This window comes from Streptomyces sp. NPDC111628 (genome assembly GCF_055635195.1).
In genome coordinates, this window is sequence record NZ_JBVKBZ010000002.1 from 1 (window position 1) to 230,686 (window position 230,686).

At 72.5% G+C, this 230,686-nt stretch carries 181 protein-coding genes and 6 pseudogenes (1 of these 187 cut by a window edge); 119 read left to right on the plus strand and 68 right to left on the minus strand.

Annotated elements, in window-relative coordinates:
- Positions 1-2: 2 nt before the first annotated feature.
- Together ACZ7MF_RS08090 and ACZ7MF_RS08095 are read left to right on the plus strand one after the other, a co-directional pair.
- Positions 3-4,670 carry a KR domain-containing protein gene (locus ACZ7MF_RS08090; RefSeq protein WP_471475219.1) on the plus strand — a complete coding sequence of 1,556 codons (4,668 nt, stop codon included), beginning with the start codon at positions 3-5 and terminating at the stop codon, positions 4,668-4,670.
- A 29-nt stretch (positions 4,671-4,699) separates the two neighbouring features.
- On the plus strand, positions 4,700-6,217 hold the full coding sequence (locus tag ACZ7MF_RS08095) for a class I SAM-dependent methyltransferase (protein WP_471475221.1): 1,518 nt from the start codon (positions 4,700-4,702) through the stop codon (positions 6,215-6,217).
- A 207-nt stretch (positions 6,218-6,424) separates the two neighbouring features.
- Here ACZ7MF_RS08095 and ACZ7MF_RS08100 read toward each other — a convergent pair whose 3' ends face one another.
- Both ACZ7MF_RS08100 and ACZ7MF_RS08105 read right to left on the minus strand, forming a co-directional pair.
- Positions 6,425-7,387: a quinone oxidoreductase family protein gene (locus ACZ7MF_RS08100; RefSeq protein ID WP_471475222.1), complete on the minus strand. Its 963-nt coding sequence runs from the start codon at positions 7,385-7,387 to the stop codon at positions 6,425-6,427.
- A 10-nt stretch (positions 7,388-7,397) separates the two neighbouring features.
- Entirely contained in the window at positions 7,398-8,585 is a 1,188-nt protein-coding gene (locus tag ACZ7MF_RS08105) for an FAD-dependent oxidoreductase (RefSeq protein ID WP_471475223.1), read from the minus strand.
- Positions 8,586-8,799: 214 nt separating this feature from the next.
- On the opposite strand from ACZ7MF_RS08105, the gene ACZ7MF_RS08110 reads away from it, so the two are divergent.
- The 4 genes from ACZ7MF_RS08110 to ACZ7MF_RS08125 are packed head-to-tail and all read left to right on the plus strand — an operon-like array spanning position 8,800 to position 13,227.
- A complete protein-coding gene (locus ACZ7MF_RS08110) occupies positions 8,800-9,981 on the plus strand; it encodes a cytochrome P450 (RefSeq protein WP_471475225.1) in 1,182 nt (393 codons plus the stop codon).
- A gap of 35 nt (positions 9,982-10,016) precedes the next feature.
- On the plus strand, positions 10,017-10,787 hold the full coding sequence (locus ACZ7MF_RS08115) for a DUF4097 family beta strand repeat-containing protein (protein WP_471475226.1): 771 nt from the start codon (positions 10,017-10,019) through the stop codon (positions 10,785-10,787).
- 6 nt (positions 10,788-10,793) lie between these two features.
- Positions 10,794-12,410: an acyl-CoA carboxylase subunit beta gene (locus tag ACZ7MF_RS08120; protein WP_471475227.1), complete on the plus strand. Its 1,617-nt coding sequence runs from the start codon at positions 10,794-10,796 to the stop codon at positions 12,408-12,410.
- Between the two features lie 28 nt (positions 12,411-12,438).
- Positions 12,439-13,227, plus strand: coding sequence for a thioesterase II family protein (locus ACZ7MF_RS08125; RefSeq protein ID WP_471475228.1), 789 nt, complete (start codon positions 12,439-12,441; stop codon positions 13,225-13,227).
- Between the two features lie 51 nt (positions 13,228-13,278).
- Here the strand turns inward: ACZ7MF_RS08125 and ACZ7MF_RS08130 are convergent, their stop codons facing one another.
- Both ACZ7MF_RS08130 and ACZ7MF_RS08135 read right to left on the minus strand, forming a co-directional pair.
- Positions 13,279-15,513, minus strand: a complete 2,235-nt coding sequence (locus tag ACZ7MF_RS08130) for a helix-turn-helix transcriptional regulator (protein WP_471477195.1) — start codon at positions 15,511-15,513, stop codon at positions 13,279-13,281.
- 147 nt (positions 15,514-15,660) lie between these two features.
- A pseudogene (locus ACZ7MF_RS08135) lies at positions 15,661-16,047 on the minus strand (AAA family ATPase); the annotation flags it as partial.
- Positions 16,048-16,389: 342 nt separating this feature from the next.
- On the opposite strand from ACZ7MF_RS08135, the gene ggt reads away from it, so the two are divergent.
- Positions 16,390-18,213 (plus strand): gamma-glutamyltransferase, encoded by a 1,824-nt coding sequence (gene ggt / locus ACZ7MF_RS08140; RefSeq protein ID WP_471475229.1) that lies wholly within the window; start codon positions 16,390-16,392, stop codon positions 18,211-18,213.
- Between the two features lie 10 nt (positions 18,214-18,223).
- On the opposite strand, the gene ACZ7MF_RS08145 is transcribed toward ggt, so the two are convergent.
- Both ACZ7MF_RS08145 and map read right to left on the minus strand, forming a co-directional pair.
- The gene (locus tag ACZ7MF_RS08145; RefSeq protein WP_471475231.1) at positions 18,224-20,755 is read right to left on the minus strand and encodes an ATP-dependent Clp protease ATP-binding subunit; all 2,532 of its coding nucleotides are present in this window, start codon (positions 20,753-20,755) and stop codon (positions 18,224-18,226) included.
- A gap of 153 nt (positions 20,756-20,908) precedes the next feature.
- A complete protein-coding gene (gene map, locus ACZ7MF_RS08150) occupies positions 20,909-21,685 on the minus strand; it encodes a type I methionyl aminopeptidase (RefSeq protein ID WP_471475232.1) in 777 nt (258 codons plus the stop codon).
- Between the two features lie 86 nt (positions 21,686-21,771).
- Between map and ACZ7MF_RS08155 the strand changes: the two genes are divergently transcribed.
- The 8 genes from ACZ7MF_RS08155 (at position 21,772) to ACZ7MF_RS08190 (ending at position 31,135) form a co-directional block, all read left to right on the plus strand.
- Complete coding sequence (locus ACZ7MF_RS08155) at positions 21,772-22,023, plus strand: helix-turn-helix domain-containing protein (protein ID WP_007445836.1); 252 nt, start codon at positions 21,772-21,774, stop codon at positions 22,021-22,023.
- 156 nt (positions 22,024-22,179) lie between these two features.
- The gene (locus ACZ7MF_RS08160) at positions 22,180-23,022 is read left to right on the plus strand and encodes a nitrilase-related carbon-nitrogen hydrolase (RefSeq protein ID WP_471475233.1); all 843 of its coding nucleotides are present in this window, start codon (positions 22,180-22,182) and stop codon (positions 23,020-23,022) included.
- Positions 23,019-24,302 carry an aspartate aminotransferase family protein gene (locus ACZ7MF_RS08165; RefSeq protein WP_471475235.1) on the plus strand — a complete coding sequence of 428 codons (1,284 nt, stop codon included), beginning with the start codon at positions 23,019-23,021 and terminating at the stop codon, positions 24,300-24,302. The genes ACZ7MF_RS08160 and ACZ7MF_RS08165 overlap by 4 nt, the downstream gene beginning before the upstream one ends.
- 39 nt (positions 24,303-24,341) lie before the next feature.
- A complete protein-coding gene (locus ACZ7MF_RS08170) occupies positions 24,342-25,961 on the plus strand; it encodes a PucR family transcriptional regulator (protein ID WP_471475236.1) in 1,620 nt (539 codons plus the stop codon).
- Between the two features lie 135 nt (positions 25,962-26,096).
- Complete coding sequence (locus ACZ7MF_RS08175; protein WP_471475237.1) at positions 26,097-26,939, plus strand: nitrilase-related carbon-nitrogen hydrolase; 843 nt, start codon at positions 26,097-26,099, stop codon at positions 26,937-26,939.
- A 101-nt stretch (positions 26,940-27,040) separates the two neighbouring features.
- On the plus strand, positions 27,041-28,441 hold the full coding sequence (gene hydA / locus ACZ7MF_RS08180) for a dihydropyrimidinase (RefSeq protein ID WP_471475238.1): 1,401 nt from the start codon (positions 27,041-27,043) through the stop codon (positions 28,439-28,441).
- An 11-nt stretch (positions 28,442-28,452) separates the two neighbouring features.
- Complete coding sequence (locus ACZ7MF_RS08185; RefSeq protein ID WP_471475239.1) at positions 28,453-29,475, plus strand: TIGR03842 family LLM class F420-dependent oxidoreductase; 1,023 nt, start codon at positions 28,453-28,455, stop codon at positions 29,473-29,475.
- 109 nt (positions 29,476-29,584) lie between these two features.
- On the plus strand, positions 29,585-31,135 hold the full coding sequence (locus ACZ7MF_RS08190) for an NCS1 family nucleobase:cation symporter-1 (protein ID WP_471475241.1): 1,551 nt from the start codon (positions 29,585-29,587) through the stop codon (positions 31,133-31,135).
- On the opposite strand, the gene ACZ7MF_RS08195 is transcribed toward ACZ7MF_RS08190, so the two are convergent.
- The 3 genes from ACZ7MF_RS08195 to ACZ7MF_RS08205 are packed head-to-tail and all read right to left on the minus strand — an operon-like array spanning position 31,132 to position 33,059.
- Positions 31,132-31,788 (minus strand): hypothetical protein, encoded by a 657-nt coding sequence (locus ACZ7MF_RS08195; protein ID WP_471475242.1) that lies wholly within the window; start codon positions 31,786-31,788, stop codon positions 31,132-31,134. The genes ACZ7MF_RS08190 and ACZ7MF_RS08195 overlap by 4 nt on opposite strands.
- 60 nt (positions 31,789-31,848) lie before the next feature.
- Positions 31,849-32,049: a hypothetical protein gene (locus ACZ7MF_RS08200; RefSeq protein ID WP_471475244.1), complete on the minus strand. Its 201-nt coding sequence runs from the start codon at positions 32,047-32,049 to the stop codon at positions 31,849-31,851.
- The gene (locus ACZ7MF_RS08205; RefSeq protein ID WP_471475245.1) at positions 32,046-33,059 is read right to left on the minus strand and encodes a carboxymuconolactone decarboxylase family protein; all 1,014 of its coding nucleotides are present in this window, start codon (positions 33,057-33,059) and stop codon (positions 32,046-32,048) included. Before ACZ7MF_RS08205 ends, ACZ7MF_RS08200 begins: the two co-directional genes overlap by 4 nt.
- A gap of 166 nt (positions 33,060-33,225) precedes the next feature.
- On the opposite strand from ACZ7MF_RS08205, the gene ACZ7MF_RS08210 reads away from it, so the two are divergent.
- Together ACZ7MF_RS08210 and ACZ7MF_RS08215 are read left to right on the plus strand one after the other, a co-directional pair.
- Positions 33,226-34,350 carry a sensor histidine kinase gene (locus ACZ7MF_RS08210; RefSeq protein WP_471475247.1) on the plus strand — a complete coding sequence of 375 codons (1,125 nt, stop codon included), beginning with the start codon at positions 33,226-33,228 and terminating at the stop codon, positions 34,348-34,350.
- On the plus strand, positions 34,347-35,021 hold the full coding sequence (locus tag ACZ7MF_RS08215; RefSeq protein ID WP_471475249.1) for a response regulator: 675 nt from the start codon (positions 34,347-34,349) through the stop codon (positions 35,019-35,021). Before ACZ7MF_RS08210 ends, ACZ7MF_RS08215 begins: the two co-directional genes overlap by 4 nt.
- A gap of 15 nt (positions 35,022-35,036) precedes the next feature.
- Here the strand turns inward: ACZ7MF_RS08215 and ACZ7MF_RS08220 are convergent, their stop codons facing one another.
- Together ACZ7MF_RS08220 and ACZ7MF_RS08225 are read right to left on the minus strand one after the other, a co-directional pair.
- Positions 35,037-36,101: a lipoate--protein ligase family protein gene (locus tag ACZ7MF_RS08220; protein WP_471475251.1), complete on the minus strand. Its 1,065-nt coding sequence runs from the start codon at positions 36,099-36,101 to the stop codon at positions 35,037-35,039.
- A 98-nt stretch (positions 36,102-36,199) separates the two neighbouring features.
- Complete coding sequence (locus ACZ7MF_RS08225; RefSeq protein WP_471475252.1) at positions 36,200-37,168, minus strand: HAMP domain-containing sensor histidine kinase; 969 nt, start codon at positions 37,166-37,168, stop codon at positions 36,200-36,202.
- 119 nt (positions 37,169-37,287) lie between these two features.
- Between ACZ7MF_RS08225 and ACZ7MF_RS08230 the strand changes: the two genes are divergently transcribed.
- From ACZ7MF_RS08230 to ACZ7MF_RS08245, 4 genes and pseudogenes are all read left to right on the plus strand, one after another.
- Positions 37,288-38,058: an AraC family transcriptional regulator gene (locus tag ACZ7MF_RS08230; RefSeq protein WP_471475254.1), complete on the plus strand. Its 771-nt coding sequence runs from the start codon at positions 37,288-37,290 to the stop codon at positions 38,056-38,058.
- A 212-nt stretch (positions 38,059-38,270) separates the two neighbouring features.
- Positions 38,271-38,477, plus strand: a pseudogene (locus ACZ7MF_RS08235) (iron chelate uptake ABC transporter family permease subunit); the annotation flags it as partial.
- The gene (locus tag ACZ7MF_RS08240) at positions 38,474-38,932 is read left to right on the plus strand and encodes an ATP-binding cassette domain-containing protein (RefSeq protein ID WP_471475255.1); all 459 of its coding nucleotides are present in this window, start codon (positions 38,474-38,476) and stop codon (positions 38,930-38,932) included. The pseudogene ACZ7MF_RS08235 and the gene ACZ7MF_RS08240, both read left to right, overlap by 4 nt.
- Positions 38,929-40,224: an MFS transporter gene (locus ACZ7MF_RS08245; RefSeq protein WP_471475256.1), complete on the plus strand. Its 1,296-nt coding sequence runs from the start codon at positions 38,929-38,931 to the stop codon at positions 40,222-40,224. The genes ACZ7MF_RS08240 and ACZ7MF_RS08245 overlap by 4 nt, the downstream gene beginning before the upstream one ends.
- 66 nt (positions 40,225-40,290) lie before the next feature.
- Here the strand turns inward: ACZ7MF_RS08245 and ACZ7MF_RS08250 are convergent, their stop codons facing one another.
- Complete coding sequence (locus ACZ7MF_RS08250; protein WP_471475258.1) at positions 40,291-47,217, minus strand: glycoside hydrolase domain-containing protein; 6,927 nt, start codon at positions 47,215-47,217, stop codon at positions 40,291-40,293.
- A 402-nt stretch (positions 47,218-47,619) separates the two neighbouring features.
- On the opposite strand from ACZ7MF_RS08250, the gene ACZ7MF_RS08255 reads away from it, so the two are divergent.
- From ACZ7MF_RS08255 to ACZ7MF_RS08305, 11 genes are all read left to right on the plus strand, one after another.
- The gene (locus ACZ7MF_RS08255; RefSeq protein WP_471475259.1) at positions 47,620-48,996 is read left to right on the plus strand and encodes a hypothetical protein; all 1,377 of its coding nucleotides are present in this window, start codon (positions 47,620-47,622) and stop codon (positions 48,994-48,996) included.
- A complete protein-coding gene (locus tag ACZ7MF_RS08260; RefSeq protein WP_471475261.1) occupies positions 48,990-50,702 on the plus strand; it encodes an MFS transporter in 1,713 nt (570 codons plus the stop codon). Before ACZ7MF_RS08255 ends, ACZ7MF_RS08260 begins: the two co-directional genes overlap by 7 nt.
- Positions 50,703-50,790: 88 nt before the next feature.
- Positions 50,791-54,324, plus strand: coding sequence for an amino acid adenylation domain-containing protein (locus tag ACZ7MF_RS08265; protein WP_471475262.1), 3,534 nt, complete (start codon positions 50,791-50,793; stop codon positions 54,322-54,324).
- 86 nt (positions 54,325-54,410) lie between these two features.
- Positions 54,411-58,670: an amino acid adenylation domain-containing protein gene (locus ACZ7MF_RS08270; protein WP_471475263.1), complete on the plus strand. Its 4,260-nt coding sequence runs from the start codon at positions 54,411-54,413 to the stop codon at positions 58,668-58,670.
- Entirely contained in the window at positions 58,667-59,074 is a 408-nt protein-coding gene (locus ACZ7MF_RS08275; protein ID WP_011030914.1) for a cupin domain-containing protein, read from the plus strand. The genes ACZ7MF_RS08270 and ACZ7MF_RS08275 overlap by 4 nt, the downstream gene beginning before the upstream one ends.
- Positions 59,075-59,092: 18 nt before the next feature.
- Positions 59,093-60,454 (plus strand): lysine N(6)-hydroxylase/L-ornithine N(5)-oxygenase family protein, encoded by a 1,362-nt coding sequence (locus ACZ7MF_RS08280; protein WP_471475265.1) that lies wholly within the window; start codon positions 59,093-59,095, stop codon positions 60,452-60,454.
- Entirely contained in the window at positions 60,451-60,837 is a 387-nt protein-coding gene (locus ACZ7MF_RS08285; RefSeq protein ID WP_471475267.1) for a cupin domain-containing protein, read from the plus strand. The genes ACZ7MF_RS08280 and ACZ7MF_RS08285 overlap by 4 nt, the downstream gene beginning before the upstream one ends.
- The gene (locus tag ACZ7MF_RS08290; RefSeq protein ID WP_471475268.1) at positions 60,834-62,366 is read left to right on the plus strand and encodes a class I tRNA ligase family protein; all 1,533 of its coding nucleotides are present in this window, start codon (positions 60,834-60,836) and stop codon (positions 62,364-62,366) included. Before ACZ7MF_RS08285 ends, ACZ7MF_RS08290 begins: the two co-directional genes overlap by 4 nt.
- A 90-nt stretch (positions 62,367-62,456) precedes the next feature.
- Positions 62,457-63,731: an ATP-grasp domain-containing protein gene (locus ACZ7MF_RS08295; RefSeq protein WP_471475269.1), complete on the plus strand. Its 1,275-nt coding sequence runs from the start codon at positions 62,457-62,459 to the stop codon at positions 63,729-63,731.
- 2 nt (positions 63,732-63,733) lie between these two features.
- Positions 63,734-65,056, plus strand: a complete 1,323-nt coding sequence (gene lysA, locus ACZ7MF_RS08300; RefSeq protein ID WP_471475270.1) for a diaminopimelate decarboxylase — start codon at positions 63,734-63,736, stop codon at positions 65,054-65,056.
- Positions 65,057-65,268: 212 nt separating this feature from the next.
- Positions 65,269-66,096 (plus strand): ester cyclase, encoded by an 828-nt coding sequence (locus ACZ7MF_RS08305; protein ID WP_471475272.1) that lies wholly within the window; start codon positions 65,269-65,271, stop codon positions 66,094-66,096.
- A gap of 23 nt (positions 66,097-66,119) precedes the next feature.
- Here ACZ7MF_RS08305 and ACZ7MF_RS08310 read toward each other — a convergent pair whose 3' ends face one another.
- From ACZ7MF_RS08310 to ACZ7MF_RS08320, 3 genes are all read right to left on the minus strand, one after another.
- Entirely contained in the window at positions 66,120-66,803 is a 684-nt protein-coding gene (locus ACZ7MF_RS08310; RefSeq protein ID WP_471475273.1) for a class I SAM-dependent methyltransferase, read from the minus strand.
- Positions 66,804-66,886: 83 nt separating this feature from the next.
- Complete coding sequence (locus ACZ7MF_RS08315) at positions 66,887-68,392, minus strand: DHA2 family efflux MFS transporter permease subunit (protein ID WP_471475275.1); 1,506 nt, start codon at positions 68,390-68,392, stop codon at positions 66,887-66,889.
- Positions 68,393-68,398: 6 nt separating this feature from the next.
- Positions 68,399-69,343: an NAD(P)/FAD-dependent oxidoreductase gene (locus ACZ7MF_RS08320; protein WP_471475276.1), complete on the minus strand. Its 945-nt coding sequence runs from the start codon at positions 69,341-69,343 to the stop codon at positions 68,399-68,401.
- A gap of 86 nt (positions 69,344-69,429) precedes the next feature.
- On the opposite strand from ACZ7MF_RS08320, the gene ACZ7MF_RS08325 reads away from it, so the two are divergent.
- Positions 69,430-69,894, plus strand: coding sequence for a MerR family transcriptional regulator (locus ACZ7MF_RS08325; RefSeq protein WP_471475278.1), 465 nt, complete (start codon positions 69,430-69,432; stop codon positions 69,892-69,894).
- A 119-nt stretch (positions 69,895-70,013) separates the two neighbouring features.
- Here the strand turns inward: ACZ7MF_RS08325 and ACZ7MF_RS08330 are convergent, their stop codons facing one another.
- Entirely contained in the window at positions 70,014-70,784 is a 771-nt protein-coding gene (locus tag ACZ7MF_RS08330) for a transposase (RefSeq protein WP_471475279.1), read from the minus strand.
- A 153-nt stretch (positions 70,785-70,937) separates the two neighbouring features.
- Here ACZ7MF_RS08330 and ACZ7MF_RS08335 point away from each other — a divergent pair, with 153 nt between their 5' ends.
- The 3 genes and pseudogenes from ACZ7MF_RS08335 (at position 70,938) to ACZ7MF_RS08345 (ending at position 73,825) form a co-directional block, all read left to right on the plus strand.
- A complete protein-coding gene (locus tag ACZ7MF_RS08335) occupies positions 70,938-71,405 on the plus strand; it encodes a MarR family transcriptional regulator (protein ID WP_471475280.1) in 468 nt (155 codons plus the stop codon).
- A gap of 160 nt (positions 71,406-71,565) precedes the next feature.
- Positions 71,566-72,257, plus strand: a pseudogene (locus ACZ7MF_RS08340) (IS5 family transposase); the annotation flags it as partial.
- A 447-nt stretch (positions 72,258-72,704) separates the two neighbouring features.
- Positions 72,705-73,825 (plus strand): annotated as a pseudogene (locus ACZ7MF_RS08345) (IS630 family transposase).
- Positions 73,826-74,474: 649 nt separating this feature from the next.
- Here the strand turns inward: ACZ7MF_RS08345 and ACZ7MF_RS08350 are convergent.
- Both ACZ7MF_RS08350 and ACZ7MF_RS08355 read right to left on the minus strand, forming a co-directional pair.
- Positions 74,475-74,606, minus strand: a pseudogene (locus ACZ7MF_RS08350) (IS5-like element IS4811 family transposase); the annotation flags it as partial.
- A 2-nt stretch (positions 74,607-74,608) separates the two neighbouring features.
- Positions 74,609-75,001, minus strand: coding sequence for a VOC family protein (locus tag ACZ7MF_RS08355; RefSeq protein WP_471475282.1), 393 nt, complete (start codon positions 74,999-75,001; stop codon positions 74,609-74,611).
- A gap of 304 nt (positions 75,002-75,305) precedes the next feature.
- Here ACZ7MF_RS08355 and ACZ7MF_RS08360 point away from each other — a divergent pair.
- The 4 genes and pseudogenes from ACZ7MF_RS08360 to ACZ7MF_RS08375 form a co-directional block, all read left to right on the plus strand.
- Positions 75,306-75,428: pseudogene (locus ACZ7MF_RS08360) on the plus strand (IS5/IS1182 family transposase); the annotation flags it as partial.
- Positions 75,429-76,132: 704 nt separating this feature from the next.
- On the plus strand, positions 76,133-77,980 hold the full coding sequence (locus ACZ7MF_RS08365; protein WP_471475283.1) for a gamma-glutamyltransferase family protein: 1,848 nt from the start codon (positions 76,133-76,135) through the stop codon (positions 77,978-77,980).
- A 97-nt stretch (positions 77,981-78,077) separates the two neighbouring features.
- A complete protein-coding gene (locus ACZ7MF_RS08370) occupies positions 78,078-78,923 on the plus strand; it encodes an inositol monophosphatase family protein (RefSeq protein ID WP_471475285.1) in 846 nt (281 codons plus the stop codon).
- 106 nt (positions 78,924-79,029) lie between these two features.
- On the plus strand, positions 79,030-79,920 hold the full coding sequence (locus ACZ7MF_RS08375; protein WP_471475286.1) for a GNAT family N-acetyltransferase: 891 nt from the start codon (positions 79,030-79,032) through the stop codon (positions 79,918-79,920).
- Positions 79,921-79,962: 42 nt separating this feature from the next.
- Here ACZ7MF_RS08375 and ACZ7MF_RS08380 read toward each other — a convergent pair whose 3' ends face one another.
- Positions 79,963-80,646 carry an NAD(P)H oxidoreductase gene (locus tag ACZ7MF_RS08380; RefSeq protein WP_471475288.1) on the minus strand — a complete coding sequence of 228 codons (684 nt, stop codon included), beginning with the start codon at positions 80,644-80,646 and terminating at the stop codon, positions 79,963-79,965.
- 113 nt (positions 80,647-80,759) lie between these two features.
- On the opposite strand from ACZ7MF_RS08380, the gene ACZ7MF_RS08385 reads away from it, so the two are divergent.
- From ACZ7MF_RS08385 to ACZ7MF_RS08420, 8 genes are all read left to right on the plus strand, one after another.
- A complete protein-coding gene (locus tag ACZ7MF_RS08385; RefSeq protein ID WP_471475289.1) occupies positions 80,760-81,692 on the plus strand; it encodes an AraC family transcriptional regulator in 933 nt (310 codons plus the stop codon).
- A 107-nt stretch (positions 81,693-81,799) separates the two neighbouring features.
- Positions 81,800-83,209 (plus strand): phytoene desaturase family protein, encoded by a 1,410-nt coding sequence (locus ACZ7MF_RS08390; RefSeq protein WP_471475291.1) that lies wholly within the window; start codon positions 81,800-81,802, stop codon positions 83,207-83,209.
- A complete protein-coding gene (locus tag ACZ7MF_RS08395) occupies positions 83,206-83,715 on the plus strand; it encodes an O-acetyl-ADP-ribose deacetylase (RefSeq protein ID WP_471475292.1) in 510 nt (169 codons plus the stop codon). The genes ACZ7MF_RS08390 and ACZ7MF_RS08395 overlap by 4 nt, the downstream gene beginning before the upstream one ends.
- Before the next feature lie 123 nt (positions 83,716-83,838).
- A complete protein-coding gene (locus tag ACZ7MF_RS08400) occupies positions 83,839-85,464 on the plus strand; it encodes an ABC transporter substrate-binding protein (protein WP_471475293.1) in 1,626 nt (541 codons plus the stop codon).
- Positions 85,465-85,496: 32 nt separating this feature from the next.
- On the plus strand, positions 85,497-86,465 hold the full coding sequence (locus ACZ7MF_RS08405; RefSeq protein ID WP_471477196.1) for an ABC transporter permease: 969 nt from the start codon (positions 85,497-85,499) through the stop codon (positions 86,463-86,465).
- A gap of 5 nt (positions 86,466-86,470) precedes the next feature.
- Positions 86,471-87,376 carry an ABC transporter permease gene (locus ACZ7MF_RS08410; RefSeq protein ID WP_471475295.1) on the plus strand — a complete coding sequence of 302 codons (906 nt, stop codon included), beginning with the start codon at positions 86,471-86,473 and terminating at the stop codon, positions 87,374-87,376.
- On the plus strand, positions 87,373-88,389 hold the full coding sequence (locus ACZ7MF_RS08415) for an oligopeptide/dipeptide ABC transporter ATP-binding protein (RefSeq protein WP_471475296.1): 1,017 nt from the start codon (positions 87,373-87,375) through the stop codon (positions 88,387-88,389). The genes ACZ7MF_RS08410 and ACZ7MF_RS08415 overlap by 4 nt, the downstream gene beginning before the upstream one ends.
- Positions 88,382-89,050, plus strand: a complete 669-nt coding sequence (locus ACZ7MF_RS08420; RefSeq protein WP_471475297.1) for an ABC transporter ATP-binding protein — start codon at positions 88,382-88,384, stop codon at positions 89,048-89,050. Before ACZ7MF_RS08415 ends, ACZ7MF_RS08420 begins: the two co-directional genes overlap by 8 nt.
- A gap of 22 nt (positions 89,051-89,072) precedes the next feature.
- Here ACZ7MF_RS08420 and ACZ7MF_RS08425 read toward each other — a convergent pair whose 3' ends face one another.
- Positions 89,073-90,467 (minus strand): ricin-type beta-trefoil lectin domain protein, encoded by a 1,395-nt coding sequence (locus tag ACZ7MF_RS08425; protein ID WP_471475298.1) that lies wholly within the window; start codon positions 90,465-90,467, stop codon positions 89,073-89,075.
- A gap of 282 nt (positions 90,468-90,749) precedes the next feature.
- Between ACZ7MF_RS08425 and ACZ7MF_RS08430 the strand changes: the two genes are divergently transcribed.
- Positions 90,750-94,673 carry a glycoside hydrolase family 2 TIM barrel-domain containing protein gene (locus ACZ7MF_RS08430; protein WP_471475299.1) on the plus strand — a complete coding sequence of 1,308 codons (3,924 nt, stop codon included), beginning with the start codon at positions 90,750-90,752 and terminating at the stop codon, positions 94,671-94,673.
- A 26-nt stretch (positions 94,674-94,699) separates the two neighbouring features.
- Here ACZ7MF_RS08430 and ACZ7MF_RS08435 read toward each other — a convergent pair whose 3' ends face one another.
- Entirely contained in the window at positions 94,700-95,062 is a 363-nt protein-coding gene (locus ACZ7MF_RS08435) for an ArsR/SmtB family transcription factor (RefSeq protein WP_164243803.1), read from the minus strand.
- A gap of 104 nt (positions 95,063-95,166) precedes the next feature.
- Here ACZ7MF_RS08435 and ACZ7MF_RS08440 point away from each other — a divergent pair, with 104 nt between their 5' ends.
- The 4 genes from ACZ7MF_RS08440 to ACZ7MF_RS08455 all read left to right on the plus strand — a co-directional run bounded on the left by ACZ7MF_RS08440 (position 95,167) and on the right by ACZ7MF_RS08455 (position 100,227).
- On the plus strand, positions 95,167-97,068 hold the full coding sequence (locus ACZ7MF_RS08440; RefSeq protein ID WP_471475301.1) for a heavy metal translocating P-type ATPase: 1,902 nt from the start codon (positions 95,167-95,169) through the stop codon (positions 97,066-97,068).
- A 79-nt stretch (positions 97,069-97,147) separates the two neighbouring features.
- A complete protein-coding gene (locus ACZ7MF_RS08445; RefSeq protein ID WP_471475302.1) occupies positions 97,148-98,632 on the plus strand; it encodes an AlkA N-terminal domain-containing protein in 1,485 nt (494 codons plus the stop codon).
- A gap of 47 nt (positions 98,633-98,679) precedes the next feature.
- Complete coding sequence (locus ACZ7MF_RS08450; RefSeq protein WP_471475303.1) at positions 98,680-99,174, plus strand: methylated-DNA--[protein]-cysteine S-methyltransferase; 495 nt, start codon at positions 98,680-98,682, stop codon at positions 99,172-99,174.
- A gap of 183 nt (positions 99,175-99,357) precedes the next feature.
- On the plus strand, positions 99,358-100,227 hold the full coding sequence (locus tag ACZ7MF_RS08455; protein ID WP_471475304.1) for an LLM class flavin-dependent oxidoreductase: 870 nt from the start codon (positions 99,358-99,360) through the stop codon (positions 100,225-100,227).
- A 55-nt stretch (positions 100,228-100,282) separates the two neighbouring features.
- Here the strand turns inward: ACZ7MF_RS08455 and ACZ7MF_RS08460 are convergent, their stop codons facing one another.
- Together ACZ7MF_RS08460 and ACZ7MF_RS08465 are read right to left on the minus strand one after the other, a co-directional pair.
- Positions 100,283-101,008: a Sir2 family NAD-dependent protein deacetylase gene (locus ACZ7MF_RS08460; RefSeq protein ID WP_471475306.1), complete on the minus strand. Its 726-nt coding sequence runs from the start codon at positions 101,006-101,008 to the stop codon at positions 100,283-100,285.
- A 40-nt stretch (positions 101,009-101,048) separates the two neighbouring features.
- A complete protein-coding gene (locus ACZ7MF_RS08465; RefSeq protein WP_471475307.1) occupies positions 101,049-101,543 on the minus strand; it encodes an NUDIX domain-containing protein in 495 nt (164 codons plus the stop codon).
- Between the two features lie 187 nt (positions 101,544-101,730).
- Between ACZ7MF_RS08465 and ACZ7MF_RS08470 the strand changes: the two genes are divergently transcribed.
- Positions 101,731-102,873, plus strand: a complete 1,143-nt coding sequence (locus ACZ7MF_RS08470; protein ID WP_471477197.1) for a glycerate kinase — start codon at positions 101,731-101,733, stop codon at positions 102,871-102,873.
- Between the two features lie 204 nt (positions 102,874-103,077).
- On the opposite strand, the gene pssA is transcribed toward ACZ7MF_RS08470, so the two are convergent.
- The 9 genes from pssA to ACZ7MF_RS08515 form a co-directional block, all read right to left on the minus strand.
- Complete coding sequence (gene pssA / locus ACZ7MF_RS08475; protein ID WP_030178550.1) at positions 103,078-103,896, minus strand: CDP-diacylglycerol--serine O-phosphatidyltransferase; 819 nt, start codon at positions 103,894-103,896, stop codon at positions 103,078-103,080.
- Positions 103,897-103,918: 22 nt separating this feature from the next.
- The gene (locus tag ACZ7MF_RS08480) at positions 103,919-104,575 is read right to left on the minus strand and encodes a phosphatidylserine decarboxylase (RefSeq protein ID WP_104631952.1); all 657 of its coding nucleotides are present in this window, start codon (positions 104,573-104,575) and stop codon (positions 103,919-103,921) included.
- 170 nt (positions 104,576-104,745) lie between these two features.
- A complete protein-coding gene (locus ACZ7MF_RS08485; protein ID WP_471475309.1) occupies positions 104,746-105,951 on the minus strand; it encodes an acyl-CoA dehydrogenase family protein in 1,206 nt (401 codons plus the stop codon).
- Positions 105,952-105,953: 2 nt separating this feature from the next.
- On the minus strand, positions 105,954-106,466 hold the full coding sequence (locus tag ACZ7MF_RS08490; RefSeq protein ID WP_471475310.1) for a MaoC family dehydratase: 513 nt from the start codon (positions 106,464-106,466) through the stop codon (positions 105,954-105,956).
- A 5-nt stretch (positions 106,467-106,471) separates the two neighbouring features.
- Positions 106,472-107,434, minus strand: a complete 963-nt coding sequence (locus ACZ7MF_RS08495) for an HpcH/HpaI aldolase/citrate lyase family protein (protein ID WP_127892804.1) — start codon at positions 107,432-107,434, stop codon at positions 106,472-106,474.
- The gene (locus ACZ7MF_RS08500) at positions 107,431-109,458 is read right to left on the minus strand and encodes a protein meaA (RefSeq protein ID WP_471475311.1); all 2,028 of its coding nucleotides are present in this window, start codon (positions 109,456-109,458) and stop codon (positions 107,431-107,433) included. Before ACZ7MF_RS08500 ends, ACZ7MF_RS08495 begins: the two co-directional genes overlap by 4 nt.
- 10 nt (positions 109,459-109,468) lie before the next feature.
- Positions 109,469-110,812 carry a crotonyl-CoA carboxylase/reductase gene (gene ccrA / locus ACZ7MF_RS08505; RefSeq protein ID WP_471475312.1) on the minus strand — a complete coding sequence of 448 codons (1,344 nt, stop codon included), beginning with the start codon at positions 110,810-110,812 and terminating at the stop codon, positions 109,469-109,471.
- 333 nt (positions 110,813-111,145) lie between these two features.
- Positions 111,146-111,961 carry a TetR family transcriptional regulator gene (locus ACZ7MF_RS08510; RefSeq protein WP_471475314.1) on the minus strand — a complete coding sequence of 272 codons (816 nt, stop codon included), beginning with the start codon at positions 111,959-111,961 and terminating at the stop codon, positions 111,146-111,148.
- A gap of 136 nt (positions 111,962-112,097) precedes the next feature.
- Positions 112,098-113,903 carry a 3-hydroxyacyl-CoA dehydrogenase family protein gene (locus ACZ7MF_RS08515; RefSeq protein ID WP_471475315.1) on the minus strand — a complete coding sequence of 602 codons (1,806 nt, stop codon included), beginning with the start codon at positions 113,901-113,903 and terminating at the stop codon, positions 112,098-112,100.
- A gap of 384 nt (positions 113,904-114,287) precedes the next feature.
- Between ACZ7MF_RS08515 and ACZ7MF_RS08520 the strand changes: the two genes are divergently transcribed.
- Entirely contained in the window at positions 114,288-114,881 is a 594-nt protein-coding gene (locus ACZ7MF_RS08520; protein WP_471475317.1) for an adenylosuccinate lyase, read from the plus strand.
- A 55-nt stretch (positions 114,882-114,936) separates the two neighbouring features.
- Here ACZ7MF_RS08520 and ACZ7MF_RS08525 read toward each other — a convergent pair whose 3' ends face one another.
- From ACZ7MF_RS08525 to ACZ7MF_RS08545, 5 genes are all read right to left on the minus strand, one after another.
- On the minus strand, positions 114,937-115,476 hold the full coding sequence (locus ACZ7MF_RS08525) for a GNAT family N-acetyltransferase (RefSeq protein ID WP_471475319.1): 540 nt from the start codon (positions 115,474-115,476) through the stop codon (positions 114,937-114,939).
- The gene (locus tag ACZ7MF_RS08530; protein WP_471475320.1) at positions 115,473-115,871 is read right to left on the minus strand and encodes a RidA family protein; all 399 of its coding nucleotides are present in this window, start codon (positions 115,869-115,871) and stop codon (positions 115,473-115,475) included. Before ACZ7MF_RS08530 ends, ACZ7MF_RS08525 begins: the two co-directional genes overlap by 4 nt.
- A gap of 70 nt (positions 115,872-115,941) precedes the next feature.
- Positions 115,942-117,531, minus strand: coding sequence for an alpha/beta hydrolase (locus ACZ7MF_RS08535; protein WP_471475322.1), 1,590 nt, complete (start codon positions 117,529-117,531; stop codon positions 115,942-115,944).
- Between the two features lie 167 nt (positions 117,532-117,698).
- Positions 117,699-118,040, minus strand: coding sequence for a putative quinol monooxygenase (locus ACZ7MF_RS08540; RefSeq protein ID WP_471475324.1), 342 nt, complete (start codon positions 118,038-118,040; stop codon positions 117,699-117,701).
- 63 nt (positions 118,041-118,103) lie between these two features.
- A complete protein-coding gene (locus tag ACZ7MF_RS08545) occupies positions 118,104-119,153 on the minus strand; it encodes an Rv2578c family radical SAM protein (protein ID WP_471475326.1) in 1,050 nt (349 codons plus the stop codon).
- 185 nt (positions 119,154-119,338) lie between these two features.
- Here ACZ7MF_RS08545 and ACZ7MF_RS08550 point away from each other — a divergent pair, with 185 nt between their 5' ends.
- From ACZ7MF_RS08550 to ACZ7MF_RS08560, 3 genes are all read left to right on the plus strand, one after another.
- Positions 119,339-119,782: an SRPBCC family protein gene (locus tag ACZ7MF_RS08550; protein ID WP_356864994.1), complete on the plus strand. Its 444-nt coding sequence runs from the start codon at positions 119,339-119,341 to the stop codon at positions 119,780-119,782.
- A gap of 150 nt (positions 119,783-119,932) precedes the next feature.
- Positions 119,933-122,389, plus strand: a complete 2,457-nt coding sequence (locus tag ACZ7MF_RS08555; RefSeq protein WP_471475328.1) for an MFS transporter — start codon at positions 119,933-119,935, stop codon at positions 122,387-122,389.
- Positions 122,390-122,535: 146 nt separating this feature from the next.
- Entirely contained in the window at positions 122,536-125,043 is a 2,508-nt protein-coding gene (locus ACZ7MF_RS08560; RefSeq protein WP_471475330.1) for an ATP-binding SpoIIE family protein phosphatase, read from the plus strand.
- Here the strand turns inward: ACZ7MF_RS08560 and ACZ7MF_RS08565 are convergent.
- Positions 125,040-125,291 (minus strand): hypothetical protein, encoded by a 252-nt coding sequence (locus ACZ7MF_RS08565; RefSeq protein ID WP_356864998.1) that lies wholly within the window; start codon positions 125,289-125,291, stop codon positions 125,040-125,042. The genes ACZ7MF_RS08560 and ACZ7MF_RS08565 overlap by 4 nt on opposite strands.
- Before the next feature lie 210 nt (positions 125,292-125,501).
- On the opposite strand from ACZ7MF_RS08565, the gene ACZ7MF_RS08570 reads away from it, so the two are divergent.
- The 6 genes from ACZ7MF_RS08570 to ACZ7MF_RS08595 all read left to right on the plus strand — a co-directional run bounded on the left by ACZ7MF_RS08570 (position 125,502) and on the right by ACZ7MF_RS08595 (position 132,042).
- Positions 125,502-126,227, plus strand: coding sequence for a methyltransferase domain-containing protein (locus ACZ7MF_RS08570; protein ID WP_471475332.1), 726 nt, complete (start codon positions 125,502-125,504; stop codon positions 126,225-126,227).
- Positions 126,228-126,327: 100 nt separating this feature from the next.
- Positions 126,328-127,161 (plus strand): M55 family metallopeptidase, encoded by an 834-nt coding sequence (locus ACZ7MF_RS08575; RefSeq protein ID WP_471475333.1) that lies wholly within the window; start codon positions 126,328-126,330, stop codon positions 127,159-127,161.
- Positions 127,154-128,485, plus strand: coding sequence for a M20/M25/M40 family metallo-hydrolase (locus ACZ7MF_RS08580; protein ID WP_356865001.1), 1,332 nt, complete (start codon positions 127,154-127,156; stop codon positions 128,483-128,485). Before ACZ7MF_RS08575 ends, ACZ7MF_RS08580 begins: the two co-directional genes overlap by 8 nt.
- 42 nt (positions 128,486-128,527) lie before the next feature.
- A complete protein-coding gene (locus tag ACZ7MF_RS08585; RefSeq protein WP_471475335.1) occupies positions 128,528-130,495 on the plus strand; it encodes a S9 family peptidase in 1,968 nt (655 codons plus the stop codon).
- Positions 130,492-131,433, plus strand: coding sequence for a S66 peptidase family protein (locus tag ACZ7MF_RS08590; protein ID WP_471475337.1), 942 nt, complete (start codon positions 130,492-130,494; stop codon positions 131,431-131,433). The genes ACZ7MF_RS08585 and ACZ7MF_RS08590 overlap by 4 nt, the downstream gene beginning before the upstream one ends.
- A gap of 9 nt (positions 131,434-131,442) precedes the next feature.
- Positions 131,443-132,042, plus strand: coding sequence for a GNAT family N-acetyltransferase (locus ACZ7MF_RS08595; RefSeq protein WP_356865004.1), 600 nt, complete (start codon positions 131,443-131,445; stop codon positions 132,040-132,042).
- Here the strand turns inward: ACZ7MF_RS08595 and ACZ7MF_RS08600 are convergent.
- Positions 132,014-132,361, minus strand: a complete 348-nt coding sequence (locus tag ACZ7MF_RS08600; protein WP_471477198.1) for a DUF6204 family protein — start codon at positions 132,359-132,361, stop codon at positions 132,014-132,016. The genes ACZ7MF_RS08595 and ACZ7MF_RS08600 overlap by 29 nt on opposite strands.
- A 171-nt stretch (positions 132,362-132,532) precedes the next feature.
- Here ACZ7MF_RS08600 and ACZ7MF_RS08605 point away from each other — a divergent pair, with 171 nt between their 5' ends.
- Positions 132,533-134,494 carry a DUF5107 domain-containing protein gene (locus ACZ7MF_RS08605; protein ID WP_471475339.1) on the plus strand — a complete coding sequence of 654 codons (1,962 nt, stop codon included), beginning with the start codon at positions 132,533-132,535 and terminating at the stop codon, positions 134,492-134,494.
- Between the two features lie 19 nt (positions 134,495-134,513).
- Here the strand turns inward: ACZ7MF_RS08605 and ACZ7MF_RS08610 are convergent, their stop codons facing one another.
- Positions 134,514-134,861: a VOC family protein gene (locus ACZ7MF_RS08610; protein ID WP_385355993.1), complete on the minus strand. Its 348-nt coding sequence runs from the start codon at positions 134,859-134,861 to the stop codon at positions 134,514-134,516.
- 80 nt (positions 134,862-134,941) lie between these two features.
- Between ACZ7MF_RS08610 and ACZ7MF_RS08615 the strand changes: the two genes are divergently transcribed.
- Complete coding sequence (locus tag ACZ7MF_RS08615) at positions 134,942-135,475, plus strand: phage holin family protein (protein ID WP_471475341.1); 534 nt, start codon at positions 134,942-134,944, stop codon at positions 135,473-135,475.
- Between the two features lie 69 nt (positions 135,476-135,544).
- Here ACZ7MF_RS08615 and ACZ7MF_RS08620 read toward each other — a convergent pair whose 3' ends face one another.
- The gene (locus tag ACZ7MF_RS08620; RefSeq protein WP_471475343.1) at positions 135,545-136,507 is read right to left on the minus strand and encodes an LLM class F420-dependent oxidoreductase; all 963 of its coding nucleotides are present in this window, start codon (positions 136,505-136,507) and stop codon (positions 135,545-135,547) included.
- A gap of 184 nt (positions 136,508-136,691) precedes the next feature.
- On the opposite strand from ACZ7MF_RS08620, the gene ACZ7MF_RS08625 reads away from it, so the two are divergent.
- The 13 genes from ACZ7MF_RS08625 (at position 136,692) to ACZ7MF_RS08685 (ending at position 146,744) form a co-directional block, all read left to right on the plus strand.
- A complete protein-coding gene (locus ACZ7MF_RS08625; RefSeq protein ID WP_471475344.1) occupies positions 136,692-138,539 on the plus strand; it encodes an NAD(P)/FAD-dependent oxidoreductase in 1,848 nt (615 codons plus the stop codon).
- Positions 138,536-140,383 (plus strand): transketolase, encoded by a 1,848-nt coding sequence (locus tag ACZ7MF_RS08630; RefSeq protein WP_471475346.1) that lies wholly within the window; start codon positions 138,536-138,538, stop codon positions 140,381-140,383. The genes ACZ7MF_RS08625 and ACZ7MF_RS08630 overlap by 4 nt, the downstream gene beginning before the upstream one ends.
- Positions 140,384-140,421: 38 nt before the next feature.
- Positions 140,422-141,327 (plus strand): non-homologous end-joining DNA ligase, encoded by a 906-nt coding sequence (ligD, locus tag ACZ7MF_RS08635; RefSeq protein ID WP_471477199.1) that lies wholly within the window; start codon positions 140,422-140,424, stop codon positions 141,325-141,327.
- 82 nt (positions 141,328-141,409) lie between these two features.
- Positions 141,410-141,775: a gas vesicle protein GvpO gene (locus ACZ7MF_RS08640; protein ID WP_471475347.1), complete on the plus strand. Its 366-nt coding sequence runs from the start codon at positions 141,410-141,412 to the stop codon at positions 141,773-141,775.
- A gap of 74 nt (positions 141,776-141,849) precedes the next feature.
- Positions 141,850-142,287, plus strand: coding sequence for a gas vesicle structural protein GvpA (locus tag ACZ7MF_RS08645; RefSeq protein WP_003972478.1), 438 nt, complete (start codon positions 141,850-141,852; stop codon positions 142,285-142,287).
- Positions 142,284-143,057 carry a GvpL/GvpF family gas vesicle protein gene (locus ACZ7MF_RS08650; protein ID WP_356865016.1) on the plus strand — a complete coding sequence of 258 codons (774 nt, stop codon included), beginning with the start codon at positions 142,284-142,286 and terminating at the stop codon, positions 143,055-143,057. Before ACZ7MF_RS08645 ends, ACZ7MF_RS08650 begins: the two co-directional genes overlap by 4 nt.
- 4 nt (positions 143,058-143,061) lie before the next feature.
- Positions 143,062-143,325: a gas vesicle protein GvpG gene (locus ACZ7MF_RS08655; protein WP_007445595.1), complete on the plus strand. Its 264-nt coding sequence runs from the start codon at positions 143,062-143,064 to the stop codon at positions 143,323-143,325.
- Complete coding sequence (locus ACZ7MF_RS08660; protein ID WP_471475349.1) at positions 143,322-144,032, plus strand: DNA primase; 711 nt, start codon at positions 143,322-143,324, stop codon at positions 144,030-144,032. The genes ACZ7MF_RS08655 and ACZ7MF_RS08660 overlap by 4 nt, the downstream gene beginning before the upstream one ends.
- On the plus strand, positions 144,029-145,150 hold the full coding sequence (locus ACZ7MF_RS08665) for an SRPBCC family protein (RefSeq protein ID WP_471475350.1): 1,122 nt from the start codon (positions 144,029-144,031) through the stop codon (positions 145,148-145,150). The genes ACZ7MF_RS08660 and ACZ7MF_RS08665 overlap by 4 nt, the downstream gene beginning before the upstream one ends.
- The gene (locus ACZ7MF_RS08670; protein WP_003972473.1) at positions 145,147-145,476 is read left to right on the plus strand and encodes a gas vesicle protein; all 330 of its coding nucleotides are present in this window, start codon (positions 145,147-145,149) and stop codon (positions 145,474-145,476) included. Before ACZ7MF_RS08665 ends, ACZ7MF_RS08670 begins: the two co-directional genes overlap by 4 nt.
- Entirely contained in the window at positions 145,473-146,267 is a 795-nt protein-coding gene (locus ACZ7MF_RS08675; protein WP_471475352.1) for a GvpL/GvpF family gas vesicle protein, read from the plus strand. The genes ACZ7MF_RS08670 and ACZ7MF_RS08675 overlap by 4 nt, the downstream gene beginning before the upstream one ends.
- A complete protein-coding gene (locus ACZ7MF_RS08680; protein ID WP_003972471.1) occupies positions 146,264-146,446 on the plus strand; it encodes a gas vesicle protein in 183 nt (60 codons plus the stop codon). Before ACZ7MF_RS08675 ends, ACZ7MF_RS08680 begins: the two co-directional genes overlap by 4 nt.
- A 1-nt stretch (position 146,447) precedes the next feature.
- A complete protein-coding gene (locus ACZ7MF_RS08685) occupies positions 146,448-146,744 on the plus strand; it encodes a gas vesicle protein K (RefSeq protein ID WP_356865025.1) in 297 nt (98 codons plus the stop codon).
- Positions 146,745-146,806: 62 nt separating this feature from the next.
- Here the strand turns inward: ACZ7MF_RS08685 and ACZ7MF_RS08690 are convergent, their stop codons facing one another.
- From ACZ7MF_RS08690 to ACZ7MF_RS08700, 3 genes are all read right to left on the minus strand, one after another.
- On the minus strand, positions 146,807-146,977 hold the full coding sequence (locus tag ACZ7MF_RS08690; RefSeq protein WP_471475353.1) for a hydrophobic protein: 171 nt from the start codon (positions 146,975-146,977) through the stop codon (positions 146,807-146,809).
- Between the two features lie 54 nt (positions 146,978-147,031).
- Positions 147,032-147,853, minus strand: coding sequence for a class I SAM-dependent methyltransferase (locus tag ACZ7MF_RS08695; protein ID WP_471475355.1), 822 nt, complete (start codon positions 147,851-147,853; stop codon positions 147,032-147,034).
- Between the two features lie 127 nt (positions 147,854-147,980).
- Positions 147,981-149,486, minus strand: a complete 1,506-nt coding sequence (locus ACZ7MF_RS08700; RefSeq protein ID WP_471475356.1) for a phosphatase PAP2 family protein — start codon at positions 149,484-149,486, stop codon at positions 147,981-147,983.
- Positions 149,487-149,620: 134 nt separating this feature from the next.
- Between ACZ7MF_RS08700 and ACZ7MF_RS08705 the strand changes: the two genes are divergently transcribed.
- Entirely contained in the window at positions 149,621-151,240 is a 1,620-nt protein-coding gene (locus tag ACZ7MF_RS08705) for an ABC-F family ATP-binding cassette domain-containing protein (protein ID WP_471475358.1), read from the plus strand.
- Positions 151,241-151,319: 79 nt separating this feature from the next.
- On the opposite strand, the gene ACZ7MF_RS08710 is transcribed toward ACZ7MF_RS08705, so the two are convergent.
- Positions 151,320-152,441 carry a baeRF2 domain-containing protein gene (locus tag ACZ7MF_RS08710; protein WP_471475359.1) on the minus strand — a complete coding sequence of 374 codons (1,122 nt, stop codon included), beginning with the start codon at positions 152,439-152,441 and terminating at the stop codon, positions 151,320-151,322.
- 62 nt (positions 152,442-152,503) lie between these two features.
- Here ACZ7MF_RS08710 and ACZ7MF_RS08715 point away from each other — a divergent pair, with 62 nt between their 5' ends.
- Positions 152,504-152,782 (plus strand): DUF6158 family protein, encoded by a 279-nt coding sequence (locus ACZ7MF_RS08715; protein WP_011030977.1) that lies wholly within the window; start codon positions 152,504-152,506, stop codon positions 152,780-152,782.
- A gap of 66 nt (positions 152,783-152,848) precedes the next feature.
- Here ACZ7MF_RS08715 and ACZ7MF_RS08720 read toward each other — a convergent pair whose 3' ends face one another.
- Positions 152,849-153,391 (minus strand): type 1 glutamine amidotransferase domain-containing protein, encoded by a 543-nt coding sequence (locus ACZ7MF_RS08720; protein ID WP_471475361.1) that lies wholly within the window; start codon positions 153,389-153,391, stop codon positions 152,849-152,851.
- 25 nt (positions 153,392-153,416) lie between these two features.
- A complete protein-coding gene (locus ACZ7MF_RS08725; protein WP_393229102.1) occupies positions 153,417-153,815 on the minus strand; it encodes a DUF2795 domain-containing protein in 399 nt (132 codons plus the stop codon).
- A 208-nt stretch (positions 153,816-154,023) separates the two neighbouring features.
- On the opposite strand from ACZ7MF_RS08725, the gene ACZ7MF_RS08730 reads away from it, so the two are divergent.
- From ACZ7MF_RS08730 to ACZ7MF_RS08760, 7 genes are all read left to right on the plus strand, one after another.
- Positions 154,024-156,420 (plus strand): ATP-binding cassette domain-containing protein, encoded by a 2,397-nt coding sequence (locus tag ACZ7MF_RS08730; protein WP_471475362.1) that lies wholly within the window; start codon positions 154,024-154,026, stop codon positions 156,418-156,420.
- A 67-nt stretch (positions 156,421-156,487) separates the two neighbouring features.
- Positions 156,488-156,988 (plus strand): helix-turn-helix transcriptional regulator, encoded by a 501-nt coding sequence (locus ACZ7MF_RS08735; protein WP_471475364.1) that lies wholly within the window; start codon positions 156,488-156,490, stop codon positions 156,986-156,988.
- Between the two features lie 5 nt (positions 156,989-156,993).
- Positions 156,994-157,410: a VOC family protein gene (locus ACZ7MF_RS08740; RefSeq protein ID WP_471475365.1), complete on the plus strand. Its 417-nt coding sequence runs from the start codon at positions 156,994-156,996 to the stop codon at positions 157,408-157,410.
- A gap of 286 nt (positions 157,411-157,696) precedes the next feature.
- Positions 157,697-158,497, plus strand: coding sequence for an RNA polymerase sigma factor SigF (locus ACZ7MF_RS08745; RefSeq protein ID WP_356865048.1), 801 nt, complete (start codon positions 157,697-157,699; stop codon positions 158,495-158,497).
- A 139-nt stretch (positions 158,498-158,636) separates the two neighbouring features.
- Entirely contained in the window at positions 158,637-159,608 is a 972-nt protein-coding gene (locus ACZ7MF_RS08750) for a hypothetical protein (RefSeq protein ID WP_471475366.1), read from the plus strand.
- A gap of 190 nt (positions 159,609-159,798) precedes the next feature.
- Positions 159,799-161,112: an aminotransferase class I/II-fold pyridoxal phosphate-dependent enzyme gene (locus ACZ7MF_RS08755; RefSeq protein WP_471475368.1), complete on the plus strand. Its 1,314-nt coding sequence runs from the start codon at positions 159,799-159,801 to the stop codon at positions 161,110-161,112.
- Positions 161,109-162,149 (plus strand): MBL fold metallo-hydrolase, encoded by a 1,041-nt coding sequence (locus ACZ7MF_RS08760; RefSeq protein ID WP_471475369.1) that lies wholly within the window; start codon positions 161,109-161,111, stop codon positions 162,147-162,149. The genes ACZ7MF_RS08755 and ACZ7MF_RS08760 overlap by 4 nt, the downstream gene beginning before the upstream one ends.
- 41 nt (positions 162,150-162,190) lie before the next feature.
- Here ACZ7MF_RS08760 and ACZ7MF_RS08765 read toward each other — a convergent pair whose 3' ends face one another.
- Positions 162,191-162,817, minus strand: a complete 627-nt coding sequence (locus tag ACZ7MF_RS08765; RefSeq protein ID WP_471475370.1) for a DedA family protein — start codon at positions 162,815-162,817, stop codon at positions 162,191-162,193.
- Positions 162,814-163,587 (minus strand): MBL fold metallo-hydrolase, encoded by a 774-nt coding sequence (locus ACZ7MF_RS08770; protein WP_356865058.1) that lies wholly within the window; start codon positions 163,585-163,587, stop codon positions 162,814-162,816. The genes ACZ7MF_RS08765 and ACZ7MF_RS08770 overlap by 4 nt, the downstream gene beginning before the upstream one ends.
- A gap of 94 nt (positions 163,588-163,681) precedes the next feature.
- Here ACZ7MF_RS08770 and ACZ7MF_RS08775 point away from each other — a divergent pair, with 94 nt between their 5' ends.
- The 6 genes from ACZ7MF_RS08775 (at position 163,682) to ACZ7MF_RS08800 (ending at position 171,285) form a co-directional block, all read left to right on the plus strand.
- Positions 163,682-164,083 carry a hypothetical protein gene (locus ACZ7MF_RS08775; RefSeq protein WP_109028509.1) on the plus strand — a complete coding sequence of 134 codons (402 nt, stop codon included), beginning with the start codon at positions 163,682-163,684 and terminating at the stop codon, positions 164,081-164,083.
- 107 nt (positions 164,084-164,190) lie between these two features.
- Complete coding sequence (locus ACZ7MF_RS08780) at positions 164,191-166,344, plus strand: phage holin family protein (protein ID WP_471475372.1); 2,154 nt, start codon at positions 164,191-164,193, stop codon at positions 166,342-166,344.
- An 81-nt stretch (positions 166,345-166,425) separates the two neighbouring features.
- Complete coding sequence (locus ACZ7MF_RS08785) at positions 166,426-167,826, plus strand: amino acid permease (RefSeq protein WP_471475373.1); 1,401 nt, start codon at positions 166,426-166,428, stop codon at positions 167,824-167,826.
- Positions 167,827-167,905: 79 nt separating this feature from the next.
- Positions 167,906-168,967, plus strand: coding sequence for an ATP-binding protein (locus ACZ7MF_RS08790; protein WP_471475374.1), 1,062 nt, complete (start codon positions 167,906-167,908; stop codon positions 168,965-168,967).
- The gene (locus ACZ7MF_RS08795; RefSeq protein ID WP_471475376.1) at positions 168,964-170,772 is read left to right on the plus strand and encodes a vWA domain-containing protein; all 1,809 of its coding nucleotides are present in this window, start codon (positions 168,964-168,966) and stop codon (positions 170,770-170,772) included. Before ACZ7MF_RS08790 ends, ACZ7MF_RS08795 begins: the two co-directional genes overlap by 4 nt.
- Before the next feature lie 87 nt (positions 170,773-170,859).
- A complete protein-coding gene (locus ACZ7MF_RS08800) occupies positions 170,860-171,285 on the plus strand; it encodes an OsmC family protein (protein WP_003972448.1) in 426 nt (141 codons plus the stop codon).
- A 20-nt stretch (positions 171,286-171,305) separates the two neighbouring features.
- Here ACZ7MF_RS08800 and narI read toward each other — a convergent pair whose 3' ends face one another.
- From narI to ACZ7MF_RS08830, 6 genes are all read right to left on the minus strand, one after another.
- Positions 171,306-172,028, minus strand: a complete 723-nt coding sequence (narI, locus tag ACZ7MF_RS08805; protein ID WP_356865070.1) for a respiratory nitrate reductase subunit gamma — start codon at positions 172,026-172,028, stop codon at positions 171,306-171,308.
- Entirely contained in the window at positions 172,025-172,519 is a 495-nt protein-coding gene (gene narJ / locus ACZ7MF_RS08810) for a nitrate reductase molybdenum cofactor assembly chaperone (RefSeq protein ID WP_471475378.1), read from the minus strand. Before narJ ends, narI begins: the two co-directional genes overlap by 4 nt.
- Before the next feature lie 4 nt (positions 172,520-172,523).
- Positions 172,524-174,119 carry a nitrate reductase subunit beta gene (gene narH, locus ACZ7MF_RS08815; RefSeq protein ID WP_471475379.1) on the minus strand — a complete coding sequence of 532 codons (1,596 nt, stop codon included), beginning with the start codon at positions 174,117-174,119 and terminating at the stop codon, positions 172,524-172,526.
- Entirely contained in the window at positions 174,119-177,814 is a 3,696-nt protein-coding gene (locus tag ACZ7MF_RS08820) for a nitrate reductase subunit alpha (protein ID WP_471475381.1), read from the minus strand. The genes narH and ACZ7MF_RS08820 overlap by 1 nt, the downstream gene beginning before the upstream one ends.
- A 153-nt stretch (positions 177,815-177,967) precedes the next feature.
- Complete coding sequence (locus tag ACZ7MF_RS08825) at positions 177,968-178,789, minus strand: SAM-dependent methyltransferase (RefSeq protein WP_471475382.1); 822 nt, start codon at positions 178,787-178,789, stop codon at positions 177,968-177,970.
- Positions 178,790-178,832: 43 nt separating this feature from the next.
- Positions 178,833-179,696 carry a helix-turn-helix domain-containing protein gene (locus tag ACZ7MF_RS08830; protein WP_471475383.1) on the minus strand — a complete coding sequence of 288 codons (864 nt, stop codon included), beginning with the start codon at positions 179,694-179,696 and terminating at the stop codon, positions 178,833-178,835.
- Between the two features lie 229 nt (positions 179,697-179,925).
- On the opposite strand from ACZ7MF_RS08830, the gene ACZ7MF_RS08835 reads away from it, so the two are divergent.
- Positions 179,926-180,351, plus strand: coding sequence for a hypothetical protein (locus ACZ7MF_RS08835; RefSeq protein WP_471475385.1), 426 nt, complete (start codon positions 179,926-179,928; stop codon positions 180,349-180,351).
- Here the strand turns inward: ACZ7MF_RS08835 and ACZ7MF_RS08840 are convergent.
- Positions 180,333-181,151: a helix-turn-helix domain-containing protein gene (locus ACZ7MF_RS08840; protein WP_471475386.1), complete on the minus strand. Its 819-nt coding sequence runs from the start codon at positions 181,149-181,151 to the stop codon at positions 180,333-180,335. The genes ACZ7MF_RS08835 and ACZ7MF_RS08840 overlap by 19 nt on opposite strands.
- A gap of 89 nt (positions 181,152-181,240) precedes the next feature.
- Here ACZ7MF_RS08840 and ACZ7MF_RS08845 point away from each other — a divergent pair, with 89 nt between their 5' ends.
- The 3 genes from ACZ7MF_RS08845 (at position 181,241) to ACZ7MF_RS08855 (ending at position 184,263) form a co-directional block, all read left to right on the plus strand.
- Positions 181,241-181,546, plus strand: a complete 306-nt coding sequence (locus ACZ7MF_RS08845) for a 4a-hydroxytetrahydrobiopterin dehydratase (protein ID WP_471475387.1) — start codon at positions 181,241-181,243, stop codon at positions 181,544-181,546.
- Positions 181,547-181,550: 4 nt separating this feature from the next.
- Complete coding sequence (locus ACZ7MF_RS08850; protein ID WP_471475389.1) at positions 181,551-182,291, plus strand: class I SAM-dependent methyltransferase; 741 nt, start codon at positions 181,551-181,553, stop codon at positions 182,289-182,291.
- Between the two features lie 76 nt (positions 182,292-182,367).
- A complete protein-coding gene (locus tag ACZ7MF_RS08855; protein WP_471475390.1) occupies positions 182,368-184,263 on the plus strand; it encodes a rhamnogalacturonan lyase in 1,896 nt (631 codons plus the stop codon).
- Positions 184,264-184,318: 55 nt separating this feature from the next.
- On the opposite strand, the gene ACZ7MF_RS08860 is transcribed toward ACZ7MF_RS08855, so the two are convergent.
- Both ACZ7MF_RS08860 and ACZ7MF_RS08865 read right to left on the minus strand, forming a co-directional pair.
- Positions 184,319-186,985, minus strand: a complete 2,667-nt coding sequence (locus ACZ7MF_RS08860) for a cellulose binding domain-containing protein (protein WP_471475391.1) — start codon at positions 186,983-186,985, stop codon at positions 184,319-184,321.
- A gap of 246 nt (positions 186,986-187,231) precedes the next feature.
- Positions 187,232-190,153, minus strand: a complete 2,922-nt coding sequence (locus ACZ7MF_RS08865; RefSeq protein WP_471475393.1) for a glycoside hydrolase family 48 protein — start codon at positions 190,151-190,153, stop codon at positions 187,232-187,234.
- 520 nt (positions 190,154-190,673) lie between these two features.
- On the opposite strand from ACZ7MF_RS08865, the gene ACZ7MF_RS08870 reads away from it, so the two are divergent.
- Together ACZ7MF_RS08870 and ACZ7MF_RS08875 are read left to right on the plus strand one after the other, a co-directional pair.
- Positions 190,674-192,413, plus strand: a complete 1,740-nt coding sequence (locus ACZ7MF_RS08870) for a cellulose 1,4-beta-cellobiosidase (RefSeq protein WP_471475394.1) — start codon at positions 190,674-190,676, stop codon at positions 192,411-192,413.
- Positions 192,414-192,573: 160 nt separating this feature from the next.
- On the plus strand, positions 192,574-193,536 hold the full coding sequence (locus ACZ7MF_RS08875; protein WP_471475395.1) for a class I SAM-dependent methyltransferase: 963 nt from the start codon (positions 192,574-192,576) through the stop codon (positions 193,534-193,536).
- A 59-nt stretch (positions 193,537-193,595) separates the two neighbouring features.
- On the opposite strand, the gene ACZ7MF_RS08880 is transcribed toward ACZ7MF_RS08875, so the two are convergent.
- The 3 genes from ACZ7MF_RS08880 to ACZ7MF_RS08890 form a co-directional block, all read right to left on the minus strand.
- Positions 193,596-194,429, minus strand: coding sequence for an aldo/keto reductase (locus ACZ7MF_RS08880; protein ID WP_471475397.1), 834 nt, complete (start codon positions 194,427-194,429; stop codon positions 193,596-193,598).
- Positions 194,430-194,512: 83 nt separating this feature from the next.
- A complete protein-coding gene (locus ACZ7MF_RS08885) occupies positions 194,513-196,339 on the minus strand; it encodes an AMP-dependent synthetase/ligase (protein ID WP_471475398.1) in 1,827 nt (608 codons plus the stop codon).
- 227 nt (positions 196,340-196,566) lie between these two features.
- Positions 196,567-198,081 carry an MFS transporter gene (locus ACZ7MF_RS08890; RefSeq protein WP_471475400.1) on the minus strand — a complete coding sequence of 505 codons (1,515 nt, stop codon included), beginning with the start codon at positions 198,079-198,081 and terminating at the stop codon, positions 196,567-196,569.
- A 117-nt stretch (positions 198,082-198,198) separates the two neighbouring features.
- Here ACZ7MF_RS08890 and ACZ7MF_RS08895 point away from each other — a divergent pair, with 117 nt between their 5' ends.
- Positions 198,199-199,182 carry an Lrp/AsnC family transcriptional regulator gene (locus tag ACZ7MF_RS08895; protein WP_471475401.1) on the plus strand — a complete coding sequence of 328 codons (984 nt, stop codon included), beginning with the start codon at positions 198,199-198,201 and terminating at the stop codon, positions 199,180-199,182.
- Here the strand turns inward: ACZ7MF_RS08895 and ACZ7MF_RS08900 are convergent.
- Positions 199,164-200,042: a LysR substrate-binding domain-containing protein gene (locus ACZ7MF_RS08900; protein WP_471475402.1), complete on the minus strand. Its 879-nt coding sequence runs from the start codon at positions 200,040-200,042 to the stop codon at positions 199,164-199,166. The genes ACZ7MF_RS08895 and ACZ7MF_RS08900 overlap by 19 nt on opposite strands.
- A 151-nt stretch (positions 200,043-200,193) precedes the next feature.
- On the opposite strand from ACZ7MF_RS08900, the gene ACZ7MF_RS08905 reads away from it, so the two are divergent.
- Positions 200,194-201,231 carry a bile acid:sodium symporter family protein gene (locus tag ACZ7MF_RS08905; RefSeq protein ID WP_471475404.1) on the plus strand — a complete coding sequence of 346 codons (1,038 nt, stop codon included), beginning with the start codon at positions 200,194-200,196 and terminating at the stop codon, positions 201,229-201,231.
- 25 nt (positions 201,232-201,256) lie between these two features.
- Here the strand turns inward: ACZ7MF_RS08905 and ACZ7MF_RS08910 are convergent, their stop codons facing one another.
- The 6 genes from ACZ7MF_RS08910 to ACZ7MF_RS08935 all read right to left on the minus strand — a co-directional run bounded on the left by ACZ7MF_RS08910 (position 201,257) and on the right by ACZ7MF_RS08935 (position 210,014).
- Complete coding sequence (locus ACZ7MF_RS08910; protein ID WP_471475405.1) at positions 201,257-203,185, minus strand: exo-alpha-sialidase; 1,929 nt, start codon at positions 203,183-203,185, stop codon at positions 201,257-201,259.
- A 282-nt stretch (positions 203,186-203,467) separates the two neighbouring features.
- Positions 203,468-204,316: a formate dehydrogenase accessory sulfurtransferase FdhD gene (fdhD, locus tag ACZ7MF_RS08915; protein WP_356861752.1), complete on the minus strand. Its 849-nt coding sequence runs from the start codon at positions 204,314-204,316 to the stop codon at positions 203,468-203,470.
- A gap of 32 nt (positions 204,317-204,348) precedes the next feature.
- Entirely contained in the window at positions 204,349-205,209 is an 861-nt protein-coding gene (locus ACZ7MF_RS08920; protein ID WP_471475406.1) for a 2Fe-2S iron-sulfur cluster-binding protein, read from the minus strand.
- Positions 205,206-207,137, minus strand: a complete 1,932-nt coding sequence (locus ACZ7MF_RS08925) for an NAD(P)H-dependent oxidoreductase subunit E (RefSeq protein ID WP_471475408.1) — start codon at positions 207,135-207,137, stop codon at positions 205,206-205,208. Before ACZ7MF_RS08925 ends, ACZ7MF_RS08920 begins: the two co-directional genes overlap by 4 nt.
- Positions 207,118-209,046 carry a molybdopterin oxidoreductase family protein gene (locus ACZ7MF_RS08930; RefSeq protein WP_471475409.1) on the minus strand — a complete coding sequence of 643 codons (1,929 nt, stop codon included), beginning with the start codon at positions 209,044-209,046 and terminating at the stop codon, positions 207,118-207,120. The genes ACZ7MF_RS08925 and ACZ7MF_RS08930 overlap by 20 nt, the downstream gene beginning before the upstream one ends.
- Positions 209,043-210,014, minus strand: a complete 972-nt coding sequence (locus tag ACZ7MF_RS08935; protein ID WP_471475410.1) for a 2-dehydropantoate 2-reductase — start codon at positions 210,012-210,014, stop codon at positions 209,043-209,045. The genes ACZ7MF_RS08930 and ACZ7MF_RS08935 overlap by 4 nt, the downstream gene beginning before the upstream one ends.
- 203 nt (positions 210,015-210,217) lie before the next feature.
- On the opposite strand from ACZ7MF_RS08935, the gene ACZ7MF_RS08940 reads away from it, so the two are divergent.
- The 17 genes from ACZ7MF_RS08940 to eboE all read left to right on the plus strand — a co-directional run.
- A complete protein-coding gene (locus ACZ7MF_RS08940; protein WP_471475412.1) occupies positions 210,218-211,558 on the plus strand; it encodes an OFA family MFS transporter in 1,341 nt (446 codons plus the stop codon).
- The gene (locus tag ACZ7MF_RS08945; protein WP_016327776.1) at positions 211,527-211,679 is read left to right on the plus strand and encodes an MFS transporter small subunit; all 153 of its coding nucleotides are present in this window, start codon (positions 211,527-211,529) and stop codon (positions 211,677-211,679) included. The genes ACZ7MF_RS08940 and ACZ7MF_RS08945 overlap by 32 nt, the downstream gene beginning before the upstream one ends.
- 161 nt (positions 211,680-211,840) lie before the next feature.
- Positions 211,841-212,791, plus strand: a complete 951-nt coding sequence (locus tag ACZ7MF_RS08950) for a beta-ketoacyl-ACP synthase III (RefSeq protein ID WP_471475413.1) — start codon at positions 211,841-211,843, stop codon at positions 212,789-212,791.
- Between the two features lie 133 nt (positions 212,792-212,924).
- On the plus strand, positions 212,925-213,602 hold the full coding sequence (locus tag ACZ7MF_RS08955) for a GntR family transcriptional regulator (RefSeq protein ID WP_471475414.1): 678 nt from the start codon (positions 212,925-212,927) through the stop codon (positions 213,600-213,602).
- A 263-nt stretch (positions 213,603-213,865) separates the two neighbouring features.
- The gene (locus tag ACZ7MF_RS08960) at positions 213,866-215,047 is read left to right on the plus strand and encodes an ROK family transcriptional regulator (RefSeq protein ID WP_356861767.1); all 1,182 of its coding nucleotides are present in this window, start codon (positions 213,866-213,868) and stop codon (positions 215,045-215,047) included.
- Between the two features lie 144 nt (positions 215,048-215,191).
- Positions 215,192-216,709, plus strand: coding sequence for a sugar ABC transporter ATP-binding protein (locus ACZ7MF_RS08965; protein ID WP_471475416.1), 1,518 nt, complete (start codon positions 215,192-215,194; stop codon positions 216,707-216,709).
- Positions 216,706-217,725, plus strand: coding sequence for an ABC transporter permease (locus ACZ7MF_RS08970; protein ID WP_356861772.1), 1,020 nt, complete (start codon positions 216,706-216,708; stop codon positions 217,723-217,725). The genes ACZ7MF_RS08965 and ACZ7MF_RS08970 overlap by 4 nt, the downstream gene beginning before the upstream one ends.
- Before the next feature lie 17 nt (positions 217,726-217,742).
- Positions 217,743-218,789 (plus strand): substrate-binding domain-containing protein, encoded by a 1,047-nt coding sequence (locus tag ACZ7MF_RS08975; RefSeq protein WP_471475417.1) that lies wholly within the window; start codon positions 217,743-217,745, stop codon positions 218,787-218,789.
- A gap of 86 nt (positions 218,790-218,875) precedes the next feature.
- Positions 218,876-220,159: a Gfo/Idh/MocA family protein gene (locus ACZ7MF_RS08980; protein WP_471475419.1), complete on the plus strand. Its 1,284-nt coding sequence runs from the start codon at positions 218,876-218,878 to the stop codon at positions 220,157-220,159.
- Positions 220,160-220,175: 16 nt separating this feature from the next.
- Complete coding sequence (locus ACZ7MF_RS08985) at positions 220,176-221,174, plus strand: sugar phosphate isomerase/epimerase family protein (protein WP_007389000.1); 999 nt, start codon at positions 220,176-220,178, stop codon at positions 221,172-221,174.
- 263 nt (positions 221,175-221,437) lie between these two features.
- Positions 221,438-225,154: a ThuA domain-containing protein gene (locus ACZ7MF_RS08990; RefSeq protein WP_471475420.1), complete on the plus strand. Its 3,717-nt coding sequence runs from the start codon at positions 221,438-221,440 to the stop codon at positions 225,152-225,154.
- Positions 225,155-225,321: 167 nt separating this feature from the next.
- Positions 225,322-226,575 (plus strand): inositol-3-phosphate synthase, encoded by a 1,254-nt coding sequence (locus tag ACZ7MF_RS08995; protein ID WP_471475422.1) that lies wholly within the window; start codon positions 225,322-225,324, stop codon positions 226,573-226,575.
- Positions 226,572-227,672, plus strand: a complete 1,101-nt coding sequence (locus ACZ7MF_RS09000; protein WP_471475423.1) for an SCO3242 family prenyltransferase — start codon at positions 226,572-226,574, stop codon at positions 227,670-227,672. The genes ACZ7MF_RS08995 and ACZ7MF_RS09000 overlap by 4 nt, the downstream gene beginning before the upstream one ends.
- A complete protein-coding gene (locus ACZ7MF_RS09005) occupies positions 227,669-228,610 on the plus strand; it encodes a sugar phosphate isomerase/epimerase family protein (protein WP_471475424.1) in 942 nt (313 codons plus the stop codon). Before ACZ7MF_RS09000 ends, ACZ7MF_RS09005 begins: the two co-directional genes overlap by 4 nt.
- A gap of 13 nt (positions 228,611-228,623) precedes the next feature.
- Complete coding sequence (locus ACZ7MF_RS09010; RefSeq protein WP_471475426.1) at positions 228,624-229,361, plus strand: EboA domain-containing protein; 738 nt, start codon at positions 228,624-228,626, stop codon at positions 229,359-229,361.
- On the plus strand, positions 229,361-230,209 hold the full coding sequence (locus tag ACZ7MF_RS09015; RefSeq protein WP_471475427.1) for a TatD family hydrolase: 849 nt from the start codon (positions 229,361-229,363) through the stop codon (positions 230,207-230,209). The genes ACZ7MF_RS09010 and ACZ7MF_RS09015 overlap by 1 nt, the downstream gene beginning before the upstream one ends.
- A 3-nt stretch (positions 230,210-230,212) precedes the next feature.
- Positions 230,213-230,686: the beginning of a metabolite traffic protein EboE gene (gene eboE / locus ACZ7MF_RS09020; RefSeq protein ID WP_471475428.1), read on the plus strand. Its footprint extends 702 nt past the window's final position; 474 of the gene's 1,176 nt are visible here — the first part of the coding sequence; it begins with the start codon at positions 230,213-230,215; the stop codon falls past the right edge of the window.

Genomic DNA, 230,686 nt, shown 5'->3' on the forward strand with positions numbered 1-230,686 from the left:
CGATGCGGCATGGTGTGCTGCCGAAGACGCTGCATGCGGAGGAGCCGTCGCCGCATGTGGACTGGGCTTCGGGTGAGGTGCGGCTGCTGACGGAGACGGTGGAGTGGCCGGAGACGGGTCGCCCGCGTCGGGCGGGTGTCTCCTCGTTCGGGATCAGCGGCACCAACGCCCACCTCATCCTCGAACAAGCGCCTCACGACCGCCCGAGCACGCCGGTGCCCGTCGCTCTGCCAGTGACTCCATGGCCCGTGTCGGCCAAGTCCCCCGAGGCCGTTGTTCAGTTGGTGCAGGCGCTGGGCGAAGCCGACGCTCCGGCTGCGGATGTCGGGCTCTCGCTGGTGTCGCGTTCTCGGTTTGACCATCGTGCGGTGGTGTGGCCGGGCGGGGACGTGCGCGGGTCGGTGCGTGGCGGTGGTCTGGCCGCGTTGTTCACGGGTCAGGGTGCGCAGCGAATCGGCATGGGCCGTGAGCTGTATGCGAAGTTCCCTGTCTTTGCCACAGCGTTTGACGAGGTGTGCGCCGGTCTTGAGGTGTGGGACGACGAGCTGCTGGACCGGACGGTGCATGCGCAGGCTGCGTTGTTCGCGGTTGAGGTGGCGTTGTTCCGGTTGCTGGAGTCGTGGGGTGTGCGGCCGGATGTGCTGATCGGTCATTCGGTGGGTGAGCTGGCGGCTGCGCACGTGGCGGGTGTGTGGTCGTTGCAGGACGCCTGCCGGGTGGTGGCGGCGCGGGGCCGGCTGATGGACGCGCTGCCCGAGGGTGGCGGCATGGTTGCCCTGCGGATGAGCGAGAGCGACGCGCGCGCCGCGATCGAGGGTCGTCTTGGGGTGGGTCTCGCTGCGGTCAACGGCCCGGCGTCGGTTGTGGTGTCAGGGCCTCTCGATGCGCTGGAAGGTCTGGACGGCAAGCGTCTCAACGTCAGCCATGCTTTCCACTCCACGCTGATGGAGCCCATGCTGGACGACTTCCGTGCCGTGCTGGAGTCGGTGGAGTTCGGCGAGCCGTCGATGCGGTACGAGGCCACCGCCGCGTGCGGGTTTGGCTGGTCGGACCCGGAGTACTGGGTCCAGCAGGTCCGCGAACCGGTCCGCTTCCTTGACGCCGTAGACGCCGCTACAGACGTATCCACGTGGATGGAGGTCGGCCCCGACGCCGTACTGACCGCCCTGGTCGCGGGCATCCGCGACGACGAGCCGGTGCTGGCGCCGTGCCTGCGCAAGGGGCAGGACGAGACCGACACCTTCGTCACCGCCCTGGCCACCCTGTGGACCTCCGGCATCGAACTCGACTGGGCCACCCAGTACACCGGAGCCCGCCCCGTCGACCTGCCGACCTACCCCTTCCAACGCCAGCGCTACTGGCTCGACGCCCCCGCCGCCGCAGGCGATGCCGCCGGACTGGGTCTGCGCAGCTCCGGGCATCCCCTGCTCGGCGCCGTCGTCCGGATCGCGGGCGATGACACCGTCACTCTGTCGGGCGGGCTGTCGCTCGCCGCTCACCCCTGGCTTGCCGACCACGTCGTCATGGGCGCCGCGATCCTGCCCGGGGCGGCCTTCGTCGACCTCGCCCTGCGCGCGGGTGACGAGGTGGGCGCCGACCGGGTGGACGAGTTGCTGATCGAGGCTCCACTCGTGGTCCCCGCGACAGGGACCGTTGAGTTCCAGGCCGTCGTCACCGCCTCCGGCGAAGGACGTCACACGGTTGCCTTCCACTCGCGGCCGGCCGGAGAGGAGAGCTGGCAGCGGCACGCGAGCGCGGAACTGTCCCGGGGAGCCACGCCGCCCGCCGAGCGGTTCACCTGGCCCGTGCCGGGCGCGGAGCCCCTCGACACGGAGGGCTGGTACGAAGTACTGGCCTCCGTCGGGCTCTCCTACGGGGCGTCCTTCCGCGGACTGCGGGCCGTCCACAGGTCGGGCGAGGAGATCTACGCGGAGATCGAGCTGCCCACCGGTGTCGGGGTGACCGGCTTCGACGCCCACCCGGCCCTGCTCGACGCGGCGTTGCACGCCATCGGCTTCTCGGATGCCATGGGTGGTGGGACCTCGACCCTGTTGCCGTTCTCCTGGCAGGGCGTGACCTTGGCGGCGACCGGCGCGACCGCGGTGCGTGTCCGGATCGTCCCGCTCGGCCCGACCTCGGTCGCACTGACGCTGTTCGACCTCTCCGGCGCCCCCGTACTGACGGTCGAGCGGCTCGACCTGCGTGCCGTCGTCGCCCCCAGCACGGTCGTGGCCCGGTCCGGGCAGCGTGACAGCGTCTTCGGTGTCCGGTGGGTCCCGGCAGGCGCGTCCACCACGACGCGTGAGCGGAGCGACGTCACGGTCGTTCGTCTCGAAGCCCGGGGTGACGGTCCCGAGGCCGTGCACGCCGCGACGGTGCACGTGCTCGGCGAGATCCAGGACTGGCTCGGTGCGGACCGCGCGCTCGGTGCGCGTCTGGCCTTCGTGACCACCGGTGCCGTAGCGGTCGACGGCGATGACCGCGCCACCGACCTGGCACTCGCCGCGGTCTGGGGTCTGGTGCGCTCGGCCCAGTCCGAGCACCCGGGGGTCTTTGTTCTCGTCGACACCGACGGTTCCGTCCCCGTCGAGAGCGCGCTGGCCCTGGACGAGCCCCAGACGGCGATCCGCGTCGGCACCGTCCTGGCCGCCCGCCTCGCCCGGGCCGAGGCCACCACCGACTCCGAGTCGGGGGCCGACGCCGATGCCGACGCCAATGCCGCTGCCGCTGCCGCTGCCGCTGCCGACGCCGACGTCTACGGCACCGGCCCGGTGCTGATCACCGGTGGTACCGGGTCGCTCGGGCGCAGCGTGGCCCGTCATCTGGCGGTGCGGCACGGCGTCAAGGAGCTGGTGCTGGCCGGTCGCCGGGGAAGCGATGCGCCCGGCGCGGCGGAACTGGTCGCGGAGCTGGCCGGACTGGGCTGCACGGCCGCGGTCGTGGCGGCCGACCTCGGTGACCGCGCGGCCACCGCGGAACTGATCGCCGGACGGCCCTGGACGGCTGTGCTGCACGCCGCGGGTGTCACCGACGACGCGCTGGTGTCGTCGCTGACCCCCGAGCGGCTCGCCGCCGTGGCCCGTCCCAAGGCGGACGCCGCCTGGTATCTGCACGAGCTGACGCGGGACCTCGGCCTCCGGGCCTTCGTCCTGTTCTCGTCCGCGGCCGGCGTCTTCGGCAACCCCGGGCAGGCCAACTACGCCGCCGCGAACGCCTACTTGGACGCGCTCGCCGCCCGCCGCAGGGCCGAGGGCCTGCCCGCGACCTCGATCGCCTGGGGGCTGTGGGAGTCCGAGGGGATGGGGTCCGGGCTCGGCGAGTCGGACCAGCGGCGTATCGCCAGGTCCGGGATGCGGGCCCTGACGGTGGCCGACGGACTGGAGCTCCTGGACCGCGTGGTCCCGGGACCCGACGCGACGCCGGTTGTCACCGCCCTCGACCTGGCCGCGCTGCGGCACGCGGCCGCCGACGGCGAGGTGCCGCCGCTGCTGCGCGGTCTGGTACGCACCGCGGGGCGCCGTGCCGCCGCGGTCCAGGACGTCGACGCGCTGGTGCGCACCCTGACGCGGCTGTCGCACGAGGAGCGCGTCACCGCGCTCGGCGAACTCGTGCGCGGCCAGGTCGCCGAGGTGCTCGGGCACGCGGCCGCCACCGACATCGCGTTGGACCACAGCTTCCAGGAGCTGGGCTTCGACTCCCTCACCGGTGTCGAGCTGCGCAACCGCCTGGTCGCCAGGACGGGCCTGCGGCTGGCCGCGACCATCGCGTTCGACCTGCCCACGCCCGAGGCGATCGCGGGGCATCTCGCCGACCGCTTCGGCGACTTCATGAGCGACGGATCCGCCGGGGCGGAGCAGACGCAGGAGGCGTCCCCGTCCGGTCTGACCGCGCTGTTCCTCCGGGCCTGTCAGGACGACCGGATCCGGGAGGGCATGGAAATGCTGTTCGTGGCCTCGAAGTTCCGGGACGTCTACACCGGTGCGGCCGACCTGCCGAAGCTTCCGGTGCCCGTACGCTACAGCCAGTCGGACCACGGTCCGGTGCTCGTGTGCCTGCCGGCCTTCAGCGCGATATCCGGCCCCCAGGAGTACGCGCGGCTGGCCGTCGGCCTCGGCGAGGGGCTGGAGGTGGTGGCGCTCGCCCATCCCGGGTTCCTGCCGGACGAGACCATCCCGGACTCGCTGGACGCCTTCGTCCGGGTGCAGGCCGAGGCGGTCAAGGCCGTCACGGGCGACCGGCCCGCGGTGATCGTCGGACGGTCCGCCGGAGGCTGGGCCGCGCACGCGGTCGCCGCCCGGCTGGAGGCCGACGGCCACCGGCCCATGGGTGTCGTGCTCCTGGACACCTACCCCAGCAGCGCCGACGAGCAGGCACTGTTCGAGATGATGCGCGGCACGCTGGCCCGTGACGGCATGTTCGCCCTCATCGACGACTGCCGGCTGACCGCCATGGGCGCCTACACCCGGATCTTCCTCGACTGGCACCCGGAGCCGATCTCGGCCCCCACTCTGCTGGTCAAGGCCGACGACGTGGCCCGCGGTGTCGCCGCCTACTGGGACCTGCCGCACGACGAGGCCACCGTCCCCGGTGACCACTTCACCCTGCTCGAAGAGCACGCCGACGCCACCGGACAGGCCGTCCGCGACTGGCTCGGCGCCCGAAACCAGTGAACAAGCCCCGACCGAAAGGTGACACACCCATGACCGCAGCCCCCGACCTCCAGACCACCTCGCTCAAGGAGGCGCTGGACTGCTTGCTCACCGCGGACGACGCGGGCCGGGACAGCGCGTTCCGTGCGCTGACCGCGCTGGTCTGGGAGGGCACGCCCACCCCGGCAGCCGCGGGCGCGGTGCCCCTCCTGCGCGACGGGCTGGCCGCTTCCGAGGGCGCTCCCGCGGCGCTCCTGGCCGTTCTGCTCGGTGTGCTGGCCGAGCCTGCCGACGACCTCGGGCCCGCTGCCGCAGCGGCACGGAGCGAGGTCGGGGAGGGCCTCGACCTGTACCTGCGGCTGCTGGCCGAGCGGCGGGCCGACCAGGCGTTCACCCAGGCGCTGCTCTACCTCGTGGCGCACTTCCCCGAGCACCGCGCCGCGGTCCTCGAAGTCGCCGACGGGCTGGACCTCGCCGAGACGGACCACGCCAGGCTGCGTCGCTGCCTCACCGAACGCGACCCCGCGAACCCGGGCTACGGCCGTCAGTGGCCGGCGCCGACGGTCTGGGCGCTCAGTGACGAGGAAGCCTCCATCGACGCCATGTGGATGCCGGACGTGCCCGAGGAGTTCGGCGTCAGCATCTTCAACAACGACACCCGGATGCTGCTGGGCTACTCCGGGGCCAAGGCACTCGGGGCGATAGCGGGCCGCATCGTCGGCGCCGACACGGAGACCGCTCCCGAGGCCGCGCCGCTCACCGGCGTGCGCCCGCCGGCCGGGCCGCTCGGGGCGCACGCCGAGGCCTTCGCCTGCCCCGACTGCCGGGGGGCGCTGCGCGTCGAGCCCGGTGACGCCGCCGTCGTCTGCGAAAGCTGCGACACCCGCTTCGGCACCGACGAGGGCTACCTCGACATGCCGTGCAGCATCGACATGGGCATGATCGAGTACATGCTGCGTGACCCGGTCCACGTGCCGCGCTACGAGGACGGTCTGCGCCCGGCGTTCCTGCGGGTCATGGGCCGCAACTGGGACGCCCGGGTGACCGTGGCCGACGAGCACGCCTACATGGCCGAGCACGTCGCCCCGGCCGACGGCCCGATCGTCGACATCGCGGCGGGCGCGGGACGCTGGACCAGGCTGCTCGCCGAGCTCGTCGACCCCGGCCGGGTCGTCGCCACGGACCTGTCGGGGCCCTCGCTCGCCCAGCTCCAGCAGGCGCTGCCGGAGGTGCTCGCGGTCCGCGCCAACGCCCTGGGCCTGCCGTTCGCCGACGGCTCGGTCGGCGCCCTCACCTGCTGGAACGCGCTCCAGGCGCTGATGGATCCCAAGGCCGTCGTCGCCGAGGCCGGGCGTTGTCTGCGCCGGGGCGGCAGCTTCACCGGGCTGACCTTCCGGCCGGACGCGGACCCGGTCTACCGCTTCTTCCAGGCGCGGCACGAGCAGGCTCTGATGTGCCGGCTCATCGACCCCGACGAGCTGCGCGCCTGGATCGAGGAGGCCGGCATGCGGGTCGTGGACCTGTCCGGCCCCGGTACGTTCCTGTACTTCTCCGCGGTCAAGGACTGAGGACCGACGAGCCCGCGCGAGGTATGGCGGCGGTGACCGGGGAAGCCCACCGGCCACCGCCGACGCGTGCGGATCGTTGCGGGCCACCGCCGACCCGCGGGCCGTGCGGGCCCCCGCCGACCGGTGGGGGCCCGGGGCCGGTCCCGGAACGGCGAGAGCGGCCAGTGAAGTCACTGGCCGCTCTCGGCTGTTGGCGCGCGGGTCGGGTCAGGGAACGACGACGAGGCGGCGGCCGTCCCGGTCGCCCCGGTTCCAGGCCTTCTCGATGTCGGCCAGCGGAACCGCCTCCGTGCCGATGGAGATCTTGCCCTCGGCGCCGCTGTTCATCAGCTTGCCCCAGACCTCGGCCTGCACCTCGAAGGGAGCCATGCCGCCGAAGCCGGAGATCGTCAGGGCCGTGCTGCGCAACGCGTGCGCCGACAGGCTGATCGACGGCCCCGCGCCGTCGCCGACCTGCACCAGCCGGGTCTCGCCGTCGGAGGCGCCCAGTCGCTTCTGGGTCAGCGCCGTCAGCAGCGCCTCGGTCGGGGCGCCCCAGACGTAGTCGACCACGACCTGGTACCCGCCGCCCTCGGCCTCCCGCGCGAACGCCTCGGCCAGCTCGTCCCCGGTCAGCCTGAGGTCCACGGTGGCGTCGGCGCCCAACGCGGCAACCTCCTCCAGGGCCTTGGGGTCCCGGCCCGCGGCCACCACCCGGCCGGCCCCCAGGAGCTTGGCGATCTGCACCGCCAGCCGCCCGCACACACCGGTCGCGCCGAGCACCAGTACCGTCTGGTCGGGCTTGAGCTCGCCGCGCCACTGGAGCGGCATCCACGCCGCCATGCCGGGGTTGACCAGCGCCGCCGCGGTGACGTCGTCGAGTCCCTCGGGCACCGGGGCGCACATGTACGACGGGACGACGGTGCGCTCGGCGTAGGTGCCGTAGGGGTCGCGGGGCATGGCGAACCACACCCTGCTGCCGTCCTCCAGGCGGCCGATGCCGTCGTTGCCGGGAACGTGCGGCAGCTTCTCGGGGCTGGCGTAGTGCGAACCGCTCGCCAGGGCGCGGTCGATGCGGTTCAGCGCGGCGGCGCCCATCTGCACCAGCACCTCGTTCTCCCCGGGCTCCGGGTCGGGATACTGCTCGTAGACCGGTGCCTGGCCGAAGGTGTGGAGTACTCCAGCGTGCATGTCCGATTCCTTACCTGAGGTAGTTGCTGAGGCGCTTGACCCACCAGAACCAGAAGGTCGTGAAGGGGAACTTGCCTTTGGTGTGCCGCATGAAGGGCGACGGGGCGGTGTTGCCCTCAAGGCGCCGCGCGGTCTTGGAGAACGAGGCCACCTGGGCGCCGCGTGCCTTCTCGTAGGCGCGCAGCAGTTCCGCGCCCTCGCGGCCCTTCGGGTCGGCGAGCAGTCGGCCGAGCGACCACACGTCTTCGAGGGTCTGGTTGACGCCCTGTCCGAGGGTCGGCGGGACGGCATGCACGGCATCGCCAAGCATCGTCACCTTCCCCCGGCCCCACGACTGCGGAACCTGGTGTATCACATGCGGGTACATGTCGATCTCGTCGTCCGAGAGATTGGCCAGAACCTGCGGCACCGGCTCGGCCCAGTCGCCGAACCGCGCCCGGAGGTTCTCCAGCGGGGACGGATCGCCGTCCGCGTCGGGACGCGTCCGCGACACGCCGCCCACCGCGCCGGGCGGGGCCGTCTCACCCTGCTGCCACGGGACCGCGAACACCCACATCAGCAGCCCGTCGACCGGGAACAGCATGCAGAAGCCGCCCGGCCCGTGCATGCCGAGCACCTGGTTGTGCCACGGGTGGTCGACCAGCTTGGTCATCCCGTACCAGGTGGCGTAGCCGGTGTGTTCGGCGTCCGCGAGGCCGTCACCGACCAGGGCGCGGCGGATCGCCGAGCGGTGGCCGTCCGCGGCGACGACCACGTCACCGCCGGCGGTGGTCCCGTCGGTGAAGGTGACCACGGGGTCCGTGCCGCCCTCGCCCCAGGACTCCACACCGGAGCACTCCTTGCCGAACCGGAAGATCTCCGGGGGCAGCCCGTCCGCGAGTTCGGCGATCAGCCGGCCCCGCGGGATGCCGAACGCCGGAGAACCGGTCTTCTCGGCGATCTTGCTGAGCCGCAGCCGGCTGGCGAGGGCCGCGTCGTGGAACAGCGTGTCGAAGCTGTCCAGACGGTTGTCGCCCGTGGCGGCCCGCACGCCCATGTGCTCCAGGATGCCGGTGCCGTTGGGCCAGAGGATGAGCGCGGCGCCCCCGGTGCGCAACCGGTCGGCCTTCTCGTGGACCGTCACTTCGTGGCCCGCCGCGATCGCCTCGCGCGCGAGCGCGAGACCGCCGATCCCGGCTCCGACGATGGTGACCTTCATCGTGACCGCCCGGCCCGGGACGATGAACGATATCGGTGCATTGTTCCTCCGGTTGGTCGCCTGCCTCCGACGGACTCACCCCACCACCCCGACGCCGCCCCGCCTACCCTTGACCGTCCCCCTACAGCCCCCTGTCTTGTCGCCGGATCCTCGGCACCGCGCGACGGGCCGCTCTACCGTGAGGGCCCCGATGGCGCCGACAAGGGAAGTGAAAATGGACAGCGAGACGGGCACACCCCTGTCCTTTCCGTTCGCAGAGCACGCCGTCATGGAGATCGAGCCGGAGTACGAACTGCTCCGAAAGCGCAGCGGAATGGCCCGTGTCACCGTGCCCCACGGCGACGAGGCCTGGCTGGCCACCCGCATGGCCGAGGTCAAGAAGGTCCTCGGCGACCCGCGGTTCAGCCGCGAGGCCACCGCCGATCCCGACGCCCCCCGTTACACCCGGCAGGCGATGGCCGCGCTGGACGTCGTCGTGACGATGGACCCGCCTCGCCACACCAGGGTGCGCAAGCTGCTCAACAAGGCCATGACGAACAAGCGAGCCGAGGACCTGGCACCCGAGGTCGCCGCCGTGGCCGACGAGCTCGTCGACGAGATCATCGCGCAGGGGGCACCCGGCGACCTCGTGGAGAAGTTCGGCCTGGAGCTGCCGCTGCGGGTGCTCGCCGCCCTGTTCGGCGTCCCCGACGACGAGTACGGCCGCTTCAAGGACCTCGTGCACGACATGGTCGCCACCGGCACCGGCCAGCAACTCGGCGTCTACTTCTTCGAGTTGCTCGGACGGCGGCAGGCCGAGCGCGGCGACGACCTGCTGAGCGCGCTGCTCGACGTCCGCGAGGGCGACGACCGGCTCACCGACATGGAGATCATCATCAACGCGGTCACCATGGTGGTGGCCGGGTACGAGACCACCTCGTCGGAACTCTGCGGCATGCTCTACGTGTTGCTGCGTCACCCCGAGCAACTGGCCTACCTCGTCGCCCACCCCGACCGGGTGCCCGGAGCCGTGGAGGAACTGCTCCGCTTCACCCCGATGACGTCCACCGGCACCAACCCGGCGATCGCCACCGAGGACGTCACGATCGGCGACGCAGTGATCCGCAAGGGCGAGGCCGTGCTGGCCTGCCTGGTCTCCGCCAACCGCGACGAGGAGGCGTTCGAGAACCCGCAGGTCCTCGACACCACGCGCGACACGGCCGTGCCCCACGTGAGCTTCGGCTTCGGCCCGCACTACTGCGTCGGCGCGCGGCTCGCCCGGATCGAGCTCCAGACCGGGGTCGGCACGGTGCTGCGCAGGATGCCGGACTTGGCGCTGGCCGTCCCGGAGGATCAAATATCCCTGGCGAGCGGATTCGTGATGCGCCGCCTGGCAGGGCTTCCCGTCACCTGGTGACGCCGGAGCCGCCGTACCCGACCGAGGAGTTCCCGATGCATTCGTTCGACGTCAGCACCCCGCTCGTGGCGAGGATCAACTTCCAGCGCGGCAGCTGCACGGTGAGCGTCCGGCCCGGTGCGGCGACCGTCGACGTCGGTGCCGAGAAGCCCGGCGGGCCGGCCCTGCGGGAGGCCCCGGTGGTCACGTTCACCGACGGTGTGCTCCGGGTGGAGGCCGGCAAGGCGTCCTGGCCGCGGCGGGCCACCGCGGTGCGGATCAGCGTCGGCGTGCCGGAGGGCTCCACGGTGGAGTGCACCGCCGGCAGCGGGGAGTTGAGCGTCACCGGCGCCGCGGGCGCGGTCGTCGCCGACCTCGGCTCGGGCGACGTCGAGGTGGACCGCGGCGACGGCCTCGACCTGCGGACCGGATCGGGCGACATCGTCGTCCACGGCGCGGACGGCACCGTCAAGGCGGAGACCGGATCCGGCCGGGTGGAGATTGAGCGGGCAGGTGCGGACGTCGACGTCGTGAACTCCAGCGGCCCGACCGCGATCGGCCGCGCCGACGGCGACGTCCGGGTCAGGGCGGAGTCGGGCGCGGTGACGATCCGCTCCGCCGGCGGCCGCTCGGTCGACGTCCGTTCGGCGTCCGGCTCGGTGAGCGTCGGCGTGCGGCAGGGGTACCGGGTGCGGACGGACCTGCACAGCTCCAGCGGGACCATCGGCGGCGATGTCGCGGGCGGGACCGCCGCCGGGGACGGCGAGCTCGACGTCAGGGTCGCCACCGCGAGCGGAGACATCGACATCTACTCATCTGAAGGATGAACCGGAATGACCGTAGTCGATGAGCGTCCGGATCTGCCGTCGGCGGATCCGGCGCCCGGGCCGACGGCCCCCGCCGAACCGGAATCGGCGAACGCGCGCCTGCTGGAGATGCGCGAGGAGCTCGAACGCGGCCCCAGCAGGCAGGCGACCGAGAGCCAGTGGGCCCGCGGCAAGCTGACCGTCCGCGAACGGATCGAACTGCTCTTCGACAAGGGCAGCTTCCAGGAGATCGAGGGGCTGCGCCGGCACCGGGCGACCGGCTTCGGCCTGGAGCACCGGCGCCCGCTCAGCGACGGCGTCGTCACCGGCTGGGGCCTGGTGCACGGACGGACCGTCTTCGTCTACGCCCACGACTTCCGCATCTTCGGCGGCGCACTCGGCGAGGCGCACGCCGAGAAGATCCACAAGGTGATGGACCTGGCCGAGAAGGCCGGGGCGCCGATCGTCGGGCTGTGCGACGGGGCCGGTGCCCGGATCCAGGAGGGCGTCTCGGCGCTCGCCGGATACGGCGGCATCTTCCAGCGCAACGTCCGCAACTCCGGCGTCCTGCCGCAGATCAGCGTCGTCCTGGGACCCTGCGCCGGAGGGGCGGCCTACTCACCGGCCCTCACCGACTTCGTGTTCATGGTGCGCGGCACGGCCCAGATGTTCATCACGGGTCCCGACGTGGTCCAGGCCGTGACCGGTGAGAGCATCACCCACGACGCGCTCGGCGGCGCCGACACCCATGCGGAACGCTCGGGGGTGGCCTCGTTCGCCCACGACAACGAGGCGGACTGCATCGAGGACGTCCGCTACCTGCTCTCGCTGCTGCCCTCCAACAACCGCGAGATGCCACCGGCGGTGCTCGCCGACGACCCCGCGGACCGCAGGACCGACGCGCTCACGGACATCGTGCCGGCCGACCCGCAGCGCTCCTACGACATGCGCCGGGTCATCACGGAGATCGTCGACGACGAGGAGTTCTTCGAGGTCCACGAGCGCTGGGCACCGAACGTCGTCTGCGCGCTGGCCAGGCTGGACGGCCAGGTGGTCGGCATCGTCGCCAACCAGCCCGCCCACCTCGCCGGGGTGCTCGACCTTGAGGCCAGCGAGAAGGCCGCACGCTTCGTCACCATGTGCGACTCCTTCAACATCCCGCTGGTCACCCTCGTGGACGTGCCGGGCTTCCTGCCGGGTGTCGACCAGGAGCACCGGGGCATCATCCGGCACGGCGCGAAACTCCTGTACGCCTACTGCAACGCCACCGTCCCCCGCGTCCAGGTGATCCTGCGCAAGGCCTATGGCGGCGCCTACATCGTGATGGACTCCCGGTCCATCGGCACCGACGTGTCCCTCGCCTGGCCCGGCAACGAGATCGCCGTCATGGGCGCGGAGGGCGCGGCCAACGTCATCTTCCGCCGGGAGATCGAGGCCGCCCCCGACCCGGAGGAGGCCAGGCGCACCCTTGTCGCCCGCTACCGCGAGCAGTTGATGCACCCCTACTACGCGGCCGAGCGCGGCCTGGTCGACGACGTCGTCGAACCGGGCGAAACCCGCTCCAGGCTCATCGCCACGCTGGCCATGCTCCGCACCAAGCACGCTCCGCTGCCCAGCAGGAAGCACGGGAATCCGCCGCAGTGAGGCGCGCGGAGAGGTCGGAGGTCTCGCCTTGACGGCCACAGCCGACGCGTACGACCGGTGGATCCGGGCGTTCCACGAGTCGGCCGACGACGGGGTCCGGCTGATCTGCCTCCCCGCGGCCGGGGAGTCCGCGAACAGCTTCTTCGCCCTCTCCTCCGCCCTGCCGCCCTCGGTGGCGACGCGGTGCGTCCAGTACCCGGGGCGCCAGGACCGCGGCGACGAGCGGACCACGGCGGACGTCCACGGGCTCGCCGCGGACCTGCTCCAGGCGCTGGAGGGGCATCTGGACTGGCCGTACGCCCTGTTCGGGCACGGCATGGGCGCGGTGGTCGCCTTCGAACTGGCCAGGCTTCTGGAACGTGGCGCGGGCCCGGACCCCACGGCGCTCGTGGTCTCCGGGCGCAGGGCGCCCGCCGTGCTCCGTGACGAGCGGGCCCGCTCGGAGGGCGGCGGGGCGGAACCCGAAGCGCTCCTGCCGGCCGGTGCCGATGCCGTGTTCATCAAGGGACCGGAGCAGGGCGACGCCGTGCTGTCGGCCCTGCGGGCCGAACACCGGGCCGCCGAGACGTACCGGTGCGAAGCGGGTGCCGCGGTGCGGTGTCCGCTCACCGTTCTGGTCGGGGACAGGGACCCCGGGACCACCATCGAGCAGGCGCGGGCGTGGCGGCGGCACACGACGGGTGAGTTCGACCTGCGGATCCTGCCCGGCGAACGCCTGGTCCTCCAGGAGTGCGCGACCGAGGTGGTCAACATCATCTCCGACGTGCTGCTGTACGTCCGGCCGCCCGCCGACGACGGGGACCCCGCCGGCGGCTGAGCCCCGGCGGCCGACGGGCCGGGCGGCCCGTCGGAGCCGGGGCCGGCCCGGTCAGGCGGTGCAGGCGGTGCGCCGCCGGTCCGCCTCGTCGAAGACCCGGCCGGAGGGCAGGTCCTGCCGGTGGCGCACGTCGAGCTTGCGGTACACCCGGGTCAGGTGCTGCTCGACGGTGCTGACCGTAATGAACAGCCGGGTGGCGATCTCCCGGTTCGTGTGCCCGTGCGCCGCCAGCGTGGCCACCCGGTGCTCGGCCTCGGTCAGCGAGTCGACGCCCTCCGCGGGCCCCTGCTCCGGGCGCTCGGCGGGCGGTCCCGGCCGCTGCTCGGCCCAGTGCAACGACCGCTGAAGCGTCTCCGCCCCGCAGTCCTTGGCGACGCGCCAGGCCCGCCGCGCGAACGTCCTGGCCTTGCCGGGATTGCCGAGGTGCTGGTGCACGTGCCCCAAGTCCGCCAGCACCCTGGCCAGCTCGTGACGGTCGTCGCTGCCCTGGAGGACGTCCAGGGCCCGGTGCAGCAGTTCCTGACGCTCCTTGAGCGCCTTGGTGGTGGCGAGGACACGCAGTGCGGCCGCATGCGAGGCGGGACGCCCGGCCTCGGACGCCGAGAGGTGCTCCTCCACCAACTGCGCGGCCCGGCTCTGGTTGTTCATCCGCAGCCACGTCTCCGCCGCGCCGAGCCGCCAGGGCACGAGTGCGTCCGAGTCCATCCGCCAGGAGCGCATCCGCTCCCCGCACGCGAGGAAGTCCGCGAGCGCGGCCTGGGGCTTGCCGTCGGCGTTGTGGTACTGGGCCCGGGCCGCCAGATAGTGGAGGCCGAAGCGGGTATCGAACAGCTGTTCGGGTACGGGGTGCGCGACCAGGCGGCGAGCCGTGTCGCGGTCGCCCATGCCGATGGCCGCGCTGATCCCGGTGGCCAGCGGCAGGCCGATCCCGACACCCCAGCTGTCCGGCGGCAGGAGCGACAGGCTGGCCTGCGACAGCCGTGCCGCGGCGGCCAGTTCGCCCCGGCGCAGTTCGACCAGGGCGAGCAGGGAACCGAGGATCGCCCGCCAGGTGGCCGACTCCCGGCTGGTGATCTCGGCGTCCAGCTGCCGGCACCACTCCCCGGCGAGGGAGAGATGGTCGCTGTAGATCAGCGCCGAGATCGCGGCCGTCAGCAGCTCGACGGTGTGATCGGTGAGGCGGACGTTCTGGAGCACCTGCCCGGCCGCGCGGGTGATCGCCTCGTCCCGTTCGCCCCGGAGCACGGCGGCCAGCCCGCCCAGGGCCCGGTGCGCGTCGGCGTGCATGCTGTAGGGCACGGCGAGTTGCGCGTCCGGCGACTCGGCGGGACCGTCCGCCAGCCCGGCGACACCCGGGTAGGTGGACTGGATCCACAGCCAGGTGTTCATGAGGTGGAACGGCAGGTCGGGTTCGTCCGACGCGGTCCGTTCGACGTTGCGCAGCGCGCTCACCGCCTCGTCCGTCATACCGTGCCACAGCATGCGTGGCACGAGGGACAGCGCGTTGGACGCCGGGATCCGCCCCTCGCGGGCCGGCGCGGCCAGCGTGCGCAGCTGCCGCGTGGCGGCGGACGGTTTGACCCGCCAGAGCGTCTCCGCCAGCTGGACGTTGACGACCAGTCGCTCCCGGTCGTCCTTCAGGACCTCCCCGGCACGCTTGAGGCAGCGCACCGCCAGTGCCGGCCGGTCACTGCGCAGCGCCTGCCGGCCGGCATCGGCCAGCACCCGGCTCGCCCACGGCTCACCGGGCAGGTCGGCCTTGAGCAGGTGCTCGGCCAGTTCCACCGGCTGCACACCCTCGTGGTAGAGCAGGCAGGCCGCCCGGCGGTGCAGCTCCTCCAGCTCGGCGGGAGGCAGCCGGTCCAGCACGGCGCAGCGCACCTCGCGGTGACGAAGCGTGTGCCGGGAGACGAGACCGGTCTCGGTGAGTGTCCTGACCGCCCGTTCGGTGGCCGGTGCGTCCAGCCGCAGGAGACGGGCGAGCACTTCGTCGGAGCCCTGGCCGTCGAGGACCGCGAGCCCCTGCGCCACCCGCAGCGCGTTCGGGCCGCAACGGTGCACACAGGTGAGCGCGGCATGCACGAAGCCCTCGCCGATCGAGGGCGGTTCACCGGCCGCGGGCACGGGACCGGCCGCGAGGTCCTGGAGCAGGGCACGCACCAGCAGGGGGTTGCCCCCGGTGAGCGACCAGACGTCACGGGCCGCCCGGTCGGTGCCCTCGGGCAGTCCCCGCAGCAGCTGGGCGACCCCGTCGACGGTGAGCGGGCCGACGGTGACCCGTGCCACGCGTGCCTGATGAAGCAGTTCGTCGAGCGGCGCGGGCGTGTGCGTTTCGGCTTTCGTCGTATGCGTGACAAGAATCGACGCCGGTGCGGTGCGAATCCGGCGGTAGAGGTAAAGCAGGCAATGCAGGGAGTGTTCGTCGGCATATTCAATACCGTCCACACTCAGCAGCACAGGATGCTGTGCCGTCAAAATGGTCAGCACTTCGTAGAAGAAATGCAGAAGTCTGAGGGAAGGAGTTTCCGATTCCCTTTCCTTCCGGATTTCTTCCGACATGATCGGCAGTTCCCCGGCCAGCGCGAGTCCGCGGAACAGTTGGTCGATCATCCCATACGGAAGTGCTTGTTCCGCCGGCGAGCAGGTCGCCCTGAGGACGCGAATGCCGGTGCTTCCAAGGCGCCGTGACACCACGTCAAGTAGTTCGGTTTTACCGCAGGCGACCCCACCCGTGATGACGCCGAGATCGCCGGTGCTTCCCGCGGAGCCCTCGAGCGCTGCGCATAGCCGCTCGATCTGGGCATGACGTTCCGCAAGCAATTGTTTCCCCCGTTTAACTCATGTGCGTAAGTCGCTGTGTCACCGGTGGTCACCGGCGACGAGGCTCCGGAGGCCCCCTTGCCCCCGCGTTACCAGCCCCTCCGAATAACTTCACAGATTCATCACCGAGTCTAGTTACGTCTAGGCAAAGAATTGGTAATAAAAGCATCTAGAAGAGGCAAGATCGGCAGATCCCGGCTTCCTTTGTGATCGGGCGATCGCGGAGTGTGATGCCGACTCCGAGGGGGCCGCGGACGGTGTTCGGACTTCCGTGGCGAAGAGCCCCGACGCGGCCGTGGTGATGCCTTAGGCTGCCCGAACGGGCTCTCCCTGGAGGTGCGGATGCGTCGTCCTGTCGCGCGGAATCTCACGGTCCTGGCGGTCTCGGCCGCCGTGGTGGTCTCGGTAGGAGCGGCGGCGCCGCCCACGCACCGGAGCGCGCCCGCCGCCCCGAGCGGGCCCACCGCTGCCAAGACCCCCGTCGCCGTCGGGTACGGCGGCGCGGTCGCCAGTGTCGACCAGGACGCCTCCGCCGCCGGCATCGAGGTGCTCCGCAAGGGCGGCAACGCCGTCGACGCCGCCGTGGCCACCGCCGCCGCGCTCGGTGTCACCGAGCCCTACTCCGCGGGGGTGGGAGGCGGCGGCTACTTCGTCTACTACGACGCCAGGTCCCGCACGGTGCGCACCATCGACGGCCGCGAGACCGCGCCGCTCACCGCCGACGAGAAGCTCTTCACGGAGAACGGCGAGCCGCTGGCCTTCGCCGACGCCGTCACCAGCGGCCTCGCCGTCGGCACCCCGGGCACCCCCGCGACCTGGCAGACCGCCCTCGACCGGTGGGGCAGCCGCAAGCTCTCCTCCGTGCTGAAGCCCGCCGAACGCCTGGCCCGGCACGGCTTCACCGTCGACGGGACCTTCCGCTCCCAGACCGCCGCCAACGAGCAGCGGTTCCGCTACTTCCCCGACACCGCCGAGCTGTTCCTGCCGGGCGGTGAACTCCCGGCCGTCGGCTCCACGTTCAAGAACCCCGACCTGGCACGCACGTACAAGGAACTCGGCCGCGAGGGCGTCGGCGCGATCTACCACGGCGAACTGGGCGAGGACATCGTCGACACCGTCAACAAGCCGCCCGTCGACCCGGACTCGGGCTGGAACGCCCGTCCCGGCGACCTGTCCGCCAAGGACCTCGCGGCCTACCAGGCCAAGCTCCAGGCGCCCACGAAGACCTCCTACCGCGGCCTGAACGTGTACTCCATCGCGCCCTCCTCCTCCGGCGGCACCACCGTCGGCGAGGCCCTCAACATCCTGGAGCGCACCGACCTCTCCACCGCGGACAAGGCCGGCTACCTGCACCGCTACATCGAGGCCAGCCGCATCGCGTTCGCGGACCGCGGGCGCTGGGTCGGCGACCCCGCCTTCGAGGACGTACCGGCGAAGCAGCTGCTGTCCCAGCGGTACGCCGACTCGCGCGCGTGCCTGATCAAGGACGACGCGGTGCTCACCAGCCCCCTCGCCCCCGGTGACCCGAGGCACCCCGCCCCCTGCGCGGGCGGCGGCACCGCGGCGCCGACGACGTACGAGGGCGAGAACACCACGCACCTCACGGTGGCCGACAAGTGGGGCAACGTCGTCGCCTACACGCTCACCATCGAGCAGACCGGCGGCAGCGGCATCACCGTGCCGGGGCGCGGCTTCCTGCTCAACAACGAGCTGACGGACTTCTCCTTCGCCCCGGCCAACCCGGCCGTCCACGACCCGAACCTGCCCGGTCCCGGCAAGCGCCCCCGTTCCTCGATCGCCCCGACGATCGTCCTGGACCGGCACCACAAGCCGGTGGTGGCCCTCGGCTCGCCCGGCGGCGCCACCATCATCACCACCGTGCTCCAGACCCTCACCGGTTTCCTCGACCGCGGACTCCCGCTCGTCGACGCGATCGCCGCGCCGCGCGCCAGCCAGCGCAACGCCGCGCAGACCGAGCTGGAACCGGGCCTCTACGACAGCGGCACCCGGGCGGAGCTGGAGGCACTCGGGCACTCCTTCAAGCTCAACCCCGAGATCGGCGCCGCGACCGCCGTACAGCGACTGGCGAACGGCAGGTGGCTGGCCGCCGCCGAGAAGGAACGGCGCGGTGGCGGCTCGGCGATGGTGGTACGGCCCACTCGCTGAGCGCCGAGGGTCACAGTTCGGGGGCGGGTCGCCGTTCGGGCGTGCGGAACGCAAGCCGCCCGTCCTCGACGTCGACCGTCACCCGGCCGCCCTCCGTCACCCGGCCGTCCAGGAGCAGCCGGGACAGCTCGTTGTCCACCTCGCGCTGGATGGTGCGGCGCAGCGGCCGGGCGCCGTACTCGGGCTGGTAGCCGCGCTCGGCGAGCCAGTCCACGGCCGCGTCGGTGAAGTCGACGACGATGCCCTGCGCGTGCACCATGCGACGGGTCTGCTCCAGGAGCAGGCTGGTGATCTGCCGCAGCTGCTCGCCGCTGAGCTGACGGAAGACCACGATCTCGTCGACGCGGTTGAGGAACTCGGGCCGGAAGTGCTCCCGCAGCGGACGCAGCACCTGCTCGCGCCGCGCCTCCTCGTCCGCCTCCGCGCCGCCCGAGCCGAAGCCGATCCCGGCGCCGCGCCGGGTGATCACGTCGGAGCCCAGGTTGCTGGTCATCACGACGACCGTGTTGGAGAAGTCCACCGTCCGGCCCTGCGAGTCGGTCAGCCGCCCGTCGTCCAGGACCTGGAGCAGGATGTTGAAGACGTCGGGGTGCGCCTTCTCCACCTCGTCCAGCAGGAGCAGCGAGTAGGGGTGCCGGCGCACCACCTCGGTGAGCTGACCGGCCTCCTCGTGCCCGACGTAGCCGGGCGGGGCGCCGACCAGTCGGCTGACGGTGTGGCGCTCCTGGTACTCGCTCATGTCGAGGCGCACCATCCGGTCCTCGCTGCCGAACAGCGCCTCGGCCAGCGCCCGGGCCAGCTCCGTCTTGCCGACGCCGGTCGGGCCGAGGAAGAGGAAGCTGCCGATGGGCCGGTCCGGACTGGACAGCCCGGCGCGGGAGCGCAGCACGGCGTCGGAGACGACCCGTACCGCCTCGTCCTGGCCGACGACCCGTTCGTGCAGGTGGGACTCCAGACCCAGCAGGCGGTCCTTCTCCTCCTGGGTGAGGCTGCTGACCGGAATGCCGGTCTGCCGGGAGACCACCTCGGCGATGGACTCGGTGTCCACGACCAGGTCGAGCCCCTCGTCGGCCTGTCCGTCGCCGGTGGCCTCGGTGATCCGCTGCTTCAGCTCCACGATCCGGTCGCGCAGCTGGGTCGCCTGCTCGTACTGCTCGTCCGCGACCGCCTGGTCCTTGTCCCGGACCAGCTGGTCGACCTCGCGCTCCAGGGCGCGCACGTCGGTGCCCTTGGTGCGGGACTGGAGCCGTACGCGGGCGCCCGCCTGGTCGATCAGGTCGATGGCCTTGTCGGGCAGCCGCCGGTCGGTGAGATAGCGGTCGGACATCTCCACGGCCGCGACCAGTGCCTCGTCGGTGTAGCGGACCTGGTGATGGGCCTCGTAGCGGTCGCGCAGGCCGCGCAGGATCTCGATCGCGTCGGCGGTGGTGGGCTCCGGCACCAGGATCGGCTGGAAGCGGCGGGCGAGGGCCGCGTCCTTCTCGATCCTGCGGTACTCCTCCAGCGTGGTGGCGCCCACGATGTGCAGCTCGCCGCGGGCCAGGGCCGGCTTGAGGATGTTCCCTGCGTCCATCGACCCGCTCTCGCCGCCCCCTCCCGCGCCGACGACGGTGTGCAGCTCGTCGATGAAGATGATCAGCTCGTCGGAGTGGGCGCGGATCTCGCCCACGATGTTGTTCATCCGCTCCTCGAAGTCGCCCCGGTAGCGGGTGCCCGCGACCACCCCGGTCAGGTCCAGCGAGACCACCCGGCGCCCGATCAGCACGTCGGGCACGTCGGCGTCGGTGATGCGCTGGGCGAGACCCTCCACGATCGCGGTCTTGCCGACGCCGGCGTCACCGATCAGGACGGGGTTGTTCTTGCCGCGCCGGGAGAGCACCTCGACGGTCTGCTCGATCTCCTCCTCGCGCCCGATCACCGGGTCGATCCGGCCCTGCTGGGCCAGATCGGTGAGGTCGCGGCCGTACTTGTCGAGGGTCGGCGTGTTCGTGGTCCGGGCGCTCTCGGCCCGGCCCTTCGCGGCCTCCGGCGTCTCCGTGGGCAGGTTCGAGGGCGCGAACCGGGCCGCGTTCAGGATGTGCCCGGCGGCCGAGTCCGGATTGGCGGCCAGGGCGCTGAGCACGTGCTCCGGGCCGATGTACCCGGTGCCGGTGGAGCGGGCCAGCTCGTGCGCGTCCAGCAGGGCACGCTTGACGGCCGGGGTGAGCGAGAGCGACGTGGGCGGCGGGACCTCGCCCGGCGGGTGCTGCACCGGGCCGGTCCGCTCGTCGATCTGCGAGGCCAGTGAGTCGGGGTCGGCGCCGGCCCGGCTGAGCAGCCCCCGGGTCGGCTCGGTGGACAGCGCGGCCCGCAGCAGGTGCTCGGTGTCCAGGTCCCGGCTGCCGTGCTCGGCCGCGTACTGGGCGGCGCCGCGCACCAGCTCCCGGGCGGGCTGGCTGAGCAGCCGGCCGATGTCGATCTGACGGGGCTTGGGCCCGCCGAAGAAGCGCGCCAGGAATTCCGCGAACGGGTCGCCCTCCGGGCCCATGTAGCCGCTGGTCATGGTGTACGGACCTCCGCTGCATCGCTGATCGACGTGCCGGGGGCCGGGTAACCCGGCAGACGTACGGTCATGCCCAACATGACACGTTCTGTTCCACCGGGCATGCCGGGAACCCGGGCGGGGCCGAGGGCCCCGCCCCGCCCGCGTCGTCTCTCAGAGGCCGTCCCTCGACGTCAGGACGCGCGGGCCGCCGTCCGTGATCGCCACCGTGTGCTCCACGTGCGCCGCCCGGGAGCCGTCGTTGGTGCGCAGGGTCCAGCCGTCGGGGGCCGCGTGGTAGTCGTCCCGGCCGCCGGCGATCAGCATGGGCTCGATGGCGAGGACCATGCCGTGCCGCAGCGGGAGCCCGCGTCCCGGGCGGCCCTCGTTGGGCACCCCCGGGTCCTCGTGCATGTGCCGGCCGATGCCGTGGCCGCCGAAGTCCTCCATGATCCCGTAGCCGGCCGACCGGCACACCGTGCCGATGGCGTGTGCCATGTCGCCGATGCGGTTGCCGACCACGGCCGCCCCGATCCCCGCCTCCAGCGCCCGCTCCGCGGCCTCGACCAGCGTCAGGTCGGCCGGGCGCGGGGTGCCCACCACGAAGCTGAGCGCCGAGTCGCCGGCCCAGCCGTCCAGGAGGGCGCCGCAGTCGATGGAGACGAGGTCTCCGTCCCGCAACCGGTAGCCGTCCGGGATGCCGTGCACGATCGCGTCGTTCACCGAGGCGCAGATGACGCCCGGGAAGGGCGTCGGCGCGAAGGAGGGCCGGTACCCGAGGAACGGCGAGCCCGCGCCCGCCTCCCGCAGCACCTCGTGCGCCACCGCGTCCAGCTCCAGCAGGGACACGCCCACGTCCGCGGCCTGCTGCACGGCGGTCAGGGCGCGCGCGACGACCTGTCCGGCCGCGTGCATGGCGTCGATCGATGTGTCCGTCTTCAGTTCCACCATGCCAATTACTATACCGGTATTTGAATTGGATTCGCGCCATGCGACGCCCCGGGGCCGGTACGGGAAACCGGTATTAGAATGACGGCATGGTACGCACCCCCCTGACCCCCGAAGAGCGCGAGCGCGGCGAGCAGCTCGGCCGCCTGCTGCGCGCGGCCCGCGGTGAGCGGAGCATGACGGCGGTGGCCGCCCAGGCCGGAATCTCCGCCGAGACCCTGCGCAAGATCGAGACCGGCCGGGCACCCACCCCGGCGTTCTTCACGGTGGCCGCGCTGGCCGGCGCGCTGGGGCTGTCCATGGACGAGCTGGTGGGCAGGTGCGCGCCCGTGCCGGCCTGAGGCGGCGGCACTCACCCACAGGAGTGCGAAACGTGATCGACACCGCGCCTTGACGACGATGGTCTTGGCAAGCCCGTCCGGCCAGGCTTACGTTCGTCCCTCTACGGCCTGCTCTACGGGCGTAGAGGCTCTGACGTCGTGTCGAAGGAGCAGCTCATGGCCAACGTCGTACGTGCCGCTCTCGTCCAGGCCACCTGGACCGGCGACACCGAGTCCATGGTGGCGAAACACGAGGAGCACGCCCGCGAGGCCGCCCGGCGGGGTGCCAAGGTCATCGGGTTCCAGGAAGTCTTCAACGCCCCCTACTTCTGCCAGGTCCAGGACCCCGAGCACTACCGCTGGGCCGAACCCGTCCCCGACGGACCCACGACCCGCCGCATGCAGGCACTGGCCCGCGAGACCGGCATGGTGATCGTCGTCCCCGTCTTCGAGGTCGAGCAGTCCGGCTTCTACTACAACACCGCGGCCGTGATCGACGCCGACGGCACCGTCCTCGGTACCTACCGCAAGCACCACATCCCGCAGGTCAAGGGCTTCTGGGAGAAGTTCTACTTCCGCCCCGGCAATCTCGGCTGGCCCGTCTTCGACACCGCCGTCGGCAAGGTCGGCGTCTACATCTGCTACGACCGGCACTTCCCGGAGGGCTGGCGCCAACTCGGCCTCGGCGGCGCCCAGCTCGTCTACAACCCGTCGGCCACCCACCGCGGCCTCTCCGCCCATCTGTGGCAGCTCGAACAGCCCGCCGCGGCCGTCGCCAACGAGTACTTCGTCGCCGCCATCAACCGCGTCGGCGTCGAGGAGTACGGCGACAACGACTTCTACGGCACGTCGTACTTCGTGGACCCGCGCGGACAGTTCGTCGGCGAGACGGCCAGCGACAGCAAGGAGGAACTCGTCGTCCGGGACCTGGACTTCGACCTCATCGACGAGGTACGGCAGCAGTGGGCCTTCTACCGCGACCGCCGACCCGACGCCTACGAGGGGCTGGTGCGGCCGTGACCCGTGACCTCTTCGCCCGCCACCGCGCCGTCCTGCCCGACTGGCTCGCCCTCTACTACGAGGACCCGCTGGAGATCACCCACGGCGAGGGCCGGCACGTCTGGGACGCCGCCGGAAACAAGTACCTCGACTTCTTCGGCGGCATCCTCACCACGATGACCGCGCACGCCCTGCCCGAGGTCACCAAGGCCGTCGCCGAGCAGGCCGGGCGGATCGTCCACTCCTCGACCCTCTACCTCAACCGGCCGATGGTCGACCTCGCCGAGCGCGTCGCCCAGCTGTCCGGCATCCCCGACGCCCGCGTCTTCTTGACCACCTCGGGCACCGAGGCCAACGACACCGCCCTGCTGCTCGCCACGGCCCACCGCCGCAGCAACGCGATCCTGGCGATGCGCAACAGCTACCACGGCCGCTCCTTCAGCGCGGTCGGCATCACCGGCAACCGCGGCTGGTCCCCGACCTCGCTGTCCCCGCTCCAGACCCTGTACGTGCACGGCGGCGTCCGCACCCGCGGGCCCTACGCGGACCTGGACGACCGGGACTTCATCGACGCCTGCGTCGCCGACCTGTTGGACCTGCTCGGCCACACTCGCGCCCCCGCCGCCCTGATCGCCGAACCCGTGCAGGGCGTCGGCGGCTTCACCTCCCCGCCCGACGGCCTGTACGCCGCCTTCCGCGAGGTGCTGCACGAGCGGGGCATCCTGTGGATCTCCGACGAGGTGCAGACCGGCTGGGGCCGCACCGGCGAGCACTTCTGGGGCTGGCAGGCGCACGGAAGGAGCGGCCCGCCGGACATCGTCACCTTCGCCAAGGGCATCGGCAACGGCATGTCGATCGGCGGGGTCGTCGCCCGTGCCGAGATCATGAACTGCCTGGACGCCAACAGCATCTCCACCTTCGGCGGCACCCAGGTCACCATGGCCGCGGGCCTCGCCAACCTCAACCACCTCCTGGAGCACGACCTCCAGGGCAACGCCCGGCGCGTCGGCGGACTGCTCATCGAACGGCTGCGCGCCGTCGCCGCCCAGGTGCCGCACGTGCGCGAGGTACGCGGGCGCGGTCTGATGATCGGCGTGGAGCTGACCCGGCCCGGCACCGACGAGGCCGCCCCCGAGGCGGCGTCCACCGTACTGGAGGAGGCCCGCGCCGGCGGGCTGCTCGTCGGCAAGGGCGGCGGCCACAGCACCAGCGTCCTGCGCATCGCCCCGCCGATGTCCCTCACCGTCGCGGAGGCCGAGGAGGGCGCCGCGATCCTCGAACGCGCCCTGCGGAGCATCTGATCGCCTGATCGCCGCGTGACGAGCCCAGGAGAGGCCGCCATGACCACGACCACCCCGACCCCGGCCCAGCAGCCCTGGGAACCCGCCCTGTCGGTCCGTCAGGTCCTCGGCCTCGAACGGGTGCGGGCGGGACAGCCCGAGGTGGTGGCCGGAGCGCACCGCCTCGACCGGCCCGTGCGCTGGGTGCACGTCGCCGAGGCCGCCGACGTCGGCGTGATGCTCAGCGGCGGCGAGATGGTCCTCACCACCGGCGTGCTGCTCGCCGGTGACGAGGACCGGCAGGGCGAGTACATCCGTTCGCTGGACCGTGCCGAGGCCGCCGCCGTCGTGCTCGGCCTCGGCCGCGCCTTCCCCGCCCCGCCCGAGGTGATGCGCAGCGCGGCCGAGCGCTGCGGGCTGCCCATGGTCGTCCTGCACCGGCCCTTCCCCTTCGCCGAACTGACCGAGGAGGTGCAGTCCCGGCTGCTGCGTCGCAAGTTCGCCGCCGTCAGCCTCTCCGAGGCCGTACGCACCGAGCTGACCGGCCTGATCACCGCGGGCGCCCCGGTGCAGCGCCTGCTCGACGAGGTGGCCCGGCACGCCGGCTGCCCGGTCGTCGTCACCAACCTCGCCCACCGGGTCCTCGCCACGGCGGGGGAGCGGGCCGCCGTCGACGACGTACTGCGGGACTGGGAGCGCATCGCCCGCCAGGCCGGTGCGGGGTCCGCCGACGGCTGGGTGCGCGCCGAACTGACCTGCCGGGGCGAGAGCTGGGGGCGCCTGGTGCTGTGCGGCTACCGGGGCGAGCGGGCCGCCGGACGCCTGCTCGCCGACCGCGCGGCCGAGGCGATCGTCCTGCACCGCATGCTCGCCGGTGACGGCACGCAGGCGGGCATTTCCGCGGGCCCACGGGACTCCTGGGACTCCTGGGAGGAGCAGTCCGCGCGGAGCCTGCTCACCGACCTGGTCAGCGGGGCGGTACCGGCACGGCAACTGCTGTCCCGGGCCCGCGCCGCCGGGCTGCCCGTCAACCGGCGCGTCTTCGTCCCCCTCGTCGTCCGCGAGCGGGAGCCCGCCCGGCCGGCCCGGGTGCTGCGGCGCCTCGGCCTGCCCGGCCTCGCCGCCCACCTCGCCGACGATCACGTCGCCGTCCTGCTCAGCCTCGCCCCCGACCAGGACGCCAGGGCGCTCACCGCCCACTTCGCGACCCGGCTGCGTGCGGAACCGGACAACTCCCACGCCGTGGTCGCCGCCGCCGACGCCCGCGCCGACTGGACCGACGTACCCGCCGGGCTGCGCGAGGCCCAGCACGTCGCCGACGCGGTCGCCGACTCCGCGGCCGCCGCCCTGGACCTGCCGCCGGTCGTGCGGCTGCGCGACATCCACCTGCGCGGCCTGGTGCGGCTGCTGCGCGACGACCCGCACGTGCAGTCCTTCGCCGAACGCGAGCTGGACGGACTCCTGCGCGGCCCCGACCAGGACCTGCTGCCCGTGCTGCGCACCTACCTCGCCACCGGCCGCAACAAGTCCCGCACCGCCCAGCTCCACCACGTCTCCCGGCCCGCCCTCTACCGGCGTCTCGAAGCCATACAGGGCCGCCTCGGCGTCGACCTCGACGACTTCGAGCAGGCGGCCTCCGTGCACATCGCGCTCCTCGCCCACGACGCACAGCAGGGGTGACACCGTGCAATGCCCGACCCCCGCAGACGTGACACCGTGCCACTCATTTCGGCCACCGCCGGTCCCTAGTCTCGCCGTACACCGAGCGCCACACCGAGCGCCACAGCGAGCGATTCGAGCGAGTGGAGGCCGAATATGAGCCGAGTGATCCGTGCCGCGCTCTTCCAGACCGCCTGGACGGGCGACAAGGAATCGATGATCCAGGTCCACGAGCAGGCGGTGCGCGACGCCGCCGCCCAGGGCGCACAGGTCATGTGCTTCCAGGAGCTGTTCTACGGACCGTACTTCTGCCAGGTCCAGGACCCCGAGTTCTACGCGTACGCCGAGCGCGTCCCCGACGGCCCGATCGTCGAGCGCTTCCAACGGCTCGCCCGCGAGCACGGCATCGTCCTGGTGCTCCCGATGTACGAGGAGGAGCAGCCCGGCGTCCTCTACAACACGGCCGCCGTCATCGACGCCGACGGCTCCTACCTCGGCAAGTACCGCAAGACGCACATCCCGCAGGTCCGCGGCTTCTGGGAGAAGTTCTACTTCCGCCCCGGCAACTCCGGCTGGCCCGTCTTCGACACCGCCGTCGGCAAGGTCGGCGTCTACATCTGCTACGACCGGCACTTCCCGGAGGGCTGGCGGGCGCTGGGCCTGGAAGGCGCCGAGATCGTCTTCAACCCGTCGGCCACCTCCCGCGGCCTCTCCGGCTACCTGTGGCAACTGGAGCAGCCCGCGGCCGCCGTCGCCAACGAGTACTTCGTCGGCGCCATCAACCGCGTCGGCGTCGAGGAGTACGGGGACAACGACTTCTACGGCACCTCCTACTTCGTCGACCCCGAGGCGCAGTTCGTCGGCGAGGTGGCGAGCGACAAGGAGACCGAACTCGTCGTCCGCGACCTCGACATGGGCAAGCTGCGCGAGGTCCGCGACCGCTGGCAGTTCTACCGCGACCGCGCGCCGGGGTCATATGAACCACTGACGGCTCCGTAGACGACCTAAGGGGCGCGGGGCCGTGCTCGATTGCGGCTACCGCCGCGCGGGCGCGACCAGCCCTCCACAACCGTCACTCACCCACAACGAGGAGCGACCCCATGAGCCGTACGGCAATTCGCGGCGGCCTCGTCATCACCGCCTCCGACGAGATCCACGCCGACGTCCTGATCGAGGACGGACGCGTCGCCGCCCTCGCCGCGACCGGCACCCCGGCGGCCGAGGCGTTCACCGCCGAGAACGTCATCGACGCGAGCGGCAAGTACGTCGTCCCGGGCGGCGTCGACGGACACACCCACATGGAGATGCCCTTCGGCGGCACCTACGCCGCCGACACCTTCGAGACCGGCACCCGCGCCGCCGCCTGGGGCGGCACCACCACCATCGTCGACTTCGCCATCCAGAGCGTCGGGCACTCCCTGCGCGAGGGCCTGGACGCCTGGCATGCCAAGGCCGAGGGCAACTGCGCGATCGACTACGGCTTCCACATGATCGTCTCCGACGTGAACCAGGAGACGCTCAAGGAGATGGACCTGCTGGTGGAGGAGGGAGTGACCTCCTTCAAGCAGTTCATGGCCTACCCCGGCGTCTTCTACTCCGACGACGGCCAGATCCTGCGCGCCATGCAGCGCGCCGCCGAGAACGGCGGCCTGATCATGATGCACGCCGAGAACGGCATCGCCATCGACGTCCTCGTCGAGCAGGCCCTCGCCCGCGGCGAGACCGACCCCCGCTTCCACGGCGAGGTCCGCAAGGCCCTGCTGGAGGCCGAGGCGACCCACCGCGCCATCCGGCTCGCCCAGGTCGCCGGGGCGCCGCTGTACGTCGTGCACGTCTCCGCGACGGAGGCCGTGGCCGAGCTGACCCGGGCCCGCGACGACGGCCTCCCCGTCTTCGGCGAGACCTGCCCGCAGTACCTGTTCCTGTCCACCGACAACCTCGCCGAGCCCGGCTTCGAGGGCGCCAAGTACGTGTGCAGCACGCCGCTCAGGCCGAAGGAACACCAGGCGGCGCTGTGGCGGGGGCTCAGGACCAACGACCTCCAGGTGGTCTCCACCGACCACTGCCCCTTCTGCTTCACCGGTCAGAAGGAGCTGGGCCGCGGCGACTTCTCCAAGATCCCCAACGGGATGCCGGGCGTCGAGAACCGCATGGACCTGCTCCACCAGGCCGTCGTCGACGGGCACATCGGCCGCCGCCGCTGGATCGAGATCGCCTGCGCCACCCCGGCCCGCATGTTCGGCCTGTACCCGAAGAAGGGCACCATCGCGCCCGGAGCCGACGCCGACATCGTCGTCTACGACCCGCACGCCGAGCAGGTCCTCTCCGCCGAGACCCACCACATGAACGTCGACTACTCGGCGTACGAGGGCCGGCGGATCACCGGCCGGGTGGAGACCGTGCTCTCGCGCGGCGAACCGGTCGTCACCGAGCGGGAGTACACCGGGCGCAAGGGCCACGGCGCCTACACCCCGCGCGCCACCTGTCAGTACCTGAACTAGGAGTGGTGCCCATGGACTTCGGACTCGTCCTGCAGACCGACCCGCCGGCCTCCCGCGTCGTGGAGCTGATGCAACGGGCCGAGCGCAACGGCTTCAGCCACGGCTGGACCTTCGACTCCGCCGTGCTGTGGCAGGAGCCGTTCGTGATCTACAGCCAGGTCCTGGCCAACACCAGCACACTGAAGATCGGCCCGATGGTCACCAACCCGGGCACCCGCACCTGGGAGGTGACCGCCTCCACCTTCGCCACCCTCAACGACATGTTCGGCAACCGCACCGTCTGCGGCATCGGCCGCGGCGACTCCGCGATGCGGGTAGCAGGACGCAAGCCCAACACCCTCGCCCGCATAAGCGAAGCCATCAGGGTCATCCGTGCGCTGGGCAGGGGAGAGGAGGCCGACCTCGGCGGCGGCACCGTCGTCCGCTTCCCCTGGACCAAGCCCGGCGCCGAAGTCCCCGTGTGGATGGCCGCGTACGGTCCCAAGGCCCTGAAGATGACCGGCGAGGAGGCCGACGGCTTCATCCTCCAACTCGCCGACCTCTACCTCACCGAGTACATGGTCAAGGCCGTCCGGGACGCCGCCGAGGCCGCCGGACGCGACCCCTCGGAAGTGACGGTCTGCGTTGCCGCCCCGGCTTACGTCACCGCCGACGACTCGCCCGAGGCGCTCGCCCACGCGCGCGAACAGTGCCGCTGGTTCGGCGGCATGGTCGGCAACCACGTCGCCGACCTGGTCGCCAAGTACGGCGCCCACACCGGTGCCGTGCCCGACGAACTCACCGACTACATCAAGGCCCGCGAGGGCTACGACTACGCCCACCACGGGCGCAGCGGCAACCCGGACACGCAGTTCGTGCCGGACGAGATCGTCGACCGGTTCTGCCTGATCGGGCCGGTCGAGAAGCACATCGAGAAGCTGACCGCCCTGCGCGCCCTCGGCGTCGACCAGTTCGCGCTGTACGACATGCACGACGCGCGGGAAGCCGTGATCGACACCTACGGCACCCAGGTCATCCCGGCCGTCAACGCCTGAGCCACCCGGCCCGCCCCGCACCCGGGGCGGGCCGGCGGGGCGCACCCGCGCACCCTCCTCGGCACCGCCCGCACGGCCTCTCCCGTCCCACCGCATGATTGGCCTGCCCATGACCGACACCGCGCCCACGGCCATACCGCCGTCCGCCCAAGTCACCCTCCCCGACGGGCGCGTGGAGCTCGCCCCGGGCTCCCCGCCGCCGGGCGGCCGCTACGCCAACGAGGACCTGCTGCCGGTCCCCGTCGGCAAGCGCACCTGGACCACGTACAACTTCTCCGCCCTGTGGGTCGGCATGGCCCACAACACGGCCTCCTGGACGCTCGCCTCCGGTCTCATCGCGGTCGGCATGGACTGGAAGCAGGCGGTGTTCACCATCGCCCTGGCCAACCTGATCGTGCTCGCCCCGATGCTGCTCACCGGGCACGCCGGACCCAAGTACGGCATCCCCTTCCCGGTGTTCGCCCGCGCCTCCTTCGGTGTACGGGGCGCCAACCTGCCCGCCGTCGTACGGGCGTTGGTGGCGTGCGGCTGGTTCGGCATCCAGACCTGGATCGGCGGCGAGGCGATCTACTTCCTGGCCGGCAAGCTGATCGGCGACGGCTGGACCGGCGCCGCGACGGTCGGCGGCTACGCCTGGACCATGTGGCTGTCCTTCGCGATCTTCTGGGCGATCCAGGTCGCCATCATCTACCGCGGCATGGAGACCATCCGCCGTTTCGAGAACTGGGCCGCGCCCTTCGTCCTCGTCGGCGCCTTCGTGATGCTGTGGTGGATGGCCGACAAGGCGGGCGGCTTCGGCCCGCTCTTCGACCAGCCCTCGAAGCTGGGCTGGGGCGGCGACTTCTGGAAGCTGTTCTGGCCGTCCCTGATGGGCATGATCGGCTTCTGGTCCACCCTGTCCCTCAACATCCCGGACTTCACCCGCTACGGCAAGAGCCAGAAGGCCCAGACCCGCGGCCAGGCCCTCGGCCTGCCCACGACGATGACCCTGTTCGCCTTCCTCTCCGTCATGGTCACCTCCGGTAGCCAGGCCGTGTACGGCGAACCGATCTGGGACCCGGTCCAACTCGCCGCGAAGACCGACAACGTGGTCGGCCTGCTCTTCGCCCTGGTGACCGTCCTGGTGGCGACCCTGTCCGTGAACATCGCCGCCAACCTGGTCTCACCGGCCTTCGACTTCTCCAACGTCGCACCGCGCAAGGTCAGTTTCCGGGCGGGCGCCCTCATCACGTCCGTCCTGGCGGTACTGATCTTCCCGTGGAAGCTGTACTCCGACCCGCAGGGCTACATCTTCACCTGGCTCGGCCTGGTCGGCGGGCTGCTCGGCACCGTGGCCGGCATCCTCATCGCCGACTACTGGATCCTGCGCCGCGCCCGGCTGCACCTCGTCGACCTGTACCGCAGGGGTGGGCGCTACTGGTACGACGGAGGCTGGAACTGGCGTGCGGTGCTGGCCTTCGTCGTCGGCGGCGTCCTGGCCATCGGCGGCGCCGACTTCCACCCCCTGGTCGACGGCCGCCCCGTCCCCTTCCTCGAACCGCTGGCCGACTACGGCTGGGCGGTCGGCCTGGGCACGTCCCTGGCGCTCTACCTGGCCCTGATGCTGCTGCCCGCGACCCGGCCGGGAGCCGAGACCGCCGGTCCCGCCGCGCGGTCCTAGCCGTTCTGCAAGGCGGCCACGGCCTCCTTGGCCGCCTTGATGGCACCCTTGTTGATCTCGGTCGTACCGGGGGCCTTCTTCGACTCGAAGTCGCTGCCGTTGTAGGTGATCATCACCAGGGCGTTGGCGGCGCGGATCAGCACCGTGCCCTCGCGGGTCTGCTGCTTGTCCTCGGTGGTGAGGTTGACGACGGAGTAGGCGTCGTCGCCGAGGCCCGGGACGTCGCCGCCGCCGCTGCGGTCGGCGACGCGCTCCTTGTACGACTTCTGGGCCGCCTCGTCCGTCGCCATCACCTCGAAGGAGACGTCGAGCCAGCGGTAGTCGTATCCCTTGAGCGCGTTCCAGGAACAGGTGCGGCGCACCTTGGTGTCCGTGGACGGGATCTCCTTGCCGGCCGCCTTGGCGCCCGGCACCAGCGAGGTGACCGTCTTGTCGGCCAGGCTCTCGCACGGCGCCGGTGCGGTGGCGTACGTCTTCGTCGCCGCCTCCGTCGCCGGTGCGGAGGCCGATCTGTTCGTGGTGTCGGGCGGCGTCTTCTCCTTCGCCGCAGGTGACGTGTCCGGCCCGGACGACAGCGCCCAGCCGGCCGTGGCGAGCACGGCGACCGGCGCCAGACGGGCGGTCAGGGCGAGCGGCAGAGGAAGAGAACGCACGGCGCACTTCTCGTGGGGGACGGTGCGGAGGGTGCCCGCACTGCGGACGGGACGCCAGTGTCACACGAGTCCCCGTGGTGCGGAAGGGCGAACTCGGTGCGTGGCCGTGCGGTGACGCAGACGAACGAGCGGCGCCGCCTCCGGTCCGGCGAGCCGTCCGGCGGGCAGGGGACGGCCCGGGTAGCGCGACAGCAGGAAGTCGGCGGCGTCCCGGACCGCGTCGGAACCGGGCTCCCGGCGGGAGCCGGTGACGACGGTCATGAGGTCTCCCGATCGCCGGGCCGAGCGGCCGGGGCGGTCAGGGCCGTCTCGATGCGGTCCACGGCGGCGAACGCGCCGTACGCGACGAGGTGCACCAGGCAGTGGTCGGTGTGCTCGGGCCGGCGCCACGCCGCGACGTCCGCGTCCGTGATCCGGTAGGGCGCGAGCGCGACCAGCAGCGCCAGCCGTGCGCCGGGCCGCTCCCGCCGGTCGGGAAACGGGTCCGGCATGCGGGGAGGGTGCGAGCCGTCCCAGTCGCGCAGCGTGCCGCGTACCAGGTCCTGGTCGTCCGCTTCGAGGAGGCCGGCGCCCATCGGGGCGGTGGCGCACAGGGCCGCGTACGCCGGGCCGACCGGTGTCCCCGCCGCCCACGCCGGTCCCCGGCCGGGGTCGTCCAGCAGGGGAAGGGAAGCACCGGGCACGGCGGTTCGCCGTACGGTACGGGACAGCGACCGGCCCGCCAGGCTCCGCACCGGGCGCAGCCGTTGCGCGCCGGCCGGCAGCAGCGTCTCCGTCACCAGGGACGACACGACGCGGTTGATGAAGTGGAAGGCCAGCACGGTGCCGAGGTAGCCGGGAGCCTCCTCGGACGGGAACGGGTAGGGCTCGCGCGCCGCTCCCGGAACGCGGGTGCGTCGCGCCCAGTCGAGTACGCGCACGTGCCGCTCGTCCGCCGGCTCCTGCCCCCTGGCCAGCCGTTCGGCCAGGGCGTGGTCGCCGGTGGCGTGCAGCAGCATGGTGTGCGCGTCCACGCAGAACCGGCACTTGTTGGCCTGCGACACCCCGAAGGCGGCGACCTCCTTGCCGGTGCGGTCGCCGGGACCGGCGAGCAGGGACTCGCGCATCAGCGCCCAGGCCGGGGCGACGAGCGCGGGCGCGGAGGAAAGGGCCACGAACGGGGCGGGTTCGGGAATGCCGAAGTCCCGCGCGGCCTGTGCGTAGACCTCGGCGACCTGGCCGGTGGCCGCCTTCGGGGGCAGCGGTTCGGTGTGACGGAAGGGGGTGGGCATGGACAGCAGAGTGCGCCGCCGGGGCGCCCGGGGTCGTCGTACGGGCGGATGCAGTGGGCACTGCGCCGCCGGGGCCGGACGGGCGGCGGACTACTTCGCCGGGAGTAGTCCGCAAGCCGTCCACAGGGCCGACGCGACGGTCGGCCAGGGCGCATAGGGTGCGGGCATGAGTGGGCGTCAGATCGATCGCGGACGGCTCGCCGACGTGGTCCTCGCGGCCGTCGTCGGCGCCCTCGGCACGGCGGTCGCCGCCTTCGACGACGACACCACGGCACTCGACCACGTGCTCGTCGTCCTCGCCTCGGCGGCCCTCGCCTTCCACCGCGCCGCCCCGCGCGCGGTGCTGGCCGCCGCCACCGTCCTCGGCACGGCGTACGTCGTGCACGCGCACCCCGGCCCGCTGTCCGCCCTGCCCGTCCTGGGCGCCGTGCACACCGCGGCCCGGGTCGGCCACCGGGGCGTCGCGGCGGCCGGCGGTGCCGTGTTCCTCGCCGGGTACGTGGCCACCGGCCCGGGCACGCAGCACGCGGCCGAGCGGGCCGGACTGCTCGCCGGCTGGTTCCTGTGCGCCGTGGTGACCGGTCTCGCCGACCGGAACTGGCAGGCGTACCTGCGCCAGACCGAACAGCGTGCCCTGGAGGCGGAGCGCACCAGGGAGGAGGCGGCCCTGCGCCGCGCCGGGGAGGAACGGCTGCGGATCGCCCGGGAGTTGCACGACTCGCTGACGCACAGCATCTCCATCGTCAAGCTCCAGGCGGGCGTAGCCGTCCACCTCGCCCGCAAACGCGGCGACGAGGTGCCGCCCGCGCTGCTCGCCATCCAGGAGGCCAGTGGCGAGGCGATGCGCGAGCTGCGCTCCGCCCTCCAGGTGCTGCGGGCCGACGAACCGGCCGGCACCCCGGCCCTGCTCGTCGAGCGGGCCCGTGCGGCGGGGCTCGCCGTCGACCTCACGGTCACCGGGGACGAGCGCCCGCTGCCCCGGGCCGTCGACCGGGCCGCCTACCGCATCGTGCAGGAGGCCCTGACCAACGCGGCGCGGCACGCCGGACCGGCGAAGGTGCGGGTCCGCATCGACTACGGCACGGCGCACGAGGCGGAGCTCGTGAGGGAGCTGACGATAGGCGTGGACGACGACGGGGCCGCCGATCCGGCCCGCCCGCCGGTGCCCGGCACCGGCCTGACCGGCATGCAGGAACGCGTCAGCGCCCTCGGCGGCACCCTGCGCGCCGCCCCGCGCGCGGAGGGCGGCTTCTCGGTGCGCGCACGGCTCCCGCTGGGGGAGACGGTATGAGCGGCGTCGTCCGGGTCGCGCTCGTCGACGACCAGGCGCTGATGCGGGCCGGTTTCCGGGCGCTGCTCGACGCCGAGGAGGGCATCGAGGTGGTCGGCGAGGCAGCCGACGGGGAACAGGGGGTGGCGCTGGTGCGCGCCCAGGTGCCCGACGTGGCCCTGGTCGACGTACAGATGCCGGTGATGTCGGGCATCGAGGCGACCCGTCGCATCGCCGCCGACCCGGCCCTCGCCGCCGTACGGGTCGTCATCCTCACCAACTACGGGCTCGACGAGTACGTCTTCGAGGCGCTGCGGGCGGGAGCCAGCGGCTTCCTCCTCAAGGACACCGAGCCCGCCGACCTGCTCCAGGCCATCGACGTGGTGGCGCACGGCGAGGCCCTGCTCTCCCCGTCGGTCACCCGCACCCTGATCGGCGAGTTCGTCGCCCGGCCCCCGGACCGGTCCACCGCACCCGGCCTGGACGCCCTCACCCGCCGGGAACGCGAGGTCACCGCGCTCGCGGCGCGCGGCCTGAGCAACGAGGAGATCGCCGCCCACATGGTGATCAGCCCGCTGACGGCCAAGACGCACATCAGCCGCGCGATGACCAAGCTGGGCGCCCGCGACCGGGCCCAACTCGTGGTGTTCGCCTACGAGTCGGGCCTGGTCGCGGTGCGCGGCACGACCTAGGGGACGCCGGGAGCCTCAGGGCACCCGGGCGGTCCACTCGGCGGAGGAGAACTTGGCGCGGGCCAACTCCCGGGCCCGGGTCAGCTCCTCGTCCGTCACCTTGCCCTGGCTCAGCCCGTACCGCCCGCCGAAGGAGGAGATCATCCGCTCGATCACGGCCTCGCGCGCCAGCCCCGTCTGCCGGCGCAGCGGGTCCACCCGCTTCTTCGCCGACTTCGTGCCCTTGTCGGACATCTTCTCCCGCCCGATCCGCAGCACCTGGAGCATCTTGTCCGCGTCGATGTCGTACGACATGGTCACGTGGTGCAGTACGGCGCCGGGACCGCCCCCGGGCCCCACGACCCGCTTCTGCGCGGCGCCCGCGATCTTGCCCTGGTCGGTGGCGATGTCGTTCAGCGGCTGGTACCAGGCACGGATGCCCATCTCGCCGAGCGCGCCGAGCACCCAGTCGTCGAGATAGGCGTAGCTGTCCTGGAAGGAGAGGCCCTGCACCAGCGCCTCCGGCACGGACAGGGAGTAGGTGATCGTGTTGCCGGGCTCGACGAACATCGCGCCGCCCCCGGAGATGCGGCGCACCACCTCGATGCCGTGCCGGGCGGCGCCCTCGGCGTCCACCTCGTTGCGCAGCGACTGGAAACTGCCGATGATCACCGCCGGGGCGCCCCACTCCCACACCCTGAGCGTCGGCGGCCGCCGGCCCGCGGCGACCTCGGCGGTCAGCACCTCGTCGAGGGCCATGTGCAGGGCGGGGGACTCGGGTCCCTCGTGGATGAGCTGCCAGTCGTAGTCCGTCCAGTCCGTGGCGTGCGCCAGCGCGCGGCGCACGGCGATGCCGACGCCCTCCGAGGTCAGCCCGTACATGACGGTGCCCTCGGGCACGGCCGCGTCGATCCGCGCGGCGAGTCCCGTCGCGTCCGTGTCCGCCGGGGCGCCCTCCAGCGCGCGGTTCACGGCGTCCAGCGCCTCGTCCGGCTCCAGGAAGAAGTCGCCCGCCACACGCACGTGCCGCAGCACGCCGTCCTCGGCCTCCACGTCCACGACGACCAGCTTGCCGCCGGGGATCTTGTATTCACCGTGCACCGTTCCGCCTCCGTTCCGCATCGGGAGACAACAGCGTGCCCGGCCGGTGTGTTCCCGCCCTTCCGCGCCGCGCTCCGCCCTTCCCCCGGTCCGGGCGGTCAGGCCACCCGGTCGGCGACCCGGTCGCCGACGGGCACGGTCAGGCGCACCTCGGTGCCGCCCCCGCGCGCCGGGCCGACGACCAGGTCGGCGCCGATCAGCAGGGCGCGCTCCCGCATACCCCGGATCCCGGCGCCCTCGGCGGCCCCGCCCGAGTCGTCGAAGCCCCGGCCGTCGTCCCGTACCCGCAGCCGGACGGCGTCACCGGTCCGCTCCAGGGACAGCGTCACCAGGCGGGCCCCGGAGTGCCGGGCCGCGTTGGTGAGGCCCTCCTGGGCGACCCGGTAGAGCACCAGGTCGGCGTTGTCGCCCAGACGGGGCAGGCCGGAGGCGATGTCGTGGCGCACGGTCAGCGAAGGGCCGGTGAACTCGTCCGAGAGCGACCTCAGGGCGCTGCCCAGGCCCAGCTCCTCCAGGACACCCGGAAGCAGCCGGCGGGCGATGCGGCGGATCTCGTCCAGGCTGGCCCGGGTCGTCTCCTGCACCTGCGAGAGCTGTTCACGCACCTCGTCGGGCGCCTGGTCCGCGACCCGCTTGAGATCCAGCAGCACGGCGGCGAGGGTCTGCCCCACCTCGTCGTACAGCTCCTGGGCGACCCGGTGGCGCTCCGACTCCTGCGCGCTCAGCGTGCGGGCGGCGCTCAGGGCGCGTTCGGCCTCCAGCCGGTCGAGCATGGTGTTGAAGGTGGTGATCAGCTCGGCGATCTCGCCGTCGCCGTCGACCTTCGGGCGGACCCGCGGCCGCAGCAGATCGGTCGTGGTCATGGCCCGCGCGAGCTGGCGCAGCGGCCCGAGACCGATCCGCAGCAGCAGGACGTTGGCGATCAGTATGACCACCAGGCCCACCGTGAGGATCGCGGCCTCCGTGAGCAGGACGGGCGTCGACACGGTGACCGGTCCCAGCAGCAACGCGGTCGCCGCGACCAGCACCACCGAGTTGAACAGCGAGATTCTCCAGAACAGGGGCACCGCAGCAGCGTCCGCGACGTGCGCCGGGGGAGTCCATCGGTTCGCACACCCATTTCCGGCCCGCACCGGCACGTAGCGGCCGGGCGGGACGGCGGCACCCGCCGGTTAGCCTGGGCCGCATGCGTGTCACCAGGGAACTGCCGGCGCTCGCCGCCGGCGAGGTGGACGTCTCGTTCGTGATCAAGGCGTACGAGGAGGTCGTGGCCGCCGACACGACCTGGAACGAGCACTCCCACCCGTGGCACGAACTGCTCTGGAACGCCCACGGCGCGTCCACCGCCGTGGTCGGCTCCCAGGTCTGGTGCATCACACCGACGCTCGGCCTGTGGATGCCGGCGGGGCAGCTCCACTCGGCCTCCGCCGTCGCCGGCACCTCCTACCGCGCCCACTTCTTCCGGCACGGCACGGTCTCGGCGCTGCCCGACGAGCCGGTGGCCGTGGACATCACCCCCCTGCTGAGGCTGCTCCTGGACCGGCTGGGGGAGCCGGAACTGCCGTCGCGTTCCCGGGACGTCACCGAGGCCGTGGTGCTGGACGTCCTGCGGCCCTCACCCAGGGCGCTGCTGGTGCAGCTGCCCACGTCCGCGCTGCTGCGGCCGATCGTGGAAGCGGTCCGGGCCGACCCCTCCGACCAGCGCACCCTGACCGGCTGGGCCACCGCCCTCGGCCGTAGCGAGCGCACCCTGACCCGCGCCTTCCGCACCGAGACGGGCACGAGCTTCGCCCGCTGGGTCGCCTCGGTACGGGCACAGCACGCCGTGCGGCTGCTGGCGCGCGGGTTCGAGGTCGACGTGGTGGCCGACGCGGTGGGCTACCGCTCGGCGAGCGCCTTCGGAGCGGCGTTCCGGCGCACGACGGGGACCACTCCGGGCCGGTTCCGGGCGCGCTGAGGACGGGCGGCGCCGGTCCACACCGTGTCCCGATCGCTACAAGCGCTGTCGAGAAGGCTCGATTGCTACGGGTGCGCGGGCTGCTTAGTCTGAGCGAGCGAGTTCAGGTAAGCCTTACCTAACCGGCTCGGTCCTGGCCGGCTGTCCTGACTGGCTCTGTCCGACTCCCTGTGCCCTCCTCCCTGAAAGTGAACACCGGGTCGATGAGAACACCGATCGCCGCCCGGCTGGTCGGCACCGGCGGATCCCTGCTGGTCCCCGCGGGACTGGTCGGCGCCCTGCTCGTCCTCGTCGCCGACTTCACCGGCCAGTACGCCTTCGACACCCGCCATCCCGTGGGCGTCGTCACCGGCGTCCTCGGCGCCCCCTGCCTCGTCTACCTGATCGTCCGCACCAACCGGGCCGGAGGCTCACTGTGACCGCGTCCCACACCCTGTCCACCGAGGCCCTCACCCTCGGCTACGGCGACCGTGTCGTCCTGGACGGCAAGGAGGTGCACCGGACCCCGGCCAAGGAACTCGCCCGCACCCTGGGCCTGTTGCCCCAGTCGCCGGTCACCCCCGAGGGCATCACCGTCCTCGACCTGCTCACCGACCTCAACCGGACCCGCGGCACCACCGTCGTCATGGTCCTGCACGACCTCAAGCTCGCCGCGCGCTACGCGGACCGGCTCATCGCCCTCGCCTCCGGCGGGCTGCACGCGGCCGGATCCACCCGGGACGTCATGACCGAGGACACGGTGCGCTCCGTGTACGGCATGGAGAGCCGCGTCATCGAGGACCCGGTCTCCGGCAAACCCCTCGTCCTGCCGATCGGACGCCACCACACGACCGCCACCGCGGCCGCCACCGGGGACGGCGGAGCAAGGTCATGACCTCGAAGCTCACCGCGCTGCTGCCCGACCTCGCGCCCTGGCGCTCCTCCCGCGACTTCCGGCTCCTGTGGGTCCAGGGGCTGGTCACCTACGTCGGAAGCGTGATGGCGCTGATCGCGCTGCCGCTCCAGATCAAGGAACTGACCGGCTCCCCACTGGCCGTCGGCGTGATGGGCGCCGTCGAACTGGTACCCCTGGTGGTCTTCGGCCTCTACGGCGGGGCGCTCGCCGACGCCGTGGACCGGCGCAGGGTCATCGTGCTCACCGAGGCGGGCCTGGGACTCCTCGCGGCCGTCCTGCTCGTGAACGCGCTGCTGCCCAGCCCCCTGCTCTGGCCGCTGTACGTGGTCGCCGGCGGGGTTGCCGCACTCGCCGGACTGCAACGCCCCGCCCTGGACTCACTGCTGGCCCGGATCGTGCCGCACGACCAACTGGCCGCCGCCGCGGCCCTGAACGCCCTGCGCTGGCAGGCCGGCGCCATCGCCGGACCCGCCCTGGCGGGGCTCGTGGTCGCCTACGCGGGCAACGTCCCCGCCTACACCACCACGGTGGTCTGCTTCTGCGCCTCGGTCCTGATGTGCCGCGGGCTCTCGCCCGTACCGCCCGCCGAGCACGCGGCCCGGCCGTCCCTGCGCGGGATCGCCGAGGGCGCCCGGTATGCCTGGTCAAGGCCGGTGCTGCTGGGCACGTACGCGATCGACCTGGCGGCGATGCTGTTCGCGTTCCCGAACACCATTTTCCCGTTCCTCGCCGACGAGCTGGACGCCGACTGGGCGCTGGGCCTGATGTACTCGGCGGGCGCCGTCGGCTCCCTGGTGGTCAGCCTGACCAGCGGCTGGGTGTCCCGGACCCGGCGCCACGGCCTGCTGGTGGTGTGCGGCGCCACCGGCTGGGGACTGGCCGTCGCGGCGGCCGGCTGGACCTCGCAGATCTGGCTCGTACTGGCCTGCCTCGCGCTGGCGGGCGCCGGGGACATGCTCAGCGGCCTGGGCCGCACCACCATCTGGAACCAGACCATCCCCGACCGGCTGCGCGGCCGCCTCGCGGGCATCGAGGTCCTCTCCTACAGCATCGGACCGCAGCTCGGCCAGGTCCGCGCGGGCGCGATGGCCGGCTGGACCGGCGCCCGCCCGGCGATCTGGACCGGCGGCGTGGCCTGTGTCGCGGCCGTGGGACTGCTCACCGCCGCCCTGCCCCGGCTGGTCGGCTACGACGCCCGCACCGACGAGGACGCCCTGCGCCGCGCCCGGGAGGGCAACGGACCGCGCGCCGAGGAGCCGACCCCGACGTGAGAACGACGGACCGCCGCCGGCACGGACGTACCGTGCCGACGGCGGTCCACCGGGGTTGCCCCGCGGTCATCCCACGGTGTGCTCCCACTCGCGTGCCGGCGTCCAGAGACCGCCACCGTCACCGACACCACCACTGCCACCGGCCGTCCCGCCGCCGGTGTCCCAGAGCGCGCCCGGCCGGTGCGGATGCCGCTCCGTCGGCCGGAAACCGACCGTGTAGGTGCGGGTGTACGCGCCGTTGGCCGAGGTCACCCTGATGGTGCGGGTGGTGAAGCCACGCTGCGAGGACGAGACGGTGGAGCTGCCTTGGACCACCTTCACCCGCGCACCCGACGCCGCCGTCACGGCACCGACGGCCGGGACCCGCCCGCGCTTCGGCCAGTCCACGACGTACGTGCTCACCTCCGGATCGAACCCGTCGAGCGCCACGCCCCCGACGGTGATCGCGGAGGCGTCGGCCACACTGGCCTCGGTCGCGTCCGAGAAGTTGGTCACCGTGACCGAACCGTCGGCGTTCACGACCACGTCCGCCGCCATCGCCGCCGCCAGGTTGATCCGCTGCCAGCCCGGCCCGCCGGACCCGGTGAGATCGAGCGGGTACCCGGAGTCCGTCGCGGTCTGCTCCAGGACCTGGGTGCGCTGTTCCGCGGTGAGGTCCGGGAAGGCCGTGATCAGCAGCGCCGCCGCGTCGGACGGCGCGTCGAGGGCCTGCCCGGCCCGCCCGGTGCGGGAGAACCCGTAGGTCAGCCGCTGGGTGTACCGGTCGACCTGCTGAGCCGTGCTCAGCCCGGCGTAGGGGTCGCCCGCGCAGTCCGTGAGGGTGTCGCCGTAGCCCTCCTCCTCGCACCGCGCGAGCAGCACGTTCTCGATCTCGGTGTGTGCCTGGCCGAGCAGCTTCGCGAACTCCGGGTCCGCCCAGCGGTGCGCCACCGTGGCCTGGGCCGTGATGCGGCCGCCCATGACGTCGAGCGGGTAGTGGAACCCGAGGACGATCCGGTTGTCCCCGTACTCCGAGCTGCGCGCCAGGATCGACGGCGCCAGGTCGGGCAGCAGCGTGGCGAGGATCGTCCCGGCCTCGTAGCCGCCGTAGGTGTGACCGCTCGGGTACGAGCCCTGTCCCGCGAGGCCGCTGTACGAGCTGTCCTGCGACTCGTAGACCGCCCCGCCGTCCCCGGCGAAGCCGAGCCGCACGTACGGGCGCAGGTACTGGTAGTGGTTCTTCGCCGCGTCGTGGGTGTCGAGGTTCTCGTTGACGCGGGCGAACAGCGCGCTGGTCTTGGGCAGTCGGCCCGCCTTCAGGGCTTCGCCGTACAGTGGGCCGAGCCGGGAGCCGAGGCCGTCGGCCATCGTGACGGTGGCGCTGTTCGACGCGTCCACCTCGGCCCGGTCTACCTGCTGCCGCGTCGCCGCGTTGTTGACGCTCACGGTGATCCTGTCGTTCTCGGCGCCGAGCGGGGTGCCCGCGGGCAGCTCCTTGTTGGCGCCGAGTGTGGCGGGGCCGAGGTCGTCGAAACCGGAGAGCAGGTGGGTGAACCAGTCGGTTCCGTCCCCGGTCTCGGGCCACGCGTCCGAGGCGTACGTGGCGTCGAGCGTGTCGTCCGGGAAGGGGGACGGCTCGTAGTCCGCCGGGTCGGTGGCCGAGGCGGGCGAGCCGGCGGACACGGCCGAGGCCGTGGAGACCTCCGCCCCGGGGTCGTCCGAGCTGCCCGCCCGGGTCACCGCGGTCACGGTGGCGGTGTGGGCCTTCGCCCCGCCGGCCGACGTGAGCAGCGCGGTGGAGGTGGTGCCGGAGACGTGCGCGGTGGTTCCGTCGTCGAGGGCCACGGTGTAGCCCACGAGCGGGAAGCCGCCGTCGCCGGCCGGCCGCCAGTTCACCCGGACCCGGTCGCCGTCGGTGACCACACCCGTGACGGTCGGGGCCTGGGGCCTGTTGTCGCCCGTGACGGCGGGCTGTGTCGTCGCGCTCCAGGGGGAGTCGCCGAGGGCGTTCACCGCGCGGACCCGCGCCGTGTACGACGTGCCGTCCTTCAGCCGGGTGAACACCGTGCTCCGGCTGTCCGGATCGGCGATCTCGACCTGGTGGCCGCCGCTCAGCGTGATCTCGTAGCCGGTGACCGGCGAACCGCCGTCGTCCTCCGGTGCGGACCAGGTGACCTTCACGCTGGTGCCGGAGGGGGCCGCGGACACCGCGTCGGGCGCGGCCGGCACCGTCCTGCGCTTGGTGGTGAGCGAGGACCTGGCGCGGTCGAGGTCCGCGTACCGTTCGGTGAGGGTGCGGTCCGTCGCCGCCTCGTCCGCCACGGCCGTCTTCGCCGCGGTGAGCGCCGTGGTGAACGCCGTCCACGAGGCGTCCGTATAGCGCTCGTTGCCGAGGGCGGACGCCGTGGCGACCAGGCTCTCCAGCCTCAGTCTCGGCAGCGGCACCAGCTGGTTCGCGGCCAGGGTCAGGCTCCGGGTCCGCAGGTCGGCCTCGAGCTGCGTCGCGTCCTTTGCACCGAGGAGGTCGCGGGCGGCGGCGAGTTCGCGCCGGAACACCCCGAAGTCGATCGTGCCGTACCGGTCCGCGTCCTCGGCCAGGTCCTCGTACTGGTCGACCGCCTTCCGCAGCGCGGACAGGTCCGTCTGCGCGGGCGCCTCGACGTGGTCGAAGGTGACCTGGCCGAGGTTGGCGACGTAGGGGTGCGAGGAGTCCGCGTTGGTGGTCAGCCGCAGGTGCACGGCGTGCGTGCCGGTGATCGCCTCCGGCAGGGTCAGGCTGGTCGTCCCGCCCGACGACCACGAGCTGCCGGTGACCGGCAGCGGGACGGTCGCGTACGGCGTGCCGGGGGCGTCCGGGTCGAAGGAGTCCAGGTAGAGCTGGACGGCGGAACCGGTGCCGCAGCGCGCGGAGTTGTTGACGTAGGTGAGCGTGACGGTGTTCTTGGGCGAGTCGCCGAAGTCGACGTCCCCGTAGTCGAGCCAGGCTCCGTCGTAGGTGCCGCCGAGGCTGGTGGCGGAACCCGCGTCGCTCCAGGTGGCCGGTTCGCTCTTGAGCCCGCCGCCGCTGTTGCCCTCGAAGGCCGTGGCGTCGAACACCACCGGGGCGTCCGCCTGCCGCGTCAGGGTGAGCGAGTGGACGTTGGCGACGTAGGGCTGTGCGTCGGTCTGGGTGCTGGAGACGAAGACGGCATAGACGTCCTGCGTGCCCTCGAAGACGTCCGGGTCGAGCCGCACGCTCGTGGACGCCACGGTGCCCCAGCCCGAGCCGGTGTAGTCGAGCGGGACGTCGACGGCCGTCGGGCCGTCCTTCGCCCCCAGGCGCAGTTCGATGTGCGAGTCCGACGCCGCGCGGGAGCGGGGCTTGTCGTAGCTGACGGTGACGGTGTCGGCGCCGTCACCGAGACCGGTGTCCCGCCACTCGGCCCACGCGCCGTTCGTCACGTTCTCGAAGACGCCGCCCGAGAGCTTCAGCGGGAGTGAACCGTCTCCGGTGGACGTGGCGTTGGCCGTGGTGAGCGTGGCAAGTGTCGTGATCGGGGAGGACGAGGGGGCCGCTTCGGGCGAGAACTGGTACCAGTCGAAGTTCGACACCCACTGCTGCCTCGAAGGGGCGTGGAACACGAAGGTCGCGCTCGCCGCCTCCAGCAGGGCCTCCGGGTCGGAGACCGCCGCCTGTACGGTCGTGTAGTACTGCCAGCCGCCGGTCCCGGGCAGGGAGACGGTGGCGACGACGGGGCCGTCGGCGTCCCCGGCGTGGATGTCCACGCTGCTCGGGTCCGCCGTCGCGGCCTGCGAGTTGGCGTAGCGCACGGAGACGCTCCGCGGGGCGACCCCGCCGAAGTCGAGGTTCGTGTACTGCTCCCAGGCCCCCTCGGTGACGCCCCCGAGGTCGCCGTCCGAGTGAAAGGCCTCCTTGACGAGGCTGGGCCCCTCCATCCGGTCGGGGTCCTCGGCCTGGAGGACGGCGTAACCGCCCTCGTCCAGGGTGAGTGCGTCGACGGCGGAGCGCAGCGCGTCGTGCGCCGCCATCAGCGTGCCGGTGGGGGAGGCGGAGTCCGCGAGGACGGTCCGGGCCCGTTCCAGCGCCGTGCGGAAGATGCCGTAGGAGCCGTCGGAGTAGTTGCCCTCGCGCACCAGGGACGCCTCGTCCACGAGGGCGGCGAGGCTGGCCCGGTGCACGGCCGCGGCCGAGACGAGCAGCGGGTCGGTCACGGAGACGCCGGTGCCGGTCACCGTGGAGGCCGGTATGCCGTGCGGGAAGGCCCGGTCGCGGAAGGTGATGCCGAAGCGCGCGTCGGTCCTGGTGGTGCCGGTGAGCTTCAGCGACGCGGTGCGTCTGCCGGTGACCCGGAGGTCCGCCGTGACACCGTCCGGGAGGCCGGTCACGCTCGCCGCGCCGGTCCGGGTGAGGCTGGTGCCCTTCCGCGCGGCGAACGACGCCCTGCCGGACAGGCGGAGTTCGACGCTCGCGTCGACGGTGCCGTCGGCGGCGGTGCCGACGGTCTCCGGGCGGGCCGAGACGACGGTCGTGCCCCTGCCCGGTCCGTCGCCGTCGTCGCCGTCGCCCGAGTCGGTGTTCAGCGAGTACGCGGGCTCGGTGCGGGCGCCCCAGGACGACGGCTTGGAGCCCATGTCGAACTTCAGGGTGCCGCCGGCCACGATCTGGGAGTAGTCGAGCCACGTGTTCGAGAACCGCTTGCCGTTCAGCGCGGCGCTCTGCACGTAGTAGTTGTGCGGCGAGACCCCGTCGGCCTCGACGGTGAACTCGGCGCCGCCCGCGTAAGTGATCGTCGTGGAGTCGAAGAACGGGCTGCCGATCTGGAACTGGCTGGAGCCCGCGGTCACCGGGAACAGCCCGAGGGCGGCGGCGACGAACATGGTCGACATGGTGCCGGCGTCGTTGTCCATGGTCGGCAGGAAGCCGTCCGGGGCCAGTTCGTAGGCCTTGGTCTTCACCGGCGGCCTGAACTCGCCGCCGGAGCTGGGCGCCTCGTTCGTGGAGCCCGTCGCGATGTACCGGTTCCAGGTCTCACCGGTGTAGATGGCGCGCACCCACTTCTGCGTCAGGCTCGGCTCGCCGACGTAGTTGAAGAGGTAGGGGGCCTGGAGGTCGATCTCGTTGGCGTTGGAGTGCAGCATGGTCGAGCCGTCGTCGGCGTCGGAGTCCTCGCCGAACATGTGCCGGATCGCGGCCCGGCCGGCCTTCTCGCCGCCCATGGCCTCGATGAGGCCGCCCATGTCGTACGCGTCGTACCAGTGGTACTGCCAGAGCGTGCCCTGGTAGAGCCTGGCCTCCTCGAACTTCTCGTAGTCGGCCTGCTGCCAGTCGCCCTCGCCGTCGCGCGGGGTGAGCAGACCCACCTCGGTGCCGTCGGGCGCGGTCCAGGCGCCGGGCTTGACCAGGTTGTCGGTCGCCATCGTCGCCTGCTCGCGCAGCTTCTCGGCGTCCGCGTCCTCGCCGAGCGCGTCCGCGATGACGGACAGCGCCCACTGGTCGTAGCCCCGCTGGACCGTCGTGCCGGGGTCACCGGCGATGTAGCCCTGCCGCAGCTGCGTCCCGGTGTAGTAGCCGGTGTACGACTTCAGCGCCGGGTACGCCTCGTCGAGCCGGTCGAAGTCCTTGAACCCCTTCGACAGGGCGTCGGCGATCACCACGGCCGAGCGCTCCCAGCGCACCGTCGGCACCGAGTGGGTGAGGCTGCCGAGGCTCTTGCCCGCGGCGTGCGCGTCGGCGAAGAGGACGACCGCGGACTGCACCATGTCCCGGTAGGTCGCCGGGTCGATGTAGGCCTCGACCGAGTACTTGCGGAAGTCGTCCCAGGTGGACCAGCCGTCGTAGTACGTGAAGCCGTTCGCCTCGTGCACCGCGCCGTCGACGCCGCGGTACGTGCCGCTGGTGCTGGTGGCGTTCACCGGCAGCGCGTACATGCGGTACAGGTGCGTGTAGAACTGCTTGGTGAGCGTCGAGTCCGGATCGGCCTTCTTCGAGGCCTTCACCGCGACGGCGCCGAGCGTGCGGTTCCAGTCCGCCTTCGTCTGCGCGCGCACCTCCTCGAAGGTGCGGCCCGCGACCTCCTTGTGCTGGTCGGTGGCCGCCTGTTCGGCGCTGATCGGCGACAGCGTGACGCGCAGTTCGACGTCGTCGCCGTCGGCCGGGTCGAACCCGAGGACGGCGCCGGTGTCGGTGCCGTCCCGCGCCGTCGCGTCGCCCAGCGCGCCGTCGTCGCCCCAGGTGCGCAGCGAGGTCACGGGGACGTTCGTGGTGGCGTAGTAGTACAGGCGGTACGAGGCGCCGTTGAACGACCCGGCGACCAGGCCGCTGATCGCGGTCGTCCCGTCCTTCAGCCGCGTCGCGTCCAGGGTCGCGCGGGTGCGGCTGGTGAAGTTGTTGGCGAGGTCGAGGACGAGCTGCGGCCGGGCTCCCGCGGGGAATCGGTACCGTTCGAGCGCCGTGCGGGTCGTCGCCGTCATCTCGGCGTCGATCGTTCCGGCGGGGGACCCGAGCCCCACCCGGTAGGAGCCGGGCGACGCGCTCTCGTCGTCGTGGCTGTAGGGATGCGCGTAGGTGCTCGTGGCCGGGCGGCTGTCGTACTGCTGCGAGGTCGGGACGACCAGCAGGTCGCCGCCGCCGCCCGAACCGCCCACACCGTCCAGGTTCGTGGCGGTGAACCCGGCGATGTGGTCCTCGTTGTAGTCGTACCCCGAGTGGTTGCGGCCCGGGGTCGTCATCGGGTTGACCTTGGCCAGGCTGTGCGGTGCCTGGGCGCCGGGAAGGTCGTTGCCGTCGTCGCCCGCGGTGGACACGAACGGGTCGACGAGCTTCGTGTAGTCCGTTCCGCCGGTCGTCTCACCGGCCGACGGCGAGGCCTTCGTGACGGGCACGGCGACGGCGGTGCCGCCGCCCGTCAGCGCGGCCAGGCCGAGTGCCCCGGCGAGTACCGCCGCGACGGCGGCCCGCAGGGCGGCCCGTGGACTGGACGACCGTATCGGCGGTCTCTTGGATCTGTCGGGCATGACGAGCACGGACCCTTCCCTGTTGGACAACGTTGTCAAGCGGCTTCCGAAGCGTGCGCTCCGGGTGAACCCTCCGCCATCACATAGGGAGAAGTCATACAACGGGGAAACGGAGTTCGTACAGGGGTTCACCCGGCCGCGAGCGCCGTGGACCCGGGCCGCCGCCACCCGGTGTCCACGTAGTGGTATTTGCCGATTGCGCGCGACCCGTCGGCAAGATGTCCGCGGACCCGTGCGTGCGGCGCGGGTTTTCTTCGCCCCGGACTCCGTACCGGAGAGGCATCTTCCGGCGCGCCGAATCGGTGTCGGCGCCGTGGCGATAGTGTTCCGCTCCAGCGGCTGGGGGGACGCGGAAACCCCCTGTGCGAAATGCGAAAGCGGCATCAGGACATGCGGGGGGGCATGGAGAACAATCTCGGTTCATCGCGTCGTTCGTTCGACATCTGGAGTGAACTCACCCCGTCCTTCCGTGAAAGCGCCCTGGCCCGTTCGGTCACCGGCGCGCGGAGCGTCCACGACGGAATCAGCGGCTCCAAGGGAACCTGGCGCCCGGTGCGCCCGAGCTTCGTCGACCGGAGCCACTACGACGAACTGGGCCGCGTTTCCGCACGTCTGATGCGGTTGATCCTCGACGCCTGCCGTCGCAGAGCCACCACCGTCGGCGAACTCCAGGACGTGCTGGAGGTGGACGAGGCCGACACCCCGCTGCTGTCGCGCACGGAGCTGCTCGGCACCCACCTGCTCGTCGCCGCGCGCCCCGACATCGTCTACCGGTCCGGCGTCCCCCGGTTCGTCGAATTCAATATCGACGGTGCGCTCGGCGGCACACTCCAGGCCGATCTTCTCGCCGCGCGATTTTGCGATCTCTATCGTCCGCTTCCCGGCGGGGACCGTATCGACGCCCCGCCGTCCGCCGTGGATTCCCGTTTCGCCGAAATCCGTACGTCACTGGGCCTTTCGGAGGGATCGCGGGTCGCCATTCCCGTGTTCAGCAAGGGCGCGGCACCCGGACTCGAGGACCCCGACGCCTTTCTCGCCTGGCTGGCCCCGATGTGCGAGAGCGGCCGACGGCACGGCATGGAGACCGTCGCCTGCCCGATGGACCGGCTGGAGACCGGCGAGGACGACGTCCTGCTGCTCGACGGGCAGCGGGTGGACGCCGTGTTCCGGCTCTTCCTCAGCTTCGACCAGCCGCCGAGCCGCGGACTGGACGCCCTGGTCCGCTCCGTGCGAGCCGGCCGGGTGCGGATGCACACGTCCGAGGCGACCTGGCTGCTCAGCGACAAGACCACGATGGCCTGGCTCTGGGCGGACAAGGACGCGCTGCCCGAGGACGACCAGCGGCTGATCGAGCGTCACCTGCCCTGGACGGCCCTGTTCCCCGCGCCCGGCCCCGACGGCGACACACTGCTGCGGCACGCCCTGGCCCACCGTACGGAGCTGGTCCTCAAGCCCGTCGGCGGCTACGGCGGCGGTGGCGTGGTCCTCGGCCCCGAGGTCCGGGACGAGGAGTGGCGCCACGCGCTGGAGGACGCCCGACGGACCGGACGCCACATCCTGCAGACCCATGTGACGCCGGACCGGCTCGCGCTGGACTTCCAGGACCAGGACACCGGTGCCGTGGAACACGCCGAAGTGCCCTTCGTCGTCGGCCCGTTCCTGTTCGGCGGCGCGCCCTCGGGCGTGCTGGTACGGCACGGCGTCCCCGGCGGCGGGCCGGTCCTCAACGCCCACCACGGCGCCCTGATGAGCTCCGTGGTGCTGGTGGACCGATGTTGAGTGCCACCCGGAGGGGACGGGACACCCCCGGCAAGGAGCGGCTCGGCCCGCCGTTCCGGCTCTTCCAGTCCGCCGTGGTCTCCTCGGACCTCGCGGACGGCATCTACAAGATCGCGGTCCCGCTGCTGGCCCTGGGGATCAGCCGCTCCGCGGTCGCGGTCGGTGCGGTCGGCCTCGCCGTCCGGCTGCCCTGGCTCATCGCCACCCTGCCCGCCGGGGTGCTGGCCGACCGGTACCCGCCCCGCAGCGTCATGCGCTGGGCGTCGGCGGTCCGGCTGCCGCTGGTGGCCGTCATGTGCGCCCTGGCCGCCACCGACCGGCTGCCCCTGTGGGCGCTGGTCGTCACCGCCTTCCTCATCGGCTGCGCGGGCATCTTCGTCGACGTGGCCGCCCAGTCCCAGCTGCCCCGGCTGGTCCCGGTGGGGCAGCTTCCCAAGGCCAACGCCTCCCTGCAGTCCACCCAGATGTTCCTCGCGCAGCTGATCGGTCCGGCCCTCGGCGGCTACGTGGTGGCGCTGGGCTCCGGCGGCGGACTCGCCGTCGTGGTCGCCCTGTACGTGGTCACCGTCTGGGCGCTGGGACTGCTGCCCGCGGCCGTCGAGCAGGCGGCGGCGAGCCACGCCCGGCCGGCACCCGAACCGGTCCGGGCGGGCGGGCGCCGGTCGTCGCTCGGATCCCTGGTCGCCGAACTCGGCGAGGGGCTGCGCTACTTCCGCGGACGGGGTGACCTCGCCCGGCTTGCGACGGCCGCCGCCGTCAACAACCTGTCCTACTCGATGTGCCTGACCATGCTGCCGCTGTGGGCGGTGCGCCCTGGACGGCTCGGCCTCTCCGAGACCGGGTACGGGCTGCTGCTCACCTGCCTCGCGGTCGGCAGCGTCCTCGCCGGACCGATGACCGGACGGATCCTCAGGGCGGTCGGCGACGGGCCGGTCATGCGGTTCGGCGCGCCGCTGCTCGGCGTCTGCTTCCTCACCCTGGCCGTGCCCGCGGTGCCCGTCGTCGCCCTGGGACTGTTCGTCTACGGGCTGGTGTCCATGGTCTGGAACGTGGCGGTGGTCTCCTACCGCCAGGCGACCATCCCGCTGCCCCTGTTCGGCCGGGTCAACGCCGCCTATCGCTGGCTGACCTGGGGCGTCATCCCGTTCGGCTCGCTGTTCGGCGGCACCCTCGCCGCCACGGCCGGCACCACCTGGGTCTTCCTGACCGCGGGCGCCCTGCCCCTGCTCGCGGCGGCCCTGCTGCCCCCGCCCCGACCGCGGACGGCGGGCGAAGCGCCGGTGGCTGACGCGCCGGTCCTCAACGCCCCGGTCCTCAACGCGCCGGGTGCCGAAGCGTCGGCTGCCGAAGCGCCGGTTCTCACAGCGTCGGCCGCTGAAGCGCCGGTGCCCGACCTGCCGGTCCTCGACGCGCCGGGCGCCGAAGCCTCGGCGTTCGAAGCGCCGGCCCTCGAAGCGTCGGCTGCCGAAGCGCCGTCTCCCGACGCGCCCGCGCGGATCGGTGCGGGTGCCGACGGGCCCGCCGATGCCTCGGCGGACGTCGTCGCCGAGGCTTCCGCCGGGCGACCCGACCACGCTCCGGGTGCGGTGGGCATCAGCCGACCGGACCCGGACCGACAGGAACCAGCGCTCACCGACGTCCCGGACGGGGCATCCGCCGACCTGTCCGGCCCACGGGCGGACGCGTCCCGCGCCGCGCGGGACTGACGGGTCCGCCGGACCTCCCGGCGCCCACCCCCTCGTACCGCCTTCCCTACCGCAGTCCGCACCGACCACACGGAAATGGTGTCCACGCATGTCGTTCCTGCATGACCTGCTCACGGCGCAGGCCGCCTCGGCCCCGACCCGCACGGCAGCCCTCCTCTCGGACTCGTCGGCCACCTACGGCCAGGTGGAGACGGAGGCGGACCGGATCGCCGCGGTCCTCGTGGCCCGCGGCGTCCGGCCGGGCAGCCGGGTCGGACTGCACATGTCGCGCTCCCTCGCGCTGCTCCCCGCGCTCTTCGGCATCCTCCGCGCCGGCGGCGTCTGCGTCCCGGTCGACCCGGAGGACCCCGCCGAGCGCCGCGCCACCATCCTGGAGTACTCGGGCGCCGCGATCGTCGTCACCGAGCGCGCCCTCCTCGACGGGCCCGCGCCCGAAGGCACCCGGCAGCTCGCCGTCGAGGACCTGCTCGACGAGACCCCCGAACCGCTCACCGACCCGGTCGAACTCGCCCCGGACGCCCTGGCGTTCATCTTCTACACCTCCGGTTCCACCGGCACCCCCAAGGGCGTGATGCTCACGCACCGGGCCCTGCTCAGCGGCCAGCGCTGGCTCCAGCGCACCTTCCCGCTCGAACCGGGCGACCGCCAGCTGCTGCGCACCACCCTCAGCATCACCAACCTGGTCCGCGAGGTGTTCTGGCCGGTGCTCTCCGGCGGCACCGTGGTCATCGTCCCGCCGGGCGACCACAAGGACCCCGACCGGCTGGTCGAACTGATCAACAGCGGCTCCGTGACGACGCTGATGGTCGTCCCGGCGCTGCTCTCCGGCATCCTGGAGAACCCCGGCTTCGCCGCCAACACCTCCCTGAAGTACGTCTTCTGCAGCAGCGACGTGATGCCCGGCGCGCTGCCGGAGAAGTACTTCGCCACCGGCCTGCCCGCCCGGCTGTTCAACGTCTACGGACTCACCGAAGCCCTCTACAGCACCTACTGGGAGTGCCTGCCCGGCGCCGTGTACGACGGCTTCGTGCCGGTCGGCCACCCCGCCGAGCTGACCCCCCGGGTCCTCGACGCCGACCTCACCCCGGTCCCGCCGGGCGAGACGGGTGAGCTGTGCCTGGCCGGCGTGGGCATGGCCGAGGGCTACGACCGGCTGCCCCGGCTCACCGCCGAGAAGTTCGCCGACACCGACGACGGCCGGGTGTTTCGCACCGGCGACCTGGCCCGGCAGTCCGAGGACGGCCGCCTCGAACTCCTCGGCAGGATGGACGACCAGGTCAAGATCGCCGGCTACCGGGTCGAGCTGGGCGAGGTCGAGGCCCGGCTGCTCGAGGTCCCCGGCGTCACCGGCGCCGTCGCCTCCGGGCTGCGCGGCGCGGGCGGACACCAGCGGCTGGTCGCCCACCTGACCTGCGACGGGGAGCCGCCCACCGCCGCCGCGATCCGCGCCCACCTGACCGACCGGCTGCCGTACTACATGGTCCCGGCCGCCTTCACCGTCATCGACGCGATCCCGCTCACCCACAACGGCAAGGTCGACCGCCGCTCCCTGCACGAACTGCCGGGCGCCCACCTGGAACTGGCCGAGGACTACACGGCCGCGCGCAACGAGGTCGAAAGCTACCTGTGCGCGCTGTGGGCCGAGACCCTCGACCTGCCCGCCGTCGGCATCCACGACAACTTCTTCGCACTGGGCGGCGACTCCATCCAGGGCTTCCTGATCAGTGCCAAGGCCAACCGCGACGGCATCGGCCTGAGCGCCACCCAGGTCTTCGCCACCCCCACCATCGCCGAGACCGCCGCTTTCATGGCGGCACAGGGCGACACCGGCCCCGCCCCGTCCGGCTCCTTCGACGCGCCGGGCTTCACTCTCGCCGAGGAGGACCTGGCCGCGGTGCGCGCGGCCGCCGCCGACCCCGACGGCATCGAGACGGTGTACCCGCTCACCGAGATGCAGAAGGGCATGCTGTTCCACTCGCTGCTCGACCCGGACTCCGGCGTCTACTTCGAGCAGTTCCTGTACGCGGTCGACGGCGAGGTCGACCTCGACGCGTACCACCGGGCCTGGCAGCAGGTCGTCGACCGGCACGAGATCCTGCGGGTCTGGATCGCGACCAAGGGCCTGTCCGAACCGCTCCAGGCCGTGCAGCGCACCGCCGAGCTGGGCTGGACCGTCCTGGACTGGTCCGACCGCACCGAGGCGGAGCAGAAGGAGCTGCTGGAGCGCTACCTCGACGACGACCGCCGCCGCGGCTTCCCCTACGACCGGGCACCGCTGTTCCGGTTGACCATGGTCCGGCTCGGCGCCACCACCTACAAGCTGGTGATGAGCTACCACCATCTGATCCTCGACGCGTGGTCGCTCTTCGTCCTGTTGCGCGACTCCCTGGAGATCTACCACTCCGGTCTCGAAGGACGGCTGCCCGAGCTGCGCCCGACGCGTTCCTTCGGCGACTACGTGTCCTTCCTGGAGCACGAGGACATCGAGGGCGCCCGGGACTACTGGCTGGAGCGGCTGGCCGGCTTCCGCCGTCCGACCGTCATCGGCCGCTCCGCGCAGCTCGGCCTCTCCGCCAGCTCGCAGGAGATGCACGCCGAGGCCCGCCTCGACCTCGGCGAGGAGCTGACCGAGCGGCTGCTCGCGTACGGCCGCGCCAACCAGCTGACCCTGAACTCCCTGGTGCAGGGCGCCTGGGCCGTGGTCGTGGGCGGGTGCAGCGGCCAGGACGACGTCTGCTTCGGCATCACCATCACCCACCGCCCGGTGGGGCTGGCCGGGGTCGAGGACATCGTCGGCATCTTCATCAACAGCCTCCCGATGCGGGTGAACCTGGAGCCCGAGCAGCCCGTCGGCCGCTGGCTGCAGCAGATCCAGCGCACCCAGGTCGCCGCCCGCTCCCACGACCACTACCCGCTGCCGCTGATCCAGCAGCGCACCGACCTGCCCAGCGGCCAGCCCCTGTTCGAGTCGCTGCTGATCTTCGAGAACTTCCCCCGGGGCACCGGCTGGACCGGCCGCGGCGGCCTCGACGTGCGCCAGGAGCGCTACGTCGGCTGGACCAACTACCCCTTCGCCATCGAGGCGATGCCCGAGGAGCAGCTCTTCTTCCAGGTCAAGTACGACCTGGCGTTCTTCGACGCGGAGTCGGTGGAGCGCATCCTGGGCGCCTTCCGCGGTGTCCTGGAGGCCATCGCCGACGGCGGCACGACCCCGGTGGGCAAGCTCGCCGAGCACATCGCGGCGAACCGGCCCGGCCCGGCGGCCGAAATCCGGCCCGCGGACACCGGTGCGCGGGCACTGTTCCCGGCCCGCGGCACCGCCGCGACCGCCGGGGTCACCACGGCCCCCACCACCGAGGACGAGATCGCGCTGGCCGCGATCTGGGCGCAGGTCCTCCAGGTCGAACAGGTCGACGTCCACACGCCGTTCCTGGCGCTGGGCGGGTCCTCGCTGGCGGCCATGCGGCTGGTGGCCCTCGCCCAGGCGGAGGGCTTCGACTTCGAACTGAGCGAGCTGTTCGCCGAGGACGGCACCGTCCACCGGCTCGCCGCGGACGGGGACGAGGACGGGGCCGGGGACGGCGACGCGGACGGGGCCGGGGACGGCGGCACCGGACGGTAACGGCACCCGGACGAAGGCGGTGGCCCCGTCGCGGGCGGGGCCACCACAGGGGCGACGACGGACGCAGGTCGGAAGGGTACGGCGAGGTGGAAGACACACAACGGGGTGCGGGGGAGCGGGACACGCTCGCGCTCCTTCGCGAACTGGCGGAGCAGGGCGTCACGGTGCGCTCCCGCCGCGGCAGACTGTCCGTCGACGCTCCACCGGAGGCGCCCCGGCAGCTCCTCGACCGCCTCACGGCCGCGAAGGAGCCGGTCCTCGCGGCGATCACCGCCCACCCCGGCCTGCCCGGCCCCCGGGTCGCCGCCGCGGACCCGGAGCCCCGGCCGTCCGGGCGCCCCTTCCCGGTGACCGACCTCCAGAGCGCCTACCAGGTCGGCGAGTCGGACTTCCCCGAACTGGCCACCCCGGCCTACATCGCGCACGGCTTCGAGGTCCCGGGCCTCGACACCGGACGCTGGCGCGGCGCGCTGCGCACGGTCCTCACCCGGCACGAGATGCTCCGCGCGGCGGTCGGCCCGGACGGCCGCCAGCGGGTCGTCCCGCTCGACGACGGCTGGGGCCCGGCCCTGGTCGACTGGAGCCACCTCGACGCCGCCGAAGCCCGCGCGGCCTTCCACCGGGAAGGGGAGACGGCGGCCGCGCTCCTGCCCGGCCTGGCGGACGGCCCCCAACTGGGCTGCGCGGTCTACTCCGCCCGGGGCACCACCTTCGTCCTGCTGTGCCTGCGGCTGTTCGTCCTGGACGCCCGCTCCATCGGGCTGCTCTGCCGCGACCTGGCCGACGCCTACGAGGGGCGGGCGTTCGCCGACCCTCCCGTGGAGCCCGGGTACTTCGCCCGGTACACCGAGGCCCTCCACGCCCACCGAGACAGCCAGGCCCACCGCAACGCGGTCGCCCACTGGCAGCGCCGGACGCCCACCCTGCCGGGACCGCCGACCCCGCCGACCCTGCCCCGCCCGGCCCGGGCCCGGTTCGCCCGAGTCCGTCACCGGCTGCCCGCGCCCGTCTGGGCGGCGCTGCGCGAGCGGGCCCGCGGTGCCGGCCTGTCGGCCAACTCCGTGCTGTGCGCCGCCTACGCCGAGGTGCTGCGCCGCTGGTCGGGCCGGCCCTCCTTCACCCTCACCGTCCTCGTCGCCACCCGCGCCATGCTGGCGGCCGACCCGAACGGCACTGGCCCGAACGGCACCGACCCGAACAGCACCGACCCGGCACCGGCCGCGTGCGTGGGGAACTTCGGCAGCACGCTGCTGCTGGAGTGCGACGGCACCGGCGGCACCTTCGCCGAGCGCGCCGGGGCCCTGCAACGGCGGCTGATGGCGGACCTGCCGCACACCTGGCTGTCCGGGGTGGAGGTGGCCCGCCGGGCCCGCCGGGAGAGCCCCGGGGCCGCGGTCGGCAGCCCGTTCGTCTTCGCCTCGGGACTCGACGACGCGGCGTCCGACGCGCTGCCCCCGCACCTGCGGGCCGAGGGGTGGGAACTGGTCTTCAAGTCCATGCACACCCCGCAGGTCCTCCTCGACCACCAGGTCTCCGAGGAGGACGGGGAACTCGTCTGCACCTTCGACCACGTGGCCGAGGCCTTCCCCGAGGGCCTGGTGGACGAGCTCGCGGCGGCCCACGCCGACGTGCTGCGCCGCCTGGCCGGGGACGACGCCCCCTGGGCGGCCCCGCACCCGCCGCCGCTGCCCGAGGTACTGCTGGCCGCGCGTACCGCCGCCAACCGCACCGCGCACGACCTCCCGGGCGGCGGGGTCCTGGACGGGCTGCGCGAGGGCGCCGCGCGCACCCCCGACCGCGTCGTCCTCCACGGTGCGGACGGGACGACCACCTACCGCGAGGCCGCGGACCGGGTGGGGCGTACGGCCGCCGCGCTGACCGCCTCCGGGGCGGCACCCGGCGAACTCGTCGGCGTGCTGGCGCGCAAGAGCCCCGGCCAGTACCTCGCCGCGCTCTCGGTCGTCGCGGCCGGCGGCGCCTACGTGCCGCTCGGCGTCGACTGGCCGCCCGCCCGGCTCGACGCGCTGCTCACCCGGCACGGCATCGGCAGGGTGCTGGCCGACGCCGAGGGGGCACGGCTCCTCGCGGAGCTGGAACGGCCCGTGCAGACACTCGCCCTCGACGCCCCGGGGTACCCCGGCGAGCCGCTGCCGCTGCCGGTGCCCGCCTCCGACGACCTCGCGTACGTCATCTTCACCTCGGGCTCCACCGGCACCCCCAAGGGCGTCGCGATTCCGCACGGCGGGCTGCTCAACACCGTCCAGGACATGGTGGAGCGCTTCGGCGTCGGCCCGGACGACCGGCTGCTGTCGCTGTCCGAGCTGCACTTCGACCTCTCGGCCTTCGACCTGTTCGGCGCCCTGTGCGCAGGCGCCACCGCCGTCGTGCCGCCCTGCGCCGCCCGCCCCGACCCCGATTTGTGGGCACACTGGGTGCGGCACAGCGGCGCCACCGTCTGGAACACCGTCCCGGCGCTCCTCGACATGCTCCTCGACCACCTCGGCGACGAACGCGCCGCCGACGTCCTGGGCGGGCTGCGGCTGGTCCTGCTCAGCGGCGACTGGATCCCGCTCGGCCTGCCCGACCGCGTCCGGCGGGCCGCGCCCAAGGCCGAGGTGGTAGCCCTGGGCGGCGCCACCGAGGCGTCCATCTGGTCCAACTACCACGTCGTGGACCGGATCGACCCGTCCTGGAAGTCGGTGCCGTACGGGCTGCCCCTGGCCAACCAGCGCTACCACGTCCTCGACGCGGACGCGGGCTTCGCGGACGTGCCCCACTGGGTGCCCGGCGAACTCTTCATCGCCGGTGACGGCCTGGCCACGGCGTACTACGGGCAGCCCGAACTGACCGCCGCCCGCTTCCCCACCCACCCCCGGACCGGCGAGCGCCTGTACCGCACCGGCGACCACGCCCGCTACCGGCCCGACGGCACCCTGGAGTTCCTCGGCCGCCTCGACAGCCAGGCCAAGGTGCGTGGCTACCGGGTGGACCTCCTGGAGGTCGAGCAGCAGCTGACGGCGCAGCCCGGCGTCCGGGCCGCGGCCTGTGTCGTCACCGGCACCGGTGCCGCCGCCCGCCTCATCGCCTTCCTCGTCGCCGAGGAACCCGGCCGTCCGGGCACCGACGGCGAGCGGCTCCCGGGTCCCGCGGCGCTGCGCGCCCGGCTGGGCACCACCCTGCCCTCGTACGCGGTGCCCAGCTCCTTCCACACCGTCCCCGCCCTCCCGCTGACCGCCAACGGCAAGCGCGACGCCCGTGCCCTCCTCGCCCTCGCCGAGGAACACGCGGCGGGGACCGGGGACGGCGCAGGGCACACAGACCGGGGCGCCGCGTCCGGCCGCGCGCCGCGCACCGAGCGGGAGTCGGCGCTGGCCCGGCTGTGGCAGGAGGTGTGCGGCACGGCCGTCCGGTCGGTCGACGACGACTTCTTCGCCAGCGGCGGCAGCTCGGTCTCCGCGGTGCGCCTGGTCCGCCGGATCGAGGAGGAGTTCGGCGTCCGGCTGCCGCTGTCCAGCCTCTTCGAGGCGAGCACCGTCGCGCAGCAGGACGCGCTGCTCGACCAGCGCGTCGACACCCCGCTCGTGCAGGTCAGACCCGGCGACGGGGCGGCGGTGGTCCTGGTCCACCCGGTGGGCGGACACCTCCTCGGCTACCGCGCCCTGATCGACGCGCTGCCCGCCCCCTACGCGGTGTACGGGTTGCAGGCCCCGCCCACCGGCCGGCTCCCCGCGACCCTGCCCGAACTGGCTGAGGAGTACGCGCGGGCGGTCGCGACGCTGGGGCGCCCCGTCCACCTCCTCGGCTGGTCGATGGGCGGCGTCCTCGCCGCGGAGACCGCCCGCCGCACCGACCTCTTCCAGCCCCTCTCACTGACCCTCATCGACAGCTTCGTGGCCGCCGCCGACGGGGCGGACCTGGACGAACGGGCCGCCGCGGCGGGGTTCTTCACCGACTACCTCGGACAGCGGGACGGCGCCGCGGCGATCGCCGTGCCCGCCGGCCACCCGGACCCCTTCGGACACCTCGCCGCGACCCACCTGCCCCAGGAGCCGGGCGAGTCCCTGCGCGGCCTCTACGAGCAGTACCGCGCCCTGTACCGGCTGCTGCTCGACCACCGCCCCCGGCCCCTGCCGCAGGACTGCCCGCTCCTGGTCGTACCGGCCGAGCGGGAACGACCGGACGCCTTCGGGGGCCTGACGCCGCTGCACCTGCACCCGGCCGGTCTCGTCCCGCCCGGCGCGCGGATCGCCCCCCTGCCCGAGACGCACTACTCCGTGGTCCGCGACGGTGCCGCCCGGCGGCTCGCGGAACTCTTTCACACCCGTACAGCGAAGGGATCGGCATGACGAGCAGAACGATCAAGGACATCGTGGTCCTCGGCGAGTCCGAGCCGGAGAACGTGCGCCAGGTGCGCAAGGGACCGGACCGCTGGATCTCCGGCGAGCTGGCCATCACCAACACCCTGCACTTCACCAGCCCCGACGGGGCCTTCACCTCGGGCATCTGGGAGAGCACCCCGGGCAAGTTCCGCGCGGTGTACGAGGAGGACGAGTTCTACCACATGCTCCACGGCCGGGTGGTCATCGCCGACGACGACGGCAACGCCCGCACCTTCGTCCCCGGCGACACCATCGTCGTCCCCGCCGGATTCACCGGCACCTGGGAGGTCCTGGAGCCCACCAAGAAGTTCTACGCCCACTACCGGCCGCTGGACGACGACCGCACCGGCCCCGCCGTCCAGGCCGGCTGACCGGCGGAGAGGAACACCATGACCACTGCCCCGCGCGGGGGACACCCGCACCACCGGCTGCTCGGCGTCGGCTTCGGCCCCTCGCACCTGTCCATGAGCGCGCTGCACGCCTCGGCCGGCCCGGCCGCCGCCGGGACCTCCCTGCACTTCCTGGAGTCCAGGGACGCCTTCTCCTGGCACCCCGACATGCTGCTGCCCGGCGCCCGCATGCAGGTCGCCTTCCTGAAGGACCTGGTGACCCCCAGGGACCCGACCAGCCCGTACAGCTTCGCCAACTACCTGGTGTCCAAAGGCAGACTGGAACCCTTCCTCAACCTGGGCACCCTCAACCCGACCCGGCGCGAGTACGTCGACTACTTCCGCTGGGCGGCCGGCCGGCTCGCCGACTACGTCACCTACGGCAGCACCGCCGAGGCGATCCGCCCGGTGACCGGCCCCGACGGACGGGTCACCCGCCTGGAGGTGGACCACCGCGGCCCGGACGGCACCCGGCACACCGTCTCCGCCGACCACGTGTCGCTGGCCCCCGGCGGCACCCCGATCGTCCCGCCAGGCGTCGAGCCGGGCACCCTCCGGCACGGCACCGTCCTGCACAGCAGCTCCTTCCTGGGCGGCATCCGGCCCTTCCACGACCGCGGCCGCGAACTGCCCTACCGCTTCCTGGTGGTGGGCGCCGGACAGAGCGCCGCGGAGATCTTCCAGTACCTGGCCGGCGAGTTCCCGGCGGCGGACGTCACCCTGGCGCACCGGGGATTCGCGCTGATGCCCGCCAACAGCAGCGCCCTGGCCAACGCCATCTTCGACCCGGCCTCCGTCGACCTGTTCCACGGCGCCGGACCCGAACGCCGCCGCGGCATCCTCACGGAGCTGAAGGCCACCAACTACGCCGCCGTCGACGACGAGGACATCACCGCCGTCGCCGAACTCCTCTACGACCAGCAGGTGCACGGCGGACAGCGGCTGCACCTGAGCCGGTTCACCGAACTGACCGGTGCCCGCGCCGACGACGGCCTGGTCACCGCCACCCTGCGCGACCTGCTCACCGGCGAGGAACGCGGCGAGCGCCACGACGCGGTCGTACTGGCCACCGGCTACGACTTCCGCGAGGCGCGCGGCCTGCTGACCGGCGTCGACCCGTACCTGCTCAGGGACGCGGACGGCGAACTGCTCGTCGACCGCGACTACTCGGTACGCACCGACGGGGGCTTCGCACCGCGGATCTTCCTGCACGGCGCCGCCGAACACACCCACGGCCTGACCAGCACCCTGCTGTCGCTGCTCGCCCACCGCGCCGGAGACATCCTCGACGCCGTCCTCGACACCCCGGCCGCCGGCCACCAAGACCTCGCCACCCCACTGTTCGAAGGAGTCCACGCATGAGCGGCATCCGGATCCAGCGGCGGGCCGACGCCCTCGTCAAGGAGGAGTACGGCTGCGCGTTCCGCCGCATCCTGCCCTGGGAGTCCAGCGGACCCTCGGACACCGGCATGGGCGTGTGTACCGTCCCGCCCGGCACGGCCACCACCCCGCACTCCCACGAGGACCACGAGCACTTCTACGTGGTGCGCGGCAGCGGCCACGCCGAGGTCGACGGGGAGCGTACGCGGATCGCCGCGGGCGACGCCCTGGTGGTCGGCTCCCACCAGCGCCACCACTTCGAGAACGCCTCGGACACCGAGGAGTTGGAGATGGTGTCGGTCTGGTCCCTCGGCCCCTTCGGCGCCGCCCCGGCCGCCGGACACGCCCACGGGGAGGACCGATGACACCGGCCCCGCGCCGCTTCCTGGTCACCGCCACACCCCCCACCACCAACGGCGACCTGCACCTCGGTCACCTCTCCGGGCCCTACCTGGGCGCCGACGTGTTCAGCCGCGCCCAGCGGATGCTGGGACACACCGTCCTGTACGCGTCCGGCGGCGACGACCACCAGACGTACGTGGTCACCACGGCCGAGCGGCTGGGCCTGGACCCGGTGGAGCTGGCGGCGCGCTGCAACCGCGAGATCGTCGGCACGCTGGAACTCGCCGGCATCGACATCGACGCGTTCACCAGCCCCGACGACGCCTACCGCGCCGAGGTGCGGGAGTTCTTCACCGGCCTGCACCGGGCGGGCCGGCTCAAGACCCGCACCTGGACCTTCCCGTACTGCGGGCGGACCGGCCGCTACCTCCTGGAGGCCTTCGCCACCGGGTACTGCCCCGAGTGCCTGGTCGGCACCTGCGGGGCGATCTGCGAGAACTGCGGCCACCCCAACGACGTCGACTCCCTGCTCTTCCCCACCAGCACCGGCGCCGGGCCCGCCGCCTCCTCCACCACCACCCAGCCGCGCGAGACGGAGATCCTGGTCCTGCCGCTGGAGGAGTACCGGGAGCAGTTCACCGAGTTCTACCGCGCCCGGCGGGCCACGATGCGCCCGCACGTGCTGCGCTTCGTCGACGAGATGCTCTCCCGGCCGCTGCCCGACTTCCCGGTCAGCTACCCGGCGGACTGGGGCATCCCGGTCGGCATCGACGGCTTCGACGGCCAGGTCTTCAACGTCTGGGCCGAGATGCTGCCGGGCCTGAGGCACATGGCGGAGGCCGCGCGGGCCCGCCGCAGCCCCGCGACGCCGCCCGGCGTGTGGGCGGCGGGCTCGGGCTTCGAACTCGTGCAGTTCCTCGGCTACGACAACACGTTCTACTTCGCCTTCGCCCACCTCGGGCTCACCTTCGCGCACGGGGGGCTGACCGAGCCGGCCGCGATCGTGACCAACGAGTTCTACCACCTGGACGGGGCCAAGTTCTCCACCAGCCGCCGCCACCTCGTCTGGGCCCGCGACCTGGTGGGCAAGTACGGCGCGGACAACGTGCGTTTCCACCTCGCGCTCGGCAACCCGGAGCACCAGCCCGCCAACTTCACCGAGGCGGACTTCCTGGACACCGTACGCACCCGGCTGCACCAGCCGCTCCAGAGCGTCGCGGCGGCCCTGGCCCCGCACACCGGGCGGCCCGTGGCGGCGGCCGGGCCGAGGACCGAGGCGCTCCTGGACCGCTACCGCGACCGGATGCGGCGGGCCTACACGCTGGAGACCTTCTCGATGCGGCAGGCCGCCGAGACCACCGCGAACCTGCTCACGCTGCTCGCCGCCAGGGCGCCGGACGACCCCGGGCTCGCCGTCGCCGGTCTCCGGGCCGCCGCCGAGCATGCCGCGCCCCTGGTGCCCGGCCTCGCCGCCGCCATCGAGGCCCGGTACACGGCCGCGGCGCAGGGCACCGTGCCGGACCTGGCCGACCTCCTGCCCGTCACCCTCTGAGCACACCGCATCGACCGCACCGCTTCGACCACCGCCCGGGCGGCCCGCGCCGCCCCGGCCCTCCCCCTCCCGCGACCCTAGGCAGAACCCATGCACATCGCGTTCGTCGACTCCAACCCCGCCGCGCTCGAAGCCATTCGGCTGGCCAAGGAGGCCGGTCACCGGGTGACCTACCTCCAGTCCGCCGACCCGTTCTATCCGCCCACCGAGAAGAACCTGCGGATCGTCGGCTCGGTGGACCACCTCGTCGACAACTTGGTCACCACGGACGCCGAGACCGTCACCCGGGCCCTGGCCGACCGCCACGCGGCCGACCCCATCGACGTGGTCACCGCCCAGCTGGAGCTGAGCGCCGAGGCCGTCGCCGTCGCCTGCCGGGAGCTGGGCCTGCGCGGCACGGCGACCGAGGGCGTCCTCACCGCCCGCCGCAAGGACCGGTGCCGGGCCGCGCTGGACAGGGCCGGGCTCGCCTCCGCGCGCCACGCGCTGGCCGAGACCGAGGAGGCGGCGCTGGCCGCGGCGGAGGAGATCGGCTACCCGGTGATCCTCAAGCCGCCGTCGGGCGCGGACAGCCTGCTCTCCTACGTGGCCACCAATCCCGCCGAGGCCGCCGCCGGCTGCCGCGGGGTGCTGACCGGACTGGACGCGGTGCCCGTGCAGTGGCACGAGCAGTTCACCCGCGGCATCCTCGTCGAGGAGTACCTGGTCGGCACCCTGGTCTCGGTCGAACTGGGCGCAAGGGACGGGAAGTTCTTCCCCTTCGCGGTGTCCGGGCGGTTCCGCTGGGCCGAGGACGAGGTGGTGGAGCTGGGCTCCTACATCCCCGCGGCGCTGTCCGGGGAACAGACCGAGGCCTGCGTCGCCTACGCCGCCGACGTGTGCCGGGCGATCGGCCTGGACCTGGGCGTCTTCCACCTGGAGATCATGGTGACCGGGCGCGGGCCGGTGCTGGTCGAGGTCAACCCCCGGGTGATGGGCGGCGCCCTGCCCACCATCTACCGGCACGCCACCGGCACCGACATCTTCTCCGGACTGCTGGCGATCCTGGAACCCGGCGCCGAGGTGCCCCTGCCCGGCACGCTCGACGGCTGCGTCGGCGGGCGCAAGGTGATGGCCCGCGACGGCGGCACCCTCGCACCCGGCGCGTCACTGGAGTGGATCGCCGAGCGGCCCGGCGTCCTGGAGGTCGTCGGCTTCGACAGCTACGGCACCGGACCCGGCCGCACGGTGGCCGCCGGACAGATCGTGGCCCGCTTCATGCTGCGCGGGCCGGACCATCCGTCCGTGGTTCGGACGGCCGAGCAGATCTTGCGCCGTTTGGAAGAAGATCTCGGTATTGCCCTGATGATCGGCGAGAAGGACTGACCATGACCTCCCCATCCGCCCCTTCCTCCGCCGAGCAGCCCGGCCTGCCCGGCACCCTGGACGGCCCCCGGCTCGCCGCCGCGGCCGCCGAGCACGGCACGCCGCTGTGGCTGTACGACGCCGGGACGATCCGCGCCCAGATCGACCGGCTGCGCCGCTTCGACGTCATCCGCTACGCGCAGAAGGCCTGCTCCAACCTGCACATCCTGCGCCTGATGCGGGAGGAGGGCGTCCACGTCGACGCCGTGTCGGAGGGCGAGATCGAGCGGGCGCTCGCGGCCGGCTACCGGGTCGGCGGGGACGACGAGCCGATCGTCTTCACCGCCGACCTGCTGAACCGTTCCACGCTGCGCCGGGTGGTCGAGCTGGGCATCCCCGTCAACGCGGGCTCCCCGCAGATGCTGGACCAGGTGGGCCGGGCGGCCCCCGGTCACCCGGTGTGGATCCGGATCAACCCGGGCTTCGGGCACGGCCACAGCCGCAAGACCAACACCGGCGGCGAGCACAGCAAGCACGGCATCTGGCACGAGCACCTCGAAGAGAGCCTCGCACTGGTCGACCGGCACGGGCTCGACCTGGTCGGCCTGCACATGCACATCGGCTCCGGGGTGGACTACGGCCACCTGGAGTCGGTCTGCGAGACCATGGTCAAGCAGGTCAGGATGGCCGGGCGGGACATCCGCGCCATCTCCGCCGGCGGCGGCCTCTCCGTGCCGTACACACCGGGCGACCCGGAGATCGACACCGACCGCTACTTCGAACTCTGGGACGCCGCCCGCCGGGAGCTGGTCTCCGAACTCGGCCACCCGGTGCGGCTGGAGATCGAGCCCGGACGCTTCCTGGTGGCCGGCTCCGGCGTCCTGGCCGCCGAGGTGCGGGCCCACAAGCCCGTGGGCAGCAACTACTTCGTCCTGGTCGACGCCGGGTTCAACGACCTGATGCGGCCCGCGATGTACGGCAGCAACCACCGCGTCTCGGTGCTCGACGCCGACGGCAACCCCCGCGCCTCCGACGCCCGCGACACCGTCCTGGCCGGACCGCTGTGCGAGTCGGGGGACGTCTTCACCCAGGTCGAGGGCGGGGACGTGGAACCGGTGCCGCTGCCCCGCACCGACGTCGGCGACCTGGTGGTCTTCCACGACACCGGCGCCTACGGCGCGAGCATGTCGTCCACCTACAACTCCCGGCCGCTCATCCCCGAGGTCCTGGTCGACGGCGCCGAGACCCGCCTGATCCGCCGCCGCCAGACGGTCGCCGAACTGCTGGCCCCGGAGCTCGACTCCCTGCCCGGGTCCGGGTCGGGCGGCCTCCACCCCGGAGCGTGACCGGAGTCCTGCCGGGCCCCGGGCCGGGCCGCCGCAGCCCAGTACTGGTCGTTCGGGCACCTCACGTGCGGGGGCCCAAGGAGGGTGCCGGGCTGCGCGAGGGCGGCCACAGAGTACCTGCATGGGATTTTCCGCGCCCGCGCCCGCACTCGGGCGCGGAACGGGCTGTCCACCACGGGACCCATCGCAGGGGCAAGCGCCGGGAGGGCGACATGACCGAGACCAAGCGCAGTGAGAGCGCGCGGCACATCGAGCGGTTGTACGCCGAGGTGTACAACGCGAACCGCCTCGATCGCATGCCGGAGTTCTACGCGCCGGACATCCTCAACCACGGGGGCGAGGGCGAGGTGGGGGTCGACGCCCTGCGCAACCGGGTGGGGGCCATGTTCATCGCCTTCTCCGACGCCCAGGTCCGCATCGAGCACATGGTGACGCAGAACGACCGGGTGATGGTGTTCCTGCACTGGACCGGTCATCTCTCGGGCTCGGACCAGGAGTTGTCCCTGCGGACCGCGAACCTGTACCGGGTGACGAACGGGCAGATCGCCGAGCACTGGAGCGTCGTCGACCAGTCCGGGCTGACCCGGTTCGGACTGCCCGCGGGCGACCAGACGCAGCCCGCGGGCAAGCCCGACCCGAACGCCGGCGAAACCGAGCAGGCCAACACACGGACGGTGCTGACGGTCTGGGAAGAGATCATGCAGCAGCACCGGCTGGAACGCGCGGACGACTTCTACCGGCAGGACTACATCCAGCACAACCCCTTCGCGGCGCAGTCCGGGACCGGCCTTCAGGGTATGAAGGACTTCTTCGCCGGGCTGTTCGCCCTGGCCCCCGATCTGACCGGGGAGATCACGCAGGTGGTCGCCGAGGGCGACCGGGTCGCGGTCTTCTGCCTCTGGCGGGGCCACGAGGCCTCCAGCGGCCGGGAGGTGCGGCTGCACACCGCGGACCTGCTGCGGTTGCAGGACGGGCTGATCGCCGAGCACTGGGACGTCATGGACTACTCGGCGGTGGCGCAGTTCGGGGTGACCCCGTAGGAGACTCGGGCCTCGCCGCCACGTCAGTCGCCCCCTTCGCCCGGCACCCCCGACCGCACGGTCAGGCGGGCGAAGAGGGGGAAGGGCAGCCAGGGCGCTCCGGTGACGAGGGAACGGCTCACCTGCTGGCCGCGGAACTCGGGGCGGGCCGCCACACCCTGCCGCAGTGGCGCGTCGGACACGGAGCGGAAGTCGAAGACCACGAGCCGGCCGCCGGGACGCAGCACGCGGGCCGCCTCCGCGACGGTGGCGTGCGTGTCGGACCAGTGGTGCATGCTGAGGGTCGAGACCACCACGTCGGCGCACGCGTCGGGCAACGGCAGCCCGGTGCCGTCGGCGAGGTGCACGGTGATCCGGTCCCCGAGCCCGTACCGCTCGGCGTTGGACCGCGCCCGGCGCACCATCGACGGCGAGATGTCCACGCCGTGCAGGGTGAGGTCGGGGCGGCTGCGGGCGACGCGCAGGAGCAGTCTGCCCGGGCCGGTGCCGATGTCGACGGCGACCCCTGCCCGGGGGGCCCGGCACGTCTCCGTGGCGGCGTGCCGGTACAGGCCGCTCAGGAGCCTGCCGGAGAGCCGGTCGTACGCCTCGCCGCTGATGCCCATCCCGCCCGGGTCCGGACCGGTGCCCCGGTGCGGGGAAGGATGCCGGTGCTCGGCGATCCGGTGCAGTGAGCGGTGGGCGGCGGCGAGGACGGTACGCATCATGGGGGGCGCTCCCGCTGTTCAGGGGTGGAGCCCCGGGGCGCGCGGTGCGCGCCCCGGGGCAGGGGGGGAGGGGGATGGCTTGTTCAGGCGGTGCCGGGCCCCGGCACGGCGGCCGACCCGGAGGTCTGCTCCTGGCCCGATCCGGCGGGTTTGGGACGGGGCAGCAGCATGATCAGGAGGACCAGCAGGGCCGCGACCGGCACGCCCCAGACGAACACCTCCGGGATCGCGGTGGCGGTGGCCTCGGGGGTGACCGGGCCCTCACCGGTCTCCCGGGCGAGCAGGCTGCCGAAGAGGGCGACACCGATGGCCATGCCCAGGCCGCGGATGGACAGGTTGGCGGCGGTGGTCGCGGCGAGGTCCGGCGGTGCCGCGGCGTTCTGGCTGACCACGACCAGGTTCTGCATCAGCAGGCCGAATCCGCAGCCCAGCACCGCCATCTCGGCCGCCACCAGGACGTACGGACTGTCCGCGTCGACCAGGCTCAGCAGCAGGAAGGACACGACCAGTACCACGGCCCCGGTGAGCAGGTACGGCTTGAAGCGACCGCTGGCGCCCGCCTTGCCGCCCGCGACGGCGGAGACCACCACGAACGGGATGAAGTACGGGTTGAGCGCCAGCCCCGCCTCGGTGGCGCTCATGTCGTACGCCGCCTGGAGGAAGGTCGGCATGAACACGATGGAGCCGTACAGGAGCATCCCGAGGACGGCCGTGGCCGGCAGGGTGAGGCGCAGGGTGCGGTTGGTGAACAGCCGCAGCGGCAGCAGCGGGTTGCGGGCCCGGCCCTCCCACCACACGAACAGCGCGACGAGCGCGAGGAACGCCGCCGTCAGCCCGGCGATCTGGCCGGACGCCCAGTCGTACTCGCGTCCGCCCCACTCGGTGATCATGAGCAGGCTGACCACGGCGCCGATGAGCAGCAGCGAACCCGCCAGGTCCACCCGGTCCCGGGCGGCCGCCCTGGGCAGCCGCAGCGCGTAGGCGCACAGGGCGATGGACAGGATGCCGAGCGGGATGTTGACGAAGAAGATCCAGCGCCAGCCGAACGAGTCCGTGACCACCCCGCCGACCAGCGGGCCACCGACACTGGCCAGTGCGAAGACGGCGCCGGTGGCGCCCTGCACCTTGCCGCGCAGGTGCTGCGGATACAACTCGGACAGGGCGACGGTGGGAATGACGAAGAGCGCGCCCGCTCCGATGCCCTGGAGCACCCGGGCGGCGATCAGCTGCGGCATGCTCTGGGCCATCCCGCAGAGCAGCGAGGCCACGCAGAACAGGACGACGGCGGCGATGAACACGTTGCGGCGGCCGTAGCGGTCGCTGACCCTGCCGTAGAGGGTGCCGGTCGCCGTGGAGGCCAGGACGTAGGCCGTGACGACCCAGCTGAAGGAGGCGGCTCCGCCGATGTCCGCGGTGATGTCCGGCAGGGCGATGGCGACGACCGTCTGGTCCAGTACGGACAGCAGGATGCCGAGAACGAGACCGGCCGTCGCGAGGGGAACGTTGCTCCGGTGCGCCGGGCCCGGAGCGGCGTCCGCCGCCGGGCCGGCGGACGGGTCGCCGGTGGGGGTAGGGGTGCTTTCGGACATGTCCGGTCAGGCCCTCCCAGGCGCGAACGGGTTGGGAAGTTTGAAGTCGACGCTCACCAGGTCCTGGTCGATGACCGTGCCGGCCACGGTTCCGCTGGCGGCGGCCGCGACGACGGCGGCGAGCGGGACCGGCACGGTGGCCCGGCGGGCCATGTCGCCGGCGGCGTACACGCCCGGGACGCTGGTCTGGCCGAACTCGTTGACCTCGACGCAGGCGTCCGGGAAGAGGACGCAGCCGAGCTGCTCGGCGAAGGGTGCCCGCTGACGCAGGGTGGTCTTGATGAAGACGGCGTCCCGCTCCAGGGAGGTGCCGTCCTCGAAGACGATGTGGCGCAGCCGGTCGCCCGCGCCCTCCAGCCGGACCGCCGCCTTGGTGTGGACGGCGATGCGGTTGGCCTCCAGGACGATCTGCATCACGGGGTCGAGCGGCTCGCCACCGGTGCACAGGGCCATGGTGTCGGTGAAACGGCTCAGGTGCAGGGCCAGGCGGACCCGCTCCGGGCCGGCTCCGAGCACCGCTATCCGGGAGTCGCTGGCCTCGTATCCGTGGCAGTACGGGCAGTGAAACGCCGACCTGCCCCACAGCTCGGCCGTGCCGGGCAGGTCGGGCAGCTCGTCGCGCAGGCCGGTGGCGAGCAGCAGCCGGCGCGCCTCGGCCGTGCCGCCGTCCGCGAGGTCGACCTCGAAGTGGTCCTCACCCACGCGGCGCACCGAGGAGACCTCGGTCGCGCGCCGCTCGACCGTCGGGTAGTGGCTCAGGTTCTCCGCGCCCTGCTCCCGCAGGCGCTCCGGCGGCGTTCCGTCATGGGTGATGAAGTTGTGCACGGCCTCCGCGGGAGCGTTGCGCCCCTGGCCGCTGTCGGCGAGCAGCACCGTGCGGTGGGCTCGTCCCAGGGTCAGCGTCGCGGACGTTCCGGCGGGGCCGCCGCCGATGATGATCGTGTCCAGCATGCTCGATACCGTCCTTTCGCTCCGTACTCGTCCCGAGGCCTCTCGGTCCGCTTGACCTGAACCCAACTCTGCAAGTTAATGTCAACATGAAGTCAAGCACGGACGAGCAATCCATGACCATCGGCGAGCTGGCCCAGCGGTTCGGGCTGCGCGCGCACGTCCTGCGGCACTGGGACGCCACGGGCCTGCTGCCGCCCGCGGAGCGGGTCAACGGCCGTCGCCGCTACACCTCGCGTCACATCGCACGGGTCGCGATGATCGTGCGGGGCAAGGCCGCCGGTTTCAGCCTGGAGCAGTTGCGCGCCGTACTGGACGCCCCCAGCCCGGACGAGCGACGGTCGCTGCTGCGCAGGCAGCATGCCGAGCTGGAGAGACGGATCAAGGAGATCGTGGCGTCACGGACGCTGATCGAGCACGCCCTGGACTGCCGGGCGGAGGACTTCACCCAGTGCCCCGGCTTCCGCGGGCTGGTGCAGCAGCTCGCGCGCGAGGACGAGGATCCCGCCTGCGTACCGGCCGAGGGCCCGGCGCCCCGCCCCGTGGACCACTGACCACTTACCACTGACCACTGACCGCGGACCGCGACGGCGCCGGGAGGAGCGGGAAAGGGCCGTCCGCGCGGGAACCGTCCGCCGTGCCGATGCGGGTCCCCGTGGGTCGGGCGCTTCTCTCAGCCTGCAAGGGCGAGGTTGTGCAGGCGGGCGATGCCGAGCATGGCGTGGTGGATGCCGTCGCCTTTGAGGCGGCAGTCACGCAGGATCTTCCAGCTCTTCATCCGGGCGAAAACGTGCTCGACGCGGGCACGGACCTGCTTGTGGGAACGATTGTGTTCCCGCTTCCAGCGCGGGAGTTCGGCCTGTCCCTTCGCGCAGCGGTGCGGCATGACCAGGCCGGTGCCCGGATAGCCGCCGTCCGCGATGGTCATCGTCTTGCCGACGGCGTCCTTCGCCCCCGATTCCTCCCAGGCTCGGCAGTCGTTGCGGTTGCCGGGCAGGGGCCGGCCGACCACGACGGCCAGGCGGGTGTCGGCGTCGATGACGACCTGGTGGTTGGTGGAGTAGCGGTAGTTCTTCGACTGCTCGGCGATCGCGTGGTCGCGGGTGGGCACGAGGGTGCCGTCCACAACGAGCACGGTGGCCTTCGCGAACCGCCGGCGCGACTGGAGCGCGAGGAGCGGGCCGAGGTGGTCGATGATCCGGTAGGCCGCTGATTTCGAGACACCGAACAGCGGCGCGAGCTGTCGCATCGTCAAGTTGGTGCGCCAGTACACAACGACCAGCAAGATCCGGTCCTCCAGCGACAGGCTCCACGGTCGGCCGCGATGTCCGCCGGCCGCAGTTTCGCGGCGTACGGCCGTCACTAACTTGCTGAAGCGGCGCGGGCTCAGCCCGGCAAACGGGGCTATCCATGACGGTTCCAATGCCGTGATCACGCTAGCCACCGGAAGGTCGTCCCACCTGCGATCAGGTGCGACAGGCAGCCTTCCAGGATCCAGATCACTCACTTGACCTCAACCGCACTTGCGGTCCTACGTTCTTCGCATGACCTGCACGGTGTGCGGGCTCCACACTGAAGTACTGGGAGGGGACCTTCCATGACGACCCAGCAGCTCTCCGACGCCGAACTCGCCAGCCAGCCCGCCGCGTACTGGACCGGTGTCGCCTACGAGGCGCTCATCGCGTACATACGGGCCCGGCAGGCCGAAAAGGGCTACACCCAGCCCCAGTTCTGGCTGCTGCGCAACCTGTCGAAGAACGACATCTCGCCTGACGGAGAGGGGATGACCCTGCCCGAGCTGCGGCAGGCCATGGCCTCCTACATCCGGCCCGAGGACGATCTGGCGGCGGAGGCCGAAGTGATGCTGGAGCGCGGCTGGTTGACCCGGGACGCCGAGAAACGGCTGTGGCTCACCACAGAGGGAGAACAGGCCCGCGTCGACATTGCCGGCCTCGCGCCCTCGATCGTCGCCGTCCTCCACGAGGGCATCGACGACGCAGACTACGTCACCACGCTGAAGGTGCTCCAGCGACTGATCCGCAACGCGGGCGGGACGGCCGCCTGACAGGCCGCGAGCCCGGGGCAGAACACCCCGGGCATGACCACATCTCGAACACGTCTTGGGGCCGAATGCGCAAACTGATCTTTGCGGGACATCCCTTACTGGCTCTAACAAAAAGCTGCTGATCATGAGTCTGTCGGCCTCTCTGCTCGTACGTCTGGGCATGGGAAACCGTCAGTCGCGGCCGTGGATCGTGTCGGATGAACTGTGGTCGCTTATCGAGCCGTTGCTGCCGAAGCCGGGTCCGAAGAAGGCCGAGGGCAGACCGCGGGTGCCGGACCGCCAGGCCCTGTGCGGCATCCTCTTCGTCCTGCACACCGGCATCCAGTGGGAGTACCTGCCCCAGGAACTCGGCTTCGGCTCGGGCATGACCTGCTGGCGGCGCCTTGCGGCCTGGAACGAGGCCGGCGTCTGGGACCAGCTCCACCAGCTGCTGCTGAACGAGCTGCGCTCGACGAACCAGCTGGACTGGGAACGGGCGGTGATCGACTCCTCGCACGTCCGTGCGGCGCGACGGGGCCCAAAAGCGGTCCGAGCCCGGTCGACCGCGCACGGCCGGGCAGCAAGCACCACCTCATCGTCGACGGACAGGGCATCCCGCTCGCGGTGTCACTGACCGGCGGCAACCGCAAAGACGTCACCCAACTCGAGCCGCTGCTCGACAAGATTCCCGCCGTCGCGGGCCGGGTCGGCAGACCTCGCCGGCGCCCCGACGCGCTGCTGGCCGACCGCGGTTACGACCACGACAAGTACCGCCGCCTGCTCTGGCAGCGCGGGATCCGCCCCGTGATCGCGAGACGGGGCGAGCCGCACGGCACCGGCCTGGGCATGTTCCGCTACATTGTCGAGCGCACGACGTGCGCCACGAGGCGCTCTGTTTGTATCCCCGGTTCAGCCGGGAGGAACTCGGAACGAGGTTTCTGGGCCGGATGACTTACCTGGATCCGAAAGGTGAAGGGGACAACAGCATGTCAGAAAACCAGTGACCGGGCTCAGTTGTCGGAGACGGTGTGCTGGGCGGCCCGCGCGGTATGGCGAAGACTGGATTGTTTGAAGCCCAATCTCCAGAAGATGCAAGCTTTCATCCGCCGGAAAGACGACTGAAGCCGGCGCCACGCTCTGCATTGGACTCGATCGTTATCCGGTGCACCTCCGGAACGTGGAGCGATGCCCAGCGAGGGCATTCAAGGAGATGAGTGGGACGCCTACGTCGCGCTAGTGCTCTGACCGGGAAGGTTTGCCGGGTCGGCGGCTGCAGCTGTTGGGTGCACGGGGACATCGGATCCGACTGTTGGGGGTGAGGTGGCAGAGCCTGTCCGTGTGCGCAGGTTGACCGACCAGGAGGGGCAGAAGCTGCAGCAGATCGTGCGCCGCGGCAGCACCAACTCGGTGCGCTACCGGCGCGCGATGATGCTGCTGGCCTCGGCCGGCAGAAGCAGGGTCCCGGTGATCGCGAAGCTGGTCCAGGCCGACGAGGACACCGTCCGGGACGTGATCCACCGATTCAACGAGATCGGCCTGGCCTGCCTGGACCCTCAGTGGGCGGGAGGCCGTCCCCGCCTGCTCAGCGATGACGACGAGGACTTCGTCATCCAGACGGCCGCCACCCGCCCCACCAAGCTCGGCCAGCCCTTCACCCGCTGGTCCATCCGTAAACTCGCCGCCTACCTGCGCCGCGTCCACGGCCGCGTGATCCGCATCGGCCGCGAGGCATTACGGTGCCTGCTCGCCCGCCGCGGCATCACCTTCCAGCGCGCCAAGACCTGGAAGGAGTCCCCAGACCCCGACCGTGACGCCAAGCTTGACCGCATCGACCATGTCCTGAAGCGCTTCCCGGACCGCGTCTTCGCGTTCGACGAGTTCGGTCCGCTCGGCATCCGGCCCACCGCCGGGTCGTGCTGGGCCGAGCAGGGACGCTCTGAGCGGCACCCGGCGACCTACCACCGCACCCACGGAGTGCGCTACTTCCACGGCTGTTACGCCATCGGCGACGACACGCTCTGGGGTGTCAACCGCCGCAAGAAGGGTGCCGACGACACCCTGGCCGCACTGAAGTCGATCCGCGCGGCCCGCCCGGACGGCGCCCCGATCTACGTCATCCTGGACAACCTCTCCGCCCACAAGGGAGCGAAGATCCGCGCCGGGGCGACGAAGAACCGAGTCGAGCTCTGCTTCACCCCGACCTACGCGTCCTGGCCAACCCGATCGAGGCCCACTTCGGGCCGCTGCGGCAGTTCACCGTCGCCAACTCCCACCACCGCAACGACACCACACAGACCCGGGCCCTGCACGCCTACCTGTGCTGGCGCAACAAGAATGCCCGCCATCCCGACGTACTGGCCGCCCAGCGGAAGGAGCGTGCTCGCGTCCGCAGCGAGAAGGGCACCCGCTGGGGCGGACGGCCGATTACCGAAGCTGCTTAGGTGCCTGTTTTCGATCCCTCCGCCGGCGTCGGCCCAGGTTGGGAGTCGTCGGTTGGTGGGCCTCTTGCGCTGGCAGGGGAGATTCCTTGGAGTCCGAGACTTGCCAGGGGTGGACGGCGAACGGCTGGCGAAGCGGGAAGAGTAGGTTGGCTTCTGACAGTTTCCAGGGGCGATCCGGCGGACCGGTGACGGAGGGCAATCATTCAGGAGAGTCAACGTCGTCGACCTGGCACTGACATGTGCGGTCGTCGTCATGCCAACTCGCGGGTGGAGTGTCTTCTTCCGGATACTCACTATCCGCGGCCGCATCATGCCCTGGATGGGACGACCTGGCACGATGGCCTCTGTGGTTGGTGTCACGGCAGCGGAGAGCGGGACGGAGAGGTCTGTGAAAACTGCAGCGGCGTCGGGTTCTCTCCGATCGAAGTTGACGAGGACTGAGGCCAGGATCTGACGGCTCAGGATTCGAACTGGTGCTGCCCCGACGCCTGGTGCAGGTAGTCGCTGACAGGCTTCGTCGCCGGTGGGACGGTGGTGCTCAGGGCCGTATTTCCGGCCAGGTCAGGACCAAGGTGATGGCTGACCTTGAGAACGATCAGTTCTGCTGGGCTTCGCGGGATGCCGGCTGGCCGCTTCTGCGGGAGCTTCGGCGGGTGATTCGCCTGGTCATGATGGTGATCGCGGCCCAGGTGATGAGCGATTCCGAGTGTTGGATGAGCCGTTCGCAGTCGCGCGCGTGGCGGCGGGCGTGCATGATCCAGGCGTGTGAGCGTTCGACGACCGCTACGGGATCTCCTTGTGAACGGCTTCGATGTTGTTGCCGTCCGGATCGCTGACGAACGAACAATAGGCGCGGTACTCGCTCCATGAGCGAGGAGCGTGCCAGGATGTGCCCCCGGCCGCCACCGCAGCCACATGAAAGGCATCCACCGCGTCCCGGCTGCCCGCCGTGAACGCGATGTGCATCCCCCTGGTGGCGACAGTCACCTTTTCTGCACGCTCCAGAGACAGCGACGGCGTGTCCCGCTTCGGATGCCAATACTCGGCCACGCCGTCGGCCCGATAGCAGGCGCTGATTCCAAGCGGCTCCAACGCAGCGGTGTAAAACCGCTCACCCGCCTCGAAGTCTGAAGCAAACACGCCCAGGTGATGGACGAAGGACAACGATGCTTCCATGGCGGCCGAGTCTACGGAACCGATCAAGCAGCACGCGGCATTTACCCGGTGATCGTTTCCGGTCACAGCACTAGAACGTACAAGCAGAGACGAACGTGGGATCGCCTACGGGACGCGAGCGCAAGACTGTCGTGGCATGCGATACCTGCCACGACCGAATCCACTCAGAACGGTCTGTCAAACCATTCACGCCGTAATCATTGGAGAGCCGGATGACAGGGAAACCGTCATGTCCGGTTCGGCGGGAGGCCGCGCGGAAAGGGACTCGCCCCGGCGAGAACCTCGCTGCGCGGCCCACCCATCCGCCTGGCTCCACGGCTTCCGCCGCCTGCGTATCCGCTGGGAACGACGCGACGACATCCACGAAGCCTTCCTCGGCCTCGCCGTCTGCCTGATCACCCACCGCCACGTCCAACGCCTTTGTTAGGACCTTTTAGACCGCACGTGTGTGGAGAGCAGGTTAACCGGCGTACGTGTTACGCCACAGAGCCTCTGCCGGATCGCTGTACTCTCGGACCGCCTCGGCCAACCCGACCTTGCCCAGGACTACTTGGGCACGCCCGCGCCGTCGGTGCCCGGCGCGGCCTGTCACGGACGGCCCCCGCGGAAACGGAGCAGCGGCCGGCTACCGGCATGCCGCGGGACCAGGCTCGTCGAGACAGCGGTGCAGTGGGCCCGCACGTCATGGACCAAGCAATCCCGCGGCGGGCTCGGAGCCGCACGTCGGAACGCGACCCCGACGGCCTTTCCGGCGCATGGACCTGCCGTCTCGCCACGCCCGAGACCGTCCACGGCCGGGCCGACCTCTTCCTCGGCACCCCACTCGCTACGTCGACGAACTTGCCGGCCTGCGCCGACCCACCGCCCGTATGCGCCGCTCGTCCTCGATGCAGGGGAGTCGGTCGTGACCCTCGCAAAGTAGTTGGCGCATTCGTCCCCGGCCATCACCCTCGACCACTACGCCCACTTCGTGCCGGAGGCGGGGAAGAAGGGGCGCAGGGCGATCGATAGCCTTCCGGGGGAACGGGAGAAGGAGGCCGCCGGCGCAAACTCCGCAGATTCTCCCCAGGCCCCGTCCTGAGCGCCCATCCCCCTGGGCCGCGACACGTACACAGCGAGGTGAGAGGCCCCATGTTCACGACCCGTCCCACCCTCCAGGGCACCTTCGGCATGGTGTCCTCCACCCACTGGCTGGCCTCCCAGTCGGCCATGGCCGTACTGGAGGACGGGGGCAACGCCTACGACGCCGCCGTCGCCGGGGCCTTCGTGCTGCACGTCGTCGAACCGCACCTCAACGGGCCCGCCGGGGAGGTGCCGATCATGCTCGCGCCGGCGGAGGGCGAGGTGCGGGTGCTGTGCGGGCAGGGTGTGGCCCCGGCGGGGGCCACGGTGGCGCACTACAAGGGGCTCGGTCTCGACCTCGTCCCCGGCACCGGACCGCTCGCCGCCGCCGTGCCCGGGGCCTTCGACGCCTGGCTGCTCCTGCTGCGCGACCACGGCACCAAGTCACTTGCAGACGTGCTGAAGTACGCCGTCGGCTACGCCGAGCACGGGCACGCTCCCGTGGAGCGCGTCGCGGAGACCGTCGAGACCGTCCGGGAGCTGTTCGAGACGGAGTGGACGTCCTCCGCCGAGGTCTACCTGCCCGGCGGCCGTCCGCCCCGCCCGGGCGAGCTGCTGCGCAACCCGGCCCTGGCCGCCACCTGGAAGCGGCTGCTCGCCGAGGCCACCGGCGCGGCCGGCCCCAAGGGGGACCGGGAGGCGGAGATCGACGCCGCGCGGGAGATCTGGCGCTCCGGGTTCGTCGCCGAGGCCCTCGTGCGGCAGGCCGGGCGGCCCACCCTGGACACCAGCGGCGAACGCCACACCGGCACCCTCACCGCCGCCGACCTGGCCGGCTGGTCGGCGCACTACGAGGCCCCGGCGACGTACGACTGGAACGGCTGGACCCTGTGCAAGGCCGGACCGTGGAGCCAGGGACCCGTCCTGCTCCAGCAGTTGGCGCTGCTCCCGCCCGAACTGCCCGGCCACGGCGGTGCCGACTACGTCCACCTGCTGGTCGAGGGCTGCAAGCTCGCCATGGCCGACCGGGAGGCCTGGTACGGCGACGCCGACGGCGCGGACCGCGTACCGCTCGACGAGCTGCTGTCGCCCGAGTACAACGCGGCGCGGCGGCGACTCGTCGGCGACAAGGCCTCCTTCGAACTGCGTCCCGGCGCCCCGGGCGGGCGCGTCCCGCGGCTCGCTGCCCACGCGCTCGTCGCCGCCGTGGAGGGCGAGGGCCTCGACGCCCTCGGCGTCGGTGAACCGACGGTCGCCAAGAGCCCGAAGTCCCCGGTGCCCGGGGAGCCGGACGTCGCCGCCGACGGCGGCACCCGCGGCGACACCTGCCACCTCGACATCGTGGACCGCTGGGGCAACATGGTCTCGGCCACGCCCAGCGGCGGCTGGCTCCAGTCCAACCCCGTCGTGCCCGAACTGGGCTTCCCGCTCGGCACCCGGCTCCAGATGACCTGGCTGGAGGAGGGCCTGCCCAACTCGCTCACGCCGGGCCGTCGCCCGCGCACCACGCTCACGCCCTCCATCGCCCTGCGCGACGGAGTACCGGTCATGGCCTTCGGCACCCCCGGCGGCGACCAGCAGGACCAGTGGCAGACACACTTCTTCCTCGCGGTCGCGCTGCGCGCGCGGGTGCGCGGCGGTCTCGACCTCCAGGGCGCGATCGACGCCCCGAACTGGCACAACGACAGCTTCCCCGGTTCCTTCTTCCCGCGCGGCATGCGGGCGGGCTCGGTCACCGTGGAGTCCCGCATGCCGGCCGAGGTCGTCGAGGAGCTGCGGCGCCGCGGGCACGACGTGACGGTGGGGGAGGCGTGGTCGGAGGGCCGGCTGTGCGCCGTCGCCCGGGACCCGGAGACGGGCGTGCTGTCGGCGGCGGCGAACCCGCGCGGCATGCAGGGGTACGCCGTGGGCCGCTGACCGGCACGCACGCGCGTGCACCCGATGTTCGTGCCGATTCCACCCGGAGTACACCACCCGGGTGGGGATTGTCAGTGGCGCGTGCTCTCATGGAGTCATGATCGAGGACAACGAAACCATCGACGAGTTTCTCGCCCGGCACAGCGACGACGTGGAGGAGGCCGTCCGCAAGGCGGCCGCGCAGGAGATCATGCCGCGCTGGCGCCGGCTCGCGGCACACGAGGTCGACCAGAAGGCGGGCCCGCACGACCTGGTGACGGACGCCGACCGAAAGGCGGAGCTGTACCTCACGGAGGCCCTGCCCCGCCTGCTGCCCGGCTCGGTGGTGGTCGGCGAGGAGGCGGTGCACGCGAACCCGGCGTCGTACGGGGCGATACGCGGCGAGGCCCCGGTGTGGATCGTCGACCCGGTCGACGGGACCCGGCAGTTCGTGCGCGGCGAGGAGGGCTTCTGCACGCTGGTGGCGCTCGCCCACCGCGGCGTCGTGCACGCCTCCTGGACCTACGCCCCGGCCGACGACCGGCTCGCCACGGCCGTACGCGGAGGGGGCGCCTTCCTGGACGGAGGGCGGCTGTACGCGGGGCCGCCCGAGCCCGGCCGGGACCTGCGGGTGGCCACGTCGCACCCGGACTACACGACGGACGAGCAGAAGCGCGACCTGCTCGCCCTGCGCACCCCGGGTGTGGCCCCCCGCCCCTGCGGCTCCGCGGGCCTGGAGTACCTGGCCGTCGCCCGCGGCGAGTCCGACGCCACCGCCTTCTCCTGGGAAGCGGCGTGGGACCACGCGGCCGGACTCCTCCTGGTCGAGGAGGCGGGCGGCACCCACCTGACCCGCACCGGCGAGCCCTTCCGCATCACCGGGGGCAACGAACTGCCGTTCACCGCCGCCCGCGACGCGGCCACGGCCCGGCAGGTGGTGGCACTGCTGTCGGGCGAGGCCTGATCCCCCGGGGAGCGTCGGCCGCCGCCCGGTAAATCCGGTGCCCCGGCGGCCCGTCGCGTGGTCGACTGTCGGTCCAGGCAGCCGTCGCCGACCGACCGGAGTCACCTTGTCCCTGCACGTCACCGCTCTCACCGACCCCGCCCGCACCCCCTCCGCCCATCGCCTGGCCTGGCTGGCCTGCGGGGACGACGGCGGTCCGCTCGGGCACGCGTTCCTGCGGGTGTTCACCCGCGAAGGGCAGGACCACCTGGCGGAGCTGACGCTGCACGTGCATCCGGCGGAGCGGCGCAGACGGGTCGGGTCGCGGCTCCTCGGCTCGGCGGTGGCCGCCGCGCGGGAGGCCGGCCGGCGGTCGGTCGTGGCGCAGGCCGACGCGGACACGCCCGGCGACCACTTCCTCGCCGCGAGCGGCTTCCGCAGGGTGCTGGCCCTGACGTACGCCCGGCTCGACCTGAGCGGGACGGGCGGCGGCCGGGCCGAGGAGACCGACGCGATCGTCGGGCGGCCGCACCCCGGCTACCGGTTGGTGTCCTGGCGCGGCACCGTCCCGGACGACCTGGCCGGGACCTTCGCCGACTCGCGCCGCGCGATGGACGACATGCCGATGGACGACACCGACTACGGCGTGGTGGCCTGGGACGTCGAGCGGGTCCTGGCCGCCGCCCGGGCCGTCGCCGACCGCGGGGAGCAGCTCACCACGGTGGCCGTCCTCGACGAGGCGGACGGCTCGATCGCGGGCTTCTCGGAGTTCGTCGTGCCGGGCGACGGCAAGGGCGACGGGCTGCACTACGGCACCGGTGTGCTGCCCGAGCACCGGGGCCACGGCCTCGGCCGCTGGATGAAGGCCGAGTCGATCCGCCTCGCCCGCGCCCAGCACCCCGACCTCACCGGTCTGGTCACCGACACGGCCGACAGCAACACGCACATGCGCCGCATCAACGACGCGCTCGGCTACGCCCCCACGCACCGGGCCCTGGAGTACCAGCTCGACCTGTGACGACCGGGCCCGCACCGGTCGCGCCGCGCGGGGCTCCCGCCGTCAGGCCGCCACCCCCTCCGCGGCGAGGAACTTCTCCACCGCCTCCCGCGCACGACGGTCGAAGTCGGCGTACTGCGCCTCCCGCTCGGCCCCCTCGACCGCGTCGCCGACCAGCAGGCTGCCCTCGGCGTCGACGCGCTGCGGGCGCTCCTCGGCGTCGGTGAGCAGACCGACGGCCGAGTGGGAGAAGCCGCAGTAGTAGGCGATGCCCTCGCTGAGGTTGGTCTCCAGCAGGGAGTGCATCGCCTCGGTGATCGGATCGTCGGCGGTGGCACCGGCCAGGCCCAGCCAGAGCATGCGCTTGCCCGCCAGGCGCGGCTTGCTGCGGCCGTAGGCGAAGCCGTAGTTCCACACGCGGTCGATCCATCCCTTGAGGAGGGCGGGCACACTCTGCCAGTACACCGGGAAGACGGCGACGACCACGTCGGCGTCGAGTACGCGCCGCATGTGGGCGTGCGCCTCGTCCGAGTACGCCTTCTCCCGGTCGCCCCAGTCCGGCTGGTCCGCCGTGTTCATCCGCGGATCGAAACCCTCGGCGTGCAGGTCGAGCAGGTCGACGCGGTATCCGGCGGCCTCGAGCCGCTCGGCGGTACGACGGGCCGTGTGCGCGGTGAGGGAGTCGGCGCGGTGGTGCGCGACGACCACGAGGGCGGTCCTGGCGTTGCTGCTGCTGTGCTGCGTCACGGGGTCTCCCGGCTGGTCTCGGTCAGTGCGACGAGTCCAGTACAGTCCGGGCCGCATGGATGATCCATGGGAGAAACTCTTGGAAACATAAGAGATCGTCTACGATGGCCGGCGTGGATCCCCTGAGCTCACTGCTGAGCGGCATCCGGGCCGAGGGCTCGGTCGTCAGCCACGCCGTACTGACGGCGCCCTGGACCATCCGCTTCACCGACGGCGCACCGCTCACCATGGTCAGCGTGCTGCGCGGCGGCGGCACCCTGCTGCTGCCCGACGGCACCCGACGGGCGGTCGGCGTGGGCGACACCGCCCTCGTCCGCGGCCCCGCGCCGTTCCTTCTCGCCGACCGGCCGGCCACGGTCGACCACCCGCACACCGAGTACGAGATCGCGTGCTTCACCGCGGATCCCGAGTGCACCGCCCAGGACCTCGGCGGCATCCGCTGGGGCACCGATCCGGACGGGGCGACGGCGCTGATCGTGGGCGCCTACCGCGCCTCGGGCCACCGCCACGAACGGCTCCTGCGCACCCTGCCGCCCGTCCTGGTCATCAACGAGGACGTCGAGGTCTGTGCCTGGCTGGAGACGGCCGCGGCCGACGCCGCCCGGCTCTCGGCCGGGTCCCAGGCGCTGATGGACCGGCTCCTCGACTGGGCCCTGGTCTGCACGCTGCGCAACTGGTTCGACCAGGCCGGTGCCGACGCGCCCGGCTGGTACCGCGGTCTGGCCGACCCGGTCCTCGCCCCCGCCCTTCAGGCCTTCCACGACCGGCCCGCCCAGTCCTGGACGGTCGCGTCGCTCGCCGGTCGGGCGGGCGTCTCCCGGGCGCTGTTCGCCAAGCGCTTCACCGAGCTGATGGGCCGCCCGCCGCTCGCCTACCTCACCGAATGCCGGATGGCCGACGCCGAGGCACTGCTGATCGACACCGACCTCAGCATCGCCCGGATCGCCAGGTCCGTCGGCTATGCCGACGCCTTCGGCTTCAGCGCAGCCTTCAAACGCCACCGGGGCCAGAGCCCCAGCACGTTCCGCGCCGCGGCGGCGGCCTGAACCCCGGCGTGCGGCCCGGCCCACCCGCGACCGTGCGCTGTCGGACCCCGGGCATATCCTGATCCCCAGTGGCCATCGGCTGACGAAGGGGTCCGAAGGTGCCGTCGATGCTCGATGCGGTCGTAGTGGGTGCGGGGCCGAACGGACTGACCGCCGCCGTGGAGCTGGCCCGCCGCGGCTTCTCGGTCGCCGTGTTCGAGGCGCGGGGCACCGTGGGCGGCGGCGCGCGCACGGAGGAGCTGACCCTGCCCGGCTTCCGGCACGACCCGTGCTCGGCCGCGCACCCGCTCGGTATCAACTCGCCCGCCTTCCGCGACCTGCCCCTGGAGCGGTACGGCCTTCAGTGGCTGCACCCCGGGCTGCCCATGGCGCACCCCTTCCTCGACGGCTCGGCCGCCGTGCTGTCCCGCTCGGTCGGCGAGACCGCCGCCTCCTTCGGAGCGCGTGACGCCGGTCCGTACCGCAGGCTGGTCGAGCGCTTCCTGCCCAGGTGGGACACGCTGGCCCGGGACTTCATGTCCCTGCCGCTGACCGCGCTGCCCCGCGACCCGGTCACCCTGGCCCGGTTCGGTCTGGTCGGTCTGCCCCCGTCGACGTGGCTGATGCGCCGCTTCCGCGACGAGAAGGCCAAGACCCTCTTCGCCGGGCTCGTCGCGCACGTCATGGCCCCGCTCGGCGGCTTCGCCACCGGCGCCATAGGCCTGGTCTTCGCCCTGGCCGCGCACGCCCGCGGCTGGCCCGTGGCCCGCGGCGGCTCCCAGTCCATCTCCGACGCCCTCACCGCGTACCTCCAGGATCTCGGCGGTGCCGTCCACACGGACTACGAGGTCAAACGCCTGGACGACCTGCCGCCCGCGCGGGCCTACGTCTTCGACACCTCGCCCACGGCCCTGGCCCGCATCGCCGGTCTCGGCAGCCACTACGCGAACTACCGTTACGGCCCCGGCGTCTTCAAGATCGACTACGCGCTGGACGGCCCCGTCCCGTGGACGGCCGAGGAGCCCCGCAGCGCGGGCACCGTGCAGATCGGCGCCGACAGCACGGAGATCGGCGCCGCCCTGCACGCCGCCTCCGGCACGGACCGCGCACCCGAGCGGCCGTTCCTGATCACCGTGCAGCCCAGCGTCGCCGACCCGACCCGCGCCCCGGCCGGCAAGCACGTCTTCTGGGCCTACGGCCACGTCCCCAACGGCTGGAGCGGCGACCTCACCGACGCCATGGAACGCCAACTGGAGCGCTTCGCCCCCGGCTTCCGCGACCGCGTCCTCGCCCGAGCCACCGCGGGACCGCCCGAACTCGCCGCCCGCAACGCCAACTACGTCGGCGGCGACATCTCCTCCGGCGCGGTCTCCGGCCTGCAACTGCTCCTGCGCCCCAAGATCTCCCTGTTCCCGTACTCGACCCCGCACCCGGCCGTGTTCATCTGCTCGTCGGCCACCCCGCCCGGCCCCGGTGTCCACGGCATGTCGGGCCACAACGCGGCGAAGGCCGTCTGGCGCAGGCTGAGGCAGACATGACCGACATCACCCTCGTCCAGGGCGACATCAGCCGCGAGAGCGCCGACGCGATCGTCAACGCCGCCAACTCCTCCCTCCTCGGCGGAGGCGGCGTCGACGGCGCCATCCACCGGCGCGGCGGCCCCGCGATCCTGGCGGAGTGCCGCACGCTCCGCGCGGGCCACCTCGGCAAGGGCCTGCCCACCGGCCGGGCGGTCGCCACCACCGCGGGCGACCTGGACGCACGCTGGGTGATCCACACGGTCGGCCCGGTCTGGTCGGCCACCGAGGACCGCTCCGGCCTCCTCGCCTCCTGCTACCGCGAATCCCTGCGCACCGCCGACGAGTTGGGTGCCCGTACGGTGGCTTTCCCCGCCATCTCCACCGGCGTCTACCGCTGGCCGATGGACGACGCGGCCCGCATCGCCGTCGAGACGGTGGCGACCACCGGGACATCGGTGGTCGAGGTCCGCTTCGTCCTCTTCGACGCCCGCGCGTACGAGGCGTTCGCGGCGCGGGTGGGCTGAGCGCCGCCGGTGCCCCGGCCGGTCCCGGCCATCCCCGTTTCGCCGGCCCCTCCCCACCTGGCTTGACGCTTTATTGCGAGTGATGTGCAATAGCCACGCATCAACAACAAGCGTGGGGGAGACATGACAGCCCGTCGGACCCGTTGGACCCGTCGGACCGACCGGAACCTTCCGATACGGAGTGCCGCCGTCGCGGTGGCGTTCGCCGCCGGTGCGACCGCCTGCTCCGCGCCGGGCGGGGGAGGGGACGGCGACGCCGAGGCGGCCGAATCCGTCGTGATAGGCGTGGCCTCGGAACCGGACACCCTCAGCCCGCTGCTCGGATACGGCAAGGACGGAAACTCCAAGATCTTCGACGGGCTGCTCGCCCGCGACACCGACCTGGAGCTGAAGCCCGCCCTCGCCACCGCGCTGCCGAAGGTCACCGACGACGGCCGGACGTACACGTACACCCTGCGCGAGGGCGTGAGGTTCAGCGACGGCGAAGCGTTGACGGCCGAGGACGTCGTCTACACGTACCGCACCGTCCTCGACGAGAAGACCAACAACACCGCCCGCAGCGAACTCGACGCCGTCGAGGACGTCCGCGCGAGCGGGGACGACACCGTCGTCTTCACCCTCAAGTACCCCTACGCACCCTTCGCCGCCCGCACCGTCCTGCCCATCGTGCCCGAGCACGTCGCGGGGAAGCAGGACCCCAACACCGGCGACTTCAACACCGAGCCGGTCGGCACCGGACCGTATGTGCTCACCAGTTGGAGCAAGGGCGAGAAGCTCGGCTTCAAGGCCAACCCGCACTACTGGGGCGAGCAGCCCGCGGTGAAGTCGTTCACCATGGCCGTCATCGCCGACGACAACGTACGCGCCACCCGGCTGCGCTCCGGCGACCTCGACGGCGCCGTCCTGCCGCCCAACCTCGCCGCCACCTTCGAGAAGGACGACGGCAGGCGCACGTACCGGGCCAGGTCCTACGACTTCCGGGCCGTCACGCTGCCCACGGCCGGCCGGGTCACCGGCGACCGTGCGATCCGCAGGGCCCTGGACGCCGCAGTGGACCGGCAGGCCATGGTCGACAAGATCCTCGACGGCGCGGGCCGGCCGGCGTATGGGCCGCTGCCCGTCGACGACGCCTGGTACGAGCGGGGCATCGAGCGCCCGCACGACCCCGCCGAGGCCGGGCGGATCCTGGACGAGGCCGGGTGGCAGCCCGGCTCCGGCGGCATCCGCGCCAAGGACGGCCGGCGCGCGTCCTTCACCCTCTACTACCCCTCCGGCGACAAGGTCCGCCAGGACCACGCGCTCGCCTACGCCTCCGACGCCAAGAAGGCCGGCATCGAGGTGAAGGTCGAGGGCGCCACCTCGGAGGTCATCGAGCCGCGGATGAAGACCGACGCGGTCCTCGCGGGCTTCGGCAGCGTCGGCGACCCCGACTTCGGCCTCTACACCCTGCTGCACTCCTCGCTCGCGAACGACGGCTTCAACAACATGGCCGGCTACGACAACAAGACGGTCGACGAGGCGCTCGACGCCGGGCGCCGCAGCCAGGACCCGAAGGTACGCGCCGCCGCCTACGAGAAGATCCAGAAGGCGCTCGTGGCGGACCCCGGATACACCTTCCTCACCCACATCGACCACCTCTACGTCCTCGCCGACCGCTGGGACGGGCTGACCACCCAACTGGAGCCGCACGAGCACGGCTTCGCCAGCGGGCCCTGGTGGAACATCGAGGACTGGCAGCCGAAGAGGTGATCCGCTCGGCCCGACGGCTGCCCTGGGGCGCGATGGCACGGCTGGCGGGGCGGCGGGCGCTGTTCGCCGTGCCCGTCGTCCTCGTCGTCACCTTCGGCGTGTTCGCCATCGCCGCCGCCTCACCCTTCGACCCCGTCAAGGCGTACGCCGGCACCGCCGCGCTCGGCGCCGACCAGGAGACCCTGGACCGGCTGCGCGAGAACCTCGGGGTGGACGAGTCCTTCGTGGTCCGCTGGTGGCACTGGCTGACCTCCGCGCTCACCGGCGACCTCGGCCACTCCAGCGTGCTGCGGCAGCCGGTGACGCAGGTCATCGGTGAACGGCTCGTCTGGTCCGCGCTGTTGTGCGCCGTCGCCTTCGCCGTCGCCGTCACCCTGGGCACGCTCCTCGGCGTGCTGGCCGCCCGCCGGCCCGGCTCGGTGCTCGACCGGGCGGTCACCTCCCTCGCGTACACCCTGGAGGCGGCGCCGGTCTTCTGGATCGCGCTGCTCGCCGTGTGGCTGTTCGCCCTCCAGTGGGACGTGCTGCCCGCCGGCGGTCTGACCGACACCGCCAGCGAACAGGTCACCCCGGGACAGGTCGCGGGCCACATCGTGCTGCCCGCCGGTGTGCTCGCCGTCTCCCAACTGCCCTGGTTCACCCTCTACGTGCGCCAGGGCGTCGGCGACGCGCTCGCGGAGGACCCGGTGCGCGGCGCCCGGGCCCGCGGACTGGGGGAGGGCACCGTCCTGGTCGGACACGCGCTGCGCTCGGGGCTGCTGCCCGTGCTGACCCTGATCGGCTCCCGCGTACCCGAACTCATCACCGGCGCCCTGCTGGTGGAGAGCGTCTTCAGTTGGCCGGGCATCGCCGCGGCCACCGTCGAGGCCGCCACCGCCGTCGACTTTCCGCTGCTCGCCGCCCTGACCGTCCTCGCCACCGCCGCCGTACTCGCCGGCAACCTGCTGGCCGACCTGCTCTACGGACTGTTCGACCCGAGGGTGAAGCTCAGTGAGATGTGATGTGCATGGCTGAGATCACGGCCGACAAGACACACCGCCCGGAGCCCGACGGCCCGGCCTGGCGCTCCCGCGGCGGCGACCGCCGCTCCACCCGCACCCTGCGCCTGCGCACCTCCGCCGTGCTGCTGACCGTGACCGTGCTCGCCGTGCTGCTCGTGCCGCCGCTGGTGCAACTCGACCAGCAGGCCGTCGACCTGGCCGCCAAACTGCAACCCCCCGGTCTCCAGCACCCGTTCGGCACCGACGACGTCGGCCGCGACCTGCTGCTGCGCTGCGTGTACGGCCTGCGCGTCTCGCTGCTCGTCGGGGTGGCGGCGGCACTGACCGCGACGGTCGTCGGCACCGCCGTGGGCGCCACCGCCGGTGCCCTCGGCGGCTGGGTCGACCGGGGCGTCATGCGGGTCGTCGACGCCCTCTCCTCCGTGCCCCACCTGCTGATGGGCATCTTCATCGTCGCGATGTTCCGGCCGGGCGTCTGGCCGGTGGTGGCCTCCGTCGCGCTCACCCACTGGCTGTCCACCGCGCGCATCGTCCGCGCCGAGGTGCTGTCCCTGCGCGCCCGTCCCCACATCGACGCGGCCGTCTCCGGCGGCGCGTCCCGGTGGCGGGTGACCGTGCGGCACCTGCTGCCGGGCGTGCTGCCGCAGGCCGCGCTGGCCGCCGTACTGATGGTGCCGCACGCCATGTGGCACGAGTCGGCGCTGTCCTTCCTCGGCCTCGGACTGCCCACCCACACCGCGAGCCTCGGCAACCTGATCCAGGAGGCGCGGGGTTCACTGCTGGCCGGGCAGTGGTGGCCCACCCTCTTCCCCGGCCTGTTCATCATCGTGCCCACCCTCGCCGTCGCCGGGCTCGCCGGCGCCTGGCGGGAGCGGATCAACCCCCGCCGCCGATCGGAGCTGATGCTGTGACCGGGCGAGCCCCCGTGCTGTCGGTGCGCGGACTGTCGGTGCGGTTCCTGATGCCGGGCGGGCGCCGGGTCGCCGCCGTCACCGACGCCCACTTCGACGTGGCGCCCGGCGAGTGCCTGGCCCTGATCGGCGAGAGCGGCTGCGGCAAGTCCGTCCTCGCCTCCGCCCTGCTCGGCCTGCTGCCCGGCAACGCGCAGACCGCGGGCCGCGCGCTCCTCGGCGACCTGGACCTGCTCGCCGCGGACGAGCGGACCTTCGCCCGCACGGTGCGGGGACGGCTGATCGGCCTGGTCCCGCAGAGCCCCGCCGCCCACCTCACCCCGGTCCGCACCGTCCGCTCGCAACTGGAGGAGACCGTCGCGGAACTCACCGGCGTCCGCGGCGGACGCACGGCCCTGCGCGAGGCCGCGGAGACCGCCGCCGAGCGCGCCGCGTTCCCCGCGGACCACCTCGACCACCATCCGCACGAACTCTCCGGCGGCCTCGCCCAGCGCGCCGCCACCGCCCTCGCCCTGGTCGGCGACGCCCCGCTGCTGCTCGCCGACGAGCCGACCACCGGGCTCGACCGGGACCTGGTGGACCGCACCGTGGACGAACTGCGGCGACATGTCGACAACGTCGACAACGTCGAAGGCAAGGGCGCCCGGCGCGACACCGAGGGCCGCGCCCTGCTGATGATCACCCACGACCTGGCCGCCGCCGCACGCATCGCCGACCGCATCGCCGTGATGTACGCCGGGCGCATCGTCGAACTCGCCGACGCCGGCGCCTTCTTCGGCACCCCCGGCCCACGCCACCCCTACAGCCGCGGCCTGCTCGACGCGCTGCCCGACCGGGCCTTCACCCCCATCCCCGGCCTGCCGCCCGAACTCGGCGCCCTCCCGGGCGGCTGCGCCTTCGCCGCCCGCTGCGACCGGGCCACCGACGCCTGTGCCGACCTGCCCCCGCTGCGCCACACGGTGGCCTGCCACCACCCGCACGCCAAGCTCACGGAGGCCGCCGACCGTGCTTGAACTGCGCACCGTCACCGCCGGATACGCCAGGAACACTCCCGTGTTCCGGGACGTGTCCCTGTCCGTCGCGCCGGGAGAGGCGGTCGGCCTGCTCGGCCCCAGCGGCTGCGGCAAGTCCACCCTCGCCCGCGTCGCGGCCCTGCTGCACCAACCCGACGCCGGAGCGCTGCACCTCGACGGCACCCCCGTACGGCGCTGGCGGCACCGCGCTCCCCGGGAACAGCGCACCGCCTTCGGCGTCGTCTTCCAGCAGGCCCGGCTCTCCGCGGACCCCCGGCTGCCGCTGGCCGACCTGATCGCCGAGCCGCTGCGCGCCACCGGCCGCCGGGAGGGCGCCGCCGACCGTGTCGCGGACCTGTCCGCGACCGTGGGCCTGACCGCCGACCTGCTGACCCGGCGCCCGCACGAGGTCAGCGACGGCCAGTTGCAGCGCGCCTGTCTGGCTCGCGCCCTGGTGCTGCGCCCGCGCTGGCTGGTGTGCGACGAGATGACGGCGATGCTCGACGCCTCGACCACGGCCGCCCTGGTGCGGGTCGTGGAGGACTACCGGGCCGCGACCGGCGCGGGTCTGCTGGCCGTCGGCCACGACCGGGTCCTCCTCGGCCGCTGGTGCGACCGCACCGTCGAGTGGGCGTCCCTGGGTTCCCGGGCAGAGCGCTGACCCGCTCCCCTCCCCGGGTCCGTCAGCGCGTGCTCCACTTCTGGTTGTCGCGGCCGCTGCACTCCCAGAGCTGGAGCCTGGCGCCGTTGCCCGTCTTCTCGTCGACGACGTCCACGCACTTGTTGGCCTGCACGTTGACCAGGTCCCGGGGGCCGGCCAGGATGAACTGCTGTGCCGGGTTGCCGCTGCACACCGCCACCTGGACCACCGTGCCGTTGGCCGTGCCGCCCCAGGTCGCGTCCATGCACAGGCCCAACGAGCGGATCGTGCCGTCGGGACGGAAGTCCCACTTCTGCCAGTTCTTGCCGGTGCAGTCCGCGATCTGCAACGGCGCACCGTCCCGCCACTTGTGGCCCGCCACCTCGATGCAGCGGTTCGAGGCGTGGCCGTAGATGGTCGTGCCGGGGGCGACGGGCTCCGGCGCCTCGGCCTCCGGCTTCTCGTCGCCGCCGCCCCCGCCCGACGTCTCCTTCTCGGGCTGCTCGCGCTTCTCGGGAGCCGGCGCCCCTCCGCCACCGCCTGCGCCGTCGTCCTTCGGCTCCCGGGTGGCCGGCTGCTGCGCCTGCGGCTGCTCGGCCGGCGCGGACCCGGCGGTGCTGGGCAGCAGCTCCGGGGTGGCGCTGGGACTGGGCGCGAGCGCGGCACCCGCCTGCTGGGTCTGCTCGGTGGCACTGGTGCGGACCTGCGGCTTGTAGGCGATCCAGATCATCACGAAGGCAAGGGCCAGCGCCACCGCGATGCCCAGGAACGTCGCCAGCCAGCGGGGCAGGAAGCCGCGCTGGACGTAGGTCCCCTCGACATCGGTCGGATCCACCCCCGACCGGCGCACCGCCAGCTTGTACGGCCGTTCCTGCTTCGCCCCGAACCAGGTGATCTGCCGCGGCTTGAGCGTCGTCTCGACGAACGCCGCACGCCCCGGCTCGATCTGCACGTTCGAGGGCCGGATCTCGTACGAGAGGTGGTCGCCGGTGTCGCTGCCGGTGACCGACGCCGTCACCTTCGTGTTGCCGAGGTTGTCCACCGCCAGCCGCGGCCGACCACGGAACCGCCCCTTCACCGTGTGCGGCACCAACTCCGCCCGCACCTCGGAGAACGCCGTGATCGTCAGGTTGCCCTCCGGGACGGTCACCGCGTCCGGGTGCTCCGTCGGCGTGATCCGCACCGCGTACGGATGGGGGCCCGCCACCGCGTCCGGCGTGCGCGGCGGGGCGAAGGTCAGCTCCACGGTGCCGGTCGTGCCCGGATACAGGCGCAGCGTCTGCGGCTCGACCGTCGTCCAGGGCGCCATGTCCCCGACCGGCTCGAACCGGTACTCGTCCACCACGTCTCCGGTGTTACGCACCCGCAGGCGTACGCGCGTACTACTGCCGGGGTCCACGGTCGCGGACGCGGGCTCCAGGGAAGTCCACAGGCTCACAGGGGGACGTTACGCGCTGATCCGGTCACCGTCAGGAGCCCCAGGGGCAGACCTGGGTGCCCCGACGGCCCAGGTCAAGTGACCGGCCGCCCCGAAGACCCCCATGTCCACCAGGAACAAACAAACTCCGACGGGGTAATTGATTCGGTTGTGTTCGGGTTCTAGGGTGACCCGTGACTCAGTAGTCGCCGCGTCACCGGCAGTTGTGTTCCACCACCACGGCAACTGCTCTCACAGCACCGTGCGTTGAGCCGCCCCCGAAGCCCACGGAAGGCCACGGTCATGCCGCACTCGCCCGTGTCACCCGCCGAATCCCCGGCCCCCCAGCCCAGCCGACCCCGCCCGGTCGTCAGCCGCCGCCGTCTCCTGGAGGGCGGTGCCGCCGTCCTCGGCGCCCTCACGCTGTCCGCGTCGCCCCTCACGGCCCAGGCGGCGGTGCGACGGGCGGCGGCCGACGAGTCCCCGGAGTGGAACGACTTCGGCGTCTTCCGGCTCGGCACCCAACCGCCGCACGCCACACTCACGCCGTACGAGGACGTCGAGCAGGCCATCGACGGTGACCGCGCCCGCTCGCCCTACCGGCTGAGCCTGGACGGCACCTGGAAGTTCGCCTACGCCGACCGCCCCGAGGACCGGGACGCCGACTTCCACCGCACCGACGTGGACGACGGCGACTGGGAGACCATCCCGGTGCCCTCCGTGTGGCAGCTGCACGGCCACGACTTCCCCATCTACCTGAACATCACCTACCCGTACTGGGGCCCCAACGGCCTCGGCGAGGATCCGCAGCCGCCCGCCGCGCCGACCCGCTACAACCCGGTCGGCCAGTACCGGCGCACCTTCACCGTCCCCCGGGACTGGAAGGGCCGCCGCACCTTCCTCCACTTCGAGGGCGTCAAGTCCGCGCACTACGTCTGGATCAACGGCGAACTGGCCGGCTACGACGAGGACTCCTACACACCCTCCGAGTACGACGTCACCGACCTCCTCAAGCCGGGCACCAACCAGATCGCCGTCGAGGTCTACCGCTACTCCGACGGCGACTGGATGGAGGACCAGGACATGATCCGGCTGAGCGGCATCTTCCGCTCGGTCCACCTCTACTCCACCCCGGCCGTGCACCTGCGCGACTTCAAGCTGGACACCCCGCTCGACGCCACCTACACCGGCGCCGAACTGGCCGTCACCGCGAGTGTGCGGGCGTACGGCGAGGGCGGCACCGGCCGCTACACCGTCGAGACCCAGCTGTACGACGCGCGCGGGCACGTCGTCTGGTCCCGGCCGTTGCAGCAGCCCGTCGACGTCGGCGGGGCCCGCGCGGGCGAGGACGTCACCGTGCGGGCCGCGAAGGCCGTGCCGAAGCCCCGGCTCTGGTCGGCCGAGCACCCGAACCTCTACACGGCCGTACTGCGCCTCAGGGACCCGGCGGGCAAGGTGACGGAGACGCTGTCGCACCGGGTGGGCTTCCGCGAGTTCGCGCTCAAGGACGGGCTGATGCGGATCAACGGCGAGCCGGTGTCCTTCCGCGGCACCAACCGCCACGAGATGCACCCCTCCCGCGGCACCGCGCTCACCCGCGAGGACATGGTCGAGGACATCAGGATCATCAAGCGGATGAACATCAACAGCGTCCGCACCTCGCACTACCCCAACAACCCGTACTGGCTGGAACTGGCCGACGAGTACGGCCTCTACCTCGTCGACGAGACCAACCTGGAGACCCACGGCATCCGCGACGAGTACCCCGGCGACCACCCCGACTGGACCGCCGCCTGCGTGGCCCGCGCCCAGAACATGGTGCACCGCGACAAGAACCACGCCTCGGTCGTCGTCTGGTCGCTGGGCAACGAGGCGGGCGGCGGCTCCACCTTCACCGCCATGCACGACTGGATCCGCTCCTACGACGACACCCGCGTCATCCAGTACGAGGGCGACGACCGCCCCGGCGTCAGCGACATCCGCTCGGAGATGTACGACAGCCCGCAGCGCGTCGAACAGCGCGCCAGGGACACCGCCGACACCCGGCCGTACGTCATGATCGAGTACGCCCACTCGATGGGGAACTCCACCGGCAACTTCAAGAAGTACTGGGACATCGTCCGCCGGTACGACGTCCTCCAGGGCGGCTGGATCTGGGACTTCGTCGACCAGTCCCTCTACACGCCCGTCCCCGCCCGCACCCTGCTCACCGAGGCCGGGCCCGCCGGGCTGCGCGGCGAGATCCTCGCCACCCGCGGCACCCTCGACCGCGACAAGGGCCTGTCCGGCATCACCGTCTTCGAGCGCGACGACAGCCTCGACCTCACCGGCTCACTGACCCTGGAGGCCTGGGTCACCCCGCACGTGACGGGCTACCACCAGCCGATCCTCGCCAAGGGCGACACCCAGTACGCGCTCAAGCAGAACGGCCGGACCCTGGAGTTCTTCATCCACTCCGACGGCCAGTGGATCACCGCGAACTGGACCGTGCCGGACGACTGGACCGGCCGCGAGCACCACCTCGCGGGTGTCTTCGACGCGGACGCCGGGACCCTGACCCTCTACGTCGACGGCGTCGAACGGGCCACCCGCACCACCGACCGGCGCCCCAGCAGCAACACGGCGCCCCTCGCCCTCGCCACCGACGCCGACAACCAGGTACGGGAGTTCAGCGGCACCGTCCGCCGCGCGCGCGTCTACGCCCGCGCCCTCGGCGCCGCCGAACTGGCCTCCGAGAGCCGCGGTCCCGGCGACGACGGCGTGCGGTTCTGGTTCGACGCCGCCACGGTGAAGACCTCGACGCGGCGGCCCCGGGACAAGACGTTCCTCGCCTACGGCGGCGACTGGGGCGACAACCCCAACGACGGCGCCTTCGTCGCGGACGGCATCGTCACCGCCGACCGCGGACACACCGGCAAGGCCGCCGAGGTCAAGCGCATCTACCAGGCGATCAACGCCACCCGCACCCCCGGCGGCGGCCCCGGTGCCGTCACCCTCACCAACGAGTACCTCTTCACCCGCCTCCGCGAATTCGACGGCCAGTGGGAACTCGTCGCCGACGGCGAGGTCGTACGGCGCGGGAAGCTGACCCGGGACCAACTGGACGTGGCACCGCGCTCCAGCAAGGACATCACCGTCCCCGTCCGGCTGTCGGGCCGCCCCGACCCGGGCGCCGAGTACTTCCTCCAACTCTCCTTCACCACCAAGGAGTCCACCCCCTGGGCGAAGGCGGGCTTCGAGGTGGCCCGGCAGCAGCTACCCGTCGGGACCGACGCCCCCGCCGTCACCCCGGCCCGCCTGGCGGGCGTCCCGGCCCTGCGCCACGAGGACCGCGCCCAGGACGTCCGGATCACCGGCAAGGGCTTCTCGGTCACCGTCGACAAGAGCACCGGCACCATCACCTCCTACGAGGCGAGGGGCACCCGGCTGATCACCTCCGGTCCCGTGCCGGGCTTCTGGCGCGCGCCCACCGACAACGACAAGGGCAACGGCCAGCACACCCGCAACCAGACCTGGCGCGACGCGGGCGCCGGCCGCAAGGTCACCGACGTCGCGGTGCGCGCGCTCGGCGACCGGGCCGTCGAGATCAAGGTCACCGGCACGCTGCCCACGTCGGTGGAGTCCGCATACAGCACCACCTACACCGTGTTCGGCAACGGCGAGATCAAGGTCGACAACACGCTGCACCCCGGCGCCGCGAACCTGCCCTACATCCCCGAGGTCGGCACGATGCTGTTCCTGCCGCGCGGCCTGGACCGCGTGCACTGGTACGGCCGCGGCCCCGAGGAGAACCACTGGGACCGCAACGACGGCACGGACGTCGGCCTCTACTCCGGGACCGTCGCCGAGCAGTGGACGCCGTACATCCGCCCGCAGGAGAACGGGAACAAGACCGACGTCCGCTGGATCGCCCTCACCGACCGCCACGGCGTGGGCCTGCTCGCCTCCGGAGAACCCCTGCTGGAGGCCAACGCGTCGTACTTCACGCCGGAGGACCTGTCGGCCGGCGTGCGGCACGACTACCAGCTCACCCCGAGGGACGAGGTCGTCCTGCGCCTGAACCACCGGCAGATGGGCGTCGGCGGCGACAACAGCTGGGGCGCGCACACCCACGACGAGTTCAAGCTCTTCGCCGACCGGGACTACGCCTACACCTACCGGCTGCGCCCGCTCACCGACGTGCGTGACGCGACGCGCGCCTCACGGCGGCCGACGGCGACGGAGTAGCGGCAGGGAGCGGGGGAGCGGCGCCGTCAGCCGGCGGCGTCGCTGATCCCCAGCCGCAGGTGCTCCACGTGGTAGACGGCCTGGTCGAGCAGCCCGGCGACATGGTCGTCGTGCAGGGCGTACACCACCGAACGGCCCTTGCGCTCGCCGACCACCAGACCGAGGTTGCGCAGCAGCCGCAGCTGGTGCGAGCAGGCCGACTGCTCCATGCCGACCTCCGCCGCCAACTCGGTGGCGGGCAGCGGCCCTTCGCGCAGCCGGGCGAGGATCAGCAGCCGGGACGGGGTGGACAGGGCCTGGAGGGTCGTGGCGACCTTCGCGACGTTGTCCGCGTCCAGGCGCACCCGCTCGGCGGCGTCCTGCGCGGTGGTGGCGGCTCCGTGACCCATGCGGTCATCTTACGCACCCCCCTGGAGGATTCCCCGAGACACATGAACGGATGAATTAATGAACGAATGAATGAGTCTTCATGTGTTCCTGTATGGTGTGACGCGTGTCCACCACCCTCGCCCCAGCTCCGCGGAGCGCGCCCGCAGCCGCGGCGCCGCCCCGCCGCCGCACCCGCGTCCTCGCCCTGCCCGAGGCCCGCTGGGCGCTCGTCTCCCTCGTCGCCTTCCTCGCGGCCCTGCCCCTCGACCTCGGCTCCGCACCCGCCTGGACGTACGGCCCGCTGTACGCGGTCGCGTACGCCGCCGGCGGCTGGGAGCCCGCGCTCGAAGGGCTGCGGGCGCTGCGCGAGAAGACCCTGGACGTCGACCTGCTGATGATCGTCGCGGCGCTCGGCGCGGCGGCCATCGGGCAGGTCCTCGACGGCGCCCTGCTGATCGTCATCTTCGCCACCTCCGGCGCCCTGGAGGCCCTGGCCACCGCCCGCACCGCCGACTCCGTGCGCGGCCTGCTCGACCTCGCGCCCACCACCGCGACCCGGCTGCGAGAAGGCGGCGAGGAGACCGTCCCGGCCGCCGACCTCGCCGTCGGCGACCTGGTCCTGGTCCGGCCGGGAGAACGGATCGGCGCCGACGGCACGGTCGTCGAGGGCACCGGAGAGGTCGACCAGGCCACCATCACCGGCGAGTCCCTGCCCGTCCTCAAACGCACCGGCGACGACGTCTTCGCCGGCACCCTCAACGGCACCGGGGCCCTGCGCGTCCGCGTCGGACGCGACCCGGCCGACTCCGTCATCGCCAGGATCGTCACCCTGGTCGAGGAGGCGTCCCGCACCAAGGCGCCGACCCAGCTGTTCATCGAGAAGATCGAACAGCGCTACTCGGTCGGCGTCGTCGTCGCCACCCTCGCGGTCTTCGGCATCCCCCTCGCCCTCGGTGCCGACCTCACGGACGCCCTGCTGCGCGCCATGACCTTCATGATCGTCGCCTCCCCGTGCGCGGTCGTCCTGGCGACGATGCCGCCGCTGCTCTCCGCCATCGCCAACGCCGGCCGGCACGGCGTCCTGGTCAAGTCGGCGATCGCCATGGAACGCCTCGGCGAGATCGACACCGCCGCCCTCGACAAGACCGGCACCCTCACCGAGGGCACTCCCGAAGTGACCGCGGTCACTCCCTTGGCCGGTGGCGACGTCGACGAGGACGCCCTCCTCGCCCTCGCCGCCGCGGCCGAGCACCCCAGCGAACACCCCCTGGCCCGCGCGATCGTGGCCGCCGCCCGCGCCCGGGGACTGCACATCGCGTCCGCCGACGACTTCACGGCGGCTCCCGGCCGCGGCGTGACGGCCGTGATCGACGGCCGCACGGTGCACGTCGGCCGCGCGGACACCCCCGACGGCGCCGAGACCACCGTCCGCGTCACCCGCGACGGCACCCTCCTGGGCACCCTCGCCCTCACCGACCGCCTGCGCGCCGACGCCGCCCGGGCCACCGCCCGGCTCACCGCCCTCACCGGCACCGCCCCCACCCTGCTCACCGGCGACCACGCGGCCGCCGCCGCCCGCGTGGCCGACGCGACCGGCATCACCGACGTCCGCGCCGGACTGCTGCCCGAGGGCAAGGTCGAGGCCGTACGGGAACAGGAGCGGAGCGGCCGCCGGGTGCTCTTCGTCGGCGACGGCGTCAACGACGCCCCCGCACTGGCCGCCGCACACGCCGGGGTCGCCATGGGCCGGGCCGGTTCCGACCTGGCCCTGGAGACCGCCGACGCGGTGGTCGTGCGCGACGAGCTGACGGCCGTACCCGCCGTCGTGGACCTTTCCCGGCGGGCCCGCGGCCTGGTCGTCCAGAACCTGGCCGTCGCCGGGGTCTTCATCACCGTCCTCGTCCTGTGGGACCTGATCGGCCACCTCCCGCTGCCGCTCGGTGTCGCGGGCCACGAGGGCTCGACCGTGCTGGTCGGCCTGAACGGCCTGCGGCTGCTGCGCGAGTCGGCATGGCGCCCGGAGTGATCCGCGGAGCCCCAGCACGCGTCACGTCCATGTCGGATTCCCGCCAGCCCCGGACCGGCCGGTGCACCATCCTGGACGCATGCAGACGGGAATGCACACCGACACCGAGCGCTGCGTGCGCGCCGTCCGGTCGAAGGACGCGCGGTTCGACGGCTGGTTCTTCACGGCCGTCCTGACGACCCGCATCTACTGCCGGCCCAGTTGCCCCGTGGTGCCGCCCAAGCCCGAGAACATGACCTTCTACCCGAGCGCGGCGGCCTGCCAGCAGGCCGGGTTCCGGGCGTGCAAGCGCTGCCGCCCGGACACCAGCCCCGGCTCGCCCGAGTGGAACCTGCGCGCCGACCTCACGGCCCGCGCCATGCGCCTGATCGCCGACGGCGTCGTGGACCGCGAGGGCGTGCCCGGCCTCGCGGCCCGCCTCGGCTACAGCACCCGCCAGGTGGAACGCCAGCTCCTGGCCGAACTGGGCGCGGGCCCCCTCGCGCTCGCCCGCGCACAGCGCGCCCAGACCGCACGGCTGCTGATCGAGACCACCCCGCTGCCCATGGCGGACATCGCCTTCGCGGCCGGTTTCGCCTCCATCCGCGCCTTCAACGACACGGTCCGCGAGGTCTACGCCCTCTCCCCGAGCGAACTGCGCACCCGCGCCCCCAGGAACCGCACCGCCCCCACCGCCCCCGGAGCCCTGTCCCTCCGTCTCCCCTTCCGCACCCCGCTCAACCCCGACAACCTCTTCGGTCACCTCGCCGCCACCGCCGTACCCGGCGTGGAGGAGTGGCGGGACGGCGCGTACCGGCGCACCCTGCGCCTCCCGTACGGTCACGGCATCGTGGCCCTCACCCCGAACCCCGACCACATCGCCTGCCGCCTCACCCTCAGCGATCTGCGCGACCTGACCGTCGCCATCAGCCGCTGCCGGCGCCTGCTCGACCTGGACGCCGACCCGACGGCGATCGACGACCAGCTGCGCGCCGACCCGCTGCTCGCGCCGCTCGTCGACAAGGCCCCCGGCCGGCGCGTCCCCCGCACGGTGGACGAGGCGGAGTTCGCGGTACGGGCCGTGCTCGGCCAGCAGGTCTCCACCGCCGCCGCCCGCACCCACGCCGCCCGCCTGGTCACCGCCCACGGCGACCCGGTGGACGACCCCGAGGGCGGCCTCACCCACCTCTTCCCGTCGACCGGGGCGCTGGCGGCGGTGGACCCGGAGACCCTGGCGATGCCCAGAACCCGCCGGACCACCTTCACCACCCTGGTCGCCCACCTGGCCGACGGCTCCGTCAACCCGGGCGTCGAGAGCGACTGGGCCGAGACCCGCGCCCGGCTCCTCGCCCTCCCCGGCTTCGGCCCCTGGACCGCCGACGTCATCGCCATGCGCGCCCTCGGCGACCCCGACGCCTTCCTCCCCACCGACCTCGGCATCCGCCGCGCCGCCGCCGAACTGGGCCTGCCCTCCACCCCGGCCGCGCTCACCGCCCGCGCGGCGGCCTGGCGGCCCTGGCGGGCGTACGCCGTCCAGTACCTGTGGGCGACCGACGACCACCCGATCAACTTCCTGCCCGTATGAGCCCGTTCGAGCCCGATCAAGCCCGCCCGAGGAGCCGGAGCAAAGCCGTGAAACAGCACACCGTGATCGACAGCCCCTACGGCGCACTCACCCTCGTCGCCGAGGACGGCGCCCTGTGCGGCCTCTACATGACCGACCAGCGCCACCGCCCGGCGGAGGAGACCTTCGGCGCACGCGACGAACGCCCCTTCGCCGAGACCGAGGAGCAGCTGGAGGCCTACTTCACCGGCGAACTGAAGGACTTCACCCTCGGCCTGCGGCTGAACGGCACCCCGTTCCAGCGCACGGTCTGGGCCCAGCTCCGGAAGATCCCGTACGGCGAGACCCGCACCTACGGCGAACTCGCCGCCGCCCTCGGCAACCCGGCCGCCTCCCGCGCCGTGGGCCTCGCCAACGGCCGCAACCCGATCGGCATCATCGTCCCCTGCCACCGCGTCATCGGCGCGAGCGGCGGCCTCACCGGCTACGGCGGCGGCCTGGAGCGCAAGCAGCGGCTGCTGGACTTCGAACGCGGGTCGGCGGGACCGGAGGCCCTGTTCTAGCCTCGCGGGCTCCGGGCGAAAACGCGTTGCCCGCCCGCCGCGGGGCCCGTTACGCTCACCGGACTCTGAAGACCACGCTCTCCCGAACGATGCCGCAGATGGGGAGCAGGCCCGCGCACAGCAGCCCGGGACCACGGAGGGGCGGCGCCACTGTTTCGGCATGCCCTCCGGAGGACCGCACCCATGCATTCCACGCACCGCCCGCACATCGGCCTCGGCCTGCCCGTCGACGACCCCGCCCTGCTGCTGACCTGGGCACGGCGCGCCGACGCGCTCCCCTTCAGCACCCTCGGCCTGCTCGACCGGCTCGTCTACGACAACCCCGAGCCCCTGGTCACCCTCGCGACCCTCGCCGGCGCCACCTCCCGCATCCGTCTGCAGACCGAGGTGCTGATCGCCCCCGTCCACAACACCGCGCTGCTCGCCAAGCAGACCGCGACCCTCGACCGGCTGTCGGGCGGCCGCTTCACCCTCGGCATCGGAGTCGGCGGGCGGGCCGACGACTGCCTCGCCGCCGGCATCGACCTCCACCGCCGGGGCCGCCGCCTCGACGAGCAGATGACCCTGCTGCGCCGCACCTGGGACGGCGGGCCCTACGGCCGGGACATCGGCCCCATCGGACCCCGCCCCGCCACGCCCGGCGGACCGCGTGTGCTGTTCGGCGGCTTCGCCCCGGCCGCCCTGGAACGGGTCGGCCGGTTCGGCGACGGCTTCCTCGGCGCCGCGCTGCCCGCCGCGCACATGAGCGGCCTGTTCCGCCAGGTCGAGGAGGTCTGGCGGAAGCACGACCGCCCGGGCCGGCCGCGCCTGGTCGCCCAGGCGAGCGTCGCGCTCGGCCCCGACGACACGGTGGAGCGGGCCCGGCAGAACCTCCGCGACTACTACGCCTTCACCGGGCGCGCCGAGTACATGACCAAGGGCCTGCTCACCACCGCGCGGGAGATCCGCGCCGCCGTCGACGCCTTCCGGGACATCGGCGCCGACGAGGTCGTGCTCTACTGCTGGTCCTCCGACCCCGACCAGGTCGACCGCCTCGCCGACGCCCTGTTCTGACGGGCCTCAGGCTTCCGGTCGACCGCCGCCGCCGCCGCCGCGGCCCGGCCCAGCCTCAGCCCAGCCCGTGCAGCAGCTCGGGCAGGGCTGAGCCGATCGGCTCCCGGACCACCTCGTCGGCCAGCTCGTCGTAGGGCGTCGGCTCGGCGTTCACGACGACCAGCCGGGCCCCGTGCTCGACGGCGACGCCGGCCAGTCCGGCGGCGGGCTCCACCTGGAGACTGGTGCCGACCGCGACGAACACCTGGCACGCCTTGCTGATCGCGACCGCCTCGCCCAGCACCACCGGGTCGAGGCGCTCGCCGAACATCACGGTCGCCGACTTCAGAATGCCGCCGCACTCCAGACACGGCGGGTCGGCCTCACCGGCCTCGATCCGGGCCAGCGCGTCCGCCATCGGCCCCCGGGCCCCGCAGCCGGTGCACACGTAGGCGCGCGCGGTGCCGTGCAGTTCGAGGACCTTGCGGGCGGAGACCCCGGCGAGCTGGTGCAGTCCGTCCACGTTCTGCGTGATCACCCGGACCGGTACCCCGCGCCGCTCCAGGTCGGCCACCGCGCGGTGCGCCGCGTTCGGCTCGGCGTGCAGCGCCGCGGTGTCGCGCCGCATCAGCCAGGAGCGCCGCCTGATCTCCGGATCGCCCATGTAGTACTCGTACGTGACGAGCTTCTCGGCCTCCGGGTCGCGCCGCCACAGCCCGTTCGGACCGCGGTAGTCGGGAATGCCGGAGTCGGTGGAGACGCCGGCACCGCTGAGGATGGCGACGAGAGGCTGACCGGTCATGCGGTCGAGGGTAGGGCGCCGGGGTGCCGTCGGCGAAGGGTTATCGGTCGACCCGTACGCCGTCGACCAGTTCGGCCGTGCCGGAGCCGTCCGCCAGTACGTCCAGCGCGGCCAGCACCCGGCCGTGCAGGGAACCGAGCAGATGGTCGCCGAGTTCCTCGCGCGGCACCAGCCGCCAGGACAGCAGCTCCTCCTCCTGCAGCCGGATCCTCTTGAGGTCGTCCTCCGACAGGACCCCGCCGTCGTACATGTAGGCCACGATCGGCGGCCTGCCCGCCCCGACCGACCAGTCCACCGCCAGCAGCCGGCCGATCCGCACGTCGAGGCCGATCTCCTCCAGGGTCTCCCGCCACGCGCCCCGCCGCGGGGTCTCTCCGTCGTCGGACTCGATGGTCCCGCCCGGCAGCGCCCACCCCTCGCGGTAGTTGGGCTCGACGAGCAGCACGCGCCCCGCGGCGTCCCGGAAGACCGCGGCGGCACCGGCGAGGACGCGGGGCAGACCGGCGATGTAGGTGGCGTAGTCAGCAGTGGTCATCCCGGAAGCCTAACGAGCGGCCCGGCCCCGGGCCCGGCGCACTCCCGGGGCGGGTGCACGGCAGGTTCCACGGTGTGGGCAGGGCATGACGGCGCGGGCGTCCTCCGGTTAGGGTCGCAGCGGCGCGACTGCCTTGACGTGCGCAAGGCCCGAAGAGCAAGGGGAGAGCAAGGTGGCTGACGCTGCTGTGGACGGGACCCGCCGGGTACTCGTCGCCGCGGACAAGTTCAAGGGCTCGCTGACGGCCGTCGAGGTCGCCGAGCGGGTCACGGCCGGACTGCGCCGCGTCGTGCCGGACGTCCTGGTCGAGGCGCTGCCCGTCGCCGACGGCGGCGACGGCACGGTGGCCGCCGCGGTCGCGGCCGGGTTCGAACGCCGGGAGGTACGGGTCGCCGGTCCCCTCGGCGACGAGGTGACGGCGGCGTACGCGCTGCGCGGGGACACCGCCGTCGTGGAGATGGCCGAGGCCAGCGGCCTCCAGCGGCTCCCGGAGGGCGTCCTCGCGCCGCTGACCTCGTCCACGTGCGGCTCGGGCGAACTGCTGCGGGCCGCGCTGGACGCGGGCGCGCGGACGATCGTGTTCGGGGTCGGCGGCAGCGCCACCACGGACGGCGGCGCCGGGATGCTGGCCGCGCTGGGCGCGCGGTTCCTGGACGCGGACGGCGAGCCGGTCGCGCCCGGCGGAGGCGGCCTCGCGGGCCTGGCCTCGGCCGATCTGTCGGGCCTGGACCCCCGCCTGCCCGACGTGGAGCTGGTGCTCGCCAGCGACGTCGACAATCCGCTGACCGGGCCGAAGGGCGCCCCGGCGGTCTACGGGCCGCAGAAGGGTGCCTCGCCGGACGACGTGACGGCCCTGGACGCGGCCCTCGCGCACTTCGCGAAGGTGCTGGAGCGGACGGAGGGTGTGGGCGCGCGGGCCGCCGAGTACGCCGCGTCGCCGGGCGCGGGGGCGGCGGGCGGCATCGGCTTCGGGGCGATGCTGCTGGGCGCGCGGTTCCGGCCGGGCATCGAGGTGATGCTGGACGTGCTGGGCTTCGCGCCGGCGCTGGAGCGGGCGGACCTGGTGATCACCGGGGAGGGCTCGCTGGACGAGCAGACCCTGCACGGGAAGGCACCGGCGGGTGTCGCGGCGGCGGCTCGGGCCGCGGGCAAGGAGGTCGTCGCGGTGTGCGGGCGCCTCGCGCTGCCGGCGGAGACGCTGGGGCGGGCGGGGATCCGGCGGGCGTATCCGCTGACGGATGTGGAGCCGGACGTCGCGAAGTGCATCGCGGATGCGGGGCCCATTCTGGAGCGGGTGGCGGAGGCCGTCGCGCGGGACTTCGTCGCGTAGGACCCCCGTTTCGGCCCTGAACGGGCCTCGTCCTCAAACGCCGGACGGGCTGAGGGGCGCGGGCACCCTTTCAACCCACCGAGTCGGGCGGTGGGTGGGGGGTCTGGGGGCGGAGCCCCCAGGGACGCCTACACCGGCGCCGGGCGCGCGCAAACAGAAGGGCCCCGAACCCGACCCGGGTCCGGGGCCCCACCCAGCGGAGCGCTACGGCAATTGCGCCGCCCGCGCCTCCCGCCGATTGTCACGGAAGTTGTTCACCCTGCGAGCGGTGGCGAACAGGGGGATCACCGCCCCCATCACCAACTGCAACGCGCACCCCGTCTGCAGCAGCAGCTGCCCGCTCGGCGCGTCGAACGCCCAGCCGGCCAGCAGCCCCATCGACAGGACGATCCAGGACAGCATCGCCACCGCGAGCCGCCCCCGCGGCTTCGGGTACTCGACCCGGCTCACCATCAGCCAGGCCGTCCCGAGGATCGCCAGCAGCGTCGCCACGAAGGGCAGCTCCAGCAGCACGATCGACACCACCGTCAGCGCCCCGAAGGGCGACGGCATGCCCTGGAACGTGCCGTCCTTGACCGTGACGCAGGAGAACCGTGCAAGCCTCAGCACCACCGCCAGCAGCACCACGATCGCCCCCACCGCCGCCACCCGCTGGTAGGCGTCGTCCGCGACCATGCCGTAGACGAGGACGAAGTAGGCCGGCGCGAGGCCGAAGCTGATCAGGTCGGAGAGGTTGTCCAGCTCCGCGCCCATCGGCGAGGACCGCAGCTTGCGGGCGACCAGACCGTCGAACAGGTCGAAGATCGCCGCGCACAGCATCAGGATGACCGCCGTGGCCGCGCTGTGCCGGGCCATGCCCGACTCGTCGCTGCCCATGAGGTGCGGGATCAGGATGCCGGTGGTGGTGAAGTACACCGCCATGAAGCCGCACGTGGCGTTGCCGAGCGTGAGCGTGTCCGCTATCGACAGGCGGAGCGAGAGCGGCATCTCCTCCTCGTCGTCCACCTCGTCGGCCTCCGGCACCCATCCGGCCTGGGTCTGTGGATCAATCACGGTCAATTCGAGTCACCCCAGCCACCGTCTTCTGACCCACCTCGACGTCGACCTCCACACCCTCCGGCAGGTACAGGTCGACGCGGGAGCCGAAGCGGATCAGACCGACCCGCTCGCCCTGCTCGACCTTGGTGCCCTGCGGCACGTACGGGACGATACGGCGGGCCACCGCGCCGGCGATCTGGATCATCTCGATGTCGCCGAGCTCGGTGTCGAAGTGCCACACGACGCGCTCGTTGTTCTCGCTCTCCTTGTTGAAAGCGGGAACGAAGCCGCCCGGCACGTGCTCGACCGACGTCACCGTGCCCGACAGCGGGGCGCGGTTGACGTGGACGTTGAGCGGGCTCATGAAGATCGCGACGCGGGTGCGGCCGTCCTTCCACGGCATGATGCTCTGCACCACACCGTCGGCGGGCGAGACGACCCGGCCCTGGGTGATCTCGCGCTCGGGGTCGCGGAAGAACCACAGCATCCCCGCCGCGAGCGCGGTGGCGGGGACGGCGACGGCCTTGGCGGCGCCCGAACGGCGGGCCCGCAGGAGGCTGACGGCTGCGGTGGCGACGGTCGGCAGAAGCCACGGCGAGGCTCCGCGCGCGAGGCGTACGCCGGCGAGGCTGTCGCGAGGTGCAGAGGTTTGGCTGTGGGGCATGGATGACCTTCGTAGCGGATGATGCCGCGCTATGACGGGGGACGGCGGCTTTCCGGCGATCGTAGCGGCTCCGCGCCGCAACTGGGTAAGCCAGGAAGCTGAGTCGGCGGCCGAACACTGCCTACGGGGTGTGACCTTCTTCTCCAAGAAAACACCCCGTATCCGGACATCTAACCCTGGAATCGATACTCTTCGAGCAGTCGGCGGCCGATGATCATTTTCTGGATCTCGGCGGTGCCTTCACCGATGAGCAGCATCGGCGCCTCGCGGTAGAGGCGCTCGATCTCGTACTCCTTGGAGAAGCCGTACCCGCCGTGGATCCGGAAGGCGTCCTCCACGACCTCCTTGCAGTACTCGGAGGCGAGGTACTTGGCCATCCCCGCTTCCAGGTCGTTTCGTTCGCCCGAGTCCTTTTTGCGCGCAGCGTTCACCATCATCGCATGCGCCGCCTCCACCTTGGTAGCCATCTCCGCGAGCTTGAACTGGATGGCCTGGTGCTGGGCGATCTGCTTGCCGAAAGTGTGACGCTGCTGGGCGTACTGGACACCGAGTTCGAAGGCACGCTGAGCGACGCCGCAGCCACGGGCCGCCACGTTGACGCGGCCGACCTCGACGCCGTCCATCATTTGGTAAAAACCTCGACCGGTGACGCCGCCGAGCACCCGATTGGCCGGAATGCGCAGGCCGTCCATGATGAGCTCGGTGGTGTCGACACCCTTGTAGCCCATCTTGTCGATCTTGCCGGGGATGGTCAGACCCGGGCGGACCTCGCCGAAACCGGGCTCCTTCTCCACCAGGAAGGTCGTCATCGACTTGTGCGGGGCCGTCCCCTCGGGGTGACCCTCGTCACTCCGGACCAGGACGGCCACCAGCGACGACGTACCGCCGTTCGTCAGCCACATCTTCTGGCCGTTCAGGACGTACTCCTCGCCGTCCTGCACGGCCTTCGAGGAGATCGCCGAGACGTCGGAGCCCAGCGCCGGCTCGGACATCGAGAAGGCGCCCCGGATGTCGCCCGCGGCCATGCGGGGCAGGAAGTGGTCCTTCTGCTCCTGCGTGCCGTGCTGCTTGAGCATGTACGCCACGATGAAGTGCGTGTTGATGATGCCGGACACCGACATCCAGCCCCGGGCGATCTCCTCCACGCACAGGGCGTAGGTCAGGAGCGACTCGCCCAGGCCCCCGTACTCCTCGGGAATCATCAGGCCGAACAGGCCGAGTTCCTTCAGCCCGTCCACGATGTCCTGCGGGTACTCGTCCCGGTGCTCCAGCTCGGTGGCGACCGGGATGATCTCCTTGTCCACGAAGTCGCGGACGGTCGAGAGGATCTCCCGCTGGACGTCCGTGAGGCCGTGGGTCTGGGCGAGGCGGCTCATCTCTACTTCCCCTGTTCCTTCAGCTCGGGCCGGCCGGGCTGCTCGCCGCCGCGCTCCTTGATGTATGTCTCGGTCGGCACCATCACCTTGCGGCGGAAGACGCAGACCAGGGTGCCGTCCTGCTTGTAGCCCTTGGTCTCCACGTGCACGATCCCGCGGTCGTTCTTCGACTTGGACGGCCACTTGTCGAGCACGGTCGTCTGGCCGTAGACCGTGTCGCCGTGGAAGGTCGGCGCCACGTGCTTGAGCGACTCGATCTCCAGGTTGGCGATCGCCTTGCCGGAGACGTCCGGGACGGACATGCCGAGCAGGAGTGAGTAGATGTAGTTGCCCACCACCACGTTCCTGCCGAAGTCCGTGGTCTTCTCGGCGTAGTTGGTGTCCATGTGGAGCGGGTGGTGGTTCATGGTGAGGAGGCAGAACAGGTGGTCGTCGTACTCCGTGACCGTCTTCCCGGGCCAGTGCTTGTACGTCGCCCCGACCTCGAACTCCTCGTAGGTGCGTCCGAACTGCATCGCGCTCAGCCCTCCGGGATCTCGAACTTGCTGGTGCGCCGCATGCCGGCCGCACGCCCCTTGCCGGAGACGACCAGCGCCATCTTGCGGCTGGCCTCGTCGATCATCTCGTCGCCGAGCATCGCCGAGCCCTTCTTGCCGCCCGCCTCGGACGTGTAGTAGTCGTACGCGTCCAGGATCAGCTCGGCGTGGTCGTAGTCCTCCTGGGAGGGCGAGAAGATCTCGTTGGACGCCTCGACCTGGCCCGGGTGCAGCACCCACTTGCCGTCGAAGCCGAGGGCGGCGGCGCGCTGCGCGACCTCGCGGTAGCCGTCGACGTTGCGGATCTGGAGGTAGGGGCCGTCGATCGCCTGGAGGTTGTTGGCACGGGCGGCCATCAGGATCTTCATCAGGATGTAGTGGTAGGCGTCCGCCGGGTAGCCGGGCGGCTGCTCGCCCACGACCAGGGACTTCATGTTGATGGACGCCATGAAGTCGGCCGGGCCGAAGATGATGGTCTCCACGCGCGGGCTCGCCTGGGCGATCTCGTTGACGTTGTTGAGACCCTGCGCGTTCTCGATCTGCGCCTCGATGCCGATCCGGCCGACCTCGAAGCCCATCGTCTTCTCGATCTGGGTGAGGAGGAGGTCGAGCGCGACGACCTGCTGGGCGTCCTGGACCTTCGGCAGCATGATGCAGTCCAGGTTCGGGCCCGCGCCCTCCACCACCGTCACGACGTCCCGGTACGTCCACTCGGTCGTCCAGTCGTTGACGCGCACGACGCGGGTCTTGCCGGTCCAGTCGCCCTCGTTGAGGAACTTGACGATGGTGTGCCGCGCCTCCGGCTTGGCGAGCGGCGCGCAGGCGTCCTCCAGGTCGAGGAAGACCTGGTCCGCCGGGAGGCCCTGGGCCTTCTCCAGGAAGCGGGGGTTGCTTCCCGGGACCGCCAGACAGGAGCGGCGCGGGCGAAGGCGGTTGACGGTCGTCATGCGGGGACCTCCAGGGGGTCGAGCTTGTTCGCGTACCGGATCTCGTCGACGATCCGGCCGATGATGCCGGTGATGTCGAAGTCCTTCGGGGTGAAGACCGCGGCCACTCCCGCGGCCCGCAGTTCCTCGGCGTCACCGTTCGGGATGATGCCACCGGCGATCACCGGGATGTCTGTGGCACCGGCCACACGGAGCCGTTCGAGCACGTCCGGCACCAGTTGCGCGTGCGAGCCGGAGAGGATGGACAGGCCCACCGCGTGCACGTCCTCCGCGAGAGCGGCGTCCACGATCTGCTCGGGGGTGAGCCTGATGCCCTGGTAGACCACCTCGAACCCGGCGTCGCGGGCCCGCACGGCGATCTGCTCGGCGCCGTTGGAGTGGCCGTCCAGGCCGGGCTTGCCGACCAGGAAGCGGAGCTTGCCGACCTCCATCTCCTTGGCCGTCAGCTCCACCTTGCGGCGCACCTCGGAGAGGGCCGAACCCTCCTCGGCGGTGACCGCGACCGGCGCCGAGGACACGCCGGTCGGCGCCCGGAACTCGCCGAAGACCTCGCGCAGCGCCCCGGCCCACTCGCCGGTCGTGGCGCCGGCCCGGGCGCACTCCAGGGTGGCCTCCATGAGGTTGCCGGTGCCGCGCGCGGCCTCCTTCAGCTTCTCCAGCGCCTTGCAGGGGCGCGGGTGGTTGAAGGGCGGCTGGTAGCGGGTGTCGCGCCAGTTCTGCAGCGAGGCGACGACGCGGGCCTCCACCGCCGGGTCCACCGTCTGGATCGCGGTGTCCAGGTCGGCGGTCAGCGGGTTGGGCTCGGTGCCCTCGAAGGCGTTGACACCGATGATCTTCTCCTCGCCGGACTCGATACGGGCCCGGCGTTCGGCGTGCGAGGCGACCAGCTGCGACTTGAGGTAACCGGACTCCACGGCGGCCATCGCGCCGCCCATCTCCTGGATGCGGTCGATCTCCGCGAACGCCGCCTCGACCAGCTCCTCGACCTTCGCCTCGACCACCTTCGAGCCCTCGAAGAGGTCCTCGTACTCCAGCAGGTCGCTCTCGTGCGCCAGCACCTGCTGGATGCGCAGCGACCACTGCTGGTCCCAGGGGCGCGGCAGGCCCAGCGCCTCGTTCCAGGCCGGCAACTGCACGGCACGCGCGCGTGCGTCCTTGGAGAGGGTGACCGCCAGCATCTCCAGCACGATCCGCTGGACGTTGTTCTCCGGCTGCGCCTCGGTCAGGCCCAGGGAGTTGACCTGGACGCCGTAGCGGAAGCGGCGGTGCTTGGGGTTCTCGATGCCGTAGCGCTCGCGCGTGACGCGGTCCCAGATGCGGCCGAAGGCGCGCATCTTGCACATCTCCTCGACGAAGCGCACGCCCGCGTTCACGAAGAAGGAGATGCGGCCGACCACGTCACCCATGCGCTCCTGCGGCACCTGACCGCTGTCGCGCACCGCGTCGAGCACGGCGATCGCGGTGGACATCGCGTACGCGATCTCCTGCACCGGCGTGGCGCCCGCCTCCTGCAGGTGGTAGCTGCAGATGTTGATCGGGTTCCACTTCGGCAGGTGGGAGACCGTGTACGCGATCATGTCGGTCGTCAGGCGGAGCGACGGTCCCGGGGGGAAGACGTGCGTGCCCCGGGACAGGTACTCCTTGACGATGTCGTTCTGGGTCGTGCCCTGGAGCTCGGTGATGTCCGCACCCTGCTCCTCCGCGACGACCTGGTAGAGCGCCAGCAGCCACATGGCCGTGGCGTTGATGGTCATCGAGGTGTTCATCTGCTCCAGGGGGATGTCCTGGAACAGCCGGCGCATGTCACCGAGGTGCGCTATCGGCACGCCGACCCGGCCGACCTCGCCGCGGGCGAGGATGTGGTCGGAGTCGTAGCCGGTCTGGGTCGGCAGGTCGAAGGCGACCGACAGACCCGTCTGCCCCTTGGCGAGGTTGCGCCGGTACAGCTCGTTGGACGCCTCGGCCGTGGAGTGACCGGCATAGGTGCGCATGAGCCACGGCCGGTCCTTCTGACGCTCAGTCACGTGGCGCTCCTCAGATGTTCCGGAAGCGGTTGATGGCGTCGAGGTGCTGGGCGCGCTTGTCGTGGTCGCGCACGCCCAGGCCCTCCTCGGGCGCCAGGCACAGCACGCCGACCTTGCCCTGGTGGAGGTTGCGGTGGACGTCGTAGGCGGCCTGGCCGGTGTCCTCCAGGGAGTACACCTTGGACAAGGTCGGGTGGATCTTTCCCTTGGCGATGAGGCGGTTGGCCTCCCAGGCCTCGCGGTAGTTGGCGAAGTGGGAGCCGATGATGCGCTTCAGGGACATCCACAGGTAGCGGTTGTCGTACTCGTGCATGTAGCCCGAGGTCGAGGCGCAGGTGGTGATGGTGCCGCCCTTGCGGGTGACGAAGACCGAGGCGCCGAAGGTCTCGCGGCCGGGGTGCTCGAAGACGATGTCGATGTCCTCGCCGCCGGTGAGTTCGCGGATGCGCTTGCCGAAGCGCTTCCACTCCTTCGGGTCCTGGGTGTTCTCATCCTTCCAGAACCGGTAGCCCTCGGCGTTGCGGTCGATGATCGCGTCGGCGCCCATCGCCCGGCAGATGTCCGCCTTCTGGTCGCTGGAGACGACGCAGATCGGGTTGGCGCCGCCGGCGAGGGCGAACTGGGTGGCGTAGGAGCCGAGTCCGCCGCTGGCGCCCCAGATGAGGACGTTGTCGCCCTGCTTCATGCCGGCGCCGTTGCGGGAGACGAGCTGGCGGTATGCGGTGGAGTTGACCAGGCCGGGAGCGGCGGCCTCCTCCCAGCTCAGGTGGTCCGGCTTCGGCATCAGCTGGTTGGACTTGACCAGCGCGATCTCGGCGAGGCCGCCGAAGTTGGTCTCGAAGCCCCAGATGCGCTGCTCGGGGTCGAGCATCGTGTCGTTGTGGCCGTCGGAGGACTCCAGCTCCACGGAGAGGCAGTGCGCGACGACCTCGTCGCCCGCCTGCCAGGCGTTGACGCCCGGACCGGTGCGCAGGACGACACCGGCGAGGTCGGAGCCGATGACGTGGTACGGCAGGTCGTGGCGCTTGGCGAGGTCACTGACCCGGCCGTAGCGCTCCAGGAACCCGAAGGTGGACAGCGGCTCGAAGATCGAGGTCCACACCGAGTTGTAGTTGACCGAGGAGGCCATCACGGCCACCAGGGCCTCGCCGGGGCCCAGCTCGGGCACCGGCACGTCGTCCAGGTGGATCGACTTGCGGGGGTCCTTGTCGCGGGTCTCGAGGCCCGCGAACATCTCCGTCTCGTCCTTGTGCACGGTGATCGCGCGGTACGACTCGGGGAGCGGCAGTGCGGCGATGTCGGCCGGCGTGGAGTCGGGCGACTGGATCGCGTCCAGGATGTCCTTCACGGTCACGGTGTTGCCTCCGGCGGTGAGCGCCCTGAGGGAGGGGCGCTGAGGGTTACGTCGGTGCTGCTGAGGTGAGGGTGTGTGCCTGTGACGCAGGCGTTCGGACGCGCAGGGGATGAGGTGCGGGGACAGCCCGAACACCTTCAACGTATGACACCGCGTGTCACCCCGCAAGGCACTGAGTGCCAGAAACTCTTCTCAGATGAATTCTTTACGTGACAGATGAGCGATGATCGATCGAATCATCCCCCGCCGAAGCGGAAAAAGGGGCGCCGACATGCAAAAACGGCCACCCGGTGGGTGGCCGTCGTCACAGCGCGGAACGGTGCGGAGGGGCGGTCAGCGCTCCTTGAGCGCCTGCTCGATGGTGCGCATGACCTCGTGCAGCGGCGCGTCGGTGCGCGCCACCGTCACGAGCACCTCGCCCTGCACGGAGGCCGAGGAGGCGGCGGGACGGGCGGTGGAGGCCGTGCCGCGGCCCGCCCCGATGCCCGTGCCGAAGGTCTTCCGCACGATCGAGAAGGCGTGGTCCAGCTCGGCCTCGACGTCGCCCTGCCCGTCGGCCCGCAGCCAGCGCCGCAGCACGTGGTTGTGCGCCGTCACCACGGCGGAGGCCGCGACCTCGGCGAGCAGCGGGTCGTCGTTGGCGTCGTCGTCGTGCGCGTGCTCGTCGAAGTGGCCGAGCAGATAGCGGGTGAACAGCCGCTCGTAACGGGCCACCGACGCGATCTCCGCCTCGCGCAGGGTGGGCACCTCGCGCGTCAGCTTGTAGCGGGCGACCGAGATCTCCGGCCGGGCCGCGTACATCTTCATGACTTCCTTGATGCCGCGGCACACCGTGTCGAGCGGATGCTCGTGCGCGGGCGCCGCGTTGAGCACCGCCTCGGCCCGCACCAGCGTGTCGTCGTGGTCCGGGAAGATCGCCTCTTCCTTGGAGCGGAAGTGGCGGAAGAAGGTGCGGCGGGCGACCCCGGCCTGGGCCGCGATCTCGTCGACGGTGGTCGCCTCGTACCCCTTGGTCGCGAACAGCTCCATCGCCGCCGCCGCCAGCTCCCGGCGCATTTTGAGCCGCTGGGCGGCGGCTCGGCTGCCGGCCGCGCTCTCCGGCGCGTCGGACGTGGCTGAGGTACGTGAGGACTTGGCGGGCTGGGACATGACCCGAACGTACTGCATGCGGGCGCAATCATGCGCGTGACCGGGGATTCCCCCGCCCGCGTGGGGCGGGGGAGACCCGGCCGGATCGAGCAGTCCGCCCCAGTCCTCCTCGGACCGCGGCCAGTCGCCCGGCGGCTCAGCGGCGGGCATGCTCGCGGAAACCGCGGCCCGTCTTGCGGCCGAGGCAGCCCGCGGCCACCAGGTGCTCGAGAAGCGGCGCCGGTGCGAGGCCCGGGTCGCGGAACTCCCGGTGCAGCACCTTCTCGATGGCGAGCGACACGTCGAGTCCGACCACGTCGAGCAGCTCGAACGGGCCCATGGGGTAACCGCCGCCCAGCTTCATCGCCGCGTCGATGTCGTCGAGGGTCGCGTAGTGCTCCTGCACCATCTTGACCGCGTTGTTGAGGTACGGGAACAGCAGCGCGTTCACGATGAACCCGGCCCGGTCGCCGCAGTCCACGGCGTGCTTGCGCACCTTGGCGCAGACCTCGTGGACGGTGGCGTGCACGTCGTCGGCGGTCAGCACCGTGCGGACCACCTCGACCAGCTTCATCGCCGGGGCCGGGTTGAAGAAGTGCATGCCGATCACGTCCTGCGGGCGCGAGGTGGCGCGGGCGCAGGCGACGACCGGCAGCGAGGACGTGGTGGTGGCCAGCACCGCGCCGGGCTTGCAGACCTTGTCCAGCGTGCCGAACAGCTGCCGCTTGACCTCCAGGTCCTCGGCGACGGCCTCCACGGCCAGGTCGACGTCGGCGAAGTCGTCGTACGTGCCCGTCGGAGTGATCAGATCCAGCGTCTGCGCGGCGGCCTCGGCGGTCATCCGTCCCTTGTCGACCGACCGGGACAGGGACTTCCCGATCCGGGCCTTGGCCGTCCGCGCCTTCTCCGCGCTGCGCGCGGCCAGCACGACCTCGTACCCGGCCTTGGCGAACACCTCGGCGATGCCGGACGCCATGGTGCCCGAACCCGCCACGCCCACCGCGCGGACCGGCCGCCCGGCGACCGGGGCGCCGTCCCCGGCCGGGGTCAGCGCGTCCGGCACGACGACCGCGCTGCCCGGCGCCTCGTAGGTGTAGAAGCCGCGCCCCGCCTTGCGGCCCGTCAGGCCCGCCTCGCTGAGCTGTCTGAGGATCGGCGCGGGGGCGTGCAGCCGGTCCCGGGAGGCGGCGTACATGGCCTCCAGGACCGTGCGCGCGGTGTCCACGCCCACCAGGTCGAGCAGGGCCAGCGGCCCCATCGGCAGGCCGCAGCCGAGCCGCATCGCGGCGTCGATGTCCTCGCGGGAGGCGTAGTTCGCCTCGTACATCGCGGCGGCCTGGTTGAGGTAGCCGAACAGCAGCCCGTCCGCGACGAAGCCGGGCCGGTCCCCGACCGCGACCGGCTCCTTGCCGAGGTCCAGGGCGAGGTCGGTGACGGCCGTGACGGCGGCGGGCGCGGTCAGCACCGAGGAGACGACCTCGACCAGCTTCATCGCCGGCGCCGGGTTGAAGAAGTGCAGACCGAGCACCCGCTCCGGACGGGCCGAGTCCGCGGCCAGCCGCGTGACGGACAGCGCGTTGGTGCCGGTCGCCAGGATCGCCTCCGGACGCACGATCCCGTCCAGCTCCCTGAAGACCCGCTGCTTGATCTCGTACGACTCCGGCACGACCTCGATCACCAGGTCGGCGTCGGCGGCCGCCCGCAGGTCGGTGGAGGTGCGGACGCGGCCCAGGGCGTCGGCACGCTCCTGCCCGGTCAGGCGCCCGCGCTCGACGGCACGGGCGGTGGAGGACTCCAGCGCGGCGACCGCCTTGACGGCCTGCGCCTCGCTGACGTCGATGCCGATGACCTCGCGGCCGGCTCCGGCCAGGACCTCGGCGATGCCGGTGCCCATGGTGCCGAGGCCGACGACGGCGACGGTGCGGAGCGGGGACAGAGGGGTGTCGGACAGGGGAGTGGCCATCGCGGGACTCCAGGAATGAGGGGTGACGACGGGAACACGCCCGGGTGGGCCGTGGGGCGCACCGGGTGCGTGAGAAGAGGAGAAGGAAGGGAGTGCGGGTGCTGCCGGGCCTACTCGCGCACACGCCCGGTGCCGTCGTAGGGGCGTGCACACGCCCGCTCGGCGACCTGTGACCGGCCCTGTCCCGAGGCCGAGTCCTGATGCGGTACCCGAGGTACCGGACCGACTGCCCTCCCGGTGGTTGCGTCACCAGACCACCGTGAGGAGTTGCTGCGGGTGGGTGACCCGCTCGTCTGAGGTTAACCCGCGGGTAACGAGCGCGCCAGCCCCCGACGTTCGTGATGTACGTCCCAGACGGGGTGTGACGCCCCTAACCTCGGTGTCATGGACGAAGAGTTGCGAGCGCTCACGGAGCGCTTACGGGCCGAGTCGGCGGCGTCGGGCGTGCCGGGGGCCGCGGCGGTGTACGACCGGCTCGTGGCGACCGGGGACCAGGACGAGCTGGCCGCCGTGCTCACCGAACCCGGACACCCGCTGTGGGCCCGGGAACTGGCCGCCTTCCGGCTCGGGGTGGCGGGGGACCGGCGGGCCTTCGAGTCGCTCGTGCTCCTGCTGAACCACCGCGACCCGCCCCGCTGTGCCTCGGCCGCGTACGCCCTGGCCCGCCTCGGCGACCCGCGGACCGCCCGCGCGGCCGCGGCCCTCGCCACCAACGAACTGCGGGTCGCCTACGCCCTGCACCCGGTACGGCTGCTGGTCGAACTGCGGGCCCCCGAGGCGGTGCCCGCGCTGATCACCACCCTGGAGCGGCGGCTGCGCCCGCACGACCCCTACCGGCGCGTCGCGCTCGCCTGCGTCGAGGGACTCGGTGCCCTCGGCGACGACCGGGCCGGCCCCGTCCTGAACGACGCCCTCGCCCATCCGGCGCTGGCGGAGGCGGCGGTGCGGGCACTGGGGGGCATCCCGGGGCAGCGGTGAGCGGTGGGCCGGTGCCCCGGGCGACGACGGGCCGGTGCCGCGCGGTGACGGGCCGTCAGCCGTCCAGCGCGCGGGCGTAGCGGACCTCGGGCACCGCGACGCCCTCCACCTCGAAGGGCTCCTCGGCTCCGTCGGGGCGGAATCCCGCCCGCTCGTAGAAGCGCCGGGCGCGGGTGTTGCCCTGGAGCACCCACAGGAGCATGCGCGCGTGCCCGGCGGCCCGGCACCGGCTTACCGACTCCCCGACGAGGGCGCGGCCGATGCCCGCCCCGAACCGTGCGGTGTCGACGTAGAGGGCGTACAACTCGGCGTCCGCGGTGCGCGCCTCGCCCTCCCGGTAGGGACCGTGACAGGCCCAGCCGACGACCTCGCCGCCCTCGTCCTCGGCGACCAGGTTCACCAAGCCCACCGGGGGCCGGGCGAACAGGGAGCGGCGGCGCTCGGCGTCGGCGGCGGCGTCCATCGCGTCGAGGTACGGCTGCGGCACCAGGCCCCGGTAGGCGCTCTGCCAGCCCCGGACCCGGATCCGGGACACCCGGTCGCAGTCCGCGAGGGCCATCTCCCGCACCCGCACGGGCGCCTGCGGACCGCTCACGGCGCCACGACCGCGAACGCCTCGATCTCCATGAGGAACTCCGGCCGGACCAGCCCGGCCACCTGCACCGCGGAGGCGGCCGGCAGCCGGTCGTCGGGTATGTGCTCGGCGCGGGCGGCGCGGATCGCGCCCATGTGGGCCATGTCCGTGACGAAGAAGGTCAGCTTCACCACGTCGTCGAAGGCCGCTCCGGCCGAGGCCAGGCACCGGCGCAGGTTCTCGAAGACCTGGCGGGCCTGGGCCGCGGGGTCGCCCTCGCCGACCACCCTGCCGTCCTCGTCCAGGGCGAGCTGCCCCGAGACGGCCACGAACCGCCCGGTGCCGAGGACGACATGGGTGTACTGCGCGGCGGGCGCGACGCCCTCGGGGGCCGGGATCCTGGTCAGTTCACTCATGCGTCCATCGTGGACCACGCCACTGACAACGCCGCCGACGGGGTGCGGCCGACGTGCGGCAACGGGACGGCTAGCCGCGGAAGCCCAGCAGCCCGTGCAGGGTCGAACCCCGCGAGGACGTGGAAGCCGCCTTGGACTCCAGCGGCTTCGGGTCCGGCAGAGCCGGGCACACCGCGTCCGCCTCGCCACCGTCGCCGCGCGGCACCGTTCCGTCGGTCAGGTAGGCGGCCAGGTGCTCGTCCAGGCAGTCGTTCCCGCTCAGCGTGATGCCGTGGTTCCCGCCGCCCTCCTCGACGACGAGGGCGGAGTCGCGCAGCAGCCGGTGCGCGGCGACGCCGCCCTCGTACGGCGTGGCCGCGTCACCGGTCGCCTGGAACAGCAGGACCGGGGGCAGCTCGCCGTTGGCGACGTCCACCGGCTGCCCGGACCCCGTGGGCCAGAACGCGCACGGCGCGTTGTACCAGGCGTTGTTCCACACCATGAAGGGTGCCTTCTCGTACAGGTCCCAGCTGTCGTCCCGCCACTCGTCCCAGTCCCGCGGCCAGGCGGCGTCGCGGCACTGCACCGCGGTGTAGACGCTGTAGCCGTTGCCCCCGGAGGCGTCCGGGGCACCGAAGTTCTCGTACGCCTCGACCAGCGGGCCGGTGTCCTCGTCCTTGACGTAGGCGGCGAACGCCTCGGCCAGGTAGGGCCAGTAGCCGTTGTAGTACCCGCCGGGCATGTAGGTGTCCTCCAGCTCGGAGGCGCCGACCTTCCCGCCGGCCGGCCGCTTCGCGAGCGCCGTCCGCATGGCGTACCAGGCGGCCTCGACCCGCTCGGGGTCACTGCCCAGGCCGTAGGCCGCGTCGTGCTCGGCGATCCAGGCCAGGAACGCCCGGTGGCGGTCGTTGAAGGCGAGGTCCTGGTTGAGGTTGGCGTCGTACCAGACGTCGTCCGGTCCGACGACGGAGTCCAGGACCAGCCGCCGCACCCGGTCCGGGTAGAGCTTGGCGTAGACGGCGCCCAGGTAGGTGCCGTACGAGTAGCCGAAGTAGTTGAGCTTCGCCGAGCCGAGCGCCGCGCGGATCGCGTCGACGTCCCGCGCCGCGTCGACCGTGTCGATGTACGGCAGCACGTCCGCGTACTTCTCGCCGCAGGCGTCGGCGAAGGACTTCGCGCGCGCGAGGTTGGCCTGCTCGACGTCCGGCGTGTCCGGCAGCGAGTCGGGCCGCACCGGGTCGAAGTGGCCCGGCAGACAGTCCAGCGCGGGAGTGCTCCTGCCCACGCCGCGCGGGTCGAAGCCGATGACGTCGTACTGGGCGGCCACCTTCGCGGGCAGCGACGACGCCACGAACCCGGCGAGCGTCAGCCCGCTGCCTCCGGGACCGCCGGGATTCACCAGCAGGGGGCCCTGGTACGTCCTGGAGGTGTGCGGGACGCGGGACAGTGCCAGCGTGATCTGCCTCCCGCGCGGGCGTGCGTGGTCGAGCGTCACCTTCAAGGACGCGCACTGGAGCGTCGGGTAGTCCTCCGTGGCGCACTTCTCCCAGTGCAGGCCCGCCGCGGGCGCCGCGGGCGCCGGGTGCGTGGGCCGTGGTGCGCTCGCGTCGGCGGGGACGGCGGTGACGGTCCCGGCGGCGATGACGGCGGCGCCGCACAGCACGGCTGCGCGTTGTCTCATGGCGTTCTCCCAGGACTCCCAGGACGGCGGGGCTGCGGTCCGCGCGGGTCGCGGTCCTCGCCGGATCGTCCCGGGGAGCGCCTTCGGAAGAACGAGACCTGTCCATACTTGACCCGATTGGGTCGGAAGATGCGCTCCAATGCTCTTACTCGGCCGCTCGGAGGGGCTCAGCTCACGGTGCCGTCAGAGCCCGAGCTTGGAGCCCGAGCCCAGATCCCGAGCCCACCCGCGACCGACATCTCCTGCTTGGTGAACTCTCCCGTCAGCATCGGCATGGCCCGGCCGATCGCGTCCTTCGCCTCGGGCAGTTCCAGCGAAGCGTCGTGATGCTCCCGGGTCCGCCACACCTCGGTCACCCAGATCGTCGTCTCGTCGTCGTCGGACAGACCCACGAGATAGAGCTCGCATCCGGCGTCCCGCAGGCCGTCGGTGGCGCTCAGGAGAAGGGAGACCACCTCGTCGCGGAAGCCGGGCCGGGTCTTCATCGAAGCGATGCAGCCGTAGGTCATGGAGGATCCCTTTCACTCTGGGCGGGGCCGACTTCTTCGACCGGAGCGCGCACCCGAAGGCTGTCAGATGAGGGACAGTTGCACCGGCTCCGGGGGCGTGGGTCCGGCCGGACGCGCGTGCTCCTCCGGCTCCGCGACCCTTCGCGGCATCCCCGCGCGCGCGGGACCGATGCCGTACTCGCGGGCCAGGTCGTGCACCTGGCGCGTGATCCTGCGCTGGTACCACTTCGGCGCGTAGGCGCCGTCCGCGTACAGCCGTTCGTACCGGCGGACCAGGTGCGGGTGGTGCCGGCCGAGCCAGGCCATGAACCACTCGCGGGCCCCCGGACGCAGGTGCAGCACCAGGGGTGTGACCGACGTGGCACCGGCGGCGGCGATGGCGCGTACGGTGGCCCTGAGCTGGGCCGGTTCGTCGCCGAGGAAGGGGATGACCGGTGCCATCAGCACCCCGCAGCCGATGCCGCGCTCGCCGAACGCCCGGACGACCTCGAGCCGGCGCTCCGGGACCGGGGTGCCCGGCTCCACGGTGCGCCACAGCTCCGCGTCGGTGAAGCCGACCGAGACCGAGATGCCCACGTCCGTCGCCCGCGCCGCCCGCGTCAGCAGGTCCAGGTCGCGCAGGATCAGCGTGCCCTTGGTGAGGATCGAGAACGGGTTCGCCCGCTCGGTGAGGGCCTCGATGATGCCCGGCATCAACCGGTAGCGGCCCTCCGCGCGCTGGTAGCAGTCGACGTTGGTGCCCATCGCGACGTGTTCCCCCTGCCAGCGGCGCGAGGCCAGCTGGCGGCGCAGCAGCTCGGGCGCGTTCACCTTGACGACGATCTGGGAGTCGAAGCCGAGCCCCGTGTCGAGGTCCAGGTAGCTGTGCGTCTTGCGCGCGAAGCAGTACACGCACGCGTGCGTGCAGCCCCGGTAGGGGTTCACCGTCCACTCGAACGGCATGCGCGAGGCCCCCGGTACCCGGTTCAGGATCGAGCGGGCCCGCACCTCGTGGAAGGTGATGCCTCTGAACTCGGGCGTGTCGAACGTGCGGGTGACGACGGCGCCCGCGCCGAACAGCGCGGTGTCCGCCGCCCGGGCGTGGTCGGAGTCCGTGAGGTTCTCCCAGCGCATTGAGGCCTCCTCGGTAGCACTGCCGCCACAATAGAACACTTGTTCCCTTGATCGTGCGGACGAATCGTGTGGACGAGTCGTGCGGACGAGTCGTGCGGGGCCGCTTCGCGCCCCCCGATTTGGTGGCCGGGCGGCGGGGTGGTTGGCTTGCCCCGAACCCGAGAACCAGGCCCTGGAGGAACCCGATGGCGCAGGTCGAGGCGACGACGGAGCGGATCGTCGCAGCGGACGCGGAGACGGTGTTCGACACCCTCGCCGACTACAGCGGTACTCGCGAGAAGCTGCTGCCCGAGCACTTCAGCGAGTACGAGGTCCGGGAGGGCGGCGACGGCGAGGGCACCCTCGTGCACTGGAAGCTCCAGGCCACCAGCAAGCGCATCCGCGACTGCCTGCTGGAGGTCACCGAGCCGACCGACGGCGAGCTGGTCGAGAAGGACCGCAACTCCTCCATGGTCACCACCTGGCGGGTCACCCCGGCGGGCGAGGGCAAGTCCCGGGTCGTCGTGCTCACCACCTGGCAGGGCGCGGGCGGCGTCGGCGGTTTCTTCGAGAAGACCTTCGCCCCCAAGGGCCTCGCCCGGATCTACGACGCCCTGCTCGCCAAGCTCGCCGCCGAGGTCGAGAAGTAGCCAAAGGGCAGGCACCGGGCGGCCGTTGGCCGCCTCACCGGTTCGAGTGATCTCCGTGCGAACCCGCCGTACGTCCGTAACTCGTCGCACTTGTTCGCAGTTGTCGCCTCAGGCGGCAAATGTGAGCAGGTGTGACGAGGGGAGCGGTACGTGGGCGGGATCACTCTGGTGCAGGACCCGGTAAGGGATCCCGCACAGGACGAACCGGTCGTCGCAGCCCAGGCACCCCCTGGGCCTCCCGTTCCCGGGCCGGACGGGGCGCGGGACGCCGGGCTGAGCCCACGCCGGGTGCGACTGGTCTTCGTCGGGCTGATGCTGGCGCTGCTGCTCGCCGCCCTGGAGCAGATGATCGTCGCCACCGCGCTGCCGAAGATCGTCGGTGAGCTGCACGGCCTGGACAAGATGTCCTGGGCGATCACCGCGTACCTGCTCACCTCGACCGTCGGACTGCCGATCTACGGCAAGCTCGGCGACCTCTTCGGCCGCAAGGGCGTCTTCCAGTTCGCCATCCTGGTCTTCGTCGTCGGCTCCGCGCTGGCCGGACGCGCGCAGACCATGGACCAGCTGATCGCCTTCCGCGCGGTGCAGGGCGTCGGCGCGGGCGGCCTGATGATCGGCGTCCAGGCGATCATCGCGGACATCGTGCCGCCACGGGAACGCGGCCGGTACATGGGCCTGATCGGCGCCGCCTTCGGCCTCGCCTCGGTCGCGGGCCCGCTTTTGGGCGGCTACTTCACCGACCACCTCTCCTGGCGCTGGTGCTTCTACATCAACGTGCCCTTCGGCCTGCTCACCATGGCCGTCGTCGCCCTCGTCCTGAAGCTGCCCAGGCCGCGGGTCAAGCCGCGCCTCGACATCCTCGGCGCCCTGCTGCTCGCGGCCGCCTCCACCTGCCTGGTGCTGCTCACCAGCTGGGGCGGCACCGAGTACGAGTGGGGCTCGGAGGTCATTCTCGGCCTCGGCGCCGGTGCGGTCGCGGCCACCCTGCTCTTCCTGGTCGCCGAGCACTTTGCGCCCGAACCGCTGATCCCGCTGCGCCTGTTCCGGGACTCCATCTTCAACGTCACCGCCCTGGTCGGCCTCGTCGTCGGCGTCGCCCTGTTCGGCGCCGCCAGCTACCTGCCGACCTTCCTGCAGATGGTCGACGGCGCCAGCGCCACCGAGTCCGGCCTGCTGATGCTGCCGATGATGGGCGGTGTCGTCCTCGCCTCGATCATCTCCGGACAGCTCATCAGCCGTACCGGTCACTACCGGATCCACCCGATCCTCGGCAGCGCGCTGTCCGTCCTCGGCATGTGGCTGCTCTCCCGCCTCGGCACCGACACGTCCCGGCTGCACTACAGCATCTGGATGGCCGTCCTCGGCGCCGGCATCGGCCTGGTCATGCCCGTCCTGGTCCTCGCCGTCCAGAACTCGGTGCGCCCCACCGACCTGGGCACCGCCACCAGCGCCAACAACTACTTCCGGCAGATCGGCGGCAGCGTCGGCGCGGCCGTCTTCGGCACCCTCTTCGCGGGCCGGCTCACCGACGCCCTGGCCGACCGGATCCCCGCCGAAGCGGGAGTCGACCTCCCCGACGCCGAGGCCATCACCCCCCAGCTCGTCCACTCCCTGCCCCCGGCGCTGCGCGACGCCTACATCGGGGCCTACGCCGACGCCATGCCGCGGATCTTCCTCTACCTGGTGCCGGTGCTCGTCCTCGGGCTCCTCATCGCCCTCTTCCTCAAGGAGAAACCCCTGGTGTCCCACAACGCCCCCGTCACCGACCCGGAGACCGCACAGCACGCACAGCACGCCCCGCAGCCACAGCCGGCCGCCCAGGTCCCGCCGGCCCGGTCGCCCTACGCCGGCGGCATCCCCGTCTGCGGCACGGTGCAGCACCCCGACGGCACCGTCGTGCCCCGCGCGGCGCTCACCCTCATCGACGTCGGCGGACAGCAGATCGGCCGGGGCGCCAGCGGCGACGACGGACGGTACGCGCTGGCCACGCCGGGCTCCGGGGCGTACGTCCTGATCGCCGCGGCCGGCGGCCACCAGCCGCAGGCGGTCTCGGTGACGGTCGGCGAACGCCCGGTGGAACTCGACGTGGTCCTCGGCGGCGCCGGACGTCTCGCGGGCAGCGTCATGACCGCCGACGGAAGCCCCGTACGCGACGCGACCGTCACCCTCACCAACGTCCACGGCGAGGTCGTCGCCACCACCCGCAGCGGCCGCGAGGGCGGCTACGTCATCTCGGAGCTGGTGGCAGGCGAGTACACCCTCGCCGCCAGCGCCCCCGCCTTCCGCCCGGCCGCGCTGCCGGTCAGCGTCCAGGCCGCCCGGGAGACCCGCCAGGACGTCGAGCTGGCCGGCGGCGCCGTGCTGCGCGGCACCGTGCGGGCCAGTGGCGGGCGGGCCGTGGAGGACGCGCGCGTGACGCTGCTCGACGCCGCGGGCAACGTGGTGGACACCCTCACCACCGGCCCGGACGGCACGTTCCGGTTCGTGGACCTGTCGTCCGGCGAGTACACCGTCATCGCGGCCGGCTACCCGCCGGTCGCGACCGTGCTCCAGGTGGCCGGCGGCGGCCGGACGGAGCGTGACCTGCAGCTCGGCCACGAGGACTGAGACCGGCACACCGGCGTGCGGGCGCGCGCCGGTGTGTTCGCGCGCCACCAATTCCCCCGTTGCCGCACATGGTCACCGGCCACCCCCGTACGGTGGTGCCGGCGACACAGATCTTGCGGAGCCGTGGGCAGAGAGGGCCTGACGCCATGGACCATGGCACCGAGCGGGACGCACCTCCCGGCCACCGTGCCGGACCCGACACCGTGCCGGCCGACCCCGTGACGGGCCGCGTCCCGCTGGCCGTCGTCGTGGTGGACCGCGACGGGCTGGTCTCCCACTGGAGCCGTGGTGCACGGCGGCTGTTCGCCCTGTCCAAGGAAGAGGCGATCGGACGGCCCGCCCCCGATCTGCTGCCCGTCTCGGGCGTGCTCCCCGAGGACACGGAGCCGGACGGCGCCGAGCACGACGACTACTCCTACCGGTCGTACACCGCCTGCGACAGCCTGGGGCCCGGCCTGGAGTCCTCCCTCGACGGGCGGCTGTCCTACCCCGCCGCGGGCCGCGCCCGGCTGACCGTGCGGGCCGACGACCGCGTCGACGTGCTCTGGTGGGCCTACCCCCTGGTGGGACCCGGTCCGGAGCGGCTGCTCGTGCTGGCCGCCGACACGGACGGGCTGCGGCGGAACTACGCCGACGGGGCCGACGACAGCGCCGGGCCGGCCGTCGTCGAGCGGATCGCCCCCGGATTCGCCCTGCACACCGACTTCCCCGGCGCCGACGAACTCTCCCGCCGACTCCCCGAGATCCTGCCCAGCATGAGCGTCGGCGAGAGCGCCCGCATCGTCGCGCAGGTCCTCGAACTGGGCTATCCCGTCCTGGAGTTCAGCCAGCACGACCGGGTGCCCGTCACCCCCGACTGGGGCGTGCCCCGGCGGGCCGAGCGCCGGGCGCGCCGCGAACGGGCCGCGCGGGCGCTGGCGGCCGGGGAACCGGTGCCGGACGAGCTGCGGGACGAGGCCGAGGACCTGGAGTACGCCGCGGTCCGCGAACGCCTGGAGTTCCTCAACGAGGTCAGCGGCGCGATCGGCACCTCGCTCGACCTCTCCCGGACCATCGTCGAGGTCAGCCGGGCGGTCGTCCCGCGCTTCACCGACGTCGCCGGCACCTATCTGCGGGAGCAGGTCGTCGCCGGCGAGGGCTTCCCCGACGGCGTGCCCGACACGACGACGATGTGGCACCGGGTCGCCCTGGAACACACCGACGAACCCGGCCGCTGGGACGACGTCGTACCGGTCGGCGAGGCCATGCCCTTCCCGGCGCACACCCCCTTCTTCCAGTGCATGACCACCGGCGAGCCGGTCCTGGTGCCCCGCATCACCGAGGAGATGGGCCACGCCATCGCCTCCCAGTTCGAGAAGCGGGACATCCGGCCGCTCATCACGGGCCGCTCGATGCTGCTGGTGCCGCTGAAGGCACGCACCGTCGTCCTCGGCTTCATGATCCTGCTCCGGCACCCCGAGCGCCCCGTCTTCAACGACATGGACCGCGTCACCGGCGCCGAACTCGCCGCCCGCGCGGGCCTCGTCCTGGACAACGCGCGCATGTACACCCACCAGGAGAACGTCGCCGAGACGCTCCAGGACAGCATGCTCCCGCACATCCCCGCGCGCCTGGCCGGCTGCGACGTCGCCACCCGCTACCTGCCGGGCACGCTGCTCGGCAGGGTCGGCGGCGACTGGTTCGACGCGGTCAAGCTGCCCGGCGCCCGCACCGCCCTCGTCGTCGGCGACGTCATGGGGCACGGTCTCAACTCGGCGGCGATGATGGGCCAGTTGCGCACCGCCGTCCAGACCATGGCCGGCCTCGACCTGCCCCCGGCCCAGCTCCTGCGCAACCTCGACGACCTCGCCCAGCGGCTCGGCGACACCCACCTCGCGACCTGCCTGTACGCCGTGTACGACCCCATCGCCGGGGAACTGCACCTCGCCAACGCCGGGCACATCCCGCCCGTCCTGGTCCGTGCCGAGGACGGCGCCAGCGAGCTGATCGACCTGCCGACGGGGGCGCCGATCGGCGTCGGAGGGGTGCCCTTCGAGTCGGTGCGGGTCCCGGTGGCGCCCGGCGACCGGCTGGTGATGTGCACCGACGGCCTGGTGGAGGTGCGCGGCGAGGACATCGGCGTCGGCCTCGCCACCCTCTGCGAGTCCGCCGCCCACCCGGCCGCGTCCATGGACGACGCCTGCGACACCATCATCCGGGCCCTGGGCACCGGCGGCGGCCGCAAGGACGACGTCGCCCTGCTGATGGCCCGGCTGACCGGCATCGAGCCCGACGCCGTCGCCGAGTGGCGCCTCGCCCGCGACCCGGCGGAGGTGGGCCGCGCCCGCGCGGCGGTCCGCGAGCAACTCCACGACTGGGGGCTGCCGAAGCTGGCGGCCCCCGCCGAGCTGATGGTCAGCGAACTCGTCACCAACGCCGTACGGCACTCCCACGCCCGCCCCGTCGCACTGCGCCTGGTGCGCGCCGACACGCTGCTGTGCGAGGTCGACGACGACGACCACGAACTGCCCACCCTCAAGAGCGCGGGCCCCGGCGACGAGACCGGGCGCGGTCTGCGCGTCGTCAGCACCCTCGCCCGCGAATGGGGCGCCAGCCGCACCGGCGCGGGCAAGACGGTCTGGTTCGAGCTGACACTGCCCGCCCGGCACCGCTAGCGGGAGCGCCGCGCCGCCTTGCGCTGCAGGGACTCGCGGCGGGTGCGCAGTTCGCGCTGCCGGCGTCGGCTCTTCTTGCGCCGCTCGGCCCGCGCACGAGCCCGCGGGTCCCTGAGCTTCGTATGGTCCAGCCTGGTCAAGTACCAGATGAGGCCGCAGAAGAGGGCCAGGAGAAGCACACCCAGGACGGCGGCGACCGCCGGTGGCATGTCCGCGACCTCGATGTCCCGATACCTTCCGACCCCCATGCCGTCCCCCCCCGCCCCCGTTGCCGCCCGCGTCGCCCGGACCGGGCCGACCGTCTGCAAGTTACCCGATCGGGCCCGGCGGCCGGATCCGCCCGGCGCGAACTACCGGTGAAGGAATGCGCCCGGCGCTTGTGGCCGTGCGCCGGGCGCGATACACCGTACGGACCCGTCGTCGGCGGGTCGTACGTCGTCGCACCTGGGGAGACGGGCATGAGCGTGACGAGTCGGTACCGGGACGCCTGGGAGGGCTTCTGGAACGAGGCCTCCGGGGACCGGGGGGCGGTGTTCTGGGACGCGGAGCCGACGCTGACCGCAGGCCGTCACCTGGCCCACTTCGAGCCGCACCTGACCGACCCCGCCCTGCCGCTGATCGACCTGGGCTGCGGCAACGGCACCCAGACCCGCTACTTCGCCGAACGCTTCCCGCACGTCGTCGGCGCCGACCTCGCCACCGCCGCCCTCGCCCACGCCCGCGACGCCGACCCGGCCGGACTGGCCGCGTACCGGCAACTGGACGCCGCCGACAAGGCCGAGGCGGAGGCCCTGCACGCGGAGCTGGGCGACGCCAACGTCTACGTCCGGGGCGTCCTGCACCAGTGCGAGCCCGACGACCGGCAGCCCCTGGCCGATGCCCTCGCCGCGCTCCTCGGTGAACGCGGCCGCGCCTTCCTGGTCGAGCCCTCCCAGGCGGCCAAGACCGTCCTGATGGGCCTGGCCCAGGGCCCCGCCGGGCCGCCCGCCAAACTCGCCCCCGTCCTGCGCCACGGTCTGACCCCCGGCGCCGTCCCCGACGCGGCGGTGCCCGAGCATCTCCGCGCGGCAGGCCTCACCGTCCTGGCGAGCGGTGAACTCCCGCTGGTCACCACGGAGTACACGACGGACGGCACCCGCATCGAGCTGCCGTCGACGTGGGTGGTGGCCGGCCGGCCCGCGTGAGGTCGCGTCTGACCAGGGCCGACTCATTATTGGTATGGACCGGTGAGAGTTATCCACAGGCCTGGCTGAGGCTCGGCGTGAGCGCGTAACGTGACGCCACATGAAGATCCTCATCAGTGCCGACATGGAAGGCGCCACCGGCGTCACCTGGCCGGCCGACGTGCTGCCGGGGACACCGCAGTGGGAGCGGTGCCGGTCGATGTTCACCTCGGACGTGAACGCGGCCGTGCTGGGCTTCTTCGACGGCGGAGCCGACGAGGTGCTGGTCAACGAGGCGCACTGGAGCATGCGCAACCTCCTCCTGGAGCGGCTCGACGAGCGCACGGAGATGCTGACCGGGCGGCACAAGGCGCTGTCCATGGTGGAGGGCGTCCAGCACGGGGACGTGGACGGCATCGCGTTCATCGGATACCACGCGGGCGCCGGCATGGAGGGCGTCCTCGCGCACACCTACCTCGCCAACCAGCTCACCGGCGTCTGGCTGAACGACGTACGGGCCAGTGAGGGTCTGCTCAACGCCCACGTGGTCGCCGAGTACGGAGTGCCCGTGGTGCTGGTCACGGGCGACGACGTGGCCTGCGAGGACGCGCTCGGGTACGCGCCCGAGGCGCGCAAGGTCGCGGTCAAGGACCATGTGTCGCGGTACGCGGCCGTGTGCCGCACCCCGGCCAGAACCGCCGCCGACATCCGGGCCGCGGCCAAGGAGGCCGCCGCGCTCGCGGTGCGGCACGAGCCGGTGAGCGGCGGACCGTTCACCCTCGCCCTGGAGTTCGACGCCGAGCACCTGGCGGCGGCCGCGACCGTGGTGCCCGGTGTGGCGCAGGTCGGGGAGCGGAAGGTGGCGTACACCCAGGACACGATGTTCGAGGCGATCCGGACGTTCAAGGCGGTCACCACGATCGTCTCGGCGGCGGTGGAGGAGCAGTATGGCTGAGCACACGGGGACCGGACCGGACACGGGCGAGCAGGCGCTGGACGAGGTCGTCCGGTTCACCTCCGAGCTGATCCGGATCGACACCACCAACCGCGGCGGCGGCGACTGCCAGGAGCGGCCCGCCGCCGAGTACGCCGCCGCGCGGCTCGCCGAGGCCGGGATCGAGCCCACGCTGCTGGAGCGGACCGAGGGCCGCACCAACGTCGTGGCCCGCATCGAGGGCACCGACCCGTCGGCCGACGCGCTGCTGGTCCACGGTCACCTGGACGTGGTGCCCGCCGAGGCCGCCGACTGGAGCGTGCACCCGTTCTCCGGGGAGATCCGCGACGGCGTCGTCTGGGGGCGCGGCGCGGTCGACATGAAGAACATGGACGCGATGATCCTCGCCGTCGTCCGCGACTGGGCCCGGCGGGGCGTACGACCCCGGCGGGACGTGGTGATCGCCTTCACCGCGGACGAGGAGGCCAGCGCCGAGGACGGCTCCGGCTTCCTCGCCGACCGGCACGCCGCCCTGTTCGAGGGCTGCACCGAGGGCGTCAGCGAGTCCGGGGCGTTCACCTTCCACGACGGGGCCGGGCGGCAGTTCTATCCCATCGCCGCAGGTGAGCGGGGTACGGGCTGGCTCAAGCTCACCGCGCGAGGGCGTGCCGGGCACGGTTCGAAGGTGAACCGTCAGAACGCGATCACCCGGCTCGCCGCCGCGATCACCCGTATCGGCGCCCACGAGTGGCCGCTGCGCCTGACTCCGACCGTGCGCGCGGCCCTGACCGAGATCGCCGCCGTCTACGGCATCGAGACCGACCTGAGTGACGTCGACGCCCTGCTGGACAAGCTCGGCCAGGCGGGCAAGCTGGTCGAGTCCACCGTCCGCAACAGCAGCAACCCGACCATGCTGGACGCCGGGTACAAGGTCAACGTCATCCCGGGAGAGGCCGTCGCCCACGTCGACGGGCGGTTCCTGTACGGCGGCGAGGACGAGTTCCGCAGCACCCTCGACCGGCTGACCGGGCCGGACGTGGACTGGGAGTTCGTCCACCGAGAGGTGGCCCTGCAGGCGCCGGTGGACTCGCCGACGTACGCCCGGATGCGTGCGGCCGTGGAGGAGTTCGCGCCCGAGGGGCACGTCGTGCCGTACTGCATGTCCGGGGGCACCGACGCCAAGCAGTTCTCCCGGCTCGGCATCACCGGATACGGGTTCGCGCCGCTGAAGCTGCCCGAGGGCTTCGACTACCAGGCCCTCTTCCACGGCGTGGACGAACGGGTCCCGGTCGAGGCGCTGCACTTCGGAGTCCGTGTCCTGGACCGTTTCCTGCGCACGGCGTAAAGACCCGGGCACCGCCCGGACGAGCAAGCAGCTGGAGGAGAAGTGGGGGAGTCAGTGCCGACTCTTTCGTACGGATCGTGGCCCTCGCCCGTCGACGCGGCCCTCGCCGCCGCACACGACGGACGGCCCGACGACGTCGGCTTCGTCGGTGACGAGGTGTGGTGGACCGCGCCCCGGCCCACCGAGGGCGGGCGGCGCACCCTGGTGCGGCGGCACGCCGACGGCACCGAGGAACCGGTGCTGCCCGCGCCGTGGAACGTGCGCAGCCGCGTCATCGAGTACGGCGGCCGGCCCTGGGGCGCGGCCACGACCGACGCCGGTCCGCTGGTGGTCTTCGTGAACTTCGCCGACCAGCGGCTGTACGCCTTCACCCCGGGCGGCGGCGAGCCGCGTCCGCTGACGCCGCTGTCCGCGGTGGGCGGCGGGCTGCGCTGGATCGAGCCGGACCCGCGTCCCGAGCGCGGCGAGGTGTGGTGCGTCCTGGAGGAGTTCACCGGCGAGGGGCCCACCGACCTGCGCCGCGTGCCGGTGGCGGTGCCGTTGGACGGCTCCGCGGCCGACGACCGGGGCGCGGTCCGTGAACTCGCCCCCGAGCGGCACCGCTTCGTCACCGGACCCCGTCTCTCGCCCGACGGCAGCCGCGCCGCCTGGCTCGCCTGGGACCACCCGCGGATGCCCTGGGACGGCACCGAGCTGATCGTCGCCGAGGTCGGCCCCGAGGGCACCTTCCAGGACGCCCGGACCGTCGCCGGCGGGCCCGAGGAGTCGATCGCCCAGGCGGACTGGGCCCCGGACGGCACCCTGCTGTACGCCTCCGACCGCACCGGCTGGTGGAACCTCTACCGCGACGGGCGGCCCCTGTGCCCCCGCGAGGAGGAGTTCGGCGGGCCGCTGTGGAAGCTCGGGCAGCGCTGGTTCGCGCCCCTGGACAGCGGCCTGATCGCGGTTCTGCACGGCCGGGGCGCCGCGGTCCTCGGCATACTCGACCCCGAGACCGGCGAGGTCGTCGACGCGGCGGGACCCTGGACGGAGTTCGCGCCCGCCCTCGCCGCGCACGGGGAGCGGGTCGTCGCCGTCGGCGCGAGCTCCCGCAGCGGCTACGAGGTCGTCGAGCTGGACGCCCGCACCGGCCGCGCCCGGGTGATCGGAGCCCCGCACGAGGACGCCACCGACCCGGAGTTCTACCCGCGGCCGCGGATCCGCACCTTCACGGGACCGGGCGGACGCGAGATCCACACCCACCTCTACCCGCCGCACAACCCCGGCTGCCGGGCCCCGGACGGCGAACTGCCGCCGTACGTCATCTGGGCGCACGGCGGCCCCACCAGCCGTTCCCCGCTCGTCCTCGACCTGGAGATCGCCTACTTCACCTCCCGCGGCATCGGTGTCGCCGAGGTCAACTACGGGGGTTCCAGCGGCCACGGCAGGGAGTACCGCAACCGGCTGCGCGAGCAGTGGGGCGTGGTCGACGTCGAGGACTGCGCGGCCGTCGCCGTCGCCCTCGCCGACGAGGGCACCGCCGACCGGGAGCGGCTCGCCGTGCGCGGCGGCAGCGCCGGCGGCTGGACGTCCGCCGCCTCGCTGGCCACCACCGACGTCTACGCCTGCGGCACGATCAGCTACCCGATCCTCGACCTGACCGGCTGGGGGACCGGCGAGACCCACGACTTCGAGTCGCAGTACCTGGAGAGTCTGATCGGCCCGTACGCCGAGGTCCCCGACCGCTACACCGAGCGGTCGCCCGCCGAGCACGCCGAGCGCGTCACCGCGCCGTTCCTGCTGCTCCAGGGACTGGACGACGTGATCTGCCCGCCCGTGCAGTGCGAGCGGTTCCTCGAGCGCATGGCGGGCCGCGGCGTGCCGCACGCCTACCTCGCCTTCGAGGGCGAGGGACACGGATTCCGCCGCGCGGAGACCATGGTGCGCGCCCTGGAGGCGGAGCTCTCCCTCTACGCACAGGTCTTCGGGCTGACCCCGCCCGGCGTCCCGGCCCTGGAGCTGACCCGATGAGCCGGGTCCGGGAGCTGGTCCGGCCGGCCGGGCTCGCCCCCGGCGCCCGGGTGGCCGTCGTCGCGCCCAGCGGCCCCGTGCCCGAGGAGCGGCTCCAGGCGGGGCTCGACGTGCTGCGCGGCTGGGACCTCGACCCAGTCGTGGCGCCGCACGTCCTGGACCGGCACGGCACCTTCGACTACCTCGCGGGCACCGACACCGACCGGGCCGCCGACCTCCAGGCCGCCTGGTGCGACCCGGCCGTGGACGCCGTGCTGTGCGCCCGCGGCGGATACGGCGTCCAGCGCATGGCCGACCTGCTCGACTGGGAGGCCATGCGCGCGGCCGGTCCCAAGGTGTTCGTCGGCTTCAGCGACATCACCGCACTGCACGAGGCGTTCGCCACCCGCCTCGGCCTGGTCACCCTGCACGGGCCGATGGCGGCCGGAATCGACTTCATCAAGAACGCCCGGGCACAGGAGCACCTGCGGGCCACCCTGTTCGACCCGGAGACGGTCCGCGTGATCACCTCCGGCGGCACACCGCTGGTGCCGGGCCGGGCCCGGGGCGTCACCCTGGGCGGCTGCCTCGCCCTGCTCGCCGCCGATCTGGGCACCCCGCACGCCCGTCCCTCCGCGCGCGGCGGACTGCTGTGCCTCGAGGACGTGGGGGAGGAGACGTACCGCATCGACCGCTACCTCACGCAGTTGCTCCGCTCCGGCTGGCTCGACGGGGTCGGCGGCGTGCTGCTCGGCTCGTGGGCGAAGTGCGAGCCCTACGAACGGCTGCGGCCCCTGCTGGCCGACCGGCTCGGCGGCCTCGGCGTGCCGGTCGTCGAGGACTTCGGGTTCGGGCACTGCGAGGGGGCCCTCACCATCCCGTTCGGCGTACCGGCGGAACTCGACGCGGACGCGGGCACCTTGACGCTTCAGACGCCCGCGCTGCGCCGGCCGTCGTAGGCTGACCCCATGCCGCACACCCCGCCCCGCCACCTCGCCGAGGGCCCGCGCGTGGGCATCCGGAACTTCACCTACGCGGACGCCGCCGAGTTCACCGCCCGGGCACGGCAGAGCAAGGACCTGCACCACCCCTGGCTCTTCCCGCCGGACAGCGTCCAGGCGTACGAGGCCTACGCGGGCCGGCTCATCGAGGACCGCACCAAGGCAGGTTTCCTGGTGTGCGAGAAGGGCACGGAGGCGGCGGACGGGGCGGACGGGGTGGCGGGCCCGGTGCCGGACGGCGGCTCCATCGCCGGGTTCGTCAACATCAACAACATCGTCGAGGGAGGCTTCCTCAGCGGCGCGCTCGGCTACGGCGCCTTCGCGCACGCGGCCGGCCGGGGGCTGATGCGCGAGGGGCTGGACCTCGTGGTGCGGTACGCGTTCGGGCCGATGCGGCTGCACCGGCTGGAGATCAACGTCCAGCCGGGCAACGCCGCCTCGATCGCACTGGCCCGCGCCTGCGGCTTCCACCTGGAGGGCTTCTCGCCGAGGATGCTCTACATCGACGGCGCCTGGCGCGACCACCAGCGCTGGGCGATCACCGCCGAGACCGTGACTTCCGGTTGATCTTCATCGTGTCGAGGTCCGTCACCGTGGACCTCAGATCGCGGAACCCGTAGCCGAGCCCGCGCAGCACACCCTCCGCACGGTCCTCCGCGATCGCGCCCGCCATCTCCTCGCCGTCCGCCGCGTCCGACAGCACCACGTAGCGCATCGAGAAGTGCTTCAGCGGGGCGGGCTCGTACGACAGCGAGCCCTCCTCGGTGAACCGCATGCTCGCCATCCCGTGCTCGCCCGCCTCGGCGAGCAACCGGGCACGGGCATCCTCGGTCAAATCCTCCCAGGTGCCCCGGACGATCACCCGGTAGGTGTGCCGCTCACTCACGGGCTGCTCACTCACGTGCGTCTCTCCTTCGCCTTCGTACGCGCGCCGACCGCCCGACCCTAAGCCCACGCCGGCGCCGCGTCCCAGGGAATTAAACGTGAGCCACGTCGCCCCGGCCCGGCCTACGGAACCCCTGTTCACCGCGCCGGGGAGCGGCTTCCATGGGGAACCGTGACGACGATCCGACGCGAGGTACTGACCCTGCCCGCCGCGCCGCTGGGGCCGGACAACCCCCTGCCGCCGCTGCGCCCCCTGGACGAGGCCCACCGCATCGACGACCGGGACCGGGCGGGCCTGCCGCGCGACATGGCCCGCCAGATCGACTACGAGCCCCTGCGCAGCCTGCTGCCCGTCCAGGTCCGGGACGGCTACGGCCGCGAGCGCGAACCGCGCGGGCTGGACGCCCTCGTCATCGAGAACGACCGGCTGCGGGCAACCGTCCTGCCTGCCCTCGGCGGCCGCATCGCCTCCCTGCACCACAAGCCGACCGACCGCGAACTGCTCTACGTCAACCCGGTCCTCCAGCCCGCCAACTTCGCCCTCAACGGCGCCTGGTTCTCCGGCGGCATCGAATGGAACATCGGCGCCACCGGCCACACCACCCTGTCCTGCTCGCCCGTGCACGCCGCCCTCGTCCCCGCCCCCGACGGCGGCCGGATGCTGCGCCTGTGGGAGTGGGAGCGGCTGCGCGACCTGCCCTTCCAGGTCGACCTGTGGCTGCCGGACGGCTCGGACTTCCTCTATGTCGGCGCCCGCATCCGCAACCCGCACGAACGCCCGGCGCCCACCTACTGGTGGTCCAACATCGCCGTCCCCGAGGACCGCCGCGTCCTCGCCCCCGCCGGCGAGGCCTGGCAGTTCGGGTACGAGCGCAGGCTCCGCCGGGTCCCGGTGCCCGAGTACGACGGCGCCGACCGGACGTACCCCCTGAACAGCACCCACGCCGCCGACTACTTCTACGAGGTGCCCGACGGCCGGCGCCGCTGGATCGCCGCGCTCGACGAGCACGGCCACGGGCTGGTGCAGACCTCGACCGACGCGCTGCGCGGCCGCAAGCTGTTCGTGTGGGGCACCGGACCCGGCGGACGCCGCTGGCAGGAGTGGCTCACCGAACCCGGCACCGGCGGCTACTGCGAGATCCAGGCCGGACTGGTCCGCACCCAGCTCGAACACGTCAAGCTGGAGGCGGAGAGCGAGGTGTCCTGGCTGGAGGCGTACGGACCGCTCGACGCCCAGCCCGACGGCGACTGGCACACCGTGCTGCGCCGGGCCGAGGAGCGGCTGGAGGCGGCCCTGCCGCGGGCCGACGTGGACGCCGCGTACGCCGCCTGGCGGCCGTGTGCCGACACCGAGCCGGACGAGCGCCTGGCCACCGGGTCGGGCTGGGGCGCGCTGGAGGTGCTGCGGGCCGGCTGGACGCTGCCCGGCACGCCCTTCGCGGAGGACACCCTCGGCGAGGAACAGCGGCCCTGGCTTCAGCTGTTGCACGCCGGGTCACTGCCCGAGCCGGAACACCACGAGCCGCCCGGCTCGACGCTGGTCGCCCGGCCCTGGCGGGACATGCTGGAGACCACGGCCGCCACCCCCCTCGCCGAGTACCACCTCGGGGTCGCCCAGTGGCACGGCGACGACCGGGCGCAGGCGGTGCGCAGCTGGGAGCGCGGCCTCAAGTCCGCCACGGACCGCTGGCCGCTGCTGCGCTGCCTCGCCGTCGCCGACCAGGAGGACGGCCACCGGGAGCGCGCCGCCGACCGGTATGCGGAGGCCTTCGACGACCTGCGCGCACGCCGCACCGACGCGACGAAGGGGGACGAAGGGTGGGCGGCCGTCACCGCGTCCCTGGGCCGGGAGGCGATCGGGGCGCTGCTCGCGGCCGGGCGCACCGCGGACGCCCGGGCCGTGTGGGAGCGGCTGGACCCCGAGATCGGCGCCCGCGGCCGGTTCCGGCTGATCGAGGCCGAGTTGCTGGCCGCGGAGGGCCGGCGCGAGGACGCGCGTGCCGTGTTCGACGAGGGGTTCGAGGTCGCCGACCTGAGGGAGGGCGCCGAGAGCATTGGCCTGCTGTGGACGCGGCTGGACGACGCACCGCTCCCGGCCCGCCATGACTTCCGGATGCGGCCGGACGGGGAGTGAGCCCGCCCGGCCCGGGAGCCTACTGCTGCCGGTCCACGTACTCGTAGATCGCCCCGTCCGGGTGCCGGGCGATCAGGTTGCGGCCGCCGGGCGTGGCGACCGGGCCGGCGATGATGTCGGCGCCCAGTGAGCCGAGTACGTGACGGGTCTCCTCGACGTCCGACACGGCGATCGTCGCGGCCACCTTGCGCAGTACCTCGAGTTGGGACTCGGGCCCGCTCATCAGCAGGAAGCAGCCGATGGCGGCGACCTGGACGCCGCCGCGTTCGAAGCGGAGGGCCTCGCCGCCGGCCAGTCCCTCGTAGAAGGGGATCGCCTTGTCCAGGTCGTCGACGTAGATGCGCAGTGTGGCTCCCAGAATGTCCATACGGACGAGCCTAGTTGGGCCGGCCGGGCGCCCACTCCCGGTCCGGCCATGGAAGCCGGACCGGCGGGTACCCGCAACGCATGGACCGCATGGATCACTTGGAACACCTGGACAGGCAACTGGTCGACGAACTGGCGCAGGTGGCACGCGAGACCGTGCGCGACGAACTGCGAGAACAGACCCGCAGGCAGCGCCGCAAGGCCACGCTGTACGCCGCGTCCGGCACCGCCGCCCTCTACGCGGGCGCCGCCGTCGCGCTCGCCGTGGGACTGGCGCTCGCCCTCGCGCTCCCGGGCTGGGCCGCCGCGCTGATCACGGCCGCCCTCCTGGGCGTCGTGGCGTATCTGCTGCGGGGTGCGGCCCGGCCGCACCCGTCGCGCCCGGGTCCGGCACCCGGCACCGCCGGGCACGACCACGTCGTCGGCGGCGGCGCGCCCACCGCGCCCCCGGGCGGACTCGGCGTGCCGTACCCGCCGATGCCACCCGTCGCTCCCGGCGGTGTGGGCGGCGCGACCGGCGCCCCGGGGGCGGGCACACCCGCACCGGGCGGCACCGGTCCCGCGGCACCGCGCCAGGACGACCTCGACCCCGAGCACAAGCACGGTCGCGGCTGACCGGCCGCACACCGGGGTACGCCCGCACGGACGGCATCCGTGCGGGCGTACCCCGGTCCGTCGCGCGCGTCAGGCGCTCTGCTGGAGCTGCGGCAGCACCTTGGTGCGGTAGAGGTCGAAGAAGCCGCGCAGGTCCGGGCCGATCTGGTTGACGTAGACCCGGTCGAAACCGGCGTCGGCGAACTGCTTCAGCTCCGCCACGTGCTCGTCCACGTCGTCGCCGCACACCCGGCTGTCGCGGACCATGTCCTCGGTGACCAGGGTCTGCGCCTGCTCGAAGTGCTTCGGCGACGGCAGCACCTGACCCAGCTCGCCGGGCAGTTGCTCGTTGGCCCACAGCCGGTGCACGGTGCGCACGGCCGCGTCCTTGTCGGTGTCGTAGCAGACCTTGGTGCCGCCGCTGACCAGTTTCCCGCCGCCCCCGCCCTTGCGGTACTGCTCCACCATCGAGGCGTCCGGCATCATCGTGATGTAGCCGTCGCCGACCCGGGCCGCCAGCTTCGTCGCCGCCGGGCCGAAGCCCGAGATGTCGATCGGGACCGGCTCGTCGGGCACCGTGTACAGACGGGCGTTCTCCACCGTGTAGTGGGCGCCGTCGTGGTTGACCTCCTCGCCGGTGAGCAGCCGCCGGATGATCAGGATGGCCTCCTCCAGCATCTCCAGGCGTACGTGCGCGGCCGGCCAGGCGTCGCCGAAGATGTGCTCGTTCAGTGCCTCGCCGGTGCCTACGCCCAGCCGGAACCGGCCCTCGGTCATCACCGCGCTGGTCGCCGCGGCCTGCGCCACCACCGCCGGATGGATGCGCACGGTCGGGCAGGTCACCGCCGTCTCGATCGGCAGGGACACGGCGTCGGACAGCGCGCCGATCACCGACCACACGAACGGACTCTGGCCCTGTTCGCCGTTCCAGGGGTGGTAGTGGTCGGAGATCCACAGTGCCTGGAAACCGGCCTGCTCGGCCATCCGGGCCTGCTCGATCAGCTCCGCGGGACCGTACTGTTCGCACGAGAGGAAATAGCCGTACTCGGGCATGAGGGGGTGCCTCCGGACAGGGAGCGGGGGTGGGTCCGGGGCCGGGTACCCGGGCGAGGTGCCGGAAACCGGCGGCCCGGCGGCTTCCCCGCGGACGTGCCGCGAGGTCTTCGCGGACGTTTGGGTGCCCCGGCCCAGGGGACGCGGAAGGCTCACGAGGTACGCGACAGCCCGGAGGCGAACCGTGAGCCGACCCCGCATCGTGATCGTCGGTGCCGGCTTCGCCGGGTACCGGACGGCCCGCACCCTGTCCCGGCTCACCCGGCACCAGGCCGACATCACCCTGCTCAACCCGACCGACTACTTCCTCTACCTGCCCCTGCTGCCCCAGGTCGCCGCCGGAATCCTGGAACCGCGCCGGGTCAGCGTCTCCCTGTCGGGCACGCTGCCGCACGTACGGCTGGTGCTCGGCGAGGCCGACGGCATCGACCTCGACGGGCGCACCGTGCGCTACACCGGCCCGGAGGGCGAGGAGGGCACCCTGGCCTACGACCGGCTGGTGCTCGCCGCGGGCAGCGTCAACAAACTGCTGCCCATCCCCGGCGTCGCCGAGCACGCCCACGGCTTCCGCGGGCTGCCGGAGGCGCTCTACCTGCGCGACCACGTGACCCGGCAGGTGGAGCTGGCCGCCGCGGCCGACGACCGGGCGGAGTGCGCCGCGCGGTGCACGTTCGTCGTGGTCGGCGCGGGATACACCGGCACCGAGGTCGCCGCGCACGGCGCGATGTACACCGACGCGCAGGTCCGCAGGCATCCGATGCGGACCGGCATGCGGCCGCGCTGGATGCTGCTCGACGTGGCGCCGCGGGTCATGCCCGAGATGGACGAACGGCTCTCCCGCACCGCCGAGCGCGTACTGCGGCAGCGGGGCGTCGACGTGCGGATGGGGACCTCCGTGAAGGAGGCCACGCACGACGGGGTCGTACTGACCGACGGGTCCACCGTCGACACCCGCACACTCGTGTGGTGCGTGGGTGTGCGGCCCGACCCGCTGGTGGAGTCCCTGGGGCTGCCCATGGAACGCGGCCGGCTGCTCGTCGACCCCCACCTCCAGGTGCCGGGCCGTCCCGAGCTGTTCGCCTGCGGTGACGTGGCGGCGGTGCCCGACCTGAATCAGCCGGGCCAGTACACGCCGATGACCGCACAGCACGCCTGGCGGCACGGCAAGGTCTGCGCCCACAACGTCGTCGCCTCGCTCGGCCGCGGGCAGCGGCGGACCTACCGCCACCGTGATCTGGGGTTCGTCGTGGACCTCGGCGGCGCCAAGGCCGCGGCCAACCCGCTCGGCCTGCCGATGTCCGGCCCGGCGGCGGGTGCGGTCACCCGCGGCTACCACCTCGCGGCGATGCCGGGCAACCGGGTGCGGGTCGCCGCCGACTGGCTGCTCGATGCGGTGCTGCCCCGCCAGGCCGTACAGCTGGGTCTCGTACGGTCCTGGTCGGTGCCGCTGGAGTCGTCGTCGCCGGAGGTCGCACGGGTGCCGGGGCGTCCTGAGCGGCCCGGGACGGACGCCGGGGGCGCAGGGAGGCGCCGCGAGGACGACGAGGCGAAGGACCGGCCGAGCGGCGAGCCCGCCGACGAGCAACCGCGCAGTGAGCCCGCGAAAAACCAGCCGGGCGGCGAGCCCGCCAAGCGGCAACCGGGCGGCGAGCCCGCAAAGAACCAGCCGGGCGGCGAACCCGCGAAGGGGCAGCCGGGTGGTGACTCCGGCGGGAGCCGGTCGCAGGGCGGGCGGGCGAAGGGGGGCCAGTCCGGCTCGCCCCGCGCGTCCGGCAAGCCGCGCCGCGCCGTCGAGGCCGCCGGACCGCGCCCCGCCCGAGGAGGCTCGGGCAAGCCGGGCAAGTCCTCCCGCGCCTCCGGAGCGGGCTCCGCCGGGAAACGGCCCACCGCCCCGTCCGGACCGAGCCGGTCCGCGGGCCCGCCCACCGACCCCGGCCCGGAACCCCCGGCGAACCAGCCGCCCCCCGGACCCGACATCGCCCCCGGCCCCGTCAGGCGAACCGACGGACGTGCCGCGGAAGGAGACTCATGAACACCGGTGAACTCGTCGACCTCGGACAGCAGTTGCGCGTCGACAGCGTGCGGGCGTCCGCCGCCGCGGGCTCCGGGCACCCGACGTCGTCGATGTCCGCCGCGGACCTGATGGCCGTACTGCTGGCCAACCACCTCCGCTACGACTTCGAGCGCCCCGCCCACCCCGGCAACGACCGCTTCGTACTCTCCAAGGGGCACGCCTCGCCCCTGCTCTACTCCGCCTTCAAGGCGGCCGGCGCCATCGACGACGAGGAACTGCTCACCTTCCGCAAGCTGGGCAGCCGCCTGGAGGGGCACCCCACGCCACAGCGGCTGCCGTGGGTCGAGACGGCCACCGGTTCGCTCGGACAGGGACTGCCCGTGGGTGTCGGCATCGCGCTGTCCGGCAAGCGGCTCGACCACACCGACTACCGCGTGTGGGTGCTGTGCGGCGACAGCGAGATGGCCGAGGGATCGGTGTGGGAGGCCGCCGAGCACGCCGGGCACGAGCACCTCGACAACCTCACCGTGATCGTCGACGTCAACCGGCTCGGCCAGCGCGGCCCCACCCGGCACGGCCACGACCTCGACGCCTACGCACGCCGTTTCCGGGCCTTCGAGTGGCACACCATCGAGATCGACGGCCACGACGTCGACGCCGTCGACCGCGCCTACGGCGAGGCCCTCTCCACCAAGGGCCAGCCCACCGCGATCATCGCCCGCACCCTCAAGGGCAAGGGCGTCGAGGCCGTGGAGGACCGCGAGGGCCAGCACGGCAAGCCGGTGCCCGATGCCGAGGAGGCCGTCGCCGAACTCGGCGGTCCCCGTGACATCACGGTGCGGGTGCACGCGCCCGAGGACGCCCGGTCGCTGCGCTCGACGGGCACCGGGCAGACCGAGCTGCCCCGCTACGACCGGGGCGACGAGATCGCCACCCGCAACGCCTTCGGGGAGGCGCTCGCCGCGGTCGGCACCGCGCGCGGCGACGTCGTCGCCCTCGACGGCGAGGTCGGCGACTCCACCCGGGCGGAGTTCTTCGCCAAGGAACACCCCGAGCGCTACTTCGAGTGCTACATCGCCGAGCAGCAGATGGTCGCCGCCGCGGTGGGCATGGCGGCTCGCGGCTGGATACCGTTCGCCACCACCTTCGCCGCCTTCCTGACCCGCGCCTACGACTTCGTGCGCATGGCCTCGATCAGCGGCGCCGGCATCAACCTCGTCGGCTCCCACGCGGGCGTCGCCATCGGCCAGGACGGGCCCAGCCAGATGGGCCTGGAGGACCTCGCCATGATGCGGGCCGTCCACGGCTCGACCGTGCTCTACCCGTGCGACGCCAACCAGGCCGCGCGCCTCGTCGCCGAGATGGCCGGCCTGGAGGGCATCCGCTACCTGCGCACCTCGCGCGGCGAGAGCAAGGTGATCTACGGATCCGACGAGGAGTTCCCCGTCGGCGGCAGCAAGGTGCTGCGCTCCTCCGACGCCGACCGGCTCACCGTCGTCGCGGCCGGTGTCACCCTGCACGAGGCGCTCACCGCGGCCGACGCCCTCGGAGCGGACGGCATCCCGGTCCGGGTGATCGACCTGTACTCGGTCAAGCCGGTCGACCGGGCCACCCTGCGCGCGGCCGCCGAGGAGACCGGCTGCCTGGTGACCGTGGAGGACCACCGGCGGGAGGGCGGCATCGGCGACGCCGTACTGGACGCGTTCTGCGACGGACGGCCCGTGCCCCGGCTGGTGCGGCTCGCGGTCACGACGATGCCGGGCTCCGCGACCCCGGCGGAGGAACTCCACGCCGCGGGGATCGACGCCGAGTCCATCGAGGCGGCCGCGCGGATGCTCGTGGAGCAGGCGATCGTTCCGTGAGCAGGAGCGGCACCGGCGGGGGTGGCGGCGCACGGACCGTGCGGGCCGGACGGCACACGGTGGAGGTCCACCGGCCGGACAAGGTGCTGTTCCCGGCCGGTGAGGGCGGTGCGAAGGAGTACACCAAGGGCGATCTCGTCGACTACCAGCGTGCCGTCGCCCCGTTCATGCTGCCGCATCTGCGGGGCCGCCCGCTGATGCTGGAACGCCATCCGGACGGCGTCGACGGACCGCGGTTCATGCAGAAGAACACCCCGGAGCACTACCCGGACTGGATCGACCGCGTCGAGGTCGGCAAGGAGGGCGGTACCGTCTGCCACACCGTGTGCGACGACTCCGCCACCCTCGTGTACCTCGCCGACCAGGCCGCGCTCACCCTGCACCGCTGGCTGTCCCGGACCGGGCGGCTCGACCGGCCCGACCGCATGGTCTTCGACCTCGACCCGGCCGGAGACGACTTCGAGGCGGTGCGCGAGGCCGCCCGGCTGCTGGCCGAACTGCTCGACGAGCTGAAGCTGCCCTCCGCGCCGATGACCACCGGGTCCCGGGGGCTGCACGTCGTCGTGCCGCTGGACGGCCGGCAGGACTTCGACGACGTACGGGAGTTCGCGCGGGCCGTCGCCGACGTCCTGGCCGCCGCCCACCCCGACCGGCTCACCACCGCCGCCCGCAAGAAGGACCGCGGGGACCGGCTCTACCTCGACATCCAGCGCAACGCCTACGCGCAGACCGCCGTCGCCCCGCTCACCGTCCGCGCCCGCCCCGGCGCCCCCGTGGCCACGCCCATCTCCTGGGACCAGCTGGACGACCCGGCCCTGCACGCCCGCCGCTGGACCGTCGCGGACGCCGTGGAGCAGGCCCGCAGCCGGCCCTGGGCCGGGATCATGAACCGCCCCCGGGCCCTGGGCCCCGCCCGGCGGCGCCTGAACGCGCTGCACGCCTGAACGCAGCGCACGGCTGAGCGGTTCGCGCAACTCGACGAGGTTTGGCGAACACACATACGGCCACCCGAGTGACGAGGTGGCCATGACCAACACCAAGAAGACGCCCGAATCCCACGATTCGCAACGAAGTTCACGCGAGTCACAGGACTCGCACGAGTCACACACACCGCAGAAGTCGCAGCGTCCCAAGCCCATGGAGGTTCTGCGCGAGGCGCGAGCCCAGCTCGCGGAGCTCACCGGCATGACCGCCGAGTCCGTGTCGTCCTTCGAGCAGACGGAGGAGGGCTGGGCCCTTGAGGTCGAGGTCCTGGAACTGGAGCGGGTGCCCGACACCATGAGCCTGATGGCGAGCTACCGGGTGGAACTGGACGCCGAGGGACAGCTCACCGGCTACCGGCGCGCCCGGCGCTACGAGCGCGGTCGGGCCGACTCCCGCGGCGGCCGCTAGGCCGTGGACGAGACAGAGAAGACAGAGAAGACAGAGCAGACGGAGCAGACAGAGCAGACGGAGGAATAGCTGGCATGACTGTCGTACCGGCACAACAGACCGGCGGTGGAGGCGGCAGCAGCGGCCTTTACGACGTGCTTGAGCTTGTTCTGGACAGGGGGCTCGTCATCGACGCATTCGTGCGCGTCTCCCTGGTCGGCATCGAGATCCTGAAGATCGACGTCCGTGTCGTCGTCGCGAGCGTGGACACCTATCTGCGCTTCGCCGAGGCATGCAACCGGCTCGACCTGGAGGCCGGGCCGCGCAAGGACCCGGGACTGCCCGACCTGGTCGGCGAGATGACCGAGTCCGGCGCCCGGGGCAAGTCCAAGGGGGCGCTGTCCGGCGCCGCCGAGACCATCTCCGACGCGTTCAAGCAGGCCCGGGACGACGGCGGCTCCGAGCGTGAGACGTCCTCGCGTCCGCGGGCCCGCAAGGCCGCGCCCTCGCGCCGGAAGGAGGAGCAGGAGTGAGTACGTACGTCTACGGCATCACCGCCGCCACGCATCCCTCGCTCCCCGAGGGCACGGGCGGGGTCGGTGACCCGGCGCGCGAGGTGCGGATCCTCAAGGAGGGCGAGCTGGCGGCCGTCGTCAGTGACGCCCCCGAGGGGCTGCGCCCCAAGCGGAGGGAACTGCTCGCCCACCAGAACGTGCTGAGCGAGATCGGCGCGGACGGCTGTGTGCTGCCCATGCGCTTCGGCAGCGTCGCCCCCGACGACAAGGCGGTCACCGGAGTCCTCGCCGAGCGCGCCGAGCACTACGCGGAACGCCTGGGGGCGCTGGACGGCCGCGTCGAGTACAACATCAAGGCCAACCACGTCGAAGAGGCCGTACTGCATCACGTGATGGCCGAGAACCCGGAGATCCGCGCCCTGGCCGAGTCCAACAGGCAGGCGGGTGGCGGGACCTACGAGACGAAGATCCGGCTCGGTGAGATGGTCGCGGCCGCGGTCAAGGAGAAGGAGGCCGCGGACGCCACGGCGCTGGAGCGCGCCCTGGAGGCCGCCGCCGACGCCGTGAGCGTGGGCCCCGAGTCCACCGGCTGGCTGGGCAACGTCTCGTTCCTGGTGAAGCGGGAGGCGGCCGACGAGTTCCTGGCCGCCGTCGAGCGGGCCCGCGGCGGGATGCCGCACCTGGAGGTCCGCGTGAACGGCCCGCTGCCGCCGTACAGCTTCGTCGAGCCCGGTCCGGCCGAGCCCGCGGGCACGGCGGCCGGCGGTGCGGACGCCGGAGCGGGGTGACGACATGGGACTGATCTCGGAGGTCCTGCTGCTGCCGTTCGCACCGGTGCGCGGCAGCGGCTGGGCCATCAGACAGGTGCTGGAGGAGGCCGAGCGGATCTACTACGACCCCGCCACGGTACGGGCCGAACTTGCCCGCCTGGAAGAGCAGTTGGAGGCCGGTGAGATCACGGAGGAGGAGTTCGACCGACAGGAGGACGAGCTCCTGGACCGGCTGGAGATCGCTACGCGCACGAGCGCGGGATTGGGCAACGGGACGGCACCATGAATCGAGTGGGACTGGGCCTCGCCATAGGGGCCGGATACCTGCTGGGACGCACGAAGAAGCTGAAAATGGCGGTCGCCGTGGGCACCATGGTGGCCGGCAAGAAGCTGAACCTGACCCCGAAGGGCATCGCCGAACTGGTCTCCGGCCAACTGCAGAACAACCCGCAGTTCAAGGAGATCGGGGACCAGTTGCGCACCGACCTGCGGGGCGTGGGCAAGGCGGCCTCGGGTGCCATGGTCGAGCGGCAGATCGACGCGCTCGCCGACCGGCTGCACGGGCGCACCGCCGAGGTGCGCGACCAGCTCTCCGGCGTGGCGTCCCGGGCACCCGGCACCGGATCCGACGACTCCCGCGACTCCCGCGACTCCGAGGCCTCGGAGGACTCGGAGTACGAGGAGGCCAGGGAGCGGGACGAACCGGAGGAGTCCGAGGAGCACCAGGACGCCGAAGAGCCCGAGCAGGCCGAGGAGCCCGAGGAGCGGCCCGCGCCGCGGCGCGCGCGGCCCGCGAAGAAGGCACCGCCCGAGTCGCGCGGGACGGCCAGGAAGGCGCCCGCGAAGAAGGCCGCCGCCAAGGCCCCCGCGAAGAAGGCGGCGGCCAAGCGTGCCCAGCCCGCCAAGAAGGCGGCCGGAAAGAAGACGGCAGGAGCCAGGAGCGCCGCCCGCGGCGCCGGTGCCCGGCGGTCGAAGGACGGTGGTGAGCGATGAGTGACTCCCTGGGGTCCGCGGCCTCCACGGCGGGAAAGGCCGCGAAGAAGAACCCGCTGGCCGACGTGGCGCAGAGCGAGGCGGCCGACCGCCTCAAGGCCGAGGTGCAGGACTACCTCGCCGCCCAGGCCACCCGGCTGCTGACCGGCGTCGGCACCAAGCTCGGCGAGACCACCGGCAGGCTCAACGACATCGCGGAGGGCAACAGCCCGGGATTCGCCAAGCTCGCCCTCGACGGCGGACGCAAGCTCGCCGAGGGCAAGAGCCCGATGCGGGCCGCCTTCGAGGTCGGCGCGGGCAAGGTGAAGGACAACGTGGTCGGCGCCTTCAAGAACCTCACCGGCGGCAAGGGCCGCAAGAAGGGCGGTGGGGGCCAGAAGCCGACCGTCATCATCGAGTACGTCGACGTGGGCGTGCCGCTCCGCACCGCTTACGACCAGTGGACCCAGTACCAGGACTTCAGCACCTTCGCCAAGGGCGTCAAGAGCGCGAACCGCGCCGACGACACGTCCTCCGACTGGCAGCTGAAGGTCTTCTGGTCCAACCGCAGCTGGAAGGCGACGACCACCGAGCAGGTGCCCGACGACCGGATCTCCTGGACGTCGGAGGGTGCCAAGGGTTCGACCAAGGGCGTCGTCAGCTTCCACGAGCTGGCCGACAGCCTGACCCGGGTCGTCCTGGTCATCGAGTACTACCCGAAGGGCCTGTTCGAGAAGACCGGCAACATCTGGCGCGCCCAGGGCCGCCGGGCCCGGCTCGACCTCAAGAACTACGTCCGCCACATCACCTTCAAGGGCGAGGCCGACGACGGCTGGCGCGGTGAGATCCGCGACGGCGAGGTCGTCCGCAGCCACGAGGACGCGGTCGCCGAGGAGGAGGAAGAGGACCGGCAGGCGGAGCAGGAGCAGGAGCAGGAGCAGGAGCAGGAGCAGGAGCCCGAGGGTGAGTACGAGGAGGAGGCGGAGGGCGAGCCAGAAGAGGAGTACGAGGAAGAACCGGAGGGCGAGTACGAGGAGCCCGAGGAGGACAAGGAAGCAGGGGAGGACGAGTACGCGTCCCGTGACGAGGTCGAGGACGAGTACGAGTACGAGGACGCCGAGGGCGGGAGCCGTCGATGACCACCCCCAGCCGGCTGCCCGATCCCTACGGCCAGGGACAGAGCGCCAACCTCGCCGACATCCTGGAACGGGTGCTCGACAAGGGAGTCGTGATCGCGGGCGACATCAAGATCAACCTGCTCGACATCGAGTTGCTGACCATCAAGCTGCGGCTCGTCGTCGCCTCCGTCGACAAGGCCAAGGAGATGGGCATCGACTGGTGGGAGAGCGACCCCGCACTGTCCTCGCGCGCCCGGCACGACGAACTCACCCGGGAGAACGCGGCGCTCCGCGAACGCCTGCGTGAGCTGGACCCGGGCCGCGTACCGAGGGAGGAGGCGCCGTGACCGGACTGCGCTACGTCTACGCCGTCTGCCGCCCCTTCGGCGCGGCGCTCCAGTCCCAGCTCACGGGCGTGGCGGACGACCCGCCCCGGCTGCTGCCGCACGGCGACCTGGTCGCCGTCGTCAGCCATGTGCCCGAGGCCGACTTCGGCGAGGAGGCGCTGCGCGACCACCTGGAGGACCTGGACTGGCTGACCGCCACCGCCCGCGCCCACCAGCAGGTGGTCGACGCGCTCACCGCCGTCACCACCCCGCTGCCGCTCCGGCTGGCCACCGTCTTCAGGGACGACAGCGGCGTACGCGTGATGCTGGAGGAGCGCGAGGCGGCCTTCCGGCGCACACTCGACCGGCTGGACGGCCGGGTGGAGTGGGGCGTGAAGGTGTACGTCGAGGCGGATCCGGCGCAGCAGGCGGAGTCCGAGCGGTCGGCCGCGTCGGCACAGCCCGCGCCGAAGCCCGCCTCGGGCCGGGACTACCTGCGGCAGCGGCGCCGGCAGTCCCGGGCGAACGACGACCTGTGGAGCAGGGCCGAGGAGTTCGCCACCGGTCTGCACACGACGCTGTCCGACCGGGCCGACGACGCCCGGCTGCACGCGCCGCAGAACCCCCGCCTTTCCGGTGCCGCCGGTCGGAACGTTCTCAATGCCGCCTATTTGGTGGCCCGCGACGCATCCGAGGAATTCGTCGAAATGGTGGACCGTACGAAGGACGACGCCCCCGGAATTCGCGTGGAACTCACCGGTCCGTGGGCGGCCTATTCCTTCGCCGGAGAGACAGAGGAGGCGGGATCGTGACCGTCGTGGAGCGCCGCGAGATCGCGTTGGTCGACCTGCTCGACCGGCTGCTGGCGGGCGGAGTCGTCATCACCGGTGACGTCACGCTGCGCATCGCGGACGTCGACCTGGTCCGCATCGATCTGAACGCGCTGATCAGCTCGGTCAACCGCAACGTACCCTCACCGTTCGGGGACTGACGTGACCGAACCCGCCGAGCCCCGCAAGCGCCGCCTCGACCTCGATCCCGACACGGTCGAGCGCGATCTGATCAAGCTGGTCCTGACGGTCGTCGAACTGCTGCGTCAGCTCATGGAACGCCAGGCGCTGCGCCGTGTCGACGAGGGCGACCTGAGCGAGGACCAGGAAGAGCGGATCGGGCTCACCCTGATGCTCCTCGACGACCGCATGACCGAACTGCGTGACCGCTACGGACTGCGGCCCGAGGACCTGAACCTGGACCTCGGGCCGCTGGGACCGCTGCTGCCCCGGGAGTGAGTACTCCCGGGGCAGCAGCCTCGTCACCTGTCGTGCGTCACCTGTCGTGCGTCACCGGTTGTTCACCACCGGTACCAGCGGCCCCTGCCGCCGCCGGTCGTCGTCCCGCGGGCCAGGAAACCGATCACCCACAGGACCAGAACCGCCAGAGCGATCCACCAGAGAATCTTCACCGCGAATCCGACACCGAAAAGAACGATCGCGAGAAGCAGTACGAGCAGAAGCGGAACCATAATGTTGAACCTCCTGCCGTACTGGTTTCCCGGATTTCACCGAACAGGCGTCGGTCACGCTTCCTTTCGGCACAGAATCTCTCCGTGCAGAACGCTGAACCAGCTTTCCGGGTGTTTTCCCCAGTCCCGCCAGGCCGCCGAGACGGCGCGCAGTTCCTCCGGCGTCGCATGGCCGCCCTCGGTGGCGCGCTCCGCGTACGCCGACGCCAGGGTGCGGTCCGCCCACAGGCCGCTCCACCACTCCCGCTCCTCGGGCGTGGTGAAGGTCCAGGTGGCCGAGGTCGCCGTGATGTCGGTGAATCCCGCCTCGAGCGCCCAGGCCTTCAGCCGGCGTCCGGCGTCCGGCTCGCCGCCGTTGGCGCGGGCCACCCGGTGGTACAGGTCCAGCCAGTCGTCCATGCCCGCGGACGCGGGGTACCAGGTCATGGCCCCGTAGTCGGAATCACGGACGGCGACGAACCCGCCCGGGCGCGCGACCCGCTTCATCTCGCGCAGTGCCTGCACCGGGTCACCCACGTGCTGGAGCACCTGGTGGGCGTGGACCACGCAGAAGGTGTCGTCCGGGTAGTCCAGCGCGTGTACGTCCGCGACCGCGAAGTCGGTGTTCTCAAGCCCCCGCGCGGCGGCCGTGGCCCTGGCCCGCTCCACGATCTCCGGCGACCGGTCCACGCCGGTGACGTGGCCGTCCGCAACCAGTTCCGCCAGGTCGGCGGTGATGGTGCCCGGCCCGCAGCCGATGTCCAGGATCCGCATGTGGGGCCGCAGGGATCCGAGCAGATAGGCGGCGGAGTTCTCGGCGGTGCGCCAGGTGTGCGAGCGCAGCACGGACTCGTGGTGCCCGTGCGTGTAGACGGCGGTCTCATGCGGCTTCGGCATGGTCGATCCCCTCTCCCGACAGTGTGATCACGGTACGCCCACCGGCCGCATGGTGAGATCGCCGTTTTGCCATGTGGACTGACGAGGCGTCAGGAGAGGAGTGTGCTGTCAGGAGAGGGGCGTGGTGTCAGGTGAACAGGCCGCCGCCGGGCAGCGGCCGGTACACCGTGAGCGCCTCGGGCAGCTTCTCCAGCGTCAGGTCGCCCTCGGTCTCCGTCAGCTCGCCGTCGTACGCCATCAGCGTGCCGGGCGCGACCCCCGACAGGCGCAGCCGGGGCACCTGCACCGCCGCGTGGGCGGGGGAGCGGGTCAGCGGTCCGGCGAGGGCCGCGGACAGCAGCCGCAGGGCCGGCCGGCGGCCCCCGTGCACCACCCGCACGTCCAACTGTCCGTCCGCCAGGTCGAGCCGGCGTCCCGAGGCGAGCCCGCGGCGGTGGTACGTGCCGTTGCCCGCGAACAGCATCCACAGCGGGCGCCTGCGGCCGCGCACCTCGGCCTCCAGCGGGTGCCGGTCGGCGCGCAGCACCCGCACGGCGGCGAGCACCCCGGCCGGCCAGCCGCCGATCCGGGGCGACCAGCGCTCCCGCTCGTTGACCAGCTCCGGGTACACGCCGAGGCTGAAGGTGTTCAGGAAGACACCGCGCCGCCCGCCGGAGGCGAACCGGCCCACGTCCACCCGCACCCCCTCGCCCCGCTCCAGCGCCCCGCACAGATCCCGTACGTCCTCCACACCCAGGTCGTAGGCGAAGTGGTTGAGCGTGCCGCCGGGCAGGACCGCGAGCGGCAGGCCGTGGCGGAGCGCGATCTCGGCCGCGGCGTTCACGGTGCCGTCGCCGCCGCACACGCCGAGCGCCCGGGCATGACCGGCCGCCTTCTCGAGTTCGGCCCGGACGTCCCCGGGCTCGCACTCCACGACCTCCGCGTCGGGCAGCGCGTCGCACAGGGCCCGCACCCGGTCCGAGGTGCCCGAGCCGACGTTGGCGACCATCACGAGCCCCTCGCCCCCCGGCAGCGCGGGCACCTCGGCGCGCGGCCGGGCCGGCGGGGTGTGCTGGGCCCGGGTCGGCACCAGACCCCGTACGGCGAACGCGGCCCCCGCCCCGAGGGCGGCACCGGCCAGGACGTCGCTCGGGAAGTGGACGCCCGTGTAGACCCGCGACAGGGCCACCGCGGCGGCCACCGGGGCCACCGCCGCACCCCACGCCGGGGACTCCAGCGCCACCCCGGTCGCGAACGCCGCGGCCGACGCGGCGTGCCCCGAGGGGAAGGACGTCGTGATCGGCTGCCGCTTCAGCTGCCGGACCAGCGGCACCGGGTCCAGTACCGGACGGGGGCGCCGCACCGAGCGCTTGCCCAGGGTGTTGATCGTCAGCGAGGCCAGACCCAGCGAGGCGATCCCCCGGGCGGCCGCGCGCCGGGCCCGCGGGGTGCGCGACGCGGCCAGGGCGGCGCCCACCGCGAACCACAGCACCCCGTGATTGGCGCCGCGGCTCAACCGGGGCAGCAGGGGGTCCGCGCCCGGCCAGGTGCGGGAGGCGACGGCCTCGAACGACCGCTGGTCCAGCCGCAGGAAACCGTTGCGGAGGGGGTGCGGGCCGGGCGTGGCGGCGGTGAGGTCTACGTCGGGACTCATGGATCCCGCCTACCCTGCGGACGGCGTTTCCTGCCGGTGGTCCGCGCGTGGTCCGCGCCACATGCCCGGGGCTCGGGCGCCGCGGCGGAAATGGGTTTGCCCGGGGAGCGGCCGGAGCCGCAGAATCCGGTCTCATGGGTCACCTCGAAGCCGCGCACCTGGAGTACTGCCTTCCCGACGGGAGGGCGCTCCTCGGCGACGTGTCCTTCCGGGTGGGGGAGGGGGCCGTCGTGGCCCTCGTCGGACCCAACGGCGCGGGCAAGACCACCCTGCTGCGCCTGCTGGCCGGGGAGCTGAAACCGCACGGCGGGACCGTGGCCGTCGGTGGCGGCCTCGGCGTGATGCGCCAGTTCGTGGGCTCCGTGCGCGACGAGACGACCGTGCGCGACCTCCTGGTGTCCGTCGCGCCGCCCCGGATCCGCGAGGCCGCGCGCGCCGTCGACACCGCCGAGCACGCGATCATGACGGTGGACGACGAGGCCGCCCAGCTGACCTACGCGCAGGCGCTCTCCGACTGGGCCGAGGCGCGGGGGTACGAGGCGGAGACCCTGTGGGACATGTGCACCACCGCCGCGCTGGGGATGCCGTACGACAAGGCCCAGTGGCGGCAGGTGCGCACCCTGTCCGGGGGTGAGCAGAAGCGCCTCGTCCTGGAGGCGCTGCTGCGCGGCACCGACGAGGTGCTGCTGCTCGACGAGCCGGACAACTACCTCGACGTGCCCGGCAAGCGCTGGCTGGAGGAGCGGCTCGCCGAGACCCGCAAGACCGTACTGTTCGTCTCCCACGACCGGGAGCTGCTGGCCCGCGCCGCCGAGAAGATCGTCTCGGTCGAGCCCGGGCCCGCGGGCGCCGACGCCTGGGTGCACGGCGGCGGTTTCACCACCTTCCACGAGGCCCGCCGCGAACGCTTCGCCCGCTTCGAGGAACTGCGCCGCCGCTGGGACGAGAAGCACGCCCAGCTGAAGAAACTGGTGCTGACACTGCGTCAGGCCGCCGCGGTCAGCCATGACATGGCCTCCCGCTACGCCGCCGCCCAGACCCGGCTGCGCAAGTTCGAGGAGGCCGGACCGCCGCCCGAGCCGCCGCGCGAGCAGGACATCAGGATGCGCCTGAAGGGCGGCCGCACCGGCATCCGCGCCGTCACCTGCGAGCAACTGGAACTCACCGGCCTGATGAAACCCTTCGACCTGGAGGTCTTCTACGGCGAACGGGTCGCCGTCCTCGGCTCCAACGGCTCCGGCAAGTCGCACTTCCTGCGGCTGCTGGCCGGAGACGACGTGGCGCACACCGGGAACTGGAAGCTGGGGGCGCGCGTGGTGCCCGGCCACTTCGCGCAGACCCACGCCCACCCCGAGCTGCTGGGCCGCACCCTCCTGGACATCCTGTGGACCGAGCACGCCCAGGACCGGGGCGCCGCCATGTCCCGGCTGCGCCGCTACGAACTGACCCAGCAGGCCGAGCAGGCCTTCGACCGGCTCTCCGGCGGCCAGCAGGCCCGCTTCCAGATCCTGCTGCTGGAACTCCAGGGCGTCACCGCCCTGCTCCTCGACGAGCCCACCGACAACCTCGACCTGGAGTCGGCCGAAGCCCTCCAGGAGGGCCTGGAGGGCTTCGAGGGCACGGTCCTCTCGGTCACCCACGACCGCTGGTTCGCCCGCTCCTTCGACCGGTACCTGGTCTTCGGCAGCGACGGCCGGGTGCGTGAGACGGCGGAGCCGGTCTGGGACGAACGGCGGGTGGAGCGGGCCCGCTGACGTCCGGACTCCGGACTCCGACTCCGACTCCGACTCCGGAGGAGACCCGGGAACCCGGGGGCCCGGGCGCCCGGGGAGATCACTTCCAGCGCAGCAGCGCCCCCAGGCCGCCCACCGGCGCCTTCTGGGAGGTCTCCGGCGGCAGCACCGGCGTCACCGAGATCGCGGGCGCGCCGGTCATCACCGCCGACCGCAGCAGGGCGTCGTCCGCCCGCGCCGACCAGGAGTTCTGCTCGCCGAGCGTCTTCAGCTCCGTACGGCGCACCGCCACCTGGTCGGCGTCCTCGCCGATCCACACCTCGCGGTGCGTGTCGGGGCCGTCCGGGATGACCAGCAGCTCGTCGATGCGGTGCTCCCGGGCTGCCTCGACCAGCGCGGGCACGCCCTCCGCCGCGCCGGCCCGGCCCTCGTCGTCCGGGGACCGGGCGGCCAGGAACCGGTCCAGGTCCTCGCGGGCGCGGGCCCGGACGTGGTCGTCGCGCAGCCCCTCCACCTCGTCGTCCAGCAGCCTGCTGCCGGCGCCGCGGGAGGCCTCGGCGACGCGCTCCTTGAGACGCGAGGGCAGCCGCTCGTGCACCGAGCGCCGCTCCCGGTCGTCACCCACCAGGATCACCAGGTCGGCGCCGGTCTCCTCCTGGCACACGGCGAGCGCGTCCGCGATCTCCGCCGCGTTGTGCTCCCAGGTGTTCTCCACCCGGAGCTGGAAGTGCCGCTCCGACCAGTCCGCGCTGCTCGTGCGGTGCACCGGCCACTGCCTGCCGGTCACGCCGCCCGCGTCGGAGCTGCCCAGCGCGGAGCGCAGCTCGAAGTCGGCACCCTTGCGGTCGATGTACGCCACCACGCACACCGGGTCCTCGCCGGCCAGGTCGAGCAGTGGCGTGACGTGCGGCAGCGGGGCCCAGTCGGCGGTGGTCCCGCCGTACGGGGGCCGGGCCAGCGCCGGATCGAGGACCACCTGTCCCGCACACGCGAACAGGGCCCGACCGTGCGGATCGGTGGCGTGCCGCAGCTCGTCCACCGCCTCCCGCACCGCCCGGCAGGTGGCGTCGTCCGCGCCCTGCTCCGCCAGCTCCCGGGCCACCGCGGCGGCCGTCAGCTCACGCTCATGGGGGGTGTCCTCCGTGTGCCGGGAGAGGTCGACGTAGACGGAGGCCCAGGGTCCCTGGTGCTCGTAGAGGGGGTGCAGAAACGCGAGATCCATGTGGCTGCCCTCCCGGGTGCCGCTCGGGGGTGGTAGTGCTCGGGGGCGGGTACCCGGGACGCATGAACGAACACGACACGCGGGACGACACCATGACCGGAGTGGACCCGGGCCGCCTGGACGACCAGCAGCTGATGAAAGAGCTGGAGACCATCCACCGCACGCGCCACGACACCCTGCTGTACGGCTCGAACGACGCGCTGCGGGCCCACAACGACCGCATGGCCCGGCTGGAGGGCGAGTGGCTGCGCCGCAACCCCCGGCGCCCGGTGGCCCCGGGCCGCACCCGCGAGGGCGCCCGGGAACGCGGCTGCGGCCAGGCCGCCGCACCCGGTGGCTGAGCGCGGCGGCGGGCCACCGGCGCTCCCTCACCGGTGGCCCGTCCGCCCGTCGCCCGGCGGCCCGCCTCAGCCGGCCGCCTTGGCGAACTGCGCGAGGTAGGTCTCGCAGAACGCCTCGAGGTCGTCCGGCTTGCGGCTGGTGATCAGGACGCTGTCGCCCGCGTCGCAGACCTTGACCCGTTCGTCGACCCAGGTGGCGCCCGCGTTGCGCAGATCCGTCCGCAGACTGGGCCACGAGGTCATCGTGCGGCCGCGCACCACGTCCGCCTCCACGAGCGTCCACGGCGCGTGGCAGATGGCGGCCACCGGCCGGCCCTGCGTGAAGAAGTCCTTGACGAACGCCACGGCCTTCTCGTCCGTTCGCAGGAAGTCCGGGTTGGCCACCCCGCCGGGCAGGACGAGACCGCCGAACGCGTCGGCGGAGGTCTCGCCCACCACCTCGTCGACGGGGAACGTGTCCGCCTTGTCGAGGTGGTCGAAGCCCTGGACCTCGCCGGACCGCGTGGAGACGAGCACGGGCTCGTGTCCCGCGTCCTTCGCCGCCCGCCACGGCTCGGTCAGTTCCACCTGCTCCACGCCCTCGGGCGCGGTCAGAAATGCGATGCGCATGGAGTTTCGGTTTCCCTTCCGGCGCCTACGCGCCCTGCGGACCGGGCCGGCCGCTCTCGGTGAGGGCCACCGCCAGCTCCTGGACGTTGTCGTAGCGCGCCTTGTGCGGCAGTCGGTCCAGTCCCTCGACGAGGGCGTCCGGCGCGTTGCCGCGGCGCAGTGTGCGGGTCAGTTCCCGCGGTCCCGCGGGGAAGCTGCCCCGGGTCAGGTTCCGGGCCAGCTCGAGCCGCAGGGCCTCCAGGTACGTCGGTCCGCGGCCCGGTGTCACCGGCCCGTACATGACGTCCGGATCGTCCTCGGCGGCCGGCTCCGGGTCGTTCCACTCCTCGCTGCGGGTGGGGTGCCCGGACCTGAGCAGACCCTGCAGTTCATGCTTCATCTCGTCGTCGCGGTGGACGCTCATCCGGTCGCTGCCTCGCTGCATGTCTCCCTCCAGATCCTTCGGGGGTGCCGACCGCGTACCCGGCCACCGCGCGCCGACACGGATTCATCCGGACGGGTCCGCTCCGATTTCCGCGGTCCGTGAGCGGATCAGTAATCGAGAAGCGCGGGCCGCCGCGCGCCCTCTAGCGTGTGACCACCGAGGCACTGAGGGCGTCACCTTCACCGAGCCCCCGACAGATGGAGACACGATGAGCAGCGCCAAGAGGCCGGGCACGCAGGGACCCGGGTCGCACGTCGCCGACAGCCACGATCTGATCCGTGTGCACGGCGCCCGCGAGAACAACCTCAAGGACGTCAGCATCGACCTTCCCAAGCGCCGGCTGACCGTGTTCACCGGCGTCTCCGGCTCGGGCAAGAGCTCGCTGGTGTTCAACACCATCGCCGCCGAGTCGCAGCGGCTGATCAACGAGACCTACAGCGCGTTCGTCCAGGGCTTCATGCCCACGCTCGCCCGCCCCGAGGTGGACGTCCTGGACGGCCTCACCACCGCCATCATCGTGGACCAGCAGCGGATGGGCGCCGACCCCCGCTCCACCGTAGGCACCGCCACCGACGTCAACGCGATGCTGCGCATCCTCTTCAGCCGCCTCGGCGAGCCGCACATCGGCCCGCCCAGCGCGTACTCCTTCAACACCGCCTCGGTCCGGGCCAGCGGCGCGATCACCGTGGAACGGGGCAACAAGAAGGCGGTCAAGGCGACCTTCCAGCGCACCGGCGGCATGTGCACGAACTGCGAGGGCCGCGGCACCGTCTCCGACATCGACCTCACCCAGCTCTACGACGACTCCAAGTCGCTCGCCGAGGGCGCTTTCACCATCCCCGGCTGGAAGTCGGACAGCCAGTGGACCGTGCAGGTGTACGCCCAGTCCGGCTTCGTCGACCCGGACAAGCCGATCCGCGAGTACACCGACAAGGAGCTGCGGGACTTCCTGTACGGCGAGCCGGTCAAGGTGAAGGTCAACGGCGTCAACCTCACCTACGAAGGCCTGATCCCCAAGATCCAGAAGTCCTTCCTGTCCAAGGACAAGGAGGCCATGCAGCCCCACATCAGGGCCTTTGTGGAGCGGGCCGTCACCTTCACCACCTGTCCCGAGTGCGAGGGCACCCGGCTCAGCGAGGGCGCCCGCTCGTCGAAGATCAAGAAGATCAGCATCGCCGACGCCTGCGCGATGGAGATCCGGGACCTGGCCGAGTGGGTCCGCGACCTCGACGAACCCTCGGTGGCGCCGCTGCTCACGGCCCTGCGGGACACCCTCGACTCCTTCGTGGAGATCGGCCTCGGCTACCTCTCCCTCGACCGGCCCGCGGGCACCCTGTCCGGCGGCGAGGCGCAGCGCGTCAAGATGATCCGCCACCTCGGCTCCTCGCTCACCGACACCACGTACGTCTTCGACGAGCCCACCGTCGGACTGCATCCGCACGACATCCAGCGGATGAACGACCTGCTGCTGCGCCTGCGGGACAAGGGCAACACGGTCCTCGTCGTCGAGCACAAGCCCGAGGCGATCGCGATCGCGGACCACGTGGTCGACCTCGGTCCCGGCGCCGGTACCGCGGGCGGCACCGTCTGTTTCGAGGGCACTGTCGAGGAGCTGCGGGCCGCCGACACCGTCACCGGCCGCCATCTCGACGACCGGGCCGTCCTCAAGGGATCGGTCCGCAAGCCCACCGGCGCCCTGGAGATCCGCGACGCGCGGACGCACAACCTCCAGGGTGTCGACGTCGACGTGCCGCTCGGCGTGCTCTGCGTGGTCACCGGCGTGGCGGGCTCCGGCAAGAGCTCGCTGATCCACGGTTCGGTCCCGGCCGGTGCGGGTGCCGACGTCGTGTCGGTCGACCAGAGCCCCATCAAGGGCTCGCGGCGCAGCAACCCCGCGACGTACACCGGAATGCTGGAGCCGATCCGCAAGGCCTTCGCCAAGGCCAACGGCGTGAAGCCGGCCCTCTTCAGCGCCAACTCCGAGGGCGCCTGCCCCACCTGCAACGGCGCCGGTGTCATCTACACCGACCTGGCCATGATGGCCGGCGTCGCCACGCCCTGCGAGGACTGCGAGGGCAAGCGGTTCCAGCCCGCCGTGCTGGAGTACCGCTTCGGCGGCCGGGACATCAGCGAGGTGCTCGCGATGTCCGTGGACCAGGCGGAGGAGTTCTTCGGCGCCGGTCAGGCCCGCACCCCGGCCGCGCACAAGATCCTCCAGCGGCTCTCCGACGTCGGCCTCGGCTACCTCACCCTCGGCCAGCCGCTCACCACCCTCTCCGGCGGCGAGCGGCAGCGGCTGAAGCTGGCCACCCACATGGGCGAGAAGGGCGGCGTGTACGTCCTGGACGAACCCACCACGGGACTGCACCTCGCCGACGTCGAGCAGCTGCTCGGCCTGCTCGACCGCCTCGTCGACGCCGGCAAGTCGGTCATCGTCATCGAGCACCACCAGGCCGTCATGGCGCACGCCGACTGGATCATCGACCTCGGCCCCGGCGCCGGTCACGACGGCGGGCGGATCGTCTTCGAGGGCACCCCCGCCGACCTCGTCGCCGACCGCTCCACCCTCACCGGCGAGCACCTCGCCGCCTACGTCGGCGCCTGAGCGTGCCCCCTGCCCACGGCGCCGGAACCGCTACCGGGGGTGTCCGGTGCTGTGGGATCGTGGTCGGGTGACGACGCTGGAGGACCTGGCCCGGCTGCGCCGGGCCCGCGACCTGATGGACCGCGAGTACGCCGAGCCGCTCGACGTGCCGGCGCTGGCACGCGTCGCCCTCATGTCGGCGGGCCACTTCTCCCGCAGCTTCCGCGCCGCCTACGGGGAGACGCCGTACAGCTACCTGATGACGCGCCGCATCGAGCGCGCCATGGCGCTGCTGCGGCGCGGCGACATGAGCGTCACCGAGGTCTGCTTCGCGGTCGGCTGTACCTCGCTGGGGTCGTTCAGCTCGCGGTTCACCGAACTGGTCGGCGAGAGTCCGAGCGCCTACCGGGACCGCGATCACGCCGACGGGGCCGCCCTCCCGGCCTGCGTCGCGAAGGTCTACACCCGGCCGGTCAGGAACGGCGAGTCGGTCAGGAACGGCGAGTCGGTCAGGAGCGGGACGCCGGTCGGCAAGAGCGAGTCGGTCAGGAACGGAGAAGCGACGCCCGCGCCGCCGCCCGTAGCGTGACGCGCATGGACATCAGCCTCTCGCAGTGCTTCGTAGCCGTCGACGACCACGACCGGGCGCTCGCCTTCTACCGGGACGTCCTCGGCCTGGAGGTCCGGGGCGACGTCGGGTACGAAGGGATGCGCTGGGTGACCCTGGGCTCCCCGGCGCAGCCCGACGTGGACATCGTCCTCGAACCCCCGCTCGCGGACCCCAACGCCTCGGCCGCCGACCAGCAGGCGATGGCCGACCTGCTGGCCAAGGGCCACCTGCGCGGCGTCATCCTCGCCACCGACGACGTCGACGCCACCTTCGAACACGTCCGCGCCGCGGGCGCCGAGGTCCTCCAGGAACCGGTCGACCAGCCCTACGGCGTCCGCGACTGCGCCTTCCGCGACCCGGCCGGCAACATGGTGCGCTTCCACCGCCCGCGCAAGGGCTGAGAAGCCGGGGGTTTGCCGCGGGGCACAGGGGGCATGCGCAAGGTCAGTGCTTCGGACAGGAGGCACGTCCGTGGGAGCGGCACGACGCCGCCACGGATGCGTCCGTCCGGGGCCGGACGCCCTCCCACGGTGACCGCCCGACCAAGGGCCCCGTCGTCGTCACGGTGCCGCCGCCCCGCGAGCCGCAGGTTGCGAACCTCCGGCCGCGATCCGCGGGGCCGCACCGACCGGGCTGCCGTCCGGTGCGACGACGGGACCCCGCGCTCCGAGGGAGTTGCGACGCACCATGCCGATCCACGCCAGTGTGAAGCACCCGCACGACGACGCCCCCGACACCGCCGACGCCTTCCGTCGGCTCGCCACCCTTCCCGACGGTCCCGAGCACGACGCGCTGCGCGACCGGATCGTCGAGGCCTGGCTGCCCATGGCCGAACGGCTGGCGGGACGATTCCGCAGCCGCGGCGAGAGCTACGAGGACCTGCGCCAGGTCGCGGCCCTCGGCCTGGTCAAGGCCGTCGACCGGTACGACCCCGAGCGCGGCAACGCCTTCGAGAGCTACGCCGTACCCACCATCACCGGCGAGATCAAGCGTCACTTCCGCGACCACATGTGGACCCTGCACGTGCCGCGCCGGGTCCAGGAACTGCGCAACCGCGTGCGCTTCGCCGGCCAGGACCTGTCCCAGACCATCCCGGGCCGCAGGCCCACCGTCGCCGAGATCGCCGAGCGCGCCGACCTGAGCGAGGAGGACGTCCGGGTCGGGCTCGAGGCGCTGGAAAGCTTCACCGCCCTGTCCCTGGACGCCGAACTCCCCGGCAGCGAGGACGGCTACTCGCTGGGCGACGCGCTCGGCGCCCCCGACCCGGCCCTCGACACGGTCGTCGACCGCGAGGCGGTCAAGGACCGGCTGGCCGCCCTTCCCCCGCGCGAGCGCGCCATCCTCTACATGCGCTTCTTCGACGACATGACCCAGAGCCGTATCGCCGAACAGCTCGGCATCTCCCAGATGCACGTCTCCCGCCTGATCACCCGCTGCTGCGACCGGGTGCGGGAGCAGGTCCTGCGGGATCCGGGTCCGGAGGCGTGAAACCTGGGACTCACCCGCCCGGACGCTCCGTTCGCGCGAACGGAGCACGGTGACGGGCGTCCCCGTGCCGGGCGGGCTGTGATGGCCGAGGGGCGCGAGTGCAGTGCCCCGCAAGCCGTCGCTCGAAGGAGCCCGTCCCATGCGCCGCACCGCCCGCGCCCTGTCCGTCGCCGTGCTGGCCAGTGCCGCCCTCGGTCTCTCCGCGGGGGCCGGCGCGGCCGACCCGGGTGTCCCGCCGCCCCCCGCAGAGGCGGGGGAACCCGTCGTCCCGCCGCCCGCCGACGACTCGGCGGCCGTGCCCCCGCCGTCCGCAGAGGAAGCACTGCCACCGTCCGCCGGGCAAGCCGCCGCGCAGGTCAGCCCGGCGGACGCAGGCCCCGGCGACACCGTCACCGTCTCGGTCTCGTGCGGCCCGACCGGCGGGTCCGCGCCCGCGAGCCTCGACGCCACCTCGGCGGCCTTCGAGGAGGGCACCGTCGCGCTGCGGAAGGTGGCGGACGACGCGGGGACGGCGTCCGGGCCGGCCTACCGCGGCACCGCGCGCATAGCCGCCGCCGAGGACTTCGCCGCCGAGCTGCCCGCAGCGGGCACCACGGACCCGGAGGGCGCCACGGACTCCGAAGGCGCCATGGACAGCGAGCCCTCGGCCGGGACCGAGGGCTGGGCCGAGACCGGCGACGCCGCTGAGGCCACCGACGACTGGACCGTCGACGGCGCCTGCCCGGACGCCTCGGGCGGCGAGGACGGCGACCCCTGGAGCGCGACCATGAGCGTGCCGGAGGAGAGCGGCGCGGGTGCCGGTGCGGGTGCCGCTGAGCCGGCGTGCCGGGAATCCGCCGCCCCACGCGCGGGGACCTCCGCGCACGGCACGCCCTGCGCCCCCACCAAGCCCCCGTGCCCCGAACCCACCGCCTCGCGCGGTGCGGCGGTCACCCCGGGCACGTCCTGCGGCGGTGCGACGGCGGAGCACGGGGTGCGGGCCGGTGCCGGTGGGACCTTCGGCGACTCGGTGCCCGCCCTGGTCGTGGGCGGCGTCCTGATCGCGGGCGCGTGCGGGGCGGCCGCACACCGGCTGCGGCTGCGCCTGCGCGGGGAGGACGGGGAGCGCTGACCCCGCGCCGGCGCCGGTCCGGCTGTGACGCGCGCAACCGGAGCCGGAGCCTTGGCGGGGCGCCAGGGTGGGTACTGGGATCAACGAGCGGCGAGCGAAGCACCGGACCGACGGGAACGCGAACGGGAACGGGACCGACGGGACCGGGGCACGGCACGGACAGGCGGCACGGACCGCGCGGAGGTACGGCATGCGGCGCACGGACCCCGAGGGCCCGGCCACGGAAACCGGAGGCCACGAACCCGCAGGCCGCCCCGGCGCGGGTCCCGGTGCCGTGGGACACGGTCCCGTGCGGTACGGCCCGCACTTCCCCGACGACGGCCTGCCGGTGCTGCCCGAACTGTCCGCCGTGCTCGCCGCTGCCGCGGGCCGCTCACGCGGTGAACCTGCGGGCGGCGCCCCCGCCCTCCTGGACGCGGCGAGCGGCTACTGGGACCGGCGCGGCCTGACCACCGACCCCGGCCACCTCGCCGCCGCACCCGGCGCGGGCGCCCTGCTCCTCGCGCTGACCGCCGCGCTGGGCGGCGACGTCCTGGTGCCCCGCCCCTGCGCCGCCTGGTGGGCACCGTACGCACGACTGCTGGGCCGGCCCGTCTTCCACGTACCGACGCCCGCCGAGTCCGGCGGCGTACCGGACCCGTACGCCCTGCTGGAGACCGTCCGCCGGGTCCGCGCGGAGGGTGGCGACCCCCGCCTGCTGGTGCTGTCCGTCGCCGACGACCCCACCGGTACCGTCGCGCCGCCCGAGCTGCTGCACGAGACCGTCGAGGCCGCCACCGGCGAGGGACTGCACCTGGTCAGCGACGAGACCTGGCGCGACACCCTGCACGACCCGCACGCCACCGTGCTCCTCAGCCCTGCCGAGATGCTGCCCGAGCGGGTCACCGTCGTCACCGACCTGGCCGGTGCGCTGCTCCCGCCGGCCTGGCCGGCCGCCGTGGCCCGCTTCCCCGCCTCCGCCGCCGGGAACGGACTGCACGCGCGCGTGCTCGACGTGCTCACCGCGCTGGGCGCCCGGGTCGCCGCCCCCGTCGCCGCCGCCGCCGGGTACGCGCTCGGCGAACCCGAGCCGGTCACCGCGCGGCGGGCGGCCGCCGTACGCCTGCACGCGCGCGTGGCCGCCGCGGCGCACGCGGCCGTCGTCGCCTCGGGCGCCACCGCCCGCCCCCCGCAGGCAGGGCGTCACCTCTACGCCGATCTCGGCCCGCTGCGCGACGCGCTCGGCGCCGAGGGTGTCGGCGACGCCCAGGAACTGGAGGACTACCTCACCGCCCGGCTCGGCCTGCCCGCCCCCGGCGGACACCGCTTCGGCGACGACCTGCCCGCCCTGCGCGTCCGGCTCGCCACCGGCCCCCTGCTCGACGCGGGCACCGACGAGCGGCGGGCGGCATGCCTCCTGTCCCCGGACCCGTTGGAACTGCCACACGTGCAACGCGCGTTGACCGGTCTGAGGTCGGTCTTCGACGGTCTCCGCGACGCTCAGCGATGGGAGCCCCCTCGATGACGCAGCAGCCCCGGTCGACCACGAGCACCCCCGGCTCCGCCAAGGACACCGACGCGGCCGCCGCCCACCCGCCGCTCGCCGCCCCCCGGCCGCCGGCCGAGCACCGGGTGTGGCCGCGGACCTTCCACGACCGGCTGACCGCACCGCTGCCCGGTCTGAAGGCCTTCGCGAGATTCGCCCGCGAGGGCGCGGTCAGACCCGGCCCGGCCGGACTCGCCGACGTCCCCCGGCTGCCCTGCGCCCCCGGCCCGCTGCCCCGGGTGGACGCGCGCACCGTCGCCGTCACCTGGGCCGGGCACGCCAGCTGGGTGGTGCGGATCGGCGGCCTCACCGTGCTCACGGACCCGGTCTGGTCCCGCCGGATCCTCGGCACCCCGCCCCGGGTCACCCCCGTCGGCGTCCCCTGGAGCGCCCTGCCCCGCGTCGACGCCGTCGTCGTCAGCCACAACCACTACGACCACCTGGACGCCCCCACCCTGCGCAGGCTCCCGCGCGACACCCCCGTCCTGGTGCCCGCCGGTCTCGGCCGCTGGTTCCACCGCCGCCGCTTCACCCGGGTCACCGAACTGGACTGGTGGGAGGCGACCGAGCTGAACGGGGTCCGGTTCGACTTCGTCCCGGCCCACCACTGGTCCAAGCGCAGCCTCACCGACACCTGCCGCACCCTGTGGGGCGGCTGGGTGCTCACCGACCCCGACGGCCGGCGCGTCTACTTCGCCGGTGACACCGGATACGGCCACTGGTTCACCCGGATCGGCCGCCGCTATCCCGGCATCGACCTCGCCCTGCTCCCCATCGGCGCCTACGACCCCCGCTGGTGGCTCAGCGACGTGCACTGCGATCCGGAGGAGGCGGTGCGGGCCGCCCAGGACGTCGGCGCGCGCCACATGGCGCCGATGCACTGGGGCACGTTCGTGCTCTCCGCCGAGCCGGTACTGGAACCCCTCACCCGCGTACGCGCCGCCTGGCAGCGGGCGGGCCTGCCCCGCGAACGCCTGTGGGACCTGCCGATCGGCGCCTCCCGCGTGCTCGAGTGACGCTCCCCGCCCCCGCCCCGGCCCCCGTGCCCGCCGACTGCCTACGCCTTCGCCGGGCCCCGCAACCGCCGCCACACCCCCGGCGCCACACTGACCAGCACGGTCAGCGCGATCGCCACGGCCACGCCCTCCCACGGCTTGCTGAACAGGGCGCCGCTGAGAATCCCGATCAGCTGGTACGTCACCGCCCAGGCCAGACAGGCCGGCAGGTTGCCCCGGGCGAAGCGGCGCAGCGGCCACTCGGCCAGCAGACAGGCCAGCATCACCGGTATCCGGCCCGCCGGCACCAGCCGGGAGAGCACCAGCACCGCGACGTCGTGCTCGGCGAGCTTGTCCTGCGCCTGCTCCAGCCGGTCCTCCGGCGCCCGGGACCGGATCGCCTCCAGCCAGCGCGAGCCGTTCTTCGAGCCCACCCCGCGCCGGCCCAGCCAGTACAGCGCCATGTCCCCGCAGAACGCGGCCAGCGACGCCGTCGCGAACACCATCAGCATGGCGAACGGCAGCGTCTGGTGCATCGCGACCACCGCCGCCGAACTCACCAGCGCACCCGTCGGCACCACCGGCACCAGCGCCCCGATCAGCACCAGCAGGAACAGCGACGGGTAGCCGAGCGCCTGCTGCGTCGGCTCCGTCGGTATGTCCAGCGTCGCGGCCGCCAGCCAGCTCACCGCGCGACCTCCACCCGCACACTCTCGCCGTGCCCCAGCCGGTGCACCGCCACGCCCGGCGCGCGCAGCGCCGACAGGCGTACGAACTCCTGACCCGGCGTGTGGAACTCGTGGGGGCGCACGGCGTCCATCCCGATCGGCCAGTACGTGCCGTAGTGCACCGGCACCGCCGTACGCGGCGCCAGCCGCGCCAGCGCCTCGGCCGCCCGCCCCGCGTCCAGGTGTTCCGCGCCCAGGTAGGGGCCCCAGCCGCCCACCGGCAGCAGCGCCACGTCGACCGGACCGACCTCCTGCTCCATGCCGTCGAACAGGCCGGTGTCCCCGGCGAAGTACGTCCGCGCCTCGCCCTCGACGACGTAGCCGAGCGCGGGGGCGCGGTGCCGTCCGACCGGCAGTCGCCGCCCGTCGTGCCGCGCGGGGACCGCCCGTATGCGCAGGTCACCGACGGTCGTCTCGTCACCCGGCGCCACCTCGGTCAGCTCCAGGTGCCCGAGCCGCCGCAGCCCCGGCACCGCCCGTCGTGCGCCCCGGGGCACGAGCAGGCGCGTGCCCGGCGCGAGCCGCGCGAGCGACGGTACATGCAGGTGGTCGGCGTGCAGATGGGACACCAGCGCCACGTCCGCGCGCCACGCCTCGGGCGGCGGCACCGCGCCCCGCCTGCGACGCAGATGGGCCAGCCGGCGGACGAACAGAGGATCGGTGAGCACGCGGATGCCCGAATCCTCGACCGTGCAGGTGGCGTGACCCCACCACGTGAGCTCCACCGGCACTCCTTTGCCTCCTTCGCGCGACTCCCCGAAGCCTACGTCCAGGAGTAGGGTCGGCGGCGAAAACGGGAGGTGACGGGAGGTGAGGGGGGACACCATGGGGCCGGTGCGGGTGACGGCGATCGCGAGCCTGACGCCACTGGAGCAGCTGGACGACGACCCCTTCCTGGTCGACTCCCGCAGCCAGCACGCCATGTGCGCCCGCTGGGCCGCGGAGCACGGCTACGTCGTCGCCAGACAGCTGCTGGTGCGCGGTCTGCGGCCCGACCACGACGCCCTGTGGGACGGGGTGCGCCCCGGGCAGGACCTGTTCGTGGCGCCCAGCCGCCGGGTGCTGGAGAGCGCGCTGTCCTCCGTCGACGACTTCAGCGCGGAGTGCGCGCGGCGCGGCGTCCGCGTCGAGACCGTCGGCCACGCGGAACCGTCCTACGACGCCCGGATGAAGGCGTGTGTGCACCGCAGACTGTCGATGCCGACGGCCGGGTACGACGGCCGCTGACCGCCGCCGCGGGGTGTGAACCGGACCCTGGGGGACAAACGGGGACTCCGGAGCGTTGTGGCAGGGTGGGGAAGGCCCGCACGGACGACGGGCCGGGGACGTGAGGTGTGCGGAGCGTGGGTGGAGGGCGTTGGCGCCGGGTCGCCAGTCAGGTCGGGCGGAGTGTCACGGTGTGGGCCGTGTCCACCCTCACCATGCTCGTGCTCGCCGGGATCCTGCCGGACTTCCGGCTCCAGTCGCCCGACGGGGACAGCGCCACCGACATCGCCATGACCGCCGCGGTCGGCGCCGGTGCCTTCGGCCTGCTCTCCGCCCTGGTCTGGCCGCTCATGGTCCGCCTGCTGCTCCTGGTGCCGGCGCTCGTCCTCGGCCTGCTGGTCTTCTTCCTCAACGGCGGACTGCTGCTCCTCGCGATCGACGTGAACCCGGCCGGGCGCGGCGGCGTCGCCCCCGAGACGGCGGTCGTGGTGGCCGCCGTCATGTCCGCCGTCGCCTCCGCCACCGGCGGTGCCCTGGCGGTGCGCGACGACGACGCCTACCGCCGCCGCCTCTACCGCCTCGCCGACCGCCGCCGCAGATCGGGACCGCCCTGCCCGGCCGGCCCCGGCACCGTCTTTCTGCAACTGGACGGCGTCGGCCACGACGTCCTGCTCGACGCCGTCGACCGCGGCGCCATGCCCACCGTCGCCCGCTGGCTCGGCCGCGACGGCGCGTCGGCCACCCACCGGCTCGCCGAGTGGCGCACCGACTGGTCCAGCCAGACCGGCGCCAGCCAGCTCGGCATCCTGCACGGCAGCAACCACGACGTCCCCGCGTTCCGCTGGTACGAGAAGGACAGCGGCGAGGTCATGGTCTGCAACCGCCCGACCAGCGCCGCCGAACTCCAGTACCGCGCCGTGCGGCGCACCGGCGACGGCGGGCTGCTCAGCCTCGACGGCGCCAGCCGCGGCAACCTGTTCGGCGGCGGCGCCGACGAACAGGCCCTCGTGCTGTCCATAGCCACCCGCCGCCGCAGCCGCGAGACCCGCTCCAGATCCGGCTACTTCGCCTACTTCTCCGACCCGGCCAACGCCGTGCGCACCGCGATGTCCTTCGTCGCCGAGGTGTGCCGGGAGATCGGCCAGTCCACCCGCGCCCGCGTCCACAAGGTCCGCCCGCGTGTCTCCCGCGGCGGCCTCTACCCCTTCGTGCGCGCCTTCGCGACCGTCGTCGAACGCGACGTCGTCGTCGCCGCCGTGATGGGCGACATGCTCGCGGGCCGTACCGCCGTCTACGCCGACCTGGTGGCCTACGACGAGGTCGCCCACCACTCCGGGCCCGGCGGCCGGGACGCCGCCAAGGTCCTCCAGCGGCTCGACCGGTCCCTCGCCCTGATCGAGAAGGTCGCCGAGCACGCCCCCCGCCCGTACCGGGTCGTGCTCCTGTCCGACCACGGCCAGAGCCCCGGCGAGACCTTCCGCGCCCGCTACGGCCTGACCCTCGCCGACCTGGTGCGGGCCGGCTGCGGACTGCCCGTGCCGCGCAGCGCCCGGCGCACCCGCAGCGGCGCCGAGGCGCGCAACACCGTACGGGCCGCCCTGCACCGCCCCGTCGAGGAGGGCGCCGAGCAGCAGCGGCCCGCCGACACCCCCACCGGGCGCCGCTCCGAGCCGATCGTGCTGGCCTCCGGCAACCTGGGCCTGGTCTCCTTCCCGGACGTGCCGCACCGGATGACCCGCGAGGAGATCGACGCCCGCCACCCCGCCCTGCTGCCGACCCTCGCCAACCACCCCGGCATCGGCTTCCTGCTGGTGCGCAGCGAGGAACACGGCGGTGTCGTGCTCGGCGCGCGAGGCGCCGAGGTGCCCCTGGACCGGCTCGACCAGGACCCCGGGCCACTCGCCCCCTTCGGCCCCGGCGCCGCCGACGCCGTACGCCGCACGCACTCCTTCCCGCACACCGCCGACATCATGGTCAACTCCTTCCACGACCCGGCCGACGGCGAGGTCCTCGCCTTCGAGGAGCAGATCGGCTCGCACGGCGGACTCGGCGGCGCCCAGTCGCGCGCCTTCCTGCTGTCGCCGGTCGTCCTGTCCGCGCCGGTCGCCGAGGACGCGCGGATCGTCGGCGCCGAACACGTCCACCGGGTGCTGCGCCGCTGGCTGCGCGAGTCGAACGGCCCGCAGGTGCCCGTCGACCCGGTGGACGATTCGCGGCCGAACGTCGCGGGCAGCGCACCTTTTCCCGTCGCAGAGGGGTTCGTACAGGATAAAAGCGCCTGATTTGGAACGAGGCAGGACCGTGCCCGACCATGGGCGCGTCCGGCGATCCCGGACCCCGTTCCATGAGAGGCGCACCACCCCATGCACGTCACCGGGACCGTCCCCCCACCGGCTCCGGAACCGCAGGAGACCCCCGCGGCCCCCGCATCCGACAGCACCCGGCACGCCCGCCGCTTCGGGCTGCCCGTCGCCACCGCCCTGGTCATGGGCAACATCATCGGCGGCGGCATCTTCCTGCTCCCGGCCTCCGTCGCCCCCTTCGGCACCATCAGCCTGCTGGCCTTCGGCGTCCTGACCGTCGGCGCCATCGCGCTCGCGCTGGTCTTCGGCCGCCTCGCCGCCCGCGACCCGCGCACCGGCGGACCCTACGTCTACGCCCGTGAGGCCTTCGGCGACTTCGCCGGCTTCCTCGCCGCCTGGGCGTACTGGATCACCACCTGGGTGTCCAACGCGGCCCTCGCCGTCGCCGCCGTCGGCTACCTCGACGTCCTGATCCCGGTGAACGACCACCGCTGGACCGCGTGCCTGGCCGCCCTCGTCATCCAGTGGCTGCCCGCCCTCGCCAACTTCGCCGGGACCCGCTGGGTGGGCGCCGTCCAGCTGGTCTCCACCGTGCTGAAGTTCGCGCCGCTGCTGCTTGTCGCGGTCGGCGGGCTGTTCTTCTTCGACGCCGACAACCTCGGCCCGTTCAACGCGAGCGGCTCCAGCGGCATCGGCGCGGTCTCCGCCGCCGCCGCGATCCTGCTCTTCTCCTACCTCGGCGTGGAGTCCGCCGCGGTCAGCGCGGGCGAGGTCAAGGACCCCCGGCGCACCGTCGGCCGCGCCACGGTCATCGGCACCGCGGGCGCCGCCCTCGTCTACCTCCTCGGCACCCTCTCGGTCTTCGGCACCGTCGCCCACGAGAGCCTGGTCACCTCGGACGCCCCCTTCTCGGACGCCGTGAACGCCATGTTCGGCGGCGCCTGGGGCGGCTGGGCCGTCGCGCTGGCCGCCCTGGTCTCGATGACGGGCTGCCTCAACGGCTGGACCCTGCTCAGTGCCCAGACCCCGTACGCGGCGGCCAGGGACGGCCTCTTCCCGGCCGCGTTCGCGCGCAAGCGGCGCGGGGTGCCCACCGTCGGCGTCGGCGTCACCGTCGTCCTCGCCTCGCTGCTCACCGTCTACAACTACACGTCCGGCTCGGCGAAGGTCTTCGAGGTCCTGGTCCTCGTCACCACCTTCACCGCCACCGTGCCCTACCTGCTGGCCACCGCCGCCCAGCTCTTCCACCTGCTCTCCGGGCAGGGCGAGAAGGTCGACCGGGCCCGCCTGGTCCGGGACGGCGTCGTCGCGTCGGTCGCGGCGGCCTTCTCCCTGTGGCTGGTCGCGGGCGCCGGTTACGCGGCGGTCTACCAGGGCGTGCTGTTCCTCTTCGCCGGCGTGCTCGTGTACGCGGTGATGGCGGCCCGCAGGCGGCGCGCGGAGACGTCCAGCGCCCCGTAATTCGGCTGCGCGGCACCCCGGCGGACACGCACACTGGGCCGGTCACCTCCCGACCCCTCTCCCGCCAAGGAGCCCCTGCGTGCAGGCAGCCGTCACCGTCACTCCCGCCCGCCTCCCGGAACTGCTGCTCGGCCTCGCCACCGTGCGGCCGGTCTTCCTGTGGGGCGCACCCGGCATCGGCAAGTCCTCCCTGGTGAGGAACTTCGCCGACTCGCTGGGCCTGGAGTGTGTGAGCCTGCTCGGCACCCAGCTCGCGCCCGAGGACCTGATCGGCGTCCCGCAGATCCGGGACGGCCGGTCGGTGTTCTGCCCGCCGGAGTCCATCGCCCGCGACGAGCCGTACTGCCTCTTCCTGGACGAGCTGAACGCGGCCACCCCGGACGTGCAGAAGGCGTTCTACTCGCTCATCCTGGACCGCCGCATCGGGAACTACGAACTCCCCAAGGGCTCCCTCGTCATCGGCGCCGGAAACCGCGCCACCGACAACGCGCTCGCCCGCCCCATCGCGTCCGCACTGGTCAACCGCCTCACCCACGTCCACCTGGACGCCTCGGCCAAGGACTGGCTGGTGTGGGCCGGCGAGCACGACATCCACCCGTGGATCACCGACCACCTCACCGACCGCCCCGACCACCTGTGGTCCAAGCCGCCCAAGACCGAGGAGCCGTTCTCCACCCCGCGCTCCTGGCACATGCTCTCCGATGCCCTGCACTCCTTCGGCCAGGACCTCGACGAGGAGACCCTGAAGGTCCTCGCCCACGGCACCCTCACCCCGGCCCACGCGACCGCCTTCTGCGGCTACGTCAAGATCGTCCGCAGCCGGTTCGGCATCGAGGCGATCCTCAAGGGCGAGGCCCGCTGGCCCAGCCGCCTCCAGGACCGCGACCTGCTCTACTACCTCGCCGAGTCCTTCCGCGGCCGCCTGGTCAAGGAACTGCCCGCGAGCAAGGAGCACATGTCGGCGAACGGCCGCCAGACCGCCTACCGCGCCAAGTCGCTGCTCGTGCAGCTCGCCGAGATCTCCGTCGAGGTCGCCCAGAGCGTCATCGCCTCCGACGCCGACGGCAACCCGCTGCTGCCCGCCTGGTTCCTGGTCGAGGCCGCCCGCGACATGCCCCGGCTGGTGGAGGCCCGCCGGTGAGCCGCGCCCGCAAGCAGAAGCAGCAGCAGAAGAAGAAGGACCCCGCCGCCGAGGACTGCGCCAAGGGCGTGCAGCTCGCCTGGGCCAACCCGGCGCTCGCGGCGATGCAGGTCAAGCTGTGCCGGGAGGAGGAGTGCAGGGTCGCGCCCCGGCAGGGCCTCGCCCGGGTCGACTCCGACCGCCGGGTCCACCTGCACCCCACCCGCCACGCCGAGCCCGCCGACTGGGCCTGGGCCATCGCCCACGCCCTGATCCACCTCGGCTTCGGCCACGTCCCCGCGGCCCATGGCGAGCGCGTCCAGCCCGACCGGTACGACCTCGCCGCCCGCTGCACCGTCGTCAACCGCTTCCTGGCGACCTTCCCGGTCGGCCGCACCCCGGACCACCTGCCGCCGACGTACCCCGACGGCGACGAGGAGCGCATCGCCGCCGCCTGGCGCCGCGAGGGCGGCATCCCCGCCGCCTACGAGCACTGCGGCACCGCCGGCGGCGACCCCGACCAGCTGCTCGTCCCCTGGGACGCCTGGAACCCGCAGGTCCCCGACTGGCAACTGGCCTTCGCCCACGCCCTGACCCGCACCATGTCCACCGCCCTCGACCTCGCGGGCGGCCGCCGCGACGCCATGCTCGGCGGACCCACCCGACTTCAGCCCTGGCAGCGGGCCCTCAGCTGGTTCGTCTCCTCCTACCCCCTCCTCGGCGGCATCGCCTCCGGCATCACCCTTGTCGCCGACGCCGAACTGGCCCGCGCCCACGGCATCTCCGTCGCGGCCGTCAACGCCGAGGCGGGGGAGATCTACGTCAACCCCCTGCGCCGGTACGACGACGAGGAATGGCGTTTCATCCTGGCCCACGAGATGCTGCACGCCGCCCTGCGCCACGGCGACCGCTGCGGCACCCGCGACCCGTACCTGTTCAACGTGGCCTGCGACTACGTCATCAACGGCTGGCTCGTCGAGATGCAGGTCGGCACCATGCCCGAAGGCCTGCTCCACGACCCGGAGCTGGCCGGGCTCTCCGCCGAGGAGGTCTACGACCGCATCGCCGACGACCTGCGCCGCATGCGCCGCCTGTCCACCCTCCGCGGCAAGGGCGTCCCCGACGTCCTCGGCGGCCCGCTCGGCTCGCCCCGCGACCACGTCGACCTCGACGGCTTCTACCGCCGGGGCCTGGCCCAGGGCTTCGACCTGCACCAGCAGCAGGGGCGCGGCTTCCTGCCCGGCGGCCTGGTCGAGGAGATCCGCGCCCTCAGCCACCCGCCGCTGCCCTGGGACGCCCGGCTGGCCCGCTGGTTCGACGAGTACGTGCCCCGCCCCGAGCCCGTCCGGTCCTTCGCCCGCCCCTCGCGGCGTCAGGCGGCCACCCCCGACATCCCGCGCGCGGGACGGTACTTCCCCCCGGAGGAGATCGCCCGCTGCACCTTCGGCGTGGTCCTGGACACCTCCGGCTCCATGGACCGCACCCTGCTCGGCAAGGCGCTCGGCGCCATCGCCTCCTACGCCGAGGCCCGCGACGTGCCCGCCGCCCGGGTCGTGTTCTGCGACGCCGCGCCCCACGACGCCGGGTACCTGCCCGTCACGGACATCGCCGGGAGGGTGCGGGTGCACGGCCGCGGCGGCACCGTCCTGCAGCCCGGCGTGGACCTGCTGCTGCGCGCCGACGACTTCCCGCCCACCGCTCCGGTCCTCGTCATCACCGACGGCTGGTGCGACGCGCTGCGGGTGCGGCGCGAACACGCCTACCTGATCCCGCAGGGCGCGCGGCTGCCGTTCACGGCCCGAGGGCCGGTCTTCCGGGTGAGCTGAGCCGGAGTGTGATCGGATGGGGGGTGGGAGCCCGGCCGCCGGGCTCCCACCGCCCAGCTACAGCAAGAGAATTCGAGAGGAACCGCCGTGGCAACCACGCGCTCCGCACACACCGTCTGGGAAGGCAACCTGCTCGAGGGCAACGGTGTCGTCACCTTCGACTCGTCCGGCATCGGCGAGCAGCCGGTGTCGTGGCCGTCGCGCGCCGAGCAGGCGAACGGCAAGACCAGCCCCGAAGAGCTGATCGCCGCCGCCCACTCCAGCTGCTTCTCCATGGCGCTGTCGCACGGCCTGGCCGGCGCCGGCACCCCGCCCACCAAGCTCACCACCTCCGCCGACGTCACCTTCCAGCCCGGCGAGGGCATCAAGGGCATCCACCTCACCGTGGAGGGCACCGTCCCCGGCCTGGACAACGACGCGTTCGTCGCCGCCGCCGAGGACGCCAAGAAGAACTGCCCGGTCAGCCAGGCCCTGACCGGCACCACCATCACCCTGTCGGCCAAGCTGGCCTAGCCGGACAGTCGGACAGGACGCTAGGAGCCCGCGCGCTCCCAGCCCCGCCGGTCCGGGCGCGGCCCCAGCTGCCTGGGGTCGCGCGACCGGTAGACCACGTACGGCCGGGTCAGGTACTGCAGGGGCGCGCTGAACATGTGCACCAGACGGGTGTAGGGCACCAGGGCGATCAGCACCATCCCGACCACCGCGTGCACGTGGTACAGCACCGGGACGCCCGCCATCAGCTCCGTCTTAGGGTTCAGGGTGAACAGGCTGCGCGCCCACGGGGCGATGGTGCTGCGGTAGTCGTAGCCGTTGCCGGAGGTGTCGGAGAGCTTGGCGATCATGCCGAGGAGCAGGGCGCCGAGCAGGAAGACGTACATGAGCTTGTCGTTGGCCGTGGTGGCCCGGAAGACCGGCGCGTTGGTGCGGCGCCGGTAGATCAGGATGCCGATCCCGGCGACCGCGAGGACCCCGGAGACGGTGCCGCCGTAGAGCGAGAACAGGTGGTACGCGTGCTCGCTGATGCCGATGGACTGCGTCCAGGACGCCGGGATGAACAGGCCGATCAGGTGGCCGGCGAGCACGAAGAGGATGCCGTAGTGGAAGACCGGCGAGGCGATGTTCAGCAGCTTGGACTCGTAGACCTGCGAGGAGCGGGTCGTCCAGCCGAAGCGGTCGTAGCGGTGCCGCCAGACGAGGCCCGCGATCAGCAGCGCGAAGGCGGCGTAGGGCAGCACGCCCCACAGGAAGACGTTCATCGGCGGGCTCCGGTGGGTGCGGGCGGCAGGGTGGCGCACACGGCGTCCAGGACGCAGGCGTAGGGCGTGCCGAAGGCGGTGAGCCGGGCGCGCAGCTGGTCCAGGGCGTCACGGTGCTCGGTGAGCATCCCCATGTCCCCGGTGCGGGAGACGAACTCCAGGACCGCCGGCAGGAAGTCCGGCAGCTCCTCGCCGGTGAACTCCAGGCCGTGCCTGCGGTACAGCTCCTTGAAGCGGACCAGGGACATCCCGCGGTTGCGGGTGTCGCCGTCGGTCCACCAGCTCAGGTACAGGCTGTGCCGGTTCCTGAAGTCGAAGACCTCGACATAGTGGGCCTGGAGTTCACCCTGCCCGGTCGCCGCCGCGTGGTCGGTGAAGCCGCGCAGTTGCGGCGCCGCCTCGCGCAGCAGCGGCAGCCGGGCGCGGAAGTCGTCGTCGGGATACGTCAGACAGAGCGCCGCCGCCTGGTACAGGACCTCGAAGCCGGGCATCGGATCAGACCTCCCTCTCGTCGTCCGCGGTCTGTCGCCTGCGCAGGATGTGGAAGTTCTCCACCGGCACCAGCGGCAGCCGCTTGCGCCCCGAGTCCTGGCCGAACGGCCCGTCGCCGCCCATGCCGGGGCCGCCGTCGGTGTCCAGGCTGCACGTGTCCGGCAGCGCGGACGCCTCCAGCCGGTGTGCGTCCCCGACGGCCGCCGTCGGAATCACGTACCGCTCCTCGTACTTGGCGATCGCCAGCAGCCGGTACATCTCCTGGATCTCCTCGGGGCGCATGCCGACGCCCGCGCAGACGGCCGGGTCGGGGTCCTCGCCGAGGTTGACCGACCGCATGTGGGCCCGCATCGCGGCGAGTTTCTCCAGCGACGCCCGCACCGGCCCGGTGTCGCCGGCCGTGAACAGCTCGGCCAGGTACTCCAGCGGGATGCGCAGCGTGTCGATGGCGCCGAAGAGGTTGTCGGCGTCCTCGCCGTCGTGCCCGGTCTCGGTCAGCGCGTCCACGACCGGGGACAGCGGCGGGATGTACCAGACCATCGGCATCGTGCGGTACTCCGGGTGCAGTGGCAGCGCCACCCTGTACTTGCTGACCAGCGTGTGCACGGGGGAGCGGCGGGCCGCCTCGATCCAGTCGAACGGGATGCCCGCCTCCTCGGCGGCCCGCCGCACCCCGGGATCCTCCGGGTCGAGGAAGACACCCAACTGCGCCTCGTACAGGTCGCGTTCGTTCGGTGTCTCGGCGGCCTCGGTCACCTTGTCGGCGTCGTAGAGGACGACCCCCAGGTACCTGAGCCGCCCCACGCAGGTCTCCGAGCAGACGGTGGGCTGGCCCACCTCGATGCGCGGATAGCAGAAGGTGCACTTCTCCGCCTTGCCGGTGCGGTGGTTGAAGTACACCTTCTTGTACGGGCAGCCGGTCACGCACATCCGCCAGCCCCGGCAGCGGTCCTGGTCGACCAGGACGATGCCGTCCTCCGAGCGCTTGTACATCGCCCCCGACGGGCACGACGCCACGCACGACGGGTTCAGGCAGTGCTCGCAGATGCGCGGCAGGTAGAACATGAAGGTCTCTTCGTACGCGAACCGCACCTTCTCCGAGGCCTGTTGCCGGGTGCGCTCCACCATGGGGTCCAGGTCGCCGTAGGCGGGGGCACCGCCCAGGCTGTCGTCCCAGTTCGAGGACCAGCCGATCTTCATCGGTTTGCCGTCCAGCTGCGAGACCGGGCGCGCGACGGGGTAGTCGGTGCCGAGCGGGGCGTCGGTGAGGTTCTTGTAGTCGTACGTCCAGGGCTCGTAGTAGTCCTTGATCTCCGGGAGCCGCGGGTTGGAGAAGATCCCGGCGAGCTTCTTGAACCGGCCGCCCGCCTTCAGCCGCAGCGCGCCCCGCCGGTTCAGCTCCCAGCCGCCCTGCCACTTCTCCTGGTCCTCGTAGCGGCGCGGGTAGCCCTGTCCCGGGCGGGTCTCGACGTTGTTGAACCAGACGTACTCCATGCCCCGCCGGTTGGTCCACGCCTGCTTGCAGGTGACCGAACAGGTGTGGCAGCCGATGCACTTGTCTAGGTTCATGACCATCGCGACCTGGGCCATCGGACGCATCAGTACTCGACCTCCTGGGAGCGGCGGCGGATCACCGTCACCTCGTCGCGCTGGTTGCCCGTCGGACCCAGGTAGTTGAACGCCCAGGACAACTGGGCGTAGCCGCCGATGAGATGGGTCGGCTTGAGGAGCAGACGGGTGAGTGAGTTGTGGACGCCGCCGCGCTTCCCGGTCGTCTCCGTGAGCGGGACGTTGACCGTGCGTTCCTGGGCGTGGTGCATGAAGACCGTGCCGGGCGGCATGCGGTGCGAGACGATCGCGCGGGCCACCACCACGCCGTTGCGGTTGACCGCCTCGATCCAGTCGTCGTCCGCGACCCCGATCGCCGCCGCGTCCTCGGCGGACATCCAGATGGTCTGACCGCCGCGGGACAGCGCCAGCATGAACAGGTTGTCCTGGTACTCGGAGTGGATCGACCACTTGTTGTGCGGGGTGAGGTAGCGGACCGTCACCTCGCGGTGCCCGTCGGGACCGAGTCGCGGTTCGCCGAACAGCCGGTGCATGTCCAGCGGCGGCCGGTACACGGGCAGTGCCTCGCCCAGCTCGTGCATCCAGTCGTGGTCGACGAAGAAGTGCTGCCGGCCGGTGAGGGTGTGCCAGGGCTTGAGGTGCTCGGTGTTGAGCGTGAACGCCGTGTAGCGCCGCCCGCCCGCCTCGCTGCCCGACCATTCCGGAGAGGTGATCACCGGCACCGGCGCCGCCTGGGTGTCGGCGTAGGTGATGCGCTTGCCCTCGTGCTCGGCGGCCAGGTGGGCCATCTCCTGCCCGGTCTTCGCCTCCAGGGTGTGGAAACCCTGGGTCGCCAGTCGCCCGTTGGTGGTGCCGGACAGCGACAGGATGGTGTTGGCCGCCTTCACCGCCGTGTCCAGCGCCGGGCGCCCGTCGGCCGGGCCGCCGCGCACCGTGCCGTTCAGGTCCCGCAGCCGCGCCACCTCCTCGTCCGGCCGCAGGGTGATGCCCTTGGCGGGCAGCCCCTTGTCCTCCACCAGCGGGCCCAGCGCCGCGAACTTCGCCCCGATCGCGGTGTAGTCGCGCTCCACGACGACGAGGTTCGGCATGGTCTTCCCGGGCTCCGGCTCGCACTCCCCGCGCCGCCAGTCCCGCACGACACCGCCCGGCTGGGCGATCTCGCCCGGGGTGTCGTGCTGGAGCGGCGCCGCCACCAGGTCCTTGCGCACCCCGAGATGCTCCTTGGCCAGCTCGCTCAGTTTCTCCGCGAGGAGCTTGAAGGTGTCGAAGTCGGTGCGCGCCTGCCACGGCGGGCTGACCGCCGGGGAGAAGGCGTGCACGTAGGGGTGCATGTCCGTGCTGGACAGGTCGTGCTTCTCGTACCAGGTCGCGGCGGGCAGCACCACGTCGGACAGCAGCGTGGACGAGGTGTGCCGGAAGTCCAGCGACAGCAGCAGGTCGAGCTTCCCTTCGGGCGCCTCCTCGTGCCAGACCACGTCCCGGGGCCGCTCGCCGGGCGCCGCCTCCTCGGCCCGCAGCGAGGACTGGGTGCCCAGCAGGTGCTTGGTGAAGTACTCGGCGCCCTTGCCGGACGAACCGAGCAGATTGGCCCGCCACAGGGTCACGATCCGCGGCCAGTTCTCGGGCGCGTCCGGGTCCTCGCCCGCGAACTTCAGGGTTCCCGCCCGCAGTTCGGCCACCGCGTTCGCCACCGGGTCGCCGAAGGTCTCGCCCAGCTCCAGCGGGTTGCGGTCGAAGGTCGGGTACGAGGGCATCCAGCCGGTGCGCGCCGACAGGGCGAGACAGTCCGCGCCCGCCATCCCGGCCAGCCGCCCCTCGCCCAGCGGCGAGGCGAGGACGTCGGCGCGGAAACGGTCGTAGCGCCACTGGTCGGTGTGCAGGTACCAGTACCCGGTGCCGATCGCCTGGCGCGGCGGGCGCGACCAGTCCGACGCGGCGGCCAGCGATGCCCAGCCGGTCACCGGGCGGCACTTCTCCTGGCCAACGTAGTGCGCCCAGCCGCCGCCGTTGCGGCCCTGGCAGCCGGTGAGCTGGAGCAGGGCGAGGAAGCCCCGGTAGATCGTCTCGGAGTGGAACCAGTGGTTGGTGCCCGCGCCCATGAGGATCATGCAGCGGCCCTTGGAGCGTTCGGCGGTGCGCGCGAACTCCCGGGCGATGCGCACGCAGGCCGCCGCCGGGACCGAGGTGTGCGTCTCCTGCCAGGCCGGGGTGGCGGGCGCGTCGGCGTCCTCGTACGACGCCGGCCAGTCGCCCGGCAGGTCCGGCCGGGCCACGCCGTACTGGGCCAGCATCAGGTCGAAGACCGTCGTCACCAGCGGCCCGGTCGCCCCGCCGAGGCGCGTCGCCGGCACCCCGCGGCGCAGGACGTCGCCGCGTCCCTGCCCGTGTGTGCCGCCCTCGGTGTCGAAGCGGGGAAGGAGCACTTCCACGCCCGAGCCCATCTCGTGGCCGTGCAGGCTCAGCCGGGGGCGTACGTCGCCCAGGTCCAGGTTCCACTTCCCCCGGTCGGCGTCGTTCCAGCGGAAGCCCAGCGAGCCGTTCGGGACGACCGCGCGGCCCGTCGCCTCGTCCAGGACGACCGTCTTCCAGCGGGCGTCGTCGCCGCCCTGCCCCAGGTCGGCGGCGCGCAGGAACTTGTCCGGCACGTACGCCCCGTCCCGCTCGGTCAGCGTCACCAGGAACGGCAGGTCGGTGAAGCGCCGTACGTAGTCGTCGAAGAACGGGGTGACGCGGTCGACGAAGAACTCCTTGAGCACCACGTGCCCCATCGCCATCGCCAGCGCGGCGTCCGTCCCGGGGTGCGGGTGCAGCCACTGGTCGGCGAACTTGGTGTTGTCGGCGTAGTCGGGCGAGACCACGACCACCTTCTGACCCCGGTAGCGGGCCTCCGCCATCCAGTGCGCGTCCGGCGTGCGGGTCACCGGCACGTTGGTGCCCCACATGATGAGGTACGCCGCGTCCCACCAGTCGCCCGACTCCGGCACGTCCGTCTGGTCGCCGAAGACCTGTGGGGACGCCACGGGCAGGTCGGCGTACCAGTCGTAGAACGACAGCATCGGGGCGCCGATCAGCGAGTGGAAGCGGGCGCCCGCCGCGTGCGACACCATCGACATGGCGGGGATGGGGGAGAAGCCCGCGATGCGGTCGGGGCCCTGGGTGCGGATCGTGTGCACGTGGGCGGCGGCGATCATCTCGACCGCCTCGTCCCAGCTCGCCCGGACCAGGCCGCCCTTGCCGCGCGCCCGCTGGTAGCGCCCGCGCCGCTCCGGGTCGCCCTGGATGTCGGCCCAGGCCAGCACCGGGTCCTCCAGCCGGGCCTTCGCCTCGCGGTACATCGTCAGCAGCACGCCGCGCACGTACGGGTAGCGCACGCGGGTGGGGGAGTAGGTGTACCAGGAGAACGCCGCGCCACGGGGGCAGCCGCGCGGCTCGTACTCGGGACGGTCGGGGCCGACCGACGGATAGTCCGTGGCCTGGGTCTCCCAGGTGATGATGCCGTCCTTGACGTACACGTTCCACCGGCACGAACCCGTGCAGTTCACGCCGTGCGTCGACGTCACGACCTTGTCGTGGCTCCAGCGGTCCCGGTAGAAGGCGTCCGCCTCGCGCCCGCCGACCAGTCCGATGCTGTGCAGGTCGGGTGCGGCGGTGCCCGGCCGGAAGAACCGTCCCGCGCGCAGCAGCGCCGCGCCCGGCTCGGTGGGCGGTGTCCGCGTGTCGGTCACGTGCGCTCCCTTGCTCACCCGGTCCCGGGTGCTCGCCAGGCCCTGGTTCACGAACCTAGGGCCGGGCGCGGGAGCGCACCTGTTCGCGGCGCCCGTACGGGTCAGGGGCGGGCCGCCGGACGGCAGCGGCGGGGTGTGCGCGCAGGGCCGGGGTCAGGGCTTGCGGGCCACCCCCGCGTACACCGGCACGATGCCCTCCGTCTGGGCCGCCACGTCCTCCGGGTCCGGCCGCCAGCCGGTGACCGGGATGATGCCGGGGCCCAGCAGTTCCAGGCCGTCGAAGAAGTGCGCGAACTCGGTGAGGGAGCGCGGGTGGAAGGGCGTGCCGCCGCGGGCGAACAGCTCCGCGGCCTTTCCCACCGCCTCCGGGTTCAGGTCGGGCGTGACCTGCGAGAGGACCAGGCAGCTGCCCGGTGCGAGCACGTCCTTGTACCGCTTGAGCAGGCCGTGCACGTCGTCGCCGTCGGCCGCGTCGCCCAGGTAGTGGGTCAGGGCCACCAGCGACAGGGCGACGGGCCGGCCGAAGTCCAGGGACTCGCCCGCCAGCCGCAGGATCAGGTCCGGGTCCCGGACGTCCGCGTGGACGTACTCGGTGGCACCCTCCGCCGAGCCGTGCAGCAGCGCCTCGGCGTGCCGGAGGACGATCGGGTCGTTGTCGGCGTAGACGACGCGCGACTCGGGGGCCACCGCCTGCGCCACCTGGTGCAGGTTCGGCTCGGTGGGGATGCCGGTGCCGATGTCCAGGAACTGGCGGATCCCGGCCTCGGCGAGGGTACGCACCGCCCGGTGCATGAACCGGCGGTTCGCGCGCGCCCCGCGTACCGCCGTGCTGTCCGCGGCGAGGATCCGGCGGGCCAGCTCCTCGTCCACCGGGTAGTTGTCCTTGCCGCCCAGCCACCAGTCGTAGACCCGGGCCGGGTGCGGCCTGCTGGTGTCGAGGGGCGGGGAGGCGGGCGCGGGCTCGGGTCCGGTCATGCGGTGTCGTCTCCTCAGGGGCCGGGTGGCGGGTCGTCGCCGGTCAGAAGTTCTCGCGGTACTCGCGCAGGACCTTCTCGGTGCGCTGGGTCGAGGCGGCGCGCGCCGTCATGTGGTCCAGGACCTCCAGGTGCGCCGAGACCTCGGTGCGGGAGTCCAGGTACAGGGCGCCCGTCAGGTACTCGGTGAAGACCATGTCGGGCAGCTCCGGCTCCGCGAAGCGGAACAGGGTGAACGGCGCGTACGTCCCGGGGTGCGGCCCGTCCTCGAACTCGGCGACCTGGAGCGTCACCCGGTCCCGGGTCGCGAACTCCAGCAGCTTGTCGAGCTGCTCGCGCATCACCCGGCCGTGGATGCTCACCGGCCGCTTCAGCACCGTCTCGTCCATCACCACCCACAGGTGGGGCGGGTCGGGGCGGTCGAGGAGCCGCTGCCGCTCCATGCGCAGGGACACGTGCCGCTCCACCGCGTCCGCGCCCGCGTTTCCGATCGTCCCGGCCTCCAGGACCGAGCGCGCGTAGTCCTCGGTCTGCAGCAGCCCGGGGACGAAGTGCGGCTCGTAGGAGCGGACGATCCGCGCGGCACCCTCCAGGCTCACGTACAGGCTGAACCAGTCCGGCAGCACGTCGTGGTACCGCTGCCACCAGCCCGGCTGGTTCGCCTCCTCGGCGAGCGCGACGAACGCCGCGACCTCGTCACCGGCGACTCCGTACGCCGTCAGCAGTATCTGGACATACGGTATTTTCAGCGACACCTCGGCCATTTCCATGCGCCGCACGGTCGCCGGGGCCACGCGGAGCACCTTGGCGGCCTCCTCGCGCTTGAGTCCCGCCCTCTCCCGCAGTTCCTGCAGCCGTCTGCCGAGGACCACCTGGCCCACGGTGGGTGCGGCCCGTCGCTCGCTCACGCCACGCCTCCCCAACGCGCCCAAGTCTCATCGCAGTCTGTCATGTTCCTCTGTCAGTCTCACAGGGGTGTTCGTGGATCTTTCTCGGACCGGACGCATTACCCGGCGGGTAATCGACCGAGCCCTTCCGGGGCGGGATCGTGGAGCCACCGGGTTCCGGTCCGGCGCACTCCGGTCCGGGATCCGGCCCGACCCCCAGCATCTCCGACCCGACGGAGGGTGACTCGTCATGTCCACGCACCAGCTTGCCGCACTCGCCCGTACGGCCGAACCGCGGCTGATGCTCCGCCGCTTCCTGGCCCTCGACGCGGCGGTGACCGGCGTCAACGCGCTCGCCTACCTCGCACTGTCCGGCCCGCTCGGCCGCTACCTCGGCGCGGACTCGGGGCTGCTCCTCGCGCTCGGGGCCTTCCTCACGGTGTACGCCGGGTGTGTTGGGCTGCTGGCCGCCCGCCCCCGGCCCCCGGCGCTCGCCGTCCGGGCCGTCGTCGAGGCCAACCTCGCCTGGGCGGCCGTCAGCTTCGCCGCCCTCGCCCTGTGGCTCACGCCCACCGCGGCCGGGGCGGTGTGGACGGTGCTCCAGGCCGTCGTCGTCGCCGCGTTCGCACTGCTCCAGTACGGGGCCCTGAGGCAGGATCAGGGCAGCAGCGTCTGAAGGTACTTGACCGTCGCCGGGTCGGCCGGGAGCAGCGTCTCGATGGCCAGCTCGGCGACCGTCACGTCCATCGGGGTGTTGAAGGTGGAGATGGACGAGATGAACGACAGGACGTGTCCCTCGTGCTCGATCTGCATCGGCAGCGCGAAGTACGGCACCGGTTCGTCCGGCTCGGCGCCCGGCGCGGTCTTTGGCACCGGATAGGCGACCACCTCGTCGTACAGCTCCCGCAGCGGCCGCGAGCGGTGCAGGGCGATCTGCCGCTCCATCTGCTCCAGCAGGTGCCCGCGCCACTCGCGCAGGTTGCGGATGCGCGGCGCCAGGCCTTCCGGGTGCAGCGTCAGCCGGATGGCGTTCAGCGGCGGCGTGAGCAGGTGCTCCGCCACGCCGTCCATCAGCATCGCGATCCCCCGGTTGGCCGCCAGCACCCGGTACGTCGCGTCGACGACCAGCGCCGGATACGGCTCGTAGCCCCGGATCAGCCGCTCCATGCCCTCGCGCAGGGTGCCGAGCGCGGGGTCGTCCAGCGGGGTCTCCGGGTAGTGCGGGGCGTAACCGGCCGCGAGCAGCAGCGCGTTGCGCTCGCGCACCGGGACGTCGAGGTGCTCGGCGAGGCGCAGCACCATCTCCTCGCTCGGCCGGGAACGGCCCGTCTCGACGAAACTGATGTGCCGGGCGGAGGAATCGGCGCGCAGTGCCAGCTCCAGCTGGCTGACCCGCCGCCGCTCCCGCCAGGCACGCAGCATCGGCCCCACGCCCCGGTCGGTGGCGGGGGAGGTGCCGGACACGAGTGCGGTCATACCCCGAACGGTAGTCGACGCCGGGGCGCGCCGGAGCGGCCGCGCTGTGGCAGGCTGAGGCGGACCCGCCCAGGAGAGGAGCGCAGCCCATGCCCGTCGAACCGCTGTCGCCGCAGGAGATCGAGGAGCGGCTGGCCACCCTGCCCGGCTGGTCCCTCGACGCCGGCCGTCTCACCCGCTCCTACCGGCTCGGCTCGCACTTCGCGGCGGCCGCGATGGTCGTCCACGTCGCCCAGGTGCAGGAGGAGCTCGACCACCACTCCGACCTGACCCTCGGCTACAACACGGTCGCCCTCGCGGTGCACACGCACAGCGCGGGCGGGGCCGTCACCGAGAAGGACGTCGAGCTCGCCCGCAGGGTGGAGGACCTGGCCGCCGGTCACGGGGCACACTGACGGTGTGCTCGACTACGACAAGGAAGCGGAACGGTACGACGACTCCCGCGGCGGCGAGCCCCGGGCCGCGGCCGCCGCGGAGGGCGTGCTGAGCCTGGTGCCGCGGCAGGCCCGCCGGCTGCTCGACGTGGCCTGCGGCACCGGCATCGTCACCCGGCGGATCGCGGCCGGCCGCGACGGCCTGCGGGTGACCGGCGTCGACCTCGCCCCCGCCATGGCCCACCGCGCCGCCGCCCGGCTGCCCGGCGCCGTCGTCCTCGCCGACAGCCGCCGACTGCCCTTCGCCGAGGGCGAGTTCGACGCCGTCACCAGCGTGTGGCTGCTGCACCTCGCCGGCGGCGCCGAGAACGTGCGGGCGATCGTCGCCGAGTGCGCCCGCGTGCTGCGACCCGGCGGGACCTATGTGACCACCGTCGACAAAGGCGCCTCGCACAACGTGGGCAGCGACATCGACGCCGTGCTCGCCGCCCGGCCGTCCGGCATCGCGCACGACGCCGCCCACCTGGTCGAGGCGTACGCCCGCGAGTACGGCCTGGTGCCCGCCGGCGGGGCCCGCTTCACCGGCCACGGCCAGGGCCGCAGCCCCCGCCGGACCGTCGCCGACCTGCGGCGCGGCTGGTTCGTCACGCTGCCGCCGGACGAGCCGCTCGCGGACGAGTTCGCCGCACGCCTGGCCGCCCTGCCGGACCAGGACCGGCCCCGACCCGACCCCGTCTTCACCCTCGCGGCGTTCACGAAGTCGTAGGCGGAGGGCGGCAACCCGGCTGCCCCGGGCGGCGACTGAGAGGCGGAATCCATTCGCCCGCCAGGAGGTTCGTCCCGTGAGGCACCCCCACACCCGCCCCCACGCCCCCCACCCGCACCGCAGACGCCCGCTCGCCGTGGCCGCGGCCCTCGCCGCCGCCGGGCTCGTCGGCGCCGGCCTGACGACGCTGGCGCCCGACACCGCCGAGGCCGCCACGGCCCGCCAGGTCGAGGCCCTGGACCGAGGTGTCGTCAGCGTCCACACCGGCGACGGGAACCTGGTCAGCTGGCGCTGGCTGGGCACCGACCCGGACAACGTCGCGTTCAACGTCTACCGGGCCGGTACGAAGGTCAACTCCAGCCCCGTCACCGGCTCCACCACCTACTTCCACTCCGGCGCCCCCTCCCACGCCGACTACACCGTCCGCGCGGTCGTGAACGGCACGGAGCAGGGCGACTCCGTCCACGCGATCCAGTTCCGCGCCGGCTACAAGGACGTACCGATCAGCCCGCCGTCCGGCGGCACCACCCCCGACGGCGTCTCCTACACCTACGAGGCCAACGACGCCTCCGTCGGCGACCTCGACGGCGACGGCGCGCTCGACATCGTCCTCAAGTGGCAGCCGACCAACGCCAAGGACAACTCCCAGTCCGGCTACACCGGCAACACGATCGTCGACGGCATCAAGCTCGACGGCACCCGCCTGTGGCGCGTCGACCTGGGCCGCAACATCCGCTCCGGCGCCCACTACACCCAGTTCCAGGTGTACGACTACGATGGCGACGGCGAGGCCGAGGTCGCCATGAAGACCGCCGACGGCACCAGGGACGGAACCGGCGCGGTCATCGGCAACTCCTCGGCCGACTACCGGAACTCCAGCGGCTACGTCCTCTCGGGTCCCGAGTACCTCACCATGTTCAACGGCCGGACCGGCAAGGCGATGGGCACCGTCGACTACGTCCCGGCCCGCGGCTCGGTCTCCTCCTGGGGCGACTCCTACGGCAACCGCGTCGACCGCTTCCTGGCCGGCACGGCGTACCTGGACGGCTCCCGCCCCTCCGTGATCATGGCGCGCGGCTACTACACGCGCACGGTGATCGCGGCCTGGGACTGGCGGAACGGGCAGTTCACCCGCCGCTGGACCTTCGACACCAACTCCTCCACCAACAGCGGCAAGGGCTACGACGGCCAGGGCAACCACCAGCTCTCCGTCGCGGACGTCGACGGCGACGGCCGGGACGAGATCGTCTACGGCGCGATGGCCGTCGACGACAACGGCTACGCCCTGTGGACCACGAAGAACGGCCACGGCGACGCCATGCACGTCGGTGACCTCGACCCGTCCCGCGCGGGCCTGGAGGAGTTCAAGGTCGACGAGGACGGCTCGAAGCCCTCGTCGTACATGGCGGACGCGCGCACGGGCCAGATCCTCTGGTCCACCGGCGCGAGCGGCGACAACGGGCGCGGTGTCTCCGGGGACATCTGGTCGGGCAGCGCGGGCGCCGAGTCCTGGTCGTCCGCCGAGAGCGGCATCCGCAACCCCAAGGGCACCGTCGTGAACGGCCGCAAGCCCTCCAGCGCCAACTTCCTGTCCTGGTGGGACGGCGACACCGTGCGCGAACTCCTCGACGGCACCCGTATAGACAAGTACGGCACCTCGGGCGACACCCGCCTGCTCACCGGCTCCGGCGTCGCCTCCAACAACGGCACCAAGGCCACCCCGGTCCTGGCCGGCGACATCCTCGGCGACTGGCGCGAGGAGGTCGTCTGGCGCACGTCGAACAACACGGCCCTGCGCATCTACTCCACCCCCTACGACACGGACACCCGCATCACGACCCTCCTCCACGACACCCAGTACCGCACGGCCCTCTCGTGGCAGAACACCGCGTACAACCAGCCCCCGCACCCGAGCTTCTTCATCGGAAGCGGGATGCCGACGGCGCCGCGGCCGTCGGTCTACACCCCCTGAACAGAGGCGGGGCGTGCACTCCGGACTTGCCGGTGTGCACGCCCCGACCCTTTGCTCAGCCGACCTCGCAGCTCCGGTCGCCCAGCGTGAACGAATCCGGATCCGTGTTGGCCCCCGACCAGTTGCCCGTGAAGCCGAAGCTCACCGAGGCGCCCGGCGCCACACCGGTGTTCCAGCCGACGTTCTTCGCCGTCACCGTCGTACCCGACTGGGTGTGCTCGGCGTTCCACATCTGGGTGACCCGCTGGTCGCTGGAGAAGGACCAGCCGAGGGACCAGCCGTTCCAGGCCGAGGTGCCGGTGTTGGTGAGCTCGATGTCCGCCTGGAAGCCGCCCGACCACTGGTTGGTGACGGTGTACGTCACCTCGCAGGCGCCGGTGGGGGTGGGGTCGGGCCCGGGACCCGGATCGGTGCCCCCGCCCGTGTCCGAGGTGTCGCCGTAGATCACGCCGCGGCCGTTGGTCGCCACGTACACCCGGCCGTACACCCGCGGGTCGCCGGTGATGGCGGCGCCGGTCCAGCCCCACTGGTGGGCGTCGTCGTTGACGCGGGTCCAGGTCGCGCCCGCGTCGGTGGAGCGGAAGATGCCGCGGACGCCGCCGATCTCCGCGCTGGCGAAGAGGGTCTGGTAGGAGGCGCCCGGGGCCGCCTTGCCGAAGCCGACGGTGTCCGCCGCGTCGACGTTCGCCAGCTTGGCGAAGCTCGCGCCGCCGTCCGCCGAGTGCCACAGCCCGTACGGGCCGTCCGCCGCCCCGCCGGCCAGCCAGACGTCGCCCTCCTTGCCCGGCAGCGCCTTGAAGCGGACGCTGTCACCGGCGGGCAGGCCGGTCGCCGCCGAGGCGGTGAAGGTCGCGCCGCCGTCCGTACTGACGTAGAACGTCCCGGACTTGAAGCCGTAGAAGGTCGTGGGGTTCACCCGGTCGGACTCGACGATCGCGCCCGCCGGGAGGCCGGACGACGCCTGCCAGGACGTACCGAAGCCCGTCGTGTACTGCACGCCGGTGCCCTCCGGGCTCCACAGGAAGCGGCTGCCGTCCGCGCCCGCCGCGACCGTTCCGCCGCCGCTCACCCCGGACGGGTCGGTGCCGCCGAACCAGTTGGCGCCGTTGTCCGTCGAGAACGCGATGTGCGGACCGGAGTCGAGATTGCCCGCCCGGACCACGACGTCCGGCTTGGTCTCCGCGAAGTCCAGGCTCGTCGTCGAGGTGAAGTTCGGCGAGGTGTACATCATCGACGGGACCTCGGTGAGGCTGGTGTGCCGGAAGCCGCCGATGTCACCCAGGGCGCTGAGCAGCGGGGCACCGGACGGGGGAGAGGCCAGGTCGTTGACCGCGGTCTCCTCCAGGCCGCGCACCATCGGCTCGACGGCGAACGTGCCGCCCTCGACGTCCCAGTTCGTCAGGTCTTCCGTGCCGTAGATGGTGGCGCCGGTGCCGTACATCATCCGGTCCGAGTCGAACGGGTCGATCTCCAGCGCCTCCGTCATCCAGCCCAGCTTCGGCGTCTGCTCGGGCGGTGTCGGGTTGGCGCCCCAGGTGAGCCACGGGGCCGAGGACACGTCCATCGTGTAGCGGTTCTCGCGGTTCGGGTAGGAGGTGTAGTTCCACGCCTGGGACCACGTCGCGCCGCTGTCCGTCGAGCGGAAGATCTGCGTGTCCGGCCACCACGAGCTGTACGCGGTCGCCATCACCGTCCCCGGGTGCTGCCGGTCGACGGTCAGGCCGCTGAAGCCGTAGTACGTGTCCGCCTCCGCGGCCGGGCTGATGTCCGTCCACGTGCCGGTCGCCGTCGCGTACCGGTACAGCCGGCCCTTGCCGCCGTCGTACGGGCCGCCCGTGTCGCTGTAGGCGAGGTACAGGTAGCCGTTCTCCGCGTCCAGCACGCCCTTGTGCGCCAGGTAGCCCGTGGGCTGCCCGGCCAGCCGCTCCCAGCTGGCGCCCGCGTCCGTCGAGCGGTAGACCGCGTTCTCCTTGTCCGCGACCCCGACGTAGATCGTCCGTGTCGCCGTGCCCGCGCCGCCGCCCGTCGACTCGTCGAAGGTGACCCAGGTGATGCCCTGGTTGTCGGAGGCGTAGCCGGACGTGTCGCTCGGGTCCTGGGCGTAGTTGCCGGGGTTCGGGAAGGCCGTCACCTCGGACCAGGTGACGCCCGCGTCGGTGGACCGCCACAGTCCGTGGCCGCTGGGCGCGCCCAGATACAGCACGTCGTTGTCGTGCGGGTCGACGGCCAGGCGCTCGCCCATGCCGCGGCCCGGCATGTTGCCGCCCAGCTTGAACGGCAGGTCCGTCTTCTGCCAGGTCGCGCCGCGGTCGGCGGAGCGCAGCACGGCGCCGTTCGTCGGGTCCCAGTCGTTGGTGTACGTGCCGACCGCCGCGTAGACCCGGTCGGGATCGACGGCGTCGGAGGCGACACTGACCACGCCCGTGTGACCCCAGTCGTCCCAGCCGACGTGGTCCAGGAGCGGTGTCCAGGTGTGCGACGACTCCTGCCAGCGGTAGGCGCCGCCGATGTCGGTGCGAGCGTAGGCCAGGTCCTTCTCGGCCCGGTTGAAGACGATGCCGGGGACGAAGCCGCCGCCGTCGATGCGGGCGTTCTTCCAGGTGTAGCTGTCGGCGGAGGCCGCCGCGGGCGGGTTCTCCGCGGCCAGCGCGGTGGGCGGGCTGCCCGCCAGCAGCCCGGCCGCGAGGGCCAGCAGCACGGTCAGGATCCGGGTTCTTCGCACGGTGGGGAACCGTCCTTCCGTCAGGAACAGAACACATGCGAGGACCGGGCGGCCCCAGGCGTGGGCAGGGGCCGCCCGGTCGGTTGGTCCCGTCGTCCGGTGACGAGACCGATTACGCGGAGCCGTCAAGCGCCCCGCAGGGGCGCGGGGCTGTGTCGACTTGCGGCTACCGCCGCGTGAGCGCGACCAGCCACCCACGCCCCGCAGCCGAACAACCCGCGCACCCCGCGGAGCGCTTCGCGGGGGCTATTCCAGTAGCTCCGCGTACGAACCCATGGCGAGGGCTATGTCCGCCTGGGCCCAGAACCGGTGGTACGTGAACGTGGGCGCGGCACCGCCCTGGAGATAGCTCTCGATCTTCGACCACGCCGGGTCGTCCTGGTAGAAGGACCGGATCGAGGCGAAGGTCGACGACGCGTCGACCGTGTCGCCGTTCGGCATGGTGCCGCTCCAGCCGCTCGGGACGTAGATCCCGTCGTCGAACCGGTTGTAGTCGGCGCGGGTCTCCGGGACGGCGATGCCGAGCGCGTCCTGGTTGTTCTCCCACATGCCGTCGAGCAGCGCCTTGGCGGTCGAGGCCGCCTCCGTGTCGCCCGAGCGGTCGGCGTAGTACGTCAGGGTCTTGGCGTACGCCGCCGCCACACCGACGTCGTTGGTGTAGTCCGCGACCTCGACGTGCAGGTCGCCGTTGTCGCCCGGGGACGAGGCGTTCCAGGTGTCGGGCTGGCCCGACCACTGGAGCGTCGAGGGGATCCGGAAGGTGCCGTCCGGGTTGACGGTCGTCTCCGAGAGCGCCCAGTCGACCCACTTGTCCAGGACCGCCTTGGCACCGGCGTCACCGCTCTGCTGGTAGTACTCGGCGACCCGCTCCATGGACCACGCCTGGAAGCCGAACCACTGGTTGGACGGCGGGTCGTGGTACACCGGCTTCTCGTCGTAGTACATGCCGTAGAAGGTCGGCGTACCGGCCGGCGGCGTCGCGTAGCGGCCCGCCCAGCTGTTGGTCGCACCGCCCGCGATGGCACCCTCGTCGGACTGCAGCCAGCGGTAGAACTCCACCTGCCGGTCCAGGGACTTGGCCCAGTCGGACTGGCCGGTCGCCGACTTGGGCTTCAGGTCGGCGTCGGTGCTCAGCGCGTACGCGGCCAGCGGGTTCTGGTAGCCGCCGTGGGTGTGGCTGGAGCCGATGCGCCAGGCCCAGCCCGCCGAGGTGTCCACCGCGCCGCCCCAGGCGTAGTACCAGGACAGCAGGTAGTGCGAGGAGTCCTTGCCGGTGCCGGCCGGGCAGGCCGACGGTCCGACGCAGTTGCCGACCTTCTTGAAGTACTTGTCGAACATGGCGTAGCGCAGGTAGTCGCCCATCTTCGCGGCCTTGTCCAGGGTCGCGGAGATCTCGTCGCTCTTGCCCTGCTCCCCGGCCCAGATGTCCGCCCAGTACGCGGCCTGCACGGCGCGCGCGTCGGCGTCCGGGGCGTTGGTGAACTTCCACTGCTTGGCGTAGGAGGCGTCACCGGTGAAGAGGTCCAGGTAGCCGTTCTTTCCGCCGTACTTGAAGGCGTCGCAGGTCGGCTGCGGCACCGTCTCCCACACCGACTCCTGCGCGCCGCGCTGGAAGGTGTTGATGTAGGAGGGCCCGGTGTCCGAGGGCCCCGCCTCGCAGTTGCCGGGCGAGTTGCCGTAGCCGTAGGTGTTGTCGACGTCCTGGAGCCAGTGCATGCCGTACACGTCGTCCGTGCCGTACGCCGACTTCAGCTCACCGGCGATCGGGTCCGCGCCCACCGACACGGTGCCGTCCAGCGGCGCCGGGTACTCGTTCGGCGTGTCCAGCTCGGGCGCGTAGGTCGCCGGCTTGGAGGCGTTGTAGGAGGAGTTGGTCGGCTGGTCGGCGTGGGTGGGGATCATGTACGTCTCCATGATCTCCCAGGCGTTGTTGAACTTCGACCAGTCGCCGGTCACCTTGCCGTACATGGCCTGGAGCCACAGCAGGTAGCTGTACGCCTCCGACGTGGTCTCGTGGCCGTGGTCCGGCGCCTCGACGATGAGGGTCTCCACCGAGTGGTACGGGATGCCCTCCGGTGAGAAGTAGCCGTTCGCCGGGTCGGTGATCTTGCCGTACAGCTCCAGGAAGCGGGCGTCGTAGTCCTTCGCCGCCGCCAGTTCGGTCACGGTGACCGCGGCCTTGCCGTGGCCCGGGGCCGTCGACTCGAAGACCGCCGAGCCGCTGCCGGAGGCGTCCGCCGAGACGGTCACCCGCTGGGCGGTGTCCCAGTTCGACGGGGTGAAGGTGAGGCTCGCACCGCCGCTGAGCGTCAGGCCCGTGTTGCCGCTCGCGCGGGTGGTCGTGACGGTCACGTCCGCCGTCGGCTGCTCCGAGAGCTTGACCTCGTACGTCCCCGACTCGCCCTGCTGGACGCCCAGTTGACCCGGTGACGCGACCACGGTCGGACCCGCGGCCACCGTGACGCCGACCGGGGTCGAGTCCGCGGAGGCACCCATGCTGTCGTAGGCCTTCGCCACCAGGGAATGACTGCCCACGGTCAAGCCAGAGGCCGAGTACGTGTAGGGCGAGCTGGTGTCGGTGCCCAGCAGGGTGGCGTCGTCGTAGAACTCCACCTTGCTGATCGTGGCGCCGTCGGCGGCGGCGGCCGTGGCCGCCAGCGGCACCGACTCGCCCCGCGAGTACACGGCGCCCGCCTCCGGGCTGGTCAGCACGGTGATCGGCGGCTGGTGCGCGCCGGTGCAGGATGTGCCGTTGACCGCGAAGTCGGTCGGCGCGGCGTTGCTGCCGCTGTACGTGAACTGTCCGCCGGTGGAGACGGCGGCCCCGGCGGCGATCCGCGCGTTGTACGAAGCGCCCTTGACGGTGACGTTCTGACCGGACTGGGACCAGGTGCCGTTCCAGCCGTTCGAGAGCTTCTGGTTGCCCGCGTAGGAGTAGGTCAGCGTCCAGCCGTCGATGGCGTCCGCGCCGTGGTTGGTCAGCGTCAGCTCCGCGGTGAAGCCGGCACCCCAGTCGTTCGTCTTGTAGTCCACGCTGCACTGAAGTGCGGCCGCCTGGGCCGGAGTTGAACCTGTGCCCAGCATCGTGAGAGGGAGTGCGAGCGCCGCCAGCACGGCGGTCCACCAGCGCCGCGCGGTGCGGCGTCCGGGTCTGTGTCCTGAGTGCATGGTGCTGGTTCCTCCTTGCGGCTCGGGGAGGGGGTGGGGGAGGAGCAACAAGCCTTGAACCAGTGGGAGCGCTCCCATAGTGGAGAGGGTGCCTGGTGCGGTCAAGATGTGTGAACAGTCGAAAAGATTCGACAGGTTCGACGGGGAGAAAGTCGGTAACTCCTCTGTTCTTTGCCGTCACTTGGCGCTACCTTCGCTGCACCAGTGGGAGCGGTTCCACCAGTCGACGCGTCCGTCACGGCGCGCCCGAACTGCAAGGAGTCGCTCATGCGCCACCCCCCGCTCCACCCCCCGCGTTCAGGACTTTTAGCCGTTGCCGCAGCCGTGGCCGCTACGTGTCCGACGCCTCGCCGGCCCGTGTGCCGGATCGCTCACCCCCCGGGCAGTTCCACCGTGCCCGCGGGCCGTTCCTGACCTCCGATCACGACGGCACCCCCATGCCGATCGGCAGCGGGCCGCACCGGCACGGGCGCGGCCCGGGACGACAGCAGCACCCCCACGAAAGAAGGAACCCGCACTCATGACCCGTACCAGAACCGCGATGCTCGCCGCCCTCACCCTGGTCGCCGGCGCCTCGGGCACGGCACTGGCCGCCCACTCCGCGAGCGCCGGGGCCGCGGCCGCCGCCTGCACCGTCGACTACCAGGTGCAGAACGACTGGGGAAGCGGATTCACCGCTGCCGTGACCGTCACCAACAACGGTGCCGCCACGTCCAACTGGTCGCTGGGATGGACCTACGCAGGCAGCCAGAAGGTCACCAACAGCTGGAACGCGAAGGTCACTCAGAGCGGTGCCGCCGTCACCGCGGCCAACGAGTCCTACAACGGCACCCTGTCCACGGGCGGTTCGGCGAGCTTCGGCTTCCAGGGCACCTACAGCGGCAGCAACGCGATCCCGGCCACCTTCACCCTCAACGGCGTGACCTGCAACGTCGACGGTGGAACCGACCCGACCGACCCGCCGACCGATCCGACGGACCCGCCGACCGACCCCACCGGTCCGGGCGACCGGGTGGACAACCCCTATGACGGCGCCCAGGTGTACGTGAACCCCGAGTGGTCCGCCCACGCCGCCGCCGAACCCGGCGGTGACCGCATCGCCGACGAGCCGACCGGTGTGTGGCTCGACCGGATCGCCGCCATCGAGGGCGCCAACGGCGGCATGGGCCTGCGCGACCACCTGGACGCGGCGCTGGAGCAGAAGGGCTCCGGCGAGATGGTGGTCCAGCTGGTCATCTACAACCTGCCGGGACGCGACTGCTCCGCCCTCGCCTCCAACGGCGAGCTGGGCCCGACCGAGATCGACCGGTACAAGACCGAGTACATCGACCCGATCGCCGAGATCCTCTCCGACTCGAAGTACGCGGACCTCCGGATCGTCACCACGGTCGAGATCGACTCGCTGCCCAACCTGATCACCAACGTCTCCGGGCGGCCGACCGTCACGGAGAACTGCGACGTGATGAAGGCCAACGGCAACTACCAGAAGGGCGTCGGCTACGCCCTGAACAAGCTCGCCGACGCCGGCAACGTCTACAACTACGTCGACGCCGGTCACCACGGCTGGCTCGGCTGGGACAGCAACTTCGGCCCCTCCGCCGAGATCTTCAAGACCGCCGCCACCACCGAGGGCGCGACCCTCGACGACGTGCACGGCTTCATCGTCAACACGGCCAACTACAGCGCCCTGAAGGAGGAGAACTTCAAGATCACGGACTCGGTGAACGGGACCTCCGTGCGCCAGTCCGACTGGGTCGACTGGAACCAGTACACCGACGAGCTGTCCTACGCCCAGGCCATGCGCGACAAGCTGGTCTCGATCGGCTTCGACTCGAACCTCGGCATGCTGATCGACACCTCCCGCAACGGCTGGGGCGGTGCCGACCGGCCCACCGGACCGGGCGCGACGACCGACGTGAACACCTACGTGGACGGCGGGCGCTACGACCGCCGCATCCACCTCGGCAACTGGTGCAACCAGTCCGGAGCGGGCCTCGGCGAGCGTCCGCAGGCCAGCCCCGCCGCCGGGATCGACGCGTACGTGTGGATGAAGCCCCCGGGCGAGTCCGACGGCTCCAGCAAGCTGATCGACAACCCGGACGGCAAGGGCTTCGACCGGATGTGCGACCCCACCTACACGGGCAACGAGCGCAACGGCAACAACATGTCGGGCGCCCTGCCCGACGCCCCGATCTCCGGGGCCTGGTTCTCCGCGCAGTTCCAGGAGCTCATGAAGAACGCCTACCCGCCCCTGTCGTGAGCGGATTCCCGCGCAGGCCGCGCGGGTGAACCGCCGGGGTCCGGTCCTTGCGGGCCGGGCCCCGGTGGCCTCCTCTTTTTTGCGGGAGCGGCAACACCGGTTGCACCCGGCCGGTGAGTCGTCGCACCCTGGCGGCACCGCGAACGGGAGGCTGACCGGCATGGCGCACGACCACCATCACGACGACGACCATCACCACGACCCGCACGGCTCCGCCGACGCGCAGGGCCACGGACAGGGCCACGGGCCCGGGCACACGCACACGCACACGCACGATCACGCCGACATCGACTGGTCCGAGATGGCCCCGCACCTCGAGGCGCAGGCCGAGCTGTACACGCCGCTGTACCGGCAGGCCCTGTCCTGGCTGGCCGGGGAGGTCACGGAGCCCGGTCTGATCGTCGACGTCGGCAGCGGCCCCGGCGTCGTCTCGTCCCTGTTCGCCGACACCTTCCCCGGCGCCCGCGTGGTCGCCGCGGACGGCGCCGGACCGCTCCTGGACCGGGCCCGCGACCGCGCCGAGCGGCTCGGGTTCGGCGACCGCTTCGGCACCCTCGCCGGGGACCTGCCCGGCGCACTGGCCGAGCTGGACTACCCCGCCGACCTGATGTGGGCCAGCCAGAGCCTGCACCACCTCCCCGACCAGCGTGCCGCCCTCGCCGCTCTCGGCGGGCACCTCGCGCCCGGCGGCACCCTGGCGATCCTGGAGGGCGGACTGCCGGCCCGGTTCCTGCCCCGTGACATCGGGACCGGGCGCCCCGGGCTGCAGGCCAGGATCCGCGCCGTGGAGGAGGACGCGTTCGCCGAGATGCGCGCGGACCTGCCGGACGCCGTGGCCGAGGCCGAGGACTGGCCCGCGATGCTGACGGCCGCCGGACTGAAGCACACCGGCACCCGCAGCTTCCTGCTCGATCTGCCCGCGCCCCTCTCCGACGCGGCCCGTGACTACGTCACCACGTCACTGTCCCGGCTGCGCGAGCGGATCGGCGAGCGGCTCGACGCCGAGGACCGCGCCACCCTGGACCGGCTGCTCGACCCCGCCGACGAGGCGGGCGTGCACCGCCGCCAGGACCTGTTCGTACTGGTGGCGCACACCGTCTACACGGCGGTACGGCCGGTCTGAGGCCGGACATCGACTGGCCCGGCCGCACGCGCGGCCGGGCCAGTCGTGTGTGGCACCGCTCAGGAGTTGACGTCCGCCGGGTCCGAGCCCAGCCGCCGGTCCTCGTTGAGCGCGCTGATCGCCGCGAGGTCCTCGGTGTCCAGGGTGAAGCCGAACACGTCGATGTTCTCCTTGATCCGCGACGGCGTCACGGACTTCGGGATCACCACGTTGCCCAGCTGGAGGTGCCAGCGCAGCACGACCTGGGCCGGGGTGCGCCCGTGCTTCTGGGCGATCGCCACGATCGCCGGGATGTCCAGGATGCCCTTGCCGGAGCCGAGCGGGGACCAGGCCTCGGTGGCGATGCCCTGCTCCGCGTGCACCTCGCGCGCGGCGTGCTGCTGGAGGTGGGGGTGCAGCTCGATCTGGTTGACGGCCGGGAGCACCGACGTCTCGGCGGTCAGCCGCTCCAGGTGCTCCGGCAGGAAGTTGGACACGCCGATGGCGCGGACCCGGCCGTCGGCCAGGAGCTTCTCGAACGCCTTGTAGGTGTCGACGTACTTCTCCCTGACCGGCATGGGCCAGTGGATCAGGTAGAGGTCGAGGTACTCCAGGCCGAGCTTCGCCATCGAGGTGTCGAAGGCGCGGAGGGTGGAGTCGTACCCCTGGTCGCTGTTCCAGAGCTTGGTGGTGACGAAGAGGTCCTCGCGGGCCAGACCGGAGGCGGCGATCGCCCTGCCGGTGCCCTCTTCATTGCCGTAGATCGCCGCTGTGTCGATGCTGCGGTACCCGGCCTCCAGGGCCAGGGCGACGGCGTCCTGCGCCTCGTCGTCCGGCACCTGCCAGACGCCGAAGCCCAGCTGGGGCATCTCGACGCCGTTGTTCAGGATGATCGGGGGGACCTTGCTGCTCACGAGCTCTTGATCCTTCGGTTGTGGTCAGGTGGTACTCATATCGTCAACGATCACGAGCCCGGACGCATTCCTGACCGTGGAACTCACGCTGTGTAAAGGGCCTCGACCTCGGTGCCGTAGGCGTTCTCGATGGCCTTGCGCTTCAGCTTCAGCGAGGGGGTCAGCAGCCCGTGCTCCTCGGTGAACGGCTGGGCGAGGATGCGGAAGGTGCGGATCGACTCGGCCTGGGACACCAGCGTGTTGGCCGCGACGACCGCGCGCCGCACCTCCGTCTCCAGGTCGGCGTCGTGCACCAGGTCGGCCGGGGACATCTGCGGCTTGTTGCGCATCGTCAGCCAGTGCTCGACCGCCTCCTGGTCCAGCGTGATGAGGGCGGCGACGTAGGGGCGGTCGTTGCCGACGACGATGCACTGGTTGACCAGCGGATGGTCGCGCACCCGCTCCTCCAGCAGCCCCGGGGAGACGCTCTTGCCGCCGGAGGTCACCAGGATCTCCTTCTTGCGGCCGGTGATGGTGAGGTAGCCGTCCTCGTCCACGGCACCGAGGTCGCCGGTGGCCAGCCAGCCGTCGTGCAGGGTCTCGTCGGTGGCCTTGGGGTTGTTCAGGTAGCCCTCGAAGACGTTGTCGCCGTTGAGCCAGATCTCGCCGTCGTCCGCGATGTGCACGGTCATGCCCGGTATCGGCTGCCCGACGGTGCCGTAGCGGGTGCGCTCGGGCGGGTTGGCGGTGGCGGCCGCCGTGGACTCGGTCAGGCCGTAGCCCTCGTAGATCTGCACGCCGGCGCCCGCGAAGAACAGCCCGAGGCGCCGGTCCATCGCCGAGCCGCCCGACATGGCGTTGCGGATGCGCCCGCCCATCGCGGCCCGGACCTTGGAGTAGACGACCTTGTCGAAGAACTGGTGCTGCATCCGCAGGCCCGCCGACGGGCCGGGGCCGTCGCCCCAGGCCTTCGTCTCCACCGCCTCCGCGTACTTCACGGCCACGTCGACGGCCTTCTCGAAGGGACCGGCCTTCCCTTCCTTCTCGGCCTTGCGCCGGGCGGCGTTGAACACCTTCTCGAAGATGTACGGCACCGCCAGGATGAAGGTCGGTCTGAAGGCGGCCAGGTCGGGCAGCAGTGCCGCGGCGTTGAGCTGCGGCTGGTGGCCGAAGCGGACCCGGCCGCGGATCGCCGCGACCTCCACCATCCGCCCGAAGACGTGCGCGAGCGGCAGGAACAGCAGCGTCGCCGCCTCGTCGCCCCGCTTGGAGTGGAACACCGGCTCCCAGCGCGCGATGACGGTGTCCGCCTCGTACATGAAGTTGCCGTGCGTCAGCACACAGCCCTTGGGGCGGCCGGTCGTGCCCGAGGTGTAGATGACGGTGGCGACGGACTCCGGGGTGACCGCCTTGCGGTGCCGGTGGACCACCTCGTCGTCGAGGTGCGCGCCCGCGTCGTACAGCTCCTGCACGGCTCCGGAGTCCAGCTGCCACAGACCGCGCAGGTGCGGCAGCCGGTCGATGACGGTGGCGATCGTCATGGCGTGGTCCTCGTGCTCCACGACCGCGGCCGTCACCTCGGCGTCGTAGAGCATCCACATGCACTGCTCGGCCGAGGAGGTCGGGTAGATCGGCACCACCTGGGCGCCGATCGTCCACAGGGCGAAGTCGAACAGGGTCCACTCGTAGCGGGTGCGGGACATGATGGCGACCCGGTCGCCGAAGCGGATGCCCTGGGCCAGCAGCCCCTTGGCGAGGGCCAGCACCTCGTCGCGGAAGGCACCGGCGGTGACGTCCCGCCACTGCCCGGCCTCGTCCTTGCGGCCGAGTGCGATGTGCCGCGGATCCTCCTCGGCATGCGTGAAGACGACGTCGGCCAGACCGCCCACCGGTGGTGCCAACGCCAACGGAGGACTGGTGAACTCGCGCAAACCCCGCTCCCCGCTTTTCGATCCCCGCTTTTCGATGACGCCCCCGCACAGCGCGGTGAAAGCTACCCCACCCGACGCGTGGACGGGAGGGGCGCCAAAAGGGAGCAGGGCTCATGTTCGCGCTGGTCAGCGAGAGGAAATGCGCTCACATGGGGAAGGGTCGGACAGTTTCCTGACGGTTGAGTAAGGTTCGGTGCCCTAATCTCCACCGAATCTGTACGACCCGCTTACCGCCGGTACGGGGCTACCGGAGTGGTCCCCTCCTCTTTCAGCGCGGGCGGCGCTGAATTCGTCACACCCGCATTCCGGCCCCCGCGTTCGGCCCTGACCAGGACGAGCACCAGCACCCCGGCGACCGCCGCGACCGCGCCCGCGGCCACCGCGGCCGCGTTCAGCCCGGAGGCGAACGAGGCCCGCAGCGCGTGCTCGCCGAACACACCCCGCAGGGCGCCCGCCGCACCGCCCGCCAGACCGTGCGCCGCGTCGTGCGGAAGCGTGTCCTCCATGCGCGAGGTCAGCACCGTGCCGAACACGGCGATGCCCAGCGCGTACCCGAGCTGGCGGAAGGTGTTGACCGCACCCCCGGCCATTCCGGACCGCTCCGCCGGGACCGCGGCCAGCGCCGCGCCCGCGATGCCGGGCGACACCAGGCCCGTTCCGACGCCCACCAGGAGCAGCCCCGGCACCAGGGCGGACGCGCTGGAGCCCGCGTCCAGGAACGCCATGCAGAACTGCCCCGCCGCGATCAGCAGCAGCCCGCCCCCGATGGTCAGCCGCGCCGGCACCCCGTGCAGCAGCCGCCCGCCCGCCGCGGCCACCACGAACGACGCCAGCGAGAGCCACACGAACACCAGACCGCCCCGCACCGGGCTCATCCCCAGCATCGTCTGCAGCCATATGGAGGTGTACGCCATCACACCGAACGCCGCCGCGTTGAAGGCCAGCCCGCCCAGCATCACGCCCGAGAACGCGGGGCGCAGGAACAGCCGCGGGTCGAGCAGCGGATCGGCGACCCGGCGCTCCACGGCGACGAACGCGCCCAGCGCCACCGCCGCGAGCACGAAGGAGACGAGCGTGCCGCCCTCCGTCCATCCGTGCGACCCGGCCCGCACCGCCCCGTACGTCACCGCCCCGGCGAACGCCGCGAACGTGGCCGTACCCGCCCAGTCCACGCGGCGCCCGGCCGCCCCGCGCGACTCCGGCACCACGCGCAGCGTCAGCCAGACCGCCGCCACGCTCACCGGCAGGTTCACCCAGAAGATCCAGCGCCAGCCCGGACCGTCGGTGAGCAGCCCGCCCAGCACCGGGCCCACGGCCGCCGCCGCCCCGCTGACCGCGCCCCACACCCCGAGCGCCATCGACCGCCGGCGCCCCTGGTAGACCGAGCCGAGCAGCGGCAGCGTGGTGGCGAACATCGCCGCCGCGCCCAGCCCCTGCAGCCCGCGCGCGGCGACCAGCATGCCCGGCCCGGTCGCCAGCCCGCACAGCAGCGACGCCACCGCGAACAGCACCACGCCCGCCACGTGCACCCGGCGCCGTCCCAGGACGTCGGCCGCGGCTCCGAGCCCCAGCAGCAGCGCGGCCAGCGCCAGCGCGTAGCCGTCCATCACCCATTGCAGATCGCTCAGCGAGGCGTGCAGCCCCCGGGCCATGTCCGGCAGCGCGACGACCGCGATCGTCACGTCCAGCAACAGCATGAACGTCCCCAGGCACACCGCCGTGAGCGGTCCCCATGTACGCATGTTCCGTCTTCTCTCCCGTGTCGTATCTCTTTGCCTGCCTCCGTACGATGGTTCGCGCCCGGCCGATCGCACCGGTTCACGGCGCCCATCTGACGGAAGCCGACAGGAAAGGCCGCCATGCGGATGGAATCCGACTCCTTCGACGAACTCGACCTGGGGCTGCTCGACGCGCTGGAAGTGAACGGCCGCGCGTCCTTCAGCCGCATCGGGGCGGTACTCGGCGTCTCCGACCAGACCGTCGCCCGCCGATACCGCAGGCTGTGCGCCGAGGGCGGGCTGCGGGTGGTCGCCGTCCGGGACGCCCAGCGGCTCGGCCAGGACCACTGGACGCTGCGGCTGCGCTGCGTGCCGGACAGTTCCCCGGCCATCGCGGACGCCCTCGCGAAGCGGCCGGACACCAACTGGATCGGGGTGGCCAGCGGCGGCACGGAGGTCATCCTCGGAACCCGGCCGCGTAGCCCCGGCGCCCGCGACGACCTGCTCCTCGGCAAGTTGCCGCGCACACCGCGCGTGCTGGAGATCCACGCTCACCAGATGCTGCACCGCTTCTACGGCGGCCCGAGCGGCTGGCTCCGCAAGTTCGGCGTGCTCAGCGACGAGCAGGTGGCGGCCTTGCGGACCGAGCCGGATCCCGCCCGGCAGGGACCGGCCCGCATCGACCCCGAGGACGAGTCGTTGCTCGCCGTCCTGGAACGGGACGGCCGGGCCACCTACCCCGAACTCCAACGCGCCACCGGTCGCTCCGAGTCCGCCGTCAAGCGCCGCCTCGCCGCGCTGCTCGCCTCCGGTGCCGTCTACATCGACGTCGAGTACGACCCCGACATCCTCGGCTACCGCACCGACGCCGCCCTGTGGATCACCACCAGCCCCGCCGCCCTCCACCGGGTCGGTGAGGCCCTCGCCGCCCACGACGAGATCGCCCACGTGGCCGCGACGGCCGGGCCGTCCAACATCATCGCCACCGCCGTCGTCCGCAGCACCGCCGACCTCTACGCCTACCTGAGCGGACCGCTCGGCCACTTGGAGGGCGTCCAGCACCTGGAGGCGTCCCCGCTCCTGCGTCGCGTCAAGCGGTTGACGTATCAGAGGCCCGTGCGCTGAGGCCGGTGCAGCCGGTCGCCGCCCGCCAGGATCGCCGCCGCCAGCGCGTCGGCCGCGCCCTGCGCCGAGGGGCGGCGCCGGCCGTGCACCAGCACGAAGTCGACGCCGCCCAGCTCGGGCAGCCCGGCCCGGTCCGGCACCCGTACCAGCCCGGGCGGGACGAGACCGCGCGAGTGCGCCATCACGCCCAGGCCCGCGCGGGCGGCGGCGATCAGGCCGTTCAGGCTGCCGCTGGTGCACGCGACGTGCCACGCGCGGCCCTCCCGCTGCAGGGCGTCCAGGGCGAGCGCGCGGGTGATGCCGGGCGGCGGGTAGACGATGAGCGGCACCGGGCGGTCCGGTTCGAGGCGCAGCCGCTCCGCGCCGATCCACACCAGCCGGTCGCTCCACACCGGCTCGCCGCGCGGGTCCTCGGGCCGCCGCTTGGCGAGCACCAGGTCCAGCTTCCCGGCCGCCAGCCGCTCGTGCAGCGTGCCCGACAGCTCCACCGTCAGCTCCAGGTCGACCTCCGGGTGGTCGTGCCGGAAGGCCTCCAGGATCTCCGGCAGCCGGGTCAGCACGAAGTCCTCGGAGGCCCCGAACCGCAGCCGCCCGCGCAGCCGGGTGCCCGTGAAGAAGGCCGTCGCCTGCTCGTGCACCTCCAGGATCCGGCGCGCGAACCCGAGCATCGCCTCCCCGTCCTCGGTCAGCTCCACGGAGTGCGTGTCCCGGCTGAACAGCTGCCGCCCGGTGGCGTCCTCCAGCCGCCGCACGTGCTGGCTCACCGTCGACTGCCGCAGCCCGAGCCGCCGGGCGGCCTGCGTGAAGCTCAGCGTCTGGGCCACCGACAGGAACGTACGCAGGTGGGAGGGGTCGTACATGCCGCCAGCCTAGCGGTGGTCATCGCTGTTCATGATGACAGTCAGAGCGGTATGCCGGATTCCCGATCGCCGGACCGAGGAGCACGATGGAACGGGGACCCGTGACCCCTCGAACGAGCAGTACGAGCAAGCAGCGAGCAAGTGGAGCACCGTGAAACGCCTGCGTTGGCCGCGTTGGATGCCGATCGACCCGTACATCCTGCTGCTGCTCGGCACGGTGGGTCTCGCGGCGCTGCTGCCGGCCCGCGGCACGGGCGCGGACGTCGCCTCCGGCGCCTCCACCGGCGCGATCGCCTTCCTCTTCTTCCTCTACGGCGCCCGGCTCTCCACCCGTGAGGCGATGGACGGCGTACGGCACTGGCGGCTCCACGTCACCGTGCTGGCCTGTACCTTCGTCGTCTTCCCGCTGCTCGGCCTCGCGTCGCGCGGTCTGGTCCCGGTGCTCCTGACCGATCCCCTCTACCAGGGCCTGCTCTTCCTCACCCTGGTCCCGTCGACCATCCAGTCGTCGATAGCCTTCACCTCCATCGCCCGCGGCAACGTGCCCGCCGCCATCTGCGCCGGGTCCTTCTCCTCGCTGGTCGGCATCGTCGTCACACCACTGCTGGCCGCCGCCCTGCTGGGCAGCAGCGGGGGCGGGTTCTCCGCCGACTCGGTGGTGGAGATCGTGCTGCAACTGCTGGTGCCGTTCGTGGCCGGGCAGTTGCTGCGCCGGTGGATCGGTGGCTTCGTCGCCCGGCACAAGAAGGTGCTCGGGCTCGTCGACCGCGGCTCCATCCTCCTGGTCGTCTACACCGCGTTCAGCGAGGGCATGGTCCAGGGCATCTGGCACCAGGTGAGCCCGGCGCGACTGGCCGGGCTGCTGGCCGTTCAGGCGGTGCTCCTGGCCGTGATGCTGGCCCTGACCTGGTACGGGGCGAAGGGTCTCGGCTTCGGGCGCCAGGACCGCATCGCGATCCAGTTCGCCGGGTCCAAGAAGTCCCTCGCCGCCGGACTGCCCATGGCGAGCGTCCTGTTCGGCGCCCAGGCCTCGCTGGCGGTGCTGCCGCTGATGCTCTTCCACCAGATGCAGCTGATGGTGTGCGCGGTGATCGCCAAACGCCGGTCGCGCGACCCGGAGGCGCTCCCTGCCGATCGGGACGCCGCCCCGGTGCGTACCGCGGTCGGCACCGGCGGCCGTTCCGCCTGAGGCGTCCGCACCCGCGCGGTGCCGGTCAGCCGCCCGTGCCCGCCCCGGCCGCCCCGTCCACCCGGTCCAGGGGCAGATGCAGGACGGTGCTCGCCAGGGCGGCGGGCGGGGCACCCGCGGCGATCTCCGCGTCCGTCAGGGCCCGGTCCCACACCCGTACGTCGTCGACGGCGCCGGTGAAGCGGGCCCGGCCGTCCATCCGCTCACCGACGTGCACGCCGAAGGGCGAGTTCCGGCTGACCGAACCCGGCACGTCCGCCGTGTCCGCCGCCGCCGAACCGTCGAGGAACAGCGTGAGCCGGCCCCCACCGCGGCGCAGCGCCAGACGGTGCCACCGCCCGTCGTTGTGGGCCCCGTCGGTGCGCACCCACGCCGAGCGCGCCGCCGTCGCGCCGTCGCGCGTGGTGATCAGCCCCTGCACCCGCCCGGCGCCCGGCTCGGCACGCAGCCACACCTGGGGCTGCGTAGTGCCGACACCGCCCATCCACAGCAGCGGCTGCTCCCCGTCGGCCGCCGAGTACCGGAACCACAGCGACGCCGTGAAGTCCCCCGCGCCGAGCGCCAGCCGCTCGTCGTGGGGAAGTCGTACGGCGTCGTCCGCGCCGTCGAACGCGAGCGCGCCGCCCACCGCGCCGTCCGCGGTCGTCCCGGCGCCGCCGAGCACGGCCGCGGGCGCGGCACCGGGGGCGAGGTCGGGGGTGGTGGGGTCGGCGGGCCGGCGCGGCGCGAGCCAGTCCTCGGTGAAGCGGGCGAAGCGGATCTCGTCCCGGGCGTCGGACGCCCCGCCCTCGTACAGCAGGCCCACGGTGCCGTCGTCGACGGACACCAGGTCCGAGTAGCCCGACCAGTCCCGGGTGACGACCGTGCCGCGGTCCACGCCGTCCCAGGTCGCGCCGCCGTCCCAGGAGGAGCGGACCGTCATCGTCCGGCGGCGGTCGGGGTCGGCGGGCGCCGACAGCAGGAGGCGGTCGCCGAGGCGCAGCACCGCGCCCTGCACCTGCGGGGCGTACAGGTCGGGCAGGGCCCGGAAGGGCGCCGCGAAGCTGTCGCCGCCGTCCCGGCTGAGTGCCTGGGTGCGGTGGCCGAGGTCGGTGCCGTTCTCCTCCCGGCCGCTGACCAGGAGCGCACCGTCGGCGCGTTCGGTGAGGGTCAGCTCGGAGGGCTTCTGCCGGAAGGTGCCGTCGGCGGCGACGGGCCAGGTGTCGGTGGCGCCGGTCCTCCAGTGCTCGCCGCCGTCGTCGCTGACCACGAGGGCCGCGTGGTTGGCGGTGACCCTCCCCCAGCCTCCGGCCGGGGGGACCCCCATCTCGCTTCGCTCGCCGTCCCAGGTCTCGGCGTTGACGCCGACGACGAGCCGGCCGGGGTGGGCGCCGCCGGTGAGCTGGACGCCGTGCACGGGGCCGGTGGCGTACCAGGAGTTCCAGTCGGGCGGCAGGAGCTCGGGGCCCAGGTCGCGGGGCGCGGACCAGGTGCGGCCGTCGTCGTCGCTGTGCTGGAGGTACGGCGTGCGGGCGCAGGGCACCGCGCAGTTGGCGCCGTCCGTGCGGCCCGCGTTGTAGGTCTCCAGCAGCAGGACGCGGCCGGTCGCGCGGTCGACGACCGGGGCCGGGTTGCCGTGGGTGTCGCCGCCGCCGTCGTTGACGACCTGGAGCGGGCCCCACGTGCGTCCGCCGTCGGCGGAGCGTTTCAGGACGATGTCGATGTCACCGGCGTCCGCGCAGTCGAGGACGCGGCCCTCGGCGAAGGCCAGCAGCGTGCCGTCCGTCGTGCGCACGATCGCCGGGATGCGGAAGCAGGCGTATCCGCCGGGGTCGCGGGCCGCGTCGAAGAGCACCTGCTCCTCGAAACCGGCGGCTCGGTCGCCGGGTTGCGCGTGCGCGGGCAGAGGCGACAAGGCGAGCGTGCACGACGCGGCGAGCGCGAGCCAGAAGGGGTGGGGAGGTCGAGGCGGCATGGCGCGGTCTGCCCTTCGGGCGGCTGCGGCTGGGAGGTCGGCGAAGGTGGGGCATTTCGCCCGGACATCAGTACAAGACGGGTGCCGGGTTCGCCGGGACCGCGCCGCTGCCCGCGTGTCGGCTCCTCGGCGGAGAGCGTCCTTCCCGGGGTTGCCGCGCGACGTGACGGCCTCGTGCGCCTTCGCCGGCCGTGGCGACGGTTCGAGGCGGGGCCCCCGGGGCGCAGGGGGCGCTCCCCGCCCGGCAGGGGCCCCGCCGCCGTGCAGCGGGGAGGGGTGGGGTCAGCCCCGGGCGACCGCGGCCCGCAGGGCGACCCGGTCCTCACCCGCGTACACGTTCATGGAGCTGCCGCGCAGGAAGCCCACCAGCGTCAGCCCGGTCTCGGCGGCCAGGTCCACGGCCAGCGAGGACGGCGCCGACACCGCGGCCAGCACCGGGATGCCCGCCATCACGGCCTTCTGCGCCAGCTCGAAGGAGGCCCGGCCCGACACCAGCAGCACGGACCGGGACAGCGGCAGATCCCCGTTCTGCAGGGCGCGCCCGACCAGCTTGTCGACCGCGTTGTGCCGGCCCACGTCCTCCCGTACGTCCACCAGTTCGCCGTCCTCGGTGAACAGCGCCGCCGCGTGCAGCCCGCCGGTCCGGTCGAAGACCCGCTGGGACGCCCGCAGCCGGTCGGGCAGGTCGGCCAGCAGCTCCGGGGTGACACGGACCGGGGGAGTGTCGGCGATGGGCCAGCGGGCCGTCGTGCGCACCGCGTCCAGGCTCGCCTTGCCGCACAGCCCGCAGGACGAGGTGGTGTAGACGTTCCGCTCCAGCGTGATGTCGGGGATCCGCACGCCGGGAGCGGTCTTCACGTCGACCACGTTGTAGGTGTTGGAACCGTCGACCGTGGCGCCCGCGCAGTACACGATGTTCTGCAGGTCGCTCTGCTCGGCCAGCACGCCCTCGCTCACCAGGAAGCCCGCCGCCAGCGCGAAGTCGTCGCCGGGAGTGCGCATGGTGATGGCGAGGGGCTTGCCGTTGAGCCGGATCTCCAGCGGTTCCTCGGCGACGAGCGTGTCCGGGCGGGTGGAGACCGCTCCGTCCCTGATGCGGATGACCTTGCGTCGTTCCGTGACTCGTCCCATGTTCGTGCCCCTTGCGCCGGTCGGTGTGCCGGTCAGTCCCGGTTCTGTACGTGCTGGTAGCCGAAGCGGCCCTTGATGCACAGGTTGCCGTGGGTCACCGGATTGTCGTGCGGAGAGGTGACCTTCACGATCTCATTGTCCTGCACGTGGAGCGTGAGGTTGCAGCCCACACCGCAGTACGCGCACACCGTCGTCGTCTCGGTCTGCCGATCCTCGTCCCAGGTGCCCGCCGCCCGCATGTCGAACTCGGACTTGAAGGACAGGGCACCCGTGGGGCACACCTCGATGCAGTTGCCGCAGTACACGCACGCGGAATCGGTCAGCGGGCCGTCGTGCTCGACCGAGATCCGGGCGTCGAAGCCGCGGCCGGAGACGGAGATGGCGAAGCTGTTCTGCCACTGGTCGCCACAGGCGTCCACACACTTGTAGCAGAGGATGCACTTGCCGTAGTCGCGCACGTAGAGGTCGTTGTCGACGCGCGGTTCCTCGTCGACGCGGGCCGCGTCCGGGCCGAAGCGGTCGGGCTTCGCCTCGTACTCCTTGATCCACTGGGCGACCGAGGGGGTCGTGGAGAGATCGACCGAGGAGGCGAGGAGTTCGAGGACGACCTTGCGGCTGTGCCGGGCGCGCTCGGTGTCCGTGCGCACCACCATGCCCGGTTCCGCCCGGCGCGAGCACGCGGGGGCGAGGGTCCTGGCGCCCTCCACGTCCACCACGCAGACCCGGCAGGCGTTCTTCGGGGTGAGCGTGTCGCCCTCGCACAGGGTCGGGACGTCCTTCCCGGCGGCCCGGCAGGCGTCGAGGATCGTGGACCCTTCCGGGACCCGGGCCTCCTGCCCGTCGAGGGTGAACTCCACCAGGCGGCGCGGCACTCCGAGCGGTATCGCGGTCATTCGTACGCCCCCAGACGGTCGATGGCGGATTCCACGGCGTTCCACGCGGTCTGCCCCAGACCGCAGATCGAGGCGTCCCGCATCGCGCGGCCGACCTCGCGGAGCAGGGCGATGTCGTCGGCTGCCGCGGCGCCCGTGCGGTCGGCGATCCGGTGCAGGGCCTCCTCCTGGCGCACGGTGCCCACCCGGCACGGCACGCACTGACCGCACGACTCGTCGCGGAAGAACTCGGCGATCCGCAGGAGCAGGCGGGGAAGCGGGACCGTGTCGTCGAAGGCCATGACGACGCCGGAGCCCAGGGTCGTGCCCGCCTCGCGGGTGCCTTCGAAGGTGAGCGGGATGTCGAGTTCGTCCGGGCGGACGAAACCCCCGGCCGCGCCGCCGAGCAGGACCGCGCGGAGGTTGTCGCGGACCCCGGCGAGGGTGAGCAGTTCGCCGAGCGTGGCGCCGAAGGGGAGTTCGTAGACGCCGGGGCGGGCCACCGTGCCGGACACGCAGAACAGCTTGGGGCCGGTGGACGTCGGGGTGCCGATCGCGGCGTACGCCTGGGCCCCCATGGTGAGGATGGGGAGGACGTTGACCAGGGTCTCCACGTTGTTCTCGACCGTGGGTTTGCCGAACAGGCCCTTCTCGACCGGGAACGGCGGCTTGGAGCGGGGCTCGCCGCGGTGGCCCTCGATGGAGTTGAACAGGGCCGTCTCCTCGCCGCAGATGTACGCGCCGGCGCCGCGCCGGATCTCGATGTCGAAGGCGTAGCCCTGGCCGAGGACGTCGTCGCCGAGCAGGCCGCGGGTGCGGGCCTGCTCGATGGCGTGGGAGAGGCGGGCGAGGGCGCGGGGGTACTCGCCGCGGAGGTAGAGATGGCCCCGGTGGGCGCCGGTCGCGTAGGCCGCGATCGTCATGGCCTCGACCAGGGCGAACGGGTCGCCCTCCATCAGGACGCGGTCCTTGAAGGTGCCCGGTTCGGATTCGTCGGCGTTGCAGACGAGGTAGTGCGGGTGGTCGGGCTGGGCGGCCGTGGCCTGCCACTTGCGGCCGGTGGGGAAGGCGGCGCCGCCGCGGCCGACCAGGCCGGCGTCGGTGACCTCGCGGATGACGGCGGCGGGGCCGAGGGTGAAGGCGCGGCGGAGGGCGGTGTAGCCGCCGTGGGCGCGGTAGTCGTCCAGGGAGGTGGGGTCGGTGGTGCCGATGCGGTGGAGGAGGGTGAGGTTCGGGTCGCCGGCCTGGGGGACGGCGGTTTCGGGGGCGGGTTCGGTGGGGGCGGATTCGGGGGCGGTGGCCGCCGCGATCGCCCTGTCGGGGGTTGCGGGGGCGCATATCGCCGTCGCGTGGAGGGTGTTTCGCCCCCGCCGCCCCTTCCCATTCCCGTCCCCGGGGGCTGCCGCCCCCGGACCCCCGCTTTCGGCCTGGACGGCCTCGTCCTCAAACGCCGGACGGGCTGATTGGCCCGCCCGGATCGTCAAAGTTGCCGGGGCCCGTTCGCACAGGCCCAGGCAGGGAGATCGCTCGACCTTCACGCCGCTCTCCGGGCCCAGGCGCGTCTCCACGGCCGCGCACAACTCACTCGCACCCGCCGCCGTGCACGCCAGGTCGGTGCAGACGTGCAGGACGGTGGCCGGGCGGGGGCGGACGGAGAACATGGCGTAGAAGGTGGCCACGCCGTAGGCCTCGGCCGGCGGGACGGTCAGGCGGCGGCACACGTAGTCCAGGGCGCCCTCGCTGATCCAGCCGACGCGGTCGTTGAGCGCGTGCAGGGCCGGGAGGAGCTGGTCGCGGCGGTCCCGGGCCTCACGGCCGCCGCGTGCCCACCTGAGGTCGGCGTCGGAGCGGTCCGCGCCCTCCCAGGAGGACTCGGGCGGGCCGAGCAGGGCGTCCACGGCCGCGCGCTCCTCGTCCGTGGGTTTGCTGTCACCGAAGCGCAGGTCCACTGGCGCTCACCTTCTCGATCCGGATCGCCGAGGCCTTGAACTCCGCCGTCCCGGCGATGGGACAGTTCGCCTCGATGGTCAGCTGGTTGGTGTCCACCTCGTCGGGAAAGTGGAAGCTCATGAAGGCCAGTCCGGGGCGCAGCGCCGTGTCGACCCAGACGGGCGCGAGGAGTGAACCGCGCCGGGAGGTGACCCGGACCTCCTCGCCGACCACCACCCCGTAGCGCTCGGCGTCCTCCGGGCAGAGCTCGACGGACTCGCCGCGGCGCAGCGGGGAGGCGTAACCGCCGCTCTGCACCCCCGTGTTGTAGGAGTCGAGGCGGCGCCCCGTGGTCAGCCGGATCGGGTACTGCTCGTCGGTGAGGTCCACGGGCGGGTCGTGCCGGACGATGCCGAAGGGGGCGAGACGGCCACGGGCGGCCGGGTCCTGGGCCCACAGCCTGCCGTGCAGGTACGTCGGTTCCAGCTCCTCCGTGCTCGGGCACGGCCACTGGATGCCCTGGTGCTCCTCCAGCCGGGCGTAGGTCATGCCGTGGTGGTCGGGGGAGAGGGAACGCAGCTCGTTCCAGACCGCCTCCGCGTCGGCGTACTTCCAGTCGTGGCCCAGGCGGGCGGCGAGGTCGCAGAGGATGTCGATGTCCTCGCGGGCCTCTCCGGGCGGGGTCACCGCCCTGCGGACGCGTTGTACGCGTCGCTCGCTGTTGGTGGTGGTGCCCTCCGTCTCGGCCCAGCCCGCCGTGGCCGGGAGGATCACGTCGGCCAGTTCCGCGGTCTTGGTGAGGAAGATGTCCTGGACCACCAGGAAGTCCAGGGCGCGCAGGCGGCGTACCGCCTGTTCGGCGTCCGCCTCCGACTGGGCCGGGTTCTCGCCGATGCAGTAGACGGCGCGGAGCGTGCCCTCCTCCATCGACTCGAACATCTCCGTCAGGGTGAGGCCGTGGTGCGGCTCGACCACCGTGTCCCAGGCCGTCTCGAACTTCCGGCGGACCTCGGGGTCGAGGACGTCCTGGAAGCCGGGGAGACGATTGGGGATGGCGCCCATGTCGCCGCCGCCCTGCACGTTGTTCTGGCCGCGCAGGGGCTGCAGGCCGGAGCCGTAGCGGCCGACGTGGCCGGTGAGCAGGGAGAGGTTGATCAGGGCGCGGACGTTGTCCGTGCCGTTGTGGTGCTCGGTGATGCCGAGGGTCCAGCACAGCTGGGCCCGCTCGGCACGGGCGTAGGCGTGCGCCAGCTCGCGGATGGCGGCGGCCGGTACGCCGGTCACCTTCTCGGCGAGGGAGAGGGTCCAGGGCTCGACCAGGGCCCGGTAGTCGTCGTAGCCCGTCGTCGCGCGTTCGATGAACGCCTCGTTGGCCAGGCCCGCGTGGATGATCTCCCGGCCGACCGCGTGCGCCAGCGGGATGTCCGTGCCGACGTTCGGGCCGAGCCAGCCCTCCGCCCACTCGGCGGTGGAGGTGCGGCGCGGGTCCACCGCGTACATGCGGGCGCCGCCCCGTATGCCCTTCAGCACGTGCTGGAAGAAGATCGGGTGCGCGAAGCGGGCGTTGGAGCCCCACATCACGATGACGTCCGTGTGCTCGATCTCCTCGTAGGAGGAGGTGCCGCCGCCCGAGCCGAAGGCGGCCGACAGGCCCGCGACGCTCGGTGCGTGACAGGTGCGGTTGCAGGAGTCGACGTTGTGGGTGCCCATGACCACCCGGGCGAACTTCTGGGCCACGTAGTTCATCTCGTTGGTCGCCCGCGCGCAGGAGAACATCCCGAACGCGCCGCGCGCCGCCGTCAGGCCCCGGGCCGTGCGGTCCAGGGCCTCCTCCCAGGTCGCCCTGCGCAACGGCGCCTCGCGCGAGTCCCGGACCAGGGGGTGGGTGAGTCGGGTGTAGGTCTTGGGGGTTCGGTCGCGTTTCCTCATGCGGCGCTCCTCAGCGCGAGCAGGTCGGACAGGGCGTGCACGGTGCGCAGGGTGGGCACCGGGACCCCGGTGATCTCCGCCAGCTCGACGACGGCCGCGAGCAGGACGTCGAGTTCGAGCGGCTTGCCGCGCTCCAGGTCCTGGAGCGTGGAGGTGCGGTGGTCGCCGACCCTCTCGGCGCCCGCGAGCCGGCGTTCGATGGAGACGCCGACCTCGCAGCCGAGGGCCGCGGCGACCGCCAGCGTCTCGGTCATCATGGTCTCGATGACCTCGCGGGTGCCGCCGTGCAGGCACATCTGCCGCATGGTGGCCCGGACCAGGGCGCTGATCGGGTTGAAGGAGATGTTGCCCAGCAGCTTCAGCCAGATGTCGCCCCGCAGGTCCGGCTCGACCGGGCACTTCAGGCCGCCCGACCGCATCGCCTCGCTGAGCGCCGTGCACCGCGGCGATACCTCCCGGCCGGGCTCGCCGATCGAGAACCGGGTGCCTTCCACATGGCGTACGACGCCGGGCTGTTCCAGTTCGGTGGCCGCGTACACGACGCAGCCGATGGCCCGTTCGGGCGCGAGCACCGCACTGACCGCGCCGGCCGGGTCGACACTTTCGAGGCGGCGCCCGTCGTACGGGCCGCCGTGCCGGTGGAAGTACCACCAGGGGATGCCGTTCTGCGCGGCCACGACCGCCGTGGCCGGGTGCAGCAGCGGCTCGATCAGCGGCCCGCACGCCGCATACGAGTGGGCCTTCAGACCGAGGAACACGTAGTCGACCGGGCCGACTTCGGCCGGGTCGTCGGTGGCGTGCGGATGCGCGGTGAAGTCGCCGCGCGGGCTGCGCACCCGTACTCCGTACTGCCTCATGGCCGCCAGATGCGGTCCACGGGCGATGAGATGCACGTCGGCGCCCGCACGGTGGAGCGCGGCGCCGACGTAGGCGCCGATCGCCCCGGCGCCGAGGACTGCGACTTTCATGGCGGGGGAGCTCCGTTCGGTCGAGGGATACCGAGGAGGAACTGAGAAGTGTCTGTCGACGAAATATTGTCTACAGTATGGAGGTTGGGGCGGCAAGGCTTTGTGCAGCACTGGTGGTGGTCTGTAGTCGAGTGATCGGCTTCTGTAGTTGTCCGCTCAACAGTCTTCTCAAGCGCTTTCCGGATGCCTACGGTTGGGGACCCATGAGTCCCCCCGTCGCACCCCCGGGCTGGAGCCGCTGGCTCGTTCCCCCGGCCGCTCTCTCGGTCCACCTCTCCATCGGCCAGGCCTACGCCTGGTCCGTGTTCAAACCGCCCCTGGAGTCCGCGCTCGGCCTCAGCGGCACGCAGAGCGCGCTGCCCTTCCAGCTCGGCATCGTCATGCTCGGGCTCTCGGCCGCGTTCGGCGGCACGCTCGTGGAGCGCCACGGGCCGCGCTGGGCGATGACCGTCGCCCTGATCTGCTTCTCGTCCGGCTTCCTGCTCTCCGCGCTCGGCGCGGCGGTGGAGCAGTACTGGCTGATCGTCCTCGGCTACGGCTTCGTCGGCGGCATCGGCCTGGGCATCGGCTACATCTCGCCCGTCTCGACGCTGATCAAGTGGTTCCCGGACCGGCCGGGCATGGCCACCGGCATCGCCATCATGGGCTTCGGCGGCGGCGCCCTCATCGCCTCGCCCTGGTCGGCGCAGATGCTGAAGTCCTTCGGCACCGACAGCTCGGGGATCGCCCTCGCCTTCCTCGTCCACGGACTGACCTACGCCGTCTTCATGCTGCTCGGCGTGCTGCTGGTGCGGGTGCCGCGGCCCAAGGCGCGGACGGACGGCCGGCCCGCCCCGCTCGAAGGGGTCCAGGTCTCGGCGCGTTCGGCCATGCGCACCCCGCAGTTCTGGCTGCTGTGGCTCGTGCTCTGCCTGAACGTCACGGCCGGCATCGGCATCCTGGAGAAGGCCGCGCCGATGATCACGGACTTCTTCGCCGACACCTCCACACCGGTGTCGGTGACCGCCGCCGCCGGGTTCGTGGCCCTGCTGTCGGCGGCCAACATGGCGGGCCGGTTCGGCTGGTCCTCCACCTCCGACCTGATCGGGCGCAAGAACATCTATCGCGTCTACCTCGGTGTCGGCGCGCTGATGTACACGCTGATCGCACTGTTCGGCGACTCCTCCAAGCCGCTGTTCGTCCTGTGCGCCCTGGTCGTCGTGTCCTTCTACGGCGGCGGCTTCGCCACGGCCCCCGCCTACCTCAAGGACCTCTTCGGCACCTACCAGGTCGGGGCGATCCACGGGCGGCTGCTCACCGCCTGGTCGCTGGCCGGTGTCCTCGGGCCGCTGATCGTGAACTGGATCGCCGACCATCAGGAGGAGGCGGGGCGGCACGGCTCGGCCCTGTACGGCACCTCGTTCCTCATCATGATCGGGCTGCTGGTCGTCGGCTTCGTCGCCAACGAACTCGTCCGACCCGTCCACGCCCGGCACCACGAACCCGCCACCCCGACGCAGCAGGAGGGCAACGATGTCACCCGACCGCAGCCAGAGTCCGCCTGACGCCACCGGGACGCCCGACCGGCGGCCGCTGATCGCCTTCACCTGGCTCTGGGTGGGCGCGCCGCTCGCCTACGGTCTCTACGAACTCGTGCGGAAGGCGACCCAGCTCTTCACCGGGTGAGGGCGCGGGCCGGTGACCGGGGACGGCCCGGGGCGGCTGAGGATGCTGACCGAAGCCGACAAGCCGGGCGCCGGAATCCTGTCGTATCACCTGCCGTCGTACCCGTCGGTCACTGATCACACTGGTGGATCCCGTACCCCGAGGCAGCGAGGACTCCACCCATGCACCAAGGCTCCCGCATCACCGCCGTCGGCCACTACCAGCCCGCCCGGATCCTCACCAACGAGGACCTGGCGGGCATGGTCGACACCAGTGACGAGTGGATCAGGAGCCGGGTGGGCATTCGTACGCGCCGGATCGCCGGACCCGACGAGCCGGTCGACGAGCTGGCCGGCCACGCCGCCGCGAAGGCGCTCGCGGCGGCCGGGCTGACCCCCGCCGACGTGGACCTGGTCGTGGTCGCCACCTCCACCGCGATCGACCGCTCCCCGAACACCGCAGCCCGCGTCGCGGCCCGCCTCGGCATCCCCGGCCCGGCCGCGCTGGACCTCAACGTCGTGTGCGCGGGCTTCACCCACGCCCTGGCCACCGCCGACCACGCCGTACGGGCCGGTTCCGCGAGCCGGGCGCTGGTCGTCGGCGCGGACAAGATGTCCGAGGTCGTCGACTGGACCGACCGCAGCACCTGTGTGCTGGTCGGGGACGGGGCGGGGGCCGCCGTCGTCGAGGCCTGCGCACCGGGCGAGGAGGCGGGGATCGGGCCCGTGCTGTGGGGGTCGGTGCCCGAGATGGGCAACGCGGTCCGCATCGAGGGGACGCCGCCGCGGTTCGCACAGGAGGGACAGAGCGTGTACCGCTGGGCGACCACCCGGCTGCCCGCCATCGCGCGCCAGGCCTGCGAGCGGTCCGGTCTCGAGCCGGCCGACCTCGCCGCGGTCGTCCTGCACCAGGCCAACCTGCGCATCATCGAACCCCTCGCCGCGAAGATCGGCGCCGTCAACGCCGTGGTCGCCCGCGACGTCGTCGAGTCCGGCAACACCTCCGCGGCGAGCATCCCGCTCGCCCTGTCCAAGCTCGTGGAGCGGGGCGAGATCACCACCGGCGACCCGGTGCTGCTCTTCGGCTTCGGCGGCAACCTCTCCTACGCCGGACAGGTCGTCCGCTGCCCCTGAACGTCCCGGACCGTCCCCCGATGTGACGTGGCCTACACCCACGGCGTCCCGGCCCGGGCGCGCCGTAGACTGTAGACGAAAGACAATCAATACTTCGCGTACTGGTTGTGTTCCGGCCGTCGAGGGGGGACCGATGTTGTCCGCAGGACTGCCGCAGGGCGCGGTGCCCAGGCTCGAACGGCCCGGCCCGCTGCGGGACCGTGTCTACGAGGCGCTGCTCGAACTCATCACCACCCGGGCCCTCCAGCCCGGCCAGCACCTCGTCGAGAGCGAACTCGCCGGTCACCTCGGGGTGTCGAGGCAGCCGGTGCGCGAGGCGCTGCAGCGGCTCAACACCGAGGGCTGGGTCGATCTGCGCCCCGCGCAGGGCGCGTTCGTGCACGAGCCGACGGAGGAGGAGGCGGACCAGCTCCTGACGGTGCGTACGCTCCTGGAGGCCGAGGCGGCCCGGCTCGCCGCGGCCAACGCCTCCAGCGCCGGCATCGCGGCCCTGGAGGCGCTGTGCGAGGAGGGGGAGCGGGCCGTCGCCGCCGAGGACGTGGACGCCGCCGTCGCCTGCAACGCCCGATTCCACAACAAGGTCATGGAGTTGGCGGGCAACGCCGTCCTCGCCGAACTCGCGGCGCAGGTCGACCGCCGGGTCCGCTGGTACTACACGCCGGTCGCCCGCCAGCGCGGCCGTCAGTCCTGGATCGAGCACCGCGGGCTGATCGCCGCCGTCACCGAACGGGACGAGCAGGCGGCGACCCGGCTGATGCGCGAGCACACCGAGCACACCCGCCGCTCGTACCACGCCCGCGGAGAATCGTAAGGTCACAGCCCGTTCGCAGCGGGTTCACCGGCCGTCCGGCGCATGCGCCGGACGGCCTCGTCGTGTCCGGGGCCGTCCCGTGCCGCACCCTTCTTTGTCCACTCAGTGGAGAAAGTTCGCAGCAATTCATGCGTGACTTCTTCCCACACCCGGCGCCCACTGCTACGTTCCCTCCGAAAGCAAGCCACGCCGGCACGTCACGGGCGTGGCCGGAAACCGGCGGACCCAAGGCCGATCGAGGCGGGGAGGGGCTCGTGAGACGCATGACCGCACGACCCGCTAACGCCCACCAAGCGCGACTGCTCCAGCTGTTGCGCGACGGAGGGCCCAACTCCCGTGCCCAGCTGGGCGACCAGGTCGACCTCTCCAGGTCCAAGCTGGCCGTCGAGGTGGACCGGCTCCTGGAGACCGGTCTCGTCGTGGCCGACGGACTCGCCGCCTCGCGCGGCGGGCGCCGCAGCCACAACGTCCGCCTCAACCCCGAACTCCGTTTCCTCGGAGTCGACATCGGCGCGACCTCGGTCGACGTCGCCGTCACCAACGCCGAGCTGGAGATCCTCGGGCACATCAACCAGCCACTGGACGTGCGCGAGGGCCCGGTCGCGGTCTTCGAGCAGGTCCTCGCCATGGCCGCGAAGCTGCGCGCCTCCGGGCTCGCGGAGGGCTTCGACGGCGCCGGCATCGGCGTCCCGGGGCCGGTCCGCTTCCCCGAGGGCGTGCCGGTGGCTCCGCCGATCATGCCGGGCTGGGACGGCTTCCCCGTACGGGAGGCGCTCAGCCAGGAGCTCGGCTGCCCCGTCATGGTCGACAACGACGTGAACCTGATGGCGCTGGGGGAGCAGCACGCGGGCGTCGCCCGCACCCAGCACGACTTCCTGGTCGTCAAGATCGGTACCGGCATCGGCTGCGGCATCGTCGTCGGCGGGGAGGTCTACCGCGGTACGACCGGCAGCGCGGGCGACATCGGGCACATCCAGGCCGTGCCCGACGGACGCCAGTGCGCCTGCGGCAACCGGGGCTGCCTGGAGGCCCACTTCAGCGGCGCGGCCCTGGCCCGCGACGCCACGGAGGCCGCCGAGCAGGGGCAGTCGGTCGAGCTGGCGAACCGGCTGGAGGCGAACGGGGGCCTCAGCGCCGCCGACGTCGCCGCCGCGGCGGCCGCGGGCGACGCCACCGCACTGGACCTGATCAGGGAGGGCGGCCGCAGCACCGGCCAGGTCATCGCCGGCCTGGTCAGCTTCTTCAACCCGGGCCTGGTGGTGATCGGCGGCGGGGTGACCGGCCTCGGCCACAACCTGCTCGCCGCGATCCGCACCCAGGTCTACCGCCAGTCGCTGCCCCTGGCGACCGGCAACCTGCCCATCGTTCTGGGGGAGTTGGGCCCCACCGCCGGAGTCATCGGCGCGGCCCGGCTGATCAGCGACCACCTGTTCTCACCCGCGTAGCCACCGTTCGGCTCCCGAGCTTCACCCAGCACGGCGCTCTGCCCCGCTATGCCCTGCTCCCTACCGCACCACACGCCCCGCACCACCACGCCCTGCTCTGCTCTGCCCTGACACCGGCCCGCACGCCCGCCGAGGGGACCTCACATGGCACCAGAACCACCGCTGCTCAGCATGTCCGGCATCACCAAGTCGTTCCCCGGAGTCCGGGCCCTCGACGGCGTCGACCTCGACGTCCAGGCCGGCGAGGTGCACTGCCTCCTCGGCCAGAACGGCGCCGGGAAGTCCACCCTCATCAAGGTGCTGGCCGGCGCCCACCAGCCCGACACCGGCACCATCCGCTGGCGCGGCGAGGAGGTCACCCTGCGCTCGCCCATCGCGGCCATGCGTCTGGGCATCGCCACCATCTACCAGGAACTCGACCTGGTCGAGCACCTGTCGGTCGCCGAGAACGTCCACCTCGGCCACGAGCCGACCGCCGCCGGCTTCGTCGTACGGGGCAGGGCGGCCAAGGCGTCGACGGCCGCGCTGCTCAAGCGGCTCGGGCACCCCGAGGTCGACCCGGGGCGGCTGGTCGGCGACCTGTCGGCGGCGCAGCAGCAGATCGTGTCGATGGCACGGGCGCTGTCGCACGACGTACGGCTGATCGTCATGGACGAGCCGTCCGCCGCGCTCGACCCGGACGAGGTCGACAACCTCTTCCGCATCGTCGCCGACCTCACCGCCGACGGAGTCGCCGTCGTCTACATCTCGCACCGCCTGGAGGAGATCCGCCGCATCGGCGACCGGGTCACCGTCCTCAAGGACGGCCGCGCGGTGGCCGGCGGGCTGCCCGCCGAGTCGACGCCGACCAGCGAGGTGGTGGCGCTGATGACCGGCCGCAACGTCGAGTACGTCTTCCCGGACCGGCCCACCGCACCGCCCGCCGGCGCACCCGTGCTGAGCGTCGAAGGACTGTCCCGGGAGGGGGAGTTCGAGCGGCTCGACCTGGAGGTGCGCCCCGGCGAGATCGTCGGCCTCGCCGGACTGGTCGGCTCCGGCCGCTCCGAGATCCTGGAGACGGTCTACGGCGCCCGGAAGGCGAGCACCGGCCAGGTCCTCGTCGACGGGCGGCCGCTCAGGCCCGGCAGCGTGCGGGCCGCGGTCCGCGCCGGGCTGGGTCTCGCCCCCGAGGAACGCAAGGCCCAGGCCCTGCTGATGCTGGAGTCCGTCACCCGCAACGTGTCGGTCTCCGCCATGTCCCGCTTCTCGCGCGGCGGCTGGATCGACCGCGGCGCCGAACTCGGCGCCGCCCACAAGGCGACCCGCGAGCTGTCGCTGCGGCCCGACAACCCCGCCGTGCCCGTGCGCACCCTGTCCGGCGGCAACCAGCAGAAGGCGGTCCTCGCCCGCTGGCTGCTGCGCGGCTGCCGGGTCCTGCTGCTCGACGAACCCACCCGCGGCGTCGACGTCGGCGCCCGCGCCGAGCTGTACGCCGTCATCCGGCGCCTCGCCGACGAGGGCCTCGCCGTCCTGCTGGTCTCCAGCGAGGTGCCCGAGGTGCTGGGCCTCGCCGACCGCGTACTGGTGCTGCGCGAGGGCCGCGTCGTGCACGAGGCCCCCGCCCGCGAACTCGACGAACACCGCGTACTCGACCTCGTGATGGAAGGAAGCCCGGCGTCATGACGCAGCACGTGTCCCCGCCACGGGGCGGCACCGACAAGGCGGCACCGGTGGAAGGGCCGCCCGCCTGGCGGGTCCGGGTGGGCCGCGCCGACGTCCGCACCCTCACCCTGCTCGGCGTGCTCGCCGCCCTGGTCCTCATCGGCGGCATCACCCAGCCCGACGCGTTCCTCGACACCCGCAACCTGCAACTGGTGCTCACCCAGGCGTCCGTGATCGGCGTCGTCACCGTCGGCATGACCTTCGTCATGGTCTCCGGCGGCATCGACCTGTCCGTCGGCGCCATCGTCGCCCTCGCCTCGGTGTGGGCGACCACGGTCGCCACCCAGGAGTACGGGTTCGTCGGCATCCTCTTCACCGCGATCGTGGTGGGACTGGGCTGCGGACTGGTCAACGGGGTGCTCATCGCGTTCGGCCAGATGGTGCCCTTCATCGCCACCCTCGCCATGCTGGCCTCGGCGCGCGGCTTCGCGGAGCAGATCACCGACGGCCGCACCCAGGTCGTCACGGTCTCCAGTGTCCTGGACCTCGGCGAGCGGGACGCCTACGTCCTCGGCATCCCGCCGCTGGTCCTGGTGTTCGCGGCGGTCACCGTCATCGGCTGGCTGGTACTCAACCGGACCACTTTCGGCCGCCGCACCGTCGCCGTCGGCGGCAACGCGGAGGCCGCCCGGCTGGCCGGCATCGACGTCCGTCGCCAGCGGCTCTATCTCTACCTGCTCTCCGGGCTGTGCTGCGGCATCGCCGCCTTCCTGCTGGTGGTCCTGGCCGGCTCCGGCCAGAACACCAACGGCAACCTCTACGAACTCGACGCCATCGCCGCCGCGATCATCGGCGGCACGCTGTTGACCGGCGGCCGGGGCCACATTCTCGGCTCCGTGCTCGGTGTCCTGATCTTCACCACGATCACCAACATCTTCGCCCTGAACAACCTGCAGAGCGACGTCCAGCAGATCGCCAAGGGCGCGATCATCGTCGCCGCCGTGCTGGTCCAGCGCCGTACCGCAAGCACGCATTGAGGAAAGGGTTCACCGTCATGACGAAGCTCACGAGTCGCAGAGGGATGCTCTTCGGAGCCGCCGCCCTGTCCGCCGGTGCCGTCCTCACGGGGTGCACCAGCAACGACCCCGACGACGGCGACGACAAGGCCGCCGCGGACACGCAGCCGGCCGCCGACGACAAGCCCGGCAAGCCCGTCACCATCGGCTACGCCGGTCCGCAGGCCGACCACGGCTGGCTCAACGCCGTCAACGACCAGGCGAAGAAGCGCGCCGAGAAGTACTCCGAGATCACCATGGAGATCACCGAGGGCTCCAACGACACCGCGCAGCAGATCGGCCAGATCGAGACCCTCATCAACAAGAAGGTCGACGTCCTGGTCATCCTGCCGGCCGACGGCAAGGCGCTCACCCAGGTCGGCCTGAAGGCGATGCGGGCGGGCATCCCGGTCATCAACCTCGACCGGATCTTCAACAGCCCGCAGGCCTACCGCTGCTGGGTCGGCGGCGACAACTACGGCATGGGCCTCAACGCCGCCCACTACATCGGCGAGAAGCTCAAGGACAAGCCGAACGCCCGGGTCATCGAGCTGGCCGGCATCGACAACCTGGAGCTGACCCAGCAGCGCACCCAGGGCTTCGACGACGGCCTGAAGAACTACCCGAACATCAAGAAGGTGGCCCGCCAGGCCGCCGAGTTCACCGTCGAGTCCGGCCAGGCCAAGATGGCCCAGCTGCTCCAGGCCCAGTCGGACTTCGACGCCCTGTGGAACCACGACGACGACCAGGGCGTGGGCGCGCTGCGCGCCATCGAGCAGGCCGGACGCGACGACTTCCTGATGGTCGGCGGCGCGGGCGCGCTCTCCGCCTTCGAGGCCATCAAGGCCGACAGCGGCGTGCTGAAGGCGACGGTGCTCTACCCGCCGACCATGGCCGCCTCCGCGATCGACCTGGCCCGCGCCCTCGGCCAGGGCAAGGGCGTCAGCGGTCTGGCCGAGTTCGAGATCCCCTCGACCGTCACCTGCTACTCGGCCGTCGTCGACAAGGACAACGTCGACCAGTACATGTCCACGGGCTTCAAGTGAGGGCTGCCGCTCCGGCAGCGGCCTGACCAGCCGCCGCCGGGGCGGGGCCCACCCCACCGCGCCACCACGACGAGGAGGACATCCGCATGGGACAGCCGCAGCAGCCCGAGGGGGCCGGCGCCGAGGAGGCAGCCGGGACCGACAGCGGGACCGATACCGGGACCGGTGCCGGGGCGGCGACGGGGGCGTCCTCGACCAGACCGCCCCTGCGGGTCGGCATGGTCGGCTACGCCTTCATGGGCGCCGCCCACTCCCAGGGCTGGCGCACCGCCGGCCGGGTCTTCGACCTGCCGCTGAACCCGGTCATGGCCGCGATCTGCGGGCGGGACGCCGACGCCGTCCGCCTGGCGGCCGACCGGCACGGCTGGGCGAGCACCGAGACCGACTGGCGGACCCTGGTCGAACGGGACGACATCGACCTCGTCGACATCTGCACCCCCGGCGACAGCCACGCCGAGATCGCGCTGGCCGCGCTCGCCGCCGGAAAGCACGTGCTGTGCGAGAAGCCGCTGGCCAACACCGTCGAGGAGGCGCAGGCGATGACCCGCGCCGCCGAGGAGGCCACAGCCCGGGGCCAGTTGGCGATGGTCGGCTTCAACTACCGCCGGGTCCCGGCCACCGCGCTGGCCCGGCGGATGGTCGCCGAGGGCCGGGTCGGCCGGCTGCGGCATCTGCGGGTGACCTACCTCCAGGACTGGCTGGTCGACCCGAAGGCCCCGCTCACCTGGCGGCTGCGCAAGGAGCTGGCCGGGTCGGGGGCGCTCGGCGACCTGGGCGCCCACATCGTCGACCTCGCCCAGTACCTGTCGGGCGAGCGGATCGCGGGCGTCTCCGCCCTCACCGAGACCTTCGTACGGGAACGCCCGCTGCCCGCCGGCGCCCCACGGGGACTGTCCGCGGGGTCGGCGGACGGGGTGACGGGGCAGGTCACCGTCGACGACGCCGCCGTGTTCACCGGCCGCCTCACCTCCGGCGCCCTGGTCTCCTTCGAGGCCACCCGCTACGCCACCGGCCGCAAGAACGCCCTGCGCATCGAACTCAACGGCGAGCGCGGCTCCCTCGCCTTCGACCTGGAACGGCTCAACGAGCTGTCGTACCACGACGGCACCGAGCCCGGGGAGCACGCCGGCTTCCGCCGGATCCTGGTCACCGAACCCGAACACCCCTACCTGGACGCCTGGTGGCCGCCGGGCCACGGACTCGGCTACGAGCACACCTTCGTGCACCAGGCGCGCGACCTCGTGCACGCCGTCGCCGAAGGCCGGGGCCCCGAACCCTCCTTCGCGGACGGGCTGCAGGTGCAGCGCGTGCTCGCCGCCGTGGAGGAGAGCGCCGAGAAGAACTCCGTCTACACCCCGATCACCCCCTGAGGAGGCCGGCAGCGCCATGCCACGCAACTTCACGCTCTTCACCGGACAGTGGGCGGACCTGCCGCTGGAGGAGGTCTGCCGCCTCGCCCGCGACTTCGGCTACGACGGCCTGGAACTCGCCTGCTGGGGCGACCACTTCGAAGTCGACAAGGCCCTCGCGGACCCCTCCTACGTGGACTCCCGGCACCAGCTGCTCGACAAGTACGGCCTCAAGTGCTGGGCCATCTCCAACCACCTGGTCGGCCAGGCCGTCTGCGACGCCATCATCGACGAGCGCCACGAGGCCATCCTGCCCGCCCGCATCTGGGGCGACGGCGACGCGGAGGGCGTACGGCAGCGCGCCGCCGCCGAGATCAAGGACACCGCACGCGCCGCCGCCCGGCTCGGCGTCGACACCGTCATCGGCTTCACCGGCTCGGCGATCTGGCACCTGGTCGCCATGTTCCCGCCGGCGCCGGAGTCCATGATCGAGCGCGGCTACCAGGACTTCGCCGACCGCTGGAACCCGATCCTGGACGTCTTCGACGCCGAGGGCGTGCGGTTCGCACACGAGGTGCACCCCAGCGAGATCGCCTACGACTACTGGACCACGCAGCGCGCCCTGGAGGCGGTCGGCCACCGGCCCGCCTTCGGCCTCAACTTCGACCCCTCCCACTTCGTGTGGCAGGACCTCGACCCCGTCGGCTTCCTGTGGGACTTCCGCGACCGCATCTACCACGTCGACTGCAAGGAGGCCCGCAAGCGCCTCGACGGCCGCAACGGGCGGCTCGGCTCGCACCTGCCGTGGGGCGACCCCCGGCGCGGCTGGGACTTCGTGTCGGCCGGGCACGGCGACGTCCCCTGGGAGGACGTCTTCCGCATGCTGCGCTCCATCGACTACCAGGGGCCCGTCTCCGTCGAGTGGGAGGACGCCGGCATGGACCGGCTGCAGGGCGCGCCCGAGGCCCTCACCCGGCTCAAGGCCTTCGACTTCGAGCCGCCCAGCGCGTCCTTCGACGCCGCGTTCAACAGCTGATCGCGCGCTCCCGACCGCAGGCCGGGACGGGGACCGGACCACCCGCCGGTCCCCGGTCCGGCCTGCCCGAATCCCGCTTTGTCCTGAGTTGGGAAAAAGTTCAACCAGCTGCGGTCCAAGGGGTGTTCGCCCCGGAAGAACGCGGTTACCGTCCCTGAAGTGTTCAGGACATTCACGTCTCCGGGGTGACGGCGCACCCCGGCGCCCGCATCGCACGTCTTCGCACCCATCCCGTACGGCCCACCCGTTCCCGGAGGGACTTCGTGCACAGAACCAGACTCAAAGCCACCGGCACCACCAGGCGCCCCAGGCTCCGCACCACCCTCGCCCTGTTCACCGGCCTGCTGCTGGCCGTGGGCACCCCGGCGACCGTCGCCGGCGCCCACCCCGGCCACCCGGAGCACGACGAGACGCCGGCCGCCGCCGAGGGGCAGTTCCAGCAGGTGCCCCTCGCCAAGGGCGAGCCCGAGATGGGCGAGCCGATGTCGCTCGCGGTGCTCCCGGACCGCAGCGTCCTGCACACCGCCCGCGACGGCACACTGCGCCTGACCGACCAGGGCGGCGTCACCAAGGTCGCCGGCAAGATCCCCGTCTACAACCACGACGAGGAGGGACTGCAGGGCGTAGGCATCGACCCGGACTTCGAGAACAACCGGGCGATCTACCTCTACTACGCCCCGCCGCTCGACACCCCCGCGGGCGACGCCCCGGAGAACGGCACCGCCGAGGACTTCAAGCCGTTCGACGGCGTCAACCGGCTCTCCCGCTTCGTCCTGAACGCCAACGGCACGCTGGACATGGCCAGCGAGAAGAAGGTCCTGGACGTCGCGGCCTCCCGCGGCACCTGCTGCCACGTCGGCGGCGACATCGCCTTCGACGCCGAGGGCAACCTCTACCTCTCCACCGGCGACGACACCAACCCGTTCGCCTCCGACGGCTACACGCCCATCGACGAGCGCGCCGACCGCAACCCGGCCTTCGACGCCCGCCGCAGCGCCGGCAACACCAACGACCTGCGCGGCAAGCTGCTGCGCATCAAGGTCGCCGAGGACGGCTCGTACACCGTCCCGGAGGGCAACCTCTTCGAGCCCGGCACGGAGAAGACCCGGCCCGAGATCTACGCGATGGGCTTCCGCAACCCGTTCCGGATCAGCGTCGACAAGAAGACCGGCACGGTCTACGTCGGCGACTACGGCCCCGACGCCGGCGCCGCCGACCCGAAGCGCGGTCCGGCCGGACAGGTCGAGTTCGCCAAGGTCACCAAGGCCGCCAACTTCGGCTGGCCCTTCTGCACCGGCGACAACGACCCGTACGTCGACTACGACTTCGCCACCAAGACCTCCGGCGAGACCTTCGACTGCGCGGCCCCGAAGAACACCTCGCCGCACAACACCGGCCTCACCGACCTGCCGCCCGCGCAGGCCGCGTGGATCCCTTACGACGACGACTCCGTGCCCGAGTTCGGCAGCGGCTCCGAGTCCCCGATGGGCGGCCCGGTCTACCGCTACGACCCCGAGCTCGACTCCAGCGTCAAGTTCCCCGAGGAGTACGACGGGGACTTCTTCGCCGGTGAGTTCGGCCGCCGGTGGATCAAGCGGATCGAGCAGACCGAGGACGGCGCGGTCGCGAAGATCAACGACTTCCCGTGGACCGGCACCCAGATCATGGACATGGAGTTCGGCCCCGACGGCGCGCTCTACGTGCTCGACTACGGCCTGTCCTGGTTCCAGGGCGACAAGGACTCCGCCCTGTACCGGATCGAGAACGCCGCGGACGGCTTCTCGCCGATCGCCGAGGTGAGCGCCAACAAGACCTCCGGCGCGGCCGGACTGAAGGTCGCCTTCACCGCCACCGCCAAGGACGCCGACTCCCCGGACCTCACCTACAGCTGGGACTTCGGCGACGGCACCAAGGGTGAGGGGCTCACGCCCACCCACAAGTACAAGAAGGTCGGCACCTACACCGCGACCTTCACCGCCAAGGACCCCGAGGGCAACACGGGCAACGCCAGCGTCCGGATCGTGGTCGGCAACACCGAGCCCAAGGTGGTCATCGAGACCCCGGGCAACGGCACCCTGCTGCCCATGGGCGAGCCCATCCCCTTCAAGGTGAAGGTCACCGACCCCGAGGAGACGATCGACTGCTCCAAGGTCAAGGTCGCCTACAGCCTCGGCCACGACTCCCACGCCCACGAGCTGACCAGCGAGATGGGCTGTGAGGGCACCCTCAACCCGCCGCCGGGCGACGGCGGTCACGACCCCAACGCCAACATCTACGGCGTCGTCGGCGCCAGCTACACCGACGGTGGGGCGAACGGTCAGGAGGCCCTGACCGGCACCGCCCGCACCGTGATCCAGCCCCCGCACCGCCAGGCCGAGCACTTCACCACCCAGCAGGGCGTGTCGCTGATCGACAAGACCGGCGCCAACGGGGGCAAGACCGTCGGCGACATCAACGACGGCGACTGGATCTCCTTCACCCCCTACAAGTTCGACGGGCAGAGGAAGCTGACCGTACGGGCCTCCTCCGGCGGCGCCGGCGGCTACGTCGAGGTGCGCACCGGCTCGCCCACCGGTCCGCTGCACGGCTCGGCGTACATCCCGCCGACCGGCAGCTGGGAGACCTTCCAGAACGTCGACGTGCCGCTGCGGGCCCTGCCCAAGAAGACCACCGACATCTACCTGGTCTTCAGGGGCGGCGAGGGCGCGCTGTTCGACATCGACGACTTCGAGTTCTCCAAGGAGCCGTTCAAGGCCGGCAAGAAGGTCCTGGTCTTCTCCAAGACCGCGGGCTTCCGTCACGACTCCATCCCGGCGGGCATCGCCGCCCTGAAGGAGCTGGGCACCCCGGCCGGCATCTCGGTCACCGCGACCGAGGAGGCCGGACAGTTCACCACGGCCAACCTCGCCAAGTACGACGCGGTCGCCTTCCTGTCCACCACCGGTGACGTACTGGGCGCCGACCAGCAGAAGGCGTTCGAGAACTACGTCAAGAACGGCGGCGGCTACATGGGCATCCACGCCGCCGCCGACACCGAGTACGACTGGGAGTTCTACGGCGGCCTCGTCGGCGCCTACTTCGACTCGCACCCGGCCATCCAGAAGGCCACCGTCCGCGTCGAGGACCACGACCACCCGGCCACCGCGCACCTGGACGACACCTGGGAGCACACCGACGAGCTGTACAACTACCGCACCAACCCGCGTGAGCAGGCCAAGGTCCTCGCCACCCTCGACGAGACCACCTACCAGGGCGGGAACATGAAGGGCGACCACCCGATCGCCTGGTGCCAGAGCTACGGCGGCGGCCGCTCCTTCTACACCGGCCTCGGCCACACCAAGGAGTCCTACGCGGACGAGACCTTCCGCGGCCACCTGCTCGGCGGCATGCAGTACGCCACCGGCCAGGTCAAGGCCAACTGCAAGCCGTCCAAGGGCTACCGGGACATCTTCAACGGCCAGACCCTGGAAGGCTGGAAGCAGGCCGGCCCCGGCAAGTTCAACGTCAAGGACGGCGTCCTGGAGTCCGAGGGCGGCATGGGGCTGCTCTGGTACCAGGCCAAGGAGCTGAAGTCGTACTCGCTCAAGCTCGACTGGAAGATGCGGGGCGACGACAACTCCGGTGTCTTCGTGGGCTTCCCGGCCTCCGACGACCCCTGGTCCGCCGTCAACAAGGGCTACGAGATCCAGATCGACGCCACGGACGCCGTGGACCGCACCACCGGTGCGATCTACACCTTCAAGGCGGCGAACATCAAGGCCCGTGACCAGGTTCTGCGGCCGCCCGGCCAGTGGAACTCCTACGAGATCAAGGTCCAGGGCGAACGCCTCCAGGTGTTCCTCAACGGAGTCAAGATCAACGACTTCACCAACAAGGACCCCGAGCGGAGCCTGACCGACGGCTACATCGGCCTGCAGAACCACGGCGCCGACGACCAGGTCTCCTTCCGCAACATCCAGCTCAAGGAACTGCCCTCCTAGGGCGGACCCGCCCCTGAGGGGTGACCTCCCGCGGGAGGCGCCCCGAGGGGCGACCGGAACGGCGGCGGGCGGAGGACGCCGGACCTCCGCCCGCCGTCACCCCGAACGGAACCCCCGGCCGTACCACCGCTCGTGTGTGCACGACGCGCTCGACAAGGAGGCTGCCCATGTCCGCGTCCCCCTCTGCTTCCTCCCGTGGCTCCCGTACCGGTGTCTGGCTGATCGGAGCCCGCGGCTCCGTCGCCACCACGGTGGTGGCGGGCTGCGCCGCCGTGACCGCGGGACTGCACCCGCCGACCGGCATGATCACCGAGACCCCCGACTTCGCCGACGCGGGACTCCCCGCCCTCCCGGCCCTCGTCTTCGGCGGTCACGACACCGTGGACTGCCCCCTGCCCAAGCGGGCCGAGGCCCTGGCCGCCGGCGGCGTGCTGCCGCACGGACTGCCCTCGGCCGTGCACGCGGAACTGGCCGCGGCCGACCGCGAGATCCGCCCCGGCGGCCCCCTGCCCGGCGACACCCGCGACGAGGAGGAGCTGATCGCCGCGTTCGCCGCGGACATCACCGACTTCGCGCGCCGCTCGGGTGCGGAACGGACGGTGGTCGTGAACGTGGCCTCCACCGAGCCCGCGCCCACCGGGGGCTCCCTGCCCGCCAGCTCGCTGTACGCGGCCGCCGCGCTGCGGGCCGGCTGCCCGTACGTCAACTTCACCCCGTCGACCGGCCTGCACCATCCGGCGCTGTCCGCACCGGCCGAGGCGAGCGGCCTGCCCTACGCGGGCCGCGACGGCAAGACCGGGCAGACGCTGCTGCGCTCGGTGCTCGGCCCGATGTTCGCGCAGCGGGCGCTGGCGGTGCGGGCCTGGTCCGGCACCAACCTCCTGGGCGGGGGCGACGGCGCCGCCCTCGCCGACCCGGCGGCCGCCGCCGCGAAGAACGCCGGCAAGGAACGCGTCCTCGCCGACACCCTCGGGGCCCCCGTCGAGGGCGAGGTCCACATCGACGACGTGCCCGCGCTCGGCGACTGGAAGACCGCCTGGGACCACATCGCCTTCGACGGCTTCCTCGGCGCCCGCATGTTCCTCCAGACCACCTGGCAGGGCTGCGACTCGTCCCTCGCCGCGCCGCTCGTCCTGGATCTGGCCCGGCTGGCCGCCCGCGCCCACGAGCGGGGCCTGTCCGGCCCCCTGGGTGAACTGGGCTTCTTCTTCAAGGACCCGGTGGGGGACGGCCCGTCGGCCCTGGCCGAGCAGTACGGGGAGCTGAAACGCTTCGCCGGGCGACTGCGCGACGACGCGGACCGCGCCCCCGCCGACGGGCAGGGCCGCGAGGGCGGGGAGAACGGTGCAGCCGGGGAGAACGGTGACGCCGTTGCCCTCCGGTCCGACGGCCGCGGCCTCGAAGGCGGGGCCGGGCGATGAGCCGCACCGCCGCCCCGGCGCGGGACACCCCCGGGCCGTCGGGAGCCTCGGCCGCGGCGACGCGGACGCCGGCCGGAGCATCGGGGGTGCCGGGAGCGGCCTCCGGGACCACCGGGCCGCCGCCCGCGACCGCCGAAGCGTCCCCGCGGTCCGCCCGCCTCGGAGCCTGGGCCGAACTGCTGCGGCTGCCCGCCCTGTTCACCGTCCCCGGCGACGCCCTGGCCGGCGCGGCGGCGGCCGGTGCCCGCCCCGGGCCCCGCACCCTGCTCGCCATCGGCTCCTCCCTGTGCCTGTACGAGGCCGGCATGGCCCTCAACGACTGGGCCGACCGCGCGGAGGACGCCGCGGAACGCCCGCACCGCCCCCTCCCCTCCGGCCGCATCCGCCCCGCCGCCGCCCTGACCGCCGCCGGGGTGCTCACCGGCGCGGGCCTGGCGCTGGCGGCCGGTGCGGGACGTCCCGCGCTCGCGGTGGCGGCGCCGCTGGCAGCCACCGTCTGGGCCTACGACCTCGCCCTGAAGCACACCCCGGCCGGCCCCGTGGCCATGGCGGCCGCCCGCGGACTGGACCTGCTCCTGGGCGCGGCCGCCACCGGCGGCGCCACCCGTGCCGCGCTGCCCTCCGCGGCGCTGCTCGGCAGCCACACCCTCGCGGTCACGGCCGTCTCCCGCCGGGAGACCACCGGCGGTTCCGTCCTGGCCCCGCTCGCCGCCCTCGCGACGACGGGGGCGCTGACCGGCCTGGTCGCCCGCCGCCGCACCCGACTCCCGGCAGGCCGGCGGGCAGCAGCCGCCCCCGGCCTGTCGGGCTCCAACCCGGCACCCACCGTCACCGACGCCCTCGCGGCCGCCCTGGGCGCCGCCTACGCCGCGACGGCCGCCCGCCCCTACTTCCACGCCGCGCTCAACCCCTCACCCCCGCTCACCCAACGCGCCGTGGGCGGCGGCATCCGGGCCACCATCCCGCTCCAGGCAGCGCTCGCCGCCCGCTTCGGTGCGTCCGGCGCGGTGGCCACGTCGCTCCTGGTGGCGGCCCTCGCACCGGCCGGCCGGCGGTTCGCGAAGAGGTCCGCCATGAGGAAGGTGAGCATCACGTGAGCCGGAACCCGCATCAGGGGCCGAACGAGACCGGAGACGGCACCGCCACCCAGCCGCCGCTCCGCTTCGGCTACGGCACCAACGGCCTCGCCGACCTCCGCCTCGACGACGCCCTCGCGCTGCTCGCCGACCTGGGGTACGACGGCGTCGGCCTGACCCTCGACCACATGCACCTCGACCCCCTGGCCGACGACCTCGCCGCCCGCACCCGCCGCCTCGCCCGGCGGCTGGACACGCTCGGTCTGGGCGTCACCGTGGAGACCGGCGCCCGCTACGTACTCGACCCGCGCCGCAAACACGGACCTTCCCTGCTCGACCCCGACCCGGAGGACCGCGCCCGCCGCACCGGCCTGCTCGTACGCGCCGTCGACGTCGCCGCCGAACTCGGGGCCCACGCCGTGCACTGCTTCAGCGGCGTCCCCCCGGCGGGCACGGACGAGGACACGGCCTGGAAGCGGCTGGCCGAGGCCCTCGGCCCGGTCCTGGACGCCGCCGCCACCGCGGGCGTCCCCCTCGCGGTGGAGCCCGAACCGGGGCACCTGCTCGCCACCCTCGCCGACTTCCACACCCTGCGCCGCACCCTCGGCGACCCCGAACACCTCGGACTCACCCTGGACATCGGCCACTGCCAGTGCCTCGAACCGCTCCCGCCCGCCGACTGCGTGCGCGCCGCCGCCCCCTGGCTGCGCCACGTGCAGATCGAGGACATGCGCCGCGGCGTCCACGAACACCTCCCCTTCGGTGACGGCGAGATCGACTTCCCGCCCGTCCTCGAAGCCCTGGCCACCACCGGCTACCAGGGACTGACCGTCGTCGAACTGCCCCGCCACTCGCACGCGGGTCCCCACTTCGCCGAACGCTCCCTCCCCTTCCTGCGCCGGGCCGCACCGGCACCACCCCGCACCAACCGCTCGGGCGAGCCCTCCGCCACCCACTGAAGGGAGCCACACCATGACGCAGCCGCACGCCGCCCACGTCACCCCCGACACCCAGGACGCGGACGGCACCCCCGACGGGCAGAACCTCCAGGGCACCACCCCCGCCCACGTCCCGCCCGCCGACCTGCGCGCCGCCCTCGCCACCCGGCTCGGCGGATCCGCCCGGGCCTGGCTGGACCAGGCCCTCGACGAGGCCGCCGCCCACCCCGGCACCCACGGCCCCATCTCGGTGTGGGAACTGCGCCTCGCCGAGGCAGGCCGCCGCTGCGGGCCCGCCCACGCCGACGCCGCCCGCGTCCTCGTCCTGCACGCCGCCCGCGCCGACACCGGCGCCCTGACCCGGGTGTACTCCCAGGGCACCGCCGACGAACGCCGCGCCGTCCTGCACGCCCTGCCCCACCTGGTGCCGGGACCGGACGCCCTCCCCCTCGTCGAGGACGCCCTGCGCACCAACGACACCCGGCTCGTCGCCGCCGCCCTCGGCCCGTACGCCGCCCGGCACCTCGACGCCCACCAGTGGCGGCACGCCGTGCTCAAGTGCCTGTTCACGGGGGTCCCCGTCGACAGCGTGGCGGACCTCGCCCGCCGGGCCCACGGCGACGACGAACTCGCCCGGATGCTCGCCGACTACGCCGCCGAACGTACCGCCGCGGACCGCACCGTCCCCGAAGACCTGCACCGCGTCCTGGCCCTGACCGAGTCCGGACGCCCCGCGCCCGGTACGGCCGACCCCCACGGCAAGGAGTCCTGATGCGCATCTTCGACCCCCACATCCACATGACCTCCCGGACCACCGACGACTACGAGGCCATGTACGCGGCCGGCGTCCGCGCCCTCGTCGAGCCGTCCTTCTGGCTGGGCCAGCCCCGCACCTCGCCCGACTCCTTCCGCGACTACTTCGACGCCCTGCTCGGCTGGGAACCCTTCCGCGCCGCCCAGTACGGCATCGCCCACCACTGCACCATCGCGCTGAACCCGAAGGAGGCGAACGACCCCCGGTGCCTGCCCGTCCTCGACGAGCTGCCCCGCTATCTCGTCAAGGACCGGGTGGTGGCGGTCGGCGAGATCGGCTACGACTCCATGACGCCCGCCGAGGACACCGCCCTGACCACCCAGCTCCAGCTCGCCGCCGACCACGGGCTGCCCGCCCTCGTGCACACCCCGCACCGCGACAAGCTCGCCGGCCTGCGCCGCACCCTGGACGCGGTCCGGGAGTCCGCGCTGCCGACCGAGCGGGTCCTGGTCGACCACCTCAACGAGACCACCGTCAAGGAGGCCAAGGACAGCGGCGCCTGGCTCGGCTTCTCCGTCTATCCGGACACCAAGATGGACGAGGCCCGGATGGTCGCCCTGCTGCGCGAGTACGGCCCGGAGCAGGTCCTCGTGAACTCCGCCGCCGACTGGGGCAGGAGCGACCCGCTCAAGACCCGCAAGGTCGGCGACCTGATGCTCGCCGAGGGCTTCACCGAGGACGACGTGGACCGGGTGCTGTGGCGCAACCCCGTCGCCTTCTACGGGCTCAGCGGACGCCTGGAACTCGACGTGGCCTCCGGGGACGCCACGCACGAGGGCAACTCCATTCTGCGCGGCGGGGAGTGAGCCATGCGCTTCCGGCACCCCGACGGCTCCACCGTCCACCTCGCCTACTGCACCAACGTGCACCCCGCCGAGACCCTGGACGGCGTCCTCGCCCAGCTCCGCGACCACTGCGAACCGGTCCGCAAACGCCTGGGCCGCGACCGCCTCGGCATCGGGCTGTGGCTCGCCCGCGACGCCGCCCACGCCCTGGTCACCGACCCCGCCGCCCTGCGCGGCCTGCGCACCGAACTCGACCGGCGCGGCCTGGAGGTCGTCACCCTCAACGGCTTCCCCTACGAGGGCTTCGGCGCCGAAGAGGTCAAGTACCGCGTCTACAAGCCCGACTGGGCCGACCCCGAACGCCTCGAACACACCACCTCCCTGGCCCGTCTCCTCGCCGGACTGCTGCCCGACGACGTCACGGACGGCACCATCTCCACCCTGCCGCTGGCCTGGCGCACCGCGTACGACGAAACCCGCGCCGACAAGGCACGCGCC

Bases quoted from the DNA above. Each gene is read 5' to 3' on its own strand.
- ACZ7MF_RS08335 (WP_471475280.1), top strand. From the start codon at position 70,938: ATGACGACCCAGCAGCTCTCCGACGCCGAACTCGCCAGCCAGCCCGCC.
- ACZ7MF_RS08280 (WP_471475265.1), top strand. From the start codon at position 59,093: ATGACCACTGCCCCGCGCGGGGGACACCCGCACCACCGGCTGCTCGGC.
- ACZ7MF_RS08560 (WP_471475330.1), top strand. From the start codon at position 122,536: ATGGACCATGGCACCGAGCGGGACGCACCTCCCGGCCACCGTGCCGGA.
- ACZ7MF_RS08740 (WP_471475365.1), top strand. From the start codon at position 156,994: ATGGACATCAGCCTCTCGCAGTGCTTCGTAGCCGTCGACGACCACGAC.
- ACZ7MF_RS08700 (WP_471475356.1), bottom strand. From the start codon at position 149,486: ATGAGTCCCGACGTAGACCTCACCGCCGCCACGCCCGGCCCGCACCCC.
- ACZ7MF_RS08305 (WP_471475272.1), top strand. From the start codon at position 65,269: ATGACCGAGACCAAGCGCAGTGAGAGCGCGCGGCACATCGAGCGGTTG.
- lysA (WP_471475270.1), top strand. From the start codon at position 63,734: ATGACCTCCCCATCCGCCCCTTCCTCCGCCGAGCAGCCCGGCCTGCCC.
- ACZ7MF_RS08410 (WP_471475295.1), top strand. From the start codon at position 86,471: ATGGCTGAGATCACGGCCGACAAGACACACCGCCCGGAGCCCGACGGC.
- ACZ7MF_RS09015 (WP_471475427.1), top strand. From the start codon at position 229,361: ATGCGCATCTTCGACCCCCACATCCACATGACCTCCCGGACCACCGAC.
- ACZ7MF_RS08630 (WP_471475346.1), top strand. From the start codon at position 138,536: ATGAACACCGGTGAACTCGTCGACCTCGGACAGCAGTTGCGCGTCGAC.
- ACZ7MF_RS08900 (WP_471475402.1), bottom strand. From the start codon at position 200,042: ATGTACGACCCCTCCCACCTGCGTACGTTCCTGTCGGTGGCCCAGACG.
- ACZ7MF_RS08310 (WP_471475273.1), bottom strand. From the start codon at position 66,803: ATGATGCGTACCGTCCTCGCCGCCGCCCACCGCTCACTGCACCGGATC.
- ACZ7MF_RS08615 (WP_471475341.1), top strand. From the start codon at position 134,942: ATGGACCGCATGGATCACTTGGAACACCTGGACAGGCAACTGGTCGAC.
- ACZ7MF_RS08365 (WP_471475283.1), top strand. From the start codon at position 76,133: ATGTTCACGACCCGTCCCACCCTCCAGGGCACCTTCGGCATGGTGTCC.
- ACZ7MF_RS08570 (WP_471475332.1), top strand. From the start codon at position 125,502: ATGAGCGTGACGAGTCGGTACCGGGACGCCTGGGAGGGCTTCTGGAAC.
- ACZ7MF_RS08120 (WP_471475227.1), top strand. From the start codon at position 10,794: ATGACCGTAGTCGATGAGCGTCCGGATCTGCCGTCGGCGGATCCGGCG.
- ACZ7MF_RS08285 (WP_471475267.1), top strand. From the start codon at position 60,451: ATGAGCGGCATCCGGATCCAGCGGCGGGCCGACGCCCTCGTCAAGGAG.
- ACZ7MF_RS08745 (WP_356865048.1), top strand. From the start codon at position 157,697: ATGCCGATCCACGCCAGTGTGAAGCACCCGCACGACGACGCCCCCGAC.
- ACZ7MF_RS08720 (WP_471475361.1), bottom strand. From the start codon at position 153,391: ATGCGCATCGCATTTCTGACCGCGCCCGAGGGCGTGGAGCAGGTGGAA.
- ACZ7MF_RS08970 (WP_356861772.1), top strand. From the start codon at position 216,706: ATGACGCAGCACGTGTCCCCGCCACGGGGCGGCACCGACAAGGCGGCA.
- ACZ7MF_RS08980 (WP_471475419.1), top strand. From the start codon at position 218,876: ATGGGACAGCCGCAGCAGCCCGAGGGGGCCGGCGCCGAGGAGGCAGCC.
- ACZ7MF_RS09000 (WP_471475423.1), top strand. From the start codon at position 226,572: ATGAGCCGCACCGCCGCCCCGGCGCGGGACACCCCCGGGCCGTCGGGA.
- ACZ7MF_RS08395 (WP_471475292.1), top strand. From the start codon at position 83,206: ATGACCGACATCACCCTCGTCCAGGGCGACATCAGCCGCGAGAGCGCC.
- ACZ7MF_RS08995 (WP_471475422.1), top strand. From the start codon at position 225,322: ATGTCCGCGTCCCCCTCTGCTTCCTCCCGTGGCTCCCGTACCGGTGTC.
- ACZ7MF_RS08985 (WP_007389000.1), top strand. From the start codon at position 220,176: ATGCCACGCAACTTCACGCTCTTCACCGGACAGTGGGCGGACCTGCCG.
- ACZ7MF_RS08660 (WP_471475349.1), top strand. From the start codon at position 143,322: ATGAATCGAGTGGGACTGGGCCTCGCCATAGGGGCCGGATACCTGCTG.
- ACZ7MF_RS08895 (WP_471475401.1), top strand. From the start codon at position 198,199: ATGCGGATGGAATCCGACTCCTTCGACGAACTCGACCTGGGGCTGCTC.
- ACZ7MF_RS08540 (WP_471475324.1), bottom strand. From the start codon at position 118,040: ATGACCTACGGCTGCATCGCTTCGATGAAGACCCGGCCCGGCTTCCGC.
- ACZ7MF_RS08655 (WP_007445595.1), top strand. From the start codon at position 143,062: ATGGGACTGATCTCGGAGGTCCTGCTGCTGCCGTTCGCACCGGTGCGC.
- ACZ7MF_RS08690 (WP_471475353.1), bottom strand. From the start codon at position 146,977: ATGGTTCCGCTTCTGCTCGTACTGCTTCTCGCGATCGTTCTTTTCGGT.
- ACZ7MF_RS08755 (WP_471475368.1), top strand. From the start codon at position 159,799: ATGCGGCGCACGGACCCCGAGGGCCCGGCCACGGAAACCGGAGGCCAC.
- ACZ7MF_RS08245 (WP_471475256.1), top strand. From the start codon at position 38,929: ATGACCTCGAAGCTCACCGCGCTGCTGCCCGACCTCGCGCCCTGGCGC.
- ACZ7MF_RS08665 (WP_471475350.1), top strand. From the start codon at position 144,029: ATGAGTGACTCCCTGGGGTCCGCGGCCTCCACGGCGGGAAAGGCCGCG.
- ACZ7MF_RS08935 (WP_471475410.1), bottom strand. From the start codon at position 210,014: ATGAAAGTCGCAGTCCTCGGCGCCGGGGCGATCGGCGCCTACGTCGGC.
- ACZ7MF_RS08845 (WP_471475387.1), top strand. From the start codon at position 181,241: ATGCCCGTCGAACCGCTGTCGCCGCAGGAGATCGAGGAGCGGCTGGCC.
- ACZ7MF_RS08890 (WP_471475400.1), bottom strand. From the start codon at position 198,081: ATGCGTACATGGGGACCGCTCACGGCGGTGTGCCTGGGGACGTTCATG.
- ACZ7MF_RS08510 (WP_471475314.1), bottom strand. From the start codon at position 111,961: ATGTCCCAGCCCGCCAAGTCCTCACGTACCTCAGCCACGTCCGACGCG.
- ACZ7MF_RS08715 (WP_011030977.1), top strand. From the start codon at position 152,504: ATGAACGAACACGACACGCGGGACGACACCATGACCGGAGTGGACCCG.
- ACZ7MF_RS08695 (WP_471475355.1), bottom strand. From the start codon at position 147,853: ATGCCGAAGCCGCATGAGACCGCCGTCTACACGCACGGGCACCACGAG.
- ACZ7MF_RS08260 (WP_471475261.1), top strand. From the start codon at position 48,990: ATGTTGAGTGCCACCCGGAGGGGACGGGACACCCCCGGCAAGGAGCGG.
- hydA (WP_471475238.1), top strand. From the start codon at position 27,041: ATGAGCCGTACGGCAATTCGCGGCGGCCTCGTCATCACCGCCTCCGAC.
- ACZ7MF_RS08760 (WP_471475369.1), top strand. From the start codon at position 161,109: ATGACGCAGCAGCCCCGGTCGACCACGAGCACCCCCGGCTCCGCCAAG.
- ACZ7MF_RS08705 (WP_471475358.1), top strand. From the start codon at position 149,621: ATGGGTCACCTCGAAGCCGCGCACCTGGAGTACTGCCTTCCCGACGGG.
- ACZ7MF_RS08435 (WP_164243803.1), bottom strand. From the start codon at position 95,062: ATGGGTCACGGAGCCGCCACCACCGCGCAGGACGCCGCCGAGCGGGTG.
- ACZ7MF_RS08495 (WP_127892804.1), bottom strand. From the start codon at position 107,434: ATGACGACCGTCAACCGCCTTCGCCCGCGCCGCTCCTGTCTGGCGGTC.
- ACZ7MF_RS08825 (WP_471475382.1), bottom strand. From the start codon at position 178,789: ATGACCGGACCCGAGCCCGCGCCCGCCTCCCCGCCCCTCGACACCAGC.
- ACZ7MF_RS08115 (WP_471475226.1), top strand. From the start codon at position 10,017: ATGCATTCGTTCGACGTCAGCACCCCGCTCGTGGCGAGGATCAACTTC.
- ACZ7MF_RS08515 (WP_471475315.1), bottom strand. From the start codon at position 113,903: ATGGCCACTCCCCTGTCCGACACCCCTCTGTCCCCGCTCCGCACCGTC.
- ACZ7MF_RS08185 (WP_471475239.1), top strand. From the start codon at position 28,453: ATGGACTTCGGACTCGTCCTGCAGACCGACCCGCCGGCCTCCCGCGTC.
- narJ (WP_471475378.1), bottom strand. From the start codon at position 172,519: ATGCCCGGCTTCGAGGTCCTGTACCAGGCGGCGGCGCTCTGTCTGACG.
- ACZ7MF_RS08955 (WP_471475414.1), top strand. From the start codon at position 212,925: ATGTTGTCCGCAGGACTGCCGCAGGGCGCGGTGCCCAGGCTCGAACGG.
- ACZ7MF_RS08175 (WP_471475237.1), top strand. From the start codon at position 26,097: ATGAGCCGAGTGATCCGTGCCGCGCTCTTCCAGACCGCCTGGACGGGC.
- ACZ7MF_RS08835 (WP_471475385.1), top strand. From the start codon at position 179,926: ATGTCCACGCACCAGCTTGCCGCACTCGCCCGTACGGCCGAACCGCGG.
- ACZ7MF_RS08445 (WP_471475302.1), top strand. From the start codon at position 97,148: ATGCAGACGGGAATGCACACCGACACCGAGCGCTGCGTGCGCGCCGTC.
- ACZ7MF_RS08265 (WP_471475262.1), top strand. From the start codon at position 50,791: ATGTCGTTCCTGCATGACCTGCTCACGGCGCAGGCCGCCTCGGCCCCG.
- ACZ7MF_RS08975 (WP_471475417.1), top strand. From the start codon at position 217,743: ATGACGAAGCTCACGAGTCGCAGAGGGATGCTCTTCGGAGCCGCCGCC.
- ACZ7MF_RS08315 (WP_471475275.1), bottom strand. From the start codon at position 68,392: ATGTCCGAAAGCACCCCTACCCCCACCGGCGACCCGTCCGCCGGCCCG.
- ACZ7MF_RS08965 (WP_471475416.1), top strand. From the start codon at position 215,192: ATGGCACCAGAACCACCGCTGCTCAGCATGTCCGGCATCACCAAGTCG.
- ACZ7MF_RS08230 (WP_471475254.1), top strand. From the start codon at position 37,288: ATGCGTGTCACCAGGGAACTGCCGGCGCTCGCCGCCGGCGAGGTGGAC.
- ACZ7MF_RS08785 (WP_471475373.1), top strand. From the start codon at position 166,426: ATGCACGTCACCGGGACCGTCCCCCCACCGGCTCCGGAACCGCAGGAG.
- ACZ7MF_RS08645 (WP_003972478.1), top strand. From the start codon at position 141,850: ATGACTGTCGTACCGGCACAACAGACCGGCGGTGGAGGCGGCAGCAGC.
- ACZ7MF_RS08875 (WP_471475395.1), top strand. From the start codon at position 192,574: ATGGCGCACGACCACCATCACGACGACGACCATCACCACGACCCGCAC.
- ACZ7MF_RS08930 (WP_471475409.1), bottom strand. From the start codon at position 209,046: ATGAGGAAACGCGACCGAACCCCCAAGACCTACACCCGACTCACCCAC.
- ACZ7MF_RS08105 (WP_471475223.1), bottom strand. From the start codon at position 8,585: ATGAAGGTCACCATCGTCGGAGCCGGGATCGGCGGTCTCGCGCTCGCG.
- ACZ7MF_RS08290 (WP_471475268.1), top strand. From the start codon at position 60,834: ATGACACCGGCCCCGCGCCGCTTCCTGGTCACCGCCACACCCCCCACC.
- ACZ7MF_RS08215 (WP_471475249.1), top strand. From the start codon at position 34,347: ATGAGCGGCGTCGTCCGGGTCGCGCTCGTCGACGACCAGGCGCTGATG.
- narI (WP_356865070.1), bottom strand. From the start codon at position 172,028: ATGAACGTCTTCCTGTGGGGCGTGCTGCCCTACGCCGCCTTCGCGCTG.
- ACZ7MF_RS08545 (WP_471475326.1), bottom strand. From the start codon at position 119,153: ATGCGCTGGGAGAACCTCACGGACTCCGACCACGCCCGGGCGGCGGAC.
- ACZ7MF_RS08750 (WP_471475366.1), top strand. From the start codon at position 158,637: ATGCGCCGCACCGCCCGCGCCCTGTCCGTCGCCGTGCTGGCCAGTGCC.
- ACZ7MF_RS08190 (WP_471475241.1), top strand. From the start codon at position 29,585: ATGACCGACACCGCGCCCACGGCCATACCGCCGTCCGCCCAAGTCACC.
- ACZ7MF_RS08170 (WP_471475236.1), top strand. From the start codon at position 24,342: ATGACCACGACCACCCCGACCCCGGCCCAGCAGCCCTGGGAACCCGCC.
- ACZ7MF_RS08250 (WP_471475258.1), bottom strand. From the start codon at position 47,217: ATGCCCGACAGATCCAAGAGACCGCCGATACGGTCGTCCAGTCCACGG.
- narH (WP_471475379.1), bottom strand. From the start codon at position 174,119: ATGCGTCCGATGGCCCAGGTCGCGATGGTCATGAACCTAGACAAGTGC.
- ACZ7MF_RS08620 (WP_471475343.1), bottom strand. From the start codon at position 136,507: ATGCCCGAGTACGGCTATTTCCTCTCGTGCGAACAGTACGGTCCCGCG.
- ACZ7MF_RS08550 (WP_356864994.1), top strand. From the start codon at position 119,339: ATGGCGCAGGTCGAGGCGACGACGGAGCGGATCGTCGCAGCGGACGCG.
- ACZ7MF_RS08920 (WP_471475406.1), bottom strand. From the start codon at position 205,209: ATGACCGCGATACCGCTCGGAGTGCCGCGCCGCCTGGTGGAGTTCACC.
- ACZ7MF_RS08775 (WP_109028509.1), top strand. From the start codon at position 163,682: ATGGGGCCGGTGCGGGTGACGGCGATCGCGAGCCTGACGCCACTGGAG.
- ACZ7MF_RS08090 (WP_471475219.1), top strand. From the start codon at position 3: ATGCGGCATGGTGTGCTGCCGAAGACGCTGCATGCGGAGGAGCCGTCG.
- ACZ7MF_RS08400 (WP_471475293.1), top strand. From the start codon at position 83,839: ATGACAGCCCGTCGGACCCGTTGGACCCGTCGGACCGACCGGAACCTT.
- ACZ7MF_RS08325 (WP_471475278.1), top strand. From the start codon at position 69,430: ATGAAGTCAAGCACGGACGAGCAATCCATGACCATCGGCGAGCTGGCC.
- ACZ7MF_RS08940 (WP_471475412.1), top strand. From the start codon at position 210,218: ATGAGTCCCCCCGTCGCACCCCCGGGCTGGAGCCGCTGGCTCGTTCCC.
- ACZ7MF_RS08520 (WP_471475317.1), top strand. From the start codon at position 114,288: ATGGACGAAGAGTTGCGAGCGCTCACGGAGCGCTTACGGGCCGAGTCG.
- ACZ7MF_RS08455 (WP_471475304.1), top strand. From the start codon at position 99,358: ATGCATTCCACGCACCGCCCGCACATCGGCCTCGGCCTGCCCGTCGAC.
- ACZ7MF_RS08595 (WP_356865004.1), top strand. From the start codon at position 131,443: ATGCCGCACACCCCGCCCCGCCACCTCGCCGAGGGCCCGCGCGTGGGC.
- ACZ7MF_RS08945 (WP_016327776.1), top strand. From the start codon at position 211,527: ATGTCACCCGACCGCAGCCAGAGTCCGCCTGACGCCACCGGGACGCCC.
- ACZ7MF_RS08575 (WP_471475333.1), top strand. From the start codon at position 126,328: ATGAAGATCCTCATCAGTGCCGACATGGAAGGCGCCACCGGCGTCACC.
- ACZ7MF_RS08095 (WP_471475221.1), top strand. From the start codon at position 4,700: ATGACCGCAGCCCCCGACCTCCAGACCACCTCGCTCAAGGAGGCGCTG.
- ACZ7MF_RS08950 (WP_471475413.1), top strand. From the start codon at position 211,841: ATGCACCAAGGCTCCCGCATCACCGCCGTCGGCCACTACCAGCCCGCC.
- ACZ7MF_RS08840 (WP_471475386.1), bottom strand. From the start codon at position 181,151: ATGACCGCACTCGTGTCCGGCACCTCCCCCGCCACCGACCGGGGCGTG.
- map (WP_471475232.1), bottom strand. From the start codon at position 21,685: ATGGTGGAACTGAAGACGGACACATCGATCGACGCCATGCACGCGGCC.
- ACZ7MF_RS08405 (WP_471477196.1), top strand. From the start codon at position 85,497: ATGGCACGGCTGGCGGGGCGGCGGGCGCTGTTCGCCGTGCCCGTCGTC.
- ACZ7MF_RS08295 (WP_471475269.1), top strand. From the start codon at position 62,457: ATGCACATCGCGTTCGTCGACTCCAACCCCGCCGCGCTCGAAGCCATT.
- ACZ7MF_RS08710 (WP_471475359.1), bottom strand. From the start codon at position 152,441: ATGGATCTCGCGTTTCTGCACCCCCTCTACGAGCACCAGGGACCCTGG.
- ACZ7MF_RS08320 (WP_471475276.1), bottom strand. From the start codon at position 69,343: ATGCTGGACACGATCATCATCGGCGGCGGCCCCGCCGGAACGTCCGCG.
- ACZ7MF_RS08370 (WP_471475285.1), top strand. From the start codon at position 78,078: ATGATCGAGGACAACGAAACCATCGACGAGTTTCTCGCCCGGCACAGC.
- ACZ7MF_RS08145 (WP_471475231.1), bottom strand. From the start codon at position 20,755: ATGACCAGCGGCTACATGGGCCCGGAGGGCGACCCGTTCGCGGAATTC.
- fdhD (WP_356861752.1), bottom strand. From the start codon at position 204,316: ATGGGACGAGTCACGGAACGACGCAAGGTCATCCGCATCAGGGACGGA.
- ACZ7MF_RS08870 (WP_471475394.1), top strand. From the start codon at position 190,674: ATGACCCGTACCAGAACCGCGATGCTCGCCGCCCTCACCCTGGTCGCC.
- ACZ7MF_RS08155 (WP_007445836.1), top strand. From the start codon at position 21,772: ATGGTACGCACCCCCCTGACCCCCGAAGAGCGCGAGCGCGGCGAGCAG.
- ACZ7MF_RS08530 (WP_471475320.1), bottom strand. From the start codon at position 115,871: ATGAGTGAACTGACCAGGATCCCGGCCCCCGAGGGCGTCGCGCCCGCC.
- ACZ7MF_RS08200 (WP_471475244.1), bottom strand. From the start codon at position 32,049: ATGACCGTCGTCACCGGCTCCCGCCGGGAGCCCGGTTCCGACGCGGTC.
- ACZ7MF_RS08565 (WP_356864998.1), bottom strand. From the start codon at position 125,291: ATGGGGGTCGGAAGGTATCGGGACATCGAGGTCGCGGACATGCCACCG.
- ACZ7MF_RS08640 (WP_471475347.1), top strand. From the start codon at position 141,410: ATGACCAACACCAAGAAGACGCCCGAATCCCACGATTCGCAACGAAGT.
- ACZ7MF_RS08480 (WP_104631952.1), bottom strand. From the start codon at position 104,575: ATGCCCCACAGCCAAACCTCTGCACCTCGCGACAGCCTCGCCGGCGTA.
- ACZ7MF_RS08535 (WP_471475322.1), bottom strand. From the start codon at position 117,531: ATGAGACAACGCGCAGCCGTGCTGTGCGGCGCCGCCGTCATCGCCGCC.
- ggt (WP_471475229.1), top strand. From the start codon at position 16,390: ATGCGTCGTCCTGTCGCGCGGAATCTCACGGTCCTGGCGGTCTCGGCC.
- ACZ7MF_RS08255 (WP_471475259.1), top strand. From the start codon at position 47,620: ATGGAGAACAATCTCGGTTCATCGCGTCGTTCGTTCGACATCTGGAGT.
- ACZ7MF_RS08490 (WP_471475310.1), bottom strand. From the start codon at position 106,466: ATGCAGTTCGGACGCACCTACGAGGAGTTCGAGGTCGGGGCGACGTAC.
- ACZ7MF_RS08465 (WP_471475307.1), bottom strand. From the start codon at position 101,543: ATGACCACTGCTGACTACGCCACCTACATCGCCGGTCTGCCCCGCGTC.
- ACZ7MF_RS08730 (WP_471475362.1), top strand. From the start codon at position 154,024: ATGAGCAGCGCCAAGAGGCCGGGCACGCAGGGACCCGGGTCGCACGTC.
- ACZ7MF_RS08485 (WP_471475309.1), bottom strand. From the start codon at position 105,951: ATGAGCCGCCTCGCCCAGACCCACGGCCTCACGGACGTCCAGCGGGAG.
- ACZ7MF_RS09010 (WP_471475426.1), top strand. From the start codon at position 228,624: ATGACGCAGCCGCACGCCGCCCACGTCACCCCCGACACCCAGGACGCG.
- ACZ7MF_RS08430 (WP_471475299.1), top strand. From the start codon at position 90,750: ATGCCGCACTCGCCCGTGTCACCCGCCGAATCCCCGGCCCCCCAGCCC.
- ACZ7MF_RS08110 (WP_471475225.1), top strand. From the start codon at position 8,800: ATGGACAGCGAGACGGGCACACCCCTGTCCTTTCCGTTCGCAGAGCAC.
- ACZ7MF_RS08610 (WP_385355993.1), bottom strand. From the start codon at position 134,861: ATGGACATTCTGGGAGCCACACTGCGCATCTACGTCGACGACCTGGAC.
- ACZ7MF_RS08390 (WP_471475291.1), top strand. From the start codon at position 81,800: ATGCTCGATGCGGTCGTAGTGGGTGCGGGGCCGAACGGACTGACCGCC.
- ACZ7MF_RS08355 (WP_471475282.1), bottom strand. From the start codon at position 75,001: ATGGAAGCATCGTTGTCCTTCGTCCATCACCTGGGCGTGTTTGCTTCA.
- ACZ7MF_RS08960 (WP_356861767.1), top strand. From the start codon at position 213,866: ATGACCGCACGACCCGCTAACGCCCACCAAGCGCGACTGCTCCAGCTG.
- ACZ7MF_RS08210 (WP_471475247.1), top strand. From the start codon at position 33,226: ATGAGTGGGCGTCAGATCGATCGCGGACGGCTCGCCGACGTGGTCCTC.
- ACZ7MF_RS08580 (WP_356865001.1), top strand. From the start codon at position 127,154: ATGGCTGAGCACACGGGGACCGGACCGGACACGGGCGAGCAGGCGCTG.
- ACZ7MF_RS08725 (WP_393229102.1), bottom strand. From the start codon at position 153,815: ATGCAGCGAGGCAGCGACCGGATGAGCGTCCACCGCGACGACGAGATG.
- ACZ7MF_RS08670 (WP_003972473.1), top strand. From the start codon at position 145,147: ATGACCACCCCCAGCCGGCTGCCCGATCCCTACGGCCAGGGACAGAGC.
- ACZ7MF_RS08460 (WP_471475306.1), bottom strand. From the start codon at position 101,008: ATGACCGGTCAGCCTCTCGTCGCCATCCTCAGCGGTGCCGGCGTCTCC.
- ACZ7MF_RS08910 (WP_471475405.1), bottom strand. From the start codon at position 203,185: ATGCCGCCTCGACCTCCCCACCCCTTCTGGCTCGCGCTCGCCGCGTCG.
- ACZ7MF_RS08865 (WP_471475393.1), bottom strand. From the start codon at position 190,153: ATGCACTCAGGACACAGACCCGGACGCCGCACCGCGCGGCGCTGGTGG.
- ACZ7MF_RS08160 (WP_471475233.1), top strand. From the start codon at position 22,180: ATGGCCAACGTCGTACGTGCCGCTCTCGTCCAGGCCACCTGGACCGGC.
- ACZ7MF_RS08205 (WP_471475245.1), bottom strand. From the start codon at position 33,059: ATGCCCACCCCCTTCCGTCACACCGAACCGCTGCCCCCGAAGGCGGCC.
- ACZ7MF_RS08100 (WP_471475222.1), bottom strand. From the start codon at position 7,387: ATGCACGCTGGAGTACTCCACACCTTCGGCCAGGCACCGGTCTACGAG.
- ACZ7MF_RS08275 (WP_011030914.1), top strand. From the start codon at position 58,667: ATGACGAGCAGAACGATCAAGGACATCGTGGTCCTCGGCGAGTCCGAG.
- ACZ7MF_RS08590 (WP_471475337.1), top strand. From the start codon at position 130,492: ATGAGCCGGGTCCGGGAGCTGGTCCGGCCGGCCGGGCTCGCCCCCGGC.